Origin of the sequence: Methylophaga sp. OBS3 (genome assembly GCF_026319325.1) — a bacterium.
Taxonomy (GTDB): Bacteria; Pseudomonadota; Gammaproteobacteria; order Nitrosococcales; family Methylophagaceae; genus Methylophaga.
Genome location: NZ_JAPDMU010000003.1, coordinates 115344 through 346029, shown reverse-complemented (window position 1 = coordinate 346029; position 230686 = coordinate 115344). Strand labels below are relative to the sequence as shown.

Annotated in this window: 225 protein-coding genes, 5 tRNA genes, 1 other RNA gene and 1 pseudogene (2 of these 232 only partly in view); 140 read left to right on the top strand and 92 right to left on the bottom strand. The window is 43.2% G+C overall.

Annotation, left to right across the window (positions count from 1 at the left end; all coding sequences use genetic code 11):
* The 4 genes from OMP94_RS08425 to OMP94_RS08410 form a co-directional block, all read right to left on the bottom strand.
* Nucleotides 1–647 carry the start of a hypothetical protein gene (locus OMP94_RS08425; RefSeq protein WP_266277838.1) on the bottom strand. 682 nt of this gene lie to the left of the window's left edge, so the window shows 647 of its 1329 coding nt (coding positions 1–647); its start codon is at nucleotides 645–647; its stop codon lies beyond the left edge, outside the window.
* 76 nt (nucleotides 648–723) lie between these two features.
* On the bottom strand, nucleotides 724–1260 hold the full coding sequence (locus OMP94_RS08420) for a hypothetical protein (protein ID WP_266277837.1): 537 nt from the start codon (nucleotides 1258–1260) through the stop codon (nucleotides 724–726).
* A 2-nt stretch (nucleotides 1261–1262) separates the two neighbouring features.
* Nucleotides 1263–2558, bottom strand: a complete 1296-nt coding sequence (locus tag OMP94_RS08415) for an HlyC/CorC family transporter (RefSeq protein WP_266277836.1) — start codon at nucleotides 2556–2558, stop codon at nucleotides 1263–1265.
* A gap of 2 nt (nucleotides 2559–2560) precedes the next feature.
* A complete protein-coding gene (locus OMP94_RS08410; RefSeq protein ID WP_266277835.1) occupies nucleotides 2561–3364 on the bottom strand; it encodes a cytochrome C assembly family protein in 804 nt (267 codons plus the stop codon).
* Between the two features lie 139 nt (nucleotides 3365–3503).
* Here OMP94_RS08410 and ffh point away from each other — a divergent pair, with 139 nt between their 5' ends.
* From ffh to OMP94_RS08370, 8 genes are all read left to right on the top strand, one after another.
* Nucleotides 3504–4874 (top strand): signal recognition particle protein, encoded by a 1371-nt coding sequence (ffh, locus tag OMP94_RS08405; RefSeq protein ID WP_266277834.1) that lies wholly within the window; start codon nucleotides 3504–3506, stop codon nucleotides 4872–4874.
* Between the two features lie 85 nt (nucleotides 4875–4959).
* Nucleotides 4960–5208: a 30S ribosomal protein S16 gene (gene rpsP / locus OMP94_RS08400; protein ID WP_266277833.1), complete on the top strand. Its 249-nt coding sequence runs from the start codon at nucleotides 4960–4962 to the stop codon at nucleotides 5206–5208.
* A 22-nt stretch (nucleotides 5209–5230) separates the two neighbouring features.
* Nucleotides 5231–5752: a ribosome maturation factor RimM gene (gene rimM / locus OMP94_RS08395; RefSeq protein WP_266277832.1), complete on the top strand. Its 522-nt coding sequence runs from the start codon at nucleotides 5231–5233 to the stop codon at nucleotides 5750–5752.
* A gap of 9 nt (nucleotides 5753–5761) precedes the next feature.
* Nucleotides 5762–6505, top strand: coding sequence for a tRNA (guanosine(37)-N1)-methyltransferase TrmD (trmD, locus tag OMP94_RS08390; protein ID WP_266277831.1), 744 nt, complete (start codon nucleotides 5762–5764; stop codon nucleotides 6503–6505).
* Nucleotides 6506–6524: 19 nt separating this feature from the next.
* Nucleotides 6525–6869, top strand: coding sequence for a 50S ribosomal protein L19 (rplS, locus tag OMP94_RS08385; protein ID WP_323135073.1), 345 nt, complete (start codon nucleotides 6525–6527; stop codon nucleotides 6867–6869).
* A gap of 89 nt (nucleotides 6870–6958) precedes the next feature.
* Nucleotides 6959–7876: a site-specific tyrosine recombinase XerD gene (xerD, locus tag OMP94_RS08380; RefSeq protein WP_416240454.1), complete on the top strand. Its 918-nt coding sequence runs from the start codon at nucleotides 6959–6961 to the stop codon at nucleotides 7874–7876.
* 59 nt (nucleotides 7877–7935) lie between these two features.
* A complete protein-coding gene (locus tag OMP94_RS08375; protein WP_266277830.1) occupies nucleotides 7936–8421 on the top strand; it encodes a YajQ family cyclic di-GMP-binding protein in 486 nt (161 codons plus the stop codon).
* Nucleotides 8422–8431: 10 nt separating this feature from the next.
* Entirely contained in the window at nucleotides 8432–9175 is a 744-nt protein-coding gene (locus OMP94_RS08370) for a DsbC family protein (RefSeq protein ID WP_266277829.1), read from the top strand.
* Here the strand turns inward: OMP94_RS08370 and OMP94_RS08365 are convergent.
* Together OMP94_RS08365 and OMP94_RS08360 are read right to left on the bottom strand one after the other, a co-directional pair.
* Complete coding sequence (locus tag OMP94_RS08365) at nucleotides 9159–9908, bottom strand: UDP-2,3-diacylglucosamine diphosphatase (protein ID WP_266277828.1); 750 nt, start codon at nucleotides 9906–9908, stop codon at nucleotides 9159–9161. The genes OMP94_RS08370 and OMP94_RS08365 overlap by 17 nt on opposite strands.
* A 15-nt stretch (nucleotides 9909–9923) precedes the next feature.
* Nucleotides 9924–10505: a peptidylprolyl isomerase gene (locus OMP94_RS08360; RefSeq protein WP_416240453.1), complete on the bottom strand. Its 582-nt coding sequence runs from the start codon at nucleotides 10503–10505 to the stop codon at nucleotides 9924–9926.
* A gap of 167 nt (nucleotides 10506–10672) precedes the next feature.
* Between OMP94_RS08360 and OMP94_RS08355 the strand changes: the two genes are divergently transcribed.
* Genes OMP94_RS08355 through OMP94_RS08345 form a run of 3 tightly spaced genes read left to right on the top strand, consistent with a single transcriptional unit; the run spans nucleotide 10673 to nucleotide 13937 of the window.
* Nucleotides 10673–12340 carry a glutamine--tRNA ligase/YqeY domain fusion protein gene (locus OMP94_RS08355; RefSeq protein WP_266277827.1) on the top strand — a complete coding sequence of 556 codons (1668 nt, stop codon included), beginning with the start codon at nucleotides 10673–10675 and terminating at the stop codon, nucleotides 12338–12340.
* Between the two features lie 4 nt (nucleotides 12341–12344).
* Nucleotides 12345–13733 carry a cysteine--tRNA ligase gene (gene cysS, locus OMP94_RS08350; RefSeq protein WP_266277826.1) on the top strand — a complete coding sequence of 463 codons (1389 nt, stop codon included), beginning with the start codon at nucleotides 12345–12347 and terminating at the stop codon, nucleotides 13731–13733.
* 30 nt (nucleotides 13734–13763) lie between these two features.
* Entirely contained in the window at nucleotides 13764–13937 is a 174-nt protein-coding gene (locus OMP94_RS08345) for a hypothetical protein (RefSeq protein ID WP_266277825.1), read from the top strand.
* 40 nt (nucleotides 13938–13977) lie between these two features.
* Here the strand turns inward: OMP94_RS08345 and folD are convergent, their stop codons facing one another.
* Entirely contained in the window at nucleotides 13978–14835 is an 858-nt protein-coding gene (gene folD / locus OMP94_RS08340; RefSeq protein WP_266277824.1) for a bifunctional methylenetetrahydrofolate dehydrogenase/methenyltetrahydrofolate cyclohydrolase FolD, read from the bottom strand.
* A gap of 139 nt (nucleotides 14836–14974) precedes the next feature.
* On the opposite strand from folD, the gene OMP94_RS08335 reads away from it, so the two are divergent.
* Nucleotides 14975–15051, top strand: a tRNA-Pro gene (locus tag OMP94_RS08335).
* A 37-nt stretch (nucleotides 15052–15088) separates the two neighbouring features.
* Nucleotides 15089–15165 (top strand) — tRNA-Arg (locus tag OMP94_RS08330).
* A 30-nt stretch (nucleotides 15166–15195) separates the two neighbouring features.
* Here the strand turns inward: OMP94_RS08330 and OMP94_RS08325 are convergent.
* From OMP94_RS08325 to OMP94_RS08320, 3 genes are all read right to left on the bottom strand, one after another.
* Nucleotides 15196–16305: a tyrosine-type recombinase/integrase gene (locus OMP94_RS08325; protein ID WP_266277823.1), complete on the bottom strand. Its 1110-nt coding sequence runs from the start codon at nucleotides 16303–16305 to the stop codon at nucleotides 15196–15198.
* A complete protein-coding gene (locus tag OMP94_RS11325; RefSeq protein WP_416240452.1) occupies nucleotides 16305–16547 on the bottom strand; it encodes a DUF4224 domain-containing protein in 243 nt (80 codons plus the stop codon). The genes OMP94_RS08325 and OMP94_RS11325 overlap by 1 nt, the downstream gene beginning before the upstream one ends.
* Nucleotides 16548–16780: 233 nt before the next feature.
* Nucleotides 16781–17668, bottom strand: a complete 888-nt coding sequence (locus OMP94_RS08320; protein WP_266277822.1) for a hypothetical protein — start codon at nucleotides 17666–17668, stop codon at nucleotides 16781–16783.
* Between the two features lie 601 nt (nucleotides 17669–18269).
* On the opposite strand from OMP94_RS08320, the gene OMP94_RS08315 reads away from it, so the two are divergent.
* From OMP94_RS08315 to OMP94_RS08305, 3 genes are all read left to right on the top strand, one after another.
* Nucleotides 18270–19292 carry a hypothetical protein gene (locus OMP94_RS08315; RefSeq protein ID WP_266277821.1) on the top strand — a complete coding sequence of 341 codons (1023 nt, stop codon included), beginning with the start codon at nucleotides 18270–18272 and terminating at the stop codon, nucleotides 19290–19292.
* A gap of 556 nt (nucleotides 19293–19848) precedes the next feature.
* Nucleotides 19849–20154, top strand: coding sequence for a helix-turn-helix domain-containing protein (locus tag OMP94_RS08310; protein WP_266277820.1), 306 nt, complete (start codon nucleotides 19849–19851; stop codon nucleotides 20152–20154).
* On the top strand, nucleotides 20151–21449 hold the full coding sequence (locus tag OMP94_RS08305) for a type II toxin-antitoxin system HipA family toxin (RefSeq protein ID WP_266277819.1): 1299 nt from the start codon (nucleotides 20151–20153) through the stop codon (nucleotides 21447–21449). The genes OMP94_RS08310 and OMP94_RS08305 overlap by 4 nt, the downstream gene beginning before the upstream one ends.
* A 183-nt stretch (nucleotides 21450–21632) precedes the next feature.
* Here the strand turns inward: OMP94_RS08305 and OMP94_RS08300 are convergent, their stop codons facing one another.
* Nucleotides 21633–22004 carry a hypothetical protein gene (locus OMP94_RS08300; RefSeq protein WP_266277818.1) on the bottom strand — a complete coding sequence of 124 codons (372 nt, stop codon included), beginning with the start codon at nucleotides 22002–22004 and terminating at the stop codon, nucleotides 21633–21635.
* Nucleotides 22004–22759, bottom strand: coding sequence for a metallophosphoesterase (locus OMP94_RS08295; RefSeq protein ID WP_266277817.1), 756 nt, complete (start codon nucleotides 22757–22759; stop codon nucleotides 22004–22006). Before OMP94_RS08295 ends, OMP94_RS08300 begins: the two co-directional genes overlap by 1 nt.
* A 1172-nt stretch (nucleotides 22760–23931) precedes the next feature.
* Between OMP94_RS08295 and OMP94_RS08290 the strand changes: the two genes are divergently transcribed.
* The 5 genes from OMP94_RS08290 to OMP94_RS08270 all read left to right on the top strand — a co-directional run bounded on the left by OMP94_RS08290 (nucleotide 23932) and on the right by OMP94_RS08270 (nucleotide 32810).
* Nucleotides 23932–25509: a DNA cytosine methyltransferase gene (locus OMP94_RS08290; RefSeq protein ID WP_266277816.1), complete on the top strand. Its 1578-nt coding sequence runs from the start codon at nucleotides 23932–23934 to the stop codon at nucleotides 25507–25509.
* Nucleotides 25510–25628: 119 nt separating this feature from the next.
* Entirely contained in the window at nucleotides 25629–27116 is a 1488-nt protein-coding gene (locus OMP94_RS08285) for an ATP-binding protein (protein ID WP_266277815.1), read from the top strand.
* A complete protein-coding gene (locus OMP94_RS08280) occupies nucleotides 27106–29778 on the top strand; it encodes a Z1 domain-containing protein (protein WP_266277814.1) in 2673 nt (890 codons plus the stop codon). The genes OMP94_RS08285 and OMP94_RS08280 overlap by 11 nt, the downstream gene beginning before the upstream one ends.
* A complete protein-coding gene (locus OMP94_RS08275) occupies nucleotides 29768–30772 on the top strand; it encodes a PD-(D/E)XK motif protein (protein WP_266277813.1) in 1005 nt (334 codons plus the stop codon). The genes OMP94_RS08280 and OMP94_RS08275 overlap by 11 nt, the downstream gene beginning before the upstream one ends.
* Entirely contained in the window at nucleotides 30741–32810 is a 2070-nt protein-coding gene (locus OMP94_RS08270) for an AIPR family protein (RefSeq protein ID WP_266277812.1), read from the top strand. The genes OMP94_RS08275 and OMP94_RS08270 overlap by 32 nt, the downstream gene beginning before the upstream one ends.
* A 958-nt stretch (nucleotides 32811–33768) precedes the next feature.
* Here OMP94_RS08270 and OMP94_RS08265 read toward each other — a convergent pair.
* Nucleotides 33769–33894, bottom strand: coding sequence for a carbon storage regulator (locus OMP94_RS08265; protein ID WP_266277811.1), 126 nt, complete (start codon nucleotides 33892–33894; stop codon nucleotides 33769–33771).
* Between the two features lie 152 nt (nucleotides 33895–34046).
* Between OMP94_RS08265 and OMP94_RS08260 the strand changes: the two are divergent.
* The 4 genes and pseudogenes from OMP94_RS08260 to OMP94_RS08245 all read left to right on the top strand — a co-directional run.
* Nucleotides 34047–34468, top strand: a pseudogene (locus OMP94_RS08260) (DNA polymerase Y family protein); the annotation flags it as partial.
* Between the two features lie 207 nt (nucleotides 34469–34675).
* A complete protein-coding gene (locus OMP94_RS11320) occupies nucleotides 34676–35284 on the top strand; it encodes a hypothetical protein (RefSeq protein ID WP_416240457.1) in 609 nt (202 codons plus the stop codon).
* A complete protein-coding gene (locus tag OMP94_RS08250) occupies nucleotides 35251–35730 on the top strand; it encodes a hypothetical protein (RefSeq protein ID WP_266277809.1) in 480 nt (159 codons plus the stop codon). Before OMP94_RS11320 ends, OMP94_RS08250 begins: the two co-directional genes overlap by 34 nt.
* A gap of 12 nt (nucleotides 35731–35742) precedes the next feature.
* Entirely contained in the window at nucleotides 35743–36081 is a 339-nt protein-coding gene (locus OMP94_RS08245) for a hypothetical protein (protein ID WP_266277808.1), read from the top strand.
* A 363-nt stretch (nucleotides 36082–36444) separates the two neighbouring features.
* On the opposite strand, the gene OMP94_RS08240 is transcribed toward OMP94_RS08245, so the two are convergent.
* Both OMP94_RS08240 and OMP94_RS08235 read right to left on the bottom strand, forming a co-directional pair.
* Nucleotides 36445–39489 carry a DEAD/DEAH box helicase gene (locus OMP94_RS08240; RefSeq protein ID WP_266277807.1) on the bottom strand — a complete coding sequence of 1015 codons (3045 nt, stop codon included), beginning with the start codon at nucleotides 39487–39489 and terminating at the stop codon, nucleotides 36445–36447.
* Between the two features lie 1195 nt (nucleotides 39490–40684).
* On the bottom strand, nucleotides 40685–41518 hold the full coding sequence (locus OMP94_RS08235) for a replication initiation protein (protein WP_266277806.1): 834 nt from the start codon (nucleotides 41516–41518) through the stop codon (nucleotides 40685–40687).
* A gap of 167 nt (nucleotides 41519–41685) precedes the next feature.
* On the opposite strand from OMP94_RS08235, the gene OMP94_RS08230 reads away from it, so the two are divergent.
* From OMP94_RS08230 to OMP94_RS08085, 30 genes are all read left to right on the top strand, one after another.
* Nucleotides 41686–41782, top strand: a tRNA-Ser gene (locus OMP94_RS08230).
* Between the two features lie 166 nt (nucleotides 41783–41948).
* On the top strand, nucleotides 41949–42404 hold the full coding sequence (locus OMP94_RS08225; protein ID WP_266277805.1) for a Fur family transcriptional regulator: 456 nt from the start codon (nucleotides 41949–41951) through the stop codon (nucleotides 42402–42404).
* A 134-nt stretch (nucleotides 42405–42538) separates the two neighbouring features.
* A complete protein-coding gene (locus OMP94_RS08220) occupies nucleotides 42539–44467 on the top strand; it encodes a polysaccharide biosynthesis protein (RefSeq protein WP_266277804.1) in 1929 nt (642 codons plus the stop codon).
* 74 nt (nucleotides 44468–44541) lie between these two features.
* A complete protein-coding gene (gene glmS, locus OMP94_RS08215) occupies nucleotides 44542–46494 on the top strand; it encodes a glutamine--fructose-6-phosphate transaminase (isomerizing) (protein ID WP_266277803.1) in 1953 nt (650 codons plus the stop codon).
* Between the two features lie 67 nt (nucleotides 46495–46561).
* Nucleotides 46562–47740, top strand: coding sequence for a nucleotide sugar dehydrogenase (locus OMP94_RS08210; protein WP_266277802.1), 1179 nt, complete (start codon nucleotides 46562–46564; stop codon nucleotides 47738–47740).
* A 227-nt stretch (nucleotides 47741–47967) separates the two neighbouring features.
* Complete coding sequence (locus OMP94_RS08205) at nucleotides 47968–48297, top strand: MarR family EPS-associated transcriptional regulator (protein WP_266277801.1); 330 nt, start codon at nucleotides 47968–47970, stop codon at nucleotides 48295–48297.
* Nucleotides 48284–49399 (top strand): dTDP-glucose 4,6-dehydratase, encoded by a 1116-nt coding sequence (gene rfbB / locus OMP94_RS08200; RefSeq protein WP_266277800.1) that lies wholly within the window; start codon nucleotides 48284–48286, stop codon nucleotides 49397–49399. Before OMP94_RS08205 ends, rfbB begins: the two co-directional genes overlap by 14 nt.
* On the top strand, nucleotides 49396–50247 hold the full coding sequence (gene rfbD / locus OMP94_RS08195) for a dTDP-4-dehydrorhamnose reductase (RefSeq protein WP_266277799.1): 852 nt from the start codon (nucleotides 49396–49398) through the stop codon (nucleotides 50245–50247). Before rfbB ends, rfbD begins: the two co-directional genes overlap by 4 nt.
* The gene (rfbA, locus tag OMP94_RS08190; protein ID WP_266277798.1) at nucleotides 50247–51110 is read left to right on the top strand and encodes a glucose-1-phosphate thymidylyltransferase RfbA; all 864 of its coding nucleotides are present in this window, start codon (nucleotides 50247–50249) and stop codon (nucleotides 51108–51110) included. Before rfbD ends, rfbA begins: the two co-directional genes overlap by 1 nt.
* A gap of 17 nt (nucleotides 51111–51127) precedes the next feature.
* Entirely contained in the window at nucleotides 51128–51700 is a 573-nt protein-coding gene (rfbC, locus tag OMP94_RS08185; protein ID WP_266277797.1) for a dTDP-4-dehydrorhamnose 3,5-epimerase, read from the top strand.
* Between the two features lie 500 nt (nucleotides 51701–52200).
* Nucleotides 52201–52521 carry a MarR family EPS-associated transcriptional regulator gene (locus tag OMP94_RS08180; RefSeq protein ID WP_266277796.1) on the top strand — a complete coding sequence of 107 codons (321 nt, stop codon included), beginning with the start codon at nucleotides 52201–52203 and terminating at the stop codon, nucleotides 52519–52521.
* Nucleotides 52522–52545: 24 nt separating this feature from the next.
* Nucleotides 52546–53865, top strand: coding sequence for an oligosaccharide flippase family protein (locus OMP94_RS08175; protein WP_266277795.1), 1320 nt, complete (start codon nucleotides 52546–52548; stop codon nucleotides 53863–53865).
* Nucleotides 53866–53879: 14 nt separating this feature from the next.
* A complete protein-coding gene (locus OMP94_RS08170) occupies nucleotides 53880–54896 on the top strand; it encodes a hypothetical protein (RefSeq protein ID WP_266277794.1) in 1017 nt (338 codons plus the stop codon).
* Nucleotides 54897–54900: 4 nt separating this feature from the next.
* Nucleotides 54901–55419 (top strand): acyltransferase, encoded by a 519-nt coding sequence (locus tag OMP94_RS08165; protein WP_266277793.1) that lies wholly within the window; start codon nucleotides 54901–54903, stop codon nucleotides 55417–55419.
* Nucleotides 55420–55426: 7 nt separating this feature from the next.
* Entirely contained in the window at nucleotides 55427–56425 is a 999-nt protein-coding gene (pseB, locus tag OMP94_RS08160; RefSeq protein ID WP_266277792.1) for a UDP-N-acetylglucosamine 4,6-dehydratase (inverting), read from the top strand.
* A gap of 2 nt (nucleotides 56426–56427) precedes the next feature.
* The gene (gene pseC / locus OMP94_RS08155; RefSeq protein WP_266277791.1) at nucleotides 56428–57594 is read left to right on the top strand and encodes a UDP-4-amino-4,6-dideoxy-N-acetyl-beta-L-altrosamine transaminase; all 1167 of its coding nucleotides are present in this window, start codon (nucleotides 56428–56430) and stop codon (nucleotides 57592–57594) included.
* On the top strand, nucleotides 57595–58299 hold the full coding sequence (gene pseF, locus OMP94_RS08150; protein WP_266277790.1) for a pseudaminic acid cytidylyltransferase: 705 nt from the start codon (nucleotides 57595–57597) through the stop codon (nucleotides 58297–58299).
* On the top strand, nucleotides 58296–59396 hold the full coding sequence (gene pseG, locus OMP94_RS08145) for a UDP-2,4-diacetamido-2,4,6-trideoxy-beta-L-altropyranose hydrolase (protein ID WP_266277789.1): 1101 nt from the start codon (nucleotides 58296–58298) through the stop codon (nucleotides 59394–59396). Before pseF ends, pseG begins: the two co-directional genes overlap by 4 nt.
* 20 nt (nucleotides 59397–59416) lie before the next feature.
* Nucleotides 59417–59908 (top strand): UDP-4-amino-4,6-dideoxy-N-acetyl-beta-L-altrosamine N-acetyltransferase, encoded by a 492-nt coding sequence (gene pseH / locus OMP94_RS08140; protein ID WP_266277788.1) that lies wholly within the window; start codon nucleotides 59417–59419, stop codon nucleotides 59906–59908.
* Complete coding sequence (pseI, locus tag OMP94_RS08135; RefSeq protein ID WP_266277787.1) at nucleotides 59895–60947, top strand: pseudaminic acid synthase; 1053 nt, start codon at nucleotides 59895–59897, stop codon at nucleotides 60945–60947. Before pseH ends, pseI begins: the two co-directional genes overlap by 14 nt.
* The gene (locus tag OMP94_RS08130; protein WP_266277786.1) at nucleotides 60947–62338 is read left to right on the top strand and encodes a hypothetical protein; all 1392 of its coding nucleotides are present in this window, start codon (nucleotides 60947–60949) and stop codon (nucleotides 62336–62338) included. The genes pseI and OMP94_RS08130 overlap by 1 nt, the downstream gene beginning before the upstream one ends.
* 66 nt (nucleotides 62339–62404) lie before the next feature.
* Nucleotides 62405–63274, top strand: coding sequence for a glycosyltransferase (locus tag OMP94_RS08125; protein ID WP_266277785.1), 870 nt, complete (start codon nucleotides 62405–62407; stop codon nucleotides 63272–63274).
* 8 nt (nucleotides 63275–63282) lie between these two features.
* A complete protein-coding gene (locus OMP94_RS08120; protein WP_266277784.1) occupies nucleotides 63283–64410 on the top strand; it encodes a glycosyltransferase in 1128 nt (375 codons plus the stop codon).
* A complete protein-coding gene (locus OMP94_RS08115; RefSeq protein WP_266277783.1) occupies nucleotides 64397–65320 on the top strand; it encodes a glycosyltransferase in 924 nt (307 codons plus the stop codon). The genes OMP94_RS08120 and OMP94_RS08115 overlap by 14 nt, the downstream gene beginning before the upstream one ends.
* Nucleotides 65321–65371: 51 nt before the next feature.
* Nucleotides 65372–66310 (top strand): NAD-dependent epimerase/dehydratase family protein, encoded by a 939-nt coding sequence (locus OMP94_RS08110; RefSeq protein ID WP_266277782.1) that lies wholly within the window; start codon nucleotides 65372–65374, stop codon nucleotides 66308–66310.
* Between the two features lie 160 nt (nucleotides 66311–66470).
* Nucleotides 66471–67565 (top strand): acyltransferase family protein, encoded by a 1095-nt coding sequence (locus tag OMP94_RS08105; RefSeq protein ID WP_266277781.1) that lies wholly within the window; start codon nucleotides 66471–66473, stop codon nucleotides 67563–67565.
* Between the two features lie 62 nt (nucleotides 67566–67627).
* The gene (locus OMP94_RS08100; RefSeq protein ID WP_266277780.1) at nucleotides 67628–68218 is read left to right on the top strand and encodes a sugar transferase; all 591 of its coding nucleotides are present in this window, start codon (nucleotides 67628–67630) and stop codon (nucleotides 68216–68218) included.
* A gap of 6 nt (nucleotides 68219–68224) precedes the next feature.
* Nucleotides 68225–68836: an adenylyl-sulfate kinase gene (cysC, locus tag OMP94_RS08095; protein WP_416240451.1), complete on the top strand. Its 612-nt coding sequence runs from the start codon at nucleotides 68225–68227 to the stop codon at nucleotides 68834–68836.
* Nucleotides 68837–68956: 120 nt separating this feature from the next.
* Nucleotides 68957–69799, top strand: a complete 843-nt coding sequence (locus tag OMP94_RS08090; RefSeq protein WP_266277778.1) for a DHH family phosphoesterase — start codon at nucleotides 68957–68959, stop codon at nucleotides 69797–69799.
* Between the two features lie 111 nt (nucleotides 69800–69910).
* Nucleotides 69911–70180: a helix-hairpin-helix domain-containing protein gene (locus OMP94_RS08085; protein ID WP_323135071.1), complete on the top strand. Its 270-nt coding sequence runs from the start codon at nucleotides 69911–69913 to the stop codon at nucleotides 70178–70180.
* Nucleotides 70181–70237: 57 nt separating this feature from the next.
* On the opposite strand, the gene glnD is transcribed toward OMP94_RS08085, so the two are convergent.
* Nucleotides 70238–72877: a [protein-PII] uridylyltransferase gene (gene glnD / locus OMP94_RS08080; protein WP_266277777.1), complete on the bottom strand. Its 2640-nt coding sequence runs from the start codon at nucleotides 72875–72877 to the stop codon at nucleotides 70238–70240.
* A gap of 14 nt (nucleotides 72878–72891) precedes the next feature.
* Complete coding sequence (gene map, locus OMP94_RS08075; protein WP_266277776.1) at nucleotides 72892–73656, bottom strand: type I methionyl aminopeptidase; 765 nt, start codon at nucleotides 73654–73656, stop codon at nucleotides 72892–72894.
* A gap of 277 nt (nucleotides 73657–73933) precedes the next feature.
* On the opposite strand from map, the gene rpsB reads away from it, so the two are divergent.
* From rpsB to lpxA, 13 genes are all read left to right on the top strand, one after another.
* Nucleotides 73934–74686 carry a 30S ribosomal protein S2 gene (gene rpsB, locus OMP94_RS08070; protein WP_266277775.1) on the top strand — a complete coding sequence of 251 codons (753 nt, stop codon included), beginning with the start codon at nucleotides 73934–73936 and terminating at the stop codon, nucleotides 74684–74686.
* Between the two features lie 100 nt (nucleotides 74687–74786).
* On the top strand, nucleotides 74787–75668 hold the full coding sequence (tsf, locus tag OMP94_RS08065) for a translation elongation factor Ts (RefSeq protein WP_266277774.1): 882 nt from the start codon (nucleotides 74787–74789) through the stop codon (nucleotides 75666–75668).
* Between the two features lie 3 nt (nucleotides 75669–75671).
* Nucleotides 75672–76397: a UMP kinase gene (gene pyrH, locus OMP94_RS08060; RefSeq protein ID WP_266277773.1), complete on the top strand. Its 726-nt coding sequence runs from the start codon at nucleotides 75672–75674 to the stop codon at nucleotides 76395–76397.
* A gap of 15 nt (nucleotides 76398–76412) precedes the next feature.
* Nucleotides 76413–76970, top strand: a complete 558-nt coding sequence (gene frr, locus OMP94_RS08055; RefSeq protein ID WP_266277772.1) for a ribosome recycling factor — start codon at nucleotides 76413–76415, stop codon at nucleotides 76968–76970.
* A gap of 22 nt (nucleotides 76971–76992) precedes the next feature.
* Nucleotides 76993–77736 (top strand): isoprenyl transferase, encoded by a 744-nt coding sequence (locus tag OMP94_RS08050; RefSeq protein WP_266277771.1) that lies wholly within the window; start codon nucleotides 76993–76995, stop codon nucleotides 77734–77736.
* The gene (locus tag OMP94_RS08045) at nucleotides 77729–78556 is read left to right on the top strand and encodes a phosphatidate cytidylyltransferase (protein WP_266277770.1); all 828 of its coding nucleotides are present in this window, start codon (nucleotides 77729–77731) and stop codon (nucleotides 78554–78556) included. Before OMP94_RS08050 ends, OMP94_RS08045 begins: the two co-directional genes overlap by 8 nt.
* Nucleotides 78556–79743 (top strand): 1-deoxy-D-xylulose-5-phosphate reductoisomerase, encoded by a 1188-nt coding sequence (gene ispC, locus OMP94_RS08040; protein ID WP_266277769.1) that lies wholly within the window; start codon nucleotides 78556–78558, stop codon nucleotides 79741–79743. Before OMP94_RS08045 ends, ispC begins: the two co-directional genes overlap by 1 nt.
* A complete protein-coding gene (gene rseP, locus OMP94_RS08035; protein ID WP_266277768.1) occupies nucleotides 79731–81068 on the top strand; it encodes an RIP metalloprotease RseP in 1338 nt (445 codons plus the stop codon). The genes ispC and rseP overlap by 13 nt, the downstream gene beginning before the upstream one ends.
* Before the next feature lie 55 nt (nucleotides 81069–81123).
* Entirely contained in the window at nucleotides 81124–83403 is a 2280-nt protein-coding gene (gene bamA / locus OMP94_RS08030) for an outer membrane protein assembly factor BamA (protein WP_266277767.1), read from the top strand.
* 21 nt (nucleotides 83404–83424) lie between these two features.
* Nucleotides 83425–83928 (top strand): OmpH family outer membrane protein, encoded by a 504-nt coding sequence (locus OMP94_RS08025; RefSeq protein ID WP_266277766.1) that lies wholly within the window; start codon nucleotides 83425–83427, stop codon nucleotides 83926–83928.
* Nucleotides 83929–83931: 3 nt separating this feature from the next.
* On the top strand, nucleotides 83932–84954 hold the full coding sequence (gene lpxD / locus OMP94_RS08020; protein WP_266277765.1) for a UDP-3-O-(3-hydroxymyristoyl)glucosamine N-acyltransferase: 1023 nt from the start codon (nucleotides 83932–83934) through the stop codon (nucleotides 84952–84954).
* Nucleotides 84955–85037: 83 nt separating this feature from the next.
* The gene (fabZ, locus tag OMP94_RS08015; protein ID WP_266277764.1) at nucleotides 85038–85487 is read left to right on the top strand and encodes a 3-hydroxyacyl-ACP dehydratase FabZ; all 450 of its coding nucleotides are present in this window, start codon (nucleotides 85038–85040) and stop codon (nucleotides 85485–85487) included.
* Entirely contained in the window at nucleotides 85484–86254 is a 771-nt protein-coding gene (gene lpxA / locus OMP94_RS08010) for an acyl-ACP--UDP-N-acetylglucosamine O-acyltransferase (protein ID WP_266277763.1), read from the top strand. The genes fabZ and lpxA overlap by 4 nt, the downstream gene beginning before the upstream one ends.
* A gap of 26 nt (nucleotides 86255–86280) precedes the next feature.
* Here the strand turns inward: lpxA and OMP94_RS08005 are convergent, their stop codons facing one another.
* Nucleotides 86281–87465 (bottom strand): ammonium transporter, encoded by a 1185-nt coding sequence (locus OMP94_RS08005; RefSeq protein ID WP_266277762.1) that lies wholly within the window; start codon nucleotides 87463–87465, stop codon nucleotides 86281–86283.
* Between the two features lie 285 nt (nucleotides 87466–87750).
* Here OMP94_RS08005 and OMP94_RS08000 point away from each other — a divergent pair, with 285 nt between their 5' ends.
* Genes OMP94_RS08000 through der form a run of 3 tightly spaced genes read left to right on the top strand, consistent with a single transcriptional unit; the run spans nucleotide 87751 to nucleotide 90950 of the window.
* Nucleotides 87751–88386: a YfgM family protein gene (locus OMP94_RS08000; RefSeq protein WP_266277761.1), complete on the top strand. Its 636-nt coding sequence runs from the start codon at nucleotides 87751–87753 to the stop codon at nucleotides 88384–88386.
* Nucleotides 88383–89546 (top strand): outer membrane protein assembly factor BamB, encoded by a 1164-nt coding sequence (gene bamB / locus OMP94_RS07995; protein WP_266277760.1) that lies wholly within the window; start codon nucleotides 88383–88385, stop codon nucleotides 89544–89546. Before OMP94_RS08000 ends, bamB begins: the two co-directional genes overlap by 4 nt.
* On the top strand, nucleotides 89547–90950 hold the full coding sequence (gene der / locus OMP94_RS07990) for a ribosome biogenesis GTPase Der (protein ID WP_266277759.1): 1404 nt from the start codon (nucleotides 89547–89549) through the stop codon (nucleotides 90948–90950).
* On the opposite strand, the gene OMP94_RS07985 is transcribed toward der, so the two are convergent.
* Nucleotides 90951–91289 carry a hypothetical protein gene (locus tag OMP94_RS07985; RefSeq protein WP_266277758.1) on the bottom strand — a complete coding sequence of 113 codons (339 nt, stop codon included), beginning with the start codon at nucleotides 91287–91289 and terminating at the stop codon, nucleotides 90951–90953. It lies immediately after the preceding gene.
* Nucleotides 91290–91413: 124 nt separating this feature from the next.
* Between OMP94_RS07985 and OMP94_RS07980 the strand changes: the two genes are divergently transcribed.
* The 6 genes from OMP94_RS07980 (at nucleotide 91414) to fabB (ending at nucleotide 98931) form a co-directional block, all read left to right on the top strand.
* Nucleotides 91414–93594: a type I secretion system permease/ATPase gene (locus tag OMP94_RS07980; protein ID WP_266277757.1), complete on the top strand. Its 2181-nt coding sequence runs from the start codon at nucleotides 91414–91416 to the stop codon at nucleotides 93592–93594.
* 3 nt (nucleotides 93595–93597) lie between these two features.
* Nucleotides 93598–94932, top strand: coding sequence for an HlyD family type I secretion periplasmic adaptor subunit (locus tag OMP94_RS07975; protein ID WP_266277756.1), 1335 nt, complete (start codon nucleotides 93598–93600; stop codon nucleotides 94930–94932).
* 13 nt (nucleotides 94933–94945) lie between these two features.
* Nucleotides 94946–95596, top strand: coding sequence for a response regulator transcription factor (locus OMP94_RS07970; RefSeq protein WP_266277755.1), 651 nt, complete (start codon nucleotides 94946–94948; stop codon nucleotides 95594–95596).
* Nucleotides 95597–95732: 136 nt separating this feature from the next.
* The gene (locus OMP94_RS07965; protein WP_266277754.1) at nucleotides 95733–97052 is read left to right on the top strand and encodes a TolC family outer membrane protein; all 1320 of its coding nucleotides are present in this window, start codon (nucleotides 95733–95735) and stop codon (nucleotides 97050–97052) included.
* Between the two features lie 136 nt (nucleotides 97053–97188).
* Entirely contained in the window at nucleotides 97189–97704 is a 516-nt protein-coding gene (gene fabA / locus OMP94_RS07960) for a 3-hydroxyacyl-[acyl-carrier-protein] dehydratase FabA (protein ID WP_266277753.1), read from the top strand.
* A gap of 9 nt (nucleotides 97705–97713) precedes the next feature.
* Nucleotides 97714–98931, top strand: a complete 1218-nt coding sequence (gene fabB, locus OMP94_RS07955; protein ID WP_266277752.1) for a beta-ketoacyl-ACP synthase I — start codon at nucleotides 97714–97716, stop codon at nucleotides 98929–98931.
* A 46-nt stretch (nucleotides 98932–98977) separates the two neighbouring features.
* Here the strand turns inward: fabB and OMP94_RS07950 are convergent, their stop codons facing one another.
* Nucleotides 98978–99151, bottom strand: coding sequence for a hypothetical protein (locus OMP94_RS07950; RefSeq protein ID WP_266277751.1), 174 nt, complete (start codon nucleotides 99149–99151; stop codon nucleotides 98978–98980).
* 54 nt (nucleotides 99152–99205) lie between these two features.
* On the opposite strand from OMP94_RS07950, the gene OMP94_RS07945 reads away from it, so the two are divergent.
* The 4 genes from OMP94_RS07945 to OMP94_RS07930 are packed head-to-tail and all read left to right on the top strand — an operon-like array spanning nucleotide 99206 to nucleotide 102014.
* Complete coding sequence (locus OMP94_RS07945) at nucleotides 99206–99967, top strand: alpha/beta fold hydrolase (protein ID WP_266277750.1); 762 nt, start codon at nucleotides 99206–99208, stop codon at nucleotides 99965–99967.
* Nucleotides 99964–100314 (top strand): nucleotide pyrophosphohydrolase, encoded by a 351-nt coding sequence (locus tag OMP94_RS07940; RefSeq protein WP_266277749.1) that lies wholly within the window; start codon nucleotides 99964–99966, stop codon nucleotides 100312–100314. The genes OMP94_RS07945 and OMP94_RS07940 overlap by 4 nt, the downstream gene beginning before the upstream one ends.
* A gap of 51 nt (nucleotides 100315–100365) precedes the next feature.
* Complete coding sequence (gene purU / locus OMP94_RS07935; RefSeq protein ID WP_266277748.1) at nucleotides 100366–101223, top strand: formyltetrahydrofolate deformylase; 858 nt, start codon at nucleotides 100366–100368, stop codon at nucleotides 101221–101223.
* A 23-nt stretch (nucleotides 101224–101246) separates the two neighbouring features.
* Nucleotides 101247–102014, top strand: a complete 768-nt coding sequence (locus OMP94_RS07930) for an SDR family oxidoreductase (protein ID WP_266277747.1) — start codon at nucleotides 101247–101249, stop codon at nucleotides 102012–102014.
* Here OMP94_RS07930 and OMP94_RS07925 read toward each other — a convergent pair whose 3' ends face one another.
* The 7 genes from OMP94_RS07925 to dapC form a co-directional block, all read right to left on the bottom strand.
* Nucleotides 102015–102353 carry a DUF4870 family protein gene (locus OMP94_RS07925; RefSeq protein ID WP_266277746.1) on the bottom strand — a complete coding sequence of 113 codons (339 nt, stop codon included), beginning with the start codon at nucleotides 102351–102353 and terminating at the stop codon, nucleotides 102015–102017.
* Between the two features lie 115 nt (nucleotides 102354–102468).
* Complete coding sequence (locus OMP94_RS07920; RefSeq protein WP_266277745.1) at nucleotides 102469–104634, bottom strand: TonB-dependent receptor; 2166 nt, start codon at nucleotides 104632–104634, stop codon at nucleotides 102469–102471.
* An 85-nt stretch (nucleotides 104635–104719) separates the two neighbouring features.
* Nucleotides 104720–104959, bottom strand: a complete 240-nt coding sequence (locus tag OMP94_RS07915) for a hypothetical protein (RefSeq protein WP_266277744.1) — start codon at nucleotides 104957–104959, stop codon at nucleotides 104720–104722.
* A 53-nt stretch (nucleotides 104960–105012) separates the two neighbouring features.
* A complete protein-coding gene (dapE, locus tag OMP94_RS07910) occupies nucleotides 105013–106152 on the bottom strand; it encodes a succinyl-diaminopimelate desuccinylase (RefSeq protein WP_266277743.1) in 1140 nt (379 codons plus the stop codon).
* On the bottom strand, nucleotides 106142–106486 hold the full coding sequence (locus OMP94_RS07905; protein ID WP_266277741.1) for an ArsC family reductase: 345 nt from the start codon (nucleotides 106484–106486) through the stop codon (nucleotides 106142–106144). Before OMP94_RS07905 ends, dapE begins: the two co-directional genes overlap by 11 nt.
* 90 nt (nucleotides 106487–106576) lie before the next feature.
* Nucleotides 106577–107398 (bottom strand): 2,3,4,5-tetrahydropyridine-2,6-dicarboxylate N-succinyltransferase, encoded by an 822-nt coding sequence (dapD, locus tag OMP94_RS07900; RefSeq protein ID WP_266277740.1) that lies wholly within the window; start codon nucleotides 107396–107398, stop codon nucleotides 106577–106579.
* Between the two features lie 15 nt (nucleotides 107399–107413).
* Nucleotides 107414–108610 carry a succinyldiaminopimelate transaminase gene (gene dapC / locus OMP94_RS07895; RefSeq protein ID WP_266277739.1) on the bottom strand — a complete coding sequence of 399 codons (1197 nt, stop codon included), beginning with the start codon at nucleotides 108608–108610 and terminating at the stop codon, nucleotides 107414–107416.
* A 72-nt stretch (nucleotides 108611–108682) separates the two neighbouring features.
* Here dapC and OMP94_RS07890 point away from each other — a divergent pair, with 72 nt between their 5' ends.
* Nucleotides 108683–109567 carry a DMT family transporter gene (locus OMP94_RS07890; protein ID WP_266277738.1) on the top strand — a complete coding sequence of 295 codons (885 nt, stop codon included), beginning with the start codon at nucleotides 108683–108685 and terminating at the stop codon, nucleotides 109565–109567.
* Between the two features lie 50 nt (nucleotides 109568–109617).
* Nucleotides 109618–110004 (top strand): VOC family protein, encoded by a 387-nt coding sequence (locus OMP94_RS07885; protein WP_266277737.1) that lies wholly within the window; start codon nucleotides 109618–109620, stop codon nucleotides 110002–110004.
* Between the two features lie 268 nt (nucleotides 110005–110272).
* Here the strand turns inward: OMP94_RS07885 and ttcA are convergent, their stop codons facing one another.
* Genes ttcA through mobA form a run of 3 tightly spaced genes read right to left on the bottom strand, consistent with a single transcriptional unit; the run spans nucleotide 110273 to nucleotide 113509 of the window.
* The gene (gene ttcA, locus OMP94_RS07880) at nucleotides 110273–111136 is read right to left on the bottom strand and encodes a tRNA 2-thiocytidine(32) synthetase TtcA (RefSeq protein WP_266277736.1); all 864 of its coding nucleotides are present in this window, start codon (nucleotides 111134–111136) and stop codon (nucleotides 110273–110275) included.
* Entirely contained in the window at nucleotides 111136–112395 is a 1260-nt protein-coding gene (locus tag OMP94_RS07875; RefSeq protein WP_266277735.1) for a bifunctional molybdopterin-guanine dinucleotide biosynthesis adaptor protein MobB/molybdopterin molybdotransferase MoeA, read from the bottom strand. Before OMP94_RS07875 ends, ttcA begins: the two co-directional genes overlap by 1 nt.
* Before the next feature lie 4 nt (nucleotides 112396–112399).
* Nucleotides 112400–113509 carry a molybdenum cofactor guanylyltransferase MobA gene (mobA, locus tag OMP94_RS07870; RefSeq protein WP_266277734.1) on the bottom strand — a complete coding sequence of 370 codons (1110 nt, stop codon included), beginning with the start codon at nucleotides 113507–113509 and terminating at the stop codon, nucleotides 112400–112402.
* 33 nt (nucleotides 113510–113542) lie between these two features.
* Here mobA and OMP94_RS07865 point away from each other — a divergent pair, with 33 nt between their 5' ends.
* Nucleotides 113543–114193, top strand: a complete 651-nt coding sequence (locus OMP94_RS07865) for a retropepsin-like aspartic protease family protein (protein WP_266277733.1) — start codon at nucleotides 113543–113545, stop codon at nucleotides 114191–114193.
* 49 nt (nucleotides 114194–114242) lie between these two features.
* On the opposite strand, the gene folE2 is transcribed toward OMP94_RS07865, so the two are convergent.
* Genes folE2 through OMP94_RS07840 form a run of 5 tightly spaced genes read right to left on the bottom strand, consistent with a single transcriptional unit; the run spans nucleotide 114243 to nucleotide 118451 of the window.
* On the bottom strand, nucleotides 114243–115049 hold the full coding sequence (gene folE2 / locus OMP94_RS07860; protein ID WP_266277732.1) for a GTP cyclohydrolase FolE2: 807 nt from the start codon (nucleotides 115047–115049) through the stop codon (nucleotides 114243–114245).
* Between the two features lie 7 nt (nucleotides 115050–115056).
* Nucleotides 115057–115437 (bottom strand): 6-carboxytetrahydropterin synthase QueD, encoded by a 381-nt coding sequence (queD, locus tag OMP94_RS07855; RefSeq protein WP_266277731.1) that lies wholly within the window; start codon nucleotides 115435–115437, stop codon nucleotides 115057–115059.
* A 44-nt stretch (nucleotides 115438–115481) separates the two neighbouring features.
* Entirely contained in the window at nucleotides 115482–117308 is a 1827-nt protein-coding gene (dxs, locus tag OMP94_RS07850; RefSeq protein WP_266277730.1) for a 1-deoxy-D-xylulose-5-phosphate synthase, read from the bottom strand.
* A gap of 10 nt (nucleotides 117309–117318) precedes the next feature.
* Nucleotides 117319–118179 carry a (2E,6E)-farnesyl diphosphate synthase gene (ispA, locus tag OMP94_RS07845; RefSeq protein ID WP_266277939.1) on the bottom strand — a complete coding sequence of 287 codons (861 nt, stop codon included), beginning with the start codon at nucleotides 118177–118179 and terminating at the stop codon, nucleotides 117319–117321.
* A 26-nt stretch (nucleotides 118180–118205) separates the two neighbouring features.
* Nucleotides 118206–118451: an exodeoxyribonuclease VII small subunit gene (locus OMP94_RS07840; protein ID WP_266277729.1), complete on the bottom strand. Its 246-nt coding sequence runs from the start codon at nucleotides 118449–118451 to the stop codon at nucleotides 118206–118208.
* A gap of 120 nt (nucleotides 118452–118571) precedes the next feature.
* On the opposite strand from OMP94_RS07840, the gene ribF reads away from it, so the two are divergent.
* Nucleotides 118572–119510 (top strand): bifunctional riboflavin kinase/FAD synthetase, encoded by a 939-nt coding sequence (ribF, locus tag OMP94_RS07835; RefSeq protein ID WP_266277728.1) that lies wholly within the window; start codon nucleotides 118572–118574, stop codon nucleotides 119508–119510.
* On the opposite strand, the gene OMP94_RS07830 is transcribed toward ribF, so the two are convergent.
* Genes OMP94_RS07830 through OMP94_RS07800 form a run of 7 tightly spaced genes read right to left on the bottom strand, consistent with a single transcriptional unit; the run spans nucleotide 119507 to nucleotide 124713 of the window.
* Nucleotides 119507–119731: a putative signal transducing protein gene (locus tag OMP94_RS07830; protein ID WP_266277938.1), complete on the bottom strand. Its 225-nt coding sequence runs from the start codon at nucleotides 119729–119731 to the stop codon at nucleotides 119507–119509. The two genes, ribF and OMP94_RS07830, sit on opposite strands and share 4 nt — an antisense overlap.
* The gene (locus OMP94_RS07825; RefSeq protein WP_266277727.1) at nucleotides 119731–120768 is read right to left on the bottom strand and encodes an META domain-containing protein; all 1038 of its coding nucleotides are present in this window, start codon (nucleotides 120766–120768) and stop codon (nucleotides 119731–119733) included. The genes OMP94_RS07830 and OMP94_RS07825 overlap by 1 nt, the downstream gene beginning before the upstream one ends.
* A 4-nt stretch (nucleotides 120769–120772) precedes the next feature.
* Entirely contained in the window at nucleotides 120773–121018 is a 246-nt protein-coding gene (locus OMP94_RS07820; protein ID WP_266277726.1) for a DUF6868 family protein, read from the bottom strand.
* A gap of 60 nt (nucleotides 121019–121078) precedes the next feature.
* Entirely contained in the window at nucleotides 121079–123334 is a 2256-nt protein-coding gene (locus OMP94_RS07815) for a lipopolysaccharide kinase InaA family protein (protein ID WP_266277725.1), read from the bottom strand.
* Nucleotides 123335–123362: 28 nt separating this feature from the next.
* Nucleotides 123363–123695: an SMR family transporter gene (locus tag OMP94_RS07810; RefSeq protein ID WP_266277724.1), complete on the bottom strand. Its 333-nt coding sequence runs from the start codon at nucleotides 123693–123695 to the stop codon at nucleotides 123363–123365.
* 8 nt (nucleotides 123696–123703) lie between these two features.
* Nucleotides 123704–124072, bottom strand: a complete 369-nt coding sequence (locus tag OMP94_RS07805; protein WP_266277723.1) for a YidH family protein — start codon at nucleotides 124070–124072, stop codon at nucleotides 123704–123706.
* The gene (locus tag OMP94_RS07800) at nucleotides 124072–124713 is read right to left on the bottom strand and encodes a 2OG-Fe(II) oxygenase (protein ID WP_266277722.1); all 642 of its coding nucleotides are present in this window, start codon (nucleotides 124711–124713) and stop codon (nucleotides 124072–124074) included. Before OMP94_RS07800 ends, OMP94_RS07805 begins: the two co-directional genes overlap by 1 nt.
* Before the next feature lie 146 nt (nucleotides 124714–124859).
* Between OMP94_RS07800 and OMP94_RS07795 the strand changes: the two genes are divergently transcribed.
* From OMP94_RS07795 to OMP94_RS07775, 5 genes are all read left to right on the top strand, one after another.
* Nucleotides 124860–125600: a ferredoxin--NADP reductase gene (locus tag OMP94_RS07795; protein WP_266277721.1), complete on the top strand. Its 741-nt coding sequence runs from the start codon at nucleotides 124860–124862 to the stop codon at nucleotides 125598–125600.
* A gap of 317 nt (nucleotides 125601–125917) precedes the next feature.
* On the top strand, nucleotides 125918–127102 hold the full coding sequence (gene doeB2 / locus OMP94_RS07790) for a N(2)-acetyl-L-2,4-diaminobutanoate deacetylase DoeB2 (RefSeq protein ID WP_266277720.1): 1185 nt from the start codon (nucleotides 125918–125920) through the stop codon (nucleotides 127100–127102).
* A 17-nt stretch (nucleotides 127103–127119) separates the two neighbouring features.
* The gene (locus tag OMP94_RS07785) at nucleotides 127120–128397 is read left to right on the top strand and encodes an aspartate aminotransferase family protein (protein WP_266277719.1); all 1278 of its coding nucleotides are present in this window, start codon (nucleotides 127120–127122) and stop codon (nucleotides 128395–128397) included.
* Nucleotides 128394–129650, top strand: coding sequence for an ectoine hydrolase (gene doeA / locus OMP94_RS07780; RefSeq protein ID WP_266277718.1), 1257 nt, complete (start codon nucleotides 128394–128396; stop codon nucleotides 129648–129650). The genes OMP94_RS07785 and doeA overlap by 4 nt, the downstream gene beginning before the upstream one ends.
* A gap of 8 nt (nucleotides 129651–129658) precedes the next feature.
* On the top strand, nucleotides 129659–131020 hold the full coding sequence (locus tag OMP94_RS07775) for an NAD-dependent succinate-semialdehyde dehydrogenase (RefSeq protein WP_266277717.1): 1362 nt from the start codon (nucleotides 129659–129661) through the stop codon (nucleotides 131018–131020).
* 41 nt (nucleotides 131021–131061) lie between these two features.
* Here OMP94_RS07775 and OMP94_RS07770 read toward each other — a convergent pair whose 3' ends face one another.
* The 6 genes from OMP94_RS07770 to OMP94_RS07745 all read right to left on the bottom strand — a co-directional run bounded on the left by OMP94_RS07770 (nucleotide 131062) and on the right by OMP94_RS07745 (nucleotide 136723).
* The gene (locus OMP94_RS07770) at nucleotides 131062–131640 is read right to left on the bottom strand and encodes a PqiC family protein (protein ID WP_266277716.1); all 579 of its coding nucleotides are present in this window, start codon (nucleotides 131638–131640) and stop codon (nucleotides 131062–131064) included.
* A 15-nt stretch (nucleotides 131641–131655) separates the two neighbouring features.
* Nucleotides 131656–133326 carry an intermembrane transport protein PqiB gene (gene pqiB / locus OMP94_RS07765; RefSeq protein ID WP_266277715.1) on the bottom strand — a complete coding sequence of 557 codons (1671 nt, stop codon included), beginning with the start codon at nucleotides 133324–133326 and terminating at the stop codon, nucleotides 131656–131658.
* Complete coding sequence (locus OMP94_RS07760; protein WP_266277714.1) at nucleotides 133319–134656, bottom strand: paraquat-inducible protein A; 1338 nt, start codon at nucleotides 134654–134656, stop codon at nucleotides 133319–133321. The genes pqiB and OMP94_RS07760 overlap by 8 nt, the downstream gene beginning before the upstream one ends.
* A gap of 99 nt (nucleotides 134657–134755) precedes the next feature.
* Nucleotides 134756–135397: an NAD(P)H-binding protein gene (locus OMP94_RS07755; protein ID WP_266277713.1), complete on the bottom strand. Its 642-nt coding sequence runs from the start codon at nucleotides 135395–135397 to the stop codon at nucleotides 134756–134758.
* 70 nt (nucleotides 135398–135467) lie between these two features.
* Complete coding sequence (locus OMP94_RS07750; protein WP_266277712.1) at nucleotides 135468–135950, bottom strand: hypothetical protein; 483 nt, start codon at nucleotides 135948–135950, stop codon at nucleotides 135468–135470.
* Nucleotides 135951–136048: 98 nt separating this feature from the next.
* Nucleotides 136049–136723, bottom strand: a complete 675-nt coding sequence (locus tag OMP94_RS07745; protein WP_266277711.1) for a hypothetical protein — start codon at nucleotides 136721–136723, stop codon at nucleotides 136049–136051.
* 80 nt (nucleotides 136724–136803) lie between these two features.
* Between OMP94_RS07745 and OMP94_RS07740 the strand changes: the two genes are divergently transcribed.
* Entirely contained in the window at nucleotides 136804–137352 is a 549-nt protein-coding gene (locus OMP94_RS07740) for a histidine phosphatase family protein (protein WP_266277710.1), read from the top strand.
* A gap of 114 nt (nucleotides 137353–137466) precedes the next feature.
* Nucleotides 137467–139779, top strand: a complete 2313-nt coding sequence (locus tag OMP94_RS07735; RefSeq protein ID WP_266277709.1) for a mechanosensitive ion channel domain-containing protein — start codon at nucleotides 137467–137469, stop codon at nucleotides 139777–139779.
* A 36-nt stretch (nucleotides 139780–139815) separates the two neighbouring features.
* On the opposite strand, the gene OMP94_RS07730 is transcribed toward OMP94_RS07735, so the two are convergent.
* A complete protein-coding gene (locus OMP94_RS07730; protein WP_266277708.1) occupies nucleotides 139816–140682 on the bottom strand; it encodes a hypothetical protein in 867 nt (288 codons plus the stop codon).
* 163 nt (nucleotides 140683–140845) lie between these two features.
* On the opposite strand from OMP94_RS07730, the gene dbpA reads away from it, so the two are divergent.
* Nucleotides 140846–142228, top strand: a complete 1383-nt coding sequence (gene dbpA, locus OMP94_RS07725; protein ID WP_266277707.1) for an ATP-dependent RNA helicase DbpA — start codon at nucleotides 140846–140848, stop codon at nucleotides 142226–142228.
* 69 nt (nucleotides 142229–142297) lie between these two features.
* Nucleotides 142298–143236 (top strand): sensor domain-containing diguanylate cyclase, encoded by a 939-nt coding sequence (locus tag OMP94_RS07720; protein WP_266277706.1) that lies wholly within the window; start codon nucleotides 142298–142300, stop codon nucleotides 143234–143236.
* Here OMP94_RS07720 and OMP94_RS07715 read toward each other — a convergent pair.
* The 7 genes from OMP94_RS07715 to OMP94_RS07685 form a co-directional block, all read right to left on the bottom strand.
* Complete coding sequence (locus OMP94_RS07715; RefSeq protein WP_266277705.1) at nucleotides 143226–143717, bottom strand: aminoacyl-tRNA deacylase; 492 nt, start codon at nucleotides 143715–143717, stop codon at nucleotides 143226–143228. The genes OMP94_RS07720 and OMP94_RS07715 overlap by 11 nt on opposite strands.
* Nucleotides 143718–143768: 51 nt before the next feature.
* Nucleotides 143769–144284 carry a hypothetical protein gene (locus tag OMP94_RS07710; protein ID WP_416240450.1) on the bottom strand — a complete coding sequence of 172 codons (516 nt, stop codon included), beginning with the start codon at nucleotides 144282–144284 and terminating at the stop codon, nucleotides 143769–143771.
* Nucleotides 144268–145014 carry a tRNA threonylcarbamoyladenosine dehydratase gene (locus OMP94_RS07705; protein ID WP_266277704.1) on the bottom strand — a complete coding sequence of 249 codons (747 nt, stop codon included), beginning with the start codon at nucleotides 145012–145014 and terminating at the stop codon, nucleotides 144268–144270. The genes OMP94_RS07710 and OMP94_RS07705 overlap by 17 nt, the downstream gene beginning before the upstream one ends.
* A gap of 64 nt (nucleotides 145015–145078) precedes the next feature.
* Nucleotides 145079–147118 carry a transglutaminase TgpA family protein gene (locus OMP94_RS07700; protein ID WP_266277703.1) on the bottom strand — a complete coding sequence of 680 codons (2040 nt, stop codon included), beginning with the start codon at nucleotides 147116–147118 and terminating at the stop codon, nucleotides 145079–145081.
* On the bottom strand, nucleotides 147105–148082 hold the full coding sequence (locus tag OMP94_RS07695) for a DUF58 domain-containing protein (protein WP_266277702.1): 978 nt from the start codon (nucleotides 148080–148082) through the stop codon (nucleotides 147105–147107). The genes OMP94_RS07700 and OMP94_RS07695 overlap by 14 nt, the downstream gene beginning before the upstream one ends.
* Before the next feature lie 2 nt (nucleotides 148083–148084).
* On the bottom strand, nucleotides 148085–148996 hold the full coding sequence (locus OMP94_RS07690; RefSeq protein ID WP_266277701.1) for an AAA family ATPase: 912 nt from the start codon (nucleotides 148994–148996) through the stop codon (nucleotides 148085–148087).
* Nucleotides 148997–149141: 145 nt separating this feature from the next.
* Nucleotides 149142–149906: a TatD family hydrolase gene (locus OMP94_RS07685; protein ID WP_266277700.1), complete on the bottom strand. Its 765-nt coding sequence runs from the start codon at nucleotides 149904–149906 to the stop codon at nucleotides 149142–149144.
* Nucleotides 149907–150115: 209 nt separating this feature from the next.
* Between OMP94_RS07685 and OMP94_RS07680 the strand changes: the two genes are divergently transcribed.
* Entirely contained in the window at nucleotides 150116–150403 is a 288-nt protein-coding gene (locus OMP94_RS07680; RefSeq protein ID WP_266277699.1) for a hypothetical protein, read from the top strand.
* On the opposite strand, the gene ggt is transcribed toward OMP94_RS07680, so the two are convergent.
* Nucleotides 150400–152118: a gamma-glutamyltransferase gene (gene ggt, locus OMP94_RS07675; RefSeq protein ID WP_323135069.1), complete on the bottom strand. Its 1719-nt coding sequence runs from the start codon at nucleotides 152116–152118 to the stop codon at nucleotides 150400–150402. The two genes, OMP94_RS07680 and ggt, sit on opposite strands and share 4 nt — an antisense overlap.
* Nucleotides 152078–153073, bottom strand: coding sequence for a rhodanese-related sulfurtransferase (locus OMP94_RS07670; RefSeq protein WP_266277698.1), 996 nt, complete (start codon nucleotides 153071–153073; stop codon nucleotides 152078–152080). The genes ggt and OMP94_RS07670 overlap by 41 nt, the downstream gene beginning before the upstream one ends.
* A gap of 124 nt (nucleotides 153074–153197) precedes the next feature.
* On the opposite strand from OMP94_RS07670, the gene OMP94_RS07665 reads away from it, so the two are divergent.
* The gene (locus OMP94_RS07665; protein ID WP_266277697.1) at nucleotides 153198–153611 is read left to right on the top strand and encodes a hypothetical protein; all 414 of its coding nucleotides are present in this window, start codon (nucleotides 153198–153200) and stop codon (nucleotides 153609–153611) included.
* Here OMP94_RS07665 and OMP94_RS07660 read toward each other — a convergent pair.
* The 4 genes from OMP94_RS07660 to OMP94_RS07645 form a co-directional block, all read right to left on the bottom strand.
* Nucleotides 153608–154171, bottom strand: a complete 564-nt coding sequence (locus OMP94_RS07660) for a DUF882 domain-containing protein (RefSeq protein ID WP_266277696.1) — start codon at nucleotides 154169–154171, stop codon at nucleotides 153608–153610. The two genes, OMP94_RS07665 and OMP94_RS07660, sit on opposite strands and share 4 nt — an antisense overlap.
* A 99-nt stretch (nucleotides 154172–154270) precedes the next feature.
* Nucleotides 154271–155248, bottom strand: coding sequence for a FecCD family ABC transporter permease (locus tag OMP94_RS07655; RefSeq protein WP_266277695.1), 978 nt, complete (start codon nucleotides 155246–155248; stop codon nucleotides 154271–154273).
* Nucleotides 155245–156024 carry an ABC transporter ATP-binding protein gene (locus OMP94_RS07650; RefSeq protein ID WP_266277694.1) on the bottom strand — a complete coding sequence of 260 codons (780 nt, stop codon included), beginning with the start codon at nucleotides 156022–156024 and terminating at the stop codon, nucleotides 155245–155247. Before OMP94_RS07650 ends, OMP94_RS07655 begins: the two co-directional genes overlap by 4 nt.
* A complete protein-coding gene (locus OMP94_RS07645; protein WP_266277693.1) occupies nucleotides 156014–156922 on the bottom strand; it encodes an ABC transporter substrate-binding protein in 909 nt (302 codons plus the stop codon). Before OMP94_RS07645 ends, OMP94_RS07650 begins: the two co-directional genes overlap by 11 nt.
* 60 nt (nucleotides 156923–156982) lie before the next feature.
* Here OMP94_RS07645 and OMP94_RS07640 point away from each other — a divergent pair, with 60 nt between their 5' ends.
* Nucleotides 156983–157528, top strand: a complete 546-nt coding sequence (locus OMP94_RS07640) for a hypoxanthine-guanine phosphoribosyltransferase (protein ID WP_266277692.1) — start codon at nucleotides 156983–156985, stop codon at nucleotides 157526–157528.
* Nucleotides 157525–158262, top strand: a complete 738-nt coding sequence (locus OMP94_RS07635; RefSeq protein WP_266277691.1) for an S-methyl-5'-thioinosine phosphorylase — start codon at nucleotides 157525–157527, stop codon at nucleotides 158260–158262. The genes OMP94_RS07640 and OMP94_RS07635 overlap by 4 nt, the downstream gene beginning before the upstream one ends.
* Here OMP94_RS07635 and OMP94_RS07630 read toward each other — a convergent pair.
* Nucleotides 158259–158864 (bottom strand): CsiV family protein, encoded by a 606-nt coding sequence (locus tag OMP94_RS07630; RefSeq protein WP_266277690.1) that lies wholly within the window; start codon nucleotides 158862–158864, stop codon nucleotides 158259–158261. The two genes, OMP94_RS07635 and OMP94_RS07630, sit on opposite strands and share 4 nt — an antisense overlap.
* Before the next feature lie 127 nt (nucleotides 158865–158991).
* On the opposite strand from OMP94_RS07630, the gene OMP94_RS07625 reads away from it, so the two are divergent.
* Genes OMP94_RS07625 through OMP94_RS07615 form a run of 3 tightly spaced genes read left to right on the top strand, consistent with a single transcriptional unit; the run spans nucleotide 158992 to nucleotide 161540 of the window.
* Nucleotides 158992–159912 carry an SPFH domain-containing protein gene (locus OMP94_RS07625; RefSeq protein ID WP_266277689.1) on the top strand — a complete coding sequence of 307 codons (921 nt, stop codon included), beginning with the start codon at nucleotides 158992–158994 and terminating at the stop codon, nucleotides 159910–159912.
* Nucleotides 159912–160355, top strand: a complete 444-nt coding sequence (locus OMP94_RS07620; protein ID WP_266277688.1) for an NfeD family protein — start codon at nucleotides 159912–159914, stop codon at nucleotides 160353–160355. The genes OMP94_RS07625 and OMP94_RS07620 overlap by 1 nt, the downstream gene beginning before the upstream one ends.
* Nucleotides 160356–160361: 6 nt before the next feature.
* Nucleotides 160362–161540: a JmjC domain-containing protein gene (locus OMP94_RS07615; protein ID WP_266277687.1), complete on the top strand. Its 1179-nt coding sequence runs from the start codon at nucleotides 160362–160364 to the stop codon at nucleotides 161538–161540.
* On the opposite strand, the gene OMP94_RS07610 is transcribed toward OMP94_RS07615, so the two are convergent.
* A complete protein-coding gene (locus tag OMP94_RS07610) occupies nucleotides 161528–162046 on the bottom strand; it encodes a zinc ribbon-containing protein (protein WP_266277686.1) in 519 nt (172 codons plus the stop codon). The genes OMP94_RS07615 and OMP94_RS07610 overlap by 13 nt on opposite strands.
* 71 nt (nucleotides 162047–162117) lie before the next feature.
* Between OMP94_RS07610 and OMP94_RS07605 the strand changes: the two genes are divergently transcribed.
* On the top strand, nucleotides 162118–162624 hold the full coding sequence (locus tag OMP94_RS07605; RefSeq protein ID WP_266277684.1) for a disulfide bond formation protein B: 507 nt from the start codon (nucleotides 162118–162120) through the stop codon (nucleotides 162622–162624).
* On the opposite strand, the gene infA is transcribed toward OMP94_RS07605, so the two are convergent.
* From infA to ffs, 8 genes are all read right to left on the bottom strand, one after another.
* On the bottom strand, nucleotides 162621–162839 hold the full coding sequence (gene infA, locus OMP94_RS07600) for a translation initiation factor IF-1 (RefSeq protein ID WP_266277682.1): 219 nt from the start codon (nucleotides 162837–162839) through the stop codon (nucleotides 162621–162623). The genes OMP94_RS07605 and infA overlap by 4 nt on opposite strands.
* A gap of 59 nt (nucleotides 162840–162898) precedes the next feature.
* Nucleotides 162899–163600, bottom strand: a complete 702-nt coding sequence (locus tag OMP94_RS07595; protein WP_266277681.1) for an arginyltransferase — start codon at nucleotides 163598–163600, stop codon at nucleotides 162899–162901.
* Nucleotides 163597–164316, bottom strand: a complete 720-nt coding sequence (gene aat / locus OMP94_RS07590; RefSeq protein WP_266277680.1) for a leucyl/phenylalanyl-tRNA--protein transferase — start codon at nucleotides 164314–164316, stop codon at nucleotides 163597–163599. The genes OMP94_RS07595 and aat overlap by 4 nt, the downstream gene beginning before the upstream one ends.
* Nucleotides 164317–164318: 2 nt before the next feature.
* Entirely contained in the window at nucleotides 164319–165503 is a 1185-nt protein-coding gene (locus OMP94_RS07585; RefSeq protein ID WP_266277679.1) for an EAL and HDOD domain-containing protein, read from the bottom strand.
* Nucleotides 165504–165533: 30 nt separating this feature from the next.
* Nucleotides 165534–166133, bottom strand: coding sequence for a recombination mediator RecR (recR, locus tag OMP94_RS07580; RefSeq protein WP_266277678.1), 600 nt, complete (start codon nucleotides 166131–166133; stop codon nucleotides 165534–165536).
* 12 nt (nucleotides 166134–166145) lie between these two features.
* The gene (locus tag OMP94_RS07575; RefSeq protein ID WP_266277677.1) at nucleotides 166146–166454 is read right to left on the bottom strand and encodes a YbaB/EbfC family nucleoid-associated protein; all 309 of its coding nucleotides are present in this window, start codon (nucleotides 166452–166454) and stop codon (nucleotides 166146–166148) included.
* A gap of 13 nt (nucleotides 166455–166467) precedes the next feature.
* A complete protein-coding gene (gene dnaX, locus OMP94_RS07570; protein WP_266277675.1) occupies nucleotides 166468–168264 on the bottom strand; it encodes a DNA polymerase III subunit gamma/tau in 1797 nt (598 codons plus the stop codon).
* A gap of 46 nt (nucleotides 168265–168310) precedes the next feature.
* Nucleotides 168311–168407, bottom strand: an RNA gene (gene ffs / locus OMP94_RS07565) — signal recognition particle sRNA small type.
* Nucleotides 168408–168588: 181 nt separating this feature from the next.
* On the opposite strand from ffs, the gene OMP94_RS07560 reads away from it, so the two are divergent.
* Together OMP94_RS07560 and OMP94_RS07555 are read left to right on the top strand one after the other, a co-directional pair.
* Nucleotides 168589–171918 (top strand): EAL domain-containing protein, encoded by a 3330-nt coding sequence (locus tag OMP94_RS07560; RefSeq protein WP_266277674.1) that lies wholly within the window; start codon nucleotides 168589–168591, stop codon nucleotides 171916–171918.
* A 144-nt stretch (nucleotides 171919–172062) separates the two neighbouring features.
* The gene (locus tag OMP94_RS07555; RefSeq protein ID WP_266277673.1) at nucleotides 172063–173088 is read left to right on the top strand and encodes a hypothetical protein; all 1026 of its coding nucleotides are present in this window, start codon (nucleotides 172063–172065) and stop codon (nucleotides 173086–173088) included.
* A gap of 56 nt (nucleotides 173089–173144) precedes the next feature.
* Here the strand turns inward: OMP94_RS07555 and OMP94_RS07550 are convergent.
* From OMP94_RS07550 to OMP94_RS07510, 9 genes are all read right to left on the bottom strand, one after another.
* A tRNA-Ser gene (locus OMP94_RS07550) sits at nucleotides 173145–173235 on the bottom strand.
* Nucleotides 173236–173288: 53 nt separating this feature from the next.
* Entirely contained in the window at nucleotides 173289–174050 is a 762-nt protein-coding gene (locus OMP94_RS07545; RefSeq protein ID WP_266277672.1) for a type III pantothenate kinase, read from the bottom strand.
* Nucleotides 174047–174850 carry a biotin--[acetyl-CoA-carboxylase] ligase gene (locus tag OMP94_RS07540; protein WP_266277671.1) on the bottom strand — a complete coding sequence of 268 codons (804 nt, stop codon included), beginning with the start codon at nucleotides 174848–174850 and terminating at the stop codon, nucleotides 174047–174049. Before OMP94_RS07540 ends, OMP94_RS07545 begins: the two co-directional genes overlap by 4 nt.
* An 80-nt stretch (nucleotides 174851–174930) precedes the next feature.
* Nucleotides 174931–175155, bottom strand: coding sequence for a hypothetical protein (locus OMP94_RS07535; protein WP_266277670.1), 225 nt, complete (start codon nucleotides 175153–175155; stop codon nucleotides 174931–174933).
* A 45-nt stretch (nucleotides 175156–175200) separates the two neighbouring features.
* Nucleotides 175201–175563 carry a DUF2069 domain-containing protein gene (locus OMP94_RS07530; RefSeq protein WP_266277669.1) on the bottom strand — a complete coding sequence of 121 codons (363 nt, stop codon included), beginning with the start codon at nucleotides 175561–175563 and terminating at the stop codon, nucleotides 175201–175203.
* The gene (gene wrbA / locus OMP94_RS07525) at nucleotides 175560–176150 is read right to left on the bottom strand and encodes an NAD(P)H:quinone oxidoreductase (protein WP_266277668.1); all 591 of its coding nucleotides are present in this window, start codon (nucleotides 176148–176150) and stop codon (nucleotides 175560–175562) included. Before wrbA ends, OMP94_RS07530 begins: the two co-directional genes overlap by 4 nt.
* Complete coding sequence (arsC, locus tag OMP94_RS07520; RefSeq protein WP_266277667.1) at nucleotides 176150–176500, bottom strand: arsenate reductase (glutaredoxin); 351 nt, start codon at nucleotides 176498–176500, stop codon at nucleotides 176150–176152. Before arsC ends, wrbA begins: the two co-directional genes overlap by 1 nt.
* The gene (gene lapB / locus OMP94_RS07515; protein ID WP_266277666.1) at nucleotides 176497–177684 is read right to left on the bottom strand and encodes a lipopolysaccharide assembly protein LapB; all 1188 of its coding nucleotides are present in this window, start codon (nucleotides 177682–177684) and stop codon (nucleotides 176497–176499) included. Before lapB ends, arsC begins: the two co-directional genes overlap by 4 nt.
* A gap of 2 nt (nucleotides 177685–177686) precedes the next feature.
* Nucleotides 177687–177983 carry a lipopolysaccharide assembly protein LapA domain-containing protein gene (locus OMP94_RS07510; RefSeq protein ID WP_266277665.1) on the bottom strand — a complete coding sequence of 99 codons (297 nt, stop codon included), beginning with the start codon at nucleotides 177981–177983 and terminating at the stop codon, nucleotides 177687–177689.
* Nucleotides 177984–178127: 144 nt separating this feature from the next.
* On the opposite strand from OMP94_RS07510, the gene fdxA reads away from it, so the two are divergent.
* Nucleotides 178128–178451, top strand: a complete 324-nt coding sequence (gene fdxA, locus OMP94_RS07505) for a ferredoxin FdxA (RefSeq protein WP_266277664.1) — start codon at nucleotides 178128–178130, stop codon at nucleotides 178449–178451.
* Nucleotides 178452–178519: 68 nt separating this feature from the next.
* Here fdxA and rpoH read toward each other — a convergent pair whose 3' ends face one another.
* The 4 genes from rpoH to ftsY all read right to left on the bottom strand — a co-directional run bounded on the left by rpoH (nucleotide 178520) and on the right by ftsY (nucleotide 182126).
* The gene (rpoH, locus tag OMP94_RS07500; protein WP_266277663.1) at nucleotides 178520–179380 is read right to left on the bottom strand and encodes an RNA polymerase sigma factor RpoH; all 861 of its coding nucleotides are present in this window, start codon (nucleotides 179378–179380) and stop codon (nucleotides 178520–178522) included.
* A 111-nt stretch (nucleotides 179381–179491) separates the two neighbouring features.
* Nucleotides 179492–180421 (bottom strand): permease-like cell division protein FtsX, encoded by a 930-nt coding sequence (gene ftsX, locus OMP94_RS07495; RefSeq protein WP_266277662.1) that lies wholly within the window; start codon nucleotides 180419–180421, stop codon nucleotides 179492–179494.
* Complete coding sequence (gene ftsE / locus OMP94_RS07490; RefSeq protein ID WP_266277660.1) at nucleotides 180421–181077, bottom strand: cell division ATP-binding protein FtsE; 657 nt, start codon at nucleotides 181075–181077, stop codon at nucleotides 180421–180423. Before ftsE ends, ftsX begins: the two co-directional genes overlap by 1 nt.
* A complete protein-coding gene (gene ftsY / locus OMP94_RS07485) occupies nucleotides 181074–182126 on the bottom strand; it encodes a signal recognition particle-docking protein FtsY (RefSeq protein WP_266277935.1) in 1053 nt (350 codons plus the stop codon). The genes ftsE and ftsY overlap by 4 nt, the downstream gene beginning before the upstream one ends.
* A gap of 63 nt (nucleotides 182127–182189) precedes the next feature.
* Here ftsY and OMP94_RS07480 point away from each other — a divergent pair, with 63 nt between their 5' ends.
* The 34 genes from OMP94_RS07480 to OMP94_RS07315 all read left to right on the top strand — a co-directional run bounded on the left by OMP94_RS07480 (nucleotide 182190) and on the right by OMP94_RS07315 (nucleotide 219435).
* A complete protein-coding gene (locus tag OMP94_RS07480; protein WP_266277659.1) occupies nucleotides 182190–183554 on the top strand; it encodes a M16 family metallopeptidase in 1365 nt (454 codons plus the stop codon).
* Nucleotides 183544–184854 (top strand): M16 family metallopeptidase, encoded by a 1311-nt coding sequence (locus tag OMP94_RS07475; protein WP_266277658.1) that lies wholly within the window; start codon nucleotides 183544–183546, stop codon nucleotides 184852–184854. The genes OMP94_RS07480 and OMP94_RS07475 overlap by 11 nt, the downstream gene beginning before the upstream one ends.
* On the top strand, nucleotides 184832–185404 hold the full coding sequence (gene rsmD / locus OMP94_RS07470) for a 16S rRNA (guanine(966)-N(2))-methyltransferase RsmD (RefSeq protein WP_266277657.1): 573 nt from the start codon (nucleotides 184832–184834) through the stop codon (nucleotides 185402–185404). Before OMP94_RS07475 ends, rsmD begins: the two co-directional genes overlap by 23 nt.
* Before the next feature lie 9 nt (nucleotides 185405–185413).
* Complete coding sequence (gene coaD, locus OMP94_RS07465; RefSeq protein WP_266277656.1) at nucleotides 185414–185905, top strand: pantetheine-phosphate adenylyltransferase; 492 nt, start codon at nucleotides 185414–185416, stop codon at nucleotides 185903–185905.
* Between the two features lie 44 nt (nucleotides 185906–185949).
* Nucleotides 185950–186204, top strand: coding sequence for a YfhL family 4Fe-4S dicluster ferredoxin (locus OMP94_RS07460; RefSeq protein WP_266277655.1), 255 nt, complete (start codon nucleotides 185950–185952; stop codon nucleotides 186202–186204).
* Between the two features lie 71 nt (nucleotides 186205–186275).
* A complete protein-coding gene (locus tag OMP94_RS07455) occupies nucleotides 186276–186662 on the top strand; it encodes an H-NS histone family protein (RefSeq protein ID WP_266277654.1) in 387 nt (128 codons plus the stop codon).
* Nucleotides 186663–186827: 165 nt separating this feature from the next.
* Nucleotides 186828–189281 (top strand): leucine--tRNA ligase, encoded by a 2454-nt coding sequence (leuS, locus tag OMP94_RS07450; RefSeq protein ID WP_266277653.1) that lies wholly within the window; start codon nucleotides 186828–186830, stop codon nucleotides 189279–189281.
* 18 nt (nucleotides 189282–189299) lie between these two features.
* Nucleotides 189300–189803, top strand: a complete 504-nt coding sequence (gene lptE, locus OMP94_RS07445) for an LPS assembly lipoprotein LptE (RefSeq protein ID WP_266277652.1) — start codon at nucleotides 189300–189302, stop codon at nucleotides 189801–189803.
* A gap of 9 nt (nucleotides 189804–189812) precedes the next feature.
* Nucleotides 189813–190847: a DNA polymerase III subunit delta gene (gene holA, locus OMP94_RS07440; RefSeq protein WP_266277651.1), complete on the top strand. Its 1035-nt coding sequence runs from the start codon at nucleotides 189813–189815 to the stop codon at nucleotides 190845–190847.
* A 24-nt stretch (nucleotides 190848–190871) separates the two neighbouring features.
* Nucleotides 190872–192128 (top strand): glutamate-5-semialdehyde dehydrogenase, encoded by a 1257-nt coding sequence (locus tag OMP94_RS07435; RefSeq protein ID WP_266277650.1) that lies wholly within the window; start codon nucleotides 190872–190874, stop codon nucleotides 192126–192128.
* Entirely contained in the window at nucleotides 192109–192765 is a 657-nt protein-coding gene (gene nadD / locus OMP94_RS07430; RefSeq protein ID WP_266277649.1) for a nicotinate-nucleotide adenylyltransferase, read from the top strand. The genes OMP94_RS07435 and nadD overlap by 20 nt, the downstream gene beginning before the upstream one ends.
* On the top strand, nucleotides 192765–193598 hold the full coding sequence (locus tag OMP94_RS07425) for a YdcF family protein (RefSeq protein WP_266277648.1): 834 nt from the start codon (nucleotides 192765–192767) through the stop codon (nucleotides 193596–193598). The genes nadD and OMP94_RS07425 overlap by 1 nt, the downstream gene beginning before the upstream one ends.
* Before the next feature lie 31 nt (nucleotides 193599–193629).
* Nucleotides 193630–193983: a ribosome silencing factor gene (gene rsfS, locus OMP94_RS07420; RefSeq protein WP_266277647.1), complete on the top strand. Its 354-nt coding sequence runs from the start codon at nucleotides 193630–193632 to the stop codon at nucleotides 193981–193983.
* Complete coding sequence (rlmH, locus tag OMP94_RS07415; protein WP_266277646.1) at nucleotides 193980–194450, top strand: 23S rRNA (pseudouridine(1915)-N(3))-methyltransferase RlmH; 471 nt, start codon at nucleotides 193980–193982, stop codon at nucleotides 194448–194450. Before rsfS ends, rlmH begins: the two co-directional genes overlap by 4 nt.
* Entirely contained in the window at nucleotides 194447–195040 is a 594-nt protein-coding gene (locus tag OMP94_RS07410; RefSeq protein WP_266277645.1) for a Maf family protein, read from the top strand. Before rlmH ends, OMP94_RS07410 begins: the two co-directional genes overlap by 4 nt.
* The gene (gene rng, locus OMP94_RS07405) at nucleotides 195030–196499 is read left to right on the top strand and encodes a ribonuclease G (RefSeq protein ID WP_266277644.1); all 1470 of its coding nucleotides are present in this window, start codon (nucleotides 195030–195032) and stop codon (nucleotides 196497–196499) included. Before OMP94_RS07410 ends, rng begins: the two co-directional genes overlap by 11 nt.
* A gap of 1 nt (nucleotide 196500) precedes the next feature.
* Nucleotides 196501–200295 (top strand): YhdP family protein, encoded by a 3795-nt coding sequence (locus OMP94_RS07400; RefSeq protein ID WP_266277643.1) that lies wholly within the window; start codon nucleotides 196501–196503, stop codon nucleotides 200293–200295.
* Between the two features lie 43 nt (nucleotides 200296–200338).
* A complete protein-coding gene (gene tldD, locus OMP94_RS07395; protein ID WP_266277642.1) occupies nucleotides 200339–201781 on the top strand; it encodes a metalloprotease TldD in 1443 nt (480 codons plus the stop codon).
* 446 nt (nucleotides 201782–202227) lie between these two features.
* On the top strand, nucleotides 202228–203637 hold the full coding sequence (gene glnA / locus OMP94_RS07390) for a glutamate--ammonia ligase (RefSeq protein ID WP_266277641.1): 1410 nt from the start codon (nucleotides 202228–202230) through the stop codon (nucleotides 203635–203637).
* Nucleotides 203638–203738: 101 nt separating this feature from the next.
* A complete protein-coding gene (locus OMP94_RS07385; RefSeq protein WP_266277640.1) occupies nucleotides 203739–204338 on the top strand; it encodes a DUF4124 domain-containing protein in 600 nt (199 codons plus the stop codon).
* 227 nt (nucleotides 204339–204565) lie between these two features.
* Complete coding sequence (gene glnL, locus OMP94_RS07380) at nucleotides 204566–205621, top strand: nitrogen regulation protein NR(II) (RefSeq protein WP_266277639.1); 1056 nt, start codon at nucleotides 204566–204568, stop codon at nucleotides 205619–205621.
* A complete protein-coding gene (gene ntrC / locus OMP94_RS07375) occupies nucleotides 205611–207014 on the top strand; it encodes a nitrogen regulation protein NR(I) (RefSeq protein WP_266277638.1) in 1404 nt (467 codons plus the stop codon). The genes glnL and ntrC overlap by 11 nt, the downstream gene beginning before the upstream one ends.
* 54 nt (nucleotides 207015–207068) lie before the next feature.
* Nucleotides 207069–207145 (top strand) — tRNA-Met (locus tag OMP94_RS07370).
* An 85-nt stretch (nucleotides 207146–207230) separates the two neighbouring features.
* Nucleotides 207231–207677: a ribosome maturation factor RimP gene (gene rimP, locus OMP94_RS07365; RefSeq protein WP_266277637.1), complete on the top strand. Its 447-nt coding sequence runs from the start codon at nucleotides 207231–207233 to the stop codon at nucleotides 207675–207677.
* Between the two features lie 74 nt (nucleotides 207678–207751).
* Nucleotides 207752–209266 (top strand): transcription termination factor NusA, encoded by a 1515-nt coding sequence (nusA, locus tag OMP94_RS07360; protein ID WP_266277636.1) that lies wholly within the window; start codon nucleotides 207752–207754, stop codon nucleotides 209264–209266.
* Between the two features lie 3 nt (nucleotides 209267–209269).
* Nucleotides 209270–212059 (top strand): translation initiation factor IF-2, encoded by a 2790-nt coding sequence (infB, locus tag OMP94_RS07355; protein ID WP_266277635.1) that lies wholly within the window; start codon nucleotides 209270–209272, stop codon nucleotides 212057–212059.
* Nucleotides 212059–212442 carry a 30S ribosome-binding factor RbfA gene (gene rbfA / locus OMP94_RS07350; protein WP_266277634.1) on the top strand — a complete coding sequence of 128 codons (384 nt, stop codon included), beginning with the start codon at nucleotides 212059–212061 and terminating at the stop codon, nucleotides 212440–212442. The genes infB and rbfA overlap by 1 nt, the downstream gene beginning before the upstream one ends.
* A 9-nt stretch (nucleotides 212443–212451) precedes the next feature.
* A complete protein-coding gene (gene truB, locus OMP94_RS07345) occupies nucleotides 212452–213378 on the top strand; it encodes a tRNA pseudouridine(55) synthase TruB (RefSeq protein ID WP_266277633.1) in 927 nt (308 codons plus the stop codon).
* Between the two features lie 132 nt (nucleotides 213379–213510).
* Nucleotides 213511–213780, top strand: a complete 270-nt coding sequence (rpsO, locus tag OMP94_RS07340) for a 30S ribosomal protein S15 (protein WP_266277632.1) — start codon at nucleotides 213511–213513, stop codon at nucleotides 213778–213780.
* A 187-nt stretch (nucleotides 213781–213967) separates the two neighbouring features.
* Entirely contained in the window at nucleotides 213968–216067 is a 2100-nt protein-coding gene (gene pnp, locus OMP94_RS07335; protein WP_266277631.1) for a polyribonucleotide nucleotidyltransferase, read from the top strand.
* 82 nt (nucleotides 216068–216149) lie between these two features.
* Nucleotides 216150–216896 carry a molybdate ABC transporter substrate-binding protein gene (gene modA, locus OMP94_RS07330; protein WP_266277630.1) on the top strand — a complete coding sequence of 249 codons (747 nt, stop codon included), beginning with the start codon at nucleotides 216150–216152 and terminating at the stop codon, nucleotides 216894–216896.
* A 5-nt stretch (nucleotides 216897–216901) separates the two neighbouring features.
* Nucleotides 216902–217564: a molybdate ABC transporter permease subunit gene (modB, locus tag OMP94_RS07325; protein ID WP_266277629.1), complete on the top strand. Its 663-nt coding sequence runs from the start codon at nucleotides 216902–216904 to the stop codon at nucleotides 217562–217564.
* Nucleotides 217564–218652, top strand: coding sequence for an ABC transporter ATP-binding protein (locus OMP94_RS07320; RefSeq protein ID WP_266277628.1), 1089 nt, complete (start codon nucleotides 217564–217566; stop codon nucleotides 218650–218652). Before modB ends, OMP94_RS07320 begins: the two co-directional genes overlap by 1 nt.
* Before the next feature lie 12 nt (nucleotides 218653–218664).
* Nucleotides 218665–219435 (top strand): ATP-binding protein, encoded by a 771-nt coding sequence (locus OMP94_RS07315; RefSeq protein ID WP_266277627.1) that lies wholly within the window; start codon nucleotides 218665–218667, stop codon nucleotides 219433–219435.
* Here OMP94_RS07315 and OMP94_RS07310 read toward each other — a convergent pair.
* The 7 genes from OMP94_RS07310 to OMP94_RS07280 all read right to left on the bottom strand — a co-directional run bounded on the left by OMP94_RS07310 (nucleotide 219395) and on the right by OMP94_RS07280 (nucleotide 229599).
* Entirely contained in the window at nucleotides 219395–220702 is a 1308-nt protein-coding gene (locus OMP94_RS07310) for a sensor histidine kinase (protein WP_266277626.1), read from the bottom strand. The genes OMP94_RS07315 and OMP94_RS07310 overlap by 41 nt on opposite strands.
* Nucleotides 220686–221369, bottom strand: coding sequence for a response regulator transcription factor (locus tag OMP94_RS07305; RefSeq protein ID WP_416240456.1), 684 nt, complete (start codon nucleotides 221367–221369; stop codon nucleotides 220686–220688). Before OMP94_RS07305 ends, OMP94_RS07310 begins: the two co-directional genes overlap by 17 nt.
* 2 nt (nucleotides 221370–221371) lie before the next feature.
* The gene (locus OMP94_RS07300) at nucleotides 221372–224503 is read right to left on the bottom strand and encodes an efflux RND transporter permease subunit (protein ID WP_266277624.1); all 3132 of its coding nucleotides are present in this window, start codon (nucleotides 224501–224503) and stop codon (nucleotides 221372–221374) included.
* Complete coding sequence (locus OMP94_RS07295; protein ID WP_266277623.1) at nucleotides 224496–225662, bottom strand: efflux RND transporter periplasmic adaptor subunit; 1167 nt, start codon at nucleotides 225660–225662, stop codon at nucleotides 224496–224498. The genes OMP94_RS07300 and OMP94_RS07295 overlap by 8 nt, the downstream gene beginning before the upstream one ends.
* The gene (locus OMP94_RS07290) at nucleotides 225659–227026 is read right to left on the bottom strand and encodes a TolC family protein (protein WP_266277622.1); all 1368 of its coding nucleotides are present in this window, start codon (nucleotides 227024–227026) and stop codon (nucleotides 225659–225661) included. The genes OMP94_RS07295 and OMP94_RS07290 overlap by 4 nt, the downstream gene beginning before the upstream one ends.
* A gap of 77 nt (nucleotides 227027–227103) precedes the next feature.
* On the bottom strand, nucleotides 227104–228300 hold the full coding sequence (locus tag OMP94_RS07285) for a multidrug effflux MFS transporter (protein WP_266277621.1): 1197 nt from the start codon (nucleotides 228298–228300) through the stop codon (nucleotides 227104–227106).
* Between the two features lie 39 nt (nucleotides 228301–228339).
* Nucleotides 228340–229599: a mechanosensitive ion channel family protein gene (locus OMP94_RS07280; protein ID WP_266277620.1), complete on the bottom strand. Its 1260-nt coding sequence runs from the start codon at nucleotides 229597–229599 to the stop codon at nucleotides 228340–228342.
* 268 nt (nucleotides 229600–229867) lie between these two features.
* Between OMP94_RS07280 and OMP94_RS07275 the strand changes: the two genes are divergently transcribed.
* Nucleotides 229868–230686, top strand: partial view of a SulP family inorganic anion transporter gene (locus OMP94_RS07275; protein WP_266277619.1) — the 5' portion only. Its footprint extends 672 nt past the window's final position; the window shows 819 of its 1491 coding nt (coding positions 1–819); it begins with the start codon at nucleotides 229868–229870; the stop codon falls past the right edge of the window.

The following is a 230686-nucleotide window of genomic DNA, read 5'->3' as shown; positions in this document are numbered from 1 at the left end:
GCCGTTCGCGCCATGGCAAGTGGTAATTGATCTGACTGACCGTTAATGCAGAAATGTCCTGTAAGTAAAAACTGACTGGTAATATGCATCTGCTTTTCACTCATCAGATCAATATCTGTTTCGTTTGTCAGTGACCCCATAAGTTGGAAAATTTTTACCACTGAAAACCGTGGCATATTGTAAGGATCCGCAATACCTGTCAGTAAGGTACGCACATAAACTGTGTAGAAGTCGGTCACTTCAATTGGCTGTTTAAATTCTGGCAGACTTTTTAAACAATTTGCAGACTCTAAGTAGAGATAAATTTGGTGTAATTGCCAGATGGCCTTATCGGGTGGCTGATAATAATGCTGAAAGGCATTAACTACTTGAAGGCTTAATAATTCAGCGGCTCTAAGCAGACACAATAAATAAACCGGATCTTCAGCAGGCCGTTTACCGCGCTGAAAGCGTTGTTGGGCATAACGCAGATAACATTGAGTGAGTAGGTGCAACGAGAGCTGCAATTGTCGTAGATATTTTCTTTTTTCGGTTAACTGACGATTATCCGCACGAATCATGGCGGTATCACGCTCAAAAATCAGCGGTTTAAAAATTTGCCTATATTCCTCAAGCAGTGGCAAACATTTACTGACACTTAAGTTCAAGCCGTTGAGTGATTGCAGATGACTTAGCAGGGTACTGATTTTTTGATGAGGGTCTTCAGGTAAAAGTTGAAGCCACTTATGTAAGCAGAACAGGATCGGTAAAAGTATCGTTTTTACTTGTTTGCTCAGTCAGTGGATCAATGGCGAGGTTTAGCTGCGGCAAGTCACTCGCTGGTTTTTTGAGCGAGAGAAATTGCTGTTGAACTGTTTTTGACCATTGAAGCAGTTTTGAGGGTTTTGCTTCGGTTTTTTTAGCCGGCGTAGATGGATCGTTTTGTCTAACCTTAGTAGGTTGTGGGCCACGAACTTTATCGTCGATGAGATTTAAAGCCTCAGAAAAGTTCGCTGTTCTTAGCGGCTTTTTAATAATAATGTCGACCGCTTCAGTGACATTGCCATGACTGGTTAATAAAGCATTAAAAACGTGGGTAGACCGGTTTTGCCAAGCTGCTTCACCCCCAGGGTAATCAAAACAGTAAACATGAAGCTCAGCACTGCTATCTTCACTAAGCTGCCATTCGTGACTTAATAAGTCCGCTGCTAAGTTAAGCATCGATTTGAGCGAGGTTTTATCGACCTCATTAAGACCACATGCTTTAATTCGCAAAGTCATCTTTAGGTGCTTTCCGCTGGTTCCGCCTCAGAAACCTCAGCCTCGATGCTGCGGATTCGAACCGTTTTCACAATATTATCTGCGGTTTGAATAACTTCAATGACGTAGTCTTCAACACGCAAACTAACACCAGGGTCTGGAATACTTTCTAGCATTTCCAGAACTAAACCATTGATGGTCTTTGGGCCATCTGTTGGTAAATGCCATTGATTATTGCGATTAATCTCACGAATCGTGGCAGTCCCATTAATAAGAAAGCTACCATCCGATTGTGGGTGAATGTCTTTATCATCATCGATAGTGTTAGCCGTAAATTCACCAACGATTTCACGGAAAATATCTTCCAGCGTGATAAGTCCTAACAAGTCACCATATTCATCAACTACTAAGCCTGTACGACGTAAGTTACGTTGGAATTGAATTAGCTGGGTATTAAGTGAGGTACCTTCTGGAACGAAGTAAGCTTTTTTAACAATATTATTAAGTGTTTGAGGATTAAGATTATCTTGCGTCAGCAAGTTTAGCGCCTTACGGACATGCAAAATACCAACGATATTATCCATGCTGTCTTGGTATACCGGCAGTCGTGTGTAACCACAATGCGATAGCTGCTTAACAATGTCATTGAAAGGCATATTAATATCGATGCCCTCAATCTCATTTCTCGGCACCATCACATCGTTAACGGTAATTTGTTCCAGTTCCAATATACTCATCAACATATCTTTATGGCTTCTGGGAATCATGCTGCCAGCTTCCATCAAAGCGACTTTTAACTCTTCAACGTTGATGGCTGTTGATTTGGCGTCTTCTGCGGAAACACCAAGCAGGCGAAGCAACCAGCGAGTAATCATGCTGATGATCCATACCAAAGGATACAAAATAAATTGTAATGGCTTTAAGACAAAACTCGCAGGATAAGCGACTCGTTCAGGGTGCAATGCAGCCAATGTCTTTGGCAATACTTCGGCAAACAATAAAACGATTAGTGTTAATGCAAAGGTGGCGACCAGAATGCCGTTTTCACCAAGTAGCTTGATACCGATGACGGTTGCAATCGCTGAAGCAAAAATATTGACGAAGTTATTACCTAATAGGATCAAACCAATTAGGCGGTCAGGTCTAGATAGTAAAGACTCGGCAATCAGGGCACCACGATGACCTTGCTGCGCCAAGTGGCGCATACGGTAACGATTGAGTGACATTAACGCTGTTTCGGAGCTGGAGAAAAATGCTGACATAAACAGCAAAACCAGCAAGATCATAAACAGAACGAATAAAGATGTTTCTTCTAACATGCTCAGCTAATCTTCAATATATATTCAAGGACGATTTTGCTACCAACAAAAGCCATCACTAAAAAGCCAAATCCCGATAGTGTCCAGCGTACTGCGGTTTGCCCACGCCAACCATGTTGATAACGACCCCATAACAAGCTGGCAAAAACAGCCCACGCAATGATCGATAAGATGGTTTTATGGGCAAGGTGCTGTTCCCATAAATTACTGACAAATAAAAAGCCTGTGATGAGTCCTAGTGTCAGTAAGGCGAATCCACTGATAATCAGTTGGAATAATCCTTTTTCCATAGACTGCATTGGCGGCAGCTTGCGCATTACGCCAGCGGCATTATGTTGACGTAACTGTTTTTCCTGAACCGCCAAAATTATCGCTTGAATTGCAGCCAACATCAGCAAGCTGTATGCGGTGAGAGACAATAAAATATGCCATTCTAACGCCGGGTCTGGAAGTTGTTTGGCACTGGTTGACGGTGCTTCAAACACCATCATCAACATCATGGCGACGAGTGGGTAAATGACAATCCCAGGAGGAGAGTCAGGCCAGCGGAAACCACCAATAAATGCCAGAAATGCCATGATCCATGCGGCTATTGAGAGCATTGTTAATAAACTCAAATCCCAGCCACCAGCGGTATACATGACAAAAAATAAATGGGCAGCATGAAACACCAATGCCAGTACCGACATAATGCCAATAGGCAGGCTTTTGACCGGACGACTAGTATCGCGTTTAACAAAACCACGAATTAAAATAACGCTACAACATAGATAAAGCAGAAAGGCTAAAGCGTTGGCAATGGCCATTGAAGGTAATCCTTTATTCCGACACAGCAGATAAATTCAACTTGCATCATAAACGATGTTTCGGGGATGGTGATACCAATCAGGTATAATTACCCGCAATTATTTTTACCGGCAATCGACCGTTTTCCTAGGAAAAAATATGTTTGATAGTTTAAGCGATCGTCTAAGCGGCACATTACAAAAGTTACGTGGCCAAGGACGAATCACCGAGGACAATGTAAAAGATACGTTGCGTGAAGTACGTATGGCGTTGTTAGAGGCCGATGTTGCATTGCCTGTAGTACGTGAGTTCATTAGTAAGGTTAAAGAGCGCGCACTGGGCCAAGACGTATTAAGAAGCCTGACGCCAGGCCAAGCGTTCATCAAAATTGTTAATGATGAACTAACTGCGGTAATGGGCGAGGCTAATGATGGCCTTGATCTGAATCACCAACCACCAGTAGTTATTTTAATGGCGGGTTTACAAGGTGCGGGTAAAACGACCAGTGTTGCTAAACTTGCGCGGTTTTTAAAAGAACGCCACAAAAAATCCGTCATGGTGGTTAGTGCTGACGTTTATCGTCCCGCTGCGATACAACAGCTAAAAACACTGGCAGTAGAAGTTGAAGCCAAGTTTTATCCGAGTGAAGCCGGGCAAAACCCCGTCACCATTGCCGAAAATGCTCTGGCACAGGCAAAAAAAGAATATGCCGATGTCTTGATTGTCGATACCGCGGGTCGTCTGCACATTGATGCCGATATGATGACTGAGATTAAAGCCATTCATGCGGCAATAAATCCAGCAGAAACCTTGTTTACGGTCGACAGTATGACGGGTCAAGATGCCGCGAATACTGCGCAGGCATTTGATGAAGCATTACCTTTAACAGGTGTCATCTTAACCAAGACCGATGGTGATGCACGTGGTGGTGCGGCCTTGTCTATCCGTCATATCACCGGTAAGCCAATCAAATTTATGGGTGTCGGTGAAAAAACCACCGCCCTTGAACCATTTCATCCTGATCGTTTGGTGTCACGTATTCTTGGCATGGGCGACGTACTGTCGCTAGTCGAAGAAGCACAGCGCAAAATGGATGTGGGTGCTGCTGAAAAACTAGCCGGTAAATTAAAAACCGGTAAAGGTTTTGACCTTGAAGATTTCCGTGAGCAATTACGCCAAATGGGTAAAATGGGCGGTATCGGTGCGTTGATGGATAAATTGCCGGGTATGGGACAAATTCCTGAAGCAGTTAAAAACCAAGCCAACGATAAAGAGCTTCGCAAAATGGAAGCAATGATCGATTCGATGACGCCAAAAGAGCGAAAGCGGCCTGATATCATTAAAGGTTCGCGCAAAAAACGTATCGCCGCAGGCTCAGGAACACAGATCCAAGATGTAAACCGTTTGTTAAAACAGTTTACGCAAATGCAAAAAATGATGAAAAAAATGGGGCAAAAGGGCGGCATTGCCAAAATGATGCGTGGCCTCGGCGGTAAACTGCCAATGGGCGGTGGTGGCATGCCCTTTTAATTAAGATGCATATAGCGCTTTGCAAAAGTAGTATATGTGCGTAAAATAACTCTATTTTCCATCCGATTTTTCAACGGGCAGATTTATGGTAACAATTCGAATGACTCGCAGCGGCGCGAAAAAGCGTCCTTTCTACGGCATCGTAGTCACTGACTCACGCAGCAAGCGTGACGGTCGCTACATTGAGCGTATCGGTTTCTTTAACCCGATTGCTAAAGGCCAAGAAGAATCTCTGCGCCTGGATCTGGACCGTGTTGATCACTGGATCAGCCAAGGTGCACAGACTTCAGAGCGTGTTGCACAACTTATTAAAGTTGCTCGCAAAGCCGCTTAATTACTAACCGGAGGACTTCGTCATGGCTGAAGCCGGCGAATTTATCCCGGTTGGAAAAATCTCTGGCGTGTTTGGTGTCAGAGGTAGCGTGAAAGTGTTTTCATACACAGAGCCACGCGACAATATTTTGCGTTACAAGCCATTGTTTTTGAAGCGTCAAGGACAGTGGATCGAAATCGACATCAGTGGTGGCCAGCTACAAGGTAAAGCTGTCGTAATGAGTATTCGTAATGTCACTGATCGTGATCAGGCATTACCGTTGATTGGCGGTGAGTTAGCAATTCGCCGTGAACAGCTCAAAGCTACTGATCAAGATGAGTTTTATTGGGCTGATTTAATTGGCCTATCCGTAATCAATGCGGAAGATGTAGTGCTAGGTAAAGTTGACCACTTACTCGAAACCGGTGCCAATGATGTGCTGGTGGTGATGCAAGATGGTACAAAAGCACAGCATCTAATTCCGTTTGTTATGGATGAAGTTGTCCTTAACGTGGATTTAGCGAATCAGCAAATTCGGGTTGAATGGCAATCTGATTATTTGTGAGGCAGTGAGATGCACCTTGGGGTGATTTCATTGTTTCCAGAAATGTTTAGCGCCGTCACTGATTATGGTGTGACAGGTAGGGCTGTTAAAAACGAACGATTGAAAGTTAGTCTTTGGAATCCACGCGATTTCACTGATGACAAACATCGTACCGTTGATGACAGGCCTTATGGCGGTGGCCCAGGCATGGTTATGAAAGTTGCGCCATTAATGGCGGCAATTGATGATGCCAAAACCTTGTTAGGTCGTGATAGCAAAGTTATTTATCTATCACCGCAAGGTAAGCCACTCACTCAAGCAGCACTGAGTGACATGGCTAAACAAGATAGTTTGATACTGTTGGCTGGTCGTTATGAAGGTATTGATGAACGACTAATCCAGCAGCAAGTCGATGAGGAATGGTCCATTGGTGATTATGTTCTCAGCGGCGGAGAGTTACCGGCCATGGTCTTAATTGACGGTATGGCTAGATTGATTCCGGGCGTGCTCGGTGATGCGGAATCCGCAGTACAAGACTCTTTTGTAGATGGCTTGTTGGATCATCCGCACTATACGCGGCCTGAAGAGTTAAACAGTGAAGTGGTTCCACCGGTTTTATTAGGTGGTGATCACGAGGCAATACGAAAGTGGCGCCTGAAACAGTCTTTAGGACGAACATGGTTGCGGCGACCTGATTTATTGGTAGCGAAAACGCTAGATAAAGAACAGGCAGCCTTATTGGAAGAATTTATTGCCGAGCGCGGGCAGGATTAGGATTAGTGGGGAGACAACAATGAGCAACATTATCGAACAGCTGAATGCTGAACAATTGAGAAGCGATATTCCGGAATTTGGTGCCGGTGATACCGTTGTCGTTAAAGTAAAAATCAAAGAAGGCGACCGTGAGCGTGAACAGGCTTTTGAAGGTCTGGTTATTGCTAAACGTAACCGTGGTCTGCACTCAGCATTTACCGTTCGCAAAATTTCTAACGGTGTTGGTGTTGAGCGTGTTTTCCAAACACACAGCCCAACGATTGCTAGCGTTGAAGTAAAACGCCGTGGTGACGTTCGCCGTGCGAAACTGTACTACTTACGTGACCTGACTGGTAAAGCAGCACGTATCAAAGAAAAATTGTAATCTCGGTTACAAAGTACAAATTAAAGGACTGCTTCGGCGGTCCTTTTTTTTGCCATAAAATTGCTGCTGCAAACTGCTAAAATCAGCCCATGTCAGAAACCAACACCACAGCGGATCAACCAATGCCTGCCTATGTTCAAGCATTTCTCGATAGTTTGTGGCTTGAATCAAACCTCAGTCAAAACACGGTAGCAGCATACCAACGAGATTTGCTTGGCTTTGCGGCTTGGTTACAAAAGCAAGATATTGGATTACCAAGCGCAGAGAGACAACATATCGAAGCCTATCTTGTGACGCGGTTAAGAAACGGTAGTAAAAAGACCAGCGATGCACGGTTAATTTCAACATTGCGTCGTTATTATCGTTATTTATGCCGTGAAGCATTACGTGAGTCTGATCCTACTGCCATGTTGGAGTCACCACGTTTGGGTAAACATCTGCCCGATACGTTATCTGAGCAAGATGTGGAAGATTTACTGGCACAGCCTGATATTTATTCAATGCTCGGTCTACGTGATAGAACAATGTTAGAAGTGCTGTATGCAACCGGTTTGCGTGTATCTGAGCTTGTTGGTTTAAAGCTTGAGCAGTTGAATATGCGCCAGGGATTAATTCGCTGTGTTGGTAAAGGTAATAAAGAAAGACTGGTACCGCTTGGCGAAACTGCCTTGGATTATTGCCAACAGTACTTATTGGAAAGCCGACCGCAATTGATATATGGCCATGCGACTGATGATTTGTTTCCAACACGTCGTGGTACGGCAATGACACGCCAGGCTTTTTGGCACATCATCAAGCGTTACGCGGCGTTAGCGAGTATTGATAAACCCTTATCGCCTCACACATTACGTCATGCTTTTGCGACACACTTATTAAATCATGGGGCTGATTTACGCGTGGTTCAGTTATTACTGGGACATAGTGATTTATCAACTACCCAAATTTATACCCATATTGCAAAAGCCCGATTACAAAGTTTGCATAGTCAATATCACCCACGTAGCTAAGATAATGATTTGGTTTGTCATGCTAAACTGCGCAGCATTTATTTTACGGAGGAGCACTAATGCCATCATTCGATATCGTCTCAGAAGTGGATAAACACGAACTGACCAACGCGGTTGATCAAGCCAACCGAGAGTTAACCACCCGCTTTGATTTTCGAGGAACCGACGCACGTGTTGAGCAGTCTGAAAAAGTACTCACAATGTATGCTGATAGCGATTTCCAATTGGAACAATTGTTAGATATTTTGCGTTTAAAGCTGGTCAAACGCAGTATTGATGTCAAATGTCTGGAGGTTAAAGATCCTAAAGGCGATGGCAAACTTCGTAAGCAAGATGTCATTGTGCGTGAAGGCTTAGATAAAGATGTCAGCCGTATAATCGTCAAACTCATTAAGGACAGCAAAATCAAAGTACAAGCTGCTATCCAAGGTGACAGTGTCAGAGTGACAGGCAAAAAGCGCGACGAGCTACAACAAATCATTGCATTGCTCAGAAGTGATGAAGGCATTGAGATGCCGCTGCAATTTAATAATTTCCGTGATTAAGAGAGACTCGATGAAACCTATTTCAACCATTTTTTTAGCTATGCTGATGTTGGCTTGTGGCAGCGTATTCGCTGAAACGCAAGATGCCGTTGTTGAGAAGCTAAAAGCGCAGTTAGAAACCGATATGCCAGGCATGCAAATCCAGTCTCTGACGGCACTGGGTGATAGTGGTTTGTATGAGGCTATTATTAGTGATCAAGTTTTTTACTTTACCCAAGACGCTAAATATCTTATTCAGGGAAATGTGTTATCGCTGGAGTCACGTGAAAATATTACTCAGGCACGCGAACTACAAATTAAGAGCGATATTTTGAGTCGTTTAGATCCAAAAGATTTAATTATCTTCGCACCTGAAAAAACAGATTACATGCTGACCGTGTTTACCGATGTTGATTGCGCTTATTGCCGTAAATTGCATGAAGAAGTTGATGAGTACAACAAGCTGGGTATTGGTATTCGTTATATGGCATTCCCAAGAGCTGGTGTTGAATCTGAGTCAGCAAAAAAACTAGTACAAGTTTGGTGTGCTAAAGATCCAAAACAAGCCATGACTGATGCAAAAGCAGAACGTGATTTGAAAAATACTAGTGTTTGTAAAGATAACCCTGTTGTTGCCCAATTTGAACTTGGCCAACGTTTAGGTGTTGAAGGTACGCCTGCATTGTTCCTAGAAAATGGCCAAGTATTACCTGGCTATGTCCCACCGCAACGTTTGCGGGAAATTTTGGATGAGAATGCTAAGCAGGCAAATTAAGCGTTAGCGTTTGCTCAAGGCGAGGATCAACGAGTTGGAACTTGCCTTCATCCAACATCAAAAAGCTCGGACTATCATGCCAATCGCCTAACACGATTCTATAGTAGGGTTGGCTGTTTGACTCGAAGTGATGTATCGCAGGTCTATGCGTATGGCCATGGAGCAAGATAGTTGTTTGATGTTTGTGCATAGATCTCACAACAGCATCTGGATTCACATCCATTATCGCAGTGCTCTTATACTGTTTCTTATCTTTACTTTTGTCTTTAATCTTGTCAGAGATGCGCTGACGAAACGATAAAGGCAAATGTAAAAAACACCATTGTAAGAAGCGGTTTCTGACCACTTTTCGATATCGTTGGTAGCTGACATCATCAGTACAAAGGCTATCACCATGCATCAATAGCACAGGTGTATTGTTAAAAGTATGCACTATCGCATCGGGTAGTAATTCTGCACCCACAGATTCAGCAAAATCCTTACCCAGCATGAAGTCTCGATTACCCACCATCAGATAAAGCTTGCAGCCTTGTGAGCGAAGCTTAAGTAGGCTATCCATAAAGGAATAATATTCTGGCAAGACTAAATCATCGCCAAGCCAAGTATTGAAGATATCACCGAGGATATAGAGTGACTCGAGATTTTTCTGCTGTGATAAAAAGTCTGTGACCAACCGGGTTAATTCCGGCTGGTCAGGACTTAAATGCAGATCTGAAATAAACAGATGTGACATTGACTGCTTAACGATTTATTTCAGTAATTCAGCTTTTTCAATCACAACATTCTCCGCTGGCACGTCTTGGTGTGGGCCACGAAGGGTTGTTTGTACTTTGCGAATAGCATCCACAACATCCATACCTTCGACCACTTCACCAAAGACAGCGTAACCCCAGTCACTCATGGTCTCTGCACGGAAGTTTAAAAAGCTGTTATCAACGGTATTGATAAAGAATTGAGCAGTCGCAGAGTGAGGGTCGCTGGTACGAGCCATAGCGATACTGCCACGGCTATTAGTTAAGCCATTATTTGCTTCATTATCAATTGGCTTTTGCGTGGTTTTTTGTTGGAAGTCTTCAGTAAACCCACCACCTTGAATCATAAAGTTTTCGATAACACGGTGAAAAATAGTACCGTCATAAAAACCTGATTCTACATACTGAATGAAGTTGGCAACCGTGTTTGGCGCTTTTTCTGAGTTTAATTCGATAACGATTTCACCGTGATTAGTCGTTAGCTTAACTTTAGGTAGGGCAGAGCCACCCTCTGCATTAGCAGTCATTGATAAAGAGGCGATAAAAAGCGGGGCCAAGTGGCGGTATAGTAATTTCATTATAAGATTTGTCCAAAGCGTGAAAAAACGCCCATGATAGAGCATCTCGATCTTTAAGGTGAACACTTGAAAACACTTTCTATGATTTAACCACGATAAATCAGCGCTGTTACGGGATGGTGCGGACAGCGTATAATGCCCGTTTTAAATAACTTTCATCAATTGGTATGTCAGAAGCTGCTGCTAATCACAATTTCATTCGCACAATCATTCAAGAAGATTTAGATGCTGGCAGGATTGCCGGAAAAGTGGTCACTCGTTTTCCGCCTGAGCCAAACGGCTATCTACATATCGGTCATGCTAAATCTATTTGTCTGAACTTTGGTTTGGCTAGAGAGTTTGGTGGTGATTGTAATCTGCGTTTTGATGATACAAACCCTGCTAAAGAAGAGCAGGAGTACATTGATGCCATCAAGGAAGATGTGACTTGGTTAGGCTTTCAATGGGCTGGTGATATTCACTATGCCTCAAGTTATTTTGATCAATACTACGAATGGGCTATTCACCTCATCAAAGAAGGTAAAGCCTATGTCTGTGATTTGAGTCCAGAGCAAGCCAGTGAGTATCGTGGCTGGGCAACTAAGCCAGGTAAAGAGTCACCATTCCGTAATCGCAGCGTTGAAGAAAATTTGGCTTTGTTCGAAAAAATGAAACAAGGCGAGTTTGATGAAGGCTTTTGTGTTTTGCGTGCCAAGATTGATATGGCTTCGCCTAACATGAATCTGCGCGACCCAATTTTGTACCGCATTCGTAAAAAAACACATCATCAGACGGGTGATAAGTGGTGTATTTACCCGAGCTATGACTTTGCACATGGCCAAGGTGATGCCATTGAAGGTGTTACCCACAGTATTTGTACATTAGAGTTTCAGGATCACCGCCCACTTTATGAGTGGTTTATTGCCAATCTGCCTGTTCCGGCGAAACCGAAACAATATGAATTTGGTCGTCTAAACATTAATTACACTGTCACCAGTAAACGTAATTTAAAACAATTGGTAGACGATAAAATCGTTGATGGTTGGAATGACCCGCGTATGCCGACCATTTCAGGTATGCGCCGTCGCGGTTATTCAGCAGCAGCATTACGTGCGTTTTGTGATGGTCTTGCCGTTGCGAAAACCGACGGTGTGGTTGATATTGCTCAGCTTGAGTTTGAGATTCGTAAAGACTTAAATGACAACGCTGCACGTGCCATGTGTGTACTCAATCCATTAAAGGTCACAATTACCAACGCTGCAGATGAAACTGAATGGTTGCAAGTGGCAAATCATCCCCAGCAAGAAGCGATGGGTAATCGTCGTTTAGCCTTTACTAAAAATATCTTTATCGATGCGTCAGATTTTACCGAAGACACCACACTGAGCCGTAAGAAGTTTAAACGTTTGGTGATTGGTGATTATGTTCGCTTACGTGGCGCTTATGTCATCAAAGCAGATGATGTTGTTAAAGATGATAGCGGTAATGTCATTGAAATCATTGCCTCTTTGGTGCCCAACACTGTCGGTCAAAACCCGCCTGAAGATATGAAGCCGCGTGGCGTTATTCACTGGGTTTCAGCAACTGAAGGTCGTGAGGTTGAATTACGCCTGTACGATAGATTGTTCTCTGCAGAAGCGCCGGGTAAAGAAACAGGTAATTATCTTGATGATGTTAATCCAGACTCACTGACTATTATTAAAGCAATTGCCGAACCTGAAATTGTTAATTGTGCACCTGAAACAGCATTTCAGTTTGAGCGTGAAGGTTACTTTGTTAGTGATCGATTCGACCACAGTGCAGAAACCCCCGTATTTAATTTGACCATCGGTCTAAAAGACACTTCAAAAAATTAGTCACATGCTAAAAATTTACAACACCTTATCTCGACAGAAAGAAACGTTTAAGCCTTTGCAAGAAGGCAAGGTCAATATGTATGTCTGTGGTATGACGGTGTATGACTTGTGTCATGTTGGACATGCGCGAGTGATGGTGGTGTTTGATGTTGTAACACGTTATCTCAGAGCATTAGGCTATGACGTGACGTATGTTCGTAACATCACCGATATCGATGACAAAATCATCAAACGAGCAGCGGAGAATGGCGAAACGATTCAGGATTTAACCGAGCGCTATATTGCGGAAATGCATCAAGATGCTGATGCGCTTGGTGTTTTGCGTCCGGATATTGAACCGAAAGCCACTGAGTCGATGCACGATATTCTCAGTATGATCGAAACCTTAATTGAAAAAGGTTTTGCTTACGCTGCGGATAACGGCGATGTTTATTACGACGTCAGTGAATTTAAAAGTTACGGTAAATTATCAGGCCGGCAAATTGATGAACTACGCGCTGGTGAACGCATTGCCGTCAATGAAGCAAAAACAGATCCATTAGATTTTGTGCTGTGGAAAGCGGCAAAGCCAGGTGAACCTGCTTGGGAGTCGCCTTGGGGGCAAGGCCGCCCTGGTTGGCATATTGAATGTTCCGCTATGTCGGCACATTGCCTCGGTGAACATTTTGATATTCATGGTGGCGGTATGGACTTACAGTTCCCGCATCATGAAAACGAAATTGCCCAGTCTGAAGGTGCACATGGTTGCAAAAGTGTTAACTATTGGATGCACAACGGTTTTGTTCGTATTGATGATGAAAAAATGTCTAAATCGTTAGGCAATTTTTTCACCGTCCGTGAAGTATTGGCCAAATATCCTGCTGAAGCTGTTCGTTTCTTTATCTTGTCAAGTCACTACCGTAGCCCACTTAACTACGCTGAAGATCAACTTGAGCAGGCTAAAACGGCGGTTACTCGTTTTTATCACGCACTTCGTGGTGTCGAAGCCCAAAGCAATGTTATATGGCAAAATGATGCGGAATTTGCCCCACGTTTTCGTGAGGCGATGGATGATGATTTTAATACAGCATTAGCCATTTCCGTATTAGGTGATCTGCGTCAGGCTTTAAATTTAGCGCGAGAAGCTAATGATGCCAGCAAGACTAGCTATTTGGCTGGACTATTAATTTCAATGGCGGGGGATTTAGGGCTACTTCAACAATCTCCCGAATCTTTCCTAACGCAAGGTGATGATGAAATTGATGCGGTCAAGATTGAGCAGTTGATTGCTGATCGCCATGCTGCACGTCAGGCAAAAGATTGGGCCAAAGCAGATGAAATTCGTGATGCTATTGCCGCTATGGGTGTAGTGCTCGAAGATGAGGCTGGTAAAACAATTTGGCGTCGCCAATAAATTATCCAACTAGCTCTTTGAGGAATACATATGGGCGCATCTGATAAAAATGTTGGGCTGGAAAAACAATCAAAAGCTGCAAAACGATTATCTAGTTATTTACCGACAGTGGGAATTTATCTGATTATCTTTTTGGGGCTTGTCTTGATTGGCACCGCATTTATGAGTTTTTATCATTTCCTTCAAGCTGCACCGCATATTTAAACCAAAAAAAACGCCGTTAAGGCGTTTTTTTTAATCATATTCAATTGCTATGAAGTAACTCTGCCGCGTGAAGTGTGTTTTCTAATAAAGTTGCTACCGTCATCGGACCCACACCACCAGGCACTGGCGTTATCCAAGCTGCTTTTTCAGCGGCTTTATCAAATTCGACGTCACCAGTCAGTTTGCCGTCTTCTAAACGATTAATGCCAACATCAATAATAATGGCACCTTCTTTAACCCAATCACCTGGAATAAAGTTAGGTTTACCTACGGCAACTACGAGAATATCCGCACGACGAACATGACTTTCTAAGTCTTTGGTCATTCGGTGACAAACGGTAGTAGTACAACCCGCTAACAGTAATTCCAGTGCCATTGGACGACCAACGATATTTGAGGCGCCAACCACAACAGCTTCCTGACCTTTGAGCTCAATACCTGTTTCTTTCAACATGGTAATGACGCCCCAAGGCGTGCATGGACGTAACATCGGAATGCGTTGAGCAAGTCTACCGATGTTATATGGGTGGAAGCCATCAACATCTTTGTGCGGGGCAATACGTTCAATCACTGTTTCTGAGGCAATATGGTCTGGTAAGGGTAACTGAACCAAAATACCGTCAATTTCATCATCAGCGTTTAGCGTATCGATTAAAGCGAGCAGGGCTGACTCGGAGGTATCCGCGGGTAAATCGTAAGAAACCGACTTAAAGCCAACCTCTTCACAGCTTTTGCGTTTGTTGCTGACATATACCTGTGAAGCCGGATTACTACCAATTAAAACTACTGCAAGGCCGGGTGCGCGCTTACCAGTTGCCAAACGCATCTGGGTTGCGGCTCTGATTTTTTGTTTTAAGTCAGCGGCAATGGCTTTACCGTCAATGATTTTTGCTGTCATGCTGAGATCCGGCCAAATAAAAACGACTATGATCGCATGTTGTGTAAGGCACGGCAAAAAATATCTAAGATTTGTTGACTCTGCAGAAGTGACAGCGTATTATTTCGCCTTCTTCGAGGATGTCTGTTCTTCGAAATGTCGGGGCATAGCGCAGTCTGGTAGCGCATCTGGTTTGGGACCAGAGGGTCGGGAGTTCGAATCTCTCTGCCCCGACCACTTTTCAGTTCACCTGTCTCCTCGACTAACCTACAATGCGCCTGTAGCTCATCCGGATAGAGCATCGGCCTTCTAAGCCGAGGGTAGCAGGTTCGAGTCCTGCCAGGCGTACCATTTCTTAAATGCTTTAAGTGGTAGTGTTCGCTAACTACTTTCGCCATTTTGGGATTTTACTTTCGCCATATCTCCGGTTTTGAGCAATTCTAGAGACTCTGTGTCCTCTCCCAAGTAGTCGCGTATGTATGCTCTAGTTTGAGCCTCTGTTGCATGTCCTAAGAACTTTCGAGTGGACTCGACACCCTCTTTTCTGTATCTCTGAGTGGCAGCGAAAGGTCTTATGTCTTTTAATTGCCATCTTCGCTTCATCTTGGTTTTGTCACGCGCTTTCTTCCACCAGTAGCGAATATTGCCAGTGAGTTGTAAAGCTTGGCCTTCGCTGTCGAATAGAAGTGGCGGGTCAATCAGCATAACTTTATTTATGCGTAGTAATTTTTTTCGCTTCTGGATGAGTGAACGAAGATCTTTGCCAATAGTAACGCGCTTGATGCGTTTAGTTTTACCCATACGGTATATCAACTCACCATCAATCTCATCGCTAAATTTCATGTCGATAGCTTCTTGGGGTCTAGCTCCAGTTAAATAGAGTAGATCCATCAGATCCTGAATGAAGGGTTCAGCAGATTCATGTACGGCCATGTACTCTCTGAAGGTGATGAGTATGTCTCTATGCTCATTTACCTTGTACTGGCGTATTGTGTTGGTGATCGGATTTTCAATTTGACACAAGTCGTGAAGTTTTGCCCAGTTAAACAAGACAGAAACAAATTTAATTTCTTTTTTTGCGCCAACTTGCGAGCTTCTCTGTTCATAATATTTTAAAAACCAATTTGATTTGAAGCTGTTTATATGCAGATGAGAAAAAGCTGGTGCTAATTGTGTCCAGTAATTTTTGCGATCTTTAATCGTGCGAGGGGATAGGTTTGATATGTGTACTTTTTCAGCCCAGACCATATATTGGTTGTAGATATCTCCAAGGGTATTAGTCGAAAACTCTTCTACTTTGATACCCTCAATTTCCCCCCATTTTTTCTTAGCTAAGGCGAAACTAGTGCCTAAGGGTTCTAGCTCTCTTTTACCGAACTCATCGCGAGGATGTTCGTAGTAATATGCAGTACTGACACCCTTACGTGTTTTCCATTCACGCTTGACCATGCGTGGAGGAAGTTCTGGATGCTTTGTTTTGGGCTTAGGCATCAAGACACTCGATCAAAGTATGGTTCGTTTGCAGTATCTAACTGAACCTCTTTGGGTATCACACCGGATAGTTTCGTTCGGGCATACCACCTGCCTATTATGACCCTGTTTTTTCGGTTGACGGTGAAATGCCATGCATTATCTTTTAGCCACTCAATTTGAGAATTGATGTGAGCCGTCCCTGTAAGCTCTCTGACCTCTTCTGAGGTAAGGAATTCATTTGTGATGTCATTGTTGGTCATAGTGCCCTCAACTAGACTTAATTAACCTGTTGATTACAGAATGACAGATATTCTAGTTATTGATAAGCAAATGGGTATTGTCGGGATAAATTTATCCCCACGTATTTCAACTCTATGATTACCCCAGCCGAAGCTGGGGTGTAATAGAAAAGTATTCAAAGTCTAGCGTGATTTTTATCTAAAGAATTTTTGCTACATCATATAAGCATCAAAAAGATAACTATCTGGTTTAACTAAAATTCCCAGGCAATACAGGGAACAATTTCAGATCCTAACCTTTCTGTGACTACGCCATGAGATTTTGGGTTTTCTAACAAATTAAGAGCAATTTTTTTAAAATTTGGGTTGAATGTTATTGGAGTTAATGGATGAAAAAGAGATCTAGATACTACGCTAGCTAAGTCAATATTATGAACTCTGTGAATGTAAAGCGTACCGTTGAGTTTTGAGTGCTCAAGTACTCCGTGTATGTGGTAAATGTAGCCGCATATATATTCTGGAAACCAATTAAGGTTTCGTAATAAGTGATGATCTATAGTCTCGGTTGGATCTATTTCTACAAGGTGAAGATGAAGTTCATTTTTTGAGAACTTAAATCTGTAGAAAATGTTGATTCCACATAGGTCGTCATAAAAGTGCCCATTAGTTCGTCTTGTGTATTCTTCGGAAGTGAGTTGCTTTAAGACAAACTCTATGTTGTCACCATAAAATTGGATAACACTATCTAGGTTATTGATAGTGTCACCGGACTCCCAAATCAATGATGACAAATGACCTATAGCTTTTGGTGGGAGCAGGTTTAAGTAGCCAGCCCTTAAGCACCCGATAACCGTAGCATCGAAAAAATCATTTTGTAGAAGTTTGGATTTATGACGTTCAGTTTGATACCAGTTCGATAAGTCGCTAGCAAGACTAATTAGATCAATGTGATCCATGTAGCACTCAGGTTTACGACTTGTAAATTTGTGTAGAGAAAAAGCTTCCCAAGAGTGATATCCGTGAGTCAATGCAATCAGGTTATGCACCGTGGAAGTCTTGATTCCTAACTTTTGTTTAAGAGATTTTGTTAGGCGTTTATAAGCAGATTTTTTATGCTGAAAGCTTATTTCAGAATTTATCACAGTAGACTCCAAAGTTTTTAATTTACAGGCCCATAAACTGCAAACTTTGGGTTTACAAAAAAGCGAAATTTGAAAAAATCATTGATGCGCTGCTATGAGCTTTGCTATGGGCTACTGGGCTGCGCGGCCACAAAATGAGAATAGCGTGTGCATTATATGAGTGCAACTATAATTGACGCATAGGCTGCGCAGTTCGTCCTTTCAGTAATATGTAAAAAACGGTCAAATTAATCATGATGATTCAAATATGAGTCAAAAGCATCATATCTGAAGGGAATTTACCAAATAGCCTTCAACAGTTGGTTGGTGCTGTGTAATCTGAACTTAGCATTAATCCGACAATCATGATCGTGACTTCAGGCATAAATGCGGAGCATGAACTGCCGAGATATTCCAAGGCAAAATAGAAAGCAGTTTGACCCATTAACACCCGTATTCTTCCGAAAAAAATCCGGAAGAATACGACAGGCGAGAGGGGGGGAAGCCCCCGTGTAGTGACCGAAAGTAGTGCGGAGCACTATTTAAGTGTCACGGAGCCTGTCAGGCCGAAGCGAATGCGGATGCATGAGCGGAGTGCCAACCTAAGGAAAGGGTAGGCTAAATGAAGAAAGAAAAGTCAGACAAAACAATTAAAGAATATGGAAAGCGAGCAGAGTTTTTTTACAGGGAATGGATGAGCGGCTTCGAGATAACACCGGCAAACTTGGTTAAGAGATTAGAGGCATACTCAGCAACAGTAACTAGGGGGACATGGCGGTTTATGCGTACTGCTTTGATACATGATCAATTCCAAAAAAACTTCTACAAGGCGGCCCGAAAACTGGAGCTTATGGAATACCCCTTAGCCATGAATGCATGCATCGAAAGTGACAGGGTGTTGTGGAAAGAAAGTCCCAATGGAAAACCAAAAAAAGGACGAGGGTACTGCAAGAAAATTAATCAGAAAGATGCACGAATGTTGCTGATGGCAGCAAAGCAAAAAGTAAGAAAAAAAGATGGCACAATACGTATGACAAGTTTGGAGACACATGCGGCTTTGATAGTGTGCAAGCTAACAGGATGTAGACCAATCGAGCTCATGGGGATCAGGGATATGGGGGAAGGAAGTTTCTTCATCAAAGGTGCAAAAAAAGATGATGTGATGTTACCCGGTGAGAACGGGAAAGTGTTCTCAACAAGAGGTTTAGACAGGCTCATCACAGTAGATGAAAAGAAAAAAGAAAATATGCAACGAGCGGTGAAAGTGCTTAATAAAATGGCACAGAATGGTAACAGTATTGAAAAAAATACTAAATTACTAGAAGACCGTGTTTACGAGCTCTCGAAAAAAGTATTTTTCAGACGCAAACTGCGACCGACCCTTTATACATTCAGAAACCAGTTAGCCAGTGAACTAAAGAAACTCCACAGAGATAGCCCGGACAGAATGACAGAAAAACAGATGTCTTTTTTGATGGGACATCAGTCAACGTTTTCAATATCAAAGTATGGCTCGGCAAGTTTTGCTTCAGGTGGAATATTCATAACGCCCGCGATTCCAGAGCATGAGATCAACAACATTGTTAGGGTAGCGACGTACAGATTCCCAAGGCCAACGAATTCATTTTCTCCTACCCTGAGGTAATGATTTAGGTTTACTGGTTTAATTCGGGTAACTGAAACTAAAGCTTCAGCCCCCAGCGGATAAAAGCTACTTAATTCAAAAGACTCTTTTTGGGGCCGTCAGGGTGGATAGTTTCATATGTTTCTAACTTTGAAGGCTGCGTGCCGCAGCATGAAATCAAGAAGCCGTATTAAATATCTGCCTACGCCCACTCGCATGCGCTCGTTGCATGTCGCTGCAGGTAAACCGCAGGCGACATTAATGAGCAAAAGCCCGGACGAGGGCGCCGTGCTTTTGGTTAATTTAAGAACAAGATTGATAGAGTAATTACCTTATGATGGAACTAATATCTAGTCCACTAAAAGCCTGCTATCTAAATTTTTATCCAGTTTATATTTCACATGCGAGATTGGGTTAAACAGTGGATGTTTGTATGGCCTGCAATAAATTCGCACGGATGGGGGGGATACGTCTCTGCACTGAGTAAAGCTCGTCGAACCTTAAATTGTAATAAAGGTTCACAAATGAACATTTAACAGATAAAATCACGAATAACAGTTCATATGTGAAACCAAATATGGCGACTAACAATCAAATTCTTGCACGGATCGGCGAGTCTCTTAGAGAGCATAGGCTGCATCGAGACTTTTCACAAAAACGTTTGGCTGAAAAGGCTGGTGTCTCACTGAGCACTATAAAGCGGTTGGAGTCAGGCCTAGGCTGTGACATGAGTAATTTTATCGATGTTATGCGTGGCCTTGGCAGGCTATCTGATTTAGAGCAGATCTTGCCTGAAATTACGCTAAAGCCTACAGAGCTTTTAAAACTTCGCCGTCAAGAGCAGGAAAACAAAAAACAGCGAGCAAGCAGGGATAAGTCATGAGTTTAGATCTCATCGAAGTTAAATTATGGGGCAAAACAGTTGGCGCGATCCAATGGGATAACCATGAGCGCATTGCTAACTTTAACTACGATGACGAATTTATCGCTTCAGGGCTGGAAGTCTCACCTTTCATGGCGCCACTTGATGAACGCATATATCGCGGTCGTCGTGAAGAAGCGTTTGCCGGATTACCTGAGTTTATTGCTGACTCACTACCGGATAAGTTTGGTAACGCTATCATTACTGCCTATTTTGATAAAAAAGGCATTACAGTACCGAACATGACGCCACTGGATAAGCTAGCTTATATCGGTGAGCGTGCAATGGGTGCCCTGACTTATGACCCAATGATTGATCACATGGACAAGCAAGAGCTGGACGCTATCAATCTGTCGGAATTGGTTTCAGCAGCCAGACAAGCCATTTCTGGAAACCTGCATAAAAATGACAAGCAGTCTGAGGAAGCGCTTAATAAAATGCTATCTGTTGGGATTTCAGCCGGTGGTGCAAGGGCTAAGGCTGTGATTAATTACAATCCTGAAACAGGCGAAATGAAGAGTGGCCAGTTCCCAGCTGAAGAAGGCTATGAGCCATGGCTCATCAAATTTGACGGTGTAGGAAAAGACAATGCGCTTGGCACAAGTGAAAATTATGGCCGTATCGAGTATGCCTATTATTTGATGGCAAGTGACGCTGGTGTTGATATGAGTCAATGCCAATTACTTGAAGAAAATGGGCGAGCCCATTTTATGACTAAGCGTTTCGATCGCACTGGTAAAGATTCAATTCATATGCAAAGTTTTTGCGCCATGAAAGGGCTCGACTTCAATATGAACAATCTTCACAGTTATGAGCAGTATTTCCATACTGTTCAAACTCTCACAGAGGATGCCTCTCAGCTTGAGCAGGCTATTAGACGTTGCTTTTTAAACATTGCTGCCAGAAATCAGGATGACCATACGAAAAACTTCAGCTTCTTAATGAATAAGCAAGGTGAGTGGTCAATTGCACCGGCATTCGATGTGATCTATGCCTTTAATCCAAATGATGGTTGGACATCAGCACATCAGATGAGCGTCAATGGTAAGTTCAAAGGTATTTCAGCCACTGACTTAATTACAGCGACATCAGACTTCCTGTCTCATTCTGAGGCAGTCAAGATTTTGGAAGAAGTGTTAGGCACGGTTGATAAATGGATGAGCTATGCTGATAGAGCGGGTTTATCAGGGAAGCATGCCTCCCTGATACAAGAGAATCATCGATCTAATAAATTCGGGAAGAAGTTTAACTACTGATCCTTTTTGAAAAAGACATAGTTTGACTTTGGTAACATTGACCATCTGTCGTTAGCCAGCATCATGTGCTGAAGATATAAACTAAACTGATGGTGAAGCTAAAGCATACTATGGGCATTTATATGTAACGAATAAGGTTTTAACTAATCTGCGTTTTTTTGTTCTCGGCCGTAGCTTCGAGTCTTAGCGGCCAGCTGCTTTAGCACAGTGTTTACACAATACCTCGATCCAACCAATGCCATTGGCTATGCCTGGCTCCCCACAGGTTTCACAGATTGAGCCAGATTTATCCTCATATTGCTCGATTACATTATCCATTGCCATATCAATATCATCGATAATGACCTTCATCGAACCTTTGCTGGGTTCGATGCTATAAAGCCTCGGCTCTTTACAATACTGCTTCTTAACGTCATGCGCCATTGGCTCAAGAAGATCCATCATTTCACTAATAAGCTGGTACCAGCCATCACCACAAAAGATATTTGGTAGCTTGTCACCTTTGCAAAGTAGTGGTGCTTTCAATTTAATTCGAGCTTTTAGATTGTTTTTCATTAGAGGGAAACCACCTTATCAGCTTGAAAATCTCCTACTGATGGAATGGCTTCTGGATACTCTTTTTGGTTGCTTAATAACCGGCATTTGCCGATTTTTGTATCTAGGTTTGAGTGTGTATGGCCATAAACCCATAGATCTGCCTTTTCAACCAAATCATCTAGATCTGAAAAGAAGCAGCTGCTGATTGCATTAATGCCATGCGCTGGATGAACGCAGTTAAGACTTGGGCCGTGATGTGTCACAACAACCGTTTGGCCATCAAAGCCATCTGTAAGTTTTACTTTAAGCCATGAAACGGTTTTTTTATGAATAGCCAAGGCATCCTCTGGCCTGAACTTATAGAGTGATCCGAACCTGATGAGCCTGTAATCATCAAGAATCGCCACCTTTTGCATGTTTTGATACTGGTCGTGCTGGCCGGTGGCCATGTAATCACTCCAAAGTGTAGCACCTAAAAACCGAACACCATTGAGCAAGACCTCTTCTTGCTCTAAGAAGTAAACGTTGTCTCCTGCAGCTGCGCGCATGGCCATTACATTCGTGTAATAGTCTTCTTTGTAGTGTTCGTGATTACCAGCCACGTAGATAATGGGCTTTTGAAGCCTTGCTGCCTCTGTATTTGCCCATTCAACGCCTTTGGTACCAAGATTGATATCACCGGCCAATACGATGACATCAGCATCTGTCGCAGGGATGCTGAATGTGTTTTTAATCATCTCCATATGGAGATCTGACAATGGCTGGATGTTCATTATGTTTTTATGCTCGGCTTTTGTATTCGTTAACTGCAAACTTCAGAGTTTCGCTGACACTCGCGGCTTGCTTAATTACCGAACTATGAAATGGATGCAATGATATGAATCAGTAACCGCCGGTTTAACTGCCGGTACCGTTATGCTTTTCGCCCCTGATTAGTTGATATCAAATCAGAGAAAATGAGAGTTGTAAAATAATAGGCTTTTTTGTGCAGTATCTACTATAACCTTCTGTAATAATTGGGTATTTTTACGGGTGGCCGATTTTTCTGTGCGCAAGTTTACTAATGTCTGAGTGACTAATCGCTAGCTGTATAGTAAGTCGATATCTATTAATCAATCATGGGCTAGTCTAAATGATGAGCTGGGGAGATCCTTTTTAGGTTAGAACTAAATGTTGTACTCAAGCATAGCGACTTTTCCCCATTGGCTAGATTTAAATCGTTTGGAGACCAAAGTATATAAATGGCGAAATTAAAGACGCTATGAAAAGGTTAACTAAGGCAATCGCGAAAAAGTATTTATCCAATCGTAGACCGGTAAAATAATAAGCTATGGCGCACGATCCAATATATGCAATTAAAATCCTACCTATTTGGTCAAAGCCTGAGTGCTGCTGCGTATAGAACATGGGGGGATCAGTGGTAAAGCTATTATGGTTGTGAGAGTAACCATTATTAAGAATTTATTGTTCTTGACTAAAGGAAGTTCTTTAAATTTTTTGAACATACTTTCAAGTCCTTAAACTATACAAATCAAGCTCAAGAATCAGATTTATCATGACCAGATCCTAAAAGTGTATTCCTCTTATCAAGTTTATATGCACACTTGCTAGCAATACAAATAACAATAAACAAACTAGCGTTGTAAGCGAGAGTGTTTATATTCGACCTTGTTGTGATATTTATTGAAACTAGAGCTAGAGCAATAAATCCTAGAAGAATAAATCATCGAGCCATTCAATAGGGTTATTGGGCAAATAATCATCTTCAGAGTGCATGAATAATAAGGCTAAGCATTATCTATCTCCCTTGTTTTCATTAAACACAAGATTGTCACAATTCATCAAATAGGGGCAAACTACTTGTAAATGAGAATCCAACTTAAATGCAAAACCCCATATATGGAGGTTTTAGGTGCTTAGTGTTTTAGAAGAATGAAGATGAAATTTGAATAAACCTACCAAGAGTGAAGTATGTAAGAGTATGAGGAATCAGGATGTAATTTATCCGGTTGTTGATTTGTTTGCGGGGCCGGGAGGTTTGGGAGAGGGATTTTCTGAGCTCTACAACTCAAATAATACCCGAGTTTTTCAATCTGTAGCATCCATCGAGCGTGACGATTTTGCGCATCAGACACTGCTTTTGAGGCATTTCTATAAATCTTTTCCAAGGCACGAAGTTACAGAAGACTATTACTCTTACCTTGAGGGCAGAATAGAAAAAGTTGAATTAATAGCGCGCAATAAAATGAATTGGGAGCACGCAAAGAATACAGCGCTAAAAATTTCTTTGGGTGAAGAATCTCACAATGAAGTCCGAAACATCATCAAGAAGGGGCTCAACTCCGCAAAAAAATGGGCACTTATAGGTGGCCCTCCATGTCAGGCATATTCTCTAGTCGGTCGTTCAAGGATGATGGGTAATCCTGAGTTTGAAGATGACGAAAGACATTTTTTATATAAGGAATACCTGAAAATTATTATTGACCACAAGCCGCCTGTATTTGTAATGGAAAATGTAAAAGGTCTACTGTCTGCAAAGGTATGTGGAGAGTTTGTAGTTGACAAAATCGTGCAAGATCTTAGGAGCCCTGTAAAGGCTATAGAAAAAAACAAAAGTGGTTTGAGATATAAACTCTATTCACTGTCTCAGGCAGGTGAGGTAATTGATGAGATAGAACCAAAGTCATTTATTGTTAAAGCTGAGGATTATGGTGTGCCTCAAGCAAGGCATCGTATGTTTATTCTTGGAATACGTGCTGATATAGAGGTTGTGCCAAGAACACTCACAAAGTCAAAAGCTCCCAGTGTAGAACAGGTGATCGGAAGTTTGCCTAGGATCAGAAGCGGTATATCAAGGCGAAAGGACTCCTTGGAAGAATGGAGGAAAGCTTTAATTACTATAAAAAGTACACCATGGAGACTTTCTGAAAAGAAAGAGCATAGCCTTATAAAGGCAGAAATTAAAAAAGCTTTGATTGAAATAGAGGGCTCGGAATTAGAAAATCATTCGAATGACTATAAGCCTCCACATGTGATGCGAACATGGTATTCCGATGATCGGCTCAGGGTAGTCACCGGGCACCAAGCTAGATCACATATGGTCAGTGATTTGCATCGCTATTTGTATGCATCATCGCATGCGAATGCACTCAATATATCCCCCAAGCTTAATGATTTTCCTGAAGAGCTTCTCCCTGCACACAAGAACGTAAAAGAGGGATGTGAAGGGAAAATGTTTTCTGATCGTTTTAGAGTTCAGCTCAGGTCGCGAGTCAGTACCACGATTACATCCCACATATCAAAGGATGGTCACTACTTTATCCACTATGATCCAGCACAGTGCAGGAGTTTGAGTGTGCGTGAGGCGGCTAGGCTACAGACTTTTCCCGATAACTACCACTTTGAGGGGCCTAGAACGGCTCAGTACCATCAGGTAGGTAATGCCGTGCCCCCATATCTTGCAGTACAAATTGCGTCGATTGTTAAAGACATCCTTGAGCAAATACCAAGTAATAAACTTTAGTTAATCTAACCGAGGAAAACTTAGCGGAAAAATATCATAGCCCATGGATTTGGAGACTAAGCAAATTATCACTAAAACCATTGAATTCGGATTTTAATCTTTTTAAAGGAACTAAATTGATGGCGAGAGAATATAACCTACCGCCAAGTGCTTCATCCTTATCAGAGTCAATGCGTGATCTGGGGTATTCACTTGCCACAGCTATAGCAGACATCATTGATAACAGTATTACAGCAGGCTCTACAGAAGTAGAGGTTTTTTGTAACCTCACAGGTGACAGCCCGACATTGGTTATCCTAGATAACGGAGCAGGGATGTCCGAAGATGATCTCCTTAAAGCCATGAAACATGGTTCTGCAAACCCCAAGCAGATTAGAGAACCTAATGATCTTGGTAGATTTGGGCTGGGGCTTAAAACAGCATCATTCTCGCAATGTCGAAACCTTGCGGTCGTAAGCTCGTATGGCTCATCTCTGAGCGGCGCTGAATGGGATTTGGATTACGTCAGTAAAAAAGATGAATGGTGTTTATCGATATTAGATCATGAAGACATCGCTGAAATTCCCTATGTGGAGCGCTTAGGTGAATCCGGCACTGCAGTTGTCTGGAGGAAGCTGGATAGACTGTTTGAAGATCAATACGGCAGTAAAAGAGACGAAATAGTCTTTGAAAAGCTGGATCTTGTAGATCGCCATCTTTCTTTGGTTTTTCATCGATTTCTTGCTGGAGAAGTAAAGCCGCATCCTAAGCTGTCGATCCGTATAAATGGCCATGAAATTGAGCCCTTTGATCCATTTTGTCGAAAAAACAAAGCCACGCAGGTATTGCCAGAAGAGATAGTCAGAGTGGATGGAAAAGAGGTCAATATTCAGCCCTATATTCTGCCGCACCACAGTAAGCTTAGCGCTGAAGAATATGATTATTATGAAGATCGCAGCAGCTTCATTTCAAATCAGGGAGCCTACATCTACAGAAATGGCAGGCTGATGGCTTGGGGAGACTGGTTCAGACTGGTTCCCAAAGGTGAGGCCACGAAACTGGCACGCGTGCAGATTGACTTTCCTAATGCTCTAGATGAAAGCTGGACTATTGATATCAAGAAGTCTCGCGCCAGGCCTCCGCAAGAGGTCAGGGAACGGCTCAGGCAAGTCATCTCAAGAATAACCGGTACCAGTACCAGAATTCATCGTGGCAGAGGCCAAAAGCTGTTCCAAGAGAGCCAGGCGCCCATGTGGGAGCGTTATGCTGATAAGGGTAGGGTGAGGTTTGAGTTGAATATGTCTCACCCTTTATTGATATCTTTGGAAGATATGATGACTAGAGCACAGAGTAAGTGTATGAAAACTTACTTGGCTGCTGTAGTGGAATCTCTACCGGTTGAGATGATTTATTCTGATTATTCTACGGCTCCTAGGAGTGTAAATCAGATTGGAGAGCTAGAAGAGATTGCTGTTCTTGATAAAGTGAAAGAAATTTCTGAAGCTCTTTTTGAGGATAAGGTTTTTGATCTGAATATTTTAAAGGAAGTGGTGTTCTCGATTCCTATGTTTCAGCCATACAAGAGCTTGATAGAACAGTATATGACAAGGGAGTTGGATGGAAATTAATAATCAAGCTACAGAAAAGAATTTTTTAGTTGCGTTGGTAACGTCGGCTAAAAATAAATGGCCAGATGATGTTCCTACTAGAGAGCAGCTTACAGATTTAGCTCAGATGTTAAGTTCAATCACGAATTATGATGGTGATATTGGAGCAGCGGTAAAAAAAGTTCTTTACAACATTGATACAAAAATGGATTTGGGAGTTTCACTTGTTGATCCTCAGGCTGAGCACGACGACGAGTGGGTTGAAAAAATCGCTGATGAAAACTGGGTGTATTCAAATGCGTATGAAAAGCATTTGCTTCTTAATGAATGGGCTCCTGATGTTGTAAATACAATACATGAGGATACCAAAAGTATTCTGGGCCACCTTCAAAACCCAAAGGATGATGCACCGCAATGGGATCGAAGAGGCTTGGTAATTGGTCATGTCCAGTCAGGTAAAACGGCTAACTATTTGGGCTTGGTGGCCAAGGCTGCTGATGCAGGTTATAGATTTATCCTCATAATAGCGGGGATACATGAGAACTTGAGAAGGCAAACTCAAGAAAGAGTTGATGAGGGGTTCTCTGGCACTACAGTGACGAAAGACGGACGATCTCCAGTTGGGGTCGGTTTGGACAATGCTAATTATCCATCTCCGGCATGTCTCACAAATACAATATCGGATTTTAAGAAAACTACAGCCGCACAAAATTGGCGCCTTGCAGATCACAATAAACCTATTGTCTTAGTTATCAAAAAGAATGTCCGGACTTTGGAGTCTCTCTACACTTGGTTGAAGGAGCTCAATGCCAATAATGCCGGAACAATCTCTGATTTACCTATGTTGATGATAGATGATGAGGCTGACAATGCGTCAATAAACACGAAGAAAGAAGATGTTGACCCCACGAAAACGAATAGAAAAATCAGGGAAATTCTAGGGCTTTTTGATAAGCGCTGTTATGTGGGATACACGGCAACTCCATATGCCAACATACTCATAAATCCAGATGCATATGGTGATGAAAAGTTAAGAAAAGAGCTTTTTCCGAAGGATTTTATATCCTGCCTTGACGCTCCAAATACATATTTCGGACCAAGGAAAGTATTTTTAGATGACGAGGTATCTCAGAAGGTACTTCAAACGATTAAAGACGCAGAGAATTATATCCCATTAAAACATAAAAAATATGAAGATATAGTGGCTTTGCCTCCGTCATTGGAGAAGGCTGTATGTCAGTTCGTTTTGGCTAAGGCTATAAGAATAAAGCGAGGGCAGGGAAATAAGCATTGCTCCATGCTTATAAATGTATCCAGATTTGTGGATATTCAAAAACGAGTTAAATCTCTAGTGGGTTTGTATTTAAAAAGGCTTAGAGATGCCATTAAAGCTAATTACGCTATGCCAGATGGGGCGGCTGAAAGTAGCGAGTATATGAGGTTTTTAAAGGATGTTTTTGATGAAGAATATTCAAATAGTGAGTTTACATGGGACGTTGTGAAAAATGAGCTATTCCTTGCGGTCGATTCGGTGAAGACATTTGTCGTAAATAGTGACAAAAAGAAGTCAGATGAAATCCTTGATTACAAAAAATATGAGAAATCTGGATCTGGGTTGACCGCTATAGCTATTGGAGGGTTGAGTCTTTCGAGGGGGTTAACTATTGAGGGTTTATGTATTAGCTATATGTACCGGAATACAAGGATGTATGACACCTTAATGCAAATGGGAAGATGGTTTGGATATCGTTTCGGATTCGAGGACCTTTGTCGAATTCATCTTCCGCAGGACTCTATTGATTGGTACTCACATATAGCAGGATCTACAGAAAATCTACGGCAGCAGATAACGGAAATGCGAGCTGACAATCTCAGTCCCTTGCAGTTTGGATTGTATGTTCAATCGCATGAAGAAGGGCTTATGGTTACGGCTGCGAATAAAATGAGAAATGGCGAGAAAGTGACGCTTAACCAGAACTACAGTGGAGACCTGAAAGAGAGTTATTTACTGCCTTTTGATGAGAGTATTAACAGTGAAAATAGAGAGCTTATAAAATCATACTGGGATTCGAGATTTGATAATAATGATCTTGAGCCAACAAAAAAAGGCTGGATTATAAAAGATGTTTCTACATTCAAAGTTATAGAGTTTTTGAGGGGTTTTAGAGTTCACGAAAGCCTTATCATGAAGTACTGGGCAATATCCTATTTAGAAAAAGTGTCAGAAAAGTATGAAAAATCTGATGTTCTTTTTATCTCTAATAATAATGAACAGCCATCCACTAAAAGTATTTTAGGTGCTCAGATGAGGGATAAGGGTGTAAAAAACGGTGATAATTTTTGGCGTTTAAGTAGGTACAGAGTTGCCAGTAGAGGAGATGAAAAACTGGGGTTGAGTGATGATCAGTTGGAGGCAGCAAGAGCATCAGTAAAATCCTCTGAAACACTTTCTGATCATCATTTTAGGAAGCAACGAAATAAACCTCTGCTGATGATTCATCTTATTAACGTGAGGGGGGAAGATAATACTGGTCAGGATTTCGTTCCTGCATATGGCATAAGCTTTCCATTTGGTGATTATTCGAGAGGTGTAGAAGTTGTTGCCAACAAGGTCTGGCTAGACCAGTTTTATGGAGAAATAGACGATCTTCCTGATGATGAGGAGGACGATTATGAAGTCTGAGGCGTTGCCATGGGATACAATCAAAATACCTAGTGACGATATTAGTGTGCGACTGATCGACAATGGCGAGAAATTGCCCTTATATTGGGGGAAGGATTCCTCAGGCCGCTGTATGTTCATGGTGGAGTTTTGCTCTGATGTATCTGTTTTCTATAATCAAAATAACGTCTCTATTCATGGAATTAAGATAGATCTTAGAGTATTGAAGACAACAGGTAACCAAGGACTGATGTTGGTTCTTGAAAAGCATATAGATCAAGATATTTTTTATAGTCTTTGTGAAACTCTTATCAACGTTTTGTCAGACGTTTCTGATCCCAGTGTTGGGATTTCCGTTGCTCTATCTCAAATAAAGCGCTGGAAGGCGTTTATGGCCGGAAAGAAAGGCCGGATTTTAAGCGTCGAAGAAGTCAGGGGACTTTTTAGTGAGCTGACATTTATGCAGCAAATGCTAAAGGAGTCTAGTACAGAATTAGACGCTCTTGATGCATGGCAAGGCCCTGAATCCTCTCATCAGGATTACATTTTTTCTAATACGGCAGTTGAGGTGAAGTCGATATCGGGCCGTGAAAGAAACACGGTGAAGATATCTTCAGAAGATCAACTCGAAAGCATAAATAATAATCTGTTTTTGAAGGTGTTCAGGCTTATAGATATGCCTGAATCTAAACAATCCTTATCTCTAAATGAGCTGGTGGCACATGTTGCTGGTATTTTGAAAGACGCAGATGCAATTGAGCTGTTTGACGGAAAACTTGCACTTGCTGGTTATGTTGAGCTTAGAGCTTACGATAAACCTAGGTTCATGGTTGCGGACGAGCAGACCTACAGGGTTGAAGAGGGTTTTCCAAGGGTGGTCAGGTCTGGCCTTCCTGAGGGGCTTGCCAGAGTCAGCTATGAGATAAAGCTGGAGAGTATTAAAGACTATATGTGCGCTGACAAGGAAGTGTGGGGGGAGTTAAATGGAGCAAACTATTCAAGAGTTTTTTCATGACTTTAAGCAGGAGCTGTTAGCCGGTGCAGAGGCCAGTTGCAGCTTTCAGCTTTCAGAGTTTGTTGAAACCATCGCAAATGAGTTGATCGATACCGGATTTCTGGAGGGTTTTGAGCTGTGCCATTACAGAGCTCAGCGAGGGATGCGGGTTGACGGCTACTGGTTCAACGATGAGGGTGCGCTCGATCTGTTTATAGCAGACTTTGATTGTCGGGAAACTTTGGAATCTCTTACTAAAACTGAAGTTGACAGCGCCTTCAAAAGGCTAAGTAATTTTTTTGAGGCGAGTAAGAATAAAGAGCTGTTCCGAGACCTTGAAGAAACAGCTCCTGATTACGGGTTATCTCGTCAAATTTATGATCGAGGTCGCTCAATCAGAAAAGTCAATTTTTTCCTGATTTCAGAGAGAGCTTTGAGTGGTCGAATTAGTTCTCTTGAGGATGATGTTGTCGGTAATACGAACGCGTCATATCACATCTGGGATATCTCAAGACTTCAACGACAAAGAAGCTCAAGAGGCCATAAAGAGATACTGGATATCAACTTTCCGGATCTGTACGGAAGCGGAATTTCCTGTCTTCCTGCTCATTTGGGTTCTGATGCATATCAATCCTATTTAATAGTTATTCCTGCGGTAATCCTGTCCTCGCTATACGAAAGGTATGGTGCAAGGCTTTTAGAGCAGAATGTGCGCTGTTTTTTGCAGGCAAGGGGGAATGTGAACAAGGGCATCCGAGCGACGATCATGAATGAGCCACAAATGTTCTTTGCTTATAACAACGGTATTACTGCCACTGCGCAAGAGGTTGAGGTTCGTAAAGGCGAGCAGGGGCTTGAGCTCGTTCGTATGAAGGATCTTCAGATCGTTAACGGCGGTCAGACGACAGCATCCATTTTTCATACTAACCGCAAAGACAAAGCTTCTTTGGAAGGTATCTTTGTGCAGATGAAACTGTCGGTGATCGACAGCGAAAAAAGCGAGGATGTTGTGCCGAGAATATCCGAGTATGCGAACACGCAAAATAGGGTGAATGCGGCAGACTTCTTTTCGAACCATCCATTCCATATCAGGATGGAAGAATTTTCACGGCGTATATGGGCGCCCGCTCAACAAGGCGCTCAGAGAGAAACGAAGTGGTTCTATGAACGTGCGCGGGGACAGTATGCAGATGCCCAAAGCAAATTGACGCTAGGTGAGAAGAAAAGGTTCCAGGCCGAAAATCCCAAGCCCCAAATGTTTACGAAAACTGACCTCGCAAAGTTTGAAAATGTATGGGATGAAAATCCGAGGTTTGTGAATCTTGGGGCACAAAAGAACTTTGCTCAATATGCAAGGCGCATAGGAGGCGAATGGGAAAAATCCTCAGAGGCATTCAGCGAGTTTTACTATAAGAGAGCAATAGCCAGAGCAATAATATTTCGTAAGACTGAAAAGCTGGTCTCAGCTCAGCCGTGGTATAACGGAGGATACAGAGCTAATGTAGTCGCTTATACCCTCGCCCTTCTCGGGTTCTATGCATCTCAGAAAAACAAGTCGATAGACTTTTTGCGTACCTGGAATTCTCAGTCTATATCCTCAGAGCTTGAAAGGGCGCTGGAAATTACCTCAGAACTGGTTCATGAGGACATCATTCAGCCGCAACAAGGTATTTCTAATGTGACGGAATGGTGTAAAAAAGAAGGATGCTGGCAAAGGCTTAAAGAGAGAGTAACGGACCTGGATGAGGCTCTCCCTTCAGAGTTCAAGGATAACCTTGTTTCAAAAGATGCTGTCAAAAATGAAAAGAAAGAAGCAAGGAAGGTTCAAAAAATCGATGACGGGATTGAAGCACAGAGAAAAGTTCTTGAGATATCAGGCTCACAGTGGCACACCTTATTGCAAAAATGTTCTCAGAGAGAAATACTGACTGAAAAAGAGGCTAGCATAATGAAGCTGGCTTCTCAGATTCCAAATAAAATACCCTCAGAAAAACAGAGTATTGTTCTTATGAATGTTTTAAATAAAGCAGTACAAGAGGGTATTAAGATTAGTGGGTAAGTTTTTAATAAACCTTAAAAATGGCCTGTTCTACCTAAAGTTAAGTTTGGTAAAGAGGCTCCAGAAGAGATTGTTGTTGATAGAGCTGAAATACCTGAACTCCGTAATAGAGAGGTTAACAACCAAGATTGATTCAGCCTGATGGACTTCAATGCTTAACCCCTCCTAGTGAAGAATAAAGTCATTTCAAACTCTTCAGTTAAAAGTTTTTGGTAGCGGCTGTCATTTTCTGAAGTGACTGTATGTGTATGGTGGCTGTATCTGCAGTTTGTTTATCACCACAGAGGTCTAAGAGTCTTGCCTCTTATGTCCCCTTCGGCTATTTCATGTGTCCTGAAGCCTCTTGCTTTAAGGTTTGACCCAAGGTTGGTGTCGATAGCTATAAAGAGAAATATGATGTTTTCTCTTTGACCACACAGTGAGCTATTTATAATTCTGCTTTTCTAAACTTTTAAAGTTGTATAAATGCCCGCAACTTAAGGTTTAATAGTTAGGTAGTTTTGGGGGAAATATAATGAAGAATAACAAGAGTGTAAGCAGGTTATTATCCTTAGCAACAATTGGAATTAGTGCATTTAAGCGTAATCCAATGGACGCTATCCAACGCTCTCAAGGTGAGGCAGTTGCTCTGTTTTAAATCGAAGAGAACCAGTGTTTTATGTTGTTCCAACAAAGACCTATGAATTGATTTTGGAGCAGTTGGAAGATATTGAACTTGCTTCAATAGTTCGAGAGAGGTGCGGACAGCCTAGTAAGGAAGTTGACTTGGATGAACTCTAATTTGAGTTAGTTTGACCACATAGCAAGTGATAGCTATAGGTACTTAAGATTTATTTAAAGTAATTCCTCTTAACATAACTTAATCAGGGCAGCGATAGCACCTCTTATAACAAGCTTGCCACGAATTAATCTGACTCTATCTGATTTTTGGACTGCAAGAGTAACTCCTCACGATAGATCAGAATCTCGGGGGGGGGGCTTCAATGCCAATTTTCACATGTGAGCCACGAATACCCAAAATCTCTATGTAAACGTCATCTCTAACGATAACCTTTTCACCAATATTTCTTGTTAATTTCAACATTTCGATCACTCCTTGATCCGCATTTATCTCCGCTACTGAAACACTACGCCCCTCTGAGAGTACCTGTAAAGAAGGTTTGAGCAAATCTCTCTTGAAGGTAGAATGTATTTTCTATAAATTTTCTAAAAAAAGTGAATTTAGGTCTTAGATCAATGTCTGGCGTTAACTCGAAAAAATGGCATCGCATGATAGCTCTCGTCGACATGAACTGTTTTTTTGCTCAGATCGAGCAGCATGACTTCCCATATTGGCGAAATAGGCCTGTTGGAGTTACCAACGGAAAGCTTGGCAGTACAATTATCACTGCTTCTTATGAAGCAAGAAGTTATGGTGTTAAAACCGGCATGCGACTTAAAGAAGCCCGAGATTTATGCCCAGGTATCATCCAAGCTCCTAGTAGACCTACCCGATACGCGCAGTTTCATCGGCCATTATGGAATCACTGCAAAACATTTCTCCCACAATTGAAGTTTACTCAGTTGATGAGGCATTTCTAGATTTAACGGATTGTCAGTCAATCTATCGTGATGCCGAGCAAGTTGGTCGTCTTATTAAAGACACCATTAGTGATGTTTCTGGGCTGACATGCAGTGTAGGAATTAGTGGTGATAAGACAACAGCTAAATTTGCAGCCAAATTAAATAAACCAGATGGCTTAACTATCATAGAGCCAAGCCTAGCTGAAGCTCGCTTAGCTAATGAATATGTCACTGAGTTAAGTGGTATCAATACGGGAATAGCGAGCTTTTTGGCCCAATATGGTATCTATAAATGCGGCGACATGAAAAAGGTGCCGATGAGTCTTATTGCTAAACGTTTTGGTAACCCTGGAAGAAGAATATGGTTGATGGCTCAGGGTAAAGATCCTGAACCTGTAATTACCGAGGTTAAAGAGCCAAAATCAATCGGGCATGGCAAGGTTATGCCGCCAGGAACAAGAGATAAACGTGTGCTGTTGACCTATTTTCAGCATATGTCTGAAAAGGTAGGCATTCGATTAAGAAGGCACCAGTTTCAGTCAGATGTTTTCTTCATAGGTTTTAAGACAGAGCTTGGGTGGATTTCAACAAAAGTTAAGCTGAATAATGCCACTGATGATGGCGGCACTATTTATATGCACTGCCTAGACTTTGTCGATAGGCATTATGTTGGGCAAGAGTGCCGGCAAGTTCAGGTTACAGCATTGTCACCTCTGCATGGAAGGCAGCAAGACTTATTTATTGATGATGCTTCAAAGCACAAACGAGAGGCGTTAAACCAAGCTTTGGATAGCATTAATGAACGCTTCGGTGAATTCACAGTAGCGCCAACAAGGGTTATAGGTCGAAGTGAAATGCCCAATGTAATTGCGCCGGCTTGGAAGCCAACTGGGCACAGGAAAACCATCTGATGTGTGGTGGCGTGTATTTTCAGTATGGTGATGATGTTCTGAGGATTTTTTATCCCAATCCTAAAGCTGTGCTACCCATTCTCATGGCTAATGGCGAGAAGCAGTTGCTTGCTTGGGGAAGACGGCAAAAGCAGCCTGGCAATTTGCCCATGACGGGATGGGCAAGACTCGATTCTATCTATTCAGGCAGATGGGATAAGTACTTTCCTAAGCCTGTCAAAATACCAGTTTTAAGTTTTATGGAAAAAGACTTAGAAGGCGTGAGTCACTGGTATGACTTACAAAAAGGACAGTTTATCCAAGGCCTAATAGCTAGAGAGGGTAATGAGAGAAGAGTGTATGTAGTAACAATTGAGCCAGAGCTTGAAGATGCACAAATCCATAGCAGGTGGCCCCGTATCGTTCAAAAAGGTGAACGTTCAAGAATTAAGCATTATGAAAATTGAGCAGGAATAGTAGTGAAAGTAAGTAAGACGTTTTTCTTAATGGCAGCATCATTGCTGTCATTTACAGTTGTTGCAGAACCAACAGATTCGTTTAGTAAGGCAAAAAAAATAATGATGGATAAAGTCTACTTTGATAGTAGGGTAACTCTCTACTGTGAAGCTGGCTTTGATGCAAATAAGAACGTAAACCCGCCAGCTGGGTTTCATACACAAAAGCATATTAAACGTGCTGGAAGATTAGAGTGGGAGCATGTCGTACCTGCCGAGAACTTTGGTCATACTTTTAGCGAGTGGCGGGATGGTCACCCAGATTGTGTCGACTCAAAAGGTAAAGCCTTCAAGGGATATTAACCAGACATCAAAACAAGAGAAGAATTTACATACTCATTCGAGCTGCTGATCTTGCCGTAACACTCCCACAAGGGAACACAACTATGCGGGTAATGGTCCGTTCTGATTACATGTATCCGAAGAACAAAATGCCGTGAATGTTTCAGTTTATTTTACGGAAGTAATTAAAAAGGGCACACGATATTATCGTAAACCCTTGATACTTGGTACCGGAGAAAGGACTTGAATCTATGACCAACGGATTACAAAGATTAGTCCGGCCTTGCTTAAAAAACAAATTATTTAAAGTCAGTTCCCTGTATGTTCGCCAAAGTTATATTGGTGAACAAGTGTAAAGTTACTACCAAAAAACTACATTTTTAGCTATGGACTTCCAATAACTCTCAAAGAAATTCCAGTCGTTTCTTTTACATATATGTCTATTGAACCGAGTAAGGCTAGAATGTCCTCACTTACATTTGCTGTTGTGAGACCTGGCTGAACTATGAAGAAGCGGTATTCTTTCTGAAGTCTGCTTGCGTGTTGTAGGAGCAGATCAAACTCACGAAATTCCCCCTGCTCAATTCTAGACAAAACCTGCTCTTCTTGTTGAGTATTCATTCTTAGTTTTTCTCGTTTTTTTAGCTGTGTAATGATTTTTTCTAGTTCACCAACCCATTTACAGCCTTTAATAACTTGCCCACAAACTTCATAAAAATCTTTGATTCGTGATCCTGGAGCATCCCCAGAAGAATATTTCAGGTGGTAAAACTCAATAGCCAGAGTTTCTCCTTCGTCTTTAAAAGCTACGATATCAGCAATTTCATTCGCTCCGTCATCATCAAAAATTATCCAGTAGCCCTTTTGTTTCAGCTCTTGAATCATTGCGTACTGAATTGAGTCAGGATTTTTATTTTGTCCTTGTGACTCCTTGTGGATATTGACTTGCCATTGTCTAGATTCTAAAGATGCTTGGTCATATTTAGGAAGAATGAAACCATCAGGACGAACGATGTGCAGATTTTCAAATAATTTCGTTCCATCTTCATAAAATATTGCAGGCGAGGCATTTTCCGAAAAATATTGTTCCAGAGGCATATTTATCGAAGAAAATACTATGATGATGTCCGCACCATTAACTTTAGAGACTGAATAACCATGCTCTGTGACTGAGTATTCGTAATCACAAGAATTGTTATCTAGGGTTACAGTGAAATTAATGGAGTTAATTGTGTGCTGTTTTATCTCAATACATGCACTATCAAGGCGAAATGGCTGTCCTGAGGAGCAAGTCAGATGAATATTGAAGTGACCATACTCAAAAAAATAATCCGGCCAATCAATTCCAATTGGAGTTAGTTCAGGGAGTGCAGTAATAGTTTTTGTCCGTAAAACTTTATCTAATATGGTGTTAGGGTCAAGATTTGGATCATTGAGTTTCTGACCAACCTGTTTACACCATTCCATCCAGTCATACATCGCTAAATTATTCATAGACCAGATGCGTCCTTTATGGGAGCAACCAATGTCGACTTTGTTTCCTCGCTCGTACCCTCGACCACTCATATTAGATCTGTATGAGGAACCTTGTGCCAACTCATTTATAGATGATTCAATATCTGTGCCTGTATACATCACGTAGCGTAAGTTGCCCCTTTGTCCTTTATTTAGACCTGCATTCTGTAAAACTAGACGTTCAATTTCTCCAAAACTTTTGAAAACTCTGTCTCCATTAAGCAGTTTTGCTCCAATTGAAATATGGTCAATAAGACGTTTTCTTGTGCCTATCTTTGCTGAGTCATGGAGAAATAATAAACCTTCACTAGGTTCATAATAGAGGACTATCAAGCGCCAATCCGCTTGCGTCAGATCTGATTGGGGAGCCCACTTCGTGATGGTATCTACTTTGGTAATGAGTACTAGAAGATTGGAGTTAGGAACTACTATTGATGAAACAAGCTCTTCACCACTCTCAAGGGGAAATTGCTCAATATTGAGGTTGATATTTGCACTTTCTACTTCAAAGACTAACACACTAACAGTTGGCCTTAGGTTTTCTATAGGTATTTCTTTGCCAGTCTTCGAGCTGTTTTCAATTATTTGTTGAAACTCTATTTCTCTTTTTATGTTTGCTTCGCTCGTATACTGTAAAACTTTATTCCAATCAGGATCTTCTATGTATAAATGTTTTAGAGCACCCTCGACATTTTGATCACATACGTTTGCAACAAAGGTGGGATCACCAAGGTCAGGCCTATGGCGAACAAAGCGGCCAGCAAATTGAAGAGTTATTGCTAGAGATTTATGGATAGTGTGAAGCGCACACACTTTGAGTTCCGGTAGATCAAAACCTTCACCAAGCATGTCTACACAGATAATAATTTTATGTTGCTTTTCACGAATAGCTTTTTGTTTGCTCTTTAGCTTACTGACTCCACTGTGAATGACGACCGGATTTAAATCTGGAGCCAGTTCTCGGTAGATTTCACCAATATCATTAGCTTCGGAGCGCTTTCCACAACGTGCCATTAGTATGTGATCGAGGTTATTCCTTATATCTTCCCTAAGTTGGGAAATTGCTAGCTCTGCTACACGCCGATGTCCAGCTATATCATTTACTTCATAAACCGATTTAAATCTTATTTTTCTAAACAACCCCAGCTCTTGAGCTCTTGATATTGGGAAGTTGTATATTATTTTCCCTCCGACTTTTTGTTGATCCTGTCTGAATGGTGTAGCAGTGAATTGAAGGATCGGCTTACTTTCGAAAGCTTGCTTTATTTCCCTCCAAGACCGTGCTTCTACATGGTGTGCTTCATCTATGATTAGATGACTGCATGAGTTATACAGTGCGTTTCGAAGCTCAGCATTTGCTTGGGTCAATGATTGGGGGGTGGTGACTAAAACATTAGCTAATTGCGATAAACTCAATTCATTGTTGTTGTTTAACCCACCCTCTATTAAGGCAACAATTGGATTAAGGGTGTCTTGCTTGATTGCATAGAGATTTCGAAGCATTCCGAGAGTTAAGAATTTTTTGAAGGTTTGCTTCCTCAAGCTATCATTTGGAACTATGACTAATACTTTTTGCACGGGTAATCCACAGACAGTCGCTAACATGGTTTCTGTTTTACCTGTTCCGGTTGGCATAACTACTGTTGCATCACCGGGATTATGTCCAGTGAGATGTCCCAGAATTTCGAATAATGCTGAAACTTGAGGTTGTCGGAGTCTATTTTCTCCGTCGGAAAGTGCGTCCACAGGATAAACAGTTAGACATCTTTTCCATGAATCCAAAATTTGATTTGTCAATTCTGCTGTGATTTCTTGGACTTCTCCAGCCACTAGAGGTTGGTGAGCTATTATTACGTGTTCAGACTGTGCTGATATGATATTTGGAGAAATATCTAATAAATCTAGATTAATCAACGCAAACTACTCCCTTAGTTTTGGATACATGATTTTGACATGTTAGTTATATCAAATAGCTAAAGATGAAGTCATATTCGTTAGTATCAATTAACCATCTCCAAAAATTTATTGCCAGTTTTGTAGAAGGTTACTGGTTGGTAACTTAATCATTTGAATAAAGTTTCAAATCAACCCTCAAATCAAGTTGCTCAGGCTATTCAGTAGATTGAAATTTAGACTATGCCGTTCTGTATTTGGATGCCTCTAACCTCAATAAGCTGTTCTTGAATGGTATTTACTGTGGATGCATGATTTAACTACTTTATTGGTTCACCGCGAGCGGATAATTTAGTTTGATTAAGATAGAAATCAACAGTGGGAGTAGTGCTATGTCGAAAACCCTTCAAAACAACCTGCTTAAGTTGACACAAAAAAGGGCTGTGTAAGAACAAAACTCTTTAAATTCTGTGGGGCTGGAGATAGGGGGGCAAATACGATTTACGGATGACAAACAAGTACTATTGATCGTGATAGATAACTAGTGCTGTTTGAACTTAATAATAGAGACCAAGTGATTAATATAAGTTTTCTGGAATAGGCAGAATCCGGGGTAGCTCAAATCGTAAGTTTGAATAGGTTAAGACCATCAGGGCTGTTTCCAGAATGGAAACAGGTGTTTCCCATAGGAAACAGCAAGGGTAGCTTCGCACCTTAAATCAAGGTATAGCAAGGATTGAGGTGGGTGTTTCCTGTAGGAAACACCTATATCTGCAAAGCAGAAAAGTTGTTTTTAAAAGCGATTAAGTTGTTTTTGAGTGCAATAAGGTTGTTTGAATGCGCAGTTAAGTTGGCTGTTAGAGCGGAAAAGTTGGATGTGCATCTCTATGTTTTTGAATATGTTTAATATTTTTTCCCTGTAAACAAGATTTCCCTGTAAACAAGAGGTAAACAGAAATAAAAAGGGATAAATATTATAGACAAGGAAACATAGCAGCTTTCTGGTGAAATTGATCTATTAAGGACTACAAGCTCCTAAACGTAAGTTTAAATTATAGCTAGATAGATACAAGTTAAACTCTTCCGACAGTTATTACCTTACATGACCACAGCTTCTCTGTACTTACCAAAGTCTTCTGAGATAGCAAAAAAGAAGCTGATATGGTTATGGTTACTGCAGTGTCTATTGATTATTTGAGCTTTAATCTTGATAGTTTTATTTCTTTACTTTGTATTTGAATTCAACTCCTGTGTACTTTTTACCATGTCTTTTTGGTTTCCAGGTGATATGCCAGCCCGCATCAACTAATTCTCTTACCGTAACGTCAATGACTTTATTTTTGATGGTGTTATAGCTGTGCTTGTCGGGAATGTTTAAAAGCTGACGTAGCTCATAGAGCGGCACCGTCCGCGTGTTTTCATAAACGCCTGTTTGTTGTTTGCTTAGCAGGTATTCATGCAACTTGAAGGTTCTATAAGAATCGAAGTTTACTACATCCCCAACACGGTATTTAATGTTGGGTCTTGTCCTGTCAACTAGGTTTATTAACTGTGAGTAGTATTCAGATGTGAACTTGATCTCGATACATCCAAGGCTGGAGTCGTAGTAGGCATTTTCAATAGCCTTAATTTTAATGTCCTCATTTTGAGGATTACTTATTAAGACTTCTAGTTTCTTAAGACTTTTAGCAGCCCCTTTAAATGCCCTTAGAGAACTTGATCTAGTTACGTTGAAAGCTGATATAAATTGCTCCGCAATGACGTGTACTACTCTTTCTTCAGCAAAAGTGCCGTCAAAATAATTACGTGCTCGTTGTTCCAAACCAGCTGTTGGATTAACGCGGCTGATTGCTAATGTGAGAACTCTGATTTCATTCCGAAGGAGTTTAGATGTTGTAGCTCTTGCTAATGCGTGTGATTTGCAAACCCAAAACTCGTTGATTTTGCTATGTGGTTCAGAACTCTGAGAATCATTTGCAGCTAGACCTGATATAGTCCCTTCTTGGTAAAAATAGTTGTCTAGATCACTTTGATCGTTAGCTGCTACCATAAATATTCCCTGCGAATGTTATATTTAATATTGTACGCATCTGGCTCTGTCTGTTTAATACCATAAGCTATATTAAAAATAGTTGTCCGTAGAGTTAAAATAACTTTCGCCATCTAATATAAAAATTAGTAAAAACAGAGGGTTAAAATCGAAAAAAATCAGATGTGGCGAAAGTGGAATTCAGCGTAAATTGTTGATATTTAATGTTTTGTTTTCGGCCTTCTAAGCCGAGGGTAGCAGGTTCGAGTCCTGCCAGGCGTACCATTTCCAATTCACACTCCTTTCTTATCACGCAGTTTGAATTTGACCGTTTAGTCTGCATTCGTAAGACAAAAATCCCCTAAGTCTCATCTTGATAGCTATATTTGCTGTTAGAATTTATTCGCAAACATCTTGTTGATATATGCGAAAGGTCTCGACTAAGCAAACAATGAAGATTGAAAAGATCCTCCAAAAAGCAGAAAACAATTGTCTCGAACAAGGTGGTCGCTTAACACCAAAGCGTCGCCAAGTCTTAGAGATATTATTGTTGAAGCAGCAGCCTTTATCAGCTTATGAGATTGCTGAGCATTATCAACAAATGCTTGGTGAATCGATTCCTGCTATGTCAGTTTACCGGATGTTAGATTTTTTGATGACTCAGGGATTGGTGCACAAACTTAGTTCAGCAAATAAGTTTATCGCGTGTTCACACATTGCTTGCTCACACAGCCATCAGACACCCCAATTTTTGATTTGCGATAATTGCCAATCTGTTAGTGAGATTGGTATTGAGAACATGCTTATAAATGCATTAGAAAAAAGCATTAGAGATAATGACTTTGAGCTGAAAAGCCGGCAGCTAGAACTTCATGGTTTATGCAAGGGTTGTCAGGCATCTTCTTAACTAACTGCGTTTAATTCGTTATTCCCTTTCTCGTTGGGAAATTATCAGCAAAAATTACTTTCTGGTTTGTGGGATACACAGCATACTGAGATAATCCATGCCGTAGTAGCAATGAGCTAAGGAAAGGTAACATCGTGCGAAGTCTATTTTCCAGTATAGAAAACTGGTTTTTATCACGGCCAAGACCCATCAAACGTTTAATCACAGGCTGTGTTGATTATGTCGCGGTGATGTTTGCTTTGTTGGGCGCTTTCTCTCTGCGTTTGAGCACATTCTATATTCCTCCACAAGAACAATTATGGTTGTTTTTTGCCGCACCGGTATTAGCCATTCCAATTTTTATTAGGCTTGGGCTGTATCGCGCAGTGATACGTTACATTGGGATGGATGCACTTTGGGCGATTCTCAAAGCAATCTTTTTTTACACCTTATTATTAATGATGGTGGTCGTCCTAACACGGGACTTAGCCGGCCTTGTTCCAAGAACTGTGTATGGTATTAATGCCGTTGTTCTATTGATATTGGTGGGCGGTTGCCGCTTTATTGCTAGATGGTTATTTACTAAGCAATCTAGTAGAAAAGCTGGGCGTCATAAAAAACACAGTTTTATACCGCCCGTTATTATCTACGGTGCAGGTAATGCTGGTGTGAAACTGGCGGCATTGTTGAAAATGGGACGCCAACTAAGGCCAGTTGGTTTTGTTGATGATGATCGTGCTTTACATGAACAGCAAATTAATGGCATCACTGTTCATGCCTTTGCAGATATTCAAAAGCTGATTGACCGTTACCAAGTTAACGAAATTTTGCTGGCAATGCCTTCCATTCCAAGGTGTCAGCGGAATCAAATTTTGCAGTCTCTTGAACCATACGCATTGCACGTTCGCACACTTCCAGATATGACGGATATTGCGCAGGGAAAGTTAAGCGTTTCTGATATTCAGGAAGTCGATATCGCTGACTTGTTGGGTCGTCAGCCAGTTGAGCCCGATATCACGTTGCTAAACCGTAATATCAAAGATAAAAATGTTTTGGTAACGGGGGCTGGCGGATCTATAGGTAGTGAGCTGTGTCGGCAAATTATCATGCTAGAACCCGCGCAGATTGTGCTTTATGAAATAAGTGAGTTTTCGCTATACCAAATAGAAAAAGAACTTGAGTCATTAAACAGCACTACGCCAATTGTCAGTTTACTGGGATCTGTTCTTGACGAAGCGAGGTTGACATCCGTTTGCCAGCGGTTTGATATTCATACCATTTATCATGCCGCCGCCTATAAGCACGTACCCATGGTAGAGAGAAATATTACTGAGGGTGTACGTAATAATGTGCTTGGTACGTTACATGCTGCAAAAGCTGCGATTAACAGTGGGGTTGAGACGTTTGTCTTAATCTCTACTGATAAAGCGGTGCGTCCAACTAATACCATGGGTGCCAGTAAGCGGATGGCAGAGCTAGTGCTGCAAGGCTTAGCTTCTGCGTCAGAGGCTGCCAAAGATACGCGCTTTACCATGGTTCGATTTGGTAATGTTTTGGGATCATCAGGTTCCGTTGTGCCACTGTTTCGGCAACAAATTATCAATGGGGGGCCAGTCACAGTAACTCATCCAGACATCATTCGTTATTTTATGACCATTCCTGAAGCTGCAGAGTTGGTTATTCAGGCGGGGGCAATGGGCTTAGGTGGCGATGTCTTTGTTTTAGATATGGGCGAGCCGGTCAAAATTGTTAATCTGGCGAAACGTATGATTCACTTGAGTGGACTTACTGTTAATGATGAGCAAAATCCTGATGGTGATATTGCAATAGAATTCACTGGGCTTCGTCATGGTGAGAAGCTTTATGAAGAGTTGTTAATAGGTTCTAACGTTTCAGTTACCAAACATCAAAAAATAATGTGCGCCAAAGAGCATATTATCCAATGGCCAATATTACAGGTTATGTTGACTGAATTATCTGATGCTATTGAACAAGGTAATCACCAGCGTGTTCGTGAAATTTTGCTTGAGCATGTGGATGGCTTTGCGCCGCAGTGTGATATTGAAGACTGGCTTAAGCTTTAACCCTATTTTCAATCAGAATTAACATATCTGACTGATGTATAATCCCGTTTTGCAAGTAAGAGGCTGACAATACTGTGTGTGGCATTGTAGGTGGTATCGCCGAACGAAACGTAACGCCAATCTTGATGGAAGGGCTGCGAAGACTTGAGTATCGCGGTTATGATTCATCTGGCATTGCATTGTTGTCGTCAGAGCAGAAAATTGAACGTGTTCGTTCATTAGGCAAAATAAAGCAACTTGAAAACAAAATCCAAGTGCTTGAACAGCCTTTTACAGGACAAGTTGGGATCGCCCATACGCGTTGGGCAACACATGGCATCCCTGCGGAACATAATGCGCATCCTCATATTTGTAACCAACGTGTTGCTGTTGTGCATAATGGTATTATCGAAAATTACCAATCGCTAAAACATCAACAGTTAGCAAATGGTTATCGATTTACCTCTGAAACTGATACGGAAGTTGTTGCGCACGCCATTTATCAGCAAATGTATGGTGGACCTGAGTCTTATAACAAACAAAGTGATTTGTTACCGGCTGTCATGGAGGCGATTAAAACCTTTGAAGGTGCTTATGCACTTGGGGTTGTTGCCAATGATGATGCGGAAACTTTAATCGCGGCCCGTAAAGGTAGCCCGTTGGTTATTGGTATCGGTATCGGTGAGCATTTTATTGCATCCGATGTCTCTGCATTATTGCCCGTCACACAAAACTTCATTTTTCTGGAAGATGGTGATGTAGCCGTTTTGACGCGAGAGTCTGTGACTATCTATAACGTTGAAACAGGTGAGCAAGTCGAGCGGCCAGTAAAAGAGTCAAGCCTCAATATCACCTCAGTTGAGCTAGGTGAACACCGTCACTATATGCACAAAGAAATCTTTGAACAGCCCCAAGCTGTCATCGATACTTTGGAAGGCCGGTTAACGCAAGATCAAGTTCTGGTATCTAGCTTTGGGCCTTTGGCTGAGTCTATTTTTGCCAGTATCAATCGAATTCACATCATTGCCTGTGGTACAAGTTATCACGCAGGTATGGTCGCCAAATATTGGGCAGAAGACATTATTGGGATGCCATGTCAGGTTGAGGTGGCCAGCGAGTTTCGGTATCGCAATCCAGTTGTTGAGAATAATACGTTAATCGTTACGATCAGCCAGTCTGGTGAAACGGCCGATACCTTAGCGGCATTACACCAAATTAAGAGCTTACGCCGCGCAGCAAGTAACAACCTGCAAAGACGTGAGTCAGATACGCCTACTTTTGTTAATGGTGCGTTTTCTAAATCTGATGAGCTGAATATTCCAACTTTAAGTATTTGTAATGTTGCTGAAAGTAGCCTGACGCGGGAGGCTGAGTTAGTATTTCTAACACATGCTGGGCCTGAAATTGGTGTTGCTTCAACCAAAGCTTTTACAACACAGCTAGTCGCCTTGGCGTTGATGCTAACCAGCATTGGTAAAGTACAAAACCGATTAGCATCTGGCCGCGAACAGTTAATTGCGAACGGTTTACAAAAATTACCGAGCCTTATTCAACAGGCGTTATTGCATGAAGCTGAAATTCAGCAAATTGCCGAGGCTTTTGCTGATAAGCAGCACGCGCTGTTTTTAGGTCGAGGAACCATGTACCCCATCGCACTTGAAGGCGCATTAAAACTTAAAGAAATCAGCTATATTCATGCGGAGGCTTATCCTGCGGGTGAGTTAAAGCACGGTCCTTTGGCATTAATTGATGAAAATATGCCGGTTATTGCGATAGCACCACTTGATGACTTGTTGGAAAAATTGAAATCTAACTTACAAGAAGTTAAAGCGCGTGGCGGACAAATGATTGTCTTTGAAGATGAGCGTTCAGATCTAAGCTCAGAAACCAGCTTTAAAGTCGTTAAAGCAACAACCAATGTTGGACGTATAACGGCACCAATTACCTATAATATTTTGCTGCAACTTCTCAGTTACCATGTCGCCTTAATTAAGGGGACTGATGTCGACCAACCGAGAAATTTAGCGAAATCTGTCACGGTTGAGTAACGAATAACAGGTATTAAGGAAGTATTTACAGTAGTTACTGTAAGTTAGTTAGGAATGGATTGTTTGTATGAAAATAGCAGTTGCAGGAACGGGCTACGTTGGACTTTCACTAGCTGTATTACTGGCTCAAAAAAATGAAGTCGTTGCTTTAGACATTGTTAAAGATAAAGTCGACCAACTTAACAACAAGCAGTCACCGATAATTGATGCTGAAATCAGTTATTTCCTTGCCAATAAAGCGCTTAATCTAACTGCAACTACCGATAAACAACTGGCTTACAAAAACGCTGATTATGTAATCATTGCGACGCCGACAGATTACGATCCAGAAACCAATTATTTCAATACCAAGAGTGTTGAATCAGTCATCGAAGATGTATTGGCCATTAACCCTAATGCCATCATGGTGGTTAAATCGACTGTTCCGGTAGGCTATACCGAGTCGATCAAAGCAAAATATGTAACTGCTGATCAGTTGCCCAAAATTATCTTCTCACCAGAGTTTTTGCGTGAGGGCAAAGCTTTATACGATAACCTTTATCCCTCTCGTATCGTTATTGGTGAGCAAAGTGAACAAGCAGATGTGTTTGCAGAGCTGCTGATTGATGGCGCGATAAAACAAGACATACCGGTTTTGTTTACCAATGCTACAGAAGCCGAAGCCATTAAACTTTTCTCTAATACCTATCTAGCCATGCGAGTAGCTTATTTTAATGAGTTAGATAGTTATGCTGAGACGCATGGATTAAACACGCGACAAATTATTGAGGGGGTTGGCTTAGACCCACGCATTGGTAATCATTACAACAATCCATCTTTTGGTTATGGCGGTTACTGCCTACCAAAAGATACTAAACAGTTACTGGCTAATTATGAAAATGTGCCAAGCAACCTGATTCAAGCGATTGTTGATGCTAATACCACTCGCAAAGACTTTATTGCCAGCCAAATTATCAAGCAGCAGCCAAAAGTTGTTGGAATCTATCGCCTAGTGATGAAGCAAGGTTCTGATAACTTTAGAGCCTCAGCTATCCAAGGTGTGATGAAACGTATTAAAGCCAAGGGTATTGAAGTCATCTTGTTTGAGCCGGCAATGAAAGAAGCTAGTTTCTTTAACTCAGCGGTTATAAAAGATCTAAATGACTTTAAAGCTAAAGCCGACATTATCATTGCTAATCGCTTAACTGATGATATTCAAGATGTTCGCAATAAAGTTTATACCCGTGATCTTTTTGGTAATGACTAAGTTATAACTTGCCACTACGGCATGCCGGTGCTAACTTCTTAGTTGGCATGGATGCCAAGGCGCAAGCAACTGATAATCGGATTCTCTAAGGATTGGCGAGGCGATAATCAGCGGCATCCATGCCACCTCTCATGTAAACCACACTCACGTTTGTTGGTACTTTATTTACATGACAAGATAACTGAGTTATTTTGTGTTCAATAAATGAACACATAGAGCTTAGCATCATGCTAACTGATGAGTATCACTACAAAATCCTCAAGTTAATCGAAGAAAACCCTGAAGTAAGCCAGCGTGAACTAGCCAAAAAACTAGGGATTAGCCTGGGGAAGGCAAATTATTGTTTAAATGCGCTTATTGAAAAGGGAGCACTTAAAGCAAGTAATTTTCGAAATAGTAAAAATAAAAAGGCGTATATGTACAAATTAACGCCTCATGGAATAGAAGAGAAAGCCGCCGTCACAATACGTTTTCTTAAAAGAAAAATGCAAGAATACCAAGTTATAAAAACTGAGCTAGAGCAGCTTCGTTCGGATATCAAAAATGAAGTTAATTAAAAATCAAACAATCGTCGTGACAGGTGGGGCTGGCTTTATTGGTTCTGCAGTTATTCGATACCTCATTGGTCATACGCAGTGCCGAGTGATAAATATCGATAAGCTAACCTATGCTGGTAACTTAGAGAACCTGGCGACTATTTCAGATTGTGAAAGATACAACTTTGAACAAGTAGATATTTGTGACCGTGATGCCATTGCCAATATTTTTCATAAATATCAACCAGATTGGGTTATGCACCTTGCTGCCGAAAGTCATGTTGATCGCTCTATAGATGGGCCTGCAGACTTTATAGAGACGAATATCATAGGCACCTATAATTTATTAGAGCAAGCTAGAACGTACTGGTCAATGTTGCCTGATACAAAAAAAGAACATTTCCGGTTTCATCATATTTCGACGGATGAAGTGTATGGTGACTTACCTCATCCTGATACAGATTTAAATGCAACATCAGTTTTGTTTACCGAGAAAACGGCATATGCGCCAAGCTCACCATACAGTGCAACAAAGGCCAGCTCAGATCATTTGGTTAAAGCATGGTATAGGACCTATGGTCTGCCGATCATCATGACCAATTGCTCTAATAACTATGGGCCGTACCAGTTTCCTGAAAAGTTGATTCCGTTGGTGATTCTAAATGCCATTGAGGCAAAACCATTACCTATTTATGGTAAAGGCGATCAAATTCGTGACTGGTTACATGTTGAAGATCATGCGCGAGCATTGGTTAAAGTAATTAGTGAAGGCGAAATTGGCCAAACCTATAATATCGGCGGTCATAATGAGAAACAAAATCTTGAGGTGGTAAACACCATCTGCCAAATTTTAGATGAACTATTACCCATAGATGAACGGCATACAGAAACCAACATTAAGTCCTATCAAGAGCTGATTCATTACGTCGTTGACCGTCCGGGGCATGACCGTCGTTATGCCATAGATGCCACCAAAATTAAAAATACATTAGGCTGGCTTCCTGAAGAAACCTTTGAGTCGGGTATTCGCAGGACGATCAAATGGTATTTAGAAAACTTAGAGTGGTGTAAACGTATTCAGGACGGAGAATATCAAAGAGAACGATTCGGAGTGAGTGCTTGAACATTCTACTTCTAGGGGGCTCAGGACAATTAGGTTTTGAACTGAAACGTGAGCTGTCTACTTTAGGCGTTGTTAAAGCCCCTGACAGAGACTCACTAGACTTGTCAGATTTAATGGCTGTCGAGCAATATTTACAAACCATGCGTCCGGATTTAATCGTCAATGCTGCTGCTTGGACAGCAGTTGATGCAGCGGAAAACAATGAAATCTTAGCGCAACGCCTTAATGCTGATTTACCTGAAGTGTTATCAATTTATGCTGTTAATAAAAACGTTCGATTAGTCCATTACAGCAGTGATTATGTTTATCCTGGTAATGGTGAAATAGCATGGACAGAAAAGAGTAAAACAAGTCCTTTGAATGTCTACGGCCGTACAAAACTAGCGGGTGATAAAGCGATAATCTTATCTGGCGTAGATTATCTTATTTTTCGAACTAGCTGGGTTTATAGCTCGCGTGGGCATAATTTTATGAAAACCATGCTAAAGCTTGCTGAGACAAGAACTGAGGTAAGTGTCGTGTCAGACCAAGTCGGCGCGCCAACTCCTGCCAGACTATTGGCACAAGTTACAATGCTTGCGATTCACCAAAATCTAGAAGCAGGAATTTATCATCTTGTCACGCATGGGCAAATAAGCTGGGCCGGCTTTGCACAAGCTATTTTTAAGCATGCTAGACAAAATATTGTGGTTAATGAAATAAAAACAGATGCTTATCCAACCCCTGCCAAACGACCGTTAAATTCAAGGCTAAACGTCAATAAATTAGAAGATAGTTTGAAGATTAAACTGCCCGATTGGGAAAGCCAGTTAGTGTTAACGATGAATGAATTTTTGGAGCAACCATAATGAAAGGAATTATTCTTGCTGGTGGCTCTGGAACTCGCTTGTACCCTATAACTAAAGGCATATCCAAGCAGTTATTACCCGTCTATGATAAGCCGATGATTTATTACCCGCTCTCAGTATTAATGTTAGCGGGTATACAAGATATTCTCATTATCACTACGCCTGAAGATCAAGACAGTTTTAAGCGGCTTTTAGGAAGTGGCGAACAATGGGGGATAAACCTAAATTATGCTGTACAGCCCAGTCCTGATGGACTTGCCCAAGCATTTATCATCGGTGAAAAGTTTATTGGAGATGACAGTGTTTGCTTAATTCTTGGTGACAATATTTATTATGGGCAAGGATTAACCAGTTTGCTTCAACGAGCTGTATCAAGACAGTCTGGCGCTACCGTATTTGGTTATCAGGTGACCGATCCGCAAAGGTTTGGCGTAGTTGAGTTTGATCAAAATCGAAGAGCTATTTCTATTGAAGAAAAACCTAAAACACCAAAGTCCGACTTCGCGATAACAGGACTTTATTTTTACGATAATAGCGTCGTGGAAATTGCCAAGCAGGTTGAACCATCTGAACGAGGGGAGCTTGAAATCACAAGCGTGAATCAAGCCTATCTTGAGCGCGGTGATCTTAATGTCGAATTACTCGGTCGTGGTTTTGCCTGGCTGGATACCGGTACGTTTGATTCGTTGCACGAAGCGGCTGGCTTTATCGAAACGCTGGAAAAACGCCAGGGTTTAAAAATCGCCTGTCTGGAAGAGATTGCCTATCGCATGCGCTTTATAAGTGAACAGCAACTTTTATCAGAAGCTGAAAAGCTATCTAAAAACAGCTATGGCGCATATCTTAAAAAGCTCATCAAATAAACCAACCTAACGGTCAAATGAAAATTACACCAACTAAAATTCCAGACGTAAAACTCATCGAACCAAGAGTGTTCGGTGACGAACGCGGCTTTTTCATGGAAACGTGGAATGAGAAAGTTTTTCAGGAAGCAGGCATTGATACAAAATTTGTTCAGGATAACCACAGTCGCTCAGTAAAAAACACTCTGCGAGGCCTGCATTATCAAATCAAACAGCCACAAGGCAAGCTGGTCCGTGTCACACAGGGCGAAGTTTTTGATGTCGCCGTTGATTTACGCATTGGTTCAGAGACTTTTGGCCAATGGGTAGGAGAGTATTTATCTGAAGAGAACAAACGGATGCTTTGGGTGCCCCCCGGTTTTGCACATGGTTTTTTGGTTACCAGTGAAACGGCAGATTTTCAGTACAAATGCACTGATTTTTATGCACCTGAATATGAGCGGTGTCTTATTTGGAATGATCCTGAAATAGCTATCAAATGGGGCGTTACTCCTGATCATAAAATCATCCTATCAGATAAAGACAGACAGGGACGAGATATAAATGAAATTTTACTCAACAAAAATGAACTTAGTGCTTCAGAATCGTGAGTTCTTATCCTTCTATAGGGAATACGTTTCTTCTATCGAATCAAAACCATTTAGCCAAGTCAACTTGGATGTTGAAAGAGAGAGTTTTCCGAACCGAATGGGTTTGCTATAACAGTAATTTTCGCACGATATCTAGATCTGGCTGACCAAGCACAACCGCTACTCTTCAACTGTTTCAGCAAGCAGGCTTAGTCAACACAACACAACACAACACAACACAACACAACACAACACAACACAAATCGAACAATTCCTTACAAAATGTCATCAACACCATGATGACGATTCATATTCAGTATTCAAAACCAAAGTCGGCGTGAATTCATGGGAAGCCATATTTCCCCCCCCCCAAAAAATCATGATGGAATCATCCATACAACACATCAACAAAAGCTAACGAATTTCCTAGACTAACCATATAAATCTTGCGGTAAGGTTTCAGATTTACAATTAACAAATACTACTATAAAGTGTGTTCAATTGTTGAACGCAGTAATCATATGATTAGCGACGAATATCGATACAAAATATTAAAACTGATAGAAGCCAATCCAGAAATCAGTCAGCGCCAGCTCGCTAAAGCGTTGGGTATTAGCTTGGGCAAAACCAATTATTGCCTGAAAGCGTTAATGGAAAAAGGGCTGTTGAAAGTGAAGAACTTTCATAACAGCCAGAATAAAATGGCTTACCTGTACAAACTCACTCCCAGTGGCATAGAAGAAAAAGCGAATGTTACGACGAGTTTTTTAAAAGCAAAGGTGCGTGAGTACGAAAAACTTAGGCTGGAAATTGAACTGATTAAAAATGAAATTTCAGAATAACGAAAAATCTGAGTTGTAAATCATTTGGACATTAATACTCAAAATAAAAATAACCAGACTATAAATATCCGAAAACAACTGAAAAAAAGTTTTTTGGGTGTAGGGGTTATGCGTTTACTCAATATCCCTATTGGGTTAGTTACAAGTGTACTTCTTGCGCGTATTTTTGGACCCGAACAGTTTGGTCAATACGCATTCATTATGGCTATTATTCCATTACTATTGATACCTGTTTCTGGTGGACTAAAAACTCTTTTAATTAGAGAGGTAGCGGCATATAAGCACGATAAAAACTGGCCACTTTACAAGGGAATAATGAGGTCAGCCTATTTATGGGTTTTTGTAATATCACTCCTTATATATATTTCATATTTTCTTTTAACTTACACGTTTAAAGTTGTTCCAAGTTCTGAAAAGTGGGCATATTTACCTCTTGGCTTAATTTTATTGCCAATTATGGGAATTTCGGCTGTCAGGAATGCCGCCATCAAGGGACTTGGTCTCCCAGCTATATCTGAGCTTTCGGGAGCGATAATCCAGCCTATTTTATTTCTTTTTTTCATTGCATCAGCAGTTTTGATTTTTACTATTAGTATTGAATCAGCTCTTTTAAGTCAGATTTTCAGTAGCCTGCTTGCACTAATATTGGTGACTATCATATTTTTAAAAGTAAGCCCAACGGATGCAAAGTCAGTAAAAGCAGAAGTTAATCTGAAATACTGGGGAGCAGCATTAGCACCATTTATGGCATTAAATTTAATTGGTACGTTTAATTCACAAATAGGTATCTTGGCTCTCGGTATGCTTGGTAGTGATGAGCAAGCTGCCGGATTACGAGTAGCCGAGCGGGGGGCTCAATTTGTTTCGCTTTCCTTAACAATAGTAAATTTAGTGATAAGTCCGCATATCGTCAATGCTTATAAAAGTGACAATAGACTGTTTCTACAAAAGCTTTCTCGTCAGTCTGCTCGTGTAGCTTTTTGCTTTGCTTTACCCATTGGGTTAATGCTGCTTATTTTCGGTAAGGAATTGATTGCACTGCTTTTTGGCAGCGAATATTCAGAACTTAGTTATATGCCTATGTTTATTTTGGTTATTGGTCAATTATTTAATGTTTTTTTTGGGTCTGTTGGTTATCTTTTGGCAATGACCGGTAATGAAAAACAATCATTCAAAGCACAGATTTTTTCAGTGTTCATAAGCATAGCTTTATCAATTTTATTAATTCCAAAGATGGGGGCAATTGGAGCAGCAATTGCCGTTTCAACGGGTATTGTGGTGTGGAATAGTATTTTGGGCTTTTTAGTTTACAAAAAAATTGGTATCCGCCCATCAGCGATGTAAGGTGTAATTGAATAGTGATTGTACACATTGGTCTAGGAAAAACAGGCACAACAAGCCTTCAAAAAGGAGTGTTTCCTGAGTTAAAAAAAATGGGGCTAATTGATGAGTATAACCCTCAACACTTAATGGGAGAGTTACGACAATATATTCATACAGGAAGAGGAAAAGAATTTCTGAAAAACTCTTTCGAGCGGCTACCAGAAAAAACCTTGATCTCAGTTGAAAGTTTAGCTGGGTGGAACCCGGCAATTTGGGATTTTAATTTAAAACAAAATGTTGCTATTTTCCCTAAAAATACGACGATCTTAATCACTTTGAGAGATCCCGAGTCATATTTAACTAGCGTCTATATACAAATGCTACAAAGTGGAAGTGTTAATAAACCAGAACAATTTCTTCTTAATGATGTTGATTATGAGTATATGGAGCCTATTACTAGACCTCATCTCTGCGAAATTTTTAAAGTTGATGATTTGAATTATGAAAAATTAGTCAATTTATACAGTACAAACTTTCACAAGCTGGTAGTAGTGTCTATTTCTGGGCTCTCTTCTTTAAACTTTATAACAGAGCTTTGTGAAATTCATCCAAACCAACTTGATGAACTTAGAATTAAGCTTTCCAAAGCGAAGCGTGAAAATATTTCTTATTCAAAATCGGCTATTCGATTGACATTTTTGAGAGAAAAAATGCTTTCGCTACTAGGTATTAAAATGAAAAGTAGCTTAGAGAATATTTATGATAATTATTCATCTAAACTTAACGTACCCCATGAATATAAAACTAAAAATACAAAATTTGGTGCAGCCATATCTCTTTATGCAAAGTCTGGTGTGTGGCGATACTTAATGCAAAACTACGTTGATAAGCTTTTAAAATATAGAAAGTACTCTCTTCCTGGCACGATACATAGAGGGCGTAATTTTGAAAAAAATCAAGAATATTATTCGAAGTTAGTAAATACGAAAGTCCAATATTTGGTCTTTTGGGATAAAGATAGAGAACTGAAACATAATGATTTAGCTGAGTAATAATATGGGTTACATAGTTAGAATATTTAAAAAAACAATTAGATGCATCATTAGATATATCTGGACGTCAATTGTAAAAAGAAGGTGTGGCTCATTTAAAGGTAAAGTTACAGCGAATTATCGGACTCAAGTAACTAAGAATACCTTCTTAGGGAATAATGTTAATTTCAATGGTTTGACGATCAATGGAAATGGCAAGGTGATAATTGGTGATAACTTCCACTCTGGCCCTGAATGTCTTTTGATTACACAAAATCATAATTTTGATTCTGGAACGGCAATACCTTACGACAAGACATACATACTGAAAGATATAACAATTGCTGACAATGTCTGGTTAGGAAGCCGTGTTATTGTGCTTGGAGGTGTCACTATTGGTGAAGGGGCGATAATTCAAGCGGGAAGCTGTGTGGTTAATGATATTCCTGCGTATGCAATCGCTGGTGGTCATCCCGCAAGAGTTTTTAAAAAACGTAATATAAAACACTATGAAACTTTAAAAGCCGATAAAAAATTCACTTAGGAATCCAATGTTAGAAAATAAAACAATTCTTATCACAGGCGGTACCGGTTCTTTCGGTCATAAGTTTATCCCTATGACCCTTGAAAAGTATAATCCTAAAAAAATCATCATCTTTTCGCGTGATGAAATGAAGCAATGGGAGATGGCCAAGTTATTCGAAGGTGATGATCGGTTACGATTTTTTATTGGTGATGTAAGAGATAAAGATCGTTTATATAGGGCATTAGATGGCGTTGATTATGTTGTTCATGCTGCCGCGACTAAAATTGTGCCCACAGCTGAATACAACCCTTTTGAATGCGTAAAAACAAATATTAATGGGGCGATGAATTTAATTGATGCCTGTATTGACAAGGGTATAAAAGGAGTAGTGGCGCTTTCAACGGATAAAGCGAGTAGCCCGATTAATCTATATGGAGCAACAAAATTAGCTTCTGATAAGTTATTCGTGGCCGGTAATTCATATGCCGGTGGTCATGAAACAAAATTTTCAGTTGTTCGTTATGGAAATGTTATGGGCTCTCGTGGTTCGGTTATACCATTTTTCATGTCCATAAAAGATAAGGGCGTGTTACCTATTACTGATACCCGGATGACACGCTTTATGATTAGTCTGGAACAAGGGGTTGAGTTAGTTTGGCATGCTTTCGAAGATATGCTGGGTGGCGAAATCTATGTTAAAAAAATTCCTTCGATGAAAGTGACGGACTTAGCGCGTGTAGTGTCTCCAAACGCAAAACAAGAAACGGTAGGAATAAGACCTGGTGAAAAATTGCATGAGCAAATGATTGGCTCTGAAGATGCATTTTTCACTTATGAATACGAAGAGCATTTCAAGATTTTACCCTCTATTAATAATTGGGGTAACTGTAAAAAGAGAATCAAAGACGGTAAAAAAGTGCCAGAAGGATTCATCTACTCAAGTGAAAATAATACTGAATGGATGGAGGATGCTGAATTGCAAGCATGGATAGACCGTAACTACAACGAAATCGGCAAAATTTAATTATGATCCCTTACGGCAGACAGGATATTAATCAAGCTGATATTGATGCAGTTGTTGCAGTTTTACAGTCGGATTTTTTGACTCAAGGCCCCAAAGTACCAGAGTTCGAACAAACCGTAGCAAAACATGTTGGTGCCAAGCACGCTCTAGCTGTTAATAGTGCCACATCCGCACTTCATATCGCCTGTTTAGCGCTGGGGTTGGGAGAAGGTGATTGGTTGTGGACAACGCCAATTACTTTTGTAGCATCTGCAAATTGTGGTCTTTACTGTGGTGCTCGGGTCGATTTCGTAGATATTGATCCGAAAACATATAACCTCTGCCCTATAACACTAGAAAAAAAACTAAAACGAGCCAAACAAAATCATTGCTTACCTAAAGTTGTTGTAGCTGTTCATCTTTGCGGTCAGCCTTGTGAGATGGAAGCTATTTACAGGCTTAGTCAGGAATATGGTTTTCGAATTATCGAAGATGCATCCCATGCAATTGGAGGCAAATATCAAGGTGAGTTTGTTGGTAATGGCCGTTATAGCGACATTACTGTATTTAGTTTTCATCCGGTAAAAATCATCACCACCGCTGAGGGCGGAATGGCTCTGACAAATGATGATGATCTTGCTGAGAAAATGAATCTGTTAAGAAGTCATGGGGTGACGCGAGACCCTAATTACATGACACAGAACCCTGATGGCCCATGGTATTACCAACAAATCGAGCTAGGCTTTAACTACAGAATGACTGAGCTTCAAGCAGCATTGGGGATTAGCCAGATGGATAGGCTGGATGAGTTTGTTGCACGCCGACATGAACTAGCCGAGCGATATGATAATTTACTTAAGGACTTACCAGTAAAAACACCTTGGCAACATCCGGATAGTTATTCCGGGCTACATTTATATGTCATTCGTTTGCAATTGGAAAAAATAGGTAAAACCCACCGGCAGATATTTGAGTCTCTGAGAAATCAGGGCATAGGTGTAAATTTGCATTATATACCGGTGCATACCCAGCCTTATTATCAAAAAATGGGATTTAAAGTCGAATCTTATCCACATGCAATGCAATACTACCAAGAAGCTATCAGTCTACCGATGTTTCATGGGTTACAAGAGCTAGAACAAAATGAAGTTATAAAAGCGGTGGAAATCGCATTGAATAGTGAAAGCTAGATGAGCCGTGTTGCAATCATTCCTGCCCGAGGTGGAAGCAAACGTATTCCGCGAAAAAATGTGAAAAATTTTTGTGGTAAACCAATGATAGCTTGGTCCATTGAGGCCGCAATATCATCCGAATGTTTCGACAAAATTATAGTTTCGACTGACGATATGGAAATTGCAGAGATCTCAAAAAAATTAGGTGCTGATGTCCCTTTTATTCGACCAAATACTCTTGCAGATGACTACGCGGGGACACTGCCTGTAATAAAACATTCAGTCGAATGGTTACGAGTGCATGATTTTGAAGTGGATTATGCCTGTTGTCTTTATGCTACGGCGCCCTTTGTTAATGCTCAAGATCTACGTCGAGGATGGGAAGCCTTAAAAAAAGAAGAGTGTAGTTATGCTTTTTCGGTAACCAATTATGCTTTCCCAATTCAACGCGCTATACGCATTGCTGAGAATCAACGTGTGAGCATGTTCAGCCCAGAATGCTTTCACACACGGTCACAAGATCTCGAAGAAGCATGGCATGATGCTGGTCAGTTTTATTGGGGAACGGCAGAAGCTTGGTTAGAACAGCGACCAATTTTCGATGTAAATTCCGTGGCAGTTAAATTACCTCGATATCGCGTGCAGGATATTGATAGTCAAGAAGATTGGATTCGTGCCGAGTTTTTATTTAAAGCGATGAAGTTGCAAAGTGATAATAAATGAAAATTGTTTTCCGTGCAGATGCCTCTGTTGATATCGGCACAGGACATGTTATGCGTTGCCTGACTCTTGCCACTGAATTACAAAAGTTAGGACATGACTGTTCTTTTATTTGTAGAAAACATGATGGTCATCTCGCAGATCATATTGCTGCTAGCGGTTTTAAGCTGCATCTTTTTCCTAATACATCTGAATTTAAACCAAGTGATGATTCAAGACTTGTTCATGCCGCTTGGTTGGGAACGACATGGCGGGAAGATGTAGAGCAGACAATTCTAGTTTTAACTCACGACCAAATCGATTGGCTTATCGTTGACCATTACGCGCTTGATGCTAGATGGGAACAAGAAATTGAAAGACATGTTAAACGGGTGATGGTCATTGACGATTTAGCTGATCGCCAGCATGTATGTTCCTTATTACTGGATCAAAATCTTGGGCGAAAAACCTGTGATTATGAGAATTTAGTTGCACCTGAGTGCAAAATCTTAATCGGGCCGAATTACGCGCTGTTGAGATCTGAGTTTGCACAATTGAGATCAGAAAGTCTGCAGCGAAGACGTGAGCCCATAATTAAACGAATTCTGATCTCGATGGGCGGTGTGGATAGCGGCAATATCACATCTGATGTATTGAAGACTTTAGAACAAAGCGATTTATCCGCGGAAATTCAATTAGATGTTGTGATGGGGCAAGCAGCTCCTCATCTTCGCGAGGTCAAACAATTGGCTTCACAGCTTCGCTTTCACACAACAGTGAATGTAAACGTATCCGATATGGCTGAGCGCATGTGTGTTGCAGATTTATCAATTGGTGCTGCAGGTAGTACCGCTTGGGAAAGATGTTGTTTGGGATTACCTTCACTGATTTTTTTATTAGCTGATAATCAATGCTTAATTGCAAATGCGCTTAACGATTATCAAGCCGCAGTGATAGTGGAAAAACGAGAAAAGAGCAATAGTGATTCAATGCTAAGTAAAATTGAAATTTTATTGCAGCCTGAAAAAAGAATTCAAATGTCTCAATCAGCAGCTTCAGTTACTGATGGTAAAGGTGCTATGAGAGTTGTAAAAAAATTAGAAGATAGTCTCTTGCAATGAATGACTATAAGCTTCGTCCTATGCAGTTACGTGATGCCGAACTTGTATTAGAGTGGCGGAATCACCCTGAAATAAAAAGGTATATGTATACGAGCCAAGAAATTGGCTTGCAAGAACATATGGAATGGTTTGAGCGTATGATGCTTAATTCTTGTGTTCATCTTATGATTTATGAGCAACAAGAAATACCATTAGGATTTGTAAACATAAACTACAGTAAGCATTCACATGTTGCAGAATGGGGGTTTTATGTCTGTCCTTCAGCACCTAAAGGAACAGGTAGAAAATTAGCTTCAGCTACTTTTGAATATGCTTTTAATAAATTAAAACTACATAAAGTTTTTGGCGAAGTAATGAGTGTCAATGAACGCTCAATTCTTTTTCATAAAAATCTAGGTTTTATAGAAGAAGGTCGTTTAAGAGAACAATATTTCAATGGTCAAAACTATTACGATGTCATTTGTTTTGGATTGTTAGCAGCAGAATGGAAGAAGATAGATGAGTATAAGTAACATCGTAATTGCTGATCGGGAAATATCCTGTAATCAAACACCTTATATAATTGCTGAGCTATCAGCTAATCATAATGGCAGACTTGAAACAGCGATCCGTATCATTGAAGAAGCGCAACGTGCTGGTGCTGATGCAGTAAAGTTACAGACTTACCGTCCTGATACCATTACTTTAAATGCTGATACGGATGACTTCAAAATCAAAGGCGGCTTGTGGGATGGGCGTTCACTTTATGAATTGTATGAAGAAGCTCATACACCATGGGAATGGCATAAACCTTTATTTGATCATGCTCGTAAAATTGGCATAACTATTTTTAGTTCGCCTTTTGATAAAACTGCGGTGGATTTGCTGGAAGAATTAAATGCTCCCGCATATAAAATCGCTTCATTTGAAGCCGTAGATTTACCATTGATTCGTTATGTAGCAGCCACTGGCAAACCCATGATTATCTCAACGGGTATGGCCGATGCCGAAGAAATCGAAGAAGCAATTTCGGCAGCAAAAGAAGGTGGTTGTAAGGAACTGGCAATCTTACATTGCGTAAGTGGCTACCCAGCACCTCCCGAAGATTATAATTTGCGAACTATTGCTGACATGATTACACGATTTGGGTTGGTTACAGGTTTATCTGATCACACATTAGATAACTCTACGGCCATTACTAGCGTCGCTCTTGGTGCTTCAATTATTGAAAAACATTTTACACTTGATCGAAATGGTGGAGGACCTGATGATAGTTTTTCCCTTGAGCCGAATGAGCTTGCATCACTGTGTCGAGATACAAAAACAGCATGGAAAGCATTAGGTCAAATTGATTACGGTCGTAAATCGAGTGAGATAGGGAACGTACAATTTCGTCGCTCAATGTACTTTGTAAAAGATATGAAGACCGGAGAAATTATTAGTGAAGATTGCATTCGTAGTGTAAGACCTGGCTATGGCTTGGCTCCTAAATATTTATCATTAGTAATTGGTAAAAAAATGTTGTGTGACATTTCAGCACACACACCAGTGAAAATAGATCATTTCAACTAATGTTTCGTTGGTACAAAGATATTAAATGCATTCTGGATGAAGAGAATGAAACTTGGCTGACTTATCTGCATGGTAAACAACTACATAATCAAAAGTTTTATACCAAAGTAAAACCACCACACAGTGGTCTCTTTCTCCAAATCGTCAAGTTCTTATATGTTTTATTTCTTGATACACGGTTTGCTAAAAAAAATAGATCTTTACATCCCTCAACATTTTTTAGTTTTGTGGGTTCTGCAAATCAACTTGCTTCATTGGAGCAAACGCTAGCTTCAATAGAGCGCAGTGGTGAGAGATCTTTAGTGGTTCTTAACCGAACAGTACTTTCAGAAAAAGAACGAGAGCAACGAGGCTATATAACCTTGCAGCTCTCTCCTTTGGAAGCAGTAAGAGTAGCCGTGTTATTATTCAGGCGTGGGATTGGTTTATACCGCATGGTAAAAGCCATTCATCCTGTGTCGGTGCGTTGGCATTTTATTTATTTTTGTAACGTCTATAAGTATCTAGTCTATTTCCACAGTGCTTTTTCACAGAACAAACCTGAATTTGTTATCACAGCGAATGATCATAGCGTTCCTAATCGTTGCATGCTGGCGGTTGCCCATCATCTTGGTATAAAAACAGTCTATTTACAGCACGCCTCCGTTAGCAATATATTCCCAGCGTTAAGAGTAAATTATGCATTTTTGGATGGGCAGTCAGCACTTGATACGTATAGAGAATGTGAACTTAATCAGCCATCAACTTTTCGTCGGGCACCGATTCCTGACGTGATTCTGTCGGGGCAAAAAAAGCATCTAAAAAGGGTGAAAAAATCACTAACCAATATATTAGGTATTGCCTTGAATGCACTTGATGACGCTGCTCTTGGCATAGCATTTATTAACGAGCTGGCGGAACATGGCATGAATGTTCGTCTTCGGTGGCATCCGGCTCTTTCAAATCAAGAGAAACAGCAATTTCACGATGCATTCTCTAAGAGTAGTAAAGTAACGTTAAGTGACCCCAAGCAAGAACCCATATCCACTTTTATGGAGCAGATTAGCTGGTTAATTGCAGGTAACAGCAGTATACATTTAGAAGCTGCACTCGCTGGAGTTATGCCGATTTATTATGAGTTAATGGATCCTGATCAGCCTGATTATTATGGTTATGTTAAGCATGGGCTGGCGTTAACCGCTTCATCAGTCAACGAAGTCTTGATGCTTATGGACAGGGTGAAACAGGATGAGCGGTCGAATAAGAATGCCGTCCGTTACTACAGTGCAACCTATTTAACAGAATGGGATGGTAAGGAAGGACAGTTGGTCGCCGACTGTTTAATGAAAATTTCGGAAGGTGTTCAGCCCGAAGAGTTACCGGGTTACGTCGGTTTTTATGATAATAAATAACTATTTTTGTTACTAGTACAACCTCATACGATTAGCAAGATATCAAAGGATTAGATTTTTACTAGAATGCCCCCATTTATTTCGATAATAATCCCTACTTATAAAGATTGGGATAGACTTTCAAATTGCATCGAAGCAATAAATAATCAAACTTATCCAGCAAGTCATTACGAGGTGATTATTGTTAATAATGATCCTTCAGAATTTGCTCCTAGAAGTTTGTTAGATTCTCTGTGCTCGAACATAACAATCCTAACGGAAATAATGCCAGGTTCTTATGCGGCGAGAAATACGGCATTAAAGCATGCCAAGGGAAATATCATAGCGTTTACTGACTCGGATTGTTTGCCTGAAGCCGATTGGCTCGAGTCAGCGGCCAATTTATTTCAAACTTCAAGCAATATTGACCGCATAGCTGGAGCGATATCTATTTTTAGAGAGAATGGTGGCTCTTGGTTAGCCTGGAAGTTTGATTCTGTTACAGCATTTAATCAGCAGTACAATGTTAATAATGGTGTTTCTGTCACAGCTAATCTATTTGTTCGTCGAGATGTGCTGGATAAAGTGGGGAGTTTTAATGCAACCCTTATGTCCGGCGGCGATATGGATTGGAATAAACGTGCTACCGAACTAGGTTTTGGACTCACGTATTCATCTCAAACACGAGTCGGTCACCCGGCTAGAAAATCAATTGGAGAGTTGATCCGTAAATCCAGACGAATTACTGGCGGCGGATTTCTGCGTGCAAAAATGGAAAAACGTATTCTGAAATACATGCTCTGGCATCTAATTCCCCCGATTCGTTATGCAAAAATTTTGTTAAAGAACCACAAAAAACGAGATGTGGGTTTTGCTGTAATGATATTTTGGCTATTAAAAGTAATTATGCTGGGTGAAATGATGCGTTTATTTTTGGGTGGTAAACCGCTCAGGTGAAAATTTTCATGTTAGTTAATCTATACAACCAAAAAGGTGCAGGCCCTAAGAATATTGCTTTCAACTTTATTAATGAGGCGATAGATAGTCGCTTATCTTTCCTTATTTTAATCCCTGATATTTCAAATTATTCGCATTACCAAAGCACGGATAACGTGCGTTTTATACGTTTGTTTTGTCCACGTAGTACTTTGTTAAAAGTGCTTTTTCGCGTGTATTTGGAGTTGTTTTTCATTCCTTGTTTGGTCTGGCGGAATAAAATAAAACATCTCTTAGCATTTGGTAATTTCTTATTTTCCCCCGTTCGCGCAACTAAAACAGTATTGCTGCATCATCCTTATTTGGTGGATGACAGGTTATATGAGCAATTGGAATTTGGTAGCAAGATTACCGAGTGGTTAAAGCGGGTGGCCTTTTATATTACGACTAAAAATGCCGATCACATTGTAGTGCAAAGCGATTACATGGCTCGGCAGCTGGAACGTAAGTATCCAAAGCATAGCTTCGATGTTGAAATAATCCCTAACCCGATTAGTTACAGCTTTGCTCATCCTCATGACCCTGCGGATTTGATTGCACCTCGGCAAGCGACTGTTAAAGACGATTTGAAATTGCTTTATGTCAGTCGGTTTTACCCGCATAAAAACCATGTGTTTTTGGTTAAGTTATCCAGGGAGTTAGCACAGCGTGGTATCAAACACATTATTTTTGTTACCGTTAACCCGGAGATAGGCGAGGCAAAGTCATTTTTGGAAGCGATCAATGACAGTGATGTTTCGATTCATAATTTAACTGAAGTTAGTCAGACAGAACTGGTTGAGTATTACTTGTCTGCTCATGCATTTATTTTTCCATCGAAAGCTGAAACATTTGGTAACCCGTTAATTGAGGCAATGTGTTATGGCTTGCCTGTCGTGGTTCCTGATCTTGAATATGCGCATGCTATTAATGGCAAGGCAGGACTGTATTACCTGTCTGATGATGTGATGGGGTGTGCTGATCTTATTATTAAGACGCTTTTTGATGAGTCTACATATAGACAATACTCTGCGTTGAGTGTCTCACGCTTCGAGCGGTTTAAAACGCCTCGTAAGTGGTTTCAACATTACCTGACGGTGATGCATGAGTCAGACTGAGATAAACGCAATGACAGCAAATGAGTCAGTTCCTAAAGTATTAGTGCTTCTGGCGGCTTTTAATGGGGATGAGTGGATTGAGGAGCAGATACAATCTATTTTGAATCAGAAAAATGTTGAACTGGATGTATTGATTAGCGTTGATCAGTCTAAGGACGAGACGTATCAGACATGCACCCGGCTGGCAAAAGTCTATTCGAATATTCAAGTTTTGGCATATGGGGAACGCTTCGGCGGTGCGGCAGCTAACTTTTTTCGCTTAATTCGAGAAGCAAATTTTGAAAAGTATGACTATATCGCTTTGGCCGATCAGGATGATAGTTGGCTGAGTGATAAATTATCGGTTTCGATTAAAGCCATCAATCAACAAGGTGTTGATGCTTTTTCTTCAAATGTCACTGCTTTTTGGCCGAGTGGTAAACAGGTTTTAGTGAAAAAATCATTTCGTCAGAAACAGTTCGATTATTTTTTCGAAGCCGCTGGGCCGGGTTGTACCTATGTCCTTAAAACTGCCGTTATGAATGACTTTAAAGCGTTTATGTGTCGCCATGAAGCCATTTTTAAACGATTGCAACTGCATGATTGGACACTGTATGCCTTTGTGAGAAGTCATGGTTATGTCTGGCATATCGATGAAGCACCAACAATGATGTATCGACAACATGCATCAAATCAGGTTGGGTTTAATTATGGCGTAAAAGCGATGTTAGCCAGATTACGCATGATTCGCGACGATTGGTACGCTGAGCAGATACAGTTATATATTTTGCTGTTTGGCAAGAATGTTCCTAATTTCAAAATAAATCGATTATTTTTATTGAAGAATTTTTTTCAATTACGCCGAAGACCCCGAGATGCCTGTTTTTTATTGGTAATGTTATTGTTTGGATTGCTTAAACTTGAAAAATAAACATAAAGAGATAACGGGCTTTTTTTCCAGAATGGCTATTAAGGAAAACCTATGCGCGTTTTGGTAACGGGGGCAAACGGTTTTGTCGGCAGGCATTTAGTTGTCCAGTTATTACAGAATAATCATCAACTTGTTCGCTGTTTTCGTCAGATTAATACTGATTCACCTAAGCCCGCGTGTCGTGATGTCGCCATAACCATAAACAGTCAATCCGATTGGTCGGAGGCATTGGTGGAGGTGAGTCATGTTGTGCACTGTGCGGCTCATGTGCATGTGTTTCAGGGTGATGCCGATAGTTCAATTGATGGTTTTCGTGAAGTGAATAACTTAGGTACGATCAATTTAGCTAGGCAGGCTGCAAAAGCGGGTGTTGAGCGGTTTATTTTTATCAGCACGATTGGGGTGAATGGCAATGTCAGCAACGATAAGTCGTTTAGCGAAACTGATGAGCCTAATCCGCATAATACTTACGCACAGTCGAAGTGGGAAGCAGAAAAAGCCTTAATGCAGCTTGCTGCTGAAACAGAGATGGATGTTGTGGTTATTCGTCCCCCCATGATTTACGGTCCAGGTGCGCCGGGTAACTTTTCTACCCTACAACGCATTTTAAATAAGCAATGGCCATTGCCGTTTGCAGGGGTGAGAAATAAACGGGCTTTTGTTGCGGTTGAGAATTTGGTGAGCTTTATTGACGTTGCTTTGCAACACCCCGCGGCTAAAAACCAGCTTTACCTTATCTCTGATGGAAACGATGTGTCATTAACGATGTTTCTTTCAACACTGATTCAGGCATTGCAGTTGAAAACGGCATTATTCTATTTCCCCGCTACAATATTGCGTCACCTGCTCAAGCTGGTGGGTAAAGGCAATATGGCAGATCAATTATATGGCAATTTGGCACTGGATATTACTAAAGCCAAGATGCAGCTTCAGTGGGAGCCAGTAATAACGATGTTTGAACAAATGAAAAAATGTAGGGAAAATTCATAAACGGTGTAAAAAATTGTGACTTATTTCCGCTCATCTGAGCACCATAAAAGCTGAACGATTTAATCTGGCATTGGATAGTAGATTAGGTCGTTTTTGCTAAATAAAGTGACCTTAAGGTTATTTACTCAATCGCCTGTACGAACCTAGGAAAATAACTCAAATGGACTTGTTTCAAGAAAAGCAAAAAAATCAAAGCTCAAACTATCGTATTAATATCCCAAAAAATAATAACCTTGATCTCTTACGTTTCAGTTTCGCATTTATTGTTTTTTTGGTACACGCTTATCAATTATCTGAAGCAACCAGCCTTTCTTTATTTAATGATATTTTTTCATCGAAAGTAGCGGTGGAATGCTTTTTCGTAGTAAGTGGTTTTTTAATCTTTATGAGCTATGAATATTCAAGCAATATGAATCGTTATTTTGAAAAACGTTTTAGACGAATTTACCCCGCATATTTTTCAGTAATAATTGTTTGTGCCATCTTAGGCTCGTTTTTAAGTTCTTATTCAAGTGAAGAATACTTTTTAAGCTCTGAGCTTTATCGATACCTGGCTGCCAATTTAGTGTTCTTGAACTTTATTCAGCCAGATTTACCGGGGGTGTTCAGCATGAACTCCATGACCGCAGTCAATGGGGCATTGTGGACTTTAAAAGTTGAAGTGATGTTTTATCTGAGCGTACCTGTCTTTGTTTGGCTCTTTCGTAAGATCGGGCTTTGGCAGGGTCTGTTTTTACTTTATGCCTCTTCAATTATTTATAATGTTGTCCTGCAAACATTAATAAATACACACGGCGGCATTTTTATTGAACTGCAAAGGCAACTTCCCGGACAATTAATATTTTTTATTGCTGGTGGAGCTCTTTACTATGGGTTTGATTTTTTTAAGAAAAATGCCACAGGCTTTTTACTCTTTGCTATTGCAGCGTATCTATTGGAAGGTATTTTCCACACAGGATTGTTATATGCTGCTTCGTTAGCGATTTTAGTTGTGTACTTTGGTTTCATTTTTAAGTTCTTAGGTAACTTTGGAAAGTACGGTGATTTTTCTTACGGCGTATATATTCTACACTTTCCTATATTGCAGGCTTTTATTGCTAATCAATTTTTTGTCATATCACCATTATTAGCAATGTTGCTCTCTTCGGTAGTCGTTATAGTTACGGCTTATGTTATGTGGCATGGTATTGAAAAGAAAATGCTGAATAAATCTTCTCACTATCTGACAACATTAAAAGAACCAATCAAAATATGAGTTTGAAAGCAAATCTAAAATAGAAATGATGAGTGGGCAAAAGTTGAGCAAAATAGAGTCTGATGGCACCTGGTACCCATAACAAAATGAAAATACATATCCATTTAAGGATTGCCGATGTTCTTTTTTCAGTGATTGGCTTGCTGTTACTTTCACCGGTTTTTATCGTTATCTATCTGCTAGGGTTGTTTGATACTGGCTCACCGATATTCAGGCAACAAAGGGTTGGACGTGATCAAAAGCCGTTTACGCTGGTCAAGTTCAGAACAATGAAAAAAGACACGGCAGATATGGCTTCACACTTGGCGAATGTTTCTGTAATCACACCATTGGGGCGTTTTTTGCGACGCACCAAATTAGATGAACTGCCGCAATTATGGAACGTGCTGAAAGGTGAGATGAGTCTGGTTGGGCCAAGACCATGCTTGTTTAACCAGCATGAGTTGATTGAGCAACGCGAGATGAGACATGTCTTTGCTGTACAGCCAGGGATTACCGGATTGGCTCAGATTAATGATATTGATATGTCGACGCCAGAGCTGTTGGCAAAAACCGATGCCGAGATGATAAACACCTTAACCCTCAAACGCTATTTCAGCTATATCGTTCAAACAGCTTTGGGTAAGGGCAAAGGTGATCGGGTAAGTCATTAATAATGGATGAGTAAACACGTGGCTGAACATATTATCTGGCATGCAGAAACCATCACCAAGTCGGAAAGGGCTGAAAGAAACAGCCAACGCCCATGTATCTTGTGGTTTACCGGCCTTAGTGCATCGGGTAAATCGACCACCGCCAATGCGGTAGAAAAACGCTTATTTGAACTTGGACATCATACATATCTCCTAGATGGCGACAATGTTCGTCACGGCTTAAATAAAGATCTTGGCTTTAGTGACGCTGATAGGGTCGAAAATATTCGTCGTATTGGTGAGCTTTCAAAACTCTTTTCGGATGCGGGCTTAATCGTTCTTTCCGCTTTTATCTCCCCATTTAGATCTGACCGTCAAATGGTTCGTGATTTAATGCCGGAAGGTGAGTTTGTAGAAATTCATATGGATACACCTCTTGCTGTTTGTGAGACTAGGGATCCCAAAGGCTTATATCAAAAAGCCAGACGTGGAGAAATCAAAAACTTTACCGGTATTGACTCGGCATATGAATCTCCAGAGAAACCTGAAATAGTTTTAAACACAGCTGAGTTTGATATTGATACTTGTGCAGAGCAAGTCATCTCTTACCTGAAACAGAAAAATATTATTCAAAACTAAATCATGGCTTATTTTGATGTTTTCAATGGCGATGCAGACGGCATTTGCTCTTTAGTTCAATTGCGTCTAGCCGAACCGCAACAATCAACTCTAGTGACAGGGGTTAAGCGAGACATAAAATTGCTGCAGAAACTTGAAGTGCAATCCTCAGATCATGTGACTGCACTAGATATTTCGATGGAAAAAAATTTGGCTGGACTCAACAAAATATTAAGTGAGGGCGCCACAGTTTTTTACGCTGACCACCATCAATCAGGTGATATTCCTAAACATAAAAATTTACAAGCATTAATTGATTTGGCTCCAAACGTTTGTACAGCATTAATTGTTGATAGGTTCTTGGGCCATAGGTTTCACCTATGGGCAATGACCGCTGCATTTGGTGATAACTTACTATCTACTGGATTAATGCTTGCTGAAGAGGCATTGCTATCAGAAGTCCAAATCTCTCAGTTACAAACCCTTGGCACACTACTGAATTACAATGGGTATGGAAGTTCTGTAGATGATTTATTTTATCATCCAGCTGATTTATTCCTAGCTTGTGTTAAGTATGTGTCGCCCTTCGATTTTATTATCAAAGAGTCGGAAATTTTCTCAACTCTCCAAAATGGTTTTGCAAACGATATAGCATTAGCAAAATCGACAAAACCACGTTATCTGTCGAGTGCTGTGGCCCTATTTGAGTTACCCGATGAGAAGTGGGCACGTCGAGTCAGTGGCGTATGGGGTAATGAGTTAGCAAATGAGTTTCCTGATAGAGCACATTTAATTCTTACCCCGGTCAATTCTAATAACTACATGGTCAGCATCAGAGCGCCATTATCTAATCGTAGTGGTGCTGATAGCGTTGCTAGTCAATTTACAACGGGCGGTGGCAGGGCTGGTGCAGCAGGCATAAATCTACTTCCAGAATCGGATATCAGTAATTTGATTTTAGCCATGGAAAAGCAATACGCCTGATATATCATTTAGACGCTCTTTCATAATAAAACTTGTCAACGGACTTCTAATTGGATTAATCTCACACATGGTTCAGGAGAACCATTATTTAATCAGAACAAGGAGTTAAGGATGATGTTCAAGAAATGGATTATTTCTACATTGCTGGCATTGATGCTGGTATCTGGTATGTCTTTCGCGGCTGATAAAGTAAATATCAATACTGCCACAGTTGATGAGCTGCAAACTATTGACGGTATTGGACCTGCAACAGCGGCGAATATTGTTGCTTATCGTGAAACAAATGGTGACTTCATGTCAGTTGAAGATGCCATTAATGTTAAAGGTATTGGCGAGGCCAAAGCATCTCAATTGGCTGAGCAAGCCACCGTTGGTGAATAGATAGTTTTAGAGAATGTTTTAATGAAGGGATGGCTTTTGCCATCCCTTTTTTATGAGTTAAAAACTGACAAGGTGTGAATGTTGTTGCTCGGCTTGCTGCATCAATTTTGTTTTCAACTCAGATAATAGAATTTTCTGCTCATTTTCACTCAATGCATTGTCATCATCATTTGTGATGAAAAAGACGTCTTCAACTTGATCACCCAGTGTTGTCAGCTTGGCATTGATTAACTGTAGGTTCTGCGAAAACAAGACTTGCGCGACGGCTGACACTAAGCCGGGCCGATCATGTGTGTAAAGTTCCATTGAGGTATGGTTTTGCTGACTATTCTCTTTAAACGTAATGGTTGGCTCTGTTTTAAATAATCGGCTGGTACGCGGCATGATAGCGGGTTTATAACCACTAATGAGTGTCTCTTTGGCCAGCTGAGATTGCATAGCCTCAACGATATCTTTATGGCGCTGACTGGCGCCATTAACAATAAAGGTATTGAGGGTATTACCATCATCAGTAGTATTGATCTTGGCGTCCAAAATATTGAGTTGTAATTGCTCAAGCGTTGATGTCATTGCCGCAAATAGCCCACGACGGTCTCGACTGAAAATAAACAGTTCTAGTGTCGAAGGCTCATTATGCTGGCGGACAATAATCATCGGCTCCTTATGAGGATCGGCCAACCGGTTTTTACTATGCCAAACGAGTTCATCGACGCTATGACGTAAAAAATAATCCAGCCCATAATCCTGCCAGAGCGTAGTCACATCTTGAGGATTAAAACCTTGTTCAGTGAGTTCATCCAAAGCTTGTTGATATTTTTTGTAGCTTTTCTCTTGTGTGCTTTTGGCCTGTTGCTCTGTGTGTTCAAGCCACTGTCTGGTGCTGTGATAAAGTTGCTTCAACAACGAGTCTCGCCAACTATTCCAAAGGTTTCGGTTAGTGGCTCGAATGTCTGCAACGGTTAAAAGGTAAAGGAAGTTGAGGCGTTCAACACTACCGACAAGCTCAGCAAAGTTCTTTATCACTTCTGGATCTTCAATATCACTGCGCTGAGCCGTTGATGACATCGATAAATGATGGCGAACCAAAAAAGTAATGATCTGTGTGTCGTATTTGCTGATGCTGTGTTGCTCACAAAAAGCTTTGGCATCAGCAACGCCTAAAACGCTGTGATCACCACCACGACCTTTAGCAATATCATGAAAAATACCGGCAATATAGAGCAGCTCCGGTTTGGCCAGTTGATAAAACACCTCTGAGCAAAGCGGAAACTCGGTATTAAATTCTGCACAAGAGAATCGGCGTAAATTTGCGACTAAGAATAGGGTGTGTTCATCCACAGTGTAGGCATGGAAAAGATCATGCTGCATTTGGCCGACGATTTTGCCAAAACCCGGTAAATAAGCACCCAAAACGCCAAGTTGATTCATTCTACGAAACTCATGGGTCACGCCTTTGGGCTGACGGATGATTTCCATAAACAAGCTGCGATTCTTGATATCCGCCCGAAAACGGCGGTCAATCAGATGTAAATGGGCATGGATCTGACGAATGGTAGCTGCACGAATGCCTTTTAATTGTGGGTTTTGTTGCAGAATCAGAAAGACTTCTAGAAGTGCATAGGGGTAGAAAGCAAAAATACCCGAGTTGATCGTTTCCAAGTAACCATTATGAGATTGAAAGCGGCGATTAAGTGGTTGGATATCTCTAGGCGCATCCGCCAAGATGATATTTTCTTCGAAGATCTGTAACAGTAAGGCATTCATTTGGCCAACAGCCCGGGCACAAAGATAATAATCTTTCATAAAGTGCTCGACGGCCATGCGCTCTTCAGTATCTTGATAGCCCAATATTTTGGCGATTTGACGCTGATAGTCGATCATCAGCTTTTCTTGTTTGCGACCCGCTAGATGATGCAGGGCAAAACGAACAGTCCATAAAAAACGTCTGGATTTATCTAAACTTTCAAACTCGCTTTGTGCGAGAAAACCTTTGGCATTTAAGCCAGCTAGGTTTCGAACGCCAAAATGTTGCTGGGCAACCCAAGTAATAACTTGGATGTCACGTAATCCACCTGGGGACTCTTTGAGATTGGGTTCAAGATTATTGGCAGTTTCGTTATATTTGCGATGACGCTCAATTTGTTCCTGACGCTTTCTTTCAAAAAACAGTCTGTTATCCCAAGTCTGGTTTGAAACTGTCAGTTGTTGTAAAGATTTAAATAAGACTTCGTCACCACATAGAAATCTTGCTTCGAGCAAATTCGTGGCGATGGTAATGTCGTCCTCTGCTTGGGTACGACACTCGTGCAAACTACGAACGCTGTGACCAATTTCAAGACCAATGTCCCATAGCTCAGTTAAAAATGATGACAGGGCTTCTGGGGGATGTTCAGCAACGGATTCATCCAACAAAATGAGGAGATCTACATCTGAAAAAGGGTGTAACTCACCACGACCATAACCGCCAACGGCGATTAACGTTACTGGGCTGTCATTAGGTAAGTGTTTTTGCCAGAGCGCTTGAAGAACTTCGTCGACGTAATGCGCTTGTTGATGAACAAGCCAATCAATATCAGCTTGTCCATCCATAAACTTATCATGCAGTGTTTGTTGTGCCGTTTTCAGTAAAGCACGACAGGCAACGCTGCTATCAGCCTTGCCGAGATCCCAAATGGAAGTAAGGTCGGGCTGTGTCATTCATTAGGCCTTAATTATCGTTCTTCATCACGTAGCGTGAGGATTTCAAACCCATCATCTGTCACCAGAATGGTATGTTCCCATTGTGCTGATAATGAGCGATCTTTGGTAACAACAGTCCAACCATCAGGAAGCTGTCGAACATGGCGTTTACCCGCATTAATCATCGGTTCAATGGTAAAAGTCATGCCTGCTTGTAATGCCATACCGGTACCCGGTGTGCCGTAATGCAAAACCTGTGGATCTTCATGGAAAATTTTACCGATACCATGGCCGCAGTATTCACGCACAACTGAAAAATTTTCTTTCTCAGCGTGTTGTTGAATAGCGTAACCAATATCCCCTAATCGAACCCCAGGTTTCACCATTTCGATGCCAATCATCATTGATTCGTGAGCGACTTTTACCAAGCGTTGAGCCAAAATGGATGTTTTACCAACATGGAACATTTTGCTGGTATCGCCATGGTAGCCATCTTTTATCACGGTAACGTCAATGTTGATAATATCGCTATCTTTCAGCTTTTTATCGCCGGGAATACCGTGGCAAATCACATGGTTGACTGATGTGCACACAGACTTAGGAAAACCATGATAATTAAGTGGGGCAGGGATAGCATCCTGAACATTAACGATATAATCGTGGCAGATTTGGTTGAGTTCATCGGTGGTGATGCCCGGTTGAACATGCTCACCAATCATCATGAGTACTTCGCCTGCGAGCCGACCGGCTACGCGCATTTTTTCAACTTCTTCAGCGTTTTTGATGGTCACAGCCATGGTGCTGGATAATCCTGATTTAAATGATGTAAACCTGAGTAGTTTGCCGTATTAAACTATCTGATGCCAGTCAGACGCAGAGATTATCTGAGATTGAAGCGATTCACTTTGTTTTGTGTGGTAATTGTGGAATAATATGCGCGCCTTGCAGCATGTCGCAGCAAGGATAAATCACACATGTGCCGGCACAGCTATCGGGGTGCTGCCTGAATCAGTTCAGCGTAGTCGATTGCTGGGGTACATGGAGGATTAACCCCATATTATTAAAGGTATAACCATGGCTAAAATTACAATGCGCCAAATGCTTGAAGCTGGCGTTCACTTCGGTCACCAAACACGTTACTGGAACCCAAAAATGGGTCAGTTCATCTTTGGTAAACGTAACAACATTCATATCGTTAACTTGGAAAGCAGCTTGCCAATGTTCAACGATGCGCTGAATTTTGTCAGCAAACTGGCTTCTAAAAAAGGCCGTATTCTGTTTGTTGGTACTAAGCGCGCCGCTCAAGATGCAATTCGTGAAGATGCAGAACGTTGCAACATGCCTTACGTTAACCGTCGTTGGTTAGGTGGTATGTTGACTAACTATCAAACTGTTCGCCAATCAATCAAACGTCTGGAAAGCATCCAAGAAATGATTGAAAGCGGTAAAACTGAAGGTTTGAAAAAGAAAGAAGTTTTGAACCTGTCACGTGAACAAGAAAAACTGGAAAAAAGTATCGGTGGTATCCGCAAAATGGGCGGTCTGCCAGATGCATTATTTGTTATCGACGTTGATCATGAGCGTATCGCTATTCAAGAAGCTAACAAATTAGGTATTCCTGTTATCGCTGTTGTTGATACAAACAGCAACCCAGATGGTGTTGATTACGTTATCCCAGGTAACGATGACTCAATGCGTGCGATTCGTTTGTACACTGCTAACATCGCTGATGCGATTTTAGAAGGTCGTGCAACAGTAACGACTGGTGACAGCAACGAAGAATTCGTTGAAGTTGCAGAAACTAATGCAGACGCGGCAGCTGAGTAATCACTGACGCTTTCATAACAGGCTCGCCCTACAAGGCGGGCCTGTGTTGTATGTGTGGCCTTGAGGCCAACCATAAACAAATAGATTAAGGGTTTTAAAGATGGCAATTACTGCTGCACTTGTTAAAGAACTGCGTGAGCGTACTGGCTCAGGCATGATGGAATGCAAAAAGGCGCTGGTTGAATCTAACGGTGATATCGACGCTGCTATCGAAGCGATGCGTAAGTCTGGTCTGGCTAAAGCCGACAAGAAAGCTGATCGTGTTGCTGCAGAAGGTATCATTGCAATTGAAGTTACTGCTGATGGTAAACAAGCTGTCATGCTGGAAGTTAACTCAGAAACAGACTTCGTTGCTAAAGCTGATGACTTCATCAATTTCGTTGATGCCGTTGCTAAGAAAGTGTTAGCGGAGCAACCAGCTGATCTGGACAGCTTGTTACAACTGACTTTAGACAGTGGTGAAACGATTGATACTAAACGTCAATCATTGATCGCTAAAATCGGTGAAAACATTCAAGTTCGTCGCTTTACTTTGATGCAAGCTGAAAATGGTGTGATTGGTTCATACCGTCACGGCGACCGTATCGGCACAATGGTTAAATTAACGGGTACTGATATCGACTTAGCTCGTGATTTGGCAATGCACGTTGCTGCAAGCCGTCCACAAGCTATTTCATCAGATGAACTGTCTCAAGAACTGATTGAGAAAGAGCGTGATATCGTAGCGACTCAAGCTCGTGAAAGTGGCAAGCCAGAAGAAATCGTTGAAAAAATGATTGAAGGCCGCATGAGCAAGTTTGTCAACGAAGTAACATTATTGGGTCAACCATTTGTTAAAGACCCAGATACAACTGTTGAAAAACTGGTCAAGAAAGCTAACGCTACCGTTGAAGCATTTGCATGCTTTGAAGTTGGTGAAGGTATTGAGAAAAAAGCTGATAACTTCGCAGAAGAAGTTATGGCACAAGCACGAGGTAATTAATCGATGACAGCAGCGGGCAATCAGCCGGTATACAAACGGGTTTTACTGAAACTAAGTGGTGAAGCTCTTATGGGGAATGCCGAATACGGTATTCAACCGGAAGTGATTGCTCGTTTTGCCGAGGAAATCTCATCACTCAATAAACAAGGTGTTGAGCTCGGTATTGTTATCGGAGGTGGCAACATCTTCCGTGGTGCAGGTCTGGCCGCAAATGGTATGGATCGCGTTAGCGCCGACCATATGGGGATGTTGGCTACCGTCATGAATGCGTTGGCTTTGCAGGATGCGCTGGAGCGTAACGGCACATTTTGTCGTGTGATGTCAGCCATCCGCATTCATGAAGTCTGTGAAGATTACCTGCGCCGTCGTGCGATCCGCCACCTTGAAAAAGGCCGTGTGGTCATCTTTGCGGCTGGTACAGGTAATCCTTTCTTTACGACTGATTCAGCAGCCAGTTTACGGGCCGTTGAAATCGGTGCCGATCTTATGTTGAAAGCAACGCAAGTAGATGGTGTTTATGACGCTGATCCGCGTAAAAACCCGGATGCAGTTCGTTATTCAACTTTAAGTTATGACGAAGTTATTAATAATCGCCTTGCGGTTATGGATACTACCGCGGTCGTAATGTGTCAAGAACAACAAATGCCTTTACGTGTATTTGACGTGCACCAACAAGGCAACCTGACTGATATCGTCTATGGTAAAGACGTCGGTACACTGGTGAAATAGGATTTGGATTCAGACATGATTGATGAAATTGAAAAAGATGCCGCTGAGCGGATGACAAAAAGTGTTGCAGCATTATCAACTGCAATGGCTAAAATCCGTGCGGGTCGTGCCCACACAAGTCTTTTAGATCATGTCATGGTTCCTTACTACGGTTCGGATGTGCCGTTGAGCCAAGTAGCTAACGTTGGTATTGAAGATTCTCGTACCATCAGTGTGACACCATGGGAAAAAAATATGGTGTCAGTCATCGAAAAAGCGATCATGACTTCTGACTTGGGTGTTAACCCAAACAGTGCCGGTATGACGATTCGTGTACCGATCCCAGCATTAACTGAAGAGCGTCGTAGAGACTTGGTTAAAGTGGCGAAAAACGAAGCGGAAAATGCGCGTATTGCAGTGCGTAATATTCGTCGTGATGCTAACGGTACCGTCAAAGATCTGTTGAAAGAAAAAGAAATTTCTGAAGATGAAGCACGCGCAGCAGAAGATAATATTCAAGAGCTGACCAACGCGACTATCAAGAAAATTGACGACGTTCTGGCTGAAAAAGAATCTGATTTGATGGAAGTGTAACCGCAAGGTTCACCTCTTTTATATGCAGGCATCTGCCAGAAATATCCCACGGCACATTGCAATCATCATGGATGGCAATGGTCGTTGGGCAAAACAGCGCCTTCAACCTCGATTCATGGGACACCGTGCTGGTGTTCGTGCCGTTGAAGGGATTGTAAAACACTGTGTTGCAACCGGTGTTGAAGTACTCAGTCTTTTTGCGTTTAGCAGTGAAAACTGGCGCCGTCCAGGTAAAGAGGTTGAGCTGTTGATGGAATTATTCAGTCACGCACTGGATAACCAAGTAAAACGTCTTCATAAGAACAATATCCGTTTAAAAATTATTGGTGATATCAGCCGGTTCTCGGATAGTTTGCAGCAAAAAATTGCTGATGCAGAAGCGCTCACAGCCGAAAATCAATCTTTAACCATTAATATTGCAGCCAATTATGGTGGCCGTTGGGACATAAGCCAAGCCATGCAGAAATTGGCGAAAGACGTTGTCGATGGCAAACGTTCAGTTGACTCGCTTAGCGAAGATGATTTGTCATCACAGCTTATTACAGCTGATTTACCAGAACCTGATCTCTTTATCCGCACTGGCGGTGAACAACGGATCAGTAACTTCCTAATTTGGCAACTTGCTTATACCGAGTTGTATTTCACGGATACATTGTGGCCTGAGTTTAATGCCAAGGCATTAGACCAAGCTATTGACTGGTACGCTAAACGCGAGCGTCGTTTCGGCCGTACCTCTGAGCAGTTGCAAGGACTTGAAGATGCTTAAGCAACGTTTGTTGACGGCAGCTGTTTTAATCCCCCTAATTATTCTCGCTATTCTCTACTTACCAAGCATTGGTTTCTTAGCAATTTTGGTATTAGCTTCAGTCTTGGCTGCATGGGAATGGTTAACCATGACTGGTATGAAGTCAGCACTGCGGCGTTCAATCCTCGTATTGCTTGTTGTACTGATTTCATTAGGTAGTTTACCGCTGGTTTCTAGTCAGGATTTCTTTCTGGCGTTACTCACTTATTGGTTAGCTATCACGGCCTTTGTATTGATCTTTGCACATAAAGCGCTTCCTAATAGTTTGGATAATTTATTGCAGAATAAAGTGATTAGCCATGTATTGATGACCGTCACATTATCTGGATTTATATACAGTGGTTTATGGCTTCATGGGCTATCTGGTGTCGGACCACAAATGGTTATTTACCTGTTGTTTGTCGTATGGCTTATGGATACAGGTGGTTATTTCTTTGGTAAGCGTTTTGGTCAACGTAAATTGGCAACCGCAATTAGTCCAAATAAAACCTGGGAAGGCCTAGCTGGCGGCGTCTTATTGGCAACTTTGGCTTATATGGTGAGCGTTAGCATTGGTTTGCCCGGTGATATCTCAGCAGGCGTATGGTTTTTAATTACCATGGTGACAGCCTTGGTTTCTGTTGTCGGAGACCTATTTGAAAGCTTGTTTAAACGCAGCTTCCATATCAAAGACAGTGGCCAATTATTACCCGGCCATGGCGGCATGTTAGACCGTATTGATAGTTTACTAGCGGCTGGGCCTGTATTCGCTGCCGGACTTTACTTGGCAGGAATCAACTAGTGAAACAAGTAACGGTACTTGGCTCAACAGGGTCAATTGGCGTTAGTACGCTCGACGTATTATCACGTCACCCAAATGATTATCAGGTATTCGCATTATCTGCTAACCGTTCAGTTGATGCTTTATTTGCCCAATGTTGTGAATTCAAACCCAAAATCGCTGTCATGTTAGATAGTGATGCTGCGGCAACGTTGGCAAAAAAAATCTCAGCAGAAAATTTAGATATTGAAGTTCGGAGTGGCACGCAAGCATTAGTTGAGGTTGCTGACGCAAGTGATACTGATATTGTTGTTGCGGCAATTGTTGGGGCGGCTGGCTTAATACCGACATTAGCCGCTGCTAAAGCAGGTAAACGAATCTTGTTAGCCAATAAAGAAGCATTGGTTATGAGCGGCGCCTTGCTAATGGAAACCGTCGTCAAGAGTGGTGCCGAGTTATTGCCTGTTGATAGTGAGCACAATGCAATTTGGCAGTGTTTGCCAGTGGGTGACAAACAACATTATCAGTTCACTGATAAAGGTATCCGTCGCATCATTTTGACGGCATCAGGTGGTCCTTTTAGAGATTGGAACATAGCTGATTTAGATAAGGTCACACCTGAACAAGCAGTAGCGCATCCTAACTGGTCAATGGGGCAAAAGATTTCCGTTGATTCTGCAACCATGATGAATAAAGGCCTCGAAGTGATTGAGGCACATTGGTTATTTGGCATGCCTGGTGAACAAATTGAAGTGGTTTTACATCGCCAAAGTATTATTCACTCAATGGTTGATTATGCTGATGGTTCAGTATTGGCGCAGATGGGTAATCCCGATATGCGAACACCTATCACTAATACATTAGCTTGGCCCAAACGAATTGATTCAGGTGTTGAACCTTTAGATTTAGTTAAAGCTGGGCGTTTAGATTTTGCAGAAGCTGACTTTGCAAGGTTTCCATGCTTGAAATTGGCTTATCAGGCATTGGCGCAAGGTGGTACTGCGACGGCAATTCTTAATGCTGCTAACGAAGTGGCTGTGGATGCATTCCTCAACCGGCAAATACGCTTTACTGATATTGCCAAAATTATTGAGCAAGTATTAAACACGATTAGCCCGACAGCAGTACTTGATTTAGATGTTGTTCTTCAGGCAGACAAGGCTGCACGTCTTGCTGCAACTAAACTGATTGAGCTATGCAATCCTTAATATTTTTTATTGTTGCATTAAGTATTTTGGTCGTGATCCACGAATTTGGACATTACTGGGTTGCACGTCGCTGTGGCGTTAGAGTCCATAAGTTTTCTGTTGGGTTTGGTAAAGCCTTATGGTCAAAAACGGATAAGCACGGTACAGAGTTTGTATTTGCTGCCTTACCACTTGGTGGCTATGTCAAAATGCTGGATAGTCGTGAACAAGATGTCAGCGATGATGAAAAACCTTTCAGCTTTGATCAGCAGTCATTAATAAAGCGTATTGCAATCGTCTCTGCTGGTCCGGTCGCAAATTTGTTATTTGCCATTTTTGCCTATTGGTTAATTTTGGTTGTCGGCGTCCCTGGTACAAAGCCAATAATTGACGAAGTCACCGACGGCTCGCCAGCTGCATTAGCCCAATTGGGAGCAGGGGATGAGCTTATCGCCATAAACGGCAAGGCGACACCAACTTGGAATAGTGTGTTTCAGCGTTGGTTAGATTATGCCCAAGATGAGGCAACGGTCAGCTTAACGGTGGCTAGTGGTGATATTGTCACCGAAAAACAATTAAAAATGCCGTTGATTGGTTTAGATAAGGCGAATACATTATTTCGCGAAGTTGGTATTCAAGCATATCACCCGCCAATACCTGCAAAGTTGGGACAAGTCATTGAAGATGGCGCCGCAGATGAGGCGGGACTACAAGTAGGTGATGAACTACTAAGCGCGAATGGACGTGATATGCCAGATTGGCAATCATGGGTGGCGCTCATTCAATCTTCAGCTGATGAGCCTTTAAGCGTTGCCTACTTGCGTAATGGTAAATATCAAATGATTGAGATGACGCCGAAAGCAGATGACCAAGGGCGTGGTGTTATCGGTGCAGGCGTTGCGGCGGATGCTGCGGTTTTCCCTGAATCGCTTAAGGCCGAATTACGCTATGGACCACTATCAGCAATACCGGAAGCCGTATTACAAACGTGGTCATTTAGTAAAAATACTATTAAAAGTTTCTGGGGAATGTTGTCAGGAACTGTATCGACAGAAAACCTTGGTGGCCCAATCAGCATTGCACAATACGCAGGAAGCAGTGCACAACAAGGTTTAATTAGTTTTATTGGTTTTTTGGCGATGATCAGCATCAGTCTTGGGATTTTAAATTTATTACCCATTCCAATGTTAGATGGTGGTCATTTATTGATGTATTTTATTGAATGGATAAAGGGAAGTCCCGTATCAGAGACAATGCAAGTGCAAGGTCAAAAGATTGGGCTGATCTTATTGCTAATGCTGATGTTTGTTGCCTTTGCAAATGATTTAACAAGACTGTTTGGCTAATCTCAGCATTGCAGGTACACTTACGATTTCGTCGACGGACTGTCTGATAAGCATAATGAAACGATTACTCACTGCACTAGCCTTAATTTGTATTACTTCAACTGCTTGGGCTGAAGAATTTATCATCAAGGACATTCGTGTAGAGGGGCTGCAACGTATTTCCGCCGGTGCTGTTTTTAACTATTTACCAGTCAAAGTTGGTGATGAGTTAACCGAAAATGATGTGCAAGGCATCATTCGTTCATTATTTAAATCCAAATATTTTAATGATGTCCAAGTTGACAGCGGTGAAGACGGCGTATTAGTTATTAAAGTTAGCGAACGCCCAGCAATTTCCAGCATTGAGTTCGTCGGTAATAAAGACATCGATGGCGATGAACTCGCTAAGTCTTTAAGCCAGATCGGCTTTGCAGAAGGTCAAGTGTTTGAGCAAGCCATGCTTGAACGTGTGGAGCTTGAATTACAACGCCAATATTTCAGCCGAGGTAAGTATGGTGTTGATATTCAATCTGAAGTCACCCCTTTATCTCGTAATCGTGTTGGTATTCGTATCACGATGGCAGAAGGTGTAGTTGCCACTATCGGTGAAATTAACATCGTTGGTAATGAAAACTATGATGATGAAGAAATCATCAGTGAGATTGAATCAAGCACAGGTGGCTGGTTGTCGTTTTTAACCAAAGATAACCAATATTCCCGTCAAAAATTATCTGCTGATCTTGAAACTATCCGTTCTTTTTATTTAGACCGTGGTTATGTTGATTTCACAGTTGAGTCGACACAGGTCACGATTAGTGATGATAAAAAACAGATTTTTATCACCATTAATATTACTGAAGGTGTTCGATATAAAATCAATGAAGTTCGTCTGGCTGGTAATTTGATCGTGCCGCAAGAAGAATTATTCGATCTAGTCACGATTCGTAAAAACTCAGTCTTCTCGCGTAAAGCGATTAACGATAGCTCAGAAAACTTGACTGATCGATTAGGTAATGATGGTTATGCATTCGCCAATGTGAATGCTGTGCCTGATATTGACCGTGAAACGCGTGAAGTAGATTTAACATTCTTCGTTGACCCAGGTCGTCGGGCTTATGTTCGCCGTATCAATATCGCGGGCAACAGCAAAACCCGTGATGAAGTTTTACGCCAGGAAATGCGTCAACAAGAATCAGCGTGGATCGATACGGGTAAAGTTGAACAATCTCGCGAGCGTCTTTCACGTCTCGGTTATTTTGAAAATGTTAATGTCGAAACGATTCCAGTTACAGGAACAACTGACCAAGTTGACTTGGACTTTGATGTAACAGAAACAGCATCAGGTAGTATTTCTGCGGGTGTTGGCTTCTCACAATCTGACGGTATTATTTTTAATGCCAACCTTACTCAGCGTAACTTCTTGGGTAGTGGTAAACATATCCGTCTTGGTTTTAATAACAGTGATATCAACACAACTTATAGCTTTGGGTACACCAACCCATTTGCGACTATTGATGGTATAAGCCAGGGTTTTAATGCGTTTTATCGCGAAACTGATGCCCGTGAGGCTAACTTGGCAAACTACCGCACTGAAACGTTGGGTGGTGATATCAACTTTGGTGTGCCAATTTCAGAAAATAACCGGATTAGCTTAGCGTTAGGTTTTGAGCAAACTGAGTTAGATTTATCTGATTTCAATCGTATTCAACGCTATAACGATTTTATTGATCGTGAAGGTGATAAATTTACTGCTATCCCAGTGACGATTGGTTGGACCAGCGATACACGTGACAGTGCTTTATTACCAACAAGTGGTATGGAACAATCAATAAGTGCAGAGATTGCGACGCCAGTTGGTGACTTGCAGTTCTACAAAATTCGATACCGTAATAACTGGTTTAGACCTATATCTGATGACCTCACTTTTGCTTTAAGAACAGATTTAGGTTATGCCGATGGTTATGGTGATACAAGCGAGTTACCATTCTTTGAAAACTTCTACGCGGGTGGTATTCGTAGCGTACGTGGTTTCCGGGCTAACACATTGGGTATTCGTGAAGACGATCGCCCTCTGGGTGGTAACATGCTGGTAACAGGTGGTGCGGAAGTCATTTTCCCGGTACCGTTTATGAAGAAAACCTTACGCTCATTCCGCCTCAGCGCATTCGTTGATGCTGGTAACGTATACGATGTTGATCAAAGCTTTGACGCTGGCCTGTTAAGATATTCAACCGGTGTATCAGCAATTTGGATTTCGCCTTTTGGTGCAATGTCATTTAGTATTGCTGCGCCACTTAATGCGCAAAGTGAAGATGAAACTGAAGCATTTCAGTTCTCATTGGGCTCAACATTTTAGTTAATTAATCTGGAGTAGAAAGTGAAGACAGTTAAAGTCATTTTGGTATCACTGGCACTGTTGGCTGCCAGTCCCGCCAGTTTTGCTAATGATTTAAAAATTGGTGTGGTAAATGCCAGCCGAATTTTAGATCAATCTCCACAAAAAGATGCGGCATTACAGCGCCTTGAAAATGAGTTTTCTTCGCGCAGCAAATCACTTGAAGCGAAAAATCGCCAGTTACGTTCAGCACAAGAAAAATTACAAAAAGATGCTGCTATTTTGAGTGCCGATGAGCGTGATGCTCAAGAACGCAAAATCATTGGTGACCAACGCGAGTTGAAGCGTCTACAAGAAGAATATAGTGAAGATCTGTCAATTCGTCGTAATGAAGAGCTACGTAAGCTGGAAGAAGAAATTGCTAAAACGATCGTAGAGATTGCTGAAGCAGAGAAATACGACTTGGTTCTTTACCAAGGCGTTATTTATGCTAGCGATAAAGCCGATTTGACCAGCAAAGTGCTGGAAAAATTAAAAGCAAGATAATCGGTGGTTTGGACATTATCGGCACTGGCAGAACGGGTTGATGGCCAGCTGATCGGTTTAGCAGATTTCCCAATATCTAACGTCGGCACCTTGCAAAATGCGGGTGCCGATGCCATTAGTTTTCTGGCAAATAGTAAATATCGAAAATACCTCCAAACTACGCGAGCAGGCGCTGTTATTGTTTCAGAAGCTGACAGTGATGCTGTTGTAGGCAATGCAATCGTGGTTGCCGATCCTTACGTAGCCTACGCCAATATTGCATCGTTATTGTTTCCTCAAGAAGTGGTTGCTGAGCAAGGTATTCATCCTTCAGCAGTCATTGACGCATCAGCCAATGTCGACCCCTCTGCGGGGATCGGTCCACAAACCTATATTGCTGCTGGTGTAACCATCGCTGCGGGGGTTCAAATTGGTCCAGGATGTATCATCGAGAAAGATGTGCAAATTGGGGAAAACAGCATTTTAGTTGCGCGTGTCACACTCAATCGCGGTGTCAAAATTGGCCAGCGAGCTATGATCCATCCTGGTGTCGTCATAGGTGCAGATGGTTTTGGTATTGCATTGACACAAGGTCGTTGGATCAAAGTTCCTCAGGTGGGTAGTGTGCAAATTGGTGATGATGTAGATATTGGTGCCAATACCACGATTGATCGTGGCGCGATTGAAGATACTTTTATTGCCAATGGCGTTAAATTAGACAATCAGATTCAAATTGGTCATAACGTCTCAATTGGTGAACATACCGTTATCGCAGGCTGTGTTGGTATCGCAGGTAGTACCCATATTGGTAAATATTGTGCCATTGGTGGCGGTACAGGCATTGCCGGACATATTGAAATTTGCGATCAGGTACAATTGACGGGTATGAGTATGGTGACGAAATCCATTACGGAGCCAGGCACGTATTCTTCTGGTATTCCTGTTGAGCCGACAAGAGAATGGCATAAAAATGTTATTCGCTATCGCCAAATGGATAAACTTCAAAATCGAATTAAACAACTCGAGTCACAGATACTCGAAAAATAACTTGTTGAGCTAGGCTTTACCCGACTAGCGCGTGACAGTAATATTACGCGGATGTGACACCGCTTTGATGCAAGGAAATCAGTTTGAACACCATTGATATACATGAAATTCAGCGCCTGCTACCGCATCGCTACCCATTTTTGCTGATCGACCGGGTGGTTGAATTCGTCCCTGGTGAACATTTGGTTGGTATAAAAAATATTACCTTCAATGAGCCACAATTTACTGGTCACTTTCCTCAGCGCGTCATTATGCCGGGTGTATTGATTCTAGAAGCATTAGCACAGGCGACGGGGTTATTAGCGTTTAAAACGGCTGACCATATTCGTTCAGACGAAGCGTTATATTATTTGGCTGGTATTGATAATGCTCGCTTTAAAAAGCCAGTTGAGCCGGGTGATCAATTACGTTTAGAAGTTAAACTGGTTAAAAACAAGCGTAACCTTTGGAAGTTTAGTGGTGAAGCTAGTGTTGACGGTGAAGTTGTCGTCAGTGCTGACATTATGTGTGTTAATCAAGATATGCCATCGTGATCCATCCAACAGCAATAATTGATGCAAATGCTAAATTAGCAGATGACGTAAAAGTCGGCGCTTTCAGTATTATTGGTCCTGATGTTGAGATTGGGGCTGGTTGTGAAATCGCCTCACATGTCGTAATTGAAGGCCCAACAAAGATTGGTAAAAACAATCGTATCTTTCAGTTTGCTTCAATTGGTGCAGAGCCGCAGGATAAAAAATTTAAAGGTGAAGCAACGACCTTAGAGATCGGTGATAACAATCTGATCCGTGAATCTGTAACGATCAACCGTGGTACTACTCAAGGTGGTGGCATTACAAAAGTCGGTTCAAACAATTGGATCATGGCTTATGTGCATATTGCCCATGATTGCATCATCGGCAATGACAATATCTTTGCAAATAATGCATCGCTAGCTGGTCACGTTTTAGTTGATGACCATGTGATCCTGGGTGGTTTTACCTTGGTGAGCCAATTTAATGAAATTGGTGCGCATGCTTTCAGTGCTATGGGTAGTGTTATTTCAAGAAACGTTCCGCCTTATGTATTGGTTTCTGGACATATGGCTGAACCAGTTGGTATTAATATTGAAGGCTTAAAGCGTCGTGGTTTTACTGAGGTTCAGATCCGTAACATTCGCCAAGCCTACAAGCTAGTTTACCGAAGTGGGCTGCGTTTAGAAGAAGCGCGCCGTAAATTAGAAACCATTGTTCAAGAAGCAAACGAATTAGTTTGTTTTATGGAATTTCTGGATACTCAAAAAGGTGGCATTATCCGCTAATTATTAGCGGATAATGCCTAGCCTGATTAATCGTTAATTGGGTTTGCACTGATTTTGTGGATACTCAAATCGGCGCCATCATATTCTTCTTCTTGGGTTAAACGTAACCCCATAAATAATTTAAGCGCGCCGTAAATAATCCAACCTCCCACAAATGCGATACTGACACCAATTACAGTACCGACAAGTTGTGAAGCAAAGCTAACACCACCTAAACCGCCAAGTGCTAACTGACCAAAAATACCAGCAGCAATACCACCCCAAACGCCACACAAGCCATGTAATGGCCAAACACCTAGTACATCATCAATCTTCCATTTGTTTTGTGCCAGAGTGAACGTGTAAACAAATAAGCCACCTGCGATTAAGCCTGTAGCTAATGCACCAAGCGGGTGCATGACATTAGAGCCAGCACAAACAGCTACTAAACCTGCGAGTGGGCCATTGTGAACAAAACCAGGGTCATTGCGGCCCATCAAGCAGGCGGCCAAAGTACCACCAACCATTGCCATCAATGAGTTAACAGCAACGATACCGCTGATACCTTCAATTTGTTGAGCTGACATAACATTAAAGCCAAACCAGCCAACAGTTAGAATCCATGCACCTAAGGCAAGAAATGGGATGCTTGATGGCGGGTGTGCAAAAATTTCACCTTGTTTACCATAACGACCATGACGTGGACCAAGGTGTAAAACTGCTGCAAGTGCAATCCAGCCACCCACGGCATGAACAACAATAGAACCTGCAAAATCATTAAACGGAGCACCGAAGGTTTCAGTTAACCAGTCTTGCATACCAAATAGACCATTCCAGCTCATGCCTTCAAACAATGGGTAAAGAAAGCCGGCGATAAAAAAGCTCGCGATAAGTTGCGGGTAAAACTTGGCTCTTTCGGCAATACCACCCGAGATAATGGCAGGAATTGCAGCGGCAAAAGTTAATAAGAAAAAGAATTTCACTAACTCATAACCATTGTTATCAACAAGGGCTGGGGCTGGTTGTAAGAAGTTAAGGCCGTAAGCAATACCGTAGCCAATAAAGAAATAAGCAATAGTTGAGACGCCAAAGTCCGTAATGATTTTGACCAGTGCATTCACTTGGTTTTTCTTGCGGACAGTACCGACCTCAAGAAAAGCAAAGCCTGCGTGCATAGCCAAGACCATGATGGCTCCCAGTAATATAAATAAAACGTCAGTTGAAGTTTGCACGATTGTTTCCTCTTTTATAATTGTTTTTGAATGCTGCAGCACCAAAATAGCAAATATTGCACCAATCTAGACATTTACTTTTAAAACAATTAGATACATATTTCTAGAAACTAATATGGTGCATATAAGGATCAAAGATAGTGCATTTTGAATTATTGATGCACTTGTCTGGTGCGATTAGTTGTATATAGCAAGGCTTTGCCACAAGCTGGTTGTAACCACGTATAATCGCAGCTTTATTTTATTTTGTTGATCAGCTTGAGCGTGCTCAGCTACATAGGAGTCATGATGGATATTTACGCATCGGATGAAGAAAAAGGCGAAGCGATCAAACAGTGGTGGCGGGAGAATGGTCTTGCCGTAGTTGTTGGTGTTGCATTAGGTATTGCTGCGATATTTGGTAGCCGTTACTGGTTTAGTTACCAAGACCAAAAAACTGAGCGTGCGGCCGTACTTTACCAACAAACATTAGTGACATTGAATGATGACGACTTACAGTTGGCACAAGCGAATGTCGCTGAATTACAAAGTGACTTTGCGAGTACGCCTTATGCCGTATTTGCTGCCATTGAAATGGCAACACAACTAGCCAATAAAGAAAATTTAGATGCTGCTATTGAGCAATTACAGTGGGTAATTGATAACGCTGAATTAGCCGCACAAAGAGATATGGCACGTTCTCGCTTAGCTAGATTAAATATTGATGCTGACCAGCTTGATACTGCGCTTGCAATTACAGAGAGTGCTGAAACAGTTGGCTTTGCTGCAGTTTTTGCCGAGTTACAAGGCGATATTTATGCAGCACAAGAAAACGAAGAAGAAGCTTATAAAGCATACCAAAGCGCTTTAAACAGTGTGGCAAATAACGGCCCACGCTATGGTTTACTGCAAATGAAACGTGACGATGTGGCGGTCCAATGATTATCAGAAAGCTGATTCCTGTCGTTTTATTGATCAACTTGCTAACGGCTTGTGGTGCGATTGAGTATTTATTCGTTGAAGAAACATATGAAGCACCTCCTGAGCCATTAGTTGAGTTCACGCCAGAATTTGAACCCAAAACACTTTGGCGTGAAAGTACTGGCGATGGAAGTGAAAGTGCATACGCAGATCTGTCTCCTTGGATTCAAGGTTCGAACATTTATACCGTTGATGCGGCAGGTGATGTTCGCGCTTATCAAACTGACAAAGGTCGTCAGGTTTGGCGCCAAAAATTAAAAGTAAGTGTTGCTACCGGTGTTGGTGGTGGTAGTGGCAAAGTCATTATTGGTTCACAACAGGGCGAAGTTATTGCGCTGGACGAGGCAAATGGTGATGAGTTATGGCGCCAAAAATTAACCAGCGAAGTGTTGGCTCCACCGAAAGCAAATAGCAGCGTCGTTTTGGTTCGTACTGCTGATGGTCGTGTTTCAGGTTTATCTGCTGACAACGGCAAAGTATTGTGGAACTACCAACGTAGTGTGCCATTACTGAGCTTGCGTGGTGTGAGTGCGCCAGAGATTGTCGAAGATAAAGCATTAGCTGGCTACGATAATGGCAAGTTGGTCGCGCTTTCATTAACAGATGGTAAAGTCATTTGGGAACAAAGTGTCGCAGTACCTCGTGGTAGAACCGAACTTGAGCGTCTGGTTGATATTGATGCCAACCTGAAGATTATTGGTAATACTGTTTATGCTGCCGCTTTTCAAGGCAAAATTGCTGCCTATGATATAGACACCGGTAACGAGTTTTGGAGTCGTGATATTTCGACCAAAACTGGCTTTGATGTTGATGGTGGTGAAGCTGTCTATTTGACTGACGATGAAAGCTACATCTGGAGTATCCAAGAGGGCTCTGGTGATTCATTGTGGCGTCAAACACGTTTGCTAAGACGGAATGCAACAGCACCAACGATTGTTGGTGATTATGTTGTTGTTGGTGACTTGGAAGGTTATGTGCATTGGATTGCGCGTTCTGATGGTAGATTTGTTGCGCGAGAACAAATTGCCAAAGCCCCAATTGTGAGTCAACCAGTTGTTGCTGACGGTAAATTATTTGTCATAAGTACTGACGGCCGATTAACTGCCATAGAGACACCATAAGTGAAATCAGTTGTTGCCCTGGTAGGCTGTCCAAATGTCGGTAAGTCGACACTATTTAATCGGTTAACACGTAGCCGAGATGCTTTGGTCGCAGACCATGCAGGCTTAACGCGTGACCGTATTTATGGTCACGTGCGTCAAGATGATGCTGAATTTATCTTAATTGATACCGGTGGTTTAACCGATCAAACTGATAACATGGCTGAGTTGATGCGAAAGCAGGCGCAACTTGCCATTGATGAAGCAGATCTGATCTTATTTTTGGTGGATGGTCGACACGGTCGAACACCATCAGATGAGCAAATTGCCCAATTACTTCGTAATGTTGGTAAACCAGTCATGCTGGTTATCAATAAAACGGAAGGTGAGCAAAAAGAAATCGCTGCGGCAGACTTTTATTCTCTAGGAATGGGCGAGCCAGAAGTTATCTCAGCGGCACAAGGTCGCGGCATAGATAAACTGATCAAGCGCGTGGTGAAGTCATTGCCTGATGCAGCAAAAGTTGATGAAGAAATCGATGAGTCCGAAGACGATGGACGAATTAAACTTGCTGTAGTTGGTCGACCAAACGTAGGTAAATCAACTTTAGTTAATCGACTTTTAGGTGAGGAGCGGGTCGTCGCTTTTGATGAACCAGGGACCACGCGCGATAGTATCTATATTCCGTTTGAGAAAGATGGCACTAGCTATACTTTGATTGATACAGCCGGTGTTCGTCGTCGTTCAAAAGTCTCTGAAGCTCTTGAGAAATTCAGTGTCGTCAAAACGCTGCAAGCTGTCGAAGCTGCCAATGTCGTGATGTTGGTGTTAGATGCTCAAGAAGGTGTGGTTGAGCAAGATCTGCATCTAGCAGGCTTAATTGTTGAAAGTGGCCGTGCAGTCGTTATTGCTGTTAACAAATGGGATGGCTTGGAAAAACAAGAACGCGAGTGGGTTGCTGCAAATATTGAGCGTCGTCTACCATTTCTTAATTTTGCCAAAACACACTTTATTTCCGCTCTGCATGGTAGTGGGGTAGGTTTGTTGTTTAAGTCTGTGAAACAGGCTTATAGCTCGGCATTAACCAAGATCCCAACACCGCGTTTAACACGGGCTTTGGAAGATGCAATTGCAGATCATCCGCCACCATTAGTGAATGGTCGACGTATCAAGTTTCGCTATGCACATTTGGGTGGCAAAAATCCGCCGAGAATTATCATTCATGGTAATCAGACGGAGTCGACACCACAAAGTTATCGTCGTTACTTAGAAAACTATTTCCGTACAGCACTTAAGCTTCACGGTACGCCGGTAATGGTTGAGTTCAAGACCAGCGATAATCCATTTCGTGAAAAGCAGCATCAGGCGAGTCCTAAACAACAGGAAAAACGCCAACAAGCTGCTCGTCGTCAGCGTAAAAAGTAATTATAAGATTCCCTGATCCTCGTCCATCAAGTCTTCTAAACTGCTTAGATGGTCGCGGATCTTTTCGCGGGTTGCTAACTTTTCACGTGCCATTGGCGGCAGATCAGTAAATAAAATCACACCTTTATCAATCAGTGTATTGATCAAATCTTCAAGCACACGAATCATGGCCAAATCAGAGCTCATCAGCAGCGTTCTGGCCGTATCTGCATTTTCACTCTGACCTAAAAAGTTCAGCAATTCCGGTGCGTTGGGTGACATAAACTCTTTAGCATCCGGCTGTGCTGTATCGAAAATAGCAATAATTTGTCCTTGCGAATCCCGGCGTACATAAGCCATATAGATTATTCCCTGTAATTGTGAGATGTTATGCAGTAATGTTGAGATTAAGGGTGATTGACTTTACAGTAAAGTCAAAAACTGTGAAACTCGTCACAATTTTTCATCTGGCTAATGGATTTCGATGGAAGCAGAGCAAGACAATCAGCAAAGCAATAAAGCGCAATGGAGCACTGAGCAAGGCCGACAGACATTTGATGACCCTTTATTGGGTTGTTTGTTGTTGCTTGCCAAAATGCTTAACAAACCGCACAGTGCTGAATCTCTTGTTGCTGGCCTACCTTTAGTTGATAACAAATTAACACCAACCTTATTTAGTCGTGCGGCAGAACGCGCAGGGTTGTCGGCTAAGACAGTCAAACGCCCACTACGTAAAATTTCTTCTCTAGTTCTGCCAGCCGTATTACTGCTTGATAACACAACAGCCTGTATTCTTAAGTCTGTTGATGGCAAAAAAGCCACTGTGATTTTCCCTGAAACAGGTGCTGGCGAGAGCGAAGTCGATGTCGATGAGCTTGAGAGCCTATATAGCGGTTACGCAATCTTTATAAAGCCTGCTCATCATTTTGACAATCGTACTGAAGGTAGCAAGGTTCCTCGAGCGGGTCATTGGTTCTGGGGAACAATCATGCGTTTCTGGCCAATCTATAGTGAAGTCTTCGTGGCTTCGATATTGGTCAATACTTTTGCCCTAGCCTCGCCACTGTTCATTATGAATGTTTATGACAGGGTGGTTCCAAACCATGCGTTATCGACTTTGTGGGTGTTGGCAATTGGTGTTTCTACGGTATTCCTGTTTGACTTCTTGTTAAGAACCCTTCGCGGTTATTTTATTGATACTGCTGGGAAGCGGGCCGATGTCATGCTTTCAGCAACAATTTTTGAGCGTGTAATGGGCATTAAAATGAGTGCCCGCTCTAACTCGGTCGGTTCATTTGCAAACAGCATGCAAGAGTTTGAGTCATTTCGTGACTTCTTTACATCAGCCACGATGACAACGCTGATTGACTTACCCTTTGCCTTCTTATTCATTGCTGTGATTTGGATGTTAGCCGGGCCATTGGCATTTATTCCATTAGCCGTTATTCCAATCACGATTCTGATTAGTTTATTAATTCAAATCCCACTTGGCCGAGCAGTTCAAGATTTATTCCGCCACTCAGGTCAAAAAAGCGCGACGTTAATCGAAACGCTGACGGGCTTGGAAACCATTAAGAGTATTGGTGCTGAAACGCCAATTCAGCGTAAATGGGAACAGAATATCGGTTTTATTGCGAGATATAGTCAACGTACCCGACTGCTATCAACTACAGCAATTAACTTGACTAGCTTTGTTCAGCAAATGACCACAATCGTCGTGGTTGTTTATGGTGTTTTCCTTATCAGTGAAAATGAAATCACCATGGGGGCCCTGATTGCCTGCACTATTTTGACTGGTCGAGCGTTAGCGCCAATGAGTCAACTGGCATCAATTTTAACACGCTATCATCACTCAAAAGCTGCACTAAGTTCGCTCAATTCATTGATGAGTTTGCCCGTGGAACGCCCAAGTGGCCGTGAATTTTTACATCGCCCAAAACTTGAAGGCGGAATGGAATTCAAAAATGTCAGTTTCCGCTATCCAGAACAACCAATGGATGCATTGACTGAGGTGAGTTTCAAAATTAACCCAGGTGAAAAGGTTGCTGTAATTGGTCGTATTGGTTCGGGTAAAAGCTCGATTGAGAAGTTACTGTTAGGTCTATACGAGCCATCAGAAGGTTCAATTCTCTTTGATAACACCGATATCCGTCAGATTGATCCTGTCGATTTACGCGCTAGCATGGGCTATGCACCACAAGACGTAGTGCTGTTTTTTGGCAGTATTCGCGACAACATCGCAATGGGCGCACCCTTTGCCGAAGATAGTGCAGTATTAAAAGCAGCTGAGGTTGCCGGTGTAACGGACTTTGTAAATCGGCATCCAGCGGGTTTTGATATGCCGGTAGGTGAACGTGGTGAAGGTCTGTCAGGTGGACAACGTCAAAGTGTTGCTGTTGCCCGAGCATTACTGATGGATCCGCCGGTATTGGTTTTAGATGAACCAACTAATGCAATGGATAATAGTACAGAAGAACGGTTTAAAGCCCGCTTAGCAGAAGTTATTAAAGATAAAACTTTACTACTCGTAACGCATCGCGCTTCGTTATTAAGTTTGGTTGACCGTATTTTGGTAATGGACCAAGGGCGCTTAGTTGCCGATGGTCCACGTGAACAAATCATGACGGCGTTAAAAAGCGGTCATATCCGAGTGTCAAAGGGTTAAGTCATGGGATTGTTTAAGCGCTCTATACATCCTGATGACTATGAGTTCATGTCTGAGGTTAGCTCAGCAACGCTTGAGACAGTTCATCGTAGTGGACACATCTTATTGATATTGACTGTAATCTTTTTTATCTGTGCAGGTGTTTGGGCATCAGTAACCGAACTTGATGAAGTGACGCGTGGCGATGGCAAAGTTGTTCCATCTAGTCGCCTGCAAGTTGTGCAAAATCTCGAGGGTGGCATCATCGGCGAAATCATGGTTGCTGAAGGGCAACTGGTCGAAAAAGGTGATGTACTAATGAAAATCGATGACACGCGATTTTCATCGTCCTTTAGAGAAACGCAGTTGAAATATTGGGAGTTAATGGCCCGTGTCGCTAGATTAGAGGCCGAGTCTGAAGGTAAGGATTTAACACTGCCAGAAAAACTACTCGCTGAGCAGCCTACTTTAGCCGCGGATGAGCGATCATTATTTGCTTCACGCCAACGTAACTTACAAAGCACTATTAGCGTCTTTGAGCAGCAAGCACAGCAACGTCGCCAAGAGTTAGTAGAGCGTCGTGCTAAACAAGATCAACTACAACGTAGTTATGAGTTAAGCAACCAAGAACTTCAGATGTCTGAGCCCTTAGTATCACAAGGCGTAATGTCAGAAGTGGAATTACTGCGTCTTAAACGAACAGTTAATGATTTGCGTGGCGAAATGGACGCTAACCGACTAGCGATTCCACGAATCCAATCGGCATTAAACGAAGTTAATCGCAAAATTGCTGAAGAGAAAGTGCGCTTTCAAACAGAAGCTGCAAGAGAGTTAAGTGAAGTTAAAGCCGAGTTTGCGCGAACTCAGGAAAGTACTTCAGCACTTGAAGATCGAGTGACACGGACTGAAGTGCGCTCACCAGTTAAAGGAACAATCAAGCGTATCTTACTGAATACTGTCGGTGGCGTTATTCAGCCAGGTGAGGATCTAGTTGAAATCGTTCCAGTAGAAGATAATCTATTGATTGAAGCGCATATTCGTCCTGCAGATATTGCTTTTTTACGTCCAGGGCAGGATGCTATGGTTAAGTTCACTGCCTACGACTTTTCGATTTATGGTGGTTTACCTGCCAAGCTTGAACGCATTAGTGCTGACACCATTACTAATGAAAAAGATGAAAGTTTTTATCTGATTTATCTTCGTACTAATGATAATCAGATCCAGAGTAATAAAGGTAATTTGGAAATTATTCCAGGGATGACGACCACGGTTGACATTCTGACTGGCAAAAAAACAGTGATGGATTACTTGCTCAAACCCATACTGAAAGCCAAGAATGAAGCCATGCGGGAACGCTAGAATGGGTATTGAGATGAATCAGCATATAACCGAACAAACTAGGGTTTATCTTGCTTTCGCTGATGCTAATAAAGCACGAGATATTAGTGCAGCGTTAAATCAAGAGTATCTGTGTTTTGCTTATCGCGATGTCCATGCACTGCATGAAGCGTTAACCGTGCAACCAGCCGACATGCTAATTTGCGAGCAAAGTTTACTCTTAGATGATCAAGCTGAGCTCATGGCAGAGTTAAAGCGCATCGCGCCGAATAGTCGAATCTTGATTATTGGCCCACAACAGCCTGTCTCCAAGCAGATCGAAGCGTTAAAACAAGGTGCTCGTGGTTACTTTGATCAAGCTTTGTCGTTGGAGAAGCTTCGCACAGCCATCCACCTCATTTTACAGGGTGAGGTCTGGGTTGAACGCCATTTGATTTCTGAGCTAATTGATGAAATTAATCACACGCCTAAAATCAATGAAGTTCATGTACGAGCGGCGAGTAGTTTGTCACCAAAAGAAAAAGAGGTGGCTACATTGGTTAGTCATGGGGCGACCAACAAAATGATTGCCAAAAAGATGAATATCACCGAACGAACAGTTAAAGCGCATTTAACAACTATCTTTCAAAAAATGAATCTACCTGATCGTTTGTCGCTGGCAATTGTGTTCCGCGATTTGCGCTAGTTTTTTTACACTGAAATTAAGCATATACTTGAGATCAGTGTTTATGGAAAAGCTTAAAAATAAGTTTAATTGATAATTTTGTGTTGAGTGAGGGGATGCCGCAAGCAACACAGCTCATAAGTAAAGGACATGCATTATGAAAACGTTAATTTTCGCCATCCCAATCGTTGCTTTCGTCAACGTCGCCTCTGCAGAAACGCTACGCGAAGCTGTTGATGTAACACTTAAAACTAACCCTGACGTACTTTCAGCTGTGCATGAGCGCAATGCTGTATCAAAGGAAGTTGATCAGGCTAGAGCAGGTTATTTCCCAACTTTAGATTTAGGTTTGGGCACTGGCTACGAGCGGACAAGTAACCCTTCAGTCAGAAATAATCCAGCAAATGGCGATAGTGTCGGTTATAACCGTAACGAAGCCAGTTTGAATGCACGTCAAATGTTGTTTGATGGTATGCAAACCAAAAATGAAGTTGGTCGTCAAAAAGCTCGCACAAACTCACGAGCTCACACTGTTTACAGTGCATCAGAAAATACTGCACTTGAAGCTGTAAATGCTTATTTGAATGTTTTACGTCGACAAAAGATTGTTGAAATGGCGCAAAACAACTTGGAATCACATCAACGTACTCATGATCAAATCATGCTGCGTTCGGAGCGTGGTGTAGGTCGTCGTGCTGATGTTGACCAAAGTTTAGGTCGTTTATCGTTGGCAGAAACCAATTTGATGGCTGAACAAAGCAATTTACGCGATGCTGAAACTAACTACATGCGTGTTGTTGGTATCATGCCAACATCTTTAACTGATCCTGAATCACCAGCTGGTTTGATTCCTGCGTCTGTTGAAGAAGCAATCAACACTGCTATTAACAATCATCCAACATTGAAGTCTGCGAATGCAGATGTTGAGTCAGCTCACTTCCAGCATGACACTGCGTTAGCACCTTTCTTCCCGCGTTTGGATTTTGAAGTTGGTGCACGTCAAGACAACAATATTGATGCTGTGCGTGGTTCAGACCGTGACTTCCAAGCGATGTTGAGATTACGTTATAACTTGTATAACGGTGGTCGTGACCAAGCTCGTCGTGAAGAGACTGCTGCGTTGATTAATCAAGCGGCTGAGATTCGTAATAATACACACCGCCAAGTAGAAGAAAGTACACGTTTGTCATGGAACGCATTACAAACTGTTCGCAACCAAATGGTGTATTTTGAAACTTACGCTGATGCAGCAGAAAAAACTCGTGATGCTTACCAACAACAATTTAGTTTAGGTCAGCGCACATTGCTTGACTTGTTGGACTCTGAAAACGAAATGTTCCGTTCACGCATTTCATTAATTGAAGCCCAATATGATGAACGTTATGCAATGTATCGTATTTTAAATAGCATGGGCTTATTACTGGAAAGCTTGGAAGTTCAAGCACCAGACGCTTCTACAACTGTTGCTACTAACTAAATTCGTCTAAGCAACATTGTAAATAGAAGCCACGGCCAGTCGGCCGTGGCTTTTTTTTAGGTAATTGTTGCTTTTATCCATGGCGACGGTTCGTGGTATCATGTCGGGCTCAATTGAGGGATAAACAAGAGTTTTCATGAGTAAGCAAGCATCATTTTCCTACGAGGAACTATTGCAGTGCGGTCACGGCGAGATGTTCGGTCCTGGCAACGCGCAACTGCCTGTCCCAAACATGTTGATGATGGATCGTATTATCCATATCGCAAATACTGGGGGGGCTTACGGTAAGGGAGAGATCATTGCTGAGCTTGATATCCGTCCTGACCTTTGGTTTTTTGACTGTCACTTCCCAGGTGACCCTGTCATGCCGGGCTGTTTAGGCCTTGATGCAATGTGGCAGTTGGTTGGCTTTTTCTTGGCATGGGATGGTAACCCTGGTCGTGGTCGTGCGCTGGGTTCCGGTGAAGTTAAATTCACAGGCCAAGTATTACCTACGGCCAAAAAAGTAACTTACAAAATCGATCTAAAACGCGTCATTGCAAGAAAACTGGTATTAGCAATTGCTGATGGCACAGTGTCTGTTGATGGCCGTGAAATTTATGTTGCCAAAGATCTGCGAGTTGGTTTGTTTACTTCGACAGAAGATTTTTAGGATATGACGATGCGACGTGTAGTAGTAACGGGTTTAGGCATTACCTCATGTTTGGGGTTAGATGCAAAAACTGTAAGTGAATCACTGAGATTAAGCCGTTCAGGTATCAAATTTAAACAAGAATATGCAGACATGGGCTTCCGAAGTCATGTCGCAGGTTACTTTGATATCGACTTTAAAGAGCATATCGACCGTAAAGTTTTACGCTTTATGGGTGACGCCGCTGCTTATGCATATATCGCTATGCAGCAAGCTGTTGCAGATGCTGGTTTATCTGAATCAGACGTTTCTAACCCACGTACAGGCTTAGTAATGGGCTCTGGTGGTGCGTCATCATCAAATCAAGTAGAAGCTGCTGATATTTTGCGTGATAAAGGTCTAAAACGTATTGGGCCATATCGTGTTACTCAAGTAATGGGCAGTACCACTTCAGCCTGTTTAGCGACGCCTTTCCAAATTAAAGGTGTTAACTATTCGATGTCGTCTGCTTGTGCGACAAGTGCTCATTGTATTGGTAATGCAATGGAGCAAATCCAGCTCGGCAAACAAGACATCGTCTTTGCTGGTGGTGCTGAAGAAGAGCATTGGTCAATGAGCTCTTTGTTTGATGCTATGGGCGCACTTTCTACTAAATACAATGACACGCCTGAAAAAGCCTCACGGGCATATGATGCAGACCGTGATGGTTTTGTTATCGCTGGTGGCGGTGGTGTGTTGGTATTAGAAGAGTATGAGCACGCAAAAGCACGTGGCGCCAAAATCTATGCTGAGTTGACTGGCTATGGTGCATCTTCTGATGGTTACGACATGGTCGCACCATCTGGTGAAGGTGCACAACGCTGTATGCAACTCGCTATGTCTACAATGCGTAATGACAAAATTGATTACATTAATGCGCATGGCACAAGTACACCTGTTGGTGACTTGGCTGAGCTAAATGCAATCAAACAAGTTTTTGCTGACGGCAATATGCCATGGGTTGGTTCAACTAAGTCACTGTCAGGCCACTCTTTGGGTGCCGCTGGTGTCCAAGAAGCAATCTATAGCTTGTTAATGATGCAAGATGATTTTATCGCTGCGTCAGCAAATATTGAGAACCTTGATCCTCAAGCTGAAGGCATGTCAATTGTCGTTGAGCGTCAAGATAACGCAGGGTTGAAAGCGATTATGTCGAATAGCTTTGGCTTTGGTGGTACCAATGCCTGCTTAGTATTTGAAAAGATTTAATCTAGCTAGATATTCAAATAAAAAAGCCATCCTAGGATGGCTTTTTTTATGCTTCTAAATCAGCGTCGGTTACAGGCCCGCGTTTACCTGAAATCGCTTCTTGCATGAGGCTGATTAATTTCGCTTTTTTATCTTCATCATCAAGATGCTTTGAGCTAAAGGTAATGCCATATTTGTCAGCATATTGCTTAACCAGCATCATTAAGATTGCTTCATCCATTATTCATTACTCTGAATTGAAAGTTGGCCATTATAACGGCAAACTGCTTACCTTATGAGTCTGCATTATCAAATCATCGGCGATAGCGATACGTCACTGTTACTAATTCATGGTCTATTTGGATCCGGAGATAACTGGCGAGGTATCGCCAAGCAGCTTTCCCCATCCTATCAAGTTATCAGCGTAGATTTACGTAATCATGGCCGTTCTTTTCAGCATGCTCAGCAAAGTTATGACTTGATGGCAGTTGATATTGCTGAAGTACTGGATAAACTTAATATCGATAAAACGCATTTGTTGGGTCACTCAATCGGCGGTAAAGTGGCCATGCAATTTGCTGCACAATATGCCGAAAGACTGGATAAGCTCGTTGTTGTAGATATCGCACCTAGACAATATGCCGATGGCCACAGCCAGATTTTTAAAACCTTGATGTCAGTTGATCTTAGCCAATATCAGCAACGCAGTGACATAGATAACTACTTAAAAACATTCATTCCTGACAGTGGCGTTCGCAGCTTTTTATTGATGAACGTTGTGTCTGTCTCTGGCGAGTTATCGTGGCGAATCAATCTTGAGTATTTATTTTGTAATTACCCAGCGTTATTACAGCCAGTCTCGCTCGACACGAAAGTCGATAATCCAACACTCTTTATTCGCGGTGCAGACTCTGATTACATTAATGCTGATGATCGGCAACAAATAAGAAACCAGTTTACCAATGTACAGATTGTAGCGATTTCAAAAGCAGGGCATTGGGTGCATGCAGATCAGCCTGCTTATTTCACTGAAATGGTAACGAGATTTTTGAAATGATTGATGATGAATTAAAGCAGCAGTTGATAGCGTTTCGCCGTGAACGTGACTGGGAGCAATTTCATACGCCAAAAGATGTGGCGATTTCGTTATCAATTGAAGCCGCTGAATTGCTTGAATGGTTTCAGTGGCGAACATCAGATGAAATACAAGCAATGCTGACAACCGAAAAGCGTGAAGCATTAGAAGATGAAATTGCTGATGTCGCTGTGTATCTCACTTACCTTTGTCACGACTTAGATGTTGATTTGCCTGCAGTGGTTGCTCGCAAGATGCAAAAAAATGCCGCCAAATATCCTAAGGATAAGGTGAAAGGGCGTGCTGATAAATACAACGAATATTCATAAATGATCGGCAAAGTGCTAGGCTTTGCGCTTTAATTATTTTCAGAGCCAGCCATGAAATCCATCGTTTTTCTTATTCAATGTAAAGATCAAAAAGGTTTATTGGCGGGGATCACCGGTTTTTTTGCTGGTCGCGGTTATAACATTCTGCATTGCCAACAATATACTGATACTGAAAATGCACAGTATTTCATGCGCCTGAAATTAGAAGATGAAGGCCAATTTGATCATGCTGAGTTAGAAGCTGCGTTTACAACCCAAGCGAATGAAATGGCGTTGACTTGGTCTGTGCGTTATAGCGAAACACTTTACCGGGTTGCTTTGCTGGTAACGAAAGCATCGCATTGTCCATTTGATCTACTCTTGCGTGAATACGAAAACGAATTGACATGTGATATTCCGCTTATCATTGGTAACCATCCAGACCTTGAAGACATGGCGCGCCAATTTGGTAAGCCTTTCTATCATTTACCCATCACCAAAGACACCAAACAACAACAAGAAGCGCAGATCAAAGCGTTGCTGGCCGAATATAACATCGACTTAGTGGTGATGGCGCGTTACATGCAAATTCTATCTGAAGAGTTTGTCCAAGAATTCGCTGGCAAAGTTATCAATATTCACCATGGTTTCCTGCCGGCCTTCCAAGGTGCCAAACCATATCACCAAGCATACGAACGCGGTGTGAAGTTAATTGGTGCAACAGCTCACTATGCCACTGCAGAACTGGATGAAGGTCCAATCATTGAGCAAGATGTCGCACGAGCCCAGCATGATGATGGTCCGGCTGATTTAGTCATGATTGGTAAAGACGTTGAACGTTTAGTATTAGCACGTGCTGTCAAAGCCCATATTGAACACCGTATTATCATCAGTGGTCGACGTACCATTGTTTTTGCTGAAGGCGCTTAATTGATAGATTCAAGGGGGGAATCATGTCTGATAACGCACCGATAATTATGATTACTGGCGCTACTGCAGGTTTTGGTGAAGCCACGGCAAGATTGTTTGCAAAATCAGGTTGGCGATTGATTCTTACTGGACGACGTAGAGAGCGCCTTGAAAAGCTCCAAGCTGAGTTAGGTGGCCCTGAGCAAGTCTTTATTACCGATTTTGATATCAGCAGTAGGCAAGCAACAGAAAACGCCATACAACAAATTCCAGACGCTTTTTCAGCAGTCGATGTATTGGTGAATAATGCTGGCTTAGCATTAGGTATGGAACCGGCTCAAGTTACTGATCTTGATGATTGGGAACGTATGGTAGATACCAACATTAAAGGTGTTATGCGTTGTACCAGACTGCTATTACCTAAGATGGTTGAGCGTGGTCGCGGTTACATCATCAATATTGGTTCGGTTGCTGGTAACTGGCCTTATCCGGGCGGTAATGTTTATGGGGCAACCAAAGCTTTCGTCAGGCAGTTCACTTTAGCGCTACGTGCTGATTTATTAGGAACCGGTGTACGGGTGACTAATATTGAACCGGGTAATGCGGAAACCGAGTTTTCGATGGTGCGATTTAAAGATAACGCTACCCGTGCGGATAGTATTTATGCCAATACGCAGCCATTAACGGCTGAGGATATTGCCGATACCATCCTGTGGCTCGCCAATACCCCTAAGCACGTTAATGTCACTACCATGGAAGTCATGCCGACCCAGCAAGCAACTGGGCCATTGGCAATTTATCGTGGTGAGTAATTAAACAATCAACCACGTTTTAGGGTTAGGATGAGGTTGGTTTTTGATAATGATTTGTAGGCCTTTGATATTACGGGCCAATAACCAAATTACCCAAGCCAATAATACTAACCAGCCAATACCAATGAAGACGGTCATCCAGCCAACAAACTGGAATAAGATACTGATCCAAAACGTACGAATTTGGAATGTGTAGTGGCTTTTAATATCACTACTCACATCACTTCTTAATACGTATGCGGTGACGACGCCGACAATACTCAAGATCGGCAGTAAAATACCAATCATATAAAGAATGTAGATGATTTTAGGTGGATTGCTTTCAGGTTGTTGTGCCACGGTTGTCTCCTTCAAAGATATCTAAAAGGTAGCAAACACGGTGTGATTTGACTATCTACTGGCAAAAAAAAAAGCCTGGCAGAAGCCAGGCTTTTTGGTTTTGCTAACTCAGCGATTAGCCGCCAAAGTCAAAACGAATTCCCGTCATAATGGTTCTGCCAATAATTGGAGAATCATCTTTTAGGAAGCTAGTATGACGACGACCATCTTCGTTCAACAAATTACGACCTTGAACAAAGACTTCTGCACCTTTAAGCATGTCTGGACTCCAAGCTGCATTAAATGACAACAAGTTATAACCATCAGTGTCTGTCTCTAATGCTGCTGAATCACTTTGTTTAAACACATGGCGATAATCCATGCTGAAGGTCCAATCTTGGTAACCTGTGTCAAAACCGACACCTAAACGAGCAGGGCTAATACGCGGCAGATTATCACCACCACTGAGTTCACCACGAACGTAATCACCCGCAACGCGTAACGTTAGTGGAATAGGACCTTTGATAGCATCCCAAGCAGTACCAAACTCAACACCATAAAAACGTGCATTTGCCTGACGGTTAAACACAACAGCACTGCCTTCCGCTTCAACAACATGTCCTGTTCCATCATCAACTGATTCTAAGAAAATGTAGTCTTGAACGTGGTTGTAGAACACATTGGTGTTAAAACGAAAATCACCGGCATGACGATCTAAGCCAATCTCAAAATTGGTATAGGTTTCTTTATCAAGATTAGGGTCACCAATTTCAAAGGTTCTTGATGCCGCGTGGCTACCAAAAGCATAGAGCTGCTCAGGTGATGGCGCCCGCTCAGAACGTGACAGTGATAACCTCAAGTGGTGGCTGGCATCAAGGTCAATGATGGTACCGCCTGATACGCTGAATGCATTAAACACTTGGTTACCCAATTGTTCATTTTGATGTACGTGAGCGCCATCATCAAAATGAATCGAAAACTCTCCGACATCACTTGGATCTAAACGAACATGGTCTAAGCGTGTGGCAAATTCTAAACGACCAAAGTCAGTTGGACGCTCTTCCAAGACGAACATCGACAACGTTTTGGTGGTATTGTCACGCACGTAGAAGCTCGGGTCGCCGTGCGTATGCGCTGAACCGCCGTGATCATCATGATCATCATCGTCATGTGCATGACTATGACCTTCACCAGCACTACCAAAGTCGCGATAAGCCATTTCAGCACCAATCACACCTTGCCATGCACCAATCGGATCATGCACTAACTCAAGACGAGCACTGGTTTCATCGTTGTTAAATGAGGTTGCCGCATCACGTTCTTCAAGCAGGCCATCATGAAACTCCGAGACCCATTCCGTTTGATAAAACTTGGTGTGCGATAACTTAATACGCGCAGTACGGAAGCCGGGCAGGGGATCATTGATTTCAGAACGCAGATCGTAACGATCAAAATCAGCATGAATGCGTTCTTGTTCTTCGTGTTCTTCACCCAAGAAAACACCCGGAATACCGTAGTCAGTCCGCCAGCGGCTATAACCCAATCCGACAAAACCCCAATCATTTTTATATAAACCGGTTAGTGAGAAAGAGTCTGTCGATGTATTGCTGTTTTGCAGCGTGTCTTTGTCACCTTCGGTTTGGCCAATGCTTTGATAACCATCAATATCAAAGTCATGGTTACGACGCAGGCCATAGTCGGTACGTAATACAAAATTATCGGTAACTGGCAACTCAAGACCTATATTGCCTTGACGGTCATTACCGTTATAGCCATAGCCCATTTGACCTTTCACTCTTGGTGCATCGCCAAACTCTGGGTTAAAACGATCACTTTTTACATTAACAACACCACCCGCGGCATTGCCGCCATAAAGTAGTGTGGCTGGACCACGTAATACTTCGATTTGTTCTGCACGACTTGGATCCAGACCAATGGCGTGATCGCCCCCTTCACCAGAGACGTCAACAGTTCTCATGCCATCATCAAGCATTTGTACACGTGAACCTTGTAAGCCACGTACTACTGGGCGACCGACGCCTGGACCGAAATCCGAATTTGTGACACCGGGAACGTTTTCTAGGGTTTCACCAATTGTGCCAGCACGTTGTTGATTAAGTTCATCACCGGATAAAACTGTAACAGGGGTGATTAATTCATCAGGGGTACGGGCACCAAGCGGATCAGCTGTCACGGTTAAGCTTGGGATACTGACAGGTTCAGCATTTTCTGCCTCGGCAAAAACAGGCAGCGAAGCCAATGCTGCAGTGAGCAACACGGCTAATTTTTTCTGGGTAAACATTTATTGTGTCCTTATAACACCAATAGATCGCAGGCAGCCGAAACTGCACGATCCAGTTAAAAATTTAGTTTTGGATTGTGTGGTGTTATGAGAAAACAGGTGGGCCGCGGATAAGCTGCGGTAAATAACGGCTTTTTGCCGTGTAGTGTTGTTCGACCCCTGAAACAAAATGTAGTACGACATAAGTCGTGGCTACAATTAGGGTAGGTGTCGCATTAACAACAGGTGTATGCGAAATGGCTTCCAGCCGCTCACACTGTGCTTCGGCTTTGTGGAATGGATGCGTCGTATCATGCCAAATAGCAAACGTCTGCAATGACAGCACAAGGGCTGCCAGCAGGTATAGCCATTTAAAATGATGACGGCGTATTTGCATGATTAGGTAAGAAGATTGACCAATAATTGTTCGTAAATCGCCGACAGTATATCTAGATCGTCGACAGAAATGCACTCGTCAATCTGATGAATCGTGGCATTCAATGGGCCTAACTCGATAACTTGCGCACCAGTAGGTGCGATAAAACGGCCATCTGAGGTACCGCCAGAAGTCGATAACTCAGTTTGGTAACCGGTCACTGTTTCGATGGCTTGTTGCGCTGCCTCTAGTAATTTGCCACCGGCCGTTCGGAATGGTTGACCAGATAACACCCAGTTCATGTCGTAACTCACGTGATGTTTATCAAGGATAGCTTCAACACGTTGCTGAAGTTGTTCGTTAGTCACTTCTGTCGAAAAACGGAAGTTAAAAATCATATCCACATGGCCGGGGATAATATTCGTTGCACCAGTGCCACTGTTCAGGTTTGAAACCTGAAAGCTTGTTGGAGGGAAATCTTCGTTACCGTTATCCCAGACTTCTGCACAGAGTTCAGCTAAGGCTGGTGCCAAATGATGAACAGGATTATCTGCCAAATGTGGGTAGGCAATATGACCTTGTTTACCTTTTACTGTCAGATAGCCGTTTAATGAACCTCGACGACCATTCTTAACAACATCGGCAACTTTATCAGTACTGGTTGGTTCACCAACCAAACACCAATCAATATGTTCTTGGCGAGCTTGCAAGGTTTCAACAACCCTCACCGTACCATCCGTTGCGGGACCTTCTTCATCACTGGTGAGCAAAAAGGCGATGCTGCCTTGATGTTCTGGAAATCGTGAAACAAAGCGTTCACATGCTGTGACCATTGCCGCAATACTACCTTTCATATCAGCAGCACCACGGCCATGCAACATACCGTCAGCAATAACTGCTTCAAATGGCGGGTGTGTCCATTTATCTAATGGACCTGTTGGCACGACATCAGTATGACCAGCAAACACGAATAATGGGCCTTGGTGGCCACGTCTTAGCCAAAGATTGTCTACCTCACCAAACCGTAAATAATCAGGATTAAAACCTGAGTCAGCTAGACGCTTAGCTAACATGATCTGACAGTGTTTATCGTCAGGTGTCACGCTGTCACGGCGGATAAGCTCTTGCGTAAGTTGAACGGTAGGGGACAAATCAGTTGCCATAACGGTTTTGGTACTCCTCCTCATTAAAGCCAACGTAGCACTCATCTTTTTCAGAAATAACGGGGCGTTTAATGAGTGTTGGGTTTTCCAACATCAGTGCGATTGCGGTTGCTTCGTCTAATGATTCTTTTCTTGGATCATCTAATTTACGCCAAGTTGTGCCACGTTTATTAAGCAGCGTTTGCCAATCAGTGGTTTTCAACCAAGTTTCAATCGTCTGTTGTTCTAGACCATCAGTCCGAAAATCATGGAATTGATAATTTACGGCATGCTCATCTAACCAGCGTTTTGCTTTTTTGACCGTGTCGCAGTTTTTGATGCCGTATAAAATCATAGTGTTACAACGTTTTAAATCAAGCTGGTAAGCAGAAAGCGAGTCTCAGACATTAAGGCTAATGTCTGAGACACAACTTTAATTTACGAATTAGATATCTCGTAACAATTCGTTAATGCCGACTTTACCGCGGGTTTTTTCGTCAACTTGCTTAACGATAACGGCGCAGTACAAGCTGTAGCTACCGTCTTTAGATGGTAAGTTACCAGAGACAACCACAGAGCCAGCAGGAATACGGCCGTAAGTGATTTCACCAGTCATACGGTTGAAAATCTTGGTGCTTTGACCAATGTAGACACCCATTGAAATCACTGAACCTTCTTCAACGATAACACCTTCAACAACTTCTGAACGAGCACCGATAAAGCAGTTATCTTCGATAATGGTAGGGCCAGCTTGTAATGGTTCTAAAACACCACCGATACCAACACCACCAGATAAGTGAACGTTTTTACCGATTTGTGCGCAGCTACCGACCGTAGCCCAAGTATCCACCATGGTGCCTGAATCAACGTAAGCACCGATATTGACGTAAGAAGGCATCAGTACCACACCTGGTGCGATATATGAGCCACGGCGTGCTGCTGCTGGTGGGACTACACGGACACCGGCTTTATTGAAGTCATCTTCACTAAAGCTGGCAAATTTTGGGTCAACTTTATCGAAGTATTGTGTTTCGCCACCCGCCATCGGACGGTTGTCATTTAAACGGAATGACAGCAAAACCGCTTTTTTCAGCCATTGGTTAACAACCCAATCGCCATTTTGTTTTTCGGCAACGCGGGCAGTACCGTTGTCTAGCATTGCTAATGCTTCATTAACAGCATTACGAACGCTAGCATCAGCATTTTTTGGGTTAATGTCAGCACGACGCTCAAAAGCATCTTCGATAATTGATTGAATTTCGCTCATGGAAAAAAGCTCCGGTTAAGATAAGGATTCGATAAATTGGTGGATACGATGTGCGGCTTCCACACATTCTTCCTGTGATGCCACAAGGGCCATGCGGATCCGGTTAATGCCCGGATTACCATGCCGCGTATCCCTTGCCAGAAAACGACCAGGCAAGACTGTGACATTAAATTGGTGAAATAACTCTCTCGCAAACTCGGTATCTGGGATTGGTGTTTCTGCCCAGAGATAAAAACTTGCTTCAGGTTGGCTGACATTCATCACAGGTTGCAGAATTTCAAGGACAGCCTGAAATTTTTCACGATACAACGTGCGATTGTGCGCAACATGTGCCTCATCATTCCAAGCAGCAATTGAGGCTGATTGGGTTGCTGGCGGCATAGCACAGCCATGATAAGTGCGGTAACGCAGGAAATCTTTGATGACTTTGGCATCACCGGCGACAAAGCCACTCCGTAATCCCGGAGCATTCGAGCGCTTGGATAAACTATGAAAAACCACACAACGACTTAAGTCGGTGTAGCCAGCGGCCACTGCGGCTTGTAATAAACCAACCGGTGGCAGAATTTCATCGAAATAAATTTCTGAATAACACTCATCCGCAGCAATGATGAAATCGTACTCATGTGCTAACTGGATGAGGCGAGTCATTGCTTCAGCGTCAATTACTGCGCCTGAAGGGTTGCCTGGACTGCAAATGTACAGAAGTTGGCATTGAGACCAGATATGCCCAGGTACATTATCAAAATCTGGTACAAAGCCGGTTTCTTCAGTGCAGTTCAGCATATGCATGCGTGCACCTGCCAAAATCGCTGCGCCTTCATAAATTTGATAGAACGGATTCGGCATAACGATTAATGGATCAGTCTCACGATCAACGACAGCTTGCGCAAAAGCAAATAAAGCTTCGCGTGTGCCGTTAACAGGTAACACTTGTGTTTGTGGATTGATATGACCATCAAGTTGAAAGCGTTGGTCTAACCAATTTGCAATCGTTTGACGTAGTTCTGGTGAACCCGCGGTTGTTGGGTAAATCGACAAACCATGCAGATGGCTAATCACCGCCTCAGTGATAAATCCTGGGGTAGGGTGTTTAGGCTCACCAATAGACAAAGCGATATGTGGCAAATGCGATGGCGGCTGACAGCCCTGTTGCAATTCGGCCAGTTTCTCAAAAGGGTATGGGTGCAATTTGGCCAGTTCTGGGTTCATATATGCAGTTGCCGGATCAAAAAAACGCTACATTATAACGTTTTGCGACCGACCCGTGTTATAAGCATCGTTATGAGTCTGACAACTATTCAACAACAACGCCTTTCCATTATTTGTTTATTGTTTGCAGCCACAATGTGGGGCCTTATTTGGTATCCCATGCGGTTATTAGAGGCTGTGGGCTTGCCGGTCGTTTGGACAACATTATTCATCTACCTTGCCGCAGCGGTGATGCATTTACCGCTTGCTTTAAGCGCGCCGTGGCCATGGCGACAATTACCGATATCGCTAGTTGGATTGGCGCTTGCTGCAGGCGCAACGAACTTAGCTTTTTTAGTCGCCTTAATTGAAGGCGAAGTCCTACGCGTGATGTTGTTGTTTTATTTAGCGCCTTTATGGAGCGTCTTATTAGGACGCTGGTGGCTGGGTGAAACATTGTCTCCAGCGGCATTTTTGTTATTACTTCTCGCTATGACGGGCACTTTAATCATGCTTTGGCATCCTGAAATGGGATTGCCTTGGCCACATGGTCCTGCTGATTGGTTGGCATTGGCTGCAGGAATATTGTTTGCCATAAATAATGTGTTGAGTCGTAAACTTGCTGATGTACCAATGCATATCAAAACGACCGTGGTCTATTGGGGCGTTGTGGCAGTGGCACTTATCGTCATGTTCTTACGCCACAGTCCATTGCCAGATATAAGCCTAAGTGTGGGGCTTGTGACCATTATCTTTGGTGGTATCGCCATCGTCGCCATGACCGTTTCCGTGCTATATGGTTTGGCACGTTTGCCGGTCTATCACGCGGCTGTCATCATGTTGTTTGAATTAGTCGTTGCTGCAATATCTGCATGGTTATTAACAGAAGAAACCATGCGAGCTGTTGATTGGCTCGGAGGTATGTTAATCATTGCTGCTGCCTACGGTGTGGCTCGTATTGAAAAGCGACGTAACTAAACACATCATCAATTATTCATAGTTAAATCGTTACAACGAGGAATCGCGAAATGATTAAATCAATTGCGCATGCGACCTTTTTGGTTGCAGATTTGGAAAAGTCTCTCGACTTTTACTGCAATGTCTTACAAATCAAACAGAATATGAGTCGTCCCCAGTTTCCTTTTGATGGCGCTTGGTTAGATTTAGGTGCAGGCCAACAAATCCACTTAATGGTGTTACCAAACCCTGATAGTGCCGAAGGTCGTCCAGAACATGGTGGACGTGATCGTCATGTCGCTTTGGTTGTGGAAGACTTAGAAAAGCTCGCTGCAAACTTTGACAAAGTGGGTATGCCATATTCACGAAGTAAGTCTGGACGTGCCGCTTTTTTCTGCCGTGACCCTGATGGTAATGCCTTGGAGTTTTCTGAAGATTTCACGCCTCAAAGCATGTAATTCAGTAGTTTAAATGATCGAATCAACAGCTTAGCGACTTACTCACATTTTCTGTGGATAAGTCTGTGGTTAATGTATGTGAAAATCGCTAAGTGGTTAATTCTTAACATACGATTACAAATTGGTTAAAAATTAATCATTTTTAAATTTTATTTAAAATCAATATGTTATCGTTAAAATTCATAGATCAATGACTTAGCGCGTACTTCTGTAAAGTCGCTGTAACATATGCATAAAAACGTGAATAAGTTTTCGTGATTGTTATCAATTAGCGTGCCAAAGCTGGGAAAATTTGATCGTCATAGGCTTCGTCTTCTTCACCTGTTGGCATAACACGTTGTTGCTCAAGATTTTTAAAGTCAAACAACTCATTGTCAGCAAGTTGAGAAGGCGCAACATTTTGTAAACTACGGAAGATATTCTCGAGTCGGCCTGGTGATTGTTTTTCCCATGCTTGAAGCATGTCTTTGATCACTTGGCGTTGTAGATTCTGCTGTGAGCCACACAAGTTACATGGAATGATTGGGAATTGTCTGGCTTCAGCATAACGCTCAATATCGGCTTCTTTGGCGTAAGCCAATGGGCGAATGACAATATTGGTTTTGTCGTCGCTTAATAGTTTTGGTGGCATGGCTTTAATTTTGCTGCCATAAAACATATTCAGGAATAACGTTTCGATAATGTCATCACGATGATGGCCTAAGGCAATCTTGGTAATACCATTTTGTCTGGCGTAACCATATAAGCTACCCCGACGTAGACGAGAGCAAATACCGCAAGTGGTTTTACCCTCAGGCACAACCTCTTTAACGATGCTGTAAGTGTCTTTCTCGATGATGTGATAAGGCACGCCAATAGAAGACAAATACTCTGGTAAAACATGCTCTGGAAAACCAGGTTGTTTTTGATCAAGGTTGACCGCAATTAGCTCAAAGTTAATCGGCGCGTGATCACGTAAATTAAGCAGGATATCTAACATGGTGTAACTATCTTTACCACCAGATAGACAGACCATCACTTTGTCACCATCTTGAATCATGTCGTAATCAGCAATCGCCTGACCGACCTGACGACGCAGACGTTTACGTAATTTATTAAACTCAAAATGTTGTTTGGCTTGTGCTTCTGACATCAGATAAGACCTGCAAAAGGTTGGATTGAGACATGTTCGCCGGCTTGAATACCTTCACAGTCCTCATCCAACAAAATAAAACAATTAGCGTGGCTCATAGAGCTTAAAATGCCCGAGCCTTGTTCACCAGTCATACGAACCGTTAGTGAGCCATCTGGCTGACTTTCCATCACACCCCGTTGAAACTCAAAGCGTCCAGAACGTTTTCGAATAGGGGCGGCGGCTACAGCCGGTAAGATAAGTGGTTTGTGTGCACTGTTGCCGGCCATTTTTAATAACGCTGGCAGTACAAATTGGTAAAAAGTCACCATAACTGAGACTGGGTTACCCGGCAGACCAAAAAAAGGTGTGTTTTGGATGTGACCAAAGGTTAATGGTCGGCCAGGTTTCATGGCGATTTTCCAAAAGTTAACTTCACCAAGTTCAGCGAGAAGTGGTTTTATATAGTCGGCATCACCAACAGAAACACCTCCTGAGGTAATCACAATATCGGCATTCGCAGCGGCAGACTCTAAAGCGAGTCGTAAGGCATCGGGGCTGTCTTTAACAACCCCCATATCCAGCATATCAACACCTAACTTTTGCAACATGCCAAACAGGGTATAGCGATTACTATCGTAGATATCGCCAGGCGTTAAGGTTTCGCCAATGGATTTGAGTTCGTCACCTGTTGAAAAAAATGCAACACGGAGTTTACGACGGACTTTGAGTTCTCCAATACCTAATGACGCCAGCAAGCCCAAATCAGCAGCATTAATACGTCGACCGGCAGCTAAAACTGCTTGGCCTTGTTGAATATCTTCACCTGCCAACCGGACGTTTTGGCCTAGTTGGTGTTCTCCAGCAAAATTGATCTCTTGGTCATCAACGCTGGCTTGCTCTTGCATGATTACAGTATCGCAATCAGACGGCATCATTGCACCGGTCATAATTCGCACACATTGACCAGCGCTGAGCGAACCCGTGAATGGACTACCTGCAAAAGCTGTCCCCACACATGTAAGGGTATTGTTGTGTGATGCTAAATCCTTATGTGCCAGCGCATATCCGTCCATTGCAGAGTTGGGGTGTTGGGGCACATTAAATGGCGAAATAACGTCTTCGGCGAGCACTCTGTCCAATGCATCGCGAAGTGGTTGCATGTGGATGTTTTGCACACTGTCCAACTGTTCGAGAATTTTTTGACGTGCTGCTTCTACCCTTAAAACAGAGGGCTTTTCTGGCATTGCGCAGCTATCAGCGGGGGTAAAATCTCGCATGGGATTATTTGGCCTTTTGGCAGAATTCTTCAATAAATTCAGCTATTTTACCGATATCGTTTAAATTCAGCACGGGCAGTTCACGATTAAGTGCAATATAGGCATCTGTGGCAACGGCGATAATCTGTGGATCGTCATTTGCCAATAGCGGTTTACCGATACTCGGGCGGTGTAATTCAAGCTTGGGAAAGGTTGTTTGTTTGAAACCTTCAACGAGGACTAAATCTAAAGCCTCATAATCCAGTCGCGCTAAGCACTCGTATAGCTGAGGTTCGTCACGTTCAGCTAAGGGTTTTTGCATCAGTGCAAGTAAATTTTTAGAGGCAACAACAACTTGGCTGGCACCGGCTTCACGAATTTCGTAACTATCCTTACCGGGCTTATCAATATCGAACCTATGATGAGCGTGTTTAATCACCGCAATTCGTAACCCTTTACTTCTCAGCATCGGTAATAACTGAGTGAGTAAAGTGGTTTTACCTGTGCCGCTAAATGCAGTGATACCGAGCATCGGTAAAGGACAAGCAACTGATAACGCAGCCAAATCTTCAGGATGATTTAAATTTACAAAACAGTCTGGCTCATCACTAAAGTCAACTTCGGCTACAGGGTATTTTGCAAAGAAGCTATCAATTTTACGTTCGCCACTTAACAAGAAGTCGTTAAGCGCATCTTGAAGGTGGCAAGGCATTAAACTGTAAACCGGCTGTAAACGTTCGCCATCAGTTGCAACGGCAATGGTTTTACCGGTAACTAGCAGAGTTTCCATCATGCGCTGGCGGAGTTTGTTACTCAGTAACGGTCCGTCACAAGGTGCTGTCAAAATATAGTCTGTTTTAGCATGACGCATACCACTGAGCATACCGGCCAGAGGACCTTGAAAGTTATCTAAGGTGTCACTGACCACGGTGTAGCCAAACTGTTGATAGCGGTCTATATTACGGTTAGCGTTGATGATTAAGTGATCAACCTGAGGATATAGCCTGTTAATGGCGTGTTTGATAAGCGGTTGACCTTGAAAATTAACAAGACCTTTATCTTCACCGCCCATGCGACGAGCAAGCCCACCAGCGAGAATGACACCACTGACTGTTGGATAACTTGCCATTAACATTTATAGAAATTCCGGTTGAGGATGTTGCACATCATGCGAGTTCAGTTTTTCAAATACCTGATTATACCGTTTATCTGGTCAGCCGTAGCCTTAGCCAACCCAAGTTTGAGTTTACAGGTTACTGGCTTGTTCCGAGATCATGCGGTAATTGAAATAAATGGGCAGCAGCACATTCTCAAAGTTGGTCAGGAAAGCCCCGAAGGCGTAAAACTTCTTGAAGCTGATAGCAATATGGCGATTGTTGCTGTTGATGGGGTAAAACAAACCTTACCGTTAGGCACACAGATAAGTGGAACATTTACACCACCGGCAGCACAACCGACGGTTAGCTTGTGGCCGACTGGAGGGATGTATTTCACCAATGGACATGTGAATGGTTATAGCGTTAATTTTTTGGTGGATACCGGTGCTTCGGCAGTTGCCATGAATGCTGAAACGGCTACTCGTTTAGGTATTGATTATTTGAACGCACCGATGATTGGTATTCGCACCGCATCTGGAACTGGTACCGGTTATCAAGTGACTTTAAATCAAGTTCAAGTTGGGGATATCAACAGGTCTAATGTTCGCGCGGTAGTGTTAGATGGGCCGGAGCCTGAGCATGCGTTACTTGGCATGAGCTTTTTACAAGATCTGGACATACAACGAACTGGTGAGCGGCTAGATCTGATTCAGAAATTCTAAAAAAATGCCCGGACAAGCCGGGCACTTTATGAACAGATTGATAAGAGGTTTAGAAACCTTTGGTTATCAAAGCGTAAGCTGAGTGATTATGAATCGACTCAAAGTTTTCTGATTCAACTGTGTAAGCACTGATACGATCATCAGCGTTTAACTGCGCTGCAACATCACGCACCATATCTTCAACAAATTTTGGATTGTCGTAAGCGTGCTCAGTGACATACTTCTCGTCTGGACGTTTCAGCAGACCGTAGATTTGGCATGATGCTTCTTTTTCAACCAAATCAATCAGATCTTCAATCCAGATAAAGCTATCGGTTTTGACTGTTAAAGTAACGTGTGAGCGTTGGTTGTGAGCACCGTAGTCAGAAATATTTTTTGAACATGGGCACAAGCTTGTCACAGGGACGATAACTTTAACCGTGATGCTCGTTTGACCTTTGCTGATCTCACCAATAAAACTTACTTGGTAATCCATTAAGCTACGAACTTTAGAAATTGGCGCTTCTTTGTTTACAAAGTATGGGAAGCTCATTTCGATGTAGCCAGACTCAGCGTCTAAACGTTCAGTCATTTCACCCAACATGGTGTGAAATGATTTTACGGTGATTTCGCGTTCGTGTTGATTCAAAATCTCAACAAAACGTGACATGTGCGTACCTTTGAATTGGTGCGGCAGATTCACGTACATATTGAAGTTGGCAACAGTATGTTGTTCGCCAGTAGTGCGGTCACTGACAATCACCGGATGACGGATATCTTTAATACCAACTTTATCGATGGCAATGTGACGTTTGTCTTTGATGTTTTGAACGTCTTCGATTTCGGCAGCATTTACCGGTTTGTTTTGTTCGGTCATTAGTGGCTTATTCCTCGCTGTATTTGACGCAGGCGCGATCAGTTTCCCAGAGTGTTACACCAGAAACTTTGGCGATGTCATTATTCAAAACAGGGCTGAGTTGCTGATAGAAATACTTCGCAATGTTTTCAGCTGTTGGATTGATTTCGTCAAACGGTGGAATATCATTGAGATAACGATGATCCAGCGTCTTTGCCAGCTCACGTGTGGCTGTTTTGATTGTTTTAAAATCCATGCCCATGCCGTGATTATTTAAGTCGCGGGCAGTGACTTCTACTTCTACTTTCCAGTTATGGCCATGCATGCGTCGGCAATCACCGGGATAATCACGCAAGGTGTGGGCAGAAGCGAAATCAGCAAGGATTTTAAGGGTGTAGGTCGCGCTCATAATGTTGACTATTATACTCAGGAATTAGCTGGGGTAACAGATCATTATGACGCAAAAAAACGATTGATGAAATCGACTAAACCATTTGCTGATAAGCCGACATCAGCAAGCATTTGTTGATGGTTACCATGATCTTGGAATTTATCGGGTAGGCCTAAATGGCGAATTGGCGTTTGGCAGTTAGTCTCACGAAGATACTCAGCAACGCCACTACCGGCACCACCAGCGATGGCATTTTCTTCAATGGTCACTAAGAGTTCATGCTCAGCAGCCATCTTATCAATCATAGCGGTATCTAATGGCTTCACAAAACGCATGTTTACAACGGTTGCATCAAGCTGTTCAGCTGCTTCAAGTGCACTACTGACCATGCTGCCAAATGCCAAAATTGCGACTTTTTGACCTTTACGTTTTAACTCGGATTCACCAATAGCAAGGCTAGATAGCTCGCTATCAATTGCAGCGCCTGGGCCAGTGCCTCTCGGATAACGCACAGCAGCTGGACCATTATGTTTGTAGCCTGTGGTTAACATTTGGCGACATTCATTTTCGTCAGCTGGCGTCATGATCAGCATATTCGGAATGCAGCGTAGGTAACTCAGATCAAAACTACCGGCATGAGTAGGGCCATCTGCACCTACTAAACCTGCACGATCGATAGCGAACAGTACGGGTAAGTTTTGCAGCGCGACATCGTGGATCAATTGATCGTAGGCACGCTGTAAAAAGGTTGAGTAGATTGCAACAACCGGTTTTTTACCTTCGCAAGCAAGACCAGCAGCGAGGGTGACGGCGTGTTGTTCGGCGATACCAACATCAAAATAACGTTCTGTAAAACGTTCAGCGAACTTAGTTAAGCCAGAGCCTTCACTCATTGCTGGCGTAATACCAATCAGTTGTTTATCACTGGCCGCCATATCACAGAGCCAGTCACTAAACACTTGCGTGTAACTTGGGCCAGATTTGCTTTGGCTACCGGCAGGGCTGACACCATGGTATTTGCATGGTTGCTCTTCTGCTGGGGCAAAGCCTTTACCTTTTTTGGTCACAATATGCAGAAACTGTGGGCCTTTACGCTGGCGAAGGTTAGTCAGAGTCGTGATTAGGGTATCAATGTTATGGCCATCGATAGGGCCTATATAGTTAAAGCCCATCTCCTCGAATAAGGTGCCCGGCACCACCATGCCTTTCATGTGTTCTTCAGCACGACGGGCAATTTCCCAAGCGGTTGGGATTTTTTCTAATACTTTTTTACCACCAGCACGGGCAGTCGCGTAGAAATTGCCAGATAGCAGACGTGCAAGATAATTTGCCATACCACCAACATTTTTGGAGATAGACATTTCATTATCATTGAGTACGACTAATAGGTTTGCACTCAAGTCACCGGCATGAGCCAGAGCTTCATATGCTTGACCAGCAGTTAATGCACCATCGCCAATAATGGCAACAGCACGACGAGAGTCATTGTTGGCTTGAGCTGCCAATGCCATACCAAGTGCAGCGCTAATTGAAGTGCTGGAGTGGCCGACACCGAATGTATCGAATGGGCTTTCACTGCGTTTTGGAAAGCCAGATAAACCATTGGGTTGGCGCATGGTATGCATTTGATCGCGACGACCAGTGATAATTTTGTGGGCATAACTCTGATGACCCACATCCCACACTAAGCGATCTTCTGGTGTGTTAAATACGTAATGTAATGCCAGTGTCAGTTCGACGACGCCTAAATTAGACGAGATATGACCACCAGTTTGTTGCACACTCTCAACGATAAGCGTTCGGATCTCTTCTGCTAGCTGCGGGAGCTGTTTACGAGATAACTGTCGCAGGTCTTGTGGGTCGTTAATCTGATCTAACAATCGACTCATGATATTCACGTTAAAAGGCTCGCTGAACAACAAAGTGTGCCAAACCTGAAAGGGCTTGTGTTGGACCGGTTAGATTTTTGAGTGCATTTAGCGCTTCTTCAATCAGATCCTGAGCTTTTTGTTGTGCATTCTCAAGTCCCAACAAAGCAGGGTAAGTTGGTTTATCACGTGCAATATCAGCACCCTGCTGCTTACCTAATGTTTCGGTATCAGCAATGACATCCAACACATCATCCTGAACCTGAAACGCTAAACCAATTGCTGTCGCATATTGATCTAAATAGGATAAAGCTTCTTCACTTACATTTTTGGCAGCAAGGGCACCAAGGCGGACACTGGCGCGAATTAAGGCACCAGTTTTTAGTTGGTGCATATGTTCAAGTTCTGACAAGGTCAGCTTTTTACCGACGCTTTGTAAATCTATCGCCTGTCCACCAGCCATACCATCAACTCCGCTGGCAGTTGCTAAGGTATTAACCATTGCAATTTGCTGAGCAGCTGGGAGTGAATTATTTGAAAGACTAATGAAGGCATGTGTTTGTAAGGCATCGCCGGTTAACAATGCTGTCGCTTCATCAAATGCCTTATGACAACTTGGGCGACCACGGCGTAAATCATCATCATCCATCATTGGCATATCATCATGTACCAATGAGTAGGCGTGAATCATTTCAACAGCACAAGCAGCAGCATCTAAACCCTGCTGATCACTGTGGCAAGCTTCACCAGCAGCATAAACCAACATAGCGCGCAGGCGTTTACCGCCATCGAGTGTTGAATATTGCATTGCTTTGACCAACATGTCGGCATTACTTTGTAGGCCAAGTCTTTCTTCCAGTGCCTTAGCAACACGTTGTTGATTAGCCAACATCCAGTTGGCCAGCGAAAAGTTATCTGTCACGAAGCGTCCGTATCTGCGTCAAAATCAACTAATTCTGTATTGCCAGCTTGTTTAACCAACATTTGTACCTTTTGGTCGGCTGCTTGAAGCGCATCCTGACAATCACGAGTCAGTAATACACCACGTTCGTATAGTTTGAGGGATTCTTCGAGGGTAATATCGCCTTGTTCCAACTGTTCCACCAAGGTTTCCAGTTCGGCGATAGCCTTCTCATATTCCAGTTTTTTGCGTTTTGCTACCATTACGGCCTCAAAAAAACAGCTACAGCGACTCATTATAAAAGAATATGCAGGGGCTTGCCTGCTGGAATGTTCACGCATTTGTGCTTATGCTGTCACGTTTTGTCCAGTTGTACGTCTCTTATGCCAAGAATTATCCGTGGTTTACACAATTTGCCGGTTCCACAATGCGCTTGTGTTGCGACCATTGGTAATTTTGATGGCGTGCATTTAGGACATCAAGCGGTGCTCAGCCAGCTAGCAATGAAAGCCGATATGCTCGGATTACCCGCTGTCGTTATTACTTTCGAACCACAACCTTACGAATATTTTGTCCCTGAAAAAGCCCCAGCCAGATTAAGTCGTTTTCGAGAAAAGGTTGAGGCACTACGTGCCTATTCCATTCAGAAACTCTGTGTGCTGCGCTTTAACAAGTCGCTGGCTGATATGGCGGCAGAAGAGTTTATCCGTCGATTGTTAGTAGATGGTCTACAAGTAAGCTACTTGGTCGTCGGTGATGATTTCCGTTTTGGTAAAGACCGTCAAGGAGACTTTGCTTTATTACAAGAAGCAGGGCGAAAGTATGGTTTCCAAGTCGTGAATATGCATACTTTTGCGATCGATAAACACCGAGTTAGCAGTACCCGAATTAGACATGCTTTGGCTGAAGGCAATTTAGCGCTGGCGGAGCAACTACTTGGTCGTCCTTATCGAATGAGTGGTCGTGTTTCTCATGGTGACAAACGTGGCCGACAAATGGGGTTTCCCACGGCAAATATTGATTTGCATAGATGTACCGTGCCACTCAGCGGTGTTTATGCCGTTCAACTCTTTGGTATTGATGGTGAGCCAGTGAATGGTGTCGCTAATATCGGCGTTAGACCAACAATAGGTGATGACAAAGCCTTGTTAGAAGTCCATTTGTTGGACTTTAATCGAGATATTTATGGCGCCCATGTTCAGGTGGTTTTCTTGGAGAAATTGCGTCAGGAGCAAAAATTTCCCAACCTAGATGCGTTGATAGCACAGATACATAAAGATATTGCGGCTGCGAAAGAATATTTTGCCGGCGATATAGATTAATTAGCCAAGTTTCTTGCTTCGTAATCAGCAATAATTTTTTCTGCAATCGCTGCATCCGCATCGTTATGCAAAATCACATGAGCAAACTCACTGGCTGGTAAGTCGCCTACCGCGCCTTGTAGATAATGGCCTGAAACATGGTTTTCAATGCCATTTGCAGTGAGTAACCCACTGACAATATGCGCCTCTAAGATATTGTGCCCTTCAAAAATACGTTGCATCACAAATGCACAGCTTGGAAGCGGGCGAGGGTATTACCATCTTTGTCAGAGAGTTCTAGATTTTGGCCTTTGATGTGCCACATATGAACAACTTCGAGTGCTTCATGAAAACGTTGTGCTGTTTCCATACTGTTTTCACAAGCCATCATGGTACTGGCCATTTTCCGAAACTTCAGTGTATTGGCTTTCAGATAGAAGCTTCCCATAAGACGGTTGCAGCCATCGTAACCAGTGACTTTGGGATCATCGCCGCTAGCCATTATTAGACTGGGTTCGCGCTGACCATCAGTGATGATAACTGGCTGATTATGCAGCCGAGTAAGTTTCCAGTAGGTATCTAACAAACTTTCACTATAGCCAGGTTGACCACAGGTTTCACCTGGCCAAATACCGGTGAAGGAGCTGACTTTTAATTTACCGCTACTAGCTAACAATGCGCCATTTAAGGTGACTAAAAGAGCAGTGTCATTGTCTTGGTTAAGTTCGTTATAACGCGTTTTTAATGCTTCATAATCTGCAATATCAGCAATAGCCCAGCTCTGACCTGTTAAGCACTCATTAAAATAGCCACCTTCTGCATCTTCACGATAAAGACCACGCATTGGTAACGCTGGATAAATTGCTCGATAGGTTTTGTCTTGGTTTAGTTGATAATTGAGTTCACTATTTATCAACTGGCCTTGCTGGTTGAGCAGGGTGAGATGACGTTGATCATTGATAGCAAAGCGGTAGTTTTGTACATCGCTTAATAAAACCAAGGTATTTTGGTTATGTAACTGCCAATGACCGAGCGTGAAACTTGGTGTTACCGAACGCTCTTGGTATTCCGTTTGTAAGAAAAAAGAGTGATCGGCAAACAGGTTTAAACGGTAATCAATGCCCGGACAATCAGCACAAGGCAATGTGCCACTATAACTAGCTGGGAAGCTTACCGAAGCGCGCCAATCAAGAATATCATCGTCACCATCGTCTGACTGACAGCTTGTTAACATCCAACCCACAAAAACTAGGGCCGTTAATTTCAGCCAAAAAGTCATACGTCTAACCACTAATAATTTTCATTGCCAACCATGGCGCTACAAAAAACATAAAGTTCAATATCTTGAGTATTGCCATCCCGCTGTAGTGAATGCAGGCAAATTGTGACTCAGATAATGAAAACCAACGGCTGTGTAATCGATAAATTTTGTCAGCGTAACAACAAAACATGACAAACCAAATCGTGAGTAACAAAATGTTAATCAGCGCTGACCAGCCCAGTAAACTTTGTAAATTGTCATAGCTCATGCGCACACCCCTAATGGCTATGAAGACAATTTACGCCGTTAAAAAGTTGTCGGCTAGTTTTTAGCCATTTTTACGGCCTTGCCACCATTTACGGATCGCTTTGCGACCGTATTTACGCTTAAAGTTCACTTTAAAATCGTACAAATAAAAAGGTATTTTTTTCCGCCAATTGAATTTTTTGCCAAATTTTCGGGTATGGGACAAATAAGCCGCCATAAGCTGTTCACGTCCCGCCCAATGCAATTTATGGCAAATACGCGCCATATCTGACAAACGCTCCGCTAGTGTTAAGTTGCGATTGAAGAAACGAGCACGGTTAATATCAATCAGCGTAAACGCTAATGATTCGTCAGGCTGCTTTTTAATCAAGATATTGCCACCAGCAAGATCTCGGAAAAATACGCCACGAGCATGCATTTCGTTTAAAAATACAGCGAGTTGCTGGTATGCCTCGGTATCGCTCACGCCCTCGAAACTAAGGGCGCCATCACGGAAAGCGGTGACCATTTCACGGGCACTAAAGTCATGATCAACCTGTTCACATAGGTAATAGTTATTCAGCAAACTCTTATCGTTTAACTTCTCAAAGTAAGCGATAGGGCGTGCGGTCGGAATACCACGACGTAATAATTCGGCAGCGCCAATCCAGCTACGTTTTGCTTTGCAAGGACGATTGCGATCGAGCAAACGTTTATGGGGATGCATTTTCAGCGGTTTTTTGGCAACAAATGGCTGTTTGAGTAAATCCGTAATACGCCAGATCACATTTCTGGCTTTACGCAGCGTGTTGTCAGGCGTTGGTTCCGGCAGTCGTTGTGGATGTAACTTTTCACGCAGTTCATTCGCCATTTCGGCATTGTCTGCAAGTAGTAGACCGCGCCAACCGTCTTGTTCAAATTGATACAAGCTTTTATCCGGCATATATCGATGCCAAGCATCCATGTTTTTGGTCGGTTCGTTGTTAAAACTAACCAATGTGCCTGCTGGCCAACGTAGATAGACAGGTGATTCACCGGCAAACTCTGGTGTTTCGGCTAACAACTCACCATCACGACTAAAGCAGGTCGCTTTAGCAAGCGTTGTCGGGTCATAAAGTTTATTCAATGCCATGGCTTTGCCATTGATAGTCCAAGCGACATGGACCAAACCATCCTGACGGCGAAAGGCATGAACTTCTAAATCTTCGGTTGTTGCTAGTGCGCCTTGATAAAAACTACCTGGAATCAGTTTGTTGAACTGTTGGAATGCATAAAATGCCGGACGTTCACGAAAATCAATGCGCTGGCCGATAACCGAACGATAATGGGTGATACGTTCTAGTTTTGGGTAAATGCCACTGCCATCATCCACTAAACCTTCGCGGCTACATAAAAATGGGCCCCAAAAAGCTTGTTGCATGGTGCCTGAGGCGGCCAACAAGGTGAAATAACGGGTGAGGTAGTCTGCTTGTTTATCTTCAATAGCAACCAAACGACGTTCAATGCGTGGCAGCGTCCAAAATGCTGCCGGTGACATAAAGTTTTTTACGCCAAAATCATCAGTAATTTTACGAAGTAATCTGGCTTTTTTGACTAGATTTACTTTGAGTTTCAGTGCCAGTTGTGTACCAAAAATTCGGTGGTCGTAGCGTTCTGGCTCAGTGACACGCTCACTAAAAAGATTATTGGTATGAATATCCGGTAGCTCTTGGTCGCGATTTAACTTCGCAAGGGCAGCAATGTTATGCAATGGCTCAAAGTCTGAAATATTTGGGCCAGCAATAGTAATACGCTCAGCTTTCAGCAGCTCATAGGCAATGTGCCAGGCATTATAGAAGCTTTCTTTATCATAACCAGACCAATGTCGACGGTTACTGGTGGCACCAATTTCGATAGCTTTAACACGATGGCCAAATCGTTTAACCACTTCTTCTAAAAACTGCTGCCAGCGTTGCTGCGCTTCAGCGGTTTTCATTTGTTGTGCTTCTTTAAATGGTTGGACCAGATGCAGCAAAACATTGATTTTGGCTGTCAGGAGTTTTTCTAATAAACGGCTGACAGGCGCATCCAAATCGTCATAAGTGAAATCAACACGCACTTGTTTAAGATTAAGCTCGGCAAGCTTAGCCAAAATATAGTCATCAATGGCAGGATCTTCACCGGTCGACAAACCAACACCGATAAAGTCTTCTGGCACTTGGTGTGCTGCTGGCGGTAAGTGTCCACCTGGTAATGCTAAGCGGCCTTTCAGAACATACTTAATTGCATGACGAAGTTGGCTGATATCCATCAGCGGGCCATTCACATAGTCGCTTTGATTTTCGGTGTTTTGCTGCATGTATTACTCGTATTGATGACTGCTGTAATTAGTGTGAAACACTGCCTGAAAAGACATTTAGTGTGATTACGCCAGCAAGAATAAGTGCCATTCCAATGATTGCGGCTAAGTCCAGTTGTTGACCAAATACCAGCCAGCCAATTAGCGCGATAAGTACGACGCCAACACCGGCCCAGATTGCATATGCAATGCCGACCGGAATAAATTTCAAACTTAATGATAAAAAGTAAAAGGCCGCAACATAACCAACCACGACCGCCACAGACGGCCAAAATTTGGTAAAGCCTTCAGAGGCTTTTAAAAAGCTAGTGCCAAACACTTCAGCAATAATTGCGGCACTTAGAAATAACCATTTAGTCATGTTGTCACTCAGTGATAGCTAAACAATAAACAAGCTGCGAGTGCACTACCTAACACGGCAACGATCATACTGATCCAAATACCCCAGTGGCTGCGATAGCCTTCAGGAAATTCCGCAGCATTTAATGTTTTCAGTACATTTCGATACTGATTGCCAGCATAGAGACCCGAAAAAACACCCAGAACAATAAAGGCCAAGCCTAACCAAAAAGTAAGCTCAGTGTTTAACATGGTTTGGTTTGTCGAGAGAATTTCCAGCAGTAATCCCGAACGCTCTATCAGAAAACCAAACATAATAAATGTCAGACTGGTGCGTATCCAGGCTAATAACGTTCTTTCAGCCGCAAATAAAACCCGCGGATCTTGAAGTGAAGACATTATGCCGCTTTAACTTTACGTCGACGCAACCAGCCTTTTAATTTGGCACTCAGCTTATGGAAAAAGCGGTGTTTATTATTAGCTGCTTCACTGGTCAAAAAGTTGATTTGAATCGAGCGGCGTGTGCCTTCGTAAAATGGATAACCATGCCAGCAATTATCAGTGACTTTGAAAGCAACTAAAGAACCCGGGCCTGGCGCAATTTCAGCAACATAGTTTTCGAGATCTTGGCCATCACGCAAAATACGCAGGCGCCCATTACTTGCTGGCCAAGATTCATTTAAATAAATCAAAATGGTGACCAACTTGGTTTTTGAATCAGTATGAATACGGCCATCTTTCTTACGCGAATAACCACGTAAGGTCATCATCATGGGCAGATCCATGACTTCAACATCAAATTTATCGCAGATGATTTGACGAAATGCTGGGCTATCAATCGAGTCCAAAAACGCTTTGAAGTCATCTTTAACTGAGACGTCATCAACATTAAAGCTGCCACCATCACCGATGTCTGGGAAATCAGTTAATACGCGAGACAACATAACGTCATCAATTGAGCGTTCCACCGTGAAAAATGGAAATGGGTCTGTTTGTACCGGTGCTGCTTGTAAAGCAGCTAAATTCAATACAGTGCTCATGCGTGATCCTGTTAACGAAAACATTCGACCCAATATGATAATACAAATAAGGTGTTAGCCGGTGATTAATGGCAACAGCACTATGCCTGTCACGGTTAAATTGATAACGTTGGGAGGCACCAAGGTCAATAAGACGAGAGGTAGTTATGGCTGAATGGATAACCGGACGCGTACTGGAAAATAAGCGATGGACCGAACGTTTGCATTCCTTACGTGTTGAAGCGACATTTCCAGCATTTGAGGCTGGGCAATTTACGCGACTTGCTTTAACCATTAATGACGAATTGGTGAGTCGGCCATTTTCATTGGTAAATGCGCCTGACGATCCTATCCTCGACTTTTATTTTATTGAAGTACCTGACGGTACATTGTCACCCACATTAAAAGCCTTAAAGGTAGGTGATGACATTATGGTTGCGCCAAAGGCATCAGGCCTACTCACTCTTAAGCAACTAGCACCAGCAGATAAATTATTTTTGTTTGCCACTGGTACTGGCCTTGGACCATTTCTGTCGATCATTAAAACCCAAGCCGTATGGCAGCAATTTTCAGAAGTGAGACTGGTTCATGCGGTTCGTTATGCTGAAGAACTGAGTTATCAAGACGATATTCAAACTTGCCAGCAAACGCATCCGGAGCAATTTCGCTATCAACCAATTGTCAGTCGCGAAGCAGCTGATAATGCACTTGCCGGTCGGATACCTAGATTGATTGAAAATGGTTTGCTTGAACGTGCCCTTGGTAATGAGATTGATTCAAATAGCCAAATTTTATTGTGTGGTAACCCTGATATGGTGCTTGAGACAACTGAGACACTATTAGCTCGAGGATTAACACGTCATAGTCGGCGTGAACCCGGCCATATTAGTATCGAAAAATATTGGTGAGCGTCTTTTGGCTGCAGTGCTTTAAAACTGTGCATAGCTATGGTGCAAATCAATTTTGGAACCAAAAAAAGACATTTCGGGTCTGTTAACTTGCCTTGCAGAAAAAATCATATGGTCGCTAACTTATTATATTTTAAAGTTATTGTCTGTTAGCTCGTGATGTTGCATGGTTACTAGGAATAATTTTTGCTCTGTTTAGGTTAGGTTGATAAAAATCTCTAACTATTCCCTTGCAATAAAATGAAAATTTTTACACTGTGAGAGGAAGTCGCTAAAAAAATCGAATCACAACTCGTGATTCAAAAAGGGGAGGGGCCATGTCAGATGTCTGGCAGGAAACCATCACCAACGCTGAAGTGTTACGCCGTGATTTACACGCGCATCCTGAGTTGGGCTGGCAGGAGTATCGGACCGCAGAACGTATTCGCGATACGCTTAGTACGCTGAATATTGCTTGGCGTTCGTGTGCGGGCACAGGCACATTGGCATGGCTTAATCCAGCAGGTAAAGGTCCAACTATCGCTCTTCGCGGTGATATTGATGCTTTACCCATCATAGAAAATACCCAAAAAGAATGGTCATCAGAAAACCTTGGATGTATGCATGCCTGTGGGCATGATGGTCATGCCGCGACTTTGCTGGCGGCGGCGCGTTGGCTCAAATATCACGAAGATTTATTACCAGGCCCAGTTACGTTGATATTCCAACCTGCTGAGGAAGGTGGCCATGGTGCCAGAGAGATGATTGCTGATGGCGCTTTGGAGGGCGTGGATGCCATATTTGGTTGGCATAACTGGCCAGCGATTCCTTTTGGGAAACTCGTTTGTCCTGATGAGATTGTCATGTGTGGTAACGGCACTTTCGAGATTGTGGTGAAAGGCCGTGGTGGTCATGCCAGTCAACCTGAGTTATGTCGAGACCCGGTTCTCGCAGCCAGTGCCATTACCTTAAATTTGCAGCAAATCATTAGCCGCCGACTAGCACCTCAACAAGCGGCGGTATTAAGTGTTACTTCAATTGAGGCGCCAAGTGCCCCAACCGTTATTCCTGAACAAGCAACTATCGGTGGCAGTATTCGGGTACCTGATAAAGCGACCAGAGCCGAACTCAATCAGCTGATTATTGAGGTCAGCCAACAAACAGCAGCAAGTTACGGTGTTGAATGTGATGTACAAATCTGGCCACGTTACGAGGCGACCATAAACCATCCTATGCAGGCATCACTTATTCGTGAACATTGGCAATCCTTGTTTGGCCTCGGCAGTCTGCATACCGATATTCGCTTACCGATCATGGCATCGGAAGATTTTAGTTATTACCTGCAAGAGATTCCTGGCGCTTTTGCTTTGATTGGTAGTGATGATGGGCCTGAGCATCAGGCACCTTGTCATAGCGCCCATTACGATTTTAACGACCGATTGATCCCATTGGTCATGGCACTGTTTTCGCGTCTTTCAGGCGCACCTGTTCCGGAGGAACTATCCCACGTCGGCAAGACGTAAACCGTTAGGAGATCTAGATGAGCATATTTGAACAGCGAGAATCGGCAATTCGTGCTTACTGTCGAGTGTATCCAGTGGTATTTGATAAGGCGTTAAACGCCCGGCAAACCGATGAAAATGGTCGTGAATATATCGACTTCTTTGCGGGGGCTGGTGTGTTGAACTTTGGTCACAATAATCAACGAATGAAAGATGCAGTTATTGACTATATTCAGTCTAACGGCGTCACACATAGCCTTGATATGCATACCACTGCCAAACGCCAGTTTATGGAGCATTTCACGGAAACGATTCTCAAGCCGCGCAATATGCCTCACAAAATGCAATTTATGGGGCCGACTGGGACCAATGCGGTGGAAGCAGCAATGAAGTTGGCACGTCGTGCAACAGGCAGACAAGATATTGTCGCTTTCAGCCATGGCTTTCATGGCATGACCCTCGGTGCGCTGAGTGCAACTGCTAACCAATATTTTCGTAACGCTGCCGGGGTGCCATTAACACACGTCAAACACTTCCCATTTGGTTGTGGTGAAACCTGTCCGGGCTGCGAGTTAGGCTGCGGTAAAGATAGCATCAACCAAATGCGGGCAATTTACGCTGATAGCTCAAGTGGTATTGCACCACCTGCGGCATTCTTATTGGAAACAATTCAAGCTGAAGGCGGCGTTAAAGTTGCCGATAAAGACTGGCTTTTGGCCTTGGCGAAACTAGCCAAAGACGTTGGTGCTTTATTGATTGTTGATGATATTCAGGTCGGTGTTGGCCGAACAGGTTCTTTTTTCAGTTTTGATGATTTGGGTATCGAGCCTGACATCATTTGTTTGGCTAAAGGTATTGGTGGTTTGGGTACACCCATGGCAATGAATCTGGTTAAACCCGAATACGATAAACATTGGTCGCCGGGGGAGCATACCGGTACTTTCCGAGGCCAAGATATTTCGTTTGTTGCTGGCGATCAGGCACTAAGTTATTTCGATGATGATGAGCTGATGCAAACCGTCAAAAAACATGGCGCTATGATGAATGATGCCTTACGACCGCTTGCTGATCGTCATCCACAGGTAAATGTGACCGGCAAAGGTATGATTCTTGGTCTCGATGTGGGCAGTGGTGAACGTGCTAAAAAAATTGTCGACCAATGTTTTGATTCCGGATTGATGATTGCCAGTTGCGGTACTGGCGGCCGAGTGGTGAAACTGATTCCGCCTTTAACTACACCTAAAGCCGATTTAGAGGAAGGTTTAGACATCCTCATCAAAGCCACTGACAACGTTATGATGCAGGAGGCCGCATGAGACATCGTGATGATATGACATTTCCTTTTGAGGAATATGAGCGACGACTAAGTGAATTGCGTCACCGGATTGCCGAGCGTTGCATGGATGCAGTGGTGATTTCTGATCCGGAAAACATCATGTATCTGACTGACTATCAGACCACGGGATATTCATTTTTTCAGGCATTAGTTGTCCCGCTTGAAGACGAGCCTTTCATGATTACCCGTAAGCTTGAAGAGTCAAATGTCATTGCTCGAACTTGGGTTGAAGTGACACGACCTTACCCAGATACCGGGGATGCTATTCAAATGCTGGTGGATGCGCTTCGTGAGTTTGGTTTAGATAACAAACGGGTTGGTTACGAGCGAAATAGTTATTTCTTCCCGGCCTACCATCAAGATTGCATTCATACCACCTTAACCGATGGCAAATTGCTGGATTGTTTTGGCATTGTCGAGGAGGGGCGTGTTTGTAAGTCACCAATGGAAATCGCCTTGATGCAAAATGCGGCTCGTGCCACTGAAGCTGGTATGAGTGCTGGTATTGAGGCAACGGAAGCTGGTGCCACAGAAAATGAAATTGGTGCTGCGATTAGCGCCGCAATGTTCAAAGCTGGCGGTGAACCCCCGGCGGTCATGCCTTATGTGACATCTGGCCCACGCACCATGATTGGTCATGCCACTTGGGAAGGCCGAATTGTGCAGCCTGATGAGCATGTGTTTCTTGAAGTGGGGGGCTGTTACCGACGTTATCACACAGCCATGATGCGGACAGTTGTGCTCGGTAAACTCAGCCCATCAATGTACAAAGCCCAGGAAATTATGAAGATGGCGCTGGATGCGGTACACAGTAAATTTCAGCCAGGTATGACGGTCTCCGATGCCGACAATATGATCCGAAATATCATTACCAAAAACGATATTGGTGCGAGGTTGGTGACTCGTTCCGGTTACTCCATTGGTATTGCTTTCCCACCGAGTTGGGATGAGGGGTATATCGTTAGTCTCAAGCAAGGTGAGTCGGCGGTGTTAAAACCGGGTATGACTTTTCATATCATTCCTTGGATGTGGGGTGTAGACGGGGATAAGACCTGCGGTATCTCCGATACGATTCATATTACTGAAAATGGCTGTGAGTCTTTCTTCAGTCTGGATAGAGATTTTGTCGTTAAGCCTGGCAGCAGCGGCAAAAAACTACTCAGCTTGGATAGTGCTCGGTCAGGTGACGCGAGTAAAAGTGATAAAAAATCAACTGCCAAACAATCACACTAAGGATATTTATGCTGATAGCTACCAATCCGTTTAACGGACAACAGATCGATCGTTTTCCAGCTTTGGATAAACATGAAATGTATGCACGTATTGGTGATGCGGTGACAGCATTTCCGGAATGGCGTGATAAGACTTTTACTGAGCGTGGCGAGGTATTAAAGGCTATTGCCAAACAACTACGTGCCGAAAAGCATGACATCGCTGAGTTAATGGCATTGGAAATGGGAAAGCCAATTAAGGAGGGTGTACCGGAAGTCGAGAAGGCGGCAAGTTGCGCTGAGTTTTATGCGGAAAAAGCAGAAAGTTTTCTGGCTGATGAAACGCTGCCCTCTGACGCAAGCCATAGCTATGTGACCTACCAACCATTAGGTACATTGCTTGGTATTTTGCCGTGGAATGCACCCTTGTGGTTGGCCTTTCGTTATTTGGCACCGGCATTAATGGCCGGTAATACTTGTGTGATGAAACATGATCCCAATGTGCCACAGTCGGCACAGGCAATCGCCAATGCGTTTGTAAAAGCAGGTGCTCCCGATAACATCATGGTGAATTTACCCCTAGAAACGCCGGAGGTGGAGTTGGCGATTCGTGATCCGCGTATTGCAGCAGTTTCTTTTACGGGTTCTAGTGGTGCTGGAAAAAAAGTTGCAGCCATTGCCGGCAGTGAGATTAAGCCTTGTGTGCTAGAGCTTGGTGGTTCAGATCCGGTTTTGGTTTTAGAGGATGCTGATTTAGAGCGAGCTGCCGATGTAATTTGCTTATCGCGAATCATCAATGCCGGGCAATCATGTATCGCAGCTAAGCGGGTTATTGTGGCCGAGCCAATTTATGATCGTTTCACGAAACTGGTTAAAGATCGCCTCGAAAAACTGGTTTTGGGCGATCCATTACAGCCCAATACGGATGTTGGTCCCATTGCGCGAGAAGATCTGCAATTAAATCTGCATCGCCAAGTTGAAGATACCGTGGCGGCAGGCGCGAAATGCCTGTTGGGCGGTCACTTGCCTGATGAAGATGGTTTTTTCTATCCAGTGACGTTATTGGCTGATGTCACGCCAACCATGTGTGCCTTTCGAGAAGAAACCTTTGGGCCTGTTATGGTACTCATCAAAGCGGATGATGTTGACCAAGCTTTGGAAATGGCAAATGACTCTGAGTATGGTTTGGGCGCGGGCGTCTGGACCGAAAACGCGGAACTAGCAGAGTCATTAGCAATGCAGATAGAGTCAGGCCAAGTCGCCATTAATGGCATTGTTAAAACTGATCCACGATTGCCAAGTGGCGGTATAAAAGGCTCTGGTTATGGCCGTGAGCTAGGACCTCATGGCATCAAAGAGTTTGTGAATGCCAAGCAAATTTGGATTAAGTAATACGCTAAAACAAAACCGCTGAGACAGAGGTCTTGGCGGTTTTATTCAAGCGAACTGATAGCGTCAGACAGTTGCTTAGCCAGTTGATCTAAATTATTTCCTAGTGCTCTTACCATCGCCGGATAACCCGTAGTTTGTAATGGCGATTGGAAACTAAAGCTTTGGAATTGCACGATTTCGTTTTTTGCATCTCGTAACTGCCATTGGCCGCTGGTTAAAGCGTATCCATCGAAGCGACCCTGAAAATCATTGATTTCTAACGTGAGTTGCCATTGACCTTTGGTTGAGGGGCTAACCGCAATGATTTGTTGTTGCATCTGGTTGAGTCGAACTCGCAAGCCATAATTTATCTGCTGACGAAGATCTTCGGCCCAAAGATGGTTTTTCGCTTGGTTAAGCGTGATGTCATCCATTTGCAGGACTAAACTGCCAGTGTCGAGAAAATCAGCAAGCTGCACATTATGAATTTGTAGCAGTTTTGCTGAACCATCGGTTTTTGCGGATGGCATTTCGCCACTAATAGGCAGACTATAATGATGACGTTCTACCGGTGGGGTGTTGCTACAAGCCATCACCAGCGTCAACAACAGCATAACCAGACTCGTTTTTAATATCGTCACGTAATCACCTAATGTTTATGGTTGTGGCGCCGGCGGCTGGGGGTCATTCGTTGGCGGCGAATTAAAGATAAGTGCGTTTGGTTGCTCACCCAATGTTTGTGCGATTGGCTGCAGGTCACGCATGAGTTTTTCTAAACGTTGCATAGTGCGGTTCAGCTCTTGGTAAGCCTGAGAGTCTGGCGATAATCCTTGAATCGCATCTTGCAACGAATTTAAGGTGTCGTTGATATTTTTTGGCACACTCTGTGTCTGTGGATCATTAACCAGTTGATTAACGCTGTTGGTTAAGTCACCAATTTCACGGAGTAATAGTTCTGACTGTTGAACACTGTCATCCATGCCTTTTAACACTGGCTCGATTTGTAAGGCATTTAACTTATCAAGCAAGCTGGAGATTTTTTGTTCAATCTGAGCTAAACCCGTTGGTGTAGTTGGAATAACCTTACGTCCCTCGAAGGTTTCTTGTTTGTATTTCCCAGCGAGATCACGTTGAAAATTTAGGTCAACAAACAAAGCCCCGGTCAGCAAGTTACCTGACTTCAGGGATGCGCGTAGGCCATTCTCAACCATTCTAGATAGTCGCTCGCGCCACTCATCCAACACGACTTTTTCATTACCACCTAAGCGTTGTGGCTCAATACGGATCAAAACCGGAATAGCAAAGCGTTCTCGAATAGGTCGCTCTGGTGAGGTAAACCGCCATGGCACTTTTCTCACTGTACCGACACGAATCCCCCGAAACTCAACTGGGGCACCAGCAGAGAGTCCACGCACAGTATCTTCGACTAATAAAACGTATTCGATATAGTCGTTGTACAATCCCTGACGCGCAGCATCTTCATCAGGAAATAATTGATATACGCGCTCCGTGTCATCGACGGCTTCTGTGCTTGGTAAATCGGCGAGTTCACCAAAGGTCACACCGCCACTGACCAACGCTTCAAGTGAGGCAATATTAACTTCAAAGCCTTCTGAACTCAGGTCTAAATGAATACCTTTTGCTGACCAGAAACGGGTACTAGGGCTAATTAAAACGTCGTATGGTTCTTCGATAAATAGTTGATGATTAACCTGACGACTTTCTTTATCAAACTCAGCGGTTTCAACACGTCCAACGGTAAAGCCTTGATAAGTTACCGGATCGCCTGTGCGTAGCGAGTTACCTAATTGGCTTATCAGTTTGATGCGAATGCCTTTTCCATCAAGAGAGATAGGCGGCTGGTCGAGAACATCAAAGCTTCGTTGTTCTTCGTCTGAATTACCTGGTTGCATTTGGATATACGCACCCGATAAAACAGTTCCAAATCCTGTGATGCCTTCACGACTGATGCGTGGTTTTACCACCCAAAAACGGGTGTCTTCAACCAACGTTGAGACGGCATCGGTATTGATACGAGCCATAATTAACGTGTGGCTAAGATCCTCAGAAAGTTTAACTTCCTCAACCTGACCGATATCAACATTACGTGTTTTGATTTTGGTTTTGCCGGCTTCAATGCCTTCCGCATTGGCCATTTTTAAAGTAATGAGTGGGCCCGTGTTGCGATAGTTATCAATAATTAAGCCGATACCAATCAGTAAAGCGACGATAGGGATGATCCAAATAGGCGAAAATCGTGACGCTTTAACCGCAGTTGCACGGCTCAGGTCGGTTTGATTTTGCGAATTGACTTCACTCTCACTCATGAAGCGGTTCCTTCAGAACAGCAGGTTTGTTTTGGGCTGCATTATCCCAGATTAAACGAGGGTCAAAACTGATTGCAGCCAACATGGTAAAGATAACCACACCGGCAAAGGCGAGTGCGGCGGGGCCAGGATTAACCGACAAAAAGCTACCAGCACGAATTAAGGCTACCAGAATTGCGACGACAAACACATCGACCATTGACCAGCGACCAATAAACTCAGTTATCCGATATAAGCGAGTTCGGCTTCGATGACTAATTTCACTACTTTTACCAGCACGAAGACATAACCACATCAGGGCAATCATTTTGCCAACGGGCACAATGATACTGGCCACAAAAATCACTAAGGCAATAGGCCATGAACCAGCATTAATCATATCGACAACACCACCAATAATTGTTTTAGGTTGGGTGAAACCCAATTTGGTGTTGTACATAATGGGGTAGAGGTTGGCCGGAATATACAAAACCAGTGCAGTTGCCAGCAATGCCCATGTACGTTGCAGGCTCTGTGGTAATCGTTGTTGTAGTCGCTCGCCACATCGCTGGCAAAAGCTTTTGCCATCAACCGATAAGCGTTGCAAAAGGCCACAGGTAAGACAGCCGGATAAGCCTTGTGAGCTTGCGGTTTTGCCTGTTTGGCATCCCTCAGGTGCTTGGGGTTCACTCGCTATCGCAAACCACATCCAGTCATCATCAATGGACCGCATGGTCATGAGTAGCAATATGGCAAAACTGCAAAAACCCCAAAAACCAATCCCCAGACTAACTTCAGCAGCGCCAGAGAGTTTAAATAGGCTGACTAATGCACCAATGATAAAGACATCAGCCATCATCCATGGGTGCATGTGCTTTAACGATCTAGCAATGCCTCTGCTAAATTGCAGTGGTTTACCTATAAGTAATCCGCCTTGTAACCAAATCACGCTGAGTAAATAAAATCCGGGTAAAACCACAATGGTTAAGGCTACTAACAGAGCCACCAAAGGCTGATGAAAGCTTAAAAGTTGTGTTGCGGTCTGGGTGAGTTCTATTTCACGACCGATCCCCAAAGCAGAAAAGCTGACGAAGGGAAAACTTACCGCGACGATAAGAGCGAGTAAGGCACTAATAGCCAGCGAAATACTGCGTTGAACCGGGCGAAAGTGTCGTTTTACCAAAGTATGCTGACAACGAGGACACTCTGCAGCCTCTCCGGGACGTAACGCTGGAAGGGCAACGACAAGATCGCACTCCTGACAAGCACGTAATCGACGACGACTGGTACGCGACTCAGGTGAGCCTGTCGCAATCGTCAACGGTTTGGTGAGTCTCGGCAGTGCAGACAATTCAAACTTCCAATTAAATCAGTTGCTTGATTATAACTCGCTGGCTCATTTTGGTATGTGATTTAACGCTGACTGTTGGCATTTCAATAAGGTTTTTAATCAACTCAGCGCTTCAGCAATGGTTTGCTGTCCTTGGTAAAGCTCATAAATTTGGTTGAGGTAACGTGATTTACCCAAAACTTCAGCGATTGTCAGCGCGACATTAGCTCTTGAGATCTGTTTATCAGCTTTATCAGCAGGTCTTTGGGTCGTTATTCGCTCGTTTGCTGGTTCATCAGTTAAGCGGCCTGGACGCAGAATCGTATAGGGCAATCCGCTATCGATGAGATAGTTATCTGCAAAATGCTTACAGACGTTGTAGTGCTTAATTGCTGGTGTGCCGTTTTCAGGATCGCCGGCATTTTGAGCACTGACCATGATGACTTGTTTAGCGTGATGCTTTTTCGCCATATCGATGCTTTTGCAGGCACCCCATAAATCCACCAATATGGTTTTATCAGCACCGGTTTTACCGCCACTACCAGCAGTGAAAACAATTTGGTCACAGCCAGTAAATACGTCATCTGGAAGTGTTTGCTCCAAGTCACCCTCAACAACTTCTGCACCTAGGTCGGTGAAAAAACTTGCCTGTTGGACATCACGTAACATCACACGAACAGCTTGTTGTTGCTGCTGTCGTAGCTGTTTGACTAATAATTTGCCTATCTGACCATTGGCACCGATGACTAAAGTTTTAACCATGTAACTTCCTAATAGTGTGCGCTATACGTAAAAGCATACAGATCACAAAGTATAGGATGTGTGAAATTGCTTACATTCGTAACAGGCTGTCTTGAATCGCTAGCTTATCGAGCCCTTTGGTACGAAGGTTAAAGTAGTACTGACATATTGCGGAATAACTATGAGGTGATTGTGTCACCGGCAATTCCACAAACCAATCCAATAAGTTGACTGCAGTTTCGTTAAAACGCTGCTCCTGCAACATATCCTCCAACTGAGCTGAACGATTGGCAATCATGCGATGACTTTCACCATAACGTTCTGATGCAGCGACCAATAGTTCTGCTGCACGTTGTACTTCAGCATGTTCATTATCGACAGTGGCAACACTACGTTTCACCAACCATTCCTGCGGTGTCATATCCACTTCGCCGTCAAGCCAAAGTGGGAGTTGATTTTCACTATGGTTCAGCGGTACATCAACGTTTTGAACATCATCTTGCTGATCACAAGCAGACAGCAAAACCATCAATAACAGTCCGACAATGCTGGCGGCATAACGGTGGGTGGTCATGCTGAATACTCCTCAAAGGTTAAACGCGCACTTTAGCCTTTGGGTGTGATTTTGCCTGTGGTGTTTGACCTTAAATCAGCAGGGAGTTTGTCCTCAAATTAGCCTTGCGTGTTGTCGCGACGAAATAGCCTTGGATTACTGCGAATAAAACGTTGAATCATGCGCTCCAAAAATGAGCTTTCATTGGTGGTTTTGATGTAGCCATAACCCAGCACACTGATGATAAGTGCGCCGATAGCATCAACAATCAAATCCCACATGGTATCGGTAAGGCCCGAGTCATCACCCAACATCGGTTTTTGCATATTGGTGCCGAGCAAAGAATCCGTGGCGAACTCAAATATTTCCCATAAAGTACCTGCGCCGAGTGCAAATAAAAACGCAAAGAAAGCGACAAAACCGGGACGCATATTTAGATTAATACGCTCACTTTCATTCATCACATAGACCAGCAAAAAGCCGATGATGCCAAGCAAAAATCCAGAGCTAGTGTGTAACACGATATCCCACCACCAAAAGCGGGTGTAATAACCGTGCACCTCACCGAGAAAGACGGCAGCGAAGACAAAACCAATGGTTAACAATTGGAACTCAGCGGGTATCAAAACCCGGAAGTGTTTTGCGAGATAAAGTGGATACAAACTCAGCACAATCACACTACAGATGATGACGGCATTCAGCCATTGCTGTTCCCATATCGCGCCAGCTAAACCTACAACCAAGATGGCTTGTAATATGAGTGTTAAACGTTTGTAGTTTTTACCTTCGGCCATTTTATACTCGTTAAATGTTGCAACCGAAAACGGTTTATAAGGTCACTAAAAGTATCGTAGCAATTTACAGGACAAGTCAGGTGTTACGACACTTCATTTTTAGCTTAGTTTTAATTGCGTCACCGCTACAGGCTGCTGATCTTGATTTACTTAAAGCACCGGGAAATGCCTTATTACTCAGACATGCCCTAGCGCCTGGCGTTGGCGATCCGGCAAATTTCGATTTAAATGATTGTGATACCCAACGAAACTTATCAGCCGAAGGACGGCGACAAGCTCGGCAGATTGGAGAACGTTTGCGTGAAGCGGGCATCTCCAAGACCAAGGTGTATAGCAGTCAATGGTGTCGTTGTATGGAAACCGCAGCGTTATTAGAATTTGGTGAGCCGATACCATTACCTACTATCAATTCTTTTTTTCGAAGTACGCAAGATGATGCTGAATCAAAAGCGACAGCGGGTTTTCTTGAGCATCTCAAAAATAATGATGGTGAAGTAACCATTTATATTACTCATCAAGTTAATTTAACGGCATTACTTGGCGGTTTTGCCTACTCTGGTAATGGTTATATCGTCGGCCTTGATGAGCATGGTCAACCTGTGGTGTTGAGTGAATTTATTGCGGATTAAAATAGCGGATTATGATGGCCGCGATTTGAAGCTGAACCAATGTCTTCGTATACTGCTTGTGTACAACCTGTTCTGCACCACAAAGCCAAAATTCAAAAACTAACGGAGTGATCTGTGCGTCAATCTAACCTGAATCAGGCCTTTATGCCGACTCTCGTCGCATTTATTCTGACATTTATTTTAGCATTTTCATCTATAACTCAGGCTGCTGAGTCCTCTGCAAGTGCTGATAGTAGCTCAGACAGTAAACCCTCTTATGAAACCCTTGCTGATGTTCTGGAAAATCCAGAGTCCAGACAAGAGCTCATCGATAAACTTCGTGACTTACAAAGCGAAAAAGAAGATGACGGTAGTAAAGAAAAATCAGAGGAAGAAGGACCATCATTTGCTCGGCAAATTGCAGATCAAACCCAAGAAATCGCTCAGGATTTAGTGGCGACGGTCAGTGATAGTTTTCAGGCTGTGGGTGAAATTGGCACGCAAGAAAGTGACCGTGATTGGTCAAAACTCATCGCCGAGTTAACGCAATTGGCTATCGTCATTGCTGCCACAGGCATTGTATTTTGGTTAGTTCGAGGCATTGCCAGAGCAGCGTTTAGCAAAATCAATAACTGGGCTGATAACGAAACATCAAACCCGGTATTTCGTCGTGGTCTCGCCATTGGCGCTTCGATTTTATTAGATCTGCTGGTGGTTATCTTAGCTTGGGTCACCGGCTATGGTATTGCTTTGTTTGCTATCGGCAGCGGTGGCGAAATTGAAGTAACGCAGACTCTATTCCTCAATGCCTTCTTGATGATTGAGATTTTCAAAGTGGTATTGAGAACAGTCTTTTCTGCGAAAGACTCAGCGTTACGTCCATTACCGATGGGGGACCAGACAGCGATTTATTGGTATAGCTGGTTAAATCGCCTAACTAACTTTATTGGTTACGGTGTGCTGTTATTTGTACCCCTGACCAGTAATTTATTGTCGACGGCCGTGGCGCAATTACTCAATGTGCTGATTGTTTTGTTTGCCTTTGTTTATGCGGTCTTAACGATTCTGCACAACCGATCACATGTTCGTGAACAAATCCAAACCTTGGCACTAGACTCTACCTTTAGTCTAACCCGGGTAGGTTTGGGAATGTTGGCACGTAGCTGGCATTTATTGGCTATTGCTTATTTTGCTGTTATGGCTGGCACATTATTACTTGAGCCAAAAGAAGCCTTGCCGTTGATGTTGATTGCAACGGTACAAACCGTTGTTGCAATTGCGGTTGGTATGTTGCTGATGACAATTCTGGCTTGGTATTTAAATCGACCACTGCACATCGGTGAAAATCTCACCAACCGTTATCCGATGTTGGAATATCGTTTAAACGCTTTCGTGCCCAAGGTTTTCCAAACACTACGTATCGTGACGCTTATCAGTGTCGTTGCGGTGGTGCTCGATGCTTGGCATATATTCAACTTAAAAGATTGGTTGGTGTCGCCGGCGGGTGTACATTTCATTGCAACATTGCTGACGGTTGGCGCTATTTTGCTGACTGCGATGATTGTATGGATTGGTCTGGCAAGTTGGATTGAGCATAGACTCAACCCTCAAAGCGAGGACAACGCACCAAGCGCGCGTGAGAAAACCTTACTGACCATTTTCCGTAATGCTTCTGCAATTACCTTAATCATCATGACGATCATGATTGTCATGTCTGAAATCGGTATCAATATCGGGCCATTACTGGCTGGTGCTGGTGTATTGGGTCTGGCTATTGGTTTTGGTGCCCAGAAATTGGTGCAAGACGTTATTACTGGTGTATTTATCCAGATGGAAAATGCTATCAGTGTGGGGGATGTGGTCACAGCTGGCAGTATCACTGGTGTCGCGGAAAAATTGACGATTCGTTCGCTGGGTTTACGTGATTTATCAGGTACTTATCACATCATTCCATTTTCATCGGTTGATACCGTATCTAACTACATGCGCGAGTTTGCTTATCATGTCGGTGAATATGGTGTGGCGTATCGTGAAGACACCGATGAGGTCATCATTAAGCTACGTGATGCCTTTGATGAGTTGATGTCTGATGATGACAATCGTCAGAAGATTCTGTCTGATGAATTAGAGGTTCACGGCGTGACAGCCTTGGCAGATAGTTCGGTAAATGTGCGGGTTCGTATTAAGACCTTGCCGGGAAGTCAGTGGGCAATTGGTCGGGCTTATAACCGTCTGGTTAAACGTCATCTGGATGCTGCGGGTATTGAGATTCCATTCCCACATCTTACTTTGTACTTTGGAGAAGATAAGCAAGGCGAAGCCCCTGCTGCGCCTATTCGTGTGATCGAAGCACCAAAGTCAGTGAGTGATAAAAAAACAAAAGCAAGTGATGATGCACGAAGTGAAACGAATGCCAAACAAAACCAAGATTTTGATGATGGCGATTAAGCAACAGCCGGCAGACAGAAATTTGTCTGCCGGTTATTAATTCAGTTTACGGCTGATTAGCTGTTGTAGATTATTTTCGGCCCGACAGTCTTGGCATTGGTCAAGTGCAACATCAATTTGTGCTCCTGCTGCTTGGTAATCCTGCTGAAAGTACATGATAGTAGCTTGCATAAAGGCCGATGTCGGGTAGTGAGTTATTAACTCAGCTAATACCAGTTGCATATTGGTATCGGCTTGAAAGTAATGCAATTCACTGACATTGGCAGTTAATGCCAAATTCATTGCCCAAGCCGCTTTACCATAATCGCCGTCAACAGCGATTGCCAAGGCATAGCCTACTTTAGGTAAAGCATTACGTGGATTTTGTTCGCTTTGATAAGAAAATCCCTGCATAGCCAAATCACTTTGGTATTGACCTAGGGCAGACCAAGCATCAATTTGTGGATTAGCAGGTCGTGTAATCGCGTTTTCAGGTCTATTTGGGCTGGCAACCGATGGGGAATATTGTCTTGGCGTATTACTTTGATAATAACTTCCTGAATAGATGATCGGCGCGACAAGTCCAATACTCACGCCATTGTGATAACGGTGTTTGTAGGGCACATGAGGCCGGTAACTATGTTGGCCATCATGATGATCACGATATTTTCCCGAGTGTTTAAAACTATCGTAACTTCGTGGACGGTAATGCCCCGAGTTCAGGCCAAATGATTTGTGGCCTTGAATACCGGGGCTTGGATAATAACCGCCAGAAATAGATGGCGTATTACTAAAGCCACTGCAATTACTACAGGTTCGGGGTTGCATACTGGTATCTGCAAAGATTGTGGTGGCCGATAACAAAAAGCTGCTACCGATAAGTGATGTGATTAACCACCTCTTTGATGGGGTATGACTTGTCATGTGTATCGCCTCACATTGTGACTGCTTGGTAATAGTCTGACAGCAAATTTAGCTTTGTGTTCAAAACTTTACGGTATTTAACTTTTTGTTTCTCCGGCAAGTTTCATCATCAGCGGCAGTCAATTTTGGTATCATGCGCGCTCATTCCGAGAGATAAACCGTCATGTCCGCACCACGTTTTAATCAGTTGTCATTACCAAAAGCCCAAATTGATGTGCTCGATAGCCTGGGTTATCAAACAATGACACCCATTCAGGCACAGTCCTTACCGGCTATTTTAGAGGGGAAAGATGTCATTGCTCGGGCTAAAACGGGTAGTGGTAAAACTGCGGCATTTGGTATTGGTTTATTGCAAAACATCAAACCACAATGGTTTGCTGTGCAGTCATTAGTGCTTTGCCCGACACGTGAGCTTGCCGATCAAGTGGGTAAAGAGCTCCGCAAATTAGCGCGCTTTATTCCCAACCTAAAAATCGTCATGTTGTGTGGTGGTAAATCAATTGGCCCACAGATTGGTTCTTTAGAAAATGGCGCGCATATCGTGGTGGGAACACCAGGCCGGATACAAGATCATTTACGCAAAAAGACCTTAGATCTGAGTGACGTCAAAACGGTTGTACTTGATGAAGCTGATCGTATGTTAGATATGGGCTTTGTTGATGTTATGCATGACATTTTGGGACAAACACCAAAGCAACGTCAGACCTTATTGTTCTCGGCTACTTATCCTGATGGTATCGCCAAAATCAGTCGACAGTTTCAACAGAACCCCGTGACCGTCACTGTCGAAAGTGAACACCAGCCTGCGGTCATCGAACAACTGTTTTACGAAATCAAAAAACACGAACGTAATAACACGCTAAGAGCATTATTTGAGCATTACCAGCCTAAAAGCGTCATTGTGTTTTGTCATACCAAAAAACAATGTGATGAAGTGGCGGAGTGGTTAAATAGCCAAAGAATTAGTGCCAGAGCGATTCATGGTGATTTAGAGCAACGTGATCGTGATCAGGTACTGGCTTGCTTTGATAATCAGAGCTGTCCGGTGTTAGTGGCAACAGATGTCGCTGCTCGTGGCTTGGATATTAAGAATATCGACTTAGTGATTAACTACGAATTACCACGTGATCCTGAGGTTTATGTTCATCGCATTGGTCGTACAGGCCGAGCGGGTGAAAAAGGACTGGCGATGAGTTTGGCGGTAGAAGCTGATGCACCGAGAATGGCGGCTATCGAACGCTATTTAAATCAGCCATGTCGATGTGATGTGCCTGCTTCATTAGACCGTGACGCTAGCTTTAGTTTGCAGTCTGACTGGACAACCATTCAGCTTGATGCCGGTAGAAAACAAAAGATGCGTCCCGGTGATATTTTGGGGGCGTTAACTGGTGATGCCGGTTTGGCGGGCACCAGTATCGGCAAAATTAATATTTTGGATATGTCGAGCTATGTTGCAATTGCCAACGATGATGTCAGACAAGCATTAAATTACTTGGCAGAGGGAAAAATCAAAAATCGTAGTGTCCGGGCTCGTAAAATTCGTTAGTGTCATATTTTTTCTGAATTTTTCAGATATGATTAGCCTTGGGTACGATTTAAAACCGGTATAACGAACATGGCCAACGAGTTAGATAACGACGTAAGCGTTTACAAATCACTACTGGAGTCGACCAAAGCGATTCCGTGGAAGATTGATTGGGCAACACTACAATTTACTTATATCGGGCCACAAATCGAAGCATTACTCGGCTGGAAGCCAGAAACGTGGGTCAGCGTTGAAGATTGGGCAACACGTATGCACCCAGAAGATCAAAAGTGGGTAGTGGATTTCTGCGTTTCACAATCCAAAGCAGGCACGGATCACGAGGCCGATTATCGTGCACTGACCCAAAGTGGCGAGTATGTTTGGATCCGTGATGTGGTCCATGTCATGCGTGATGAAGAGGGTAATGTCGAATCTTTGGTTGGTTTTATGTTTGATATTAGCGAGCGTAAAGCAACCGAAGAAAAGTTACTGCTATTACAAAAAGAGCTGGAAGAGTTTTCTTATAAAGACGGCTTAACTGGCGTCGCCAATCGCCGGATGCTCGACAAGGTCTTGGAAGAAGAGTGGCACCACGCGCTGCGTAATCAACAACCGCTATCATTAATTCTGCTCGATATCGATTATTTCAAAGAGTTTAATGACTGCTATGGTCATTTGCAGGGCGATGATTGCCTTATCAAAGTTGCTCAATCTTTGGCGGGCACGGCCACGCGCAGCAAAGACTTTTTTGCCCGTTTTGGTGGTGAAGAATTTATATTGGTGTTACCTGAAACCGATGCTAATGCTGCCAGCAAAATCGCTGAGCGTTGCCGGCAACATGTCTTTAAATTACAAATACCTCACCAGCAATCAAAAGTCAGTAATGTGTTGACCGCCAGTTTAGGTGTCGGGACTATCACACCAACCCACAACGATACGTTAGAAAGCTTTATCGATAAGGTGGATAAATTGCTATATCAAGCGAAGCAGGAAGGTCGTAACCAGATCCAATTCCAAGCTACGCTTTAACGAATTCGCCCATCGCGACATCAGTCAGTAGGCTTTGTAAGTCTTGGCTTGATAACGCTAAGGCATAACCTAAAACACCACTGCCAATGACCACGTCTTGGTAACTTTGAATGCTGCTATCAGCCAATACGGTAATGCTGTCAGGTAAGGCGATTGGTGGCACTGCGCCAACAACATAACCAGTTGCTTCTGGCACTTCATCAAACTCGGCCATACGCAGTTTCTTTTCACCAAGCTGCTTACGTAATACCGCCCAGTCAGCACGACCACCACCAGCCACGGCTAATAAAACAAACGTATCCGAGCCTGTTTTAAAGAGTAAGCTGCGAACGACAGAGTGGGGATCCAGTCCCTGACTGCTTAACAATTCTTCCAGATTGCGAATCGGTTTTTTGTCTTCACTGAGCGGAATTTCTACGACGCTGTAATTGATATTGTTTGCGTCTAATAAGTCGGTGACCGGTGATTGTATAGCTGACATGTGGGGTCGATTTCCTTAAATCAGTTTGTTAATGATTTACAGCTTAGGCAATTATTGCTGGCGAAGCAAAAAGGTAGGCTGCTGCTGCGCATCAATCAAATGATGTTGAATTAACCAATCTCGGGCATCTTCAGCATCTTCTTCAAACCATGCTTTGGCACTGCCTAAACGAAAACTATAACCCCAGCTGTCCATATCTTCCTGCATTCGTTGACGACCCACATTCGGTAGATAGTCACTAAGTAGAATTTGTAGATAGCAGACGCCATTTTCCTCATCATAATCGCCAGCAGCATCGGTATCTAAAGCGGCGCGGCGTTTAGGATCCATACAAATATAGTGACCCGCCTCATGTAATGCGGAATGGATTGGTGTGTCATTTCGAAGATAAAGTTGATTGCCTTTTAAGCCTGCTTCACGCTCCCCAAAAAAACTACCTGGGATTAACTCATCATCTGCGACATTGATGATAGTCATGCCATAACGTTCGAGTAATTTGGTGAGCGCTGGCAAATAAGTCGAATCACAGACTAAAACATTGGTGGGATCTTCAACTATCGATGTCACGTCGTGCATCACCAATAATATGATTAATGACTAAGCCTGCGAGGGTGAGGCCAAAAATTGATGGCATATAACTAACAGTGCCATTTACCGCTCTAGCACGACCGCGACTGACTGGTTCTGGCGGTAATGGTGGCATTGGTGATTCAAGTGAGTAAACCGTTTGAATACCACGACCAACACCACGCTTACGTAACTGCGATCGCATGTGTTTAGCGAGTTTGCACATCGAGGTATCCATCAAATCACCGGTGCGAACTTGGGTTGGGTCGAGCTTGCCGCCGGCCCCCATGCTGGCGAAAATCGGTAATTTCATTCGCCAAGCAGTTTCGACTAAAGCGGCTTTACTGCTCAGGCTATCAATGGCGTCTACAATCACGTTGTAACGCTCATCAAGAATCTGAAGGATGGTTTCAGGCGTCAGGAAATCCGCCAAAATATGGACACGGCATTCTGGGTTGATGTCCTGAATGCGCTGTGCCATAACCTCAGCTTTTAACACACCAACAGTTGATTGAAGAGCGACTAGCTGACGATTTAAGTTCGAAGCGGAAACCACGTCATGATCAACTAGAGTGAGTTGACCAACACCCATACGAGCCAAAGCTTCGGCAGTAAACGAACCCACGCCGCCCATACCGGCCAGAAAAACATGGCTATTTTGTAGCCGCTCGATGCCGGTATCGCCAATTAAAATATGTGTGCGTTCAAACAAAGGATTTGCGTTCGCCATAACTAACCTCTAACAATTTGGCATTATTTTCCGCTATTGGCCGCTTGCTTGGCAAAGATCGGTATTAACGTTTTGCTGAAAAATGTTTTACGGCATCGACAAACGTTGTTTTTAATGCAGTGTCATCGGCATAACGAAGTCGCCGGTAGTATTCGCTAATTTTTAGAATTTCATGTTCCTGAGTGGGGAGTTGTTTCACTGCACGCTGCGCAAAATCACTCGGCCCTTCATGGCGTTCTCGCACTACACCTTGTTTGGCAAGTTTACGGCAAAACTGTTGATAAGAGCGTTGGACGGGATCGGCGATGGGTTTTTGCCAGAGCATCAATAGCGCAATTAAGCTAAATAAAATGGCGATAGCAATCGCTAACCACAGCGCCATTTTTTGCCAATTGGGTTGCTGCATACCAAATAAACTTAATACCGCTTTTTGTAGTGCGGGCCCATAGCCAACTACCCACATATCCCAAGCATTATTGAGTGCCTCCCAGTTATTTTTCACATCTCGCCACAGGTCTAAAAGGCTGGTATTGCCACCGAGAATCGCGGGTGCATTTCGTGATGAAGGTAAGAGATCTGCAATACCCATTTCTACTCGATTTGGGGATACGGCAGCAGTGGGATCGACCCTGAGCCAGCCTTGCTCTGGCAGCCATACTTCAGACCATGCGTGGGCTTCGCGTTGGCGAATCACCATGACATTATCAACGGGATTGATTTCACCACCTTGATAGCCGGTTACGATTCTCGCTGGTATGCCTGCAGCCCGCATTAGCACAGTAAAGCTGGCTGCATAATGTTCGCAAAAACCTTCGCGTGACTCAAATAAAAACTGGTCAACAACATCACCTGATAATAGCGGCGGTTGTAATGTGTAGTAAAAAGGCTGTTCGCGAAAATAGCTTAAAACGCTTTGCACATAATCAGCATCGTCAGCACTGGCATCACGAAGTTCATTTGCCAATTGCTTGGTGCGGGGGTGTTGGTTTTTAGGAAGTTGTAATGCGGCATCCAATAATGGCTCTTCTTCAGCATTAAAGCGATACGCAGTATGTGATGTCATAGTGATTTGACTGCGGCTACGTAATTTATTTTCGCTGGTTAATAGCCCATCAGCAGACAGTTTGGTTCGCATATCAGATTGCTGACTGACCGGCATATCAAGGGCAAATAACCAATTTCGATTATGAGCCTCGAGCGTCATGGTGTATTGATAAGCTTGTCCGGCAACAGCAATATTGGCCGAACTTCTATCAATACGATATTGAGATAAAGGCTGCCAACTGCTGCCATCCGTCGTCCACAAAACAGGGCCTCGCCAATAACGTTCGTTATTCGGAGGATATTCATCATTTTCAAACTCAACACGAAAAGCGATAGCGTCAGATTGAATCACATCACTGATGCGGCCCATTAACAGCTCATCTGACATGCCAGTTGAACCACGGCCTCTGTTAATACTGCTATCACCCAGTGTCATGCCATCAGGCAATTGCTCGCTGCCTGCGTTTGCGTCTTCAGGTAACCCCCATATTGGCCCAGGAATACGTGGAAACAGAATAAACAAAACAACCATCACTGGCAGGGCTTGCAGCAAGATACTACCTGCGAGTTTGAGTCTTGTTTTGTGGGGGAGTGTTGGACTATTAATGTGGATAAGAGAGGCAGTTAGCAGGACAACCACCAATACCATCAACAGCAAAATCAACATGTTTTGGGTATAGAAGAAGTTGGTGGTGACAAAAAAGTAACCTAGGAAACAAGCGAGATAAAAGTCACGTCGGTTATTAATTTCGACAACTTTAAACGCGAGCATAATGGTCAATAATGCGACACCGGCATCTCGACCAATGGTCATGCCATAGTCGGCAACCAGCAAGACAATGGTAAACACTGCCCCAAGACTATGTAGCCATTTTAAAACAGGTTTATCTGCGGGTAATGGCCACTGCCGCCAGTGATGCATAAGTCGCCAGCCCATCATTAACACAAATAAACCTGTTACCCACAGAGGTTGGTAAACCAGGTGTGGAATAGCGCCGATAGCCAACGCAATAATCAGCCACACAATTAGCACATTATTAGGTGGATTATTGTTGTTCATACAGCGCTAGAGCCGTTAAGCATTGATGTCGATGTTGGTTACCCTGGCCGCTAACAATGAGCTGGTTGGGTAACCGTAAGCTGTAATGGCGACCTGTTGCATCAGCCTGAAGCACCCACTGACAGAGTTGAGATAACTTGGCTTCAACGCCTTGAATATTGCCAAGTAATTGCCAATCTAAAAATAGCTCATTCCCTTTTGGATAGCTGAACTGTTTGGTACGCATGACATCATCACGTGCTAGCGCTTTCCATGCGATTTGATGCCTTGTATCACCATCACGATAGCGTTGGAATCCCGAGAAATCATCCCGACCTGTTGGGTGGGCTGAGGATTGTTTGGCACCTTTAGGGCTGCCACTTTCAGGTAATGGCATATCACCGGACGGGGCTGGGTATAGCAAAACCCGTCGATGTAAATCGTTATAAAACCAACAGTAAAATAAACCTAATGGGAAGACGCTGGAGAAACGGAGCCTACCGAGATCTAACCAACCGCGTTTTTCAGTTGGCAATTGAATAGTGAGTAACTGTTGCTGCTGACCATCGATATGCTCTACAAAGCCGACTGGCTGATATTTCTTGAACTGAGATAGGGGATTCCAGCGATGATGATCTTTGCCTGCAAAATAACTGACTTCGATGGCAGATAGCGCGTGATTTCTTGGGTTTTCGATAGTGAGTGCGAGTGATAAATTCTGACCTGCAAATATGCTCTGTGGTTGAGCTGGTAAACACTGAATATATCGTGCATTGCGATAACTATGATGCATCACAACGTGGCCAATACTCGCTAATAAAAAGCTAAGTAAATAGGCGAGACTGTTGTTGTAGTTAATCGCACCCAGCAGCATGATTAAGATCAGCAGGGCAAAACCATAACCCGCCCGACTTGGAATGATGTAAACACGTCGCCCACGCTTAGCATTTAAGCGCTGCCATTGCTGCTGAATTGCTGCAAACATGGTTATGGGATCGCGACTTGCTCAAGTAAATTTGTTGCCCAGTCTGTCGGCAAGGTATCGCCTAGAGGTTGTAGGCGGTGACCAACGACACTTGGTAATACCGCTTGAACATCTTCAGGCTCAACATAATCACGACCACTAATAAGTGCCCAAGCTTGTGCTGCATGCAGTAAACCTAAACCTGCGCGAGGTGAGATGCCGGTTAGAAACTGACCTGAGTGTCTGGTGTAACGTAATAAGGCCTGAATGTAATCGACTAATGCTTCACTAACGCGAACCTGCTGCACGGCTTGTTGAAGTGTTAACAGTTGTTCCGGTTGAATAACCGAATTAAGGTTTTGCAACATTTCACGTCGATCTTCCCCCATTAACAACGCACGCTCGGCAATCTGATCTGGGTAGCCAATAGCAATACGCATCAAAAAACGATCGAGTTGTGATTCTGGCAGTGGAAAAGTACCAAGTTGTGTTGTCGGGTTTTGCGTTGCGATCACAAAGAAAGGCGAAGACAGCGTATAGCTTTCTCCGTCAATCGTAACTTGGTGTTCTTCCATCGCTTCAAGCAAAGCACTTTGAGTACGAGGAGAAGCGCGATTTACCTCATCTGCTAACAATAGTTGAGTAAAGATAGGGCCTTGGTGAAATACAAACTGTTGTTTATCTCGATCATAGACTGAGACACCCAGAATATCGGCAGGCAACATATCGCTGGTAAATTGTACCCGTTGAAAACTCAATCCTAAGGTGGTGGCTAACGTATGCGCCAAAGTCGTTTTGCCAACGCCGGGTAAATCTTCAATCAACAAATGACCGCGAGCCAGTAAACAACTTAGGGCTAATTTAACGGGACGACTTTTGCCGAGAATGACCTGATTAAGTTGATTTAGGATTTGCTCAATGCTGCCCTGCGTCATAAATAGTCCTGATTACTTCAAATTGATGATGGTTTTGTCGGCATCGTTGCTATAGCTCAAGACAACAAGTCTTGCCTATGCGTTCAACTTTAGCATTGCTAAATCACAATGAAATGTTAAATGCTTAAAAAAATGAATTTTTCAATTAGATGTTGAGCAGTTTTCGCAAGTTAGCAGTGCTTTGTGCCGCAATGTCTTGGAGACTTTCATCACGTATGTCGGCTAATGTTTCAGCAACAATCGGAATGTATTCAGGAGAATTACGCTCTCCTTGGTGACCGCAAAGTGGCATATCCGGCGCATCAGTTTCCAAAACAATTTGCTCAAGTGGTAATTGACTGAAAATACCTTGTAATCTTTGGGCGCGAGGGTAGGTTAATGCACCGCCAATACCCAACAAAAAACCTAATTCTTGATATTGCTGTGCTTGTTGGAGACTGCCACTAAAAGCATGCACAATCCCGCCTTTCAATTGGTAACGACGCAACAGCTTCAGAACATCATCATGGGCTTTTCGTACATGTAGAATGATGGGTAAATCGTATTTCTTGGCTAAACCAAGTTGACCTTCAAAAAGCGCCAGTTGTGCTTTTTTGTCGTGACCGTGTAGAAAAAAATCGAGACCAATTTCACCTAACGCAATCGGCGAATATTGCTGAATCGCGGCCTCAAGTTTATTGAGCGGATCTTCAGGGTGTTGATCCATAAACATGGGATGGTAGCCCAATGCATAAAACAACATGGAAGATTGCTGGCAAGTTTCCACCAAACTTTGCCATCGTGACTCGGTGACCGCTGGAATAACAATATGCGTCATTCCCTGATTAAGACAATTTTCTATGATCGTTTCACGATCATCATCAAATGCAGGGAAATCTAAGTGGCAATGGCTGTCTATTAACGGCAACATAGAAAATACAGCGCGTGTAATGGGAGGGTGTGATGACCGATACAGAACAAGCTGCTGCGAGCCGGCCGCATGAACGATTTTTGTTTAATTTGGCGATATTTCATTTTTTTGTCCCGGCGATATTATTCGGCACAAAAAATCTGTGGCTGATATTTACTATACCGCTTTTTGCTTCAGTTGTGATCCTTCTGAGTATCAGAAATCAGGCAATGAAAACTGACGGTAAATCTGCTTTGGTTTATGCGCATTGGCAACTGGCATGGCGCCGCAGTATTTATTTGTTGATGACCTATGGTGTGTCATTGACCATCTTTCTCATTGGCATACTCTTAACTATGAACACAGCAAGTAGCAGTGATCAGTTTATCCAACGAGCCGTCATTGGCTGGTTTGCATTGGTACCTTTGTCATTGTCTTTGGTCGTTTTGCTGACATTTGAAACCAGTGCTTTAGCCCAAGCAAGGAAAGGAATCAGCCCTGAAGATATGAAGCTTTAGTGCTTAGTAATGCTACGAACCTCTGCGTGGCCTTCACCCCGAGGGTCACTAGCAGCTTTTACCTCGCCATTGGTTTTATCTAAAGTGATTAGCTGCATATTGCCGAACTGACGGTTGAGATGATTAATTTCATGACCCCGATTAGCTAAAGCTTCAACCAAATCATCATCAAAACCGGGTGTTTCCAGTGAAACCTGATCCGGTAAATATTGGTGATGTAGGCGAGGCTGTGCAACAATGTCTGACGCATCTAAACCATCAACAAAATGTAAAACACCTTGCAGCACCATGGTTATGATGCGGCTGCCACCAGGCGTGCCAACAATCAAAAGATTGTTATCATTTTCAACAAATGTTGGCGTCATACTAGAAAGTGGTCGTTTTCCAGGCTCGATGCCATTGGCTGATTCACTCACTAATTCATAAGCATTAGGTGTCCCGGCTTTGGCAGAAAAATCATCCATTTCATCGTTTAACAACACCCCGGTACCCGGTACGATAAAGCCTGAGCCAAATGGATAATTAATGCTTAACGTCGCGGCGACTTTGTTTCCTTCAGTATCAATAATAGAAAAGTGAGTGGTATCTCGACCTTTGCCTTGAAAGGCATCAGGGCCATTTTCGCTTACTGAGGCTTGGTTATCATCAATGGTGCTGGCTAAAGTTTCAGCAAAAGCTTTATCGGTTAAATGCGAGGGGATTGTCACAAAGTCACTGTCACCAAGATGCTCACTGCGTTCGTGATAGCCACGGCGCATGACCTCAGCGAGATAATGAAGTCTTAAAGCCGGATCTGCATTGAGATAATCAAGATAACTCAATTGATTCAGCATATTGATAAGCAGGATGCCGCCACCTGAGGGGAGGGCTGCCGTGGTTACATTGTAACCAGCAAATTCGCCAGTTATGGGGTGACGTTTTTTTACATGGTAATCAGTTAAATCCTCTGCTTCCCAGATACCGCCAGCGGACTGAACAGCTGAGATCATTTTCTCAGCGGTATCACCTTGATAAAAGCCGGCATGACCAAACTCCGCAATACGCTCAAGCGTTATCGCTAAGTCAGTCTGACGTATTAACGTACCAACTTCAGGCGTTTCTCCATCCGGAATTAAAATGGCTTTGGCTTCATCGTTAAAATGTTGCCCCCGAAAGCCAATCATCCGCTGATAACGTGGTGTGACTTCAAAGCCTTCACGTGCAATGCGAATAGCGGGAGCTAATGATTGGGATAAAGGCAGCTTGCCATATTCTTCACTCAGTACAACTAAGCCTGCTGGCGTGCCAGGAATTCCGGCTGCCATTGGTCCATTGAGAGATAAGTCACGGTTTACAGTGCCGTCAGCGTTTAAATACATATCACGATGTGCTTTTCTAGGAGCTGTTTCACGACCATCTAACATGATTTTTTCGCCCGTTTTGGCGTCATGTAATAACCAAAAACCGCCGCCGCCTAATCCTGAACCGGTTGGTTCTGCGACAGCAAGCGCGGCACTGACTGCTACTGCGGCATCAAATGCGTTACCACCTTGTTCGAGAATTTCAAAACCCGCTTGTGTTGCCAGTGGATGAGCACTGGCAATTGCAGCTTGATGTGTGCTGGTGGAATTATCACAACCTGCAGTTGCTACCAGCGGTAAGCTGAGTAGCAGAATGCGTAAATAACGCATGAAATTAGCGATTTTTCTGAGTGGCAGCCAGTCTGTCTTGCTCACGGCGACGTTGTTTTTCTTTACGATGTTGTTGAGCCACTTCTTGGGTTTCAACACCGATATGTGCTTCACCACGGGCACGCGCCAACTGCATTTGTTTTTCACGCTCTGCAAAGCGCGCTTTTTGTTCATCAGTCGTTTTGTCGTAGCAGTGTGGGCAGCATACGCCTTGTTGGTATTGATCACTTTCTTTCTCTGCAGCAGTAATTGGCATGCGGCAGGCGTGGCACTGATCGTAATCACCTTTTTCCAATTTATGGTTTACGGTGACACGCTCATCAAATACAAAGCACTCACCTTGCCATAGCGTTTCTTGTTCTGGGACTTCCTCAAGGTATTTCAAAATACCACCTTCAAGATGGTAAACCTCTTTAAAGCCTTGCTCTTTCAAATAAGCCGTTGATTTTTCACAACGAATACCGCCGGTACAAAACATCGCTACTTTGCTATGTTTTTCTGGATCCAGCTGTTGTTTTACGTAATCCGGAAATTCCCGAAAACTGTCAGTCATTGGATTAACTGCGTTTTTAAAGGTTCCTACCTGATACTCATAATCATTACGGGTATCAATCAACAAGACATCAGGATCACTAATCAACTGATTCCAGTCTTTAGGTTTGATATAAGTGCCAACAGAACGGCGAGGGTCGATGCCTTCAACACCCATGGTGACAATTTCTTTTTTCAATTTCACACGGCTACGTAAAAACGGCAGTGTGTTGGTATATGACTCTTTATAACTGATGGGATCAAGTCGTGGATCAGCTTGTAAATGCGCCAGTAATTTGTCGATAGCACTACGAGAACCTGCCACGGTGCCATTGATGCCTTCACTTGCTAAAAGCAGTGTGCCACGCACCTTTTCGGCTAGCATTAATGATAACAATGGGGTTTTTAGCGCTTCATAATCATCAAGTGAAACAAACTTGTAGAGTGCACAAACAACAATTTCTGACATACCGGTAAATACTTAAAATAAAAAGGGTTATTTTACAGACATTCACTCAGACTGTGGTTATGACTTGACAAACTATTGTCATAGATCAATTAATAAGTATGTGACTTGCTTGTATTTGGGGTGGATGATGGACCAAAAACAACGCTGGCAACAAGAAAACCTTGCTTGGCGAAATGACCATGGGTTTTGGCTCAAGGAAGTTGATAACTGGTCAAAGCAAACGCAACGGTTATCTGCTTTACTGCATAAACTGGAACATGCCTTACCAGAGCAAACGCAGCATTTGCAGCATTACGTTACTAAAATCAATCAATACAATGCCCAAATCAGACGTTATGAATGTGGGCTGCATCCTAACTGTATTGAAACTTGTGAGAGTTATATCCCCATTGATCAACAGCAACACTTTCATAAAAAGTTAGCAACGCTTCATCAACTGTCCGAACAGCAACATGCTGATTTTAGTTCTGAGCATAAACAGCAGTTGCAGGAATTTCGCGATATCGTGCAGCAAATTATCCAGGAATTAGAAGATTAACCCTGCCAATGTCGAACTGGGCCAGTGTCGATGTGAACAAAACCATCTTTTGGGTAATAGCCGACACCACCTGCTTTAAGCTCAATAGCTGCTTCATATAAGTCGATTAATTTGGTGCCAGCTAGTTTGATATCAACCGCTTTACCAAGTGTGTGGTAGCTTTTCTTCGCAACGCCACCCGAGCCTGTTTTGCGCAGCATTTCGTTAGTAGATTCTGAGCGATAACCAGAAATAATTTCTAATGGGTGAGTATCACCATATGGCATCAGTAATAGCGCCATTAAATCAATTAATTTCCGGTCTATTGGAAATAACTCGTTGGTGCGGTGATCTCGCAAAATGTGATTGATAGCCTTTATTTCTTTGGCTTGATACTGACCTTCCACCCAGTAAGTGGTTTTGAGTTGTTCGCCAGTATGTAAATTAAATAGCTCTAAATGACGTTCCGGTTTTTGCGGTAATGCCGCCATCAATTGTGGGGCAACTAACATGCCTGCGGTGACACCGAATGCCGTTTTTAACAATTGTCGGCGTGATGATTTAGTTGTGTCTGTTGGCATCACGTGTTGCTTGGAAAGGTCAGTCATAACAAATTTTTACCAAAATAAAGTTGACTGATTATAGAGTCAAAAGCCTGACAAACAATACTTATGCGAGACTTAAAGCGTACGTTTGCTACGCATCAGTAGCCACAGGAAAAATGGTCCACCGAGTAATGTTGTAATGACGCCGACGGGTAATTCAGCCGGGGCAATAATCATGCGAGAAATCGTGTCACAAATAATCATAAAGCTGCCGCCAAAAAGCAGGCTGGCGGGGATAAGCCATTGATGATTTTGACCAATCAGCAAACGACAAATGTGTGGCACCATCATGCCAACAAAGCCAATCGGACCACAGAGTGCGACAATAGCAGCAACGCATAATGACGTAATGGCAAACAAAATATAACGAAGGCGCGTGACATTAATGCCCCGACTTACCGCAATATCATCGCCAGCCATCAACAAATTTAACTCACGACCAAAACCAATTATGACGATGGCAGCTAATAAAACGAAGGGCGCTAATTGAATAATGTCGCCATAGCCAACCACGGTTAGACTGCCCATCAGCCAACGAATGATTTGAAAAGCATCATTAACATCACTGAGATATTGAACCAGTAAAATCAGGCTTGAAAAAAAGAAGCTAATGGCAACACCTGCAAGCAATAAGGTTTCTGTTGAAAAGCCGCTGCGAAGGCGACTAATTCCATAAACCAGACTGATTGCGATGATCGCACCGATAAACGCACTGATGGTTTGTGCACTAATGCCTAGAATCAAAAAGTTGATACCAAGGTAAACACTTAATGCTGCGCCTAATGAGGCGCCGCTAGCCACGCCTAGCGTAAATGGGGTGGCCAGTGGATTGTGAAACATGGCTTGAAAAACCAAACCGCAAAGTGCCAATCCACAACCAGCTAAAAAGGCAAACAGCAATCGTGGCACACGAATATCCCAGAGGATCTGCTGGCGGATTTCTGTTGATGAAATACTGCTTAAATCTAACCAAGGGCTGACCAACAAAACAACAATGCTGACTAGCAATAATGCCGCTAATGTTTGTTTGGGATTTTTCTGTAAATAATTCATGAGTGTTGTGCCGTCAGGGCAATATTACGACCAGTTTGGGGATGCGGGACAAACACAAAATCCTGCTGATATAAGTCTTGTAAGCGCTTGGCATCAAGGAACTGCTCTGCCGGACCTGTCCATAATAATTGACCATCTTTAAGCGCCAAAACCGTATCTGTATGCTGGCTGGCATGGTTAATATCATGGCTTACTTCAATGATGGTTTTGCCGTAATCAACGTGTAATGTTCTTATCAATGACTGAACTGCAGTCTGATGATGTGGATCTAAAGAGTTGGTTGGCTCGTCCAACAAAATGATGGGGGTGTCTTGTGCTAAAGCTGCGGCAATCATGACTTTTTGGCATTCACCACCACTTAATGTTGTCATTTGGCGATATTTAAAGCCTTGGCATTCAGTGATATCCAAAGCGCGGTCAATAGCAGTCTGATCTTCAGCACGCCAACTACCAAGCCAATGTTGATGTGGATAACGGGCCATTTTTAAAAAGTCGTCGACAATAAAGGGCAGGGCATGCCCACCTGATTGAGAGACATAACTTATCTGTTGGGCAATATGTTTTTGTGAGTAGTGTTTGAGTGGTTGTTGTTGAAGCGATATCTCACCCTTACTCACTGGCATCATACCGTTTAGTGTTCTAAGCAGTGTGCTTTTACCCGCACCATTTGGCCCCGTAATACACAAATGCTCACCCGCTCGAACTGAAAAGTGGATGTTGCTAATGAGCGTTTTATTATCAACGTCGACCTGCAGGTCTTTCACTTCAATGAGCATATATTTCTGTTTTTATTTCTGGGTGAATCAGCACAGCAATATCCTTAAGTAACTGCACAATACGCGGTCCGGGCACAGTGGCGTAATCCGCTTCGATAAAATGTATTTGTTGTGCTTCAACTGCACGAAGGTGCGCTAACTCTTGCCATTGCTTCAGAACATTATTGAGATCGGCTTGGTGAGCACTGGCATCTGGAAAGATATCAATAATAACTTCAGGGTTCATGCGCAGTAGTCCCTCTTGTGATACTGCAGGGACTTTTAATCGACTATCTTGGTAGACATTGTTACCGCCAGCCAGAGTCAGAATATCATTATAAAAATCTTGCTGGCCGGCAATGTACACCATATCAAGTTGCTCACTATTGGTGTAATGCGCGATGGCAAGTAAGGTATCTTTGCTGGGCAAAGTCGATACTTTTTTCGTGATATCGTCGATTTGCTGTTTTAGTTCATCATGCAACTGATGCGCTGTAACTTGGTGACCAGTAGCCTCTCCAATAGTCAAAATGCTATCCATGATGCCTGTCAGGCTGGCACTATCAACAAGTAATGTATTGATACCGAGTTGCAAAAGTTGTTTATTCAATCGTTGCTGGCGGTCAAGCATTACCACCAAGTCAGGTTTCTGCGCGACGATTTCGCTCAAAGACGGATCAATATACCCACCAATACGTGGCAGAGATTTGGCGGCTTCTGGATAAACACAAAAGTTGGTGACGGCAACGAGCTGCTCACCAGCGCCGACCGCAAAAAGAGTTTCCGTGATGCTCGGCGCTAAACTAATAATCCGAGCCGGTACTTTTTCACTGTTCGATTCATTGTGGTTTTCCGGGTGTTGCCAGAGTGCAAAAAGCAAAATCAGCAGTATCGGCAATACCGGCCAGAAACGATGCATGATTGATCCCGGGAAGGTAAAGCTGTTTATTATACGACCTGAATGAAAAGAGGACATGTGATGAAAATTTCTGAGGCCATGCCCAAGCAGGTCGAATGTTTGTATTCTTTGGCAGACATTGATGCTGTTTTAGATAATCTTGCGGCAAGACTCAATCAAGATTATGCCGGTAAAAATCCATTGTTATTATGTGTGATGAATGGCGCTGTTATTACCATGGGGCAGTTATTACCAAAGCTTGAGTTTGCTTTGCAGATTGATTACATCCATGCGACGCGTTATGGCGATAAAACGTTTGGTGGTGAACTGGTCTGGCAAGCACAACCCCAAACTGCGATAGCAAATAGGCACCTGCTGTTAATCGAAGATATTTATGATGAAGGTCATACCTTAATCGCACTTCGTGATTACTGTCAGCAACAAGGTGCGATATCAGTTGCATGTCTGGCCTTGGCTGATAAACAACATGCTAATAAAGCTGGTCAACCACCTGAATATATTGGCTTACAGGTTCCTGATCGTTATGTGTTTGGCTTTGGTATGGATGTTCAAGGCTACTGGCGAAATGCACCGGGTATTTTTGCCTTAACTGAGGAATTATCATGATAGGTATTATTGGTGGCAGTGGTCTGAGCCAATTACCGGGATTACAGATCCTTGAGCAGATTCAACTAGAAACCCCATTTGGTGAGCCATCCGCACCAATTATTAAAGGTGAGCTTAATGGGCAGAAAGTTGTCTTCCTGCCTAGACATGGCGAACACCATACGATTCCACCACACTTAATTAATTACCGAGCGAATTTATGGGCTTTACACCATCTTGGTGTTCGGCAAATTTTGGCCGTGGCCGCTGTGGGTGGAATTAATGAGTTATTACTGCCAGGCATCATTGCGATTCCGGATCAAATCATTGATTACACTTGGGGCCGGGACAGCAGCTTGTTTAGCGAAACATTTAGTGCTGATAAGCATATTGATTTCACAGAGCCCTACGATGGGCTATTACGACAAAAAATCATTGATGCTGCATCTCGGATTGGTCAGCCAGTTGTGACGAGCGGTACTTATGCCGTAACGCAAGGTCCCCGATTAGAAACAGCGGCCGAAATTCGCCGTTTGGCAAATGATGGTGCTGATATGGTGGGAATGACGGCGATGCCTGAAGCGGCAATTGCCAGAGAACTTAATGTTGCTTATGCCGGGATTGCGGTTGTTGCCAACAAAGCTGCCGGTCTTAATGATGAAGCGTTGACCATGGACGCCATTCTAGAGACGTTGTCCATGGCCATGGATAAGGTGAAGAAATTAATAACCGCCGTCGTTATGGCACAGCATTAATCTGGTAACGCATAACTTTCAGAACCCTGCATCGCGGCTAAAACAGCATCAGGCGTTTGAATAGGGGTTAACTGTAAAATCGCACCAAAACGTGGATGGTCGAAGTAATGGAGTTCTTTACTACGGATACGTCTAGATTGTTTCAGGTTAGGTGCACGTGGGCCTTGGAATGAATCATTAGCCATCGCTTGGCTGGCATCCATTAACCACAAGTCCAGCTCTGTGTGCAGATAAGCAGATTTAAAGACACGAATCATTCCTGACAGGCGTTCACCACTGACTGTCACAGCTACACTTGCACGTTTACCCAAGGCGCTTTGTTGCCAACTTTGATGAGTTAACACGCGATAACCAGCAGAGTTACGTAAACGCTCAGCCACACCACTCAATAATTGTTTTCCAGATGGTTGCACTTTGCTACTGCTTGTTTGTGGACTTACAGAAGGTGAACTTGGTGGCATGGCAGGCCATGCTTCATCTGTAGAAGGATTAAGTTGTTCAAATACAACCAGTTCAACTTGGTACCACTGCTGGGCATGGGCCGGTAGGCTAAACAGCAAACCAGTCAAAAACAAAATGCTCAAACGTTTGGAAATAATCATGTTTTAACCTTGTGTTGATTAACCTTATTGTCCAATGCTGAGCACAAAATGTCCAAGATTTATCCGACAAAACGGTTAATACTGCTATTATCAGTTTCGGTAATGATTTGAACAAAGGAGTGAAGTCATGGGTGGTTTTGCAAGTTTAGTGATTGTCATCGCAGTACTGGCGGTGGTGATTATTTTAATGGGGGTAAAACCTGTTCAACAGGGACGCGAATTTACCGTAGAACGTTTTGGCCGCTATACACGTACATTACGTCCTGGCCTTAATTTAATTGTGCCAGTCATCGACACGATCGGTGCCAAAATCAACATGATGGAACAAGTCTTAGACGTACCATCACAAGAAATCATCACCAAAGACAATGCGATGATTCGTGTTGATGGTGTGGTGTTTTTCCAAGTCATTGATGCCGCCAAAGCCGCTTATGAAGTCAGTGGTTTGGACAATGCCATTTTGAATCTCACCATGACCAACATTCGTACTGTCATGGGCTCGATGGATTTAGATGAACTCTTGTCCAAGCGTGATGAAATTAATACCCGTTTATTAAGAGTTGTTGATGAAGCAACAACGCCTTGGGGTATTAAAGTTACTCGTATCGAAATCAAAGATATTGAGCCGCCTACGGATCTTGTCGAAGCAATGGGCCGTCAGATGAAGGCTGAGCGTGATAAACGTGCCAATATCTTGGATGCAGAAGGTCACCGCCAAGCTGAAATTTTACGCGCCGAAGGTGAAAAGCAGGCAGCTGTATTGGAAGCTGAAGGTCGTAGAGAAGCTGCGTTTCGTGATGCGGAAGCTCGGGAGCGTTTAGCCGAAGCCGAGGCAAAAGCAACCATGATGGTGTCAGAAGCGATTGGTAAGGGCGATATTCAAGCTGTTAATTACTTCGTCGCACAGAAATATGTAGAAGCACTGCGTGATATGGCGTCTGCTGATAATCATAAGGTGATTATGATGCCACTTGAGGCAAGCAATGTTATTGGATCGTTAGCTGGTATTACTGAACTGGCTAAAGATGCTTTTACTAAGAAAGGGTAATGACCATGCCGCTTATCGATTTTTGGCATTGGTGGGTATTGGCTGTCGCGCTCATTATCGTTGAGATCTTAGCGCCTTCCTTTTTTGCTTTATGGCTGGCGATTGCTGCGGGACTGGTCGGCTTTATTTTGCTTTTCATGCCCTCTGTTGGTTGGGAATGGCAATTATTGTTATTTGCCGTATTTTCAGTGATTAGTATTGTGGCATGGCGCCGCTATTACCAACGACATCCGATCAAAACTGATGAGCCATTATTAAATCGTCGCGGTGAGGGTTATATTGGCCGTGAGCTGACTTTAGCCCAGCCAATTATTGATGGGGTCGGCAAAGTCAATCTGGATGACTCTACTTGGAAAGTAAAAGGACCAGATTGTCCTGCGGGTAGCCGAGTGCGAATTACCGCTTTGAATAATGTTGTATTTACCGTTGAAAAAATAGATTAGGAAATAGTGACGGCATTTTTTAATACTGGCCTCAGTCAGCAGCAATTTCTCGAGCAATATTGGCAAAAAAAACCGTTATTAATCCGTAACGCGTTTAATGCACCAGTGACTGATTTAACACCAGAAATATTGGCTGGTATCGCTTGTGAAGAAGATATCGAGTCAAGATTAATTCGGCAGTTAGGCCCAGCATCTTGGTCCTTACAACAGGGTCCTTTGGATGAGACTGACTTCAGTCAACTGCCTGAAATTGACTGGACATTACTTGTTCAGGATATGGATAAACACTGGCCGGCATTAAAAGAATTAATCACGCCATTCCGATTTATCCCAGACTGGCGACGTGACGACATTATGATTAGCTACGCTGTGCCGGGTGGCTCAGTAGGCGCGCATATCGATAATTACGACGTGTTTTTATTGCAAGCCGAAGGTGTACGGCGTTGGCAAATTGGTGATGCACCGATTGAAGAAGCCGAATGGTTAGATGATTGTCAGTTGCGGATCTTGAAGACGTTTAATGCTGCAGAATCTTGGGATTTAGCACCTGGCGATATGCTGTATTTGCCACCAAAATATGCCCATCATGGTATTGCTCAAACCAACTGTATGACGATTTCAGTAGGTTTTAGAGCACCAACACAACGTCAGTTATTAGACAGTTTTGTTGATGTCCTTGCCGAGCAAGCGCAGCCTGATATCTTCTACAGTGATGCAGATTTAACCTCGACCAATCAACCAGCCGAGATTAACGAAGCCGCGCTGCAAAGAGCGGCAAAAATGCTGATGGCGGCAGTAGAACAGCATCCTGATGCGTTAGCAAAAGCACTGGGACGCCTTGTTACAGAAACAAAATCTACGTTAGAGCCATGGCTGGAAATGGAAGATGAGCCGCTGACGTCAATTGAAGAAATTGATGCGATGTATGCCGAGGGTGGTTTTCTTGAGCGTAGTGACTTTATTCGTTTGGCTTACCATGTGGGCCAAGACGAAGTGAATGTCTTTATTGCCGGCCAATATCATCAGTTATCAAAACAATATGCTGATGATATGGCTACTTTATGTACCTATCAGACGTTAACAGATAATGATTGGCAGCAGCTAAAGAACCAAGCTGACATTGCAGCATTATTGCTCATAATGCTGGAAGAGGGCGCATGGGTAGCTCGCTATCAGGATGATTGAGGCTGACGTTTAAAGACGGTATGGTGGCATTTTCCACAGGGTGGAATACGGCCAGTCTTTTTAAACTGCATTTGGCCACCACAGGAAGCACAATACAGTGTCCCGATTCCCGTGATCTCACCAGTATGATATTCCTGAGCTGATTTTGCTTGAGCGGCTAATTTATCCAATTCAATTCGCGTACGGTCTGCCACCGTTGCAAATAGCTCAAACATCCGGTTTTCAACTTGCTGTAAATCAAACTGCAACCAGCTAGAAAACTCTTTACCACTGCGTTCCAAATAATCAGCCGCATCATGTAAGTCACGCTCGACGTAGGCAGCAATTTTATCTGCTTCATCATGCGTCATTTCTCTCAACTCAATAGCATGTTGCTTGGCAACTTCAATTCTTTGTTGAAGTGTCGGGATAGCCTTTGACTCAGCAGAGTCTAATAACTCATGAACACGTGACATCATACGGTCATAAGCTGCAATGAGTTTTTCTTCAAATTTTGGCTCATTCATGACATTAGTCCTTTAAAGCACGTTGTTTTTAAGTTAACTTAGCACAAATCTGAAAACCGGAGGTAACCGTTTTGTCGACAACACGCAAGCTGTATTTGTTGGGTTTTATATTTAGTTTTGGGTTGTTTGGTGTCGCTTTGTACATGCAACATGTGATGCAGTTGGAGCCTTGTCCACTATGCATTTTGCAGCGCATAACGGTTATTGCAGCAGGCCTGATATTTTTAGTGGCATTTATCTTCAATCCAGGTCCGGTATTAAGCAAAATCTTTAGTGGTTTGATAGCGCTGGTGGGACTTGCGGGGATTGGTTTGTCAGCACGTCACCTTTGGCTACAGAATCTGCCGCCAGAAGCCGTACCCAGCTGTGGGCCGGGTTTTGACTTTATCGTGGGTAATTTCCCGCTGACCGATGCGTTTAGCATGATTTTCACTGGTTCAGGGGAGTGTGCGGAAGTGTCTTGGCAGTTTCTTGGCTTAACCATTCCTGCGTGGACACTTATTGCATTTGTGGGGATGATAGTTTTGGCTTGGGTGGCCGCAGCTAAAGCTGCAAAAAAACAGCGTCGAATTTTTTAGCGAGCGCGGTAAACGATGCGACCTTTAGTCAGATCATAAGGCGTCAGCTGTACAGTAACTTTATCGCCAGTCAGAATGCGGATGTAGTTTTTACGCATTTTTCCTGAAATGTGCGCTGTTACGACGTGACCATTTTCCAGTTCTACGCGGAAAGTGGTGTTAGGCATCGTATCAATAACAGTGCCTTCAAATTCAATATGATCTTCTTTTGCCATAAATTCTGTTAATCAGTCCAAAATCAAAAGATCCATTTTGCCGTAAAAACACTGATTATTCAAAGTTTTTTATCAAAATCGTGCCAATCACCATTGAAATACTGCAAGGCGTCAAAGCGCGTTTTGTAATTCATTTTTGGGCTGGCTTCTATCCAGTAGCCTAGATACAAGTGTTGTAAACCTTGCTTTTTGGCTAGTTCGACTTGTTTTAAGACCGCTAACGTACCCAAACTGCGCTCAGCCATTTCTGGCTCAAAAAAGGTATAAAACGCGGAGGCTGCGCAATCTACAAAATCAGTGACTGCGACGGCAATCAATTGATCTTTATCAAAAAACTCCACAAAGCCAGTATCACTCCAACTACTTGTAAGAAATTGTTGATAACTGTGTGGGGTGGGATGATCCATACCACCACCTGGGTGACGACTTTGTAAGTATCGACAATATAACTCGTAATGCGCCTCATTAAAGTCTGCTGGATGCACGTTAATCGTGACATGCTGATTACGTTTGAGGCTGCGTTTTTGACTTCGGTTTGGCTGAAAGTCTTGAACTTTTATTCGAACGGGAACACATGCCGAGCAGGTAGGGCAAAAAGGTCGATACACATGCTCACCACTACGTCTAAAGCCATGCTGGATAAGTTGGCCATAAAGTTTATTTGACATCGCGCGCAATGGATCGGGGTAGATGTTACGTGCTTGTTTGTCATCCAAATAAGAGCAGGGGTGTAAACGATCTTGATAGAAATCTAGACTCATATCGGTTGCGGTAAATCACTATCAATTTGCCATTTTTCGACAACGGCGTTTTGATCGCAAAGCGGCTGCATACAGCGAATAAAATCTGCGCGCGGTAATGTTTTAGCGCCAAGGCTGGCCAAATGATCAGAATGAACCTGACAATCGATAAGTGGAAAATGCCAGCGTTGTAATTGCTGGGCTAAGGCGACTAGCGCAACTTTAGAGCTATCCGTAACAAAACTAAACATCGATTCACCAAAAAACATTTTGCCGATCGCGACGCCATAAAGTCCACCGACCAGTTTGGCATCCTGCCAGCATTCAACACTATGCGCATATCCCTTTTCATGCAAGTCGATATAGGCTGAAATCATCTCATCATGAATCCAAGTGTCATGTGTTTTGCTTGATTGTTTAAAGCGTGGTGCCGCACAAGCAAGCATGACATCGTGAAAAGCCGTATCAAAGGTGACTTGAAAATCACCACGACGTAATTTTTTATTGAGACTTTTGCTGATTTTTAGTTGGTTGGGTGCCAAAACCATTCTTGGATCGGGACTCCACCACAGGATAGGATCTTGTTGATTAAACCAAGGAAAGATACCCAGCCGATAGGCAGTTAATAAACGTGTTACGGATAAATCACCGCCAGCAGCCAATAAGCCATGCTCAGTTGCATGCTCTAGTGGTGGAAAGCTGATCTTATCGTTTGCTGCTAGCCAACTGATAGCCATTATTAGTCAGTTATCTGTAGATTTAACTCTTTAGCCCAATAGATAGCGTCAAGATAAGCTCTAACCAATACTTCAGCAGGTAGAGGAGAGGTATGAATGGCTTGCCAGTCACCACGTTCATAGCGCAAGACATCCTGTAATGCTTGTCCTGCTGGGCCTTGATGTTCAACTAATGCGTATCTTAGTTCATCAGTGAGTGGTAAGTTTTCCAACAGATTAGCCAGTGGCTTATCCAGTAAAGCATCCAGGGTTGAGAATAGACCGGTGGCAAAAAATAGTTCTGCATTGCCTTTATAGAACTTGGCTAGTAGCTCACACATACGAGCTCGAATCATCGCAACACTACGAAGTTCATTCGGTTTATTTTCCATGCCTGACAAGCAAAGCAAACTCGCCCATGTTTTGATTTTATTTTGGCCGAGCATCAAGATTGCCTCTCGGGTACTGTTGACCTGTCTGGGCAAACCAAAAAATGCCGAGTTAATCAAACGAAGTAGTTTGTAACTTAGCGTCACATCTTGATTAATGATTTTGGCTAACTCATCTGCTTCGGCATCCAAGTCTTGCAATTTCACCAATAACTCCATCAAGGTTTGTGCTGATGGAGATGTTTTATGACTGTCGTTTGGTGAGGGCAGGGTGTAAAAATGCCCCTGTAATAAATCAACAGCGTGACTTTGACAAAAGTTAAATTGGTCTAAAGCATTCACATTGGTAGCGCATAACTGATCATGTCGACGACGCCAATGCGGTAAGTTCTCAGTCAAGCTAGCTGGATCAAATTGATTCAGGTCAATAAGTAAGAGTGACGTTCGGAAATCTTGGTCAGTTCCATTGGCATGGCCAGCAAAAGCAAAAGGACGATTTTTAGATTCGGTGATGGGCTTACCGTAAATATCAAGCGTGACATTAAGGCCAGCGGTATCAACTTCATATAATGCTGCGCGCCATGACTCTGGAATCGTTAATAATGCTTTTTGACGATTGCTGATGGCGGGCAAAATCGCATTCAGCTTTTGTAGAAAGGCGGGTACCTCAGAGTCATCATTTAATTTTTCACCATTTTTATCAAGAAACGTCAGATGATAACTATCGACATCTAACTGATCATTGATAAATAAGGGTTGTCGATGGATTAAACCCTCAAAGGTTTTGAGTGCGTCGTATGGTGGTATGTACTCGGCCATGTTGATGCCTTAACTATTGATACGCTGAGATCAAACGGATCCTCGACCCGAAAATGCATGAGATAGTGTACCACTGTCAACATATTCCAATTCGCCACCAATTGGTATGCCATGAGCAAGTCTGGTCACATGTATTTGTCGACTTCTTGCCAACTCACTAATGTAGTGTGCTGTGGCTTCGCCTTCAACAGTTGGATTAGTAGCAAGAATAAGCTCTTGTACTTTTCCTTCATCAAGCCATTTGATAAGTGACGGAATACCAAGCGCTTCAGGACCAATACCATCTAAAGGTGATAAATGACCAGTGAGAACAAAGTATTGACCTTGGTAATGTGTGGCCTGATCAATAGCCAAAACATCACTTGGCATTTCAACCACGCATAGTTGATCTTCGCGACGACGCTCATCACTACAACGCGTACACAACTCGCTTTCACACAAAATGCGGCAACGCTGACAATGTCGGACGCTTTCCAAAGCACTTTGCAAGGCATGCATTAACTGCGTTGCCCCATCACGATCTCGTTCCAACAAATGAAAAGTCATTCGCTGGGCAGACTTTGGACCAACACCTGGCAAGCAACGAAGTGCTTGTATAAGTTGGTCAATGTTTGGGCCGAGTTTTGCCATAGTGCTTTTAAATTAGAATGGCATTTTCATGCCAGGAGGCATCATGCCAGCCATACGCTCTTGAGTCGTTTTTTCGACTTGACGAACAGCGTCATTGATAGCAGCCGCGATTAAGTCTTCCAACATTTCTTTATCGTCTTCAAACAAGCTGTCTTCAATCTGAACACGCTTAACATCATGTTTACCAGTCATGGTTACTTGAACCATGCCTGCGCCTGATTGGCCCGTCACTTCTACTTTTGCCAATTCTTCTTGGGCTTTTTGCATGTTGGCCTGCATTTGCTGGGCCTGTTTCATCAGGTTACCGAGTCCACCTTTCATGGGCTGAGTCCTCTTAATTCAAGGGTTTAATAGTGCTGTCGATTATACGGGCATTAAAAGTATTTTTGATCATCTCAACGACGGGATCGTTATGGATGGCATCGACGGCTTGCTGTTGTTGCTCTGCTTGTTGTTGAGCACGTTCACCTGCGAGTGTAGATGGTGAATCATGTTGATTTGCCGTGGTTTCAAAACTGAGTTTAACTTCGCAACCTAACTTTTTACTTACAGCTTCTTCTAGCCGTAACTTGGCTTTTTCAGTCGCTAAATGTGCTAAATCTTGAGCCAAAAGCAGGCTAATCCGGTTGTCATCTGACGCGATAAAAGCACAATGATCGGCAAGTTGGCGTGTGATCGCTGATAGTTTCAACTCAGCGACTAATTGTGTCCAATTAACCAGCGACAAATCTGGCAGATTTGATGTTAATTCTGCTGGTATTTGAGCTGTTTCAACATCAGGCTGCTCTGGCTCTGGCTCTGGCTCTGGCTCTGGCTCTGGCTCTGGCTCTGGCTCTGGCTCTGGCTCTGGCTCTGGCTCTGGCTCTGGCTCTGGCTCTGGAATTTCAGTTGTTAGATGTCGCGCGATTTCAGCAGATGTTTGTTTCGCCTCAGATACTGGCTCAACCATTTCTGGCACAGCCGCTACTATGGGCGCAGTTTCTGGCGCCTTAGCCGGAGTGGTTGGCGACTTTTTTCGCGATGTCTCCAGTGTCTCTGCATCAATTTTTTGTGGCTGGAAATGCAACATCCGAAGCAGTGTCATTTCAAAACCACTTTGTGGATCTGCAGCGTAGGGCAGGTCACGTTTGCCATGAAGGGCAATTTGATAAAGCAATTGCACAGTTTCGGCATCAAGTAACGTCACTAAAGGCTGAAGAGCCGCATCAATGGTACTTTCTGGATTGGCTGACTCAGGCACTAACTGCAACGTTGCGATACGCTGTAATGCATTCATCAAGGCATCAAGAATCACACTAACATCACGACCTAATGCACTTAGCTCAGCAGATTGGTTCAGTAGTTGTTGGCCGTCTTGTTCTGCTAAAGCCTGCAAAATAGCTAGCAATTGCTGGTTGGAAACATTTCCCAGCATTTGATGAACACTTTCAGCACTGACATTGCCATTACCAAAGCCAATCGCTTGGTCCAATAAACTTAACGCATCACGCATACTGCCATCAGCAGCGTGTGCTAGCTGATGCAATGCTTCGGGTTCAGAGCTGATATTTTCTCTGGCTAGAATATCGGCAAGATGATCGGCAATTTGCTGAACAGATAAACGACGCAAATTAAATTGCAGACAGCGTGACAAAATTGTCACGGGCAGTTTTTGTGGATCTGTGGTCGCGAATAAAAACTTAACGTGTGGTGGTGGCTCTTCCAGTGTTTTTAGCAGTGCATTAAAACTGCTGGTGGAGAGCATGTGAACTTCGTCGATAAGATAAACTTTATAACGACCTCGACTGGGTGCGTATTGAACATTATCTAGTAGTTCACGAGTGTCATCGACCTTGGTACGTGATGCGGCGTCGACTTCAATAAGGTCAACAAAACGACCGCTATCGACTTCTTGGCAACTAGTACATTCACCGCATGGCGTCGCACTGACACCTTTTTCACAGTTAAGAGATTTGGCAAGAATACGTGCCAGAGTTGTTTTACCAACACCACGCGTACCAGCAAACAAGAAAGCGTGATGCAAGCGATTTTGGTTCAGACCATTAATCAAAGCCTGCAAGACATGCTGTTGGCCGATAACTTCGGAAAAAGTCTTGGGTCGCCATTTGCGTGCCAGAACCAGATAGCTCATATCAGTCTATCGATTGCCCATTGCTGTTTGAATAAGGGTGGTGAACCCATACCAGCCTTGTCTCGGCGCCCGAGTCCGAAGGCTTCGCTGCTCCCTTCCGGGCCTGACGGGGTAACCTACATATCGTCGCGAGGAGACCGGCACAGGCCACCATTGAGGGAGTCATTCTAAGGGTTTTTAGCATGATTTACCATGATAAATCTGAATGTTGTTTAAGCACTGCGCAAGCTGGCTTACTAGTGCTAATATCAAGCTTGATAATAGGAAACTGGCTAAATATCAAATTAAGTTATTTGCCAGACATGGAAACAAGAGGTTACGCCCTTGAATTTACAGGGAATAAAACAGGTACTGCTATTAAATGCTGCTGTGGCTGTGGCTTATCTGATTGCCGGGCAGCTTAGCTTGGTATTTAGTGCCGCCGAACAATATACCTCTGTTACTTTCTTACCTGTTGGTATAGCGATAATGACAGTCTTTACCTATGGCTGGCGTCGCGCTTTACCTGGTGTGTTTATTGGCTCTTTCCTACTTAACTTATTGTTAGTACCAGCTAGTAGCAATATTAACCAAACTGAACTGCAAATTGCGTTAGTTATTGCCATTGCTAGCATTGCTCAGACCTGGATTGCGGTTTGGGTGTTACAGCGCTTTTGTAAAATGCCGCTAGATCTGGAAACAGATCGTCAAATTCTGAAATTTCTACTATTGGTACCCGTGCTGACTTTAGTTAGTGCGAGCATCAGTGTTCCTTATCTTCACTCCGTTGGGATTGATGATGGACTGACATTAAGTGGTCGCTGGGCAGCTTGGTGGCTTGGAGATGCGCTTGGCTTATTAATCGCAGGTCCTGTCACCTTAAGCTTTATCAGTTATCCAAAAGCTTTATGGCGGCCAAGACGCGCTACGCTAGGCATTCCGACACTAGTGGCATTTTTTGTTGTTGTGATGATAAGCCAAAGTGTTAACCAATTTGAGCAGCATCAATTAGAAGATCGTTTCCGTTTGCGTACTGATGAGGCTGGGACATTATTTCAAATTGCCTTGACGTCTCAAGAGTTAGTTCAAGATAGCGTAGCGCAGCTTTTTGTTAGTTCAGATAATGTGTCTCGTGATGAATTTAGGACGTTTGTCCGGTGGGCGACCAAAAATAGTGAAAACATTCAAGTTATTGAGTGGTTGCCCAAAATTACCAAACAGCAACGTGAAGCGTACGAGGCTGAGCAGCGTGCATACTTCGGCCCAGATTTTAGTATTACTGACATTCAGCCTGGAAATATATTGGTTCCAGCAGCTGAGCGCGACGAATATTTCCCGATTACTTACCTTGAGCCTGAAGAGGGTAATAAACGGGCGCAAGGGTTTGACCCAACCTCATCAGTTATTTCAAATGCGGCAGTGCAAACTGCTTTAGCGAGTGGCAGTAGTTACGCCAGACCTCCCTTGCAAATGGTAAGAAAAGCCTCGTCTAAGCGCGTGTTAATGCTCTATCGTCCTATCTATGCCAATGAGCAGGGCAAATATACACTTGATATGCATGAGGCTAAGGTTGCTGGGCTTATAAATGTAGCGTTGAGAACAGAAGATTTTGTGGAAAACATTCTTGGCAAACGCGAATTCACAGAGTTTGATATTCAATGGCGCGATAATCTGAGCGGCGATTTTTATTATGCCAATACTTTGAATGAAGAGCCGCCATTCAGTCGTACAGTGGATATTGAAGCTGCAGGTCGGTCTATGCAGTTGATTTTTACACCAACAAGACTATTCATCGAACAGAACCAGACTAATCAGACTTTTTTTGTCATGGTTGGTGGCTTCCTGTTAACCGGTTTACTAAGCGCATTGGTATTGAGTATTTCTGGTCGAACACACCGGATAAGCTCTGAAGTCACTCGTCGAACGGAACAATTGTCAGTCGCTACTAATCGTGCAGTCGAATCTGAACATCGGATTCGAGAAGTTTTGACGGAAATGCAAGAAGCGCAAGCAGCATTGAGGTTATCAGATGTGGCATTTAACGCTGCAAGCGAAGGGTTTTTGATAACGGATACCCAAAAAAATGTGATTGCCGTGAATTTAGCCTATAGCTGGATCACCGGTTTTGCTAGAGAAGAAGCACTTGGTCATTATCCGCAATTATTAGATGCAGGTCTTAACGATGATGTCTTTACGACCAATCTATGGCAGGAGCTAAATAGTCATGGCATTTGGCGTGGTGAAATATTAAGTCGCCGTAAAGATGGAGAAATTTTCTCAGCTTATTTATCGATGTCAGTCGTTCATGATGAACAGGGCGAGTTAACCAACTATGTTGCGGTATTTACTGATATTAGTGAGACCAAACAGGCGCAGCTAACCATCCAACATCAGGCCAATTATGATTTATTAACCGGCTTGCCAAATCGGCGTTTGTTTAATGATCGCCTAGCACAAGAAATACGCCATAGTCAGCGAGATAAAACACATTTGTGTTTGATGTTTTTAGATTTAGATCGTTTCAAAGATATCAACGATACGCTGGGACACGATACTGGCGATGAATTACTTCGTCATATGGCTGGACGTATCCAAGATTGTTTGCGTGATGTTGATACGGTTGCACGGTTAGGCGGTGATGAATTTACCATTATTCTCACGAATATTGAGCAACGTCAGCATGCCATTACAGTTGCCAAAAAGTTAATCGAAACCATCGAAAAGCCACTCAAGATTAAAGATCAAGTCGTGCGTGTCAGCACCAGTATTGGGCTAACTTTTTATCCGGATGATGGCCAAAATGCTGGCTTATTAATGCAAAATGCCGACCGCGCCATGTATGCTGCAAAAGACAGTGGTGGCAATGCCTATACCTTGTATTCATCAGAACTTGAATCTACTTGGCGTTCAAGAGCTTTTATCATTAATGAACTTGAGCAAGCTCTTAAGGCAAAACAAATTTGTATTTTTTATCAGCCGGTTATTAATGCCAAAACAGGCCAACTGAGTGCTGAGGCGTTGGTGCGATGGCAACACCCTGAACGTGGCTTAATTCCACCCATGGAGTTTTTACCCGTTGCTGAGCGAATGGGGTTGATTGCCAAAATTGATGATTACGTTTTTGCTGCGGTGTGTGAGCAGATTCAACGGTGGCAATCACAGGGATTTGGCGACATACCCGTGTCGATTAATCGTTCAGCATATGGTTTTGCCAATTTAGACGGGCGCTTAGATTGGATAGAACATCTAAAAGCGCATGGCATTGAAAGTAGTCTAATCACACTGGAAATTACCGAAGGTGTGTTAATGCAACGAAGTGCAGAATGCCGTGATCTGTTGCGAAACTTAAGAAATTTTGGCGTTAAAATCTCTATCGATGATTTTGGTACTGGTTACTCATCACTTGCCTATCTAAAGCAGCTCGACGTGGATTATCTGAAAATTGATAAGTCTTTTGTCCGAGACTTGGAGATTGATGAAAATGATCGTGCCATCATTGAGGCTATTGTGATTATGGCGAAGAGGCTGGATATCGGTATTGTTGCAGAAGGTGTTGAAACTGAAAGCCAACAACGAATCCTGTCTGAAATGGGCTGCGATTGGCTTCAAGGTTATTACTTTTCTCAACCACTATCGGTAGAAGATTTTCAGCAATTTATTGCGGATCGTAATTGAATCTTGTTCTCCTCACGCTAGATTTTGATTGGGACAATGTGCTTTTCAAAGCTACACAATTTCAGCCAGCCGATATATTATTCTTGCTAAAGTGTGATCCAGTTCGCACTTTTTACGTATTCACTTTTAGCAAGGATGAAATGGATGAAAAAGTTTTTGTTGGTGATATTCACTTTTAGTTTTATTTCGGGGTGCGCTGTCACCTCGCAAGAAGGGGTGATGCAAACTGAAACCCGCAAAGGTGGTTTGCTAGGACTTTCTAAAAATGATGCTGTTGAGGTAACGACGCCTAAAGCCTTTGCTGGCAAACAAACTGTAGTCATCGGTGGTTTTAAAGTTGGCTTTAATGATAGTAAACGTCTCGTAAATAAAGCATCAGGCGGTTTGTTATCAAGAGGTACTGGCGGCGCTTCAAAAGGTCTTGTTGAATTACAAGGCGTATCTCCAGAAGTGATGCAAGATATTACTGACAAAGCTTATGCAGACTTTTTGAGTCATTTAGAAAAAAATGGCTACACCGTTGTTGACCGCAATACCTTTGTTACTCATGAAGCTTATAAAGGTACAAAAGAGTACGAGTTTCCTTACAAGATGGATAACTCAGGCTTTTTATCGTCATACGGTACAGCCATGTATTACTCACCAACAGATATCGGTAGTAAGCAGCCTATCTTTGCGGGGGAAATCGAAGGTGAGTCGGGTGGATTTGCTTTTGCTAACCCAGTACATGCAGTGTCAGGTTATGGTGAGTCAACCGGTGTTTCTGTTATCTATGTGAGTTACTTTGTCGACTTTGCCGGTAAAGGCGGTAGCGAAGGCATGTTCTCAAGTAGTTTGAAAGTTGGCCAGCTATTATCTGTTGATAAAGCGATGATCGGTATTGCTTCTGGTCAAGGCGGCTCATTTAGCAACAACATGGGTACATTGGCTTTGGGTCAACCAGTAGGTTCTGACATTGAGTTTGCGACTATCGAAAATACAACATCAGATGTGGCAGTTGGTTTGGAAACCACTAAAAATGTTGTTTATACCGTGACAGGTCTTGGTGGTACTAATCAAACTCGTGAGTTTGTGTTTAGTGCTGATCCAATGAAGTATTCTGCAGCCTCAATGGATGCTTTGGTACGTACCAATAATACTTTGATGGATAAAATGACATCACTACGATAGTGATTTAAGAACTGTGTCAGGAATGAGAGGCCTGCGATAGCGCAGGCCTCTATATCTGGCGGAGAAGGAGGGATTCGAACCCTCGATAGGCTATTAACCTATACACACTTTCCAGGCGTGCGCCTTCAACCACTCGGCCACTTCTCCTAAGGGTGCGAAAGCTTATATTAGTTCGCTGACGCTGGCAATGTTATGCCGGCCTAGCCTTGGCTTTTCGCTGGCGGTTGTTTTGCGTAAAGCTTAAGGCCTTTCAATACGATATCGCTATCGTGCTCAACATTGTCTGGTAACAATGACAATACAGCATCTGCATCACCACCACTAATAACAAAGCGAATATTGTCATCAAAGCTTTGTTGAATATCACGGATTAGATTTTCTAATGTTGCGGTAATGCTATACAGGGTACCTGCTTGAATGGCACTGTAGGTATTTGTTGCTAGCATGTTAAATGAAACATCATCAGTGGTTTCAGTCAGTGCGTCAGTGCCGGCAGCAAGTGTTGAACGCATTAAGCCTAAACCTGGCAATATAAAACCACCTTGGTGTTGGCCATCTGCCGTAATGATATCAACGGTGATTGCGGTGCCACAGTCGATAATACAGCAAGCTTTTTTCAGATGCTGACGAACAGCAACTAAGCCAAGCCATCGATCAACGCCTAGTGTTTCAGGTTTATCGTAAGCATTGGCAACGCCAAATCGTTTTGTTTCCGCATGAACGAAGTTAGGAGTGAGCTGCCAGTTTTTTTCAGTCCACTCGGTGAGTTGTGTTGCCATTTTGTCACCGGCAACATTACTAACCCAAATAGTCTCGACAGATTTAAGTGGTTTCCAAATTTTATTGAGCTGTGTTTTTAAACCCGTTGGTTTACGGTCAAAAAATTGTGTTTCACTCAGACCTTTATCGTCGAGTGTTGTCCATTTAATTCGGCTATTGCCGATATCGATCAATAAATTCATGAGGCAAAACGAATACTGACATGGCTATTAGATAAGCTGCCAAGTTGTTGGTTATGCATATAACGCAGTTCTCCCTGCTCGTTGATACCACAGGCAAGTGCGGTAATGCGGCCTTGTTCGGTTAATATATGTATGGGACATTCGTGCAATGCATCGTATTGTGGCCATTGTGGTAGAAAGTCTGCCAAGCCTCGATGCATGAACATATCTAATGTCGTCAAAATATGATCACTTAGTCTTCCAATCAAGTGATTTCGGTCCGGTAATGCTTCAGTCAGTTGCTGTAAACTTGTAACCGGTTGTGGAATTTCTGCTCGCACGCTATCTGAAAGCGCAAAATTGACACCTAGGCCAATCACTAAAAAGTGGCCTTCACCAAAGCGTGATTCAACAAGAATACCTGCTAATTTCTGTCTATTCATCAAGACATCATTCGGCCACTTTAATTTCAACCCTGAAATACCAAACTCTTGCAGTGCATGAATGACGCTAATACCAATTGCAATGGTTAAGCCTTCATGGGGTAAACCATTAGCACATGGCCAAAGTAGTGACATGTAAATATTACCACTATCTGGTGACTGCCAATTACTGCCTCGACGCCCACGACCAGCTGTTTGCGTATTTGCGACACACAATGCAGGTGATGACAAACCTTGTTGCTGGCGTTGCCATAAAACATCATTTGTTGAGGTTACCGCATCACAGACAATAACTTCGGTAAGAAGATTGGTATGTGTAGGATTGAGTTGTGAGCGGATAACCGACGCATCTAGCGCAGTAATGTTGGGATGGTTCAAGTTGAAACTTTTGCTAGCGAAAACGCGACTAGTTTAGCTTTTTTTATTAGGTGGAAGCCAGTCGAAAATTAAATTGATGCTTAGACAGTGATATCAAGTAAATTGCCAATCATGTCACTACTCGCTTGTAATGCTTTGGCTGAGGCTGCTACTTGAATTTCTGCTTGGCGTAACTCAACAATAGGCGTAACCATATCACCACCATTTGTGCCGGCTGATGCAATCTGCGCACTGCTTTTTGCAGCAGACTGAACACCTGACTGGATGCCTAAATAGGCTGATTGCATTGCAGAAATTGTACTCATAACAATCTCTTAAGTTGATATATAGTTATTTAAGCACATTTTTTGTTATTGAGAATGTGACTTTTTACGCATTTTTCCATTTAAACGCACGTAGGCATTGCTGGCGATCATAAAAATTAAGCTAAAAACGAGCTCCAGAAACGGATAAACCCAAAAAGCATCACCGCTATAGAGTTCGCCAATAGCGTGCGCCATGTAAAAAAGCACTAAAAATCCTGACCATGCAAAAGTATAACTTTTGCTATACAGCAAGCCTCTAAGCGGAAAAAGTAGGGGAACAATACCCAAAAGCAGCATTGCTGCAGTTGGAAAGTTATCACTATGAGGGGCTAACAATATCCATGCTAATAGGGTCACAACTAAGCCAAAATAACTGAGTAAAGTCAGTCGCTTAAATAATGTAATCATCCGAGTTTTACCGCGATTTCTGCAACACGTTTACCCAGTGCCTGACACAACTGAATTTCGTGTTCACTTAACGAGTTTTGATTTTGTGGGCCAGCAACATGGGTAGGCCCATAAGGTGTGCCACCTGTTTGGGTTTGCATCAGTGCTGGTTCACTGTAAGGCAAGCCACAAATCAACATGCCATGATGTAGTAACGGTAACATCATTGATTGTAAGGTGGTTTCTTGACCGCCATGCAGACTGCCTGTTGAACTAAATACCGCAGCGGGTTTGCCCGCTAATGCACCAGATAACCAAACATCACTTGTGCCATCGATGAAGTATTTCATTGCCGCCGCCATGTTGCCAAAACGCGTGGGACTGCCAAGAATTAGGGCATCGCACTGACGTAAGTCGTCATTGGTCGCATAAACATGACCTTCTTTGGGGATGTCATCTTCAGAAGCTTCACAAACAGTTGAAACTTTAGGAACGGTTCTTAACACCGCCTGACAATGACTAACCTTACCTACACCACGGGCAATTTGTTCAGCCATTTGTTTAACATGGCCACTTTGGCTGTAGTACAAAATCAGAATATTCAGCATTAGAGGATGTCTGCCACAGATTCTGGTGGGCGGCCTAAGCGCGCTTTACCATTTTTTACCACAATCGGTCGCTCAATAAGTTTTGGATGCTGACACATAATGTCGATTAACTGTTGAGCAGTAAAATCATCATTTTTTAAGCCCAATTCTTTATATTCAGCTTCGGTTTTTCTGAGAAGAGCACGTGGTGAAATACCCAATTGCTCAATGAGTTTTGCTAACTCAGCTGGCGTTGGTGTGTTATTAAGATATTCAATGATTTCAATATCTTCTTGGTGTTCTGTTAATAACGCCAGAGTTTGTCTCGATTTACTGCAACGTGGATTATGATAAATCTGGGTCTTGCTCATTGCTTGTTTTCCAATAGTTTTTCAATTGCTGATAGGTGAATTTCAGTTGGTCGAATCGTTGCCCAGCGAGTACAACCAGGACAAAGCCAGTGCATGGCCTTGCCTGAAAAGCCACAGTTTTTACAGGTATAACGATCACCTCGATGCACCATGGCACCAGTTACTTCTTGAATTAAAGGTACCAGTCCAATCTCACTGTTTTCACCAAGATTAATGAGTTTATGCAGCCCTTCGACAGATGGGTGTCTATGTAACTCATCAAATAAAAATTGTTGGGCTGCAGCGCGACCATCCAGTTCATCAAGGACCTGCGTCAACATTAATCTTGCTGAAGTTAAGTTGGGATGACGTTGGATCAGTTGCGTTAACCAACTACGAAATGCAGGTAACCCAGCTGTCTGTTGGTAAGCCTGATACAGTAGAGGCATGGCTTCTGGTAAATAGTTGTTGTTCTGCCGTTCAATACTTTTCAGAGCCTTGAGTGCTTTTTGCGGTTGTGATGAAGCGAGTTGAAGTTTGGCCTCGAGCAAACTGGCTCGAACACAATTTTCATCATGAAATAACGCCATTTTGATGAGATTAAGACTTTCATGGCGATCTCTATTAAAGGATAGCTCAGCGAGTTCACAGAAAAAGTGTGCAATTAACGGCTGAACATTTTCCTGCTTGTGGCTATCCAACAGTTTTGCCATATCAATGGCACGTTGCCATTTTTTCTCTTGTTGATAAATCCGCATTAACTGCCGAGCCGCTTCAGTAGGGGGATTCGATAATTGCAGTAATTCTAAGAATAAATGTTCGGCTCTATCGAGCACCCCGGCATGCATGTAATCCATGCCTAACTCAATCATGGCTTGAGTTCGTTGAAGTCCATGCAAAGAAGGACGTGCAATTAGGTTTTGATGAATACGGATAGCGCGTTCTGTTTCGCCACGCCGACGAAATAAGTTCGCTAATGCCAAGTGGGTTTCAACCGTTTCACTGTTTACTTCTAACAAACCGATAAACACATCAATCGCTTTATCTGGTTGCTCGTTAAGTAAATAGTTAAGTCCCTTGAAATAGGCGGGATTAAAACTGGAGTCAGCTCTCCGGTAGCAACGTTTGTAATGACGCCTTGCCATTAACCACCCAGAGAGGGCAGCAATAGGTAGTAGGAGAAATAGCCAGGTGTGAACTTGCACGTTTAGCTATTTTCGCGGATTGGTAAAGTGCGCAAACTATCTAGCTCTTGTTCCGCGACATCGAGCCTATGCTGTAAGCGGCGATTATTTAGTCTTAAGCGTAATGTGCTCATAAAAATAATTGCCGCGCCAATGATTAAACCTATTAATAGAACAATAATCATTAAAATGGCTAAGGGTAGCTGCCATTCAACAAGGTAAAGATTAAGCGCAACGGGCTGCGTATTAAAGGCCGCAAAAGCAATGCTACAGACAAAAGCCAGCAGGAAAATAGCGGTAAAAAAGATTTTTCGGATCATGCAATATCCATTTTTAAAACACTTTATTGATATTAGCCATGATACAGCACATCAACATTGTTCAGAATAGGCCTGATTGGTGTAGAATATGCGACATTCTGACAGGCTATAGCCTGCATAAGTTTATGATTACGGAGATTTCACATGACCTTTGTTGTCACCGAGAACTGTATTAAATGTAAGTACACAGATTGCGTGGATGTCTGCCCGGTAGACTGCTTCCATGAAGGCCCAAACTTTTTGGTCATTGATCCGGATGAGTGTATCGACTGCACATTATGTGAGCCAGAATGCCCAGCAGAAGCCATTTTCTCTGAAGATGATTTACCTGATGAGCAAATGGAATTCTTGCAAATCAATGCAGAATTAGCGCAAGTATGGCCAGTTATTTCTGAGAAAAAAGACCCATTACCGGATGCGGAAGAGTGGGATGGTAAATCAGATAAAACAAGTTTGCTGGAACGTTAATTCCATTAACGACAAACATAAAAAAGCCCGCTTTAAGCGGGCTTTTTTGTTTCTAGCGATAGAAAAAATTAATCCATTAACTTTTTCAATTTCAACATTGCGCTACTTTCAATCTGACGAATACGTTCTGCAGATACTTGGTATTGATCTGCCAAAGTATGCAGCGTAGCTTTATCGTCTTCTTGTAACCAACGTTGACTGATAATGTCTCGGCTTCGCTCATCAAGACTTGCCAAAGCGTTTACCAGTTTTTTCTGTTGATAATCTTCGTAATTATCTTGTTCTAACTGCTGTGATGGATCGTCATTATCAGGCGCTGATAAATACGATACCGGCGAAAACTGTGTTTCATCGTCATCATTGTCAGATGGCAAATCAAACGCCATATCTGGTTGCGCCAGACGACGTTCCATTTCTAAAACATTGGCTGTAGTTACACCCAAGTCTTCAGCAACCGCAGCGACTTCTTCTTGGTTTAACCAACCAAGACGTTGTTTAGCACTACGCAAGTTAAAGAATAGTTTACGTTGCGCTTTGGTGGTTGCGATTTTAACAATACGCCAGTTACGAATGACGTATTCGTGGATTTCTGCACGAACCCAATGAACGGCGAAAGAGACTAGGCGAACACCTTTCTCAGGATCAAAGCGTTTAACCGCTTTCATCAGTCCGATATTGCCTTCTTGAATCAAATCAGCAACTGGCAAACCATAGCCACTGTAGCCTTTGGCAATACGCACAACAAAACGGAGGTGCGACATTACCAACTGTTGAGCTGCTTCCAAATCACCTTTCTGTTGCAACCGCGTTGCCAAATCGTATTCTTCGTCGGCAGTTAATACCGGAATTTGATGCACCAAACGTGTGTAGGCATCTAAATTACCGATTGGCGCAGTCGCCAGTTGATATTGGGCTGTTTGACTTGTCATTATCGGGTTATCTCCCCTTAAAAACTTTTAGCTTCTTGATTTTAGCACCAAGCAATTCAATTCAACTAGTTTGACGATAACGATTAGGAAAAAGTTCCCCTAATCATCGTTTTAACTAGGTTCAATCTCATTAAGATGGCGGCCTACCGCAAGCCAAGCACCTAAAATACCAAGTAACAATCCACACAACGGTAGGGCTAAAAATAAAGAGCCGCTTAACCACTGTAGCGTAAATTGGCTTTCATAAAGTGACGCAAGCCGGTTAACTGGTCCATTAATGATGATTAGGCCGATTAGTAATGTGATCCAAGCAATTAGCCCGCCGATAAGTCCATACCAAAAGCCGGTGTAAAGAAATGGGCGTCTGACAAAGGCATTAGTGCCACCCACCAATTTGATAACTTTGATTTCAGTTTGTCTATTGAGAATTGCTAAACGGATTGTATTGCCGATAACCAATAAAACACTTAAAGAAAGCATGGCTGCTAAGACAGCGATGCCACGCTCACCGGTTTCTGTCAGTTGTTTTAAGCGCTGAAGCCATTCCATATCAAGCTGCGCCAATTCAACTTCATTAAGCTCTGCTAACCTTGAAAGCAATGCTTCATGCGCTTCGTTAGCTGTTGCTTCCGCGGCAGGTTCGATAATGATTACCGCGGGTAATGGGTTTTTAGGCAAACTATCTAATATTTCCCCAAGACCAGATAGGGCTCTAAACTCTTCGAGCGACTGAGCTGAAGATTTAAACTCGACATTTTTGATATCTGGCCAAGTAACCAATTGTTGAGCTAGTTGCTGACCACGACCATCGCGAACGTTTTCTTTTAAAAATAGTGAAATACTGGTTGCTTGCTGCCATTGGCCACTGAGTTGTTCGATGTTTTTTTGAATAACATACAGGCCAGCAGGTAATGCTAGGGCGATACCAATAACCAAAACAGTCATCAAGCTGGCAACAGGTTGTCGCCAAAGGTTACCTAGGCTAGCGAGTGCAACTTGGGCATGGCGTAGCAAATAATTATCTACATTAAATAAAGCCATTATTCGTCTGCCAACCTGCCATTTTTTAGCGTAATTAAGCGATAAGGGAGACGGCCAATCAAGTCATGATCATGGCTGGCAATAAATACCGTGACGCCTACCTGATTAAACTGCTCAAACAAAGCCATGATTTCTTCTGATAATTCTGGATCAAGGTTACCCGTTGGTTCATCAGCTAACAGAATAGGCGGGCGATTTACGACGGCGCGGGCAATACCAACACGTTGTTGTTCACCACCTGATAACGCAATCGGTTGACTACGTTCTTTACCTAATAAGCCAACCTTATCGAGCGCTGCCCGGACTCGGCGGCCAATTTCTCGGTGATTTTCACCTGCAATAATGAGTGGCAGGGCCACATTATCGAAAACAGTGCGGTCATGTAGCAAATTATGATCTTGGAATACCAAACCAATTTTGCGCCGGTAATAGGGGATCTTCCACTTTGGTAAACGCGTTAAATTTTGATTGTTAACGATGACTTGCCCATGAGAACTACGTTCAATCAAGGCAATTAACTTTAATAGCGTGCTTTTACCTGCGCCTGAATGGCCAGTTAGAAAAGCCATTTCTCCTTGGTCGAGATTAAAGCTTAACCCTGATAAGGCCTCTTGTTGGCCAGCGTAACGCTTATAAACTTCGTTAAATTGGATCATGCAGTGTCATCACGTCCGAGTAATGCGTCAACAAAGTCTTCAGCTGCAAAGCTACGAAGATCATCAATTTTTTCCCCGACGCCAATATAGCGAATAGGGATGCCGGTTTTCTTAGCAATCGCAAAGATAATACCGCCTTTCGCCGTACCATCTAGCTTGGTTAATGTAATACCAGTTAGACCTACGGCTTCGTTAAATTGTTGTGCTTGAGATAGCGCGTTTTGCCCTGTACCAGCATCAACCACTAACATCACTTCATGCGGTGCTTCGTTATCGAGCTTACCCATGACCCGCTTAACTTTCTTCAACTCTTCCATCAAGTTGGATTGTGTATGCAAACGGCCTGCTGTATCGGCAATCAAAATGTCGACATTACGTGCTTTAGCGGCTTGTAATGCATCAAAAATTACTGAGGCCGAGTCTGCGCCATGTTGTTGGGCAACAACCGGAATTGAATTACGTTCACCCCAAACTTGGAGTTGTTCAACCGCTGCAGCGCGAAAAGTATCACCGGCTGCTAGCATGACTGATTTACCTTGGGTTTGGAACTGCTTGGCTAGTTTGCCGATAGTGGTGGTTTTACCAACACCATTGATACCCACCATCAGAATGACAAATGGTGTTGCTTCAGGCTTAATAGTTAGTGGCTTTTCGACCGGCTTTAATAAATCAACCATGTTATCGCGCATGGCTGAAAATAACGCTTCGGGATCGGCAAGCTGTTTTCGAGCAACTCGTTGAGTCAAATCGTTGATAATGGCTTGCGTAGCTTCAATGCCTAAGTCAGCGCTGAGTAATTGGGTTTCCAAGTCTTCAAGTAAATCGTCATCAATGGTTTTTTTGCCAAGAATTAAATCAGCGAAACCATCGGTTAGCTTTTGGCTAGAACGACTTAGACCTTGTTTGAGTCGGCTGAATAAACCTTGTTTCTCAGGTGTATCAGCAGGTGGCGACGGCTCAACAATAGCAGGTGTTTCGGCAACTTTCGATGGTTCTTGAGCGTCTTGTGGGGTAGGTTCTTTGGTTTTTTTCTTAAGGAAACTAAACATAGTCACTTTTTGTCGTTTCAGTTCAATAATAAATCTTATCACGTCATTAAAAATGAGATGCAGATGCGAAGTCTAAAAAAATATTTATTACTTTGTTTATGGATACCTGCTTTAGCAGTAGCTGAGGTCAGTGAATACCAGTTAGATAATGGTTTAAAGCTTCTCGTGAAGCCTGATAACCGAGCACCCGTTGCAGTATCGCAAGTCTGGTACAAGGTGGGCTCAAGTTATGAACATAATGGTATTACTGGGATCTCGCACATTCTTGAGCACATGATGTTCAAGGGAACTGAAAATCTTGCTCCAGGTGAGTTTTCAAAGATCATCGCCGAAAATGGTGGTAGTCAAAATGCCTTTACAGGTCGTGATTACACCGCCTATTTTCAAACCATGGAAAAAGAACGTTTGGAAGTGAGTTTTCGTCTTGAAGCTGACCGCATGCGCAATTTGGTTGTTGAAGAAGCCGAATTATTAAAAGAGCGTGATGTTGTGTCTGAAGAACGTCGGATGAGAACGGATGATGATCCGAAAGCTCAACTTCGTGAGGTGTTTAATGCAACAGCTTTTGTGAATAGCCCATACCATCATCCTGTTATCGGCTGGATGAGTGATATCAACAACTACGAAAAATCTGATCTCGATGAGTGGTATAAAAAATGGTATGCACCAAATAACGCCGTGGTTGTCGTAGTCGGTGATGTTGAGCCTGATGCGGTTTATGCATTGGCTAAACAATATTTTGGCCCACTAAAACCTGAGCAAACTGCAACAGTTAAACCCCAAGTTGAAGTTGAACAACGTGGTGAGCGCTACATCAAATTAAAAGCACCTGCTCAATTGCCGTATCTAATGATGGGGTGGAAAGTGCCAGTGGTGACCACCGCGGAAAATGCTTGGGAACCGTATGCACTGGATGTCTTAGCTGGCATTTTAAGTGGTACTAGTAGTAGTCGGTTTTCACGCGAACTCGTTCGTGAACAACAAGTTGCTGCTGGTGTGAGTGCTTATAACAATAACTTTTCTCGGTTAGATGACATGTTCATTGTTGGTGGGACACCGGCTCAAGGAAAGTCTATTGAAGAATTACAAAATGCGATTAAGGCGCAATTTGAAACATTAAAGACAACCTTAGTGAGTGACGCTGAGCTTGAACGAGTTAAAACGCAAGTGGTTGCCTCTGATGTTTACGAGCGTGACAGTGTTTTTTACCAAGCGATGCAGCTTGGCATGTTAGAAACCATCGGACTTGATTGGCAGTTAGGTGAAAAATACGTCGATAACATCCACGCTGTGACTGCAGAACAAATTCAACAAGTTGCTCAAAAATACTTTATTGACGACACCTTAACCGTTGGTGAGTTAGAGCCAACTGAAATGACATCAAATGCAACTCAAGCACCGACTTCAGGAGATAAGCATGTTCGCTAAACTGATTGGCTTTTTTACCTTATTACTGGCCACATTCAGTAGTTTCGCCACGCCAAATATCGCTCATTGGCAGACACAACAAGAAACGAATGTGTATTTTGTTGATGCACCGCAATTGCCGATGGTGGACATTCGCTTGTTATTCGATGCAGGTGGCGCACGTGATGGTGATTTACCTGGAACGGCATTGCTTACTAATGCGATGTTAGATGAGGGCACAACATCAGCTAACACCGATGAGATTGCCGCCGCATTTGACGATGTTGGCGCAAAGTTTAGTAGTGAATCTGTTCGTGACATGGCGGTATTAAGTCTTCGCACCTTAGTGGAAGAAAAAGCCATGAATCAGGCTGTTGATATGTTCATTGATGTGAGCAGTCAGCCGGTGTTTCCAGAAGCCTCATTTGCACGCTTAAAAAACCAAATGAAAACGGGCTTACAGGCACAAAAACAATCACCAGAGGCTATTGCTGAAAGAGCATTTTACGAAGCGTTATATGGTCAACATCCGTATGCCAAAATGCCAAGTGGTAATGAAGAAAGTCTTGAAAAGATTGAAATTGCTGACTTAAAAGCTTTTTTCAATAAATATTACGTTGCCCAGAATGCCGTGTTAGTTATTGTCGGCGATTTACGTGAATCAGAAGCTAAAGCGCTCTCTGAGAAAATTTCATCTGCCTTAAACAAGGGAAAAGCAGCACCAGAGGTACCTGCTGTTACAGCATTACAAGAAGCGGCCGAAAAGCAGATCAATTTTCCATCTAGCCAATCACATTTACTGGTTGGACAACCGGGTGTAACACGTACCGATGCAGATTATTTTCCTTTATATGTGGGTAATCATGTTTTGGGCGGTGGCGGTTTAGTCTCAATCATCAATGACGAGATTCGGGAAAAACGTGGCCTAAGTTATAGCGCTTATAGTTATTTCCGTCCTATGCGTGAAGCAGGCCCATTTCAAATGGGCTTACAAACCCGTAATGAACAGGCTGAAGAGGCTTTAATGGTACTTCGTCAAACATTGCGAGACTTTGTTAAAGATGGTCCTACCGATGAGCAACTCGAGGCGGCCAAACAAAATATTACTGGCGGATTTGCCCTGAGATTGGATAGTAATAGTAAGATCGCTGATTACCTCGGTGTAATCGGCTTTTATCAGTTGCCATTGGATTACCTCGATAACTTTAAACAACGGGTTAATGCGGTCACAAAAGCTGAGATTAAAGATGCTTTTACGCGTCGTGTTCAACCTGACAAAATGATTACGGTAATAGTTGGTGGCAAAGGCGAAAACAAGTAATAGTCCAACAGTTCGCATCATTGGTGGTCAGTGGCGTGGTCGCAAACTCAGCTTTCCAGACTTAGCTGATTTGCGCCCCACACCAGATAGAGTGCGTGAAACTCTATTTAATTGGTTACAACCCTATATTGGTGGTGCTCGATGCTTGGATGCATTTGCTGGAAGTGGGGTGTTAGGATTTGAAGCTGCCTCACGAGGTGCGGAATCTGTCGAACTTCTCGAGTTAGATGCCGCAGCCATAAAATCATTAAGATCGAATCAGCAGTTATTAAAAGCTGCTAATTGTCAGGTATTCGCCAAAGAGGCTTTAGCTTTTATCGCCAATACTTCTCAGACCTACGATGTGGTTTTTATCGATCCGCCTTATCGTGCGAATCTTTGGCATGACATCACGCATTTACTAGAAAAACAAAACTGCTTATTACCGCACAGTGTGATTTATCTGGAGTGCCCAGCTAAAGCCGAATTACCAGACGTGCCTGAAAATTGGACGCTAATTAAAGATAAATCAGCAGGTGAGGTAAGATACTGCTTATTTGCAAGACAATAGGTTTTCTAAATGGCAATTACGGCGATTTATCCAGGTACTTTTGATCCGGTCACACTTGGTCATACTGATTTAGTGCATCGCGCCAGCCGCTTATTTGAAAAAGTTATCGTGGCTGTGGCGGCAGATACGGGTAAAAAATGCTTATTTAGTTTGGATAAAAGAGTGGCATTAGCAAAATCCACATTAGCTGATTTACCAAACGTCGAAGTCGTTGGCTTTAGCGGTTTATTAGTTGATTTTGCAGCATCAAAACAAGCGAACGTTATTATTCGTGGTTTACGTGCTGTTTCCGACTTTGAATACGAAGTTCAATTAGCCGCTATTAATCGCCGTTTACATGTGGAAGTCGAAACTTTGTTTTTGGCACCAGCTGAACAATACACATTTGTATCTTCAAGTTTAGTGCGTCAAATTGGTTTATTAGGTGGCGATGTATCGCAATTTGTCGCCCCATGTGTACAACAAGCTTTTACGGATTTTCTGGCAGAAAAATCGGATTAAAGCTATGATCTATAAGTTTTTATATTTAACTTTCCGGAGCGAGTATGTCCCTGTTTATTACTGATGAATGCATTAACTGCGACGTTTGTGAACCAGAATGTCCTAATGGTGCGATTTCTCAGGGTGAGGAGATCTACGTCATCGATCCTGAATTATGTACAGAGTGTGTCGGTCACTTTGATACACCGCAATGTGTTGAAGTTTGCCCTGTTGATTGTATTCCTAAAGATCCTGACAACGTTGAAACACACGACCAGCTTTACAAGAAATACGAAATTCTGGTGTCAGCAAGCAAGTAAGGCCTTTAAATTTATTTTTCACAAAGTTATGATTAGTAAATAGTTTTGATAAATTAAAAGGCAAGTACGTAATGACAAAGTTTGCTGCATTAGATTTAAATGGTTTGTCTGAACAAGAATTACAAAAACTTATTAATCAGTCGAAAAAGCAAATCAAAAAACTTAAAACAAAAAAAACAACCGAGTTAAATAGTAAAGACTCAGATGTTATTGCTGTTGCGGATGCTGTTCGTGAGCTTGCCAAACAAAAAAAAGTAACCCCTGCAGAAGCTTTATCAGCAGTTGCTAAAAACATGCGGGTATCAATGTCAGCGAGTCGTAAACCTCGCTCAGAAAGTGCCGTGAAATATCGTCATCCTCAAGACCCCAGCAAAACATGGAAAGGATTTGGTAAACGCCCAATTTGGCTTAATGATGAACTCAAAAATGGCCGCAAACTGGAAGACTTTAAGGTCTGAAGCGTTACTTAAAATGAAAAACTAACAGCGGCTTTTGCCGCTGTTTTTGTTTGTGCGGCAAAGCATCCATTCAAAGTCATCATCGAAAAGCACGACCAGTGCTTTATGACTGCCTGCGGCTAGGGTATCCTTTAGCGCTTTAAAAATCCCATTGTAAGAGTGACCATGTCGACCGAATACCGTCCTGAGACTATTGAAGCCAGTGCCCAAGAATTCTGGCGCGACCAGCAAACTTTTCGTGCTGTGGAAGATCCTTCACGTGAGAAGTTTTACTGTCTCTCAATGTTTCCTTACCCAAGTGGCCAACTGCACATGGGCCATGTGCGTAACTACACCATTGGTGATGTGATTTCTCGATTCCAGCGAATGCAGGGCAAAAATGTGCTGCAACCTATGGGCTGGGATGCTTTTGGTCTGCCTGCTGAAAATGCCGCAATTAAAAATAAAGTGGCACCTGCTGAGTGGACATATCAAAACATTGATTACATGCGCTCACAGCTACAGCGTCTTGGTCTTGGCTATGATTGGGATCGTGAAATTGCGACCTGTAAACCTGATTATTACCGCTGGGAACAATGGTTATTTGTTCGGCTGCTAAAGAAAGGTTTGGTTTACAACAAAACTGCCGCAGTAAACTGGTGTCCACACGACAATACGGTATTAGCTAATGAGCAGGTTATCGATGGCTGCTGCTGGCGTTGTGATACCAAGGTAGAACGTCGTGAAATTCCTCAGTGGTTTATGAAAATCACCGATTACGCTGACCAATTGTTAGCAGATCTGGATCAACTTGATGGTTGGCCTGAACAGGTCAAAACCATGCAGGCAAACTGGATTGGTCGCTCTGAAGGTTTACAAATTAACTTCCCAGTTGTTGATTCAACGGAAGTCTTATCGGTTTACACAACACGTCCAGATACTTTAATGGGAGTCAGTTACGTTGCCGTTGCCGCTGAACATCCATTGGCATTGGCTGCAGCAGAAAATAATCCGGAATTACATGCGTTTATTGAGTCGTGCAAACAAACTGGTACGTCAGAAGCGGCGTTAGAAACCGCAGAAAAACGCGGTATCGCAACAGGATTATTTGCTGAGCATCCGGTTACGGGTAAACATGTCCCGATTTGGATCGCCAACTTTGTCCTAATGGGCTACGGCACCGGTGCCGTGATGTCTGTACCGGCTCATGATCAGCGTGACTATGAGTTTGCAACTAAATATAACTTACCTATTCAACAGGTCATTCAACCTGTTGATAACAGTGATGTCGACTTAACTAAAGCCGCCTTTGTAGAAAAAGGCACGTTAGTGAATTCTGACCAGTTCGACGGTTTAGATTTCCAACAGTCGTTTGATGCTATAGCTGATTTCTTGGCACAACAGGATAAAGCTGAGCGGAAAGTAAATTATCGTCTGCGCGACTGGGGCGTTTCGCGTCAACGTTATTGGGGTACGCCAATTCCCGTTATTTATTGTGATGACTGTGGTGCGGTACCTGTACCTGAGCCTGATTTACCAGTTTTGCTGCCAGAAAATGTTGTTGTTGATGGTTCTGGATCACCGATTAAGTCGATGCCTGAGTTTTACGAATGCAGTTGCCCAACGTGCGGCAAACCTGCCAAACGTGAAACGGACACATTCGATACCTTCTTTGAATCATCTTGGTACTACGCACGATTTACCAGTGCCGATAATGATCAAGCTATGCTGGATGAACGGGCAAATCACTGGTTGCCAGTAGATCAGTACATAGGTGGTATTGAGCATGCGGTATTGCATCTACTGTACGCACGATTCTTCCATAAATTGATGCGTGACGAAGGCTTGGTGAAAGGTGATGAGCCTTTCAAAAACTTGTTGACGCAAGGCATGGTGTTAAAAGATGGTGCCAAAATGTCTAAGTCAAAGGGCAATACAGTCGATCCGCAAGCATTAATTGACCAATACGGTGCTGATACGGCGCGCTTATTCATGATGTTTGCTGCACCGCCAGAATTATCCCTTGAGTGGTCAGATAGTGCCGTTGATGGTGCGAGCCGATTCTTAAAACGGTTATGGCGTGCTGTTCAAGAACATGTTGAAACGGGTTTAGCATCAGAAGCTTTACCTGCTGAACTTTCAACTGCAGCGGCAGATGTAAGACGTTTGGCGCATCAAACCCTGCAAAAAGTGACAGATGACTTAGGTCGTCGCCATACCTTTAATACAGCGATTGCCGCAGTAATGGAATTGTTAAACGCATTAGGCAAGTTTAGCGAAACAGATACTGCTGCAAAAACAGTTCGCCAAGAGGTCTTAGAGTTAGCAGTATTAATGTTATCGCCGATAACGCCGCACATCAGTCATGCTTTGTGGCAGCAATTGGGTCATGAAGATGCTGTAGTCAATGCTGCATGGCCAAAAGTCGACAGTGAAGCATTAGTACAAGATCAAATTGAGTTGATGATTCAAGTCAATGGTAAGCTACGTTCAAAACTTTCTGTATCAAGTTCAGCCAGTCAGGCTGATATTGAAGCATTGGCTGTTGCCGATGAAAACGCCCAAAAATTTATTGAGGGCAATACAGTACGTAAAATCATTGTTGTGCCAGGTCGTCTGGTCAATATTGTGGTTGGCTGATTTAAAAGGAAAAATGCCATGCAAATAAAGCAAGTCTTCAAATTAAGCCTCGTCAGCATCTTGGCGGCAATGTTGATGGCTTGTGGTTTTCAGTTGCGTGGTGCGGCTAGCGTACCTGACACGGTCAAAACAATTTATATTCAGGGCGTGAATATTCGCGATGAATTTGGCTTAAACCTGAAGCGTACTTTAACGCGAAATGGTATTACGGTGGTCAGTGATTATCGTGAAGGAGCGGCATTGATGAGCTTTACCCGTAACCGCCTACAAAGACGAGTCATGACTGTCGGTGTTCAAACGGCTAAAGTCGCTGAGTATGAGCTGATTTTGGAGGTTGAGTTTGATGTCAGTGATGCCAACCAAAATAAGCTAATTGAAAACGAATTTTTTGAGGCGCGCCGAGATTATCAATTTGACCCGCAACAAATGCTGGGGCGAGATGCCGAAGAAGAGTTGTTACGTCAAGAAATGTACGAGCAGCTTAGCCAAGCTATTTTGCGTCGTTTATCGGCATTGGATTAAACCTGGCGCATGCGCCTCAGAGTTGAACAACTTCATCAGCAACTTCAGTCTGGACTACCACGCGTTACGGTAATTTCTGGCGATGAAGCGTTGTTGGTTGAAGAAGCTGCCGATGCTCTTCGCCGAGCAGCCAAGGCTCAGGATTTCTTGGAGCGTGATGTTTGGCATGCAGATGGTCGTTTTGACTGGCAGCAAATTGATAAAGCTGATGCCAGTTTATCTTTGTTCGCCAGTAAAAAGCTCATTGAAGTACGTTTGCCAGGTGGTGCACCGGGAAAAGAGGGCGGTGAATGGTTAAGACGTTTTGCTGAGCAAGCCAATTCGGATTCCGCATTGCTTTTAATTAGCGGTAAGCTCGATAGCCGTCAACAAAAAGCCAAATGGTATTTAGCGTTAGATAAAGCTGGTATCACGTTGCCAGTTTGGTCAGTTGCGATTGAGCAATTACCCCGATGGATACAACAGAGACTGACGGCAAAGGGGCTGAAAGCAAGTCCGGCAGTGGCAACATTATTAGCTCAGCGATTAGAGGGAAACCTATTCGCCGCCGCTCAAGAAATAGATAAACTTGCTTTGTTAGCAGCCGATAATGTTGTTGACGAGAAATTAGTGACAGAAAGCGTCGCGGATAGTGCACGTTTTGAAGCTTTTGGTTTAATGGATGTGATTCAGCAAGGCCAAGCGGATAAAATACCGAGAATGTTGAGTTCTCTTCGTGCTGAGGGAAATGACTTGATGGCCGTGTTCTCCGCCGTATCTTGGTCTGTGCAACGATTTGCAGATATGGCTCAACAATTAGCCAGTGGTTTGTCTAGTCAGCAGGTTTTCAGTCAGATGCGCCCCCCTGTGTGGGAGAATATGCGTGCTCAAACGATGCAAACCATTAAACGTCATCCGCCAAGACGTTGGTTAGGATTTGTTGGCCAACTGACTGAAATTGATAAAGCCGCTAAAGGTTATAACGATAGCGATAATGGCTGGCGGTTACTCGAAAGGCTGTGCCTACAAATGGCAGCAGTTAACCTGTTGGACAAAGTCTCCTAAACAGGAAGGTTAAGAGGATTTAAAGTGGATATTACGCAATACATGCAGGCATTAGGTCAGCAAGCAAGAGAGGCGAGTCGCGCACTTGCCCGAGCTGGCACCGATCAAAAAAACACCGCATTGATTGCGATGGCTGCTGCAATTCGTGCCTCAGCGGAAACGCTTAAACAAGAAAATGCAAAAGATCTGGCTGCCGGTAAAGCAAAAGGATTAGATGCCGCGTTATTAGATCGTTTAACGCTGACGGATGCGCGTATTGAGGGAATGGCCGAGGGACTTGAGCAAATTGCGAACTTGCCAGATCCAGTTGGTGAGATCAGCAATATGAATTACCGTCCTTCAGGTATTCAATTGGGACAAATGCGGGTGCCATTAGGTGTCATTGGCATTATTTATGAGTCACGTCCTAATGTGACTGCTGATGCGGCAGGTTTATGCCTTAAGTCAGGAAATGCCACTATTTTGCGTGGTGGTAGTGAGGCGATGTATTCAAATCAAGCAATTGCTGCTTGTATCAAAGAAGGGCTAAAACTAGCCGATTTGCCAGAGTCAGCGATTCAGGTGGTTGAAACAACAGATCGTGCTGCGGTTGGTGAACTTATTACCATGCCTGAGTATGTTGATGTCATTGTGCCACGCGGTGGTAAAAGTCTGATTGAGCGAATCAGCAAAGACGCTCGAGTCCCTGTTATTAAACACCTTGATGGTATTTGCCATGTCTATATTGATGACGAAGCAGATATCCAAATGGCAGAAGAAATTGCTTTTAATGCAAAGAGTCATCGCTATGGCGTGTGTAATGCCATGGAGACACTTTTAGTTCACAAAAATATCGCCAAACAAGCATTACCAAGCATTGCTGCACGTTTTAAAGAAGAAGGTGTCGAGTTACGCGGCTGTGCCCAAACTGTGGCTATTTTGTCTGATGCAGTTGCGGCAACAGAAGAAGATTGGGATACCGAATATCTCGATAAAATCTTGGCTATTAAGATTGTGGATAGTCTGGATGCCGCGATGGAACATATTCATCGCCACAGCTCAGGACATACCGAGAGTATAGTGACGCAAAATTACGATAAAGCTCGTCGTTTTTTACGTGAAGTAGACTCTAGCTCGGTCATGGTGAATGCGTCGACGCGTTTTGCCGATGGTTTTGAATATGGGCTCGGCGCTGAAATTGGGATCTCAACAGATAAATTGCATGCCAGAGGGCCTGTCGGCTTGAATGGTTTAACATCACAAAAATGGATAGTGTTGGGTAGTGGTCAAATCCGTCGATAAATTACCCGGAATTGGTGTTTTTGGTGGGACGTTTGACCCTGTCCATATTGGCCATTTACGAAGCGCACTTGAAGTTTGTCATCAGCTTGATTTAGATCATGTGCGGCTCATGCCTTGTCATGTGCCGCCGCACCGTACACAACCACAACTTAAAGCTGCTGAGCGGCGATTATTGTTAGAGCTTGCGGTTAAAACTACGGATGAACTCATCGTAGATGACCGTGAGTTACAACGCGAAGGGCCATCTTACAGCGTTGATACTTTGCTAAGTTTGCGTGAAGAGTATCCCGATAATCCCATCTATTTGATTTTGGGGACAGATGCTTTTCGCCAAATTGAAACGTGGTCTCGTTGGACTGAGATTTTGACTCTCGCCCATATTGTCGTCATACAACGTGCGGGTGAAGTATTAACGCTTTCAGATTCTTTACAGGCTTGGTTTTCTGAGCATCAAGCGCAATCTGAAGATAATCAACTGGCATTTGGCAAAATCTGGCCTTTAGCTGTCACAGCCCTCGCTATTTCTGCCACAGATATTCGGGCGCAACGCGCTGCTGGCCAGTCAGTAAAATATTTAATACCTGAAGCAGTATTAACAGTCATTGAGCAACTTGGGTTTTATCCGGCTAAATCTTAATGGATGAATTGTTTTTTGTTGTTACCAAACTCGCTTGGAGCTTTATTAGCCCAACCACATTATTTGGCTGGTTATTGTTACTGACCTTAGTGCTTTTGTACGCAGGTTATCTTAAAGCCGCCCAAAAATTATTACTTGGGTTATGTTTAGCCGTTGTTGTACTAATGACTTATCCCATGGGTGATGTACTGCTTGAGAAACTAGAAGCACGATTCTCAGCGCCAACCGAATTACCAAACGACATTGATGGCATCATTGTTTTAGGTGGTGGAGAACAATTACAGTCTTCGACGAGTTGGCAATTGCCACAAATGGGTGACGGTGGTGATCGTTATCTTGCTGCTGCGGTATTAGCAAAACATTATCCCGATAAAATCGTCTGGGTGAGTGGTGGTAGTAACAAATTAAGTGTGGCTAGCCATCAACAAGTTGCTGAGATTCATCGACGGTTACTGGATATGGCGGGTGTGCCAGAGACGCAGATCCGAATTGAACAAAATAGTCGTAATACATTTGAAAATATCAAAAACTTAACCCAAATATTACCTAACAAATCAGGCCAATATTTATTGGTAACCTCGGCATTTCATATGCCTCGCACCATCGGTATCACTCAGCGACTTGGTTTAAATGTCATTCCATATCCAGTTGATTACCGAAGTCAAAGGTCAGCCGAGCGCCAATTTGATATCGCGTTATTTGCGCACTTAGAGACGCTGGAACTTGCTTTAAGAGAATGGCTTGGACTGGCAGTTTATTATTTAACGGGAAAAACCTCGCAATTTTTACCGGGCGCTCATACCGACACAGACGTCGGCGCTGACATGCGCTAAACTATTTACTATTAAATTAACGGAGTCGCCGATGCAGGCTGAGCAACTGAAATTACTGGTTATTGATGCCTTAGAAGACATCAAGGCTGAAGACATTACCGTATTAGATGTAACGGGTATGACTGATGTAACCGACTTTATGATTATCGCAACAGGTAAATCAACTCGCCAAGTAAAAGCATTAGCGAATGAAGTCGTTGTCCAAGCAAAAGCTGCTGGTGTCATGCCATTAGGTGTTGAAGGTGAAGACATCGGTGAGTGGGCGCTGGTTGATTTAGGTGATGTCATCACACATGTTATGACTGCACCTACCAGAGCAACCTATAACCTTGAAAAACTCTGGCGTGTTGAAAACGTCCAGGCGGCATCGGCTGATAGTGAATGAAGTTAAAGTTACTCGCTGTCGGCCAAAAAATGCCGCAGTGGGTTAATGATGGTTATCAGGAATACGCTCGAAGATTGCCTCGTGACTGTAGTCTGCAATTAACAGAAATTGCTCCCTCTAAACGCGGTAAAACCAGTCAACCACAACAATGGATGCAAGATGAAGGAAAACGCATCCTCACCCATATCGACAGTAGCGATCATGTTGTTGCGCTGGATGTGCCCGGTAAACCTTGGAGCACGCCGCAATTGGCTGAGCAACTCGCCGCTTGGCAGCAACTCGGTTCAGATGTGTGTTTATTAATCGGCGGGCCAGATGGTTTGGATCCCAGCTGTTTACAACGAGCGAATCAAAGTTGGTCTTTGTCTAACCTGACCTTGCCGCATCCATTGGTCAGAGTGTTATTAGCTGAACAACTTTATCGAGCTTGGACGGTGCTGCAAAATCACCCCTATCACCGCGCATGAAATTACCTTCGATATATTTAGCATCTGGCTCACCGCGCAGACGAGAATTATTAAGCCAAATAGGCGTGCAATTTGATGTCTTATCTGTTTCTGTCGATGAGTCGGTGCTGGCGGGTGAGTTAGCGGCAGACTATGTCCAAAGGGTTGCTGTTGATAAAGCTAAAGCCGGTTTGTCATTGCTCCAATCTCGTTCGGATTTAGTTTATCGTCCAATTTTGGCTGCTGATACTGCTGTCATTGTTGACGATACTATTTTTGGAAAACCTACCGACGATGAGCAAGCAAAAACGTTTTTGCAGCAACTCTCCGGTAGACAACATCAAGTTTTAAGCTCAGTTGTTCTTGCTACGAATAAAAACATTACTGTTCGTTGTCAATTAAATCAGGTACGTTTTGCCAATCTCAGTGGTGCTGATATCGAATGGTATATTGCGACAGGCGAAGGTCGTGATAAGGCCGGTAGTTATGCCGTACAGGGCTTGGCAGCACAATTTATCGAGCATATTGATGGTAGTTTTTCAGGCATCATGGGTTTACCTTTATTTGAAACACGTCAATTGTTGCAGGAATGTTTAGCGGATGAGCAGTGAACTGTTAATAAATGTTACGCCGAGTGAAACTCGGGCTGCGGTCGTTGATAATGGCGTGTTGCAGGAAGTATTTATTGAACGCAGTGAATCACGTGGTCTTGTCGGCAATATTTATAAAGGCAAAGTTTGTCGTGTTTTACCGGGCATGCAGGCCGCTTTTGTCGAAATTGGTTTAAGTCGTGCAGCTTTTTTACATGCTTCAGATATTTCAATCCCAAAGGGACAAACGGGAGATTTAGAAGCCAGTTCCGTCGTACCTTCTATCACCAGCTTGTTACGTGAAGGGCAGGAGCTGCTAGTCCAAGTCATCAAGGATCCGATGGGCAGTAAAGGCGCGAGGCTGACCACACAATTGTCGGTGTCCTCTCGTTATCTCGTTTATATGCCTGAAACCGAAGGCATTGGGATCTCTCTGAAAATTGAGGGTGAGGAAGAACGTGAACGGCTAAAAAGCTGTTTACAAGCAAAACTACCTATTGATAGTGGTGGTTATATTTTGCGAACAGCTGCTGAGGGTGTCAGTGAGTTTGAAATCGCGGCTGATTTAAAGTTTTTACACCGGCTTTGGCAGCAGTTAAATGAGCGGCGAAAAACGCTGAAATGTGGCCAAGCACTTTATGAAGATTTGCCACTCGCTTTAAGAGCATTACGCGATTTATTCTCACCAGAAATTGAGCGTATTCGTATTGATGCCTTGGATAGTTTCGAGGCTGCAAAAGGCTTTGCTGAAAGTGTTATGCCTGAGTGCCAAGAGCGTCTCGAATGGTATCAAGGCTCGCGACCGTTATTTGATTTGTTCAGTGTCGAAGACGAAATTCAAAAAGCGCTTGAACGAAAAGTGCCGCTAAAGTCAGGTGGTTATCTGATTTTTGATCAAACAGAAGCGATGACCACGGTGGACGTCAATACCGGTGGTTTTGTCGGACATAAAAATCTCGAAGAAACGATTTTTAAAACCAACCTCGAAGCAGCCCATGCTATTGCAAGACAGTTACGTGTTCGTAACCTCGGCGGCATTATCATTATCGACTTTATCGATATGGAAGAGGCTAATCATCGTGAGCAAGTTCTTCGCACACTTGAAAAAGCGATGCAGCAGGATAGAGCTAAACACAATATCAGCGCCGTGTCTGAACTTGGGCTGGTAGAGATGACACGTAAAAGAACACGTGAAAGTCTAGGGCATATTCTTTGTGAGCCTTGTGCAAGCTGTCAGGGTAAAGGCTATACGAAAAATGTTGAAACGGTTTGCTATGAAATTTTCCGTGAAATCCTGCGAGAGTCTAAGCAGTACGAATCTCGGCAATTTTTAGTGCTTGCATCACAAGATGTTATCGATCGTTTAAATGATGAAGATTCAACCAAAGTCGCCGAGCTCGAACAACTGATTGGTAAACCGATTCGTTTTCAAAATGAACCCCAGTATGGGCGAGAGCAGTATAACGTGGTGTTGATGTAGGATGTCTTTACTGCGTAAGAGCTTACATGTTGCTGGTAAGCAGCTCGTTATTATTGCTGGGATAACCGCGGCAATCATTCTGCTGCTGATTGGAAGCGGTGCATGGCTTTCAAAAGCGGTTGCCGAACGTAAAGATGAAATTGCTGCGTGGGCGAGTGAGCGCACTGGCTATCAAATTGAAGTCGGTGAAGCGAGTTTATATTGGTTAGATTTCATTCCAAAGCTAATGCTTGCTGATGTGAACGTCATGACGCAGGGGAGTGAGCGGCCAATTTTTCGATTGGTGTCACTATATGTTGGTGCTGACGTGCTAAAAAGCATTGAGCAGCAGCAACCCGTGATTGATACGGTGAGTATTAGTGGTCTGCAATTGGCCGTCATGCGAGATGCTGATGGACAGTTCTCAGTTCGTAATCTTGATTGGCAACCCGAAAAAAAAGACTCAAACACCACTTGGCAGTCAGTTTTTGATGATCTTGAACACTTGCGATTACAAAGTATTTCGCTGGACTATCAAGATGCTATCAATCCAAATTTTGGCGGTTTCTATCAACTTCAATATGCTGATTTAAACCAATCAGGTGATTGGGTGTCAGCCGATATTGATCTGATTTTACCCCAGCATTTGGGACAAGCTTTATCAGTCAATGGTGAAGTAAAACGTGATGGCGGTAATTTTTCAGCTTGGGAAATGCTAGTTAATGGCAGCGAGCTGCAATTAGCGACACTCCTAGATAATCGGTTTGTAACGAGTATTGGTGTCCTGCAGGGACGAGCAGATCTCAAAGTCTCAGTGAGTAAGCAAGAGGATGAAATTTCTGCCAGTGGTTTGGTGAAATTACAAAATGGCAGTTTTTATCAGCTATTAAATGCTGAAAGTTCAGGTGAGCAACCATCCCCAGTTCAAATAGACAGTCTTGATACGCAGTTTAATTGGTTACAAATCGGCAAACGTTGGCAGCTAGACTTACAGTCATTGAATATGGCGGTAAATGGCCAAGTATGGCCTGAGGTACAGTTGCGCGCACAGCAAGATGATGCCCAACAAGTTGAACTGCAAAGTAACTATTTGCGATTAAGTGATATTACTGCTGCTGTGAGCTTAAGTGATGCGGCGCCTGCTTGGCTGAAAAGCTTCGCACCAGTGGGAGATGTCTATGATTTACATCTCATTGTCGATAACAACCAACAAGTTCAGCTTGCCAAAGCAAACGTAAATGAGCTCGGTTTTCAACAGAATGGCGACATTCCCGGCATATCAGGGCTCAGTTTTTCACTCAATTGGGATCAAGATCTTATTGATGCCCAAGTCGATAGCCGAGATGTAGGTGTTTATGCTCAAGCTTGGTTAGCTGAGAGTGTGTATTTAGATTCAATTCGTGGTGGTTTTCAGTGGCAGATTAAGAACCAAGGTGGCGAATTAAATATCAGTAGTTTGCAGTTGGTGAATGATGATTTAAACGTCAGTGTCGCCGGTAGACTTGATAAAGCTGACTCCCTGGATGCCGATCTTCGTCTCAATATTGACGACTTCAACGCTGCAAACTGGTTAGCTTATGTACCCGAACGCGTTCTTGAGCCTCAGTTTTTGAGATGGGCGCGTACCGCTTTTGTCGCAGGACGAGTGGAACAGGCAGAGTTAACCCTAAAAGGTAACCCGCAAGCGTTTCCATTTGATGAACAACCTGATGCGGGTTCGTTCAGTATGCAAATGTCGGTGAATGATGTTGAGCTTAACTATGGGAATGATTGGCCAAACCTTGTATCGGTAGATGGTCAAATATATGGCTCAGGAAACGATTTAGTTATTAATGCAACGAGCGGACAAACTGCTGGATTTAACTTTAATAACGTCAATGCAAACATCACCAATTTAGTGAACGGCCAACCCATTTTAACGGTTGATGGTTTGCTTAACGGGCCGGCACAACAAGGGTTACTGTTTTTGAAAAATAGCCCGCTAGCATCTCGCTTTGGTCCGATTGCAGATTGGCTAAGTTTATCGAATAACAACCAATTAGAACTCAATTTAATGGTGCCATTGTTAGATCCCGATGCAACTGAAGTAAATGGTGAAATCCTGCTTTCAGGTAATGGGTTGCTCCTTGAAGCTATGCCAGAAGTCGAGTTTACTGACGTGGCCGGTCAGATACATTTTGATAATGATGGGTTATCAGCTGAAAATGTGGCTGCGAATTTTGCTGGTCATCCAGCCAAGGTCGATATCATGCCGTTTGAGGGTAATACCCGTATTCAAGTGAATAGTGCATTTAATGTTGCCGAGCTAGCTAATCGTTGGCAGCTTGATTTACCGGATGGTATTTCAGGTAACAGTGATATTCAGGCAAATATCGATATTGCAGAAACCCAACCAGGTGACTTTAATGTTGCTGTTGGTTTGTTGACTGATTTACAAGGTGTTGCTATCGATTTACCTGAGCCATTTAACAAAGCAACAAGACAATCATTGCCTTTAGACGTCACCATTCATCCTGAAGATAAAGTGTTGATTGATATCCATCTCGATGAGTGGTTAACCGCTGCTGTTGAATTTGCTAACGAAGATGTCAGAGCTGGCATCGCTATTGGTCAACAACGTGCTGAATTACCTAATCAAGGTATCGCTATGACGGGTAGTTTCGACAGCCTATCTATCTCAGACTGGCAAAAATGGTGGCAAGAAAATAGTGGTAATACGCAGGATAGTGCTTTCCAACCAGATGTTATTGTTTTTACAGCAGCGAAACTTGATTGGCAGGACTGGCAGTTCAATGATGTATCAGTAACCGCTCAAAAACAGCCAGAACTATGGCAGATAGCCATATCCGCAGAGCAGTTGAAAGGTGATGTGATTTGGCCAAACAACAGTGGTGATATTCCTTCGCTAAATTTTGACTTTGTTACGATGGCGTTGCCTGATGATGCTCTAGCTGGTGAAAAGTCACACACCAAACCAGACTTATGGCCAAGCTTTAACCTCAATATTGACGCGCTCACCATCGATGAAATGAAGCTTGGTCACCTGCAAGCCGAGGCATTGAGACAAGGCTTACGTTGGCAGTTAGTGTCAGCCACATTGCAATCAGAAGCATTACAAGCGCAAGCTAATGGTGATTGGCGCCGAACTGACCAAGGTGATCATACGGACCTTAAGTTACAAGTTAATAGTGATGACTTAGCTGGTTTGTTTACGGAGCTCGGTTATCAGCCGTCAATTTCAGCTCGGCAAGTGAATGTTGAAACTGAGGTGAAATGGTCGGGTTCTCCATTGGATTTCAGTTTTAATAACTTAATTGGCGAGATGCAGCTTGATGTCGGTAGAGGTGAATTAACTGAAGTTGAGCCGGGGGCTGCTGGCCGCATATTTGGTTTGATGAGTTTTACAGCGATCCCCAGACGCTTAGCGTTAGACTTTAGTGATTTGTTTGGCTCAGGTTTTGGTTTTAGCCGGATAAATGGTCGCTTTGATTTTAAAGATGGTTTGGCGACTACGAATAATTTGCAAATGCGTGGTGACAGTGCATTAATTAGTGTCACAGGTCCGATAAACCTAGTAGATCGCACCTATAATCAAACAGTACAGATAACCCCTAGTGTTTCATCGACATTACCTCTTGCGGGTGCTGTGGCTGGTGGCCCCATTGGCTTGGGCGTGGGAACCGCTATTTTTCTCGTTGATAAATTAGCGAGCAATTTATTCGATAGAGAAATTGTCGATATCATTACGTATCGTTATCAATTAACCGGGCCTTGGGATTCGCCGAATATGAAGCTGCAAACAGCTGAGCAACCTTAATGTCTGTTATCATCTTTTGTTTTTGAACTCTGTGCGATAGTTAATGACTGCAAGTTATTTCGACATTTTAAACAGTGAGTTGCTGCAACCTGCAGAATTGCAGTTAGCAGATTTACAGCAAGCTTTAGGCGCCACATTACGCCCGGGGGTTGATTACGCTGATTTATATTTCCAGCGTTCCCGTGCTGAAAACTGGCTGCTTGAGGACGGCATCATTAAAGATGGCGGTTTCCATTTAGATCAAGGCGTTGGTGTTCGCGCTTGCAGCGGCGAAAAAACTGGTTTTGCTTATTCTGATGAGCTCAATAAAACCGCTTTGTTAAAAGCGTGTGAAGCGGCGCAAGCTGTCGTTAAAAGCGGTCAACAAGCAAAGCTGAAAGTACCAACAAAAGTATGTGCGCCACAGTTTTATCAAAACATTGATCCTATCTCGACTATGTCAGCTGATGCCAAGCTTGAATTACTTCGTGCTGCTGATATTGCAGCAAGAGCTGAAGACCCGAGAGTTAAACGAGTCACGGTAAGTTTAGCTGGTGAAGTTGACCAAATCTTGGTGATGGCCAGTGATGGTACTTTAGCGACTGATATCCGCCCGTTAATTCGAATGAATGTCAGTGTTATCGTCGAATCTAATGGCCGCCGTGAAAGAGGCAGTGCGGGTGGTGGCCGTCGTTTAGATTATGCATTTTTTGCTGATAACGACATGCCTAAGACTTATGCCAAAGAAGCGGTAAGACAAGCATTAGTAAACTTAGAAGCAGTTGACGCACCTGCAGGCAGCATGCCGGTAGTATTAGCTTCTGGCTGGCCTGGCGTATTACTCCATGAAGCTGTAGGGCATGGACTAGAAGGTGATTTCAATCGCCGCGGTAGTTCAACATTTTCTGGTCGTATTGGTGAGCAAGTCGCATCTTCACTTTGCACCGTGGTGGATGATGGCACTCTGCAAGACTTGCGGGGATCATTAACGGTTGATGATGAAGGTACACCAACAGAATCGACAACACTGATCGAAAATGGACGGTTAACTGGTTACATGCAAGATAAGTTAAATGCTCGTCTAATGGGGATGCGACCAACCGGTAATGGTCGTCGTGAATCTTATGCACACCTCCCGATGCCACGCATGACCAATACCTATATGTTGCCGGGCGAACATGATGCAGAAGAAATCATCGCTTCTGTTAAAAATGGTATTTATGCCGTGAATTTTGGCGGCGGACAGGTTGATATCACTTCCGGAAAATTTGTGTTCTCAAGCAGTGAAGCCTATTTAATTGAAAACGGTAAAGTCACGCGCCCGGTGAAAGGTGCGACGCTAATCGGTAATGGCCCAGAAGTGATGAATCGAATCAGTATGGTTGCCAATGATTTGCAGTTGGATACTGGTGTTGGCAACTGCGGTAAGGAAGGTCAGAGTGTACCCGTAGGTGTTGGTCAACCAACATTAAAAATCGACAAGCTCACCGTGGGTGGTACCGCCTAATCGCTTGGCATGACTTTTTTACCTAAACTTTTTGCATTAGGTGTAAAAGCGAATCAAGCGATATTTTGCCTTTAGTTGTTATTCTAAGTAGCTGATACTCTAATATTTCCATCTTAAGCTGATTAAATAACTCTGCGTCAGGGACGGTGAGTTACAAATAAAAATGTTTGTATACATTGCAAGATACTGCTGCTTAGGTGAGAATCTGGCTTAAATAATTACGCGGTTAAATTCAGCAAAAAACGGTTTATCTTGTTCCGCGCTGGTGCGAGGCACCAAAATAGTGCTTTTGTGGTAATTTTCGCACTTTTATAGTGCGTTATTGCGGTGCGTATGCACCTAAATGGTTGATTTCAGTGTCTTGCTAAGTTGGCAAGCTTTGTGCTGTTATTAGATTTGTCTTTTTGTGGCACCCAGCGGTGCAAATTTAAATTTGGAGAAATTACATGTCAGTCGAAAATGTTTTACAGATGATGAAAGACGAGGACGTCAAATTCGTCGACTTCCGTTTCACCGACACTCGTGGTAAAGAGCAACACGTTTCTTACCCAGCGCACGGCATCAGTGAAGATACATTTGCTGAAGGTGTAATGTTCGACGGTTCTTCAGTTTCTGGTTGGAAAGGCATTAACGAATCTGACATGATTTTGATGCCTGACCCAACAACTGCTGTTATGGATCCATTCATGGACGACAGCACAATGATTATTCGTTGCGACATCGTTGAGCCTGCAACAATGCAAGGTTATGAGCGTGATCCACGTAGCGTTGCTAAACGCGCGGAAGCTTACCTGCAATCAACGGGTTTGGCTGACACAGCTTTCTTTGGTCCTGAACCAGAATTCTTCATTTTAGATGACGTTCGTTGGGGCAGCGATATCTCAGGTTCTTTCTACAAGATCGATTCTTCTGAATCATCTTGGAATACTGAAAAAGTATTCCCAGACGGTAACAAAGGTCACCGTCCAAGCATCAAAGGTGGTTACTTCCCAGTACCTCCAGTTGACTCTTTACAAGACATTCGTTCAGCAATGTGTCTGACAATGGAAGAGATGGGGCTGGTAACTGAAGTTCACCATCACGAAGTTGCTACTGCGGGTCAGTGCGAAATCGGTACAAAATTCAACACATTAGTACGTAAAGCTGACGAAGTTCAAATTCTGAAATATGTTGTTCATAACGTTGCTCACGCATACGGTAAAACAGCGACATTTATGCCTAAACCATTAGTTGGTGATAACGGTAGCGGTATGCACGTTCACCAATCTCTGGCGAAAGGTGGCGATAACCTGTTCACAGGTAACAAATACGGTGGTTTGTCTGAAACTGCGTTGTACTACATCGGCGGTATCATTAAGCATGCTAAAGCACTGAACGCTTTCACTAACCCAGGTACTAACAGCTACAAACGTTTGGTTCCAGGTTTCGAAGCTCCAGTTATGTTGGCATATTCAGCACGTAACCGTTCTGCGTCAATTCGTATTCCTTTCGTTAGCAATCCGAAAGCACGCCGTATCGAAGTACGTTTCCCTGATCCATCAGCAAACCCATACTTGGCATTCTCTGCCATGATGATGGCTGGTCTTGATGGTATTAAGAACAAGATCCACCCTGGCGATGCTATGGATAAAGATCTGTATGACTTACCACCAGAAGAATCAAAACTGATTCCACAAGTTTGTCATGCATTAGATCAAGCTCTAGAAGAGTTAGATAAAGACCGTGCTTTCTTAACTGAAGGTGGTGTATTCACTGACGATATGATCGACGGTTACATCGCACTTAAGATGGAAGAAGTTACTCGTCTACGTATGGAAACTCACCCAGCTGAATTTGACCTGTACTACAGCGTCTAATTCAACCTTGGTTGTAAGCATAAGCGCCTCCCTTGTGGAGGCGTTTTTGTTTGTAACGATGTTCACTTGCAACGATGCTATTGCTGGCCTATATTAACTTTATGAAATATTGGCCTTTAATATTGTTATTTACTGCCATCACGGCAACAGCTGGCGTTTATCGGTCCGTCGATGAAAACGGCAACGTTGTTTTTACTGATCAACCTGCTGAAAATGCTGAAAAAATAGTGCTTCCTCAAGCATCGGTTTATACTCCTGTTGATGTACCTGAAGAAATTACATCTAATGAGTTCGACGATCAGTCAGAGCAATTAGACGGTGAGGATATGCCTCCGGCGCCAAGTTATGCATTGCAGATTGTTAGTCCTCAGGATGACCAAGCCATTCGTGTCAATGATGGCAATCTGACCGTTAATATTCAGATCCAACCAGCATTAAATCAGCAGCGTGGTGATTTGATTCAGTTACAAATGGATGGCTTGCCTTATGGCGATCCACGTCCATCATTAAGTTTTGGCTTACCGAATGTTGATCGTGGAACACATACACTTTCTGCTGTTGTGATGAATATTAATGGTGAAGTATTGGCCAATAGTCCTGAAATTAAATTCCATCTTCAACGCAATAGCATTTTACTTAACCCACGAACAAGTCCTGCTCCGACTCCTAATCCAGCACCAGCTCCTGGTGGTAGCCCATAAGCCATCATTATCTTTCAGTTAAATCATCGTAAAATCAGCTACGCACCAAAAGTGTGCGTATAATCTTTGCAAACACAGTCTCTTTTAACCGAATGCAGTTTTTTAAAATGTGTTTGGTAAAATTAATCCCTTTTGCTTCATAGGCTTAATTCGTTATTTTGGCCTGATGGAAATAAGTTGGATTAGTTTTTGCAAACTGCAATCACATGAAATGCGATGAATTGCCTATGAACCAAGACTTACTGGCCTGCAGTGACGTGCTTGAAAACCTCACGACTGCAGTAATTGTTTTGGATCAGCAGTTCCGTGTTTGTTATATCAATACCGCAACCGAGATCATGTTTGAGATCTCACAGCGTCAAGCAGAACACATCCCATTCCAAATGTTGTTGCCTGGTGAGGTACGATTGTTAGCCTCACTAAAGCGCGTATTAAATAGCGGTCAAGCGCTGATAGAGCGAGAAATAACGTTATTCCTACCCGCTAGTGGTGAAGTTGTTGTCGATTGCTCAGTCAAGTTACTCGACTTGCAAGCGCCTTATATTCTTTTGGAAGTTGCTCAACTAGATTATCAACAACGGATAAACCGCGATGAAAACCTTCACACCCAGCAACAGGTTGTAAGGGGACTGGCGCACGAGATCAAAAACCCTCTAGGGGGATTACGTGGTGCTGCACAGTTATTAGAACGACAGCTCGATTCTGACGATTTGAAAGAATACACCCGGATCATCATCAGCGAAGCTGACCGTTTACAGAATTTGATGAACCGTATGTTGGGTCCTTACCAACAAACGGAAAAAATGGATGTGAACATCCATGAAGTTTTACAACGTGTTCGTCAGTTAGTTGATATTGAAGTTGATGAGCGGCTGAGATTTATTGCTGATTATGATCCGAGTATTCCTGAGTTAACGGCAGACTTAGATCAACTCATCCAAATCTTTTTAAATATTGTTCGAAACGCAGTGCAAGCCATGCATGGTCGCGGCATTATTCGACTGCGTACCCGCATACAACGCAACCTAACGATTGATAAACAGTTCTATCGTTTAGGTGTCTTAATTGAGATTGAAGATGATGGGCCGGGTATTCCCAAACATCTTCAAGACAGTTTGTTTTATCCGCTAGTGACTGGCCGAGCTGATGGCACAGGTCTTGGTCTCTATCTTGTACAAAACCTTGTGCAACGACATGGCGGTACCGTGCTTTGTAGTAGTCATCCCGGACAGACTATTTTTTCGGTAATTTTTCCTTTGGAGTCTAGTAATCGTGGTCGCTAAAGCAATCGCCTGGGTAGTCGATGATGACCGGTCAATTCGTTGGGTTTTACAAAAAGCCCTCGAAGCCGTGGATATTACCGTCGAAACATTTGAAAGTGCCGATTTGGTATTAGAGCAACTTAAGCGTAGCTCCCAACCAAAACCGGATGTACTAGTCAGTGATATCAGAATGCCAGGAATGGATGGCCTACAACTATTGGCCGATATCCAACAACGTCAACCAGATTTACCTGTCATTATCATGACCGCTTATTCCGATTTAGATAGCGCAGTATCGGTATATGAAGGCGGTGCTTTCGAATATTTACCAAAACCGTTTGATGTAGATGAAGCGGTTGAGCTGGTCCAAAGAGCAATTAATCATCGTCTTCAGCAACATGCAAATCCTAATGATGATGTAAACCTTGGCGCAGAGATTATTGGTGAAGCACCTGCTATGCAGGAAGTTTTTCGGGCCATTGGGCGCTTAGCAAGATCTAACATTACCGTACTTATTAATGGTGAGTCGGGCACGGGTAAAGAGCTAGTTGCACATGCATTACACAAACATAGCCCGCGCCGAAGTGCGCCATTTATTGCCCTTAATATGGCGGCTATTCCCAGAGAACTTTTAGAGTCAGAATTATTTGGTCATGAAAAAGGGGCCTTCACCGGTGCCCATGCCGCTCGCAAAGGTCGGTTTGAACAAGCTAACGGCGGTACGTTATTTTTAGACGAAATCGGTGATATGCCGATCGAATTGCAGACGCGGTTATTGCGCGTGTTATCAGATGGCGAGTACTTCCGTGTTGGTGGGCATAGTGCAGTGAAAGCGGATGTGCGGATTATTGCTGCGACTCATCAAAACCTTGAACAACGTGTTGAGCGTGGAGATTTTCGTGAGGATTTATTCCATCGTTTAAACGTTATTCGGATCCATACACCTGCTTTAAGAGAGCGTCGTGAAGATATTCCAGCATTAGTCGCTTATTTCTTAAGTAAAGCGGCTCGTGAATTAAATATGGCCAGTAAGTCTGTTGCGACAGATGTCGAGCAATATTTATCACAGTTGCCATGGCCGGGTAATGTGCGTCAGCTTGAGAATGTGTGCCGATGGCTGATGGTGATGTCGCCGGGACAAGTTGTGCAAATGGAAGACCTACCAGTTGAGTTATCAGCTGAGGGCGGTAGCGATCAAACGCGTCGTAATAGTGATTGGCAACAACTATTTAGACAATGGGCTGCAGGTAAAGCATTAAGCGGCCAAGAGGGCGCTTTGGCAGATGTTGTTCCTATGGTTGAGCAACTACTCATGGAAGTGGCATTAGAGAAAACTGCAGGCAAGCGCCAAGAAGCTGCCAAGCTATTAGGTTGGGGACGTAATACCCTAACCAGAAAATTAAAAGAGAATTGATAATCGGCCTTGCGTGCAAGGGCATTGCTATGTATACTTTGCGTCTTAGTCAGGTGCGGGGTGGAGCAGCCTGGTAGCTCGTCGGGCTCATAACCCGAAGGTCGTTGGTTCAAATCCAGCCCCCGCTACCAATATTACGAAACAAGACCCCTGAATGGGGTTTTTGTTTTTAGGGAGTTTAAATTGGGCCGATGGCCCTTTTTTTTTGATTTGCTTATGGCCATTACCGATCAAATTGAACAATTAATTGAAGCGCCTATTGAATCGTTGGGTTACCAACTGGTTGGCGTGGAGTACATTCAAGGCGGCCAAAGCCCTGTTCTTCGAATTTATATCGACTCTGATCAAGGTATCGGTATCGAGGATTGTGAGCGGGTCAGTCACCAAGTGAGCGGTGTGCTGGATGTTGAAGATCCGATCAAACAAGCCTATATGCTTGAAATTTCTTCACCAGGTTTTGACCGACCATTGTTCAAACAACGTGATTTTGAGCGTTTTGTGGGTTCACAAGCCAAAATCAGTATGAAATTACCAGTCGAAGGTCGTCGTAATTTTACTGGTCAATTACAAGGCTTTGAGAACGGTGAGATTTTGATTGAAGTCGATGGTGAGGTTTATGCCTTACCTGTGGCAAAGCTGGCTAAAGCTCGGCTAATTGCCTGAAAAAAAGCGTATTATTAACGGTTAAATAAAACTTGGCTTGGATTTTTCCCGGCAAAAAATCCACTGGGGGCGTGATGAACAATAAAGAAATCTTACTAGTAGTAGATGCCATGTCCAATGAAAAGGGCGTTGGCAAAGAAGTTATTTTTCAGGCGATTGAAGCAGCATTGGCAATGGCCACTCGCAAACGTTATGAAATGGCTATTGATGCACATGTTGCTATCGACCGTGTCACTGGTAATTATGAAACTTTCCGTCAATGGTTAGTTGTTGCCGATGATGATGAAGAATTTGAAGGTGAAGAAACTCAAATTTTGTTCAGTGATGCACAGAAAAAACAATCTGACATCGCCGTTGGTGATTACATTCGTGAGCCAATGGATTCGGTAGAGTTTGGTCGTATCGCTGCTCAAACTGCTAAACAAGTTATTGTTCAAAAAGTCCGCGAAGCCGAACGTGCTCAAGTCGTTGATATGTATCGCGAGAAAGTCGGTCAAATGATTTTGGGTACTGTTAAGCGTGTTGAGCGTGGTAACGTTACTTTAGATTTAGGCGCCAACGCAGAAGCATTATTGCCACGTGAAGAAATGATTCCACGCGAAAGCTTCCGTAGTGGTGACCGTGTTCGTGGTTACTTAAAAGAAATTCGTTCAGAAGGTCGTGGTCCACAGCTGATCGTTAGCCGTGTTGCACCGCAACTGTTAATCGAACTATTCCGTTTAGAAGTTCCTGAAATCAGCGATGGTTTGATTGAAATCAAAGGTGCTGCTCGTGATGCGGGCTTACGTGCCAAGATTGCAGTTTTAGCCCACGAATCACGTATTGATCCTGTTGGTGCTTGTGTTGGGATGCGTGGTTCACGTGTACAAGCTGTCACTAATGAATTAGCTGGTGAGCGTGTCGATATTATTCTTTGGGATGAGGATCCTGCTCGTTTTGCTATTAATGCAATGGCACCAGCGGAAGTTTTATCTATTGTTGTTGATGAAGATGCACACAGCATGGACATCGCTGTTGAAGAAGACCAGTTGTCACAAGCGATTGGTCGTAGTGGTCAAAACGTTCGTCTCGCCAGCCAATTAACGGGTTGGGAATTAAACGTTATGTCAGCAGCTGATGCTGATCAAAAAGCTGAAAAAGAAATCGGCGTACTGATCGAAACCTTTATGAAAGACCTCGACGTTGATGAAGACGTCGCACTGATTCTGGCACAAGAAGGCTTCTCATCATTAGAGGAAGTTGCTTATGTACCAGAACAAGAAATGCTCGACATCGAAGAGTTCGATGCCGATATCGTTCAAGAACTACGTTCACGCGCTCGTGATGTGTTGTTAACTCGCGCAATCGCTAGTGAAGAAAAATTAGAGTCAGGTGATGCCGACCAAGCATTGACTGAAATGGCGGGTATGGACGCTGAATTAGCAGCCAAACTAGAAAGTCATGGTGTTGTCACTGTTGATGACCTCGCTGAACAATCAGTTGATGAATTGGTTGAAATCGGTGGTGTCACAGCAGAAAAAGCAGCTGAACTCATCATGAAAGCACGTGAATCTTGGTTTGCCGATGAATCAACTGACACAGGGGAATAACCAATGAGTGATATGAAGGTTAAAGACCTGGCCGGCACCGTCGGTATTACAGCTGAAAAACTAGTAGAACAGCTTAACGAAGCAGGTATTAGTGTTTCTAAAGCTGATGATTTAATCACTGAAGCGCAAAAGCAGACATTATTGCAATTTTTGCAACAGCGTCATGGCCGAAGTGAAGATAGTGATGCTTCACCTAAGAAAATTACGCTAAAGCGTAAGTCTGTCAGTGAAATCAAACTGGGCGGCTCCGCACGTGCTGGTGGTAAGAGTGTTAGCGTTGAAGTGCGTAAAAAACGCACTTTCGTCAAACGTCCCACAGAATCTGAAGCCACACCAAGTGTTGACGTTGAAAAACAACAGCAAGCCCAAGCACATGCTGAAGAGTTAGCTCGTCAAGAACAATTACGTCAGCAAGAAGTATTACGCAAACAGCAAGAACAATTAACTCGCCAGCAAGAAATTGAAGCAGCTGAAGCTGCTGCGGTTGCTGCCGCTGTTGAAGCTGAGAAGCAAGCTGCTGAAGAAGCACGTTTGGCTGCAGAAGAAGAGCAAAAGGCGATTGCTGAAGAGGCTAAGCAAAAAGCACCTAAGAAATCTGATAAACCGGCAAATACTGACAAAAAGCCAGCGGAAACAGCTTTGACAGCCTCTCAGCTTGCGCATAAAAAACTCGAAGAGGCTGATGCGAAACGTCGTGCTGCCAACTTGGCACGAATAGATGCTGAAAAAGCACTAGAAGCTCGTCGTAAAGCGCGTGAGGAGGAAGAGGCTCTTGAAAAAGCTCGTGAAGAAGCGCGCCTTGCTGCTGCAGCTGCTCAAGCGAAAGAGCAAAAGCCCGACCGCAAAGAAGCAGATGCTAAACACGGTAAAGATAAAGCCGCTAAGAAAGGTCGCTATCAGCGTGATGATGAGTTTGAGCGTAAAGAACTCCACGTAAGTGAAGGTAAGTCCGGTCGTCGTAAGAAGAAAAAAGGTGTGACGCCAAAGTCTACACCGGTCATGGAAACTGAACATGGTTTCTCAAAGCCAACAGCGCCAGTTGTTCGTGATGTCAGTGTGCCTGAAACGATTTCTGTTTCTGACCTGGCGCAACGTATGTCGGTTAAAGCTGCTGAAGTTATCAAGACCCTGATGGGACTTGGCACCATGGCAACAATTAACCAAGTACTTGACCAAGAGACAGCGGTTATCGTTGTTGAAGAAATGGGACATGTTGCTAAACCTGTTCAAGAAAATGAAGTCGAGCAAGCGCTTGCAGTTTCTGAAGAAGATTCAGGTGAGGCGGTTTCTCGAGCACCAGTTGTCACTGTAATGGGCCATGTCGACCATGGTAAAACCTCACTATTGGATTACATTCGTCGTACGAAAGTCACGTCGGGTGAAGCCGGTGGTATTACTCAGCATATTGGTGCTTATAAGGTTGAAACCAGTCGTGGTGAAGTTACTTTCCTAGATACACCTGGTCATGCTGCCTTTACAGAAATGCGTTCACGCGGTGCTAAAGTCACTGATATTGTGGTCTTGGTTGTTGCCGCTGACGATGGTGTTATGCCACAAACAATTGAAGCGATTCAGCACTCAAAAGCTGCTGATTCAATATTAATTGTCGCCATTAATAAAATGGATAAGCAAGAAGCCAATCCTGACCGTGTTAAACAGGAACTTGCTAATCACGAAGTCATTCCAGAAGACTGGGGTGGTGATGTTCAGTTTGTCCCTGTGTCAGCTTTGACTGGTGATGGTGTTGATGACTTATTAGACGCCATTTCACTGCAAGCCGAAGTGATGGAGCTTAAAGCTCCTATACAAGGTCCTGCTCATGGTACCGTTGTTGAATCACGTCTTGATAAAGGTCGTGGTACGGTCATTACTGTTCTGGTTCAACGTGGCACCTTGAATAAAGGTGATATCGTTGTTGTTGGTCAAGAGTATGGACGTGTTCGTGCCTTGTTCAATGAAACTGGCGAACAGCTTGACTCTGCTGGCCCATCAACGCCTGTTGAGCTATTAGGTCTGTCAGGTACACCCGCTGCTGGTGATGAATTACAAGTTGCGCCAGATGATCGTACCGCTCGTGATATTGCTAACTTCCGCCAAACGAAAGCGCGTGAAGCGAAGATGGCACAGCAACAAGCGGCTAAGTTGGATGACATGTTCAACAAGATGGAAGAGGGTGATGTTAAAACCCTTAATGTGGTCATCAAAGGTGACGTACATGGTTCTGTCGAAGCGGTGAGTCAAGGTCTGCAAAAACTGTCTACTGATCGCGTTAAAGTGCGTGTTGTTGGTTCGGGTGTCGGTGGTATTAATGAAACTGACGCGCAGTTAGCTGCAGCTTCAGACGCTATCCTGATTGGCTTTAATGTTCGTGCCGATAACACAGCACGTAAAGTTATCGCTGAGCGTGGTCTAGATGTTCAGTACTTCAGCATTATCTATGACTTGCTGGATGTTGTGACTAAAGCCATGACCGGTATGCTTGAGCCTGTCTACAAAGATGAAATTATCGGTCTTGCCCGTGTAGATGATGTCTTCCGCTCACCGAAATTTGGTGATATTGCAGGTTGCTTGGTCATCGAAGGTACCGTTAAACGTAACAACCCTATTCGTGTTCTGCGTGACAACGTTGTTATTTATGAAGGCGAGTTAGAGTCACTGCGTCGCTTTAAAGATGACGTCAGTGAAGTTAACGCGGGTACTGAGTGTGGTATCGGTGTGAAAAACTACAAAGATGTTCAGCCGGGTGACCAAATCGAAGTCTTTGAACGCGTCTTAATGAAACCGAGCTTGTAATGGCCAGAGAATTTAGCCGTACCAGTCGCATTGGTGAAGTGATGCAGCGCGAGTTGGCCCAACTCATTCAACATGAGTTGGCCGACCCGCGTGTAAGCCTTGTTACTGTGTCGCATGTCGATGTGACGGCTGATCTGAAATATGCCAAAGTTTACGTCACACGCCTTAATGGTTTTGATAGTGATGAAGCTGCTGAAGAATGTTTGCAAGGTCTAACTAAAGCCAGTGGTTTCTTGCGTAAAGGGCTTGCTAAGCGCGTTAAGCTTCGTGTTATGCCGGAGTTACAGTTCCGTTATGACAATAGCTTGGAACATGGCTTTTACATGGATGCACTCATCAGCAAAGCGAACGCTGATAACAAAAATACTGACGACGAGTCTTAATTAGCCACTATGGCGCGACGCAGAAAGTCTGGCCGGGATATTACCGGCATGATGATTGTTGATAAACCTTCTGGTGTCAGCTCAAATCGTGTTCTTCAAGTCGTTAAACGCTTATTTAATGCCAACAAAGCGGGTCATACGGGTACCTTAGATCCATTAGCGTCCGGTGTGTTACCCATCTGTCTAGGCGAGGCAACCAAGCTTTCAACGTATCTTCTTGATGCCGATAAATCCTATCAAGTTACCTGTAAGTTAGGTATTGCAACGGATAGTGGTGATAGTGATGGTGAGGTCATTGACCACAAATCAATTCCTGATTTTGATACCGAGTCATTACAAATACTTTTGCAGCAATTTACTGGTGAGCAAGAACAGATCCCACCAATGTTTTCTGCTTTAAAGCACCAAGGTCAACCGCTTTATAAGCTAGCAAGACAAGGTATCGAAATCGAACGTAAATCACGCGTTATTACGATATACAACATCACTTTATTGGCTATCACTGAAGATAGCTTTACGTTAGAAGTGTCATGTAGCAAAGGCACTTATATTCGAACCTTAGTTCAGGATATTGCAGCAGCTATGGGTAGCTGTGGACATGTTGTCATGCTCAGACGTGTTAAAGCTGCTGGTTATGATTTAGCACAAGCTTTGCCATTAAATGAATTAGAGGCATTGGCTGACACTGAGCAAACAAATATTGATGAGCAATTATTGTCTGCCTTTGATGCTTTGCCAACCTGGCCTTCAATAACGCTTGATACCGAACAAACCCGTCAGTTGTATTTTGGCCAGCCAGTACAACATGATGAACCCCAAGTAAGCGCAGATATTCGTTTGCTTGATGATAATCACCAATTTATTGGTTTGGCGCATATTGGTGAGGATGGTGTGATTACGGCAAAACGTCTGTTTGTCAGACAAGAAGTACAGTAATTTCTTGTAGTAAACAGGCAAAGTCGGTAGAATTCGCACTGCTTTAAATGGTTGGTTAATCTGGTTTATAGCTGGATTATCACAGAATTTAACTAGGCAGATTGTCTGCCCAATAAAAAGTTGGAGTTTTTAATGTCTATTACAGCAGAACAAAAGCAAGAAATTATTAACAAACATGGTCGTGGCACCGGCGATACTGGTTCAGCAGAAGTACAAATTGCATTGCTGACAGCGCGTATCACAAACTTGGGTGACCACTTCAAAAACAACACGCATGATCACCATTCACGTCAAGGTCTGTTGAAAATGGTTAGCAGCCGCAGAAAAATGCTGGACTACCTGAAAAAAACTGACATCACACGTTACCGTGACTTGATCGCTGAATTAGGCCTGCGTCGCTAATCGGCTGCGTGATTTGCCAAAAATTACAAAATACTGCGCCCAGAGTGTCATCTGGATGGTCCGCAGTATCGTGATCTGAATGATGCCCCTGCAATCCCTCTGGATGCAGGGGCATTTTCATTTATAGGTTTTTTAAACTGTCATTGAAAAGGTTTAATGGCAGCGTCGTCAAGAGAAGGAAATAATAGTGAATTCAGTAAAAAAGACAGTTCAGTTCGGTGAGCACCTGCTCAGCCTAGAAACCGGCAAGATCGCTCGTCAAGCGGGTGGTGCGGTTATGGCTAGCTTGGGTGATACCGCCGTTTTAGTTACCGTAGTTGGTCAGAAAAACGTAAAACCGGGCCAGGACTTCTTTCCATTAACCGTGAACTACCAAGAGCGTACATACGCTGCTGGTAAAATCCCGGGTGGTTTCTTTAAACGTGAAGGTCGTCCAAGCGAAAAAGAAACATTAACATCGCGTCTAATTGACCGTCCTTTACGTCCGTTATTCCCTAAAGGCTTCATCAATGAAGTTCAGGTTATTGCAACGGTTGTTGCGATTGACCCAGCCATCGATCCTGATATTCCTGCAATGATTGGTGCTTCAGCGGCATTGGCTATTTCAGGCATTCCTTTCAATGGCCCATTGGGTGCTGCACGTGTTGGTTACATTGATGGTCAATACGTCTTAAACCCAGCTAAAAAACAACTGGAAGAAAGCGCATTAGACCTCGTTGTTGCTGGTACTGAAACTGCCGTATTGATGGTTGAATCGGAAGCAAGTGAATTGCCTGAAGAAGTCATGTTGGGTTCGGTGATGTTTGGTCACCAACAAATGCAAACAGCGATTAACTTAGTTCGTGAGTTACAAGCCGAAGTTGGTAAACCAGCTTGGGAATGGGTTGCTGAAGCGAAAGATGAAACGTTGTATAACGCTGTGAAAGACGTTGCGTTTGCTGGCATCGGTCAGGCTTACACCATCAGCGATAAATTGATGCGTCAGGATCAATTGGCTGAGATTCGTGAAGCAGCAGTTGCAGCTTTGGTTACCGAAGAAGGTGAATGGTCTGAAGAAGATGTTAAAGGCATTTTCGGTAAGTTAGAAAAAGAATTGGTTCGTGGCCGTATTATCGCTGGTGAACCACGTATCGATGGTCGTGATACCAAAACTGTCCGTCCTGTTTTTGTTGAAACTACCGTATTACCACGTGTACATGGTTCTGCTTTGTTCACTCGTGGTGAAACACAAGCAATGGTTGTTGCAACATTGGGTGCTGAACGTGATGCACAAACGATTGATGCGGTTGAAGGTGAATACCGTGATCGTTTCATGTTGCATTACAACTTCCCTCCATTCTGCGTAGGTGAAACTGGTTTTGTTGGTTCACCAAAGCGTCGTGAAATTGGTCACGGTAAATTGGCAAAACGTGGTATCCAAGCGGTTATGCCGACTGCTGAAGAATTCCCGTACGTTGTACGTGTGGTTTCTGAAATCACTGAATCAAACGGTTCAAGCTCTATGGCTTCTGTTTGTGGTACCTCATTAGCATTGATGGACGCTGGTGTACCTATTAAAGCGCCAGTTGCTGGTATTGCGATGGGTCTGATTAAAGAACCTGAAGCCTATGCGGTTATCAGCGATATCTTGGGTGATGAAGATCACCTTGGTGATATGGACTTTAAAGTAGCGGGTACCGATAAAGGTGTTACCGCACTGCAAATGGATATCAAGATCGAAGGTATCAACGAAGAAATCATGCGTACTGCACTGGCACAAGCCCGTGAAGGTCGTTTGCATATTCTTGGCAAAATGAATGCGGTTATCAACACACACCGTCAAGAAATGTCTGAGTTTGCACCGCGCATCATCACCACTAAAATTAACGCTGATAAGATCCGTGATGTTATCGGTAAAGGTGGCGCAACGATTCGTGCAATTACTGAAGAAACTGGCGCAACAATCGATATTCAAGACGATGGGACTGTCATGATCTTCTCTGCGGATTACAATGCAGGTCAAGAAGCGCTGCACCGCATTGAACAAATCACAGCAGAAGTTGAAGTTGGCAAAGTCTACCAAGGTCGTGTTGCTAAACTGATGGACTTCGGTGCATTTGTTACCATCCTGCCTGGCAAAGATGGTCTGGTTCATATTTCACAAATCTCTAACGAGCGTGTGGAAAATGTCAGCGATAAACTGTCTGAAGGTGATGTGATTGACGTTAAAGTCTTGGAAGTTGATCGCCAAGGCCGTATCCGTCTGAGCATGAAAGCAGTTAACGAAGAGCCTGCAAGCGAGGGTTAATTTCCCCCGTTACAGAGTCTTTTCGGCTAAACTTAAAAGCCCCGCTAGTCGGGGCTTTTTTTATTCTAGTGTGACTTAATCAATGCGAAAAATACTTTTGCACGTAACGTTATGGATGCTCACCACATCGGCTATGGCTGAAACAGTGCATCTCGCTGCGGCTGCGAATCTTCGCTATGTGATGCCGGAAATTATTGCTGAATACGAAAAGCAATCCGAAAATAAAATTGCCGTCACCTATGCCGCCTCTGGCACGATTAGCAATCAAATTAAGCATGGCGCACCATATCAGGTGTTTCTATCAGCAAATAGTGGCTTTATCGATCCATTGATTGCGTTAGGTTTAACACAAGGTCAACCTTTTGATTATGCTGACGCACAATTGGCTTTGTTTGCAGCCAAGCATTCTGATATTAAGCTTGATGAGTCTTTGGCTGGCCTAAAAGCATATTTACAAACATCACCCGATAAAAAAATCGCCATAGCGAGTCCTATCCATGCGCCTTATGGCATTGCCGCCAGAAAGTACATGATGGAACACGATGTGTGGACGATGGTTGAGCCTTATCTAGTACAGGCTGAAAATGCCGGCCAATTAACCCAGTTCACCATGACGGGTAATGTGGCATTAGGCTTTATTCCTTTCAGCCACGCTATTCAGCCAGAAATTCAAAGTAAAGGCCACTATTTGAAACTGCCAGTGATATTGCCACAGCTTGGGGTATTTACCCAGCGTGCTGGTGAGTCTGCTATAGACTTTGTGGCATTTTTAGCCAGCGATACGGCAAAACAGCGGTTTGTTGAACACGGTTTTAAAATACCGGAGTAAACACTATGGATTGGCAGGCACTTCAGGTTTCATTATTGCTCGCAGCACTCACCAGTCTGGTGTTGTTGCCGTTAGGCTTATTATTGGCAAGAGGCTTGGCGCACCAACAATTTACAGGTAAATATCTCATTGAAGCTTTGATTGTCTTGCCGCTTGTATTACCGCCAACCGTACTAGGGTATTTTTTGCTCACGGCAATGGATCAAAATGCCTTACTCGGCAATTGGTTTTATCATATAACGGGTTCACAGCTGGCATTTTCATTTAATGGTTTATTGGTTGCCTCGTTAATTTATAGCCTGCCATTTGCCATACAACCAATGTTGCGTGCCTTAGAGCAAATTCCTTACGGACTGCGCGAAGCCGCTTGGTGTAGCGGTTTATCACGTTGGCAAACTTTTTTAAAAGTTGAACTGCCACTGGCATGGCCGGGTATCGTGACAGGCTTAGTTTTGAGTTTTTGTCATACCTTAGGTGAGTTTGGTGTGGTGTTGATGATCGGTGGCAATATTGCTGGCGAAACGCGAACCTTATCTGTCGCTATTTATGACAGTGTGTTGGCTTTTAATCATGCTGCCGCTCAAGAAATGTCGGTTGTGCTGCTGGTTATTGCCTTGATAACGGTGACATTGGTTTATCGGTTTAACCGACGGTTGATGCAAATCTGATGTTATCTGTTCGCTTACAAAATACCTCACCGATCCCATTAGATGTCGAGTTTCATTGTCGACCTGGCCACTTATTAGCCTTAGTTGGGCCATCGGGTGCAGGTAAAACCAGTGTTTTAAGAGCCATCGCTGGTTTATTAAAAATGACATCAGGTCAAATCACCTGTCAGGACATGGTTTGGCTGGATAGTCAGCAAAAAATTGAGCTAACACCACAACAACGCCGGATAGGCATGGTGTTTCAGAACTACGCGCTATTTCCACATTTATCCGTTGCAGATAATTTACGATTAGCCTTACCTGAAACGGTAAAAGATCAGTCTGCGCGAATAGCCGCGTTATTAGCGCAAGTGAACCTCAATGGTCTTGCAGACCGTTACCCAAGCCAACTTTCTGGTGGGCAACAACAACGGGTAGCCATAGCAAGAGCATTAGCTCGCGAACCGAATGTGTTACTGCTCGATGAGCCTTTTTCAGCAGTAGATAAAGTAACCAGAAGAAAGCTTTATCTGGAACTGCATAGTTTGCGACGTCAGCTGTCGATGCCAATCATTTTAGTAACACATGACTTAGATGAAGCTGCGATGCTTGCTGATGAAATGTGCGTCATTCATCAAGGAACAAGTTTGCAACAAGGGCCAGTAGATGAGGTTTTACACCAACCTGGCAGCCTTGCTGTAGCAAGGCAAGTGGATGTGCGAAACTTATTTCCAGCGACAGTCGAACATCATGATGGCAAGGCTAGGATGGTCTGGCATGGAATGCGTTTTGATGCGGCAAAGATTGATGACTGGCAAGCTGGAGATAAAGTTTGGTGGACGATTTCTCCTAGTAAAGTATTACTGCATCAGCGACGCCGGCCATCAAATGGACAGCAAGAAAACCCGTTAAGCTGTGTGGTTAAAGAAATGATTACACTTCGCGGTATCACCACGATGTTGTTAGCGATACCGCAGGCAAGCGATGCGTCCTTTCAAATGGATCTTCCGGAACATGTTGTTATTCGTAACGAAATTCGGCTTGGTGAAACGGTTAGTGTGTCGTTATTAACCGAGGCAATTCATCTTATGCCTGATAATGAAAAGTAGGAAAGTTAGCCCATGAATAATATCGATTGGCATCAGTTTCACGCTGCTATCTGGCGTAGTAATTCACAAAAACTGAAAGCCGTTACTCGACTGGATCCAATTCGTTTGTCTCAACTTGTCGGTGTGGAAGAACAAAAAGCGGCTTTGGTTGAAAATACCAAGCGCTTTCTGCAAGGAGAGTCGAGCCATCATGTTTTGTCATGGGGAAGTCGTGGTACCGGCAAATCATCATTGATTAAAGCATTATTGAATGAGTTTGCCGATCAAGGACTCCGGATGCTGCAACTCGATAAAGATGATTTAAAGTGGCTGCCAGACATCATGGATGACTTGGAAGATAGGCCCTTTAAGTTCATCATTTTTTGTGATGATTTGTCATTTGAAGAAAGCGATGACAGCTACAAACCGTTAAAAAGTTTGTTGGAGGGGGGGCTAGAAATGCCGCCTGCCCATGTACGGATTTATGCGACCTCTAATCGCCGTCATTTATTACCAGAGCGCCAATCAGAAAATCAAAATAGCCGAGTTGTTGATGGCGAAATCCATTATGCAGACAGCATTGAAGACAAGTTAGCGCTTTCAGATCGATTTGGACTTTGGTTATCGTTTTATCCCAATGCCTGGGACAATTATTTTGCGATTGTAGACAGCCTGTTTGCTGATAAAAACATTGATAAAGACAAATTACATGAGGCAGCACGGTTTTTTGCAATGACTCGTGCGAGTCATAGCGGCCGAACGGCTAAGCAGTTTTATTTACAGCATCTGGCGGAGAATTCTTAATCGTAAGTGTGACATGGTGACCATTGTGGGTGGGCTGGTTTTCATATCGCCAGCTGAGTTTTGTGGTCAATTGTGCGGTGAGCTGTAAGCCCAAACCAAATCCTGACGCTTGCCCGTTATCATGTTCCATTGTTTGTTGTTGATTATGAATGATGACGGTATTGGCGTCTTGTCTGATGATGACACGACCTTCCCAAGTGTGTTGGTAAGCATTACGAATCAAATTACCCAACACGATCCGACAAGCAACTTCTGAAGCAGTACATTGATAATCAATGGTTTCAATTGAAATGCTGACTTGTTTGTCTTTCAACAAATAACGCATTTCTTCACAGAGCTGGGTAATTAACCCATCCAATGCGAAAGTGTTAACGGGAAGCGGCACATCTTGTTCACGACTCAGCCATAACAATGTCTCAGTCAGGTAATGCATATTGCGACTCGCACGGTCGATTCGGTCTGCAATATCTTTACGCATAGTGGCATTTTCTGGTTGTGGTTGAGACTGCAACTTATTCAGTAACTCGATGTTGTTCCGAATTACACTAATTGGTGTCCTTAATTCGTGGCTGGTGTAACGTAAAAACTGATGTTCACGTTCTAAACTTTGTTGCACTGAGCATAGACTACGGTGAATCAAGTTGGCCATCTCGTTCAGTTCAGGATACATAAAGTCAGGGACTGGCTTTTGAAGGTTCTCTGCACTTAAGGCATGGGTCCAACGGCCAAGTTTACTGACTGGCCGCGAAATATGTCTTAGGATCAGCCAGACCAACGCAATCATCGTAATGGCAATGATGGCACTAAAAAGCAGCAGCATTTGCAGGCTTTCAGCCATATTTTTGCCGACCATCGTCGATACATTTTCGGCTTTAATAGTGCGACTGATATAAACCTTTTCGTTATCTACCTCGACTTGCATGACAAAATACATAACATCAGGGCGTTCAAACCAATCCGCCGGGTTGTGCTTCATCAATACAGAGGCGTCAGTCGGGCGTTCAAATGCTTGTTGGATGGTTTCTGGTTGGGACTGCCAGTCTGATGAAACCATATTGCCACGAAAATAAGCATGACCATTTGCATCAAATTCTCGACGGCTGGCGATAAATGTTAGGGCGGCATTTTCCATATTGCCGGCGACAATATTATCCATGCCACGAATGAAGAAATGCATACTCAGTAGGCTATAGCCAATGACGATGACCAGCCCTAAGGTGATAAAACCGATTGAGATAAGTTTTTTGAGACTAATCGGTTTTTTCATGACTTTCTCTAAGTGCAAAACCGTGTCCGGCAATCGTTTGTAGCATGGGGAAATCAAAAGGCCCATCAACCGCTTTACGTAAACGATGCATATGTACTTTTAAACTATCACTGTCTGGTACTTCTTCACCCCAAACAGCCATTTGTAACTTTTGACGCGTCACGACATCAGGCGCATGTCGTAATAAAATTTCCAGTAATTGCCAGCCAATAGGCGAGAGTTTGATAATTTCATCATTACGTCTCACTTCATGGGCGCTGAGATCCATTTCTAAGCCGCCAATTTGAAGTTTCTGGACTTGACCACTACGACGTCTTGATAAGGCCTGAATACGCAGCACAAGCTCTTCTAAAGCAAACGGTTTGACCAGATAATCATCCGTACCGGCGGCAAAGCCAGCTTGTTTGTCACCTAATTGATCACGAGCGGTAAGCATTAATACTGGTATATCTTTTCCGTCCGCACGCAGTCTTTCGCAAACAGTCAAACCATCAATACGCGGTAGGTTTAAGTCTAGTAACAATACCGCATAGTCATGCTGTGATAATAAGGTCAGACCAGCAGCGCCATTACTGGCGTGGTCACACTGAATGCCATCAAGCTGTAAGTAATCAATGACAGTTTGTGCCAGGTCTAAATCATCTTCAATCAGTAAAACAGACAACATCATTAACCCCTTGCTGGTAAGGATAGATCTTGTCGACCAGGCATCAGTTGACGTAAATCATGTTGAATTAACAACAGCATCGGAATCAGCAACAAAGTAATAATGGTGGCAAACATAATGCCGTAAGCAAGTGACACGGCTGCCGGAATTAAAAACTGTGCTTGAATTGAGGTTTCACCCAATAACGGAACCAATCCGGCAAAGGTCGTAAATGAGGTGAGAAGAACCGCCCTAAGTCGGTTACGCCCTGCATCAATCACGGCTAAACGAATGTCGGTCATATCACGTTTGATTTCATTAAACCGAGCAGCTAAAAGTAGACTGTCGTTCACCACAACACCACTTAAAGCAATGATTCCATTGAGAGACAAAATCCCAAGTGATAAGTCATTTAACCAATGACCCAAAATGGCGCCTACAATACCAAATGGGATTGCCGTCATAATGATAAGCGGTTGACTGTAAGACTTGAGTGGAATGGCGAGCAGCGCATAGATTGCTAACATTGCCAGTAAAAACAGGTGCAACATACTGGCTTCAGTTTCACGTTGTTCTTCGGCTTCACCAGCAAAGTAGATATCCAAGTCAGGGTATTTGGCTTCTAACTTGGGCACAACATCACTTTGTAAACGAGATACTAATTCGGTTACTGATAACTGATCTTTATCGACATCAGCAGACAGAAATACCGCGCGCTTGCCATCAATACGGGTGATGCTGTCACGAGTAAAACTATAAGTGACATCTGCAACACTAGATAAAGGAATAACCGTGCCATCATCCAGACGGACACGCGATTTTAAAACGTCAGCAGGATTTTGCCTATCAGTCTCGGGGTAGCGAACTTTAACTTCGATTTCATCACTATTACGTTGATAACGTTGTACGACCTGACCACTAAAACCCTGCAAAATCTGAATTGCTAATTGATCGGTGGTTAAGCCTAAAGCACGACCTTGTTGGTTAAGCCTTAACTGTAATTGTGGTTGTCCAGGTTGCAGATTATCTTCGAGACCAATGATGCCGGGAAGTGGGGACAGTAACTCAGCCATTTCCTCACCCGCCAAGGTTAAGACATTGTCATCATTACTGCGTAATTCAACACGAAGCGGATCATCACCACCACGACCGCTTTGAATACGCAGGCTGTCCACACCCTCAGGCATACCTACCGCTTTTTCCCAAGCGCTGCGGAACGCAAAGATATTGTATGGTGCATCAGGTGATAGCTCGACCGTTACACCGCCACTGTGGTCTGCTTCTGATAAGACTTGCAGATGCGCAATACCACTGCCATTTCCATCAGAAAGCTGCTTATCGGTTTCATAAGCCTTTTTTTCTAAAAATAGTAAGGTCTCATGGGTACGACCATAGCTCACATCATTATGCATTTGGATATTCGAGCGCACTGTATCGCCGACAATTGAGGGGAAGAAACTCATTCTGACTGTGCCGTTAAACGGCATCGAAAACACGACGATAAACACCATCATAAAGACCATTAACACGGCATACCGAAAGCGTAAGCAAAAATCTAAAGCTGGTTGGTAAATGTTTTCAGCGAACCATTGCAGGCCACCATCAGCTGACGATTGAATTTTCCGCCAGCCACGGCCAATCAGATTTTTTGTAGGTCTTTTATGGGTGTTTAAATGCGCCATATGGGCTGGCAAAATCAATTTTGATTCGACCACTGATAGCAGTAGCGCAATGGAGACTACGGCTGCAAATTGTGCGTAAAGCTCGCCCAACCGGCCTTCAATTTGCGACAAAGAAAAGAAAGCGGCAACGGTCGTTAACACACCAAAGATAGTGGGTACGGCAACCTGCATAGTGCCTTTGATGGTGTTGCGTAATGTATCGCCTTCACGTGAGCGTACGCTGTAAATACTTTCCCCAACGACAACGGCATCGTCGACGATAATGCCCAGCGCCATCAAAAAGCCAAAAGTAGTAAACGAGTTGAGGGATAAACCAGCCCAATTATCTCCCATAAAAAACAGCGTACCGAGGAAAACAAACGGTAAGCCCATCGCAACCCAAAAGGCGACAGTCAGATTAAGAAAAACGGCCAGCAATACAAATACCAATGCCATACCAATCAGCGCATTGTTAAATAACAGCTGCAAACGCTCCATGATGCTGGTGCTGCGGTCATACCAAGTATCAACATGAATTCCCGCAGGCAGTTTTTGGTTGTCAATCCAAGAGTCGACTACCCAGCGAGCATCAGCAACAGAGTCGGCGATATCATCTAGACCGGTCGTGACAACTTGCAGGCCGATACTTTCTTGCCCTTGAAAGCGTGATAACACCGATACATCGTCATCAAAACTGTCCAAAATGTCGGCAACGTCACCTAACAATACCTGTTGACCATTTGCACCCGTGACTAGCGGGATTTGGGCAAAATCATTTTTTAAATAAGCTTGTTCTGCAGCCTTTAATTGTAGATAAATGGATTCATTCCGTAACACGGCGGTTAACGGATTCGATGAGTTGTTGTTAACGGCTTGTTCAACATCCGTTAGTGTTAAGCCGTAAGATTGCAGACGTCCGTCATCAATCTCAATCATCATCATCGGATCACGATGCCCCGAGAGCGTCACCCGATTAATAGAAGGCTGGTTTAATAGATCTCGTTCCATCTCCGCAGCAATTTGCTGTAGTGATTGACGATCAGTGTCACCGTAAAGTTGGATCCAAAGTGCGTGTTCTTCACGTTCTGCTTTGCTTATAACCGGATTTTTGGCATCAGCAGGGAAGGTAGAAATCGCATCAACCTGAGCTTTGACGTCTCTCAGTAAGGTATCGAGGTCATAATCACTTTGCATCTCGACAGTGACGGTGACACCACTGCGATTTGAGGAACTGGTGATAGAGCGAATACCAGTGATACCTTGTAACTGCTCTTCGATTTTAATAGCCAAACCTTCTTCAGATTGGCGTGCCGAACCGCTGTCATAAGACACCGAAATATTGATGCTGTCAGGTTTGCTGCCTGGGAAAGCTTCTTTACGCAGATCGCCGACCGACATTAAGCCCATGACGATCACTAATACCATTAGTAGGTTTGCGGCGACGGGGTTATTGGCAAACCAACCGATAACGCCGCTGCGATGCATGCTACTCATCAGTATTCACATCAACTGGTAAAACCTGCATACCAGCTAAATAGCTATCAATCGGTTGTATCAAAACACGTTGCGTTTCGTTGCTAAGTTTTTCTGGTGGACGAATAAAAATCGCATCTGCATTACTAAAAATAGGCGTGCTTGGAAATTTGGCTAATTGGTTTTGTTCATTCACATACCAAATATCACCACGTTGGCTAAGGCTAGTCAGTGGTAACTGCCATAAACCTGATTGTTCAATACCCGATAACGTCGCTTTAACAAAAGTGCCGGGGTTGAGGATTGGTTGTTGATCCAGCGGGTTTTCAACGCTAATGATTAAAGCGCGTTGGCGTGTTGTTTCATTCAGGTGTTGTTCGCTACGTAAAACAAAACCTTGCCATTGACCATTACCCTCAACAGCTTCCAGTAAAACCGGCCATTGTTTGGCCTGCATTTCTTCAATAGCAGGTAGGCTTTGCCATTCACGGTCTGATAACGACACGCTGATTTCAACACGGTCAGTGCTGTACAAAGTTGCCACTTGAGCACCCGCCTGAACAAAACTACCCGGTGACACATCACGACTGACAATCAGTGCATCGAAAGGTGCTTTGATATGAGTGAACTGCAGATCTTTTTCAGCACTGCGTAATTGGGCTTTGGCATTGTTAACCGCCGCTTGGGTTTGTGCGAGTTGCGGTTGTCTTAATACCAATGCATCTGGATCACCACTAAGGCCTGATGATTGCCATTCGATGGCGGCTTGCTGACCTTGACGTTGTTCTTGCACAAACAATAATTCAGCTTCTGCAAGTTGTTGTTGGGCTTGTGTGACGGCGGCTTGATAATCACTATTTTCAAGGCTTGCCAAAGTGCTGCCTTGTTTAACACGCAGCCCATTATCAAAACTGGGTGATAGGCTTTGTACTTGACCAGTGACTTGAGCACTTAAAGTGACATTAAATCGCGGGTTAGCCGCACCAAAAGCACTAATACTTGCTTGATATTTATCAGTAGAGACGCTCACCACAGAGACATCAGGAAGTATGATTTCCGGTTCAGGTCTGATAATTTCGCGGTTGGCAAAATCATCACGGGTTTTTTGGCTATACCAGAAGACAATCACTAAGACGATGGCCATGGCGGTAAAAGCTAACCATTGAAGTCGTCGGGTCATGCGTTGATCTCCATTCCTAAAGCAAGGCCAAGATTAATGCGGTTGAGCAGGCGCTGATAAATCAAATCATCACGTTGTGCCTGCAAATCGAAGTTTTGTTGTTGCACAGTCAGCAGATCCAAAATGGTTCTTAAACCATTTTGATAACTTTCTCGGTATTGCAATAAATTGTTCTCAGCGCTTGCTAGTGCTTTTTCCACCGACTGCTGCTGACTTTGCAGAGCTTGCTCAAAACTCAGTGCTTGTTCGATTTCGGTAACGGCTGTCAGCAGTTGGTCACGATAAGCTTGATAATTAATCGCTGTTTGTAATGCGTTAATTTCGGCGGTCGCTTTACGTTGACCACCTTCGTACAACGGCGCGGTCAGTTGGCCAAGTAATGACCATGCTGGTGCGCCAAATAAAGCCTCTCGAGGAGAGCTGGCAGCATCTTGCAAGATGGCTTGAAAATCTAATCGTGGCAGCAGATCTTTATAAGCCGCATCGGTACGTAAATCGGCGGCTAAGATTGCCACGTAAGCGGCCTGAAGGTCAGGGCGACGCGCTAAGGTTTGCTCTGGTAAATCCGCGAGTGGCAATAACACCGTTGGATAATCTGCTGGCAATGCCTTTAGTGAGGGTAATTCGGTCTGACCCAGTAATGTCCTTAAAAATATTTGCTGTTGGCGCTGATTTTCACGTAAGCCGGTGAGTCTTGCTTCGGAGCTGGCAACGGCTGTGCGAGCACTATCTAGATCTTCTAAGACGCCAAGGCCGAGTTGATAGCGAGCCAAAATAAAGGCTTCGGTTTGTTTTAGGCTATTAAGTCTTTGACTCTCGATATCTGCAGCACGTTGCTGAGCGATTAATGTCAGCCAATTACTCATGACTTCGGCTGCAAGCGTGTCGCGAGCTGATTGTAATAACAGCGACTGCTGTACGATATCTTGTTGAGCGGCTTGTTCTAAATCGCTGAGCTGACCCCATAAATCCACTTGCCAGCTGATGCTAAGCTCACTGTTAAAACTATCATCACTATCTTGAATTCTATTAGCGCCAAAGCCAGCGCCAACCATAGGCAATCGTGCAGCCTCAGCAACAGTATGTTGTTTTTCTAATATCAGTAGCGTTAGTAGTGTTTGCTGCAAGCTAGGGTTATTGTTGAGTGCGGTTTCAACCCAAGGCATTACTTCTGGCGCATTAATCAAATCATTAAGATCACTAACACCGGTGGCATCAACATCGTTTTGCCAATCAGCAATTGTCTGCTTTTCGCGCTCAATTTCCTGATTATAGTCAGGTTGTGTAGGTTTTAAACTACAGCCCACCAATGCCAGCAAAGTGGCAGAAACAATGAGTTTTGACAAGTTATGAGTGAATAACAAAACGTATCAGCTCCAGAAAACATTTCTGTATTGGCTACCGACAATAATCGGGGGAAGGTTAATGACCGGTTAACAAATTAATTTGTTGCTTTTAACCAGTAATCGGACTGAATAATGCGTTTGAACGCCAAACCAAAAACGGCGCAAAGACTCATCACTAAAATCATCGGGAAAGGGCTGCCATCACTCAAACTGGTTACTAACCAGCCACTGGCCGCACCAGTCAGAAAACCACAAGAGCCTAATAATGCTGTTGCTGTGGCAGCACTATGTGGGAAAAACTCAACGGTGCTGGCGACCGCATTGGCTACTGTCAGGCCTTGAAAGCCTATAAACAACATAATGCCAACAACCAGCAGCCACAGCTGAATATCAGTGCTCAATAGCACATAAGCTAGAAGCAACAAACCAACGGTTAACTGTAATAGCTGGCCAATACCAAGTAATACTGCTGGTGGTTGGAAATGTAGTAATCGCATATTCACGCGATTAAAAACCACCATCACAATCACATTGGCACCAAACAAAAAGGGATAGATCGTTTCACTGACATCGAAATATCCCATGTAAACCGTCGGTGACGCGGTAATGAAGGTAAAGAGCGCACCATAAGAGCAGCACTGGGCAAGTAAAAATCCCATCGCATGACGATGTGTTAAGACTTCTGCATAACGTTTAAAGGGACTTTTGGCGATCGCTGAGCGCTTATGGGTTTCCGGTAAATAACGAATCAGCATCCAACCTAATAACAGGGCATAGATAAGTAAAAAGATAAAAATAGCCCGCCAGCCTGCAAGATGTAACAACACCATGCCAATAAGGGGGGCCATTAAAGGCGCCACCATCATGATAATCGCCATCTGTGACATATGACGTGCGCTATCACGACCACTACTGATATCTCGAATTACAGCAGAGGCATTGACGATGGCAAGACCACCACCTAAGGCTTGAAATACACGCCACAACCAAATGGACTCGATTGCGTTGCTTAAAGCGATGCCCGTTGTACCAATTATAAATAAGCTGATGCCTAAAAAGATAACGCGGCGGCGACCAAAACGATCTGACAGCGGGCCACCAATAATCTGGCCCATAGCAAAGCCACCAAGGAAGAGACTTAGTGATAACTCAACATCATGAATTGCCACATGTAGTTGGCTGGCAATAGACGGCATGGCGGGCAGGTAGGCATCAATTGCCAATGGTGCCATAGCTGTGAGTGCTGCGAGCATTAAGATTAATAAATTAATTTGTCGTGACGACAACTCCATCCCGCAGCTCCCGAATTATTGTGAGTCTATTGACGCATATTATGGGCTAGAGGTTTCCGTAAATGTTGGTCGAGAACCAAGTTCACGCATATCGACACCACTTGGGTGCTGGAATACGCGAAGCCCAAACTCCGGCATGATCGCCAGCATGTGATCAAATATATCTGAGGCAATACCTTCGTACTCAACCCACTCAATCGTGCTCGTGAAACAATAGATTTCCAGCGGCAAACCATCAGCAGTCGGTGCCAGTTGGCGTGACATGAGCGTTAAATCCTGACGAATATGCGGATGATTCTTTAGATACTGACTGACATAAGCGCGGAAACAACCAACGTTAGTGATACGACGGGTATTAACAGGCTCCTTACCCCATTGTTCAAGCTTTAAATTCCAACCATCAATATCAGCTTGTTTGTCGGTCAAATACTGACTTAGTAGATTAAATCGATAGAGCTTTTTCTTTTCGTCATCACTAAGAAAATGAATGGATTGTTGGTCAATCAAAATACTGCGTTTTATACGACGACCACCAGCTTCTTTCATACCACGCCAGTTTTTAAATGGATCACTCAAAAAACGTTTTGTAGGGATAACGCTGATGGTTTTATCCCAGTTCTGCACTTTGACCGTATGTAATGCGATATCAATCACATCACCATCAGCATTGAGCTGTGGCATTTCAATCCAGTCACCAACACGAATCAGATCGTTAGAACTGATTTGTACACTGGCCACTAATGACAGCAAGGTGTCTTGGAATATCAACAACAATACCGCTGCCATGGCACCTAACCCTGACAACAGAATTAAGGGGGAACGGTCGATAAGTGAAGCAATAACCAGAATGGTCGCGATGGCAAATACTACGATTTTGATGACCTGAATATAGCCTTTAATGGGTTTTAGATAGGCATCAGGGCGTTTTTCATAAGCGGTGTTAACGACAGTCAGTAAGTTACTGATAGCAAGTGCAATGGTGAGGACAACAAAAGCACTACTCACGTTTTGCACGACGGTGACAACAAATTCCGGTAAGTCTGGTACTAAATTGACACCTAAAGATAGAATGACTGCTGGGACGATATTTGCCAGTCGAGCTATAAATGGTGAGTCAGCAATACTGCTATGTTTATTGATGGCTGAGGTACGAAGAAACTTGTAGATACCTCTCACCAGAATCCGTTTAACAATCCAGTTAGCAATCCAGGCAACAAGCACCAAGATGATAGCGCCAGTAATCATCCATAGCTGTGGATGGTTCTGTAGTCGGGTTAATAATTCCTGATAGATTTCCATAACTTTTGATTGCCGTGAGATTGAGTTGCGGATTGTAGCAGCAGTTTTATCACTTTGAGTAACAGTGACTTTTAGCTTTTACATTTGAGTGAACAGCCTCGATTCGGCTATAATCGCCGTCTTTTCAGATGCTTAGAATCTTTGTTTTGACCTTCTTTAGGGGCTGAACTAAATAAAGCCATCTTCGAAAATAACCGTTTGTTTTCACAGCTGTCCAAGATACTGCCGTCGGTATCTATCTCAATATAAATAAAACTAGGAAATTCTTATGCTGCAGACGCTGAAACGCGATTGGCTGAGCAATGTGCGTGCAGATTTAATTGCGGGTTTGGTCGTTGCACTGGCGCTGGTACCTGAGGCAATCGCTTTTTCAATTATTGCCGGTGTTGATCCAAAAGTTGGCCTATATGCGTCATTTTGTATCGCCGTTATCATCGCGTTTGTTGGTGGTCGTCCAGGTATGATTTCCGCGGCAACGGGTGCCATGGCGTTGCTGATGATTACCCTGGTTAAAGAGCATGGTTTAGAGTATTTGTTAGCTGCAACCTTGCTTACTGGTGTTTTCCAAATTATTGCCGGTTACTTAAAGCTTGGTGATTTAATGCGCTTCGTATCGCGCTCAGTGGTGACAGGCTTTGTGAATGCCCTAGCGATACTTATCTTCATGGCGCAATTACCTGAGCTGACCAATGTCACTTGGCATGTTTATGCCATGACCGCCGCTGGTTTAGCGATTATCTACTTGTTCCCATACGTACCAAAGGTTGGCAAGTTGCTGCCTTCACCGCTGATTACCATTATTGTGCTGACGATTGTTGCGATTGTGCTCAACCTTGATATTCGCACAGTGGGTGATATGGGCGAATTACCGGACACATTGCCAATTTTCTTGTGGCCAGATGTACCGTTGAACTTTGAAACGTTAGCGATCATTTTCCCGTATTCAATTGGTTTGGCTGTGGTGGGTTTGTTGGAGTCAATGATGACAGCAACCATTATTGATGATCTTACCGATACCAGCAGTGATAAAAACCGTGAATGTAAAGGGCAGGGGATTGCCAATATTGGTGCTGGTCTGTTTGGTGGT

What these genes read in the sequence shown, in the direction of transcription:
- OMP94_RS07285 (WP_266277621.1), bottom strand. Translation starts at nt 228,300, where the DNA reads ATGGAGTTGTCGTCACGACAAATTAATTTATTAATCTTAATGCTCGCA.
- OMP94_RS07630 (WP_266277690.1), bottom strand. Translation starts at nt 158,864, where the DNA reads ATGATTATTTCCAAACGTTTGAGCATTTTGTTTTTGACTGGTTTGCTG.
- OMP94_RS07820 (WP_266277726.1), bottom strand. Translation starts at nt 121,018, where the DNA reads ATGAGCTATGACAATTTACAAAGTTTACTGGGCTGGTCAGCGCTGATT.
- OMP94_RS08205 (WP_266277801.1), top strand. Translation starts at nt 47,968, where the DNA reads ATGCTAACTGATGAGTATCACTACAAAATCCTCAAGTTAATCGAAGAA.
- OMP94_RS08085 (WP_323135071.1), top strand. Translation starts at nt 69,911, where the DNA reads ATGATGTTCAAGAAATGGATTATTTCTACATTGCTGGCATTGATGCTG.
- OMP94_RS08045 (WP_266277770.1), top strand. Translation starts at nt 77,729, where the DNA reads ATGCTTAAGCAACGTTTGTTGACGGCAGCTGTTTTAATCCCCCTAATT.
- fabA (WP_266277753.1), top strand. Translation starts at nt 97,189, where the DNA reads ATGAGTAAGCAAGCATCATTTTCCTACGAGGAACTATTGCAGTGCGGT.
- OMP94_RS08000 (WP_266277761.1), top strand. Translation starts at nt 87,751, where the DNA reads ATGATGGATATTTACGCATCGGATGAAGAAAAAGGCGAAGCGATCAAA.
- OMP94_RS07815 (WP_266277725.1), bottom strand. Translation starts at nt 123,334, where the DNA reads ATGCAGCAAAACACCGAAAATCAAAGCGACTATGTGAATGGCCCGCTG.
- mobA (WP_266277734.1), bottom strand. Translation starts at nt 113,509, where the DNA reads ATGTTAATGGCAAGTTATCCAACAGTCAGTGGTGTCATTCTCGCTGGT.
- OMP94_RS07635 (WP_266277691.1), top strand. Translation starts at nt 157,525, where the DNA reads ATGATAGGTATTATTGGTGGCAGTGGTCTGAGCCAATTACCGGGATTA.
- OMP94_RS07730 (WP_266277708.1), bottom strand. Translation starts at nt 140,682, where the DNA reads ATGACAAGTCATACCCCATCAAAGAGGTGGTTAATCACATCACTTATC.
- OMP94_RS08110 (WP_266277782.1), top strand. Translation starts at nt 65,372, where the DNA reads ATGCGCGTTTTGGTAACGGGGGCAAACGGTTTTGTCGGCAGGCATTTA.
- tldD (WP_266277642.1), top strand. Translation starts at nt 200,339, where the DNA reads ATGACTGCAAGTTATTTCGACATTTTAAACAGTGAGTTGCTGCAACCT.
- glnA (WP_266277641.1), top strand. Translation starts at nt 202,228, where the DNA reads ATGTCAGTCGAAAATGTTTTACAGATGATGAAAGACGAGGACGTCAAA.
- OMP94_RS07945 (WP_266277750.1), top strand. Translation starts at nt 99,206, where the DNA reads ATGAGTCTGCATTATCAAATCATCGGCGATAGCGATACGTCACTGTTA.
- OMP94_RS08270 (WP_266277812.1), top strand. Translation starts at nt 30,741, where the DNA reads ATGGAGCAAACTATTCAAGAGTTTTTTCATGACTTTAAGCAGGAGCTG.
- ftsY (WP_266277935.1), bottom strand. Translation starts at nt 182,126, where the DNA reads ATGTTTAGTTTCCTTAAGAAAAAAACCAAAGAACCTACCCCACAAGAC.
- OMP94_RS08105 (WP_266277781.1), top strand. Translation starts at nt 66,471, where the DNA reads ATGGACTTGTTTCAAGAAAAGCAAAAAAATCAAAGCTCAAACTATCGT.
- OMP94_RS07610 (WP_266277686.1), bottom strand. Translation starts at nt 162,046, where the DNA reads ATGAATGAGCCAAAATTTGAAGAAAAACTCATTGCAGCTTATGACCGT.
- OMP94_RS11320 (WP_416240457.1), top strand. Translation starts at nt 34,676, where the DNA reads ATGAAAAAGGTGCCGATGAGTCTTATTGCTAAACGTTTTGGTAACCCT.
- rng (WP_266277644.1), top strand. Translation starts at nt 195,030, where the DNA reads ATGAGCAGTGAACTGTTAATAAATGTTACGCCGAGTGAAACTCGGGCT.
- rfbB (WP_266277800.1), top strand. Translation starts at nt 48,284, where the DNA reads ATGAAGTTAATTAAAAATCAAACAATCGTCGTGACAGGTGGGGCTGGC.
- OMP94_RS08235 (WP_266277806.1), bottom strand. Translation starts at nt 41,518, where the DNA reads ATGGTAGCAGCTAACGATCAAAGTGATCTAGACAACTATTTTTACCAA.
- OMP94_RS07840 (WP_266277729.1), bottom strand. Translation starts at nt 118,451, where the DNA reads ATGGTAGCAAAACGCAAAAAACTGGAATATGAGAAGGCTATCGCCGAA.
- glnL (WP_266277639.1), top strand. Translation starts at nt 204,566, where the DNA reads ATGAACCAAGACTTACTGGCCTGCAGTGACGTGCTTGAAAACCTCACG.
- OMP94_RS07670 (WP_266277698.1), bottom strand. Translation starts at nt 153,073, where the DNA reads ATGTCAGAAATTGTTGTTTGTGCACTCTACAAGTTTGTTTCACTTGAT.
- OMP94_RS07660 (WP_266277696.1), bottom strand. Translation starts at nt 154,171, where the DNA reads ATGCCAACAGACACAACTAAATCATCACGCCGACAATTGTTAAAAACG.
- infB (WP_266277635.1), top strand. Translation starts at nt 209,270, where the DNA reads ATGAGTGATATGAAGGTTAAAGACCTGGCCGGCACCGTCGGTATTACA.
- OMP94_RS07825 (WP_266277727.1), bottom strand. Translation starts at nt 120,768, where the DNA reads ATGACTTTTTGGCTGAAATTAACGGCCCTAGTTTTTGTGGGTTGGATG.
- OMP94_RS07940 (WP_266277749.1), top strand. Translation starts at nt 99,964, where the DNA reads ATGATTGATGATGAATTAAAGCAGCAGTTGATAGCGTTTCGCCGTGAA.
- OMP94_RS11325 (WP_416240452.1), bottom strand. Translation starts at nt 16,547, where the DNA reads ATGACCAACAATGACATCACAAATGAATTCCTTACCTCAGAAGAGGTC.
- cysS (WP_266277826.1), top strand. Translation starts at nt 12,345, where the DNA reads ATGCTAAAAATTTACAACACCTTATCTCGACAGAAAGAAACGTTTAAG.
- OMP94_RS07585 (WP_266277679.1), bottom strand. Translation starts at nt 165,503, where the DNA reads ATGGCCGAGTACATACCACCATACGACGCACTCAAAACCTTTGAGGGT.
- OMP94_RS08225 (WP_266277805.1), top strand. Translation starts at nt 41,949, where the DNA reads ATGAAGATTGAAAAGATCCTCCAAAAAGCAGAAAACAATTGTCTCGAA.
- pqiB (WP_266277715.1), bottom strand. Translation starts at nt 133,326, where the DNA reads ATGAGTGAGAGTGAAGTCAATTCGCAAAATCAAACCGACCTGAGCCGT.
- OMP94_RS07905 (WP_266277741.1), bottom strand. Translation starts at nt 106,486, where the DNA reads ATGATTTTATACGGCATCAAAAACTGCGACACGGTCAAAAAAGCAAAA.
- rsfS (WP_266277647.1), top strand. Translation starts at nt 193,630, where the DNA reads ATGCAGGCTGAGCAACTGAAATTACTGGTTATTGATGCCTTAGAAGAC.
- OMP94_RS07455 (WP_266277654.1), top strand. Translation starts at nt 186,276, where the DNA reads ATGACAAAGTTTGCTGCATTAGATTTAAATGGTTTGTCTGAACAAGAA.
- OMP94_RS08125 (WP_266277785.1), top strand. Translation starts at nt 62,405, where the DNA reads ATGCCCCCATTTATTTCGATAATAATCCCTACTTATAAAGATTGGGAT.
- rplS (WP_323135073.1), top strand. Translation starts at nt 6,525, where the DNA reads ATGAGCAACATTATCGAACAGCTGAATGCTGAACAATTGAGAAGCGAT.
- rseP (WP_266277768.1), top strand. Translation starts at nt 79,731, where the DNA reads ATGCAATCCTTAATATTTTTTATTGTTGCATTAAGTATTTTGGTCGTG.
- pseB (WP_266277792.1), top strand. Translation starts at nt 55,427, where the DNA reads ATGTTAGAAAATAAAACAATTCTTATCACAGGCGGTACCGGTTCTTTC.
- leuS (WP_266277653.1), top strand. Translation starts at nt 186,828, where the DNA reads ATGTCGACCGAATACCGTCCTGAGACTATTGAAGCCAGTGCCCAAGAA.
- OMP94_RS08300 (WP_266277818.1), bottom strand. Translation starts at nt 22,004, where the DNA reads ATGAAAAACAATCTAAAAGCTCGAATTAAATTGAAAGCACCACTACTT.
- OMP94_RS08285 (WP_266277815.1), top strand. Translation starts at nt 25,629, where the DNA reads ATGGCGAGAGAATATAACCTACCGCCAAGTGCTTCATCCTTATCAGAG.
- pseG (WP_266277789.1), top strand. Translation starts at nt 58,296, where the DNA reads ATGAAAATTGTTTTCCGTGCAGATGCCTCTGTTGATATCGGCACAGGA.
- OMP94_RS07970 (WP_266277755.1), top strand. Translation starts at nt 94,946, where the DNA reads ATGAATCAGCATATAACCGAACAAACTAGGGTTTATCTTGCTTTCGCT.
- OMP94_RS07530 (WP_266277669.1), bottom strand. Translation starts at nt 175,563, where the DNA reads ATGATTACATTATTTAAGCGACTGACTTTACTCAGTTATTTTGGCTTA.
- OMP94_RS07625 (WP_266277689.1), top strand. Translation starts at nt 158,992, where the DNA reads ATGGGTGGTTTTGCAAGTTTAGTGATTGTCATCGCAGTACTGGCGGTG.
- pseH (WP_266277788.1), top strand. Translation starts at nt 59,417, where the DNA reads ATGCAGTTACGTGATGCCGAACTTGTATTAGAGTGGCGGAATCACCCT.
- OMP94_RS07830 (WP_266277938.1), bottom strand. Translation starts at nt 119,731, where the DNA reads ATGCAACGTATTTTTGAAGGGCACAATATCTTAGAGGCGCATATTGTC.
- OMP94_RS07805 (WP_266277723.1), bottom strand. Translation starts at nt 124,072, where the DNA reads ATGTCTTCACTTCAAGATCCGCGGGTTTTATTTGCGGCTGAAAGAACG.
- pyrH (WP_266277773.1), top strand. Translation starts at nt 75,672, where the DNA reads ATGACAGCAGCGGGCAATCAGCCGGTATACAAACGGGTTTTACTGAAA.
- OMP94_RS07620 (WP_266277688.1), top strand. Translation starts at nt 159,912, where the DNA reads ATGACCATGCCGCTTATCGATTTTTGGCATTGGTGGGTATTGGCTGTC.
- rpsP (WP_266277833.1), top strand. Translation starts at nt 4,960, where the DNA reads ATGGTAACAATTCGAATGACTCGCAGCGGCGCGAAAAAGCGTCCTTTC.
- OMP94_RS07695 (WP_266277702.1), bottom strand. Translation starts at nt 148,082, where the DNA reads ATGTTTGCAGCAATTCAGCAGCAATGGCAGCGCTTAAATGCTAAGCGT.
- OMP94_RS07280 (WP_266277620.1), bottom strand. Translation starts at nt 229,599, where the DNA reads ATGGAAATCTATCAGGAATTATTAACCCGACTACAGAACCATCCACAG.
- OMP94_RS07690 (WP_266277701.1), bottom strand. Translation starts at nt 148,996, where the DNA reads ATGACGCAGGGCAGCATTGAGCAAATCCTAAATCAACTTAATCAGGTC.
- OMP94_RS07385 (WP_266277640.1), top strand. Translation starts at nt 203,739, where the DNA reads ATGAAATATTGGCCTTTAATATTGTTATTTACTGCCATCACGGCAACA.
- dapE (WP_266277743.1), bottom strand. Translation starts at nt 106,152, where the DNA reads ATGGCAACTGATTTGTCCCCTACCGTTCAACTTACGCAAGAGCTTATC.
- map (WP_266277776.1), bottom strand. Translation starts at nt 73,656, where the DNA reads ATGGCTGTGACCATCAAAAACGCTGAAGAAGTTGAAAAAATGCGCGTA.
- dnaX (WP_266277675.1), bottom strand. Translation starts at nt 168,264, where the DNA reads ATGAGCTATCTGGTTCTGGCACGCAAATGGCGACCCAAGACTTTTTCC.
- OMP94_RS07975 (WP_266277756.1), top strand. Translation starts at nt 93,598, where the DNA reads ATGGGATTGTTTAAGCGCTCTATACATCCTGATGACTATGAGTTCATG.
- OMP94_RS07950 (WP_266277751.1), bottom strand. Translation starts at nt 99,151, where the DNA reads ATGGATGAAGCAATCTTAATGATGCTGGTTAAGCAATATGCTGACAAA.
- dbpA (WP_266277707.1), top strand. Translation starts at nt 140,846, where the DNA reads ATGTCCGCACCACGTTTTAATCAGTTGTCATTACCAAAAGCCCAAATT.
- OMP94_RS08130 (WP_266277786.1), top strand. Translation starts at nt 60,947, where the DNA reads ATGTTTCGTTGGTACAAAGATATTAAATGCATTCTGGATGAAGAGAAT.
- OMP94_RS08180 (WP_266277796.1), top strand. Translation starts at nt 52,201, where the DNA reads ATGATTAGCGACGAATATCGATACAAAATATTAAAACTGATAGAAGCC.
- OMP94_RS07800 (WP_266277722.1), bottom strand. Translation starts at nt 124,713, where the DNA reads ATGAGCACTGTATTGAATTTAGCTGCTTTACAAGCAGCACCGGTACAA.
- coaD (WP_266277656.1), top strand. Translation starts at nt 185,414, where the DNA reads ATGGCAATTACGGCGATTTATCCAGGTACTTTTGATCCGGTCACACTT.
- rimP (WP_266277637.1), top strand. Translation starts at nt 207,231, where the DNA reads ATGGCCATTACCGATCAAATTGAACAATTAATTGAAGCGCCTATTGAA.
- OMP94_RS08050 (WP_266277771.1), top strand. Translation starts at nt 76,993, where the DNA reads ATGCAGGCATCTGCCAGAAATATCCCACGGCACATTGCAATCATCATG.
- OMP94_RS08355 (WP_266277827.1), top strand. Translation starts at nt 10,673, where the DNA reads ATGTCAGAAGCTGCTGCTAATCACAATTTCATTCGCACAATCATTCAA.
- holA (WP_266277651.1), top strand. Translation starts at nt 189,813, where the DNA reads ATGCGCCTCAGAGTTGAACAACTTCATCAGCAACTTCAGTCTGGACTA.
- OMP94_RS08420 (WP_266277837.1), bottom strand. Translation starts at nt 1,260, where the DNA reads ATGACTTTGCGAATTAAAGCATGTGGTCTTAATGAGGTCGATAAAACC.
- cysC (WP_416240451.1), top strand. Translation starts at nt 68,225, where the DNA reads ATGAGTAAACACGTGGCTGAACATATTATCTGGCATGCAGAAACCATC.
- ttcA (WP_266277736.1), bottom strand. Translation starts at nt 111,136, where the DNA reads ATGTCAGAAGCACAAGCCAAACAACATTTTGAGTTTAATAAATTACGT.
- OMP94_RS07475 (WP_266277658.1), top strand. Translation starts at nt 183,544, where the DNA reads ATGTTCGCTAAACTGATTGGCTTTTTTACCTTATTACTGGCCACATTC.
- OMP94_RS08305 (WP_266277819.1), top strand. Translation starts at nt 20,151, where the DNA reads ATGAGTTTAGATCTCATCGAAGTTAAATTATGGGGCAAAACAGTTGGC.
- OMP94_RS07400 (WP_266277643.1), top strand. Translation starts at nt 196,501, where the DNA reads ATGTCTTTACTGCGTAAGAGCTTACATGTTGCTGGTAAGCAGCTCGTT.
- lptE (WP_266277652.1), top strand. Translation starts at nt 189,300, where the DNA reads ATGCAAATAAAGCAAGTCTTCAAATTAAGCCTCGTCAGCATCTTGGCG.
- queD (WP_266277731.1), bottom strand. Translation starts at nt 115,437, where the DNA reads ATGAGCGCGACCTACACCCTTAAAATCCTTGCTGATTTCGCTTCTGCC.
- OMP94_RS07315 (WP_266277627.1), top strand. Translation starts at nt 218,665, where the DNA reads ATGAATAATATCGATTGGCATCAGTTTCACGCTGCTATCTGGCGTAGT.
- OMP94_RS07795 (WP_266277721.1), top strand. Translation starts at nt 124,860, where the DNA reads ATGGCTGAATGGATAACCGGACGCGTACTGGAAAATAAGCGATGGACC.
- OMP94_RS07535 (WP_266277670.1), bottom strand. Translation starts at nt 175,155, where the DNA reads ATGAGTACAATTTCTGCAATGCAATCAGCCTATTTAGGCATCCAGTCA.
- OMP94_RS07875 (WP_266277735.1), bottom strand. Translation starts at nt 112,395, where the DNA reads ATGCGAGATTTTACCCCCGCTGATAGCTGCGCAATGCCAGAAAAGCCC.
- OMP94_RS07300 (WP_266277624.1), bottom strand. Translation starts at nt 224,503, where the DNA reads ATGAGTAGCATGCATCGCAGCGGCGTTATCGGTTGGTTTGCCAATAAC.
- OMP94_RS08280 (WP_266277814.1), top strand. Translation starts at nt 27,106, where the DNA reads ATGGAAATTAATAATCAAGCTACAGAAAAGAATTTTTTAGTTGCGTTG.
- folE2 (WP_266277732.1), bottom strand. Translation starts at nt 115,049, where the DNA reads ATGACCGAACAAAACAAACCGGTAAATGCTGCCGAAATCGAAGACGTT.
- OMP94_RS07305 (WP_416240456.1), bottom strand. Translation starts at nt 221,369, where the DNA reads ATGTTGTCTGTTTTACTGATTGAAGATGATTTAGACCTGGCACAAACT.
- doeA (WP_266277718.1), top strand. Translation starts at nt 128,394, where the DNA reads ATGAGACATCGTGATGATATGACATTTCCTTTTGAGGAATATGAGCGA.
- OMP94_RS07650 (WP_266277694.1), bottom strand. Translation starts at nt 156,024, where the DNA reads ATGCTCATTGAAGTGAAAGACCTGCAGGTCGACGTTGATAATAAAACG.
- OMP94_RS07745 (WP_266277711.1), bottom strand. Translation starts at nt 136,723, where the DNA reads ATGGCCGAAGGTAAAAACTACAAACGTTTAACACTCATATTACAAGCC.
- bamA (WP_266277767.1), top strand. Translation starts at nt 81,124, where the DNA reads ATGAAACGATTACTCACTGCACTAGCCTTAATTTGTATTACTTCAACT.
- OMP94_RS07655 (WP_266277695.1), bottom strand. Translation starts at nt 155,248, where the DNA reads ATGAATTATTTACAGAAAAATCCCAAACAAACATTAGCGGCATTATTG.
- ribF (WP_266277728.1), top strand. Translation starts at nt 118,572, where the DNA reads ATGCCAAGAATTATCCGTGGTTTACACAATTTGCCGGTTCCACAATGC.
- OMP94_RS07665 (WP_266277697.1), top strand. Translation starts at nt 153,198, where the DNA reads ATGATGGACCAAAAACAACGCTGGCAACAAGAAAACCTTGCTTGGCGA.
- doeB2 (WP_266277720.1), top strand. Translation starts at nt 125,918, where the DNA reads ATGTCAGATGTCTGGCAGGAAACCATCACCAACGCTGAAGTGTTACGC.
- trmD (WP_266277831.1), top strand. Translation starts at nt 5,762, where the DNA reads ATGCACCTTGGGGTGATTTCATTGTTTCCAGAAATGTTTAGCGCCGTC.
- OMP94_RS07645 (WP_266277693.1), bottom strand. Translation starts at nt 156,922, where the DNA reads ATGCATCGTTTCTGGCCGGTATTGCCGATACTGCTGATTTTGCTTTTT.
- OMP94_RS07785 (WP_266277719.1), top strand. Translation starts at nt 127,120, where the DNA reads ATGAGCATATTTGAACAGCGAGAATCGGCAATTCGTGCTTACTGTCGA.
- OMP94_RS08315 (WP_266277821.1), top strand. Translation starts at nt 18,270, where the DNA reads ATGAAGAAAGAAAAGTCAGACAAAACAATTAAAGAATATGGAAAGCGA.
- rpsB (WP_266277775.1), top strand. Translation starts at nt 73,934, where the DNA reads ATGGCTAAAATTACAATGCGCCAAATGCTTGAAGCTGGCGTTCACTTC.
- glnD (WP_266277777.1), bottom strand. Translation starts at nt 72,877, where the DNA reads ATGACACAGCCCGACCTTACTTCCATTTGGGATCTCGGCAAGGCTGAT.
- arsC (WP_266277667.1), bottom strand. Translation starts at nt 176,500, where the DNA reads ATGAGCAAGACCCAGATTTATCATAATCCACGTTGCAGTAAATCGAGA.
- OMP94_RS08370 (WP_266277829.1), top strand. Translation starts at nt 8,432, where the DNA reads ATGAAACCTATTTCAACCATTTTTTTAGCTATGCTGATGTTGGCTTGT.
- OMP94_RS08165 (WP_266277793.1), top strand. Translation starts at nt 54,901, where the DNA reads ATGGGTTACATAGTTAGAATATTTAAAAAAACAATTAGATGCATCATT.
- OMP94_RS08120 (WP_266277784.1), top strand. Translation starts at nt 63,283, where the DNA reads ATGTTAGTTAATCTATACAACCAAAAAGGTGCAGGCCCTAAGAATATT.
- rpoH (WP_266277663.1), bottom strand. Translation starts at nt 179,380, where the DNA reads ATGACAAGTCAAACAGCCCAATATCAACTGGCGACTGCGCCAATCGGT.
- OMP94_RS07865 (WP_266277733.1), top strand. Translation starts at nt 113,543, where the DNA reads ATGCGAGTTCAGTTTTTCAAATACCTGATTATACCGTTTATCTGGTCA.
- OMP94_RS07700 (WP_266277703.1), bottom strand. Translation starts at nt 147,118, where the DNA reads ATGAACAACAATAATCCACCTAATAATGTGCTAATTGTGTGGCTGATT.
- OMP94_RS07755 (WP_266277713.1), bottom strand. Translation starts at nt 135,397, where the DNA reads ATGGTTAAAACTTTAGTCATCGGTGCCAATGGTCAGATAGGCAAATTA.
- pseC (WP_266277791.1), top strand. Translation starts at nt 56,428, where the DNA reads ATGATCCCTTACGGCAGACAGGATATTAATCAAGCTGATATTGATGCA.
- OMP94_RS07980 (WP_266277757.1), top strand. Translation starts at nt 91,414, where the DNA reads ATGGAAGCAGAGCAAGACAATCAGCAAAGCAATAAAGCGCAATGGAGC.
- OMP94_RS07510 (WP_266277665.1), bottom strand. Translation starts at nt 177,983, where the DNA reads ATGATCCGAAAAATCTTTTTTACCGCTATTTTCCTGCTGGCTTTTGTC.
- fdxA (WP_266277664.1), top strand. Translation starts at nt 178,128, where the DNA reads ATGACCTTTGTTGTCACCGAGAACTGTATTAAATGTAAGTACACAGAT.
- rfbC (WP_266277797.1), top strand. Translation starts at nt 51,128, where the DNA reads ATGAAAATTACACCAACTAAAATTCCAGACGTAAAACTCATCGAACCA.
- dapD (WP_266277740.1), bottom strand. Translation starts at nt 107,398, where the DNA reads ATGAGCGAAATTCAATCAATTATCGAAGATGCTTTTGAGCGTCGTGCT.
- nusA (WP_266277636.1), top strand. Translation starts at nt 207,752, where the DNA reads ATGAACAATAAAGAAATCTTACTAGTAGTAGATGCCATGTCCAATGAA.
- modB (WP_266277629.1), top strand. Translation starts at nt 216,902, where the DNA reads ATGGATTGGCAGGCACTTCAGGTTTCATTATTGCTCGCAGCACTCACC.
- xerD (WP_416240454.1), top strand. Translation starts at nt 6,959, where the DNA reads ATGTCAGAAACCAACACCACAGCGGATCAACCAATGCCTGCCTATGTT.
- rpsO (WP_266277632.1), top strand. Translation starts at nt 213,511, where the DNA reads ATGTCTATTACAGCAGAACAAAAGCAAGAAATTATTAACAAACATGGT.
- rlmH (WP_266277646.1), top strand. Translation starts at nt 193,980, where the DNA reads ATGAAGTTAAAGTTACTCGCTGTCGGCCAAAAAATGCCGCAGTGGGTT.
- folD (WP_266277824.1), bottom strand. Translation starts at nt 14,835, where the DNA reads ATGACAGCAAAAATCATTGACGGTAAAGCCATTGCCGCTGACTTAAAA.
- OMP94_RS07775 (WP_266277717.1), top strand. Translation starts at nt 129,659, where the DNA reads ATGCTGATAGCTACCAATCCGTTTAACGGACAACAGATCGATCGTTTT.
- OMP94_RS07575 (WP_266277677.1), bottom strand. Translation starts at nt 166,454, where the DNA reads ATGAAAGGTGGACTCGGTAACCTGATGAAACAGGCCCAGCAAATGCAG.
- OMP94_RS08115 (WP_266277783.1), top strand. Translation starts at nt 64,397, where the DNA reads ATGAGTCAGACTGAGATAAACGCAATGACAGCAAATGAGTCAGTTCCT.
- rfbA (WP_266277798.1), top strand. Translation starts at nt 50,247, where the DNA reads ATGAAAGGAATTATTCTTGCTGGTGGCTCTGGAACTCGCTTGTACCCT.
- OMP94_RS07460 (WP_266277655.1), top strand. Translation starts at nt 185,950, where the DNA reads ATGTCCCTGTTTATTACTGATGAATGCATTAACTGCGACGTTTGTGAA.
- OMP94_RS08210 (WP_266277802.1), top strand. Translation starts at nt 46,562, where the DNA reads ATGAAAATAGCAGTTGCAGGAACGGGCTACGTTGGACTTTCACTAGCT.
- OMP94_RS07885 (WP_266277737.1), top strand. Translation starts at nt 109,618, where the DNA reads ATGATTAAATCAATTGCGCATGCGACCTTTTTGGTTGCAGATTTGGAA.
- OMP94_RS07555 (WP_266277673.1), top strand. Translation starts at nt 172,063, where the DNA reads ATGAAAAAGTTTTTGTTGGTGATATTCACTTTTAGTTTTATTTCGGGG.
- OMP94_RS07930 (WP_266277747.1), top strand. Translation starts at nt 101,247, where the DNA reads ATGTCTGATAACGCACCGATAATTATGATTACTGGCGCTACTGCAGGT.
- OMP94_RS08275 (WP_266277813.1), top strand. Translation starts at nt 29,768, where the DNA reads ATGAAGTCTGAGGCGTTGCCATGGGATACAATCAAAATACCTAGTGAC.
- OMP94_RS07715 (WP_266277705.1), bottom strand. Translation starts at nt 143,717, where the DNA reads ATGTCAGCTATACAATCACCGGTCACCGACTTATTAGACGCAAACAAT.
- OMP94_RS07965 (WP_266277754.1), top strand. Translation starts at nt 95,733, where the DNA reads ATGAAAACGTTAATTTTCGCCATCCCAATCGTTGCTTTCGTCAACGTC.
- OMP94_RS08310 (WP_266277820.1), top strand. Translation starts at nt 19,849, where the DNA reads ATGGCGACTAACAATCAAATTCTTGCACGGATCGGCGAGTCTCTTAGA.
- OMP94_RS08265 (WP_266277811.1), bottom strand. Translation starts at nt 33,894, where the DNA reads ATGTTGAAATTAACAAGAAATATTGGTGAAAAGGTTATCGTTAGAGAT.
- ffh (WP_266277834.1), top strand. Translation starts at nt 3,504, where the DNA reads ATGTTTGATAGTTTAAGCGATCGTCTAAGCGGCACATTACAAAAGTTA.
- OMP94_RS07985 (WP_266277758.1), bottom strand. Translation starts at nt 91,289, where the DNA reads ATGGCTTATGTACGCCGGGATTCGCAAGGACAAATTATTGCTATTTTC.
- bamB (WP_266277760.1), top strand. Translation starts at nt 88,383, where the DNA reads ATGATTATCAGAAAGCTGATTCCTGTCGTTTTATTGATCAACTTGCTA.
- OMP94_RS07810 (WP_266277724.1), bottom strand. Translation starts at nt 123,695, where the DNA reads ATGACTAAATGGTTATTTCTAAGTGCCGCAATTATTGCTGAAGTGTTT.
- OMP94_RS07480 (WP_266277659.1), top strand. Translation starts at nt 182,190, where the DNA reads ATGCGAAGTCTAAAAAAATATTTATTACTTTGTTTATGGATACCTGCT.
- OMP94_RS07640 (WP_266277692.1), top strand. Translation starts at nt 156,983, where the DNA reads ATGAAAATTTCTGAGGCCATGCCCAAGCAGGTCGAATGTTTGTATTCT.
- rbfA (WP_266277634.1), top strand. Translation starts at nt 212,059, where the DNA reads ATGGCCAGAGAATTTAGCCGTACCAGTCGCATTGGTGAAGTGATGCAG.
- truB (WP_266277633.1), top strand. Translation starts at nt 212,452, where the DNA reads ATGGCGCGACGCAGAAAGTCTGGCCGGGATATTACCGGCATGATGATT.
- pseI (WP_266277787.1), top strand. Translation starts at nt 59,895, where the DNA reads ATGAGTATAAGTAACATCGTAATTGCTGATCGGGAAATATCCTGTAAT.
- purU (WP_266277748.1), top strand. Translation starts at nt 100,366, where the DNA reads ATGAAATCCATCGTTTTTCTTATTCAATGTAAAGATCAAAAAGGTTTA.
- OMP94_RS08100 (WP_266277780.1), top strand. Translation starts at nt 67,628, where the DNA reads ATGGCACCTGGTACCCATAACAAAATGAAAATACATATCCATTTAAGG.
- modA (WP_266277630.1), top strand. Translation starts at nt 216,150, where the DNA reads ATGCGAAAAATACTTTTGCACGTAACGTTATGGATGCTCACCACATCG.
- infA (WP_266277682.1), bottom strand. Translation starts at nt 162,839, where the DNA reads ATGGCAAAAGAAGATCATATTGAATTTGAAGGCACTGTTATTGATACG.
- aat (WP_266277680.1), bottom strand. Translation starts at nt 164,316, where the DNA reads ATGGCTATCAGTTGGCTAGCAGCAAACGATAAGATCAGCTTTCCACCA.
- ftsE (WP_266277660.1), bottom strand. Translation starts at nt 181,077, where the DNA reads ATGATCCAATTTAACGAAGTTTATAAGCGTTACGCTGGCCAACAAGAG.
- OMP94_RS07320 (WP_266277628.1), top strand. Translation starts at nt 217,564, where the DNA reads ATGTTATCTGTTCGCTTACAAAATACCTCACCGATCCCATTAGATGTC.
- recR (WP_266277678.1), bottom strand. Translation starts at nt 166,133, where the DNA reads ATGGCAAAACTCGGCCCAAACATTGACCAACTTATACAAGCACTTCGT.
- dxs (WP_266277730.1), bottom strand. Translation starts at nt 117,308, where the DNA reads ATGAGTCGATTGTTAGATCAGATTAACGACCCACAAGACCTGCGACAG.
- OMP94_RS08295 (WP_266277817.1), bottom strand. Translation starts at nt 22,759, where the DNA reads ATGAACATCCAGCCATTGTCAGATCTCCATATGGAGATGATTAAAAAC.
- OMP94_RS07920 (WP_266277745.1), bottom strand. Translation starts at nt 104,634, where the DNA reads ATGTTTACCCAGAAAAAATTAGCCGTGTTGCTCACTGCAGCATTGGCT.
- OMP94_RS07705 (WP_266277704.1), bottom strand. Translation starts at nt 145,014, where the DNA reads ATGGCGAACGCAAATCCTTTGTTTGAACGCACACATATTTTAATTGGC.
- OMP94_RS08415 (WP_266277836.1), bottom strand. Translation starts at nt 2,558, where the DNA reads ATGTTAGAAGAAACATCTTTATTCGTTCTGTTTATGATCTTGCTGGTT.
- OMP94_RS07680 (WP_266277699.1), top strand. Translation starts at nt 150,116, where the DNA reads ATGAAAACTGACGGTAAATCTGCTTTGGTTTATGCGCATTGGCAACTG.
- OMP94_RS07295 (WP_266277623.1), bottom strand. Translation starts at nt 225,662, where the DNA reads ATGACCCGACGACTTCAATGGTTAGCTTTTACCGCCATGGCCATCGTC.
- rimM (WP_266277832.1), top strand. Translation starts at nt 5,231, where the DNA reads ATGGCTGAAGCCGGCGAATTTATCCCGGTTGGAAAAATCTCTGGCGTG.
- OMP94_RS07750 (WP_266277712.1), bottom strand. Translation starts at nt 135,950, where the DNA reads ATGACCACCCACCGTTATGCCGCCAGCATTGTCGGACTGTTATTGATG.
- OMP94_RS08345 (WP_266277825.1), top strand. Translation starts at nt 13,764, where the DNA reads ATGGGCGCATCTGATAAAAATGTTGGGCTGGAAAAACAATCAAAAGCT.
- OMP94_RS08360 (WP_416240453.1), bottom strand. Translation starts at nt 10,505, where the DNA reads ATGAAATTACTATACCGCCACTTGGCCCCGCTTTTTATCGCCTCTTTA.
- OMP94_RS07425 (WP_266277648.1), top strand. Translation starts at nt 192,765, where the DNA reads ATGGATGAATTGTTTTTTGTTGTTACCAAACTCGCTTGGAGCTTTATT.
- fabB (WP_266277752.1), top strand. Translation starts at nt 97,714, where the DNA reads ATGCGACGTGTAGTAGTAACGGGTTTAGGCATTACCTCATGTTTGGGG.
- OMP94_RS07720 (WP_266277706.1), top strand. Translation starts at nt 142,298, where the DNA reads ATGGCCAACGAGTTAGATAACGACGTAAGCGTTTACAAATCACTACTG.
- ispA (WP_266277939.1), bottom strand. Translation starts at nt 118,179, where the DNA reads ATGTTGGCTAATCAACAACGTGTTGCTAAGGCACTGGAAGAAAGACTT.
- dapC (WP_266277739.1), bottom strand. Translation starts at nt 108,610, where the DNA reads ATGAACCCAGAACTGGCCAAATTGCACCCATACCCTTTTGAGAAACTG.
- OMP94_RS07545 (WP_266277672.1), bottom strand. Translation starts at nt 174,050, where the DNA reads ATGAATTTATTGATCGATATCGGCAATAGCCGAATTAAATGGACAACA.
- OMP94_RS07890 (WP_266277738.1), top strand. Translation starts at nt 108,683, where the DNA reads ATGAGTCTGACAACTATTCAACAACAACGCCTTTCCATTATTTGTTTA.
- OMP94_RS07685 (WP_266277700.1), bottom strand. Translation starts at nt 149,906, where the DNA reads ATGTTGCCGTTAATAGACAGCCATTGCCACTTAGATTTCCCTGCATTT.
- OMP94_RS07595 (WP_266277681.1), bottom strand. Translation starts at nt 163,600, where the DNA reads ATGAGTCTAGATTTCTATCAAGATCGTTTACACCCCTGCTCTTATTTG.
- OMP94_RS07410 (WP_266277645.1), top strand. Translation starts at nt 194,447, where the DNA reads ATGAAATTACCTTCGATATATTTAGCATCTGGCTCACCGCGCAGACGA.
- OMP94_RS07310 (WP_266277626.1), bottom strand. Translation starts at nt 220,702, where the DNA reads ATGAAAAAACCGATTAGTCTCAAAAAACTTATCTCAATCGGTTTTATC.
- tsf (WP_266277774.1), top strand. Translation starts at nt 74,787, where the DNA reads ATGGCAATTACTGCTGCACTTGTTAAAGAACTGCGTGAGCGTACTGGC.
- OMP94_RS08410 (WP_266277835.1), bottom strand. Translation starts at nt 3,364, where the DNA reads ATGGCCATTGCCAACGCTTTAGCCTTTCTGCTTTATCTATGTTGTAGC.
- ftsX (WP_266277662.1), bottom strand. Translation starts at nt 180,421, where the DNA reads ATGGCTTTATTTAATGTAGATAATTATTTGCTACGCCATGCCCAAGTT.
- OMP94_RS08365 (WP_266277828.1), bottom strand. Translation starts at nt 9,908, where the DNA reads ATGTCACATCTGTTTATTTCAGATCTGCATTTAAGTCCTGACCAGCCG.
- wrbA (WP_266277668.1), bottom strand. Translation starts at nt 176,150, where the DNA reads ATGCTGAATATTCTGATTTTGTACTACAGCCAAAGTGGCCATGTTAAA.
- OMP94_RS08375 (WP_266277830.1), top strand. Translation starts at nt 7,936, where the DNA reads ATGCCATCATTCGATATCGTCTCAGAAGTGGATAAACACGAACTGACC.
- pseF (WP_266277790.1), top strand. Translation starts at nt 57,595, where the DNA reads ATGAGCCGTGTTGCAATCATTCCTGCCCGAGGTGGAAGCAAACGTATT.
- OMP94_RS08325 (WP_266277823.1), bottom strand. Translation starts at nt 16,305, where the DNA reads ATGCCTAAGCCCAAAACAAAGCATCCAGAACTTCCTCCACGCATGGTC.
- frr (WP_266277772.1), top strand. Translation starts at nt 76,413, where the DNA reads ATGATTGATGAAATTGAAAAAGATGCCGCTGAGCGGATGACAAAAAGT.